The sequence below is a fragment of the Mesorhizobium sp. KR1-2 genome, assembly GCF_040045035.1.
In the GTDB taxonomy this organism is placed as follows: Bacteria; Pseudomonadota; Alphaproteobacteria; order Rhizobiales; family Rhizobiaceae; genus Pseudaminobacter.
This window is the reverse complement of the sequence record NZ_JBDZDS010000001.1, coordinates 109774-340459: the sequence shown is the minus strand read 5'-3', so window position 1 is coordinate 340459 and position 230686 is coordinate 109774. Positions and strand designations below refer to the sequence as shown.

The 230686-nt window shown below is 63.5% G+C and carries 204 protein-coding genes, 3 tRNA genes, 3 pseudogenes and 1 riboswitch (1 of these 211 cut by a window edge); of the genes and pseudogenes, 86 read left to right on the top strand and 124 right to left on the bottom strand.

Translation table 11 applies throughout. The features are described 5' to 3' along the window. From xseA to ABLE85_RS01600, 7 genes are all read left to right on the top strand, one after another. Positions 1-220, top strand: the 3' portion of a protein-coding gene (xseA, locus tag ABLE85_RS01630; protein ID WP_348790940.1) for an exodeoxyribonuclease VII large subunit. The gene continues 1346 nt to the left of window position 1, outside the view; only the last 220 of its 1566 coding nucleotides appear in the window; its start codon lies beyond the left edge, outside the window; the stop codon is at positions 218-220. 626 nt (positions 221-846) lie between these two features. After that, complete coding sequence (locus ABLE85_RS01625; RefSeq protein WP_348790939.1) at positions 847-1338, top strand: hypothetical protein; 492 nt, start codon at positions 847-849, stop codon at positions 1336-1338. Positions 1339-1341: 3 nt separating this feature from the next. Further along, positions 1342-2571: an HlyD family secretion protein gene (locus ABLE85_RS01620; RefSeq protein WP_348790938.1), complete on the top strand. Its 1230-nt coding sequence runs from the start codon at positions 1342-1344 to the stop codon at positions 2569-2571. A gap of 170 nt (positions 2572-2741) precedes the next feature. Further along, positions 2742-3215, top strand: a complete 474-nt coding sequence (locus tag ABLE85_RS01615; RefSeq protein WP_348791431.1) for a hypothetical protein — start codon at positions 2742-2744, stop codon at positions 3213-3215. Positions 3216-3252: 37 nt separating this feature from the next. After that, positions 3253-4068, top strand: coding sequence for a polyphosphate kinase 2 (gene ppk2, locus ABLE85_RS01610; protein ID WP_348790937.1), 816 nt, complete (start codon positions 3253-3255; stop codon positions 4066-4068). A 228-nt stretch (positions 4069-4296) separates the two neighbouring features. Continuing rightward, positions 4297-5853, top strand: coding sequence for a CHAD domain-containing protein (locus tag ABLE85_RS01605; protein WP_348790936.1), 1557 nt, complete (start codon positions 4297-4299; stop codon positions 5851-5853). Positions 5854-5937: 84 nt separating this feature from the next. Next, entirely contained in the window at positions 5938-7629 is a 1692-nt protein-coding gene (locus ABLE85_RS01600) for a SulP family inorganic anion transporter (protein WP_348790935.1), read from the top strand. A gap of 191 nt (positions 7630-7820) precedes the next feature. On the opposite strand, the gene ABLE85_RS01595 is transcribed toward ABLE85_RS01600, so the two are convergent. Continuing rightward, positions 7821-7897, bottom strand: a tRNA-His gene (locus tag ABLE85_RS01595). A 234-nt stretch (positions 7898-8131) separates the two neighbouring features. Further along, entirely contained in the window at positions 8132-8593 is a 462-nt protein-coding gene (locus tag ABLE85_RS01590; RefSeq protein WP_348790934.1) for a phasin, read from the bottom strand. Positions 8594-8844: 251 nt separating this feature from the next. Between ABLE85_RS01590 and ABLE85_RS01585 the strand changes: the two genes are divergently transcribed. From ABLE85_RS01585 to ABLE85_RS01575, 3 genes are all read left to right on the top strand, one after another. Continuing rightward, positions 8845-12324 (top strand): PAS domain S-box protein, encoded by a 3480-nt coding sequence (locus ABLE85_RS01585; RefSeq protein ID WP_348790933.1) that lies wholly within the window; start codon positions 8845-8847, stop codon positions 12322-12324. A gap of 362 nt (positions 12325-12686) precedes the next feature. Then, positions 12687-13736: a Fe(3+) ABC transporter substrate-binding protein gene (locus ABLE85_RS01580; protein ID WP_348790932.1), complete on the top strand. Its 1050-nt coding sequence runs from the start codon at positions 12687-12689 to the stop codon at positions 13734-13736. A 226-nt stretch (positions 13737-13962) separates the two neighbouring features. After that, on the top strand, positions 13963-15579 hold the full coding sequence (locus ABLE85_RS01575; RefSeq protein WP_348791430.1) for an iron ABC transporter permease: 1617 nt from the start codon (positions 13963-13965) through the stop codon (positions 15577-15579). 276 nt (positions 15580-15855) lie between these two features. Here ABLE85_RS01575 and ABLE85_RS01570 read toward each other — a convergent pair whose 3' ends face one another. Next, positions 15856-17814, bottom strand: coding sequence for an acetoacetate--CoA ligase (locus ABLE85_RS01570; protein WP_348790931.1), 1959 nt, complete (start codon positions 17812-17814; stop codon positions 15856-15858). A gap of 242 nt (positions 17815-18056) precedes the next feature. On the opposite strand from ABLE85_RS01570, the gene ABLE85_RS01565 reads away from it, so the two are divergent. Beyond that, a complete protein-coding gene (locus ABLE85_RS01565) occupies positions 18057-19904 on the top strand; it encodes an AsmA family protein (RefSeq protein ID WP_348790930.1) in 1848 nt (615 codons plus the stop codon). 164 nt (positions 19905-20068) lie between these two features. Here the strand turns inward: ABLE85_RS01565 and ABLE85_RS01560 are convergent, their stop codons facing one another. The 6 genes from ABLE85_RS01560 to ABLE85_RS01535 form a co-directional block, all read right to left on the bottom strand. After that, positions 20069-20887, bottom strand: a complete 819-nt coding sequence (locus ABLE85_RS01560) for an ABC transporter permease subunit (RefSeq protein WP_348790929.1) — start codon at positions 20885-20887, stop codon at positions 20069-20071. Between the two features lie 7 nt (positions 20888-20894). After that, a complete protein-coding gene (locus ABLE85_RS01555) occupies positions 20895-21863 on the bottom strand; it encodes an ABC transporter permease subunit (protein WP_348790928.1) in 969 nt (322 codons plus the stop codon). An 8-nt stretch (positions 21864-21871) separates the two neighbouring features. Next, on the bottom strand, positions 21872-23011 hold the full coding sequence (locus tag ABLE85_RS01550) for an ABC transporter ATP-binding protein (RefSeq protein WP_348790927.1): 1140 nt from the start codon (positions 23009-23011) through the stop codon (positions 21872-21874). 222 nt (positions 23012-23233) lie between these two features. Next, positions 23234-24331, bottom strand: coding sequence for a polyamine ABC transporter substrate-binding protein (locus ABLE85_RS01545; protein WP_348790926.1), 1098 nt, complete (start codon positions 24329-24331; stop codon positions 23234-23236). Positions 24332-24542: 211 nt separating this feature from the next. Continuing rightward, the gene (locus ABLE85_RS01540; RefSeq protein ID WP_348791429.1) at positions 24543-25889 is read right to left on the bottom strand and encodes a glutamine synthetase family protein; all 1347 of its coding nucleotides are present in this window, start codon (positions 25887-25889) and stop codon (positions 24543-24545) included. Positions 25890-26087: 198 nt separating this feature from the next. After that, positions 26088-27035: a DMT family transporter gene (locus tag ABLE85_RS01535; RefSeq protein ID WP_348790925.1), complete on the bottom strand. Its 948-nt coding sequence runs from the start codon at positions 27033-27035 to the stop codon at positions 26088-26090. 195 nt (positions 27036-27230) lie between these two features. Between ABLE85_RS01535 and ABLE85_RS01530 the strand changes: the two genes are divergently transcribed. Next, positions 27231-27428, top strand: a complete 198-nt coding sequence (locus ABLE85_RS01530) for a hypothetical protein (RefSeq protein ID WP_348790924.1) — start codon at positions 27231-27233, stop codon at positions 27426-27428. A gap of 294 nt (positions 27429-27722) precedes the next feature. On the opposite strand, the gene ABLE85_RS01525 is transcribed toward ABLE85_RS01530, so the two are convergent. Beyond that, positions 27723-29156: a short-chain fatty acyl-CoA regulator family protein gene (locus tag ABLE85_RS01525; protein WP_348790923.1), complete on the bottom strand. Its 1434-nt coding sequence runs from the start codon at positions 29154-29156 to the stop codon at positions 27723-27725. 245 nt (positions 29157-29401) lie between these two features. On the opposite strand from ABLE85_RS01525, the gene aceA reads away from it, so the two are divergent. The 6 genes from aceA to ABLE85_RS01495 all read left to right on the top strand — a co-directional run bounded on the left by aceA (position 29402) and on the right by ABLE85_RS01495 (position 35385). Continuing rightward, entirely contained in the window at positions 29402-30691 is a 1290-nt protein-coding gene (gene aceA, locus ABLE85_RS01520) for an isocitrate lyase (protein ID WP_348790922.1), read from the top strand. Positions 30692-30751: 60 nt separating this feature from the next. After that, on the top strand, positions 30752-30991 hold the full coding sequence (locus ABLE85_RS01515) for a hypothetical protein (protein ID WP_348790921.1): 240 nt from the start codon (positions 30752-30754) through the stop codon (positions 30989-30991). A gap of 247 nt (positions 30992-31238) precedes the next feature. Further along, positions 31239-31700 carry a response regulator gene (locus tag ABLE85_RS01510; protein ID WP_348790920.1) on the top strand — a complete coding sequence of 154 codons (462 nt, stop codon included), beginning with the start codon at positions 31239-31241 and terminating at the stop codon, positions 31698-31700. Positions 31701-31801: 101 nt separating this feature from the next. Further along, positions 31802-33235: a glutamine synthetase family protein gene (locus tag ABLE85_RS01505; protein WP_348790919.1), complete on the top strand. Its 1434-nt coding sequence runs from the start codon at positions 31802-31804 to the stop codon at positions 33233-33235. Between the two features lie 15 nt (positions 33236-33250). Next, on the top strand, positions 33251-34537 hold the full coding sequence (locus ABLE85_RS01500) for an FAD-binding oxidoreductase (RefSeq protein ID WP_348790918.1): 1287 nt from the start codon (positions 33251-33253) through the stop codon (positions 34535-34537). Between the two features lie 164 nt (positions 34538-34701). Next, the gene (locus ABLE85_RS01495; protein WP_348790917.1) at positions 34702-35385 is read left to right on the top strand and encodes an outer membrane protein; all 684 of its coding nucleotides are present in this window, start codon (positions 34702-34704) and stop codon (positions 35383-35385) included. A 100-nt stretch (positions 35386-35485) separates the two neighbouring features. Here ABLE85_RS01495 and ABLE85_RS01490 read toward each other — a convergent pair whose 3' ends face one another. From ABLE85_RS01490 to ABLE85_RS01480, 3 genes are all read right to left on the bottom strand, one after another. Beyond that, positions 35486-36301 carry a cell wall hydrolase gene (locus ABLE85_RS01490; protein ID WP_348791428.1) on the bottom strand — a complete coding sequence of 272 codons (816 nt, stop codon included), beginning with the start codon at positions 36299-36301 and terminating at the stop codon, positions 35486-35488. Between the two features lie 261 nt (positions 36302-36562). Then, positions 36563-37312, bottom strand: coding sequence for an SDR family oxidoreductase (locus ABLE85_RS01485; protein WP_348790916.1), 750 nt, complete (start codon positions 37310-37312; stop codon positions 36563-36565). 48 nt (positions 37313-37360) lie between these two features. After that, entirely contained in the window at positions 37361-38836 is a 1476-nt protein-coding gene (locus ABLE85_RS01480; protein WP_348790915.1) for an aldehyde dehydrogenase family protein, read from the bottom strand. Between the two features lie 192 nt (positions 38837-39028). Between ABLE85_RS01480 and zwf the strand changes: the two genes are divergently transcribed. From zwf to ABLE85_RS01460, 4 genes are all read left to right on the top strand, one after another. Beyond that, a complete protein-coding gene (zwf, locus tag ABLE85_RS01475; RefSeq protein WP_348790914.1) occupies positions 39029-40498 on the top strand; it encodes a glucose-6-phosphate dehydrogenase in 1470 nt (489 codons plus the stop codon). 5 nt (positions 40499-40503) lie between these two features. Further along, positions 40504-41205 carry a 6-phosphogluconolactonase gene (gene pgl, locus ABLE85_RS01470; protein WP_348790913.1) on the top strand — a complete coding sequence of 234 codons (702 nt, stop codon included), beginning with the start codon at positions 40504-40506 and terminating at the stop codon, positions 41203-41205. 68 nt (positions 41206-41273) lie between these two features. Continuing rightward, a complete protein-coding gene (edd, locus tag ABLE85_RS01465; protein ID WP_348790912.1) occupies positions 41274-43097 on the top strand; it encodes a phosphogluconate dehydratase in 1824 nt (607 codons plus the stop codon). A gap of 876 nt (positions 43098-43973) precedes the next feature. After that, complete coding sequence (locus tag ABLE85_RS01460) at positions 43974-45029, top strand: sensor domain-containing diguanylate cyclase (protein ID WP_348790911.1); 1056 nt, start codon at positions 43974-43976, stop codon at positions 45027-45029. Between the two features lie 36 nt (positions 45030-45065). On the opposite strand, the gene ABLE85_RS01455 is transcribed toward ABLE85_RS01460, so the two are convergent. From ABLE85_RS01455 to ABLE85_RS01435, 5 genes are all read right to left on the bottom strand, one after another. Beyond that, complete coding sequence (locus ABLE85_RS01455) at positions 45066-46073, bottom strand: GlxA family transcriptional regulator (RefSeq protein ID WP_348790910.1); 1008 nt, start codon at positions 46071-46073, stop codon at positions 45066-45068. Between the two features lie 18 nt (positions 46074-46091). Beyond that, on the bottom strand, positions 46092-46991 hold the full coding sequence (gene folD / locus ABLE85_RS01450) for a bifunctional methylenetetrahydrofolate dehydrogenase/methenyltetrahydrofolate cyclohydrolase FolD (RefSeq protein WP_348790909.1): 900 nt from the start codon (positions 46989-46991) through the stop codon (positions 46092-46094). Positions 46992-47103: 112 nt separating this feature from the next. Beyond that, positions 47104-49368 carry a GumC family protein gene (locus tag ABLE85_RS01445; protein WP_348790908.1) on the bottom strand — a complete coding sequence of 755 codons (2265 nt, stop codon included), beginning with the start codon at positions 49366-49368 and terminating at the stop codon, positions 47104-47106. A gap of 266 nt (positions 49369-49634) precedes the next feature. Continuing rightward, positions 49635-50075, bottom strand: a complete 441-nt coding sequence (locus tag ABLE85_RS01440) for a WecB/TagA/CpsF family glycosyltransferase (protein WP_348790907.1) — start codon at positions 50073-50075, stop codon at positions 49635-49637. 107 nt (positions 50076-50182) lie between these two features. Then, positions 50183-51358, bottom strand: coding sequence for a glycosyltransferase family 4 protein (locus tag ABLE85_RS01435; protein ID WP_348790906.1), 1176 nt, complete (start codon positions 51356-51358; stop codon positions 50183-50185). A gap of 347 nt (positions 51359-51705) precedes the next feature. On the opposite strand from ABLE85_RS01435, the gene ABLE85_RS01430 reads away from it, so the two are divergent. From ABLE85_RS01430 to proC, 5 genes and pseudogenes are all read left to right on the top strand, one after another. Then, a complete protein-coding gene (locus ABLE85_RS01430) occupies positions 51706-51933 on the top strand; it encodes a hypothetical protein (RefSeq protein ID WP_348790905.1) in 228 nt (75 codons plus the stop codon). A 192-nt stretch (positions 51934-52125) separates the two neighbouring features. Beyond that, a pseudogene (locus tag ABLE85_RS01425) lies at positions 52126-52536 on the top strand (glycosyltransferase); the annotation flags it as partial. Next, positions 52533-52809 (top strand): annotated as a pseudogene (locus ABLE85_RS01420) (O-antigen ligase family protein); the annotation flags it as partial. The pseudogenes ABLE85_RS01425 and ABLE85_RS01420, both read left to right, overlap by 4 nt. Positions 52810-52867: 58 nt before the next feature. Further along, entirely contained in the window at positions 52868-53986 is a 1119-nt protein-coding gene (locus ABLE85_RS01415) for a metallophosphoesterase (RefSeq protein WP_348790904.1), read from the top strand. A 102-nt stretch (positions 53987-54088) separates the two neighbouring features. Beyond that, a complete protein-coding gene (proC, locus tag ABLE85_RS01410) occupies positions 54089-54904 on the top strand; it encodes a pyrroline-5-carboxylate reductase (RefSeq protein WP_348790903.1) in 816 nt (271 codons plus the stop codon). Between the two features lie 10 nt (positions 54905-54914). On the opposite strand, the gene ABLE85_RS01405 is transcribed toward proC, so the two are convergent. The 7 genes from ABLE85_RS01405 to modA form a co-directional block, all read right to left on the bottom strand. Then, positions 54915-55307: a type II toxin-antitoxin system VapC family toxin gene (locus ABLE85_RS01405; protein ID WP_348790902.1), complete on the bottom strand. Its 393-nt coding sequence runs from the start codon at positions 55305-55307 to the stop codon at positions 54915-54917. Next, complete coding sequence (locus ABLE85_RS01400; protein WP_348790901.1) at positions 55307-55549, bottom strand: type II toxin-antitoxin system VapB family antitoxin; 243 nt, start codon at positions 55547-55549, stop codon at positions 55307-55309. Before ABLE85_RS01400 ends, ABLE85_RS01405 begins: the two co-directional genes overlap by 1 nt. Before the next feature lie 80 nt (positions 55550-55629). Then, positions 55630-56964, bottom strand: coding sequence for an NAD(P)H-dependent oxidoreductase (locus tag ABLE85_RS01395; RefSeq protein WP_348790900.1), 1335 nt, complete (start codon positions 56962-56964; stop codon positions 55630-55632). Between the two features lie 172 nt (positions 56965-57136). After that, complete coding sequence (locus ABLE85_RS01390; protein ID WP_348790899.1) at positions 57137-57478, bottom strand: winged helix-turn-helix domain-containing protein; 342 nt, start codon at positions 57476-57478, stop codon at positions 57137-57139. 22 nt (positions 57479-57500) lie between these two features. Beyond that, on the bottom strand, positions 57501-58610 hold the full coding sequence (gene modC / locus ABLE85_RS01385) for a molybdenum ABC transporter ATP-binding protein (RefSeq protein ID WP_348790898.1): 1110 nt from the start codon (positions 58608-58610) through the stop codon (positions 57501-57503). Further along, entirely contained in the window at positions 58607-59308 is a 702-nt protein-coding gene (gene modB, locus ABLE85_RS01380; protein ID WP_348790897.1) for a molybdate ABC transporter permease subunit, read from the bottom strand. The genes modC and modB overlap by 4 nt, the downstream gene beginning before the upstream one ends. Positions 59309-59411: 103 nt before the next feature. Continuing rightward, positions 59412-60218, bottom strand: a complete 807-nt coding sequence (gene modA / locus ABLE85_RS01375) for a molybdate ABC transporter substrate-binding protein (protein ID WP_348790896.1) — start codon at positions 60216-60218, stop codon at positions 59412-59414. 220 nt (positions 60219-60438) lie between these two features. Between modA and ABLE85_RS01370 the strand changes: the two genes are divergently transcribed. Beyond that, positions 60439-60822: a hypothetical protein gene (locus tag ABLE85_RS01370; RefSeq protein ID WP_348790895.1), complete on the top strand. Its 384-nt coding sequence runs from the start codon at positions 60439-60441 to the stop codon at positions 60820-60822. Between the two features lie 526 nt (positions 60823-61348). After that, positions 61349-62245: a UTP--glucose-1-phosphate uridylyltransferase GalU gene (gene galU, locus ABLE85_RS01365; protein ID WP_348790894.1), complete on the top strand. Its 897-nt coding sequence runs from the start codon at positions 61349-61351 to the stop codon at positions 62243-62245. A 323-nt stretch (positions 62246-62568) separates the two neighbouring features. Here galU and ABLE85_RS01360 read toward each other — a convergent pair whose 3' ends face one another. Beyond that, entirely contained in the window at positions 62569-62925 is a 357-nt protein-coding gene (locus ABLE85_RS01360; RefSeq protein WP_348790893.1) for a hypothetical protein, read from the bottom strand. 293 nt (positions 62926-63218) lie between these two features. Further along, on the bottom strand, positions 63219-63512 hold the full coding sequence (locus ABLE85_RS01355; RefSeq protein WP_348790892.1) for a hypothetical protein: 294 nt from the start codon (positions 63510-63512) through the stop codon (positions 63219-63221). Between the two features lie 286 nt (positions 63513-63798). On the opposite strand from ABLE85_RS01355, the gene ABLE85_RS01350 reads away from it, so the two are divergent. Beyond that, the gene (locus tag ABLE85_RS01350) at positions 63799-64719 is read left to right on the top strand and encodes a DMT family transporter (RefSeq protein ID WP_348790891.1); all 921 of its coding nucleotides are present in this window, start codon (positions 63799-63801) and stop codon (positions 64717-64719) included. A 315-nt stretch (positions 64720-65034) separates the two neighbouring features. On the opposite strand, the gene ABLE85_RS01345 is transcribed toward ABLE85_RS01350, so the two are convergent. From ABLE85_RS01345 to ABLE85_RS01330, 4 genes are all read right to left on the bottom strand, one after another. After that, the gene (locus ABLE85_RS01345) at positions 65035-65160 is read right to left on the bottom strand and encodes a hypothetical protein (protein WP_348790890.1); all 126 of its coding nucleotides are present in this window, start codon (positions 65158-65160) and stop codon (positions 65035-65037) included. Between the two features lie 194 nt (positions 65161-65354). Next, positions 65355-66887, bottom strand: a complete 1533-nt coding sequence (locus ABLE85_RS01340; RefSeq protein ID WP_348790889.1) for an efflux transporter outer membrane subunit — start codon at positions 66885-66887, stop codon at positions 65355-65357. Between the two features lie 11 nt (positions 66888-66898). Continuing rightward, positions 66899-68491, bottom strand: a complete 1593-nt coding sequence (locus tag ABLE85_RS01335; protein ID WP_348790888.1) for a DHA2 family efflux MFS transporter permease subunit — start codon at positions 68489-68491, stop codon at positions 66899-66901. Then, the gene (locus ABLE85_RS01330; RefSeq protein WP_348790887.1) at positions 68488-69666 is read right to left on the bottom strand and encodes an HlyD family secretion protein; all 1179 of its coding nucleotides are present in this window, start codon (positions 69664-69666) and stop codon (positions 68488-68490) included. The genes ABLE85_RS01335 and ABLE85_RS01330 overlap by 4 nt, the downstream gene beginning before the upstream one ends. Positions 69667-70075: 409 nt before the next feature. Between ABLE85_RS01330 and ABLE85_RS01325 the strand changes: the two genes are divergently transcribed. From ABLE85_RS01325 to ABLE85_RS01300, 6 genes are all read left to right on the top strand, one after another. Then, the gene (locus ABLE85_RS01325; RefSeq protein WP_348790886.1) at positions 70076-71011 is read left to right on the top strand and encodes a DUF5996 family protein; all 936 of its coding nucleotides are present in this window, start codon (positions 70076-70078) and stop codon (positions 71009-71011) included. A 253-nt stretch (positions 71012-71264) separates the two neighbouring features. Beyond that, on the top strand, positions 71265-71495 hold the full coding sequence (locus tag ABLE85_RS01320) for a cold-shock protein (protein WP_348790885.1): 231 nt from the start codon (positions 71265-71267) through the stop codon (positions 71493-71495). Positions 71496-71617: 122 nt separating this feature from the next. Then, positions 71618-71845: a hypothetical protein gene (locus tag ABLE85_RS01315; RefSeq protein ID WP_348790884.1), complete on the top strand. Its 228-nt coding sequence runs from the start codon at positions 71618-71620 to the stop codon at positions 71843-71845. Next, entirely contained in the window at positions 71845-72222 is a 378-nt protein-coding gene (locus ABLE85_RS01310) for a hypothetical protein (protein WP_348790883.1), read from the top strand. Before ABLE85_RS01315 ends, ABLE85_RS01310 begins: the two co-directional genes overlap by 1 nt. Positions 72223-72238: 16 nt before the next feature. After that, complete coding sequence (locus tag ABLE85_RS01305; protein WP_348790882.1) at positions 72239-72430, top strand: hypothetical protein; 192 nt, start codon at positions 72239-72241, stop codon at positions 72428-72430. 51 nt (positions 72431-72481) lie between these two features. Beyond that, positions 72482-72805 (top strand): YkgJ family cysteine cluster protein, encoded by a 324-nt coding sequence (locus ABLE85_RS01300; protein ID WP_348790881.1) that lies wholly within the window; start codon positions 72482-72484, stop codon positions 72803-72805. Between the two features lie 133 nt (positions 72806-72938). On the opposite strand, the gene ABLE85_RS01295 is transcribed toward ABLE85_RS01300, so the two are convergent. Together ABLE85_RS01295 and ABLE85_RS01290 are read right to left on the bottom strand one after the other, a co-directional pair. After that, positions 72939-74183 (bottom strand): cyanate transporter, encoded by a 1245-nt coding sequence (locus ABLE85_RS01295; protein WP_348790880.1) that lies wholly within the window; start codon positions 74181-74183, stop codon positions 72939-72941. Between the two features lie 12 nt (positions 74184-74195). Next, positions 74196-74672 (bottom strand): nucleoside deaminase, encoded by a 477-nt coding sequence (locus ABLE85_RS01290; RefSeq protein WP_348790879.1) that lies wholly within the window; start codon positions 74670-74672, stop codon positions 74196-74198. An 85-nt stretch (positions 74673-74757) separates the two neighbouring features. Here ABLE85_RS01290 and ABLE85_RS01285 point away from each other — a divergent pair, with 85 nt between their 5' ends. Further along, on the top strand, positions 74758-75615 hold the full coding sequence (locus ABLE85_RS01285) for a LysR family transcriptional regulator (protein ID WP_348790878.1): 858 nt from the start codon (positions 74758-74760) through the stop codon (positions 75613-75615). 84 nt (positions 75616-75699) lie between these two features. Here the strand turns inward: ABLE85_RS01285 and chrA are convergent, their stop codons facing one another. Further along, on the bottom strand, positions 75700-76869 hold the full coding sequence (gene chrA, locus ABLE85_RS01280; protein ID WP_348791427.1) for a chromate efflux transporter: 1170 nt from the start codon (positions 76867-76869) through the stop codon (positions 75700-75702). A 215-nt stretch (positions 76870-77084) separates the two neighbouring features. On the opposite strand from chrA, the gene prs reads away from it, so the two are divergent. Continuing rightward, positions 77085-78065: a ribose-phosphate diphosphokinase gene (prs, locus tag ABLE85_RS01275; RefSeq protein WP_348790877.1), complete on the top strand. Its 981-nt coding sequence runs from the start codon at positions 77085-77087 to the stop codon at positions 78063-78065. On the opposite strand, the gene ABLE85_RS01270 is transcribed toward prs, so the two are convergent. Both ABLE85_RS01270 and ABLE85_RS01265 read right to left on the bottom strand, forming a co-directional pair. Next, on the bottom strand, positions 78010-79044 hold the full coding sequence (locus tag ABLE85_RS01270) for a hypothetical protein (RefSeq protein WP_348790876.1): 1035 nt from the start codon (positions 79042-79044) through the stop codon (positions 78010-78012). The two genes, prs and ABLE85_RS01270, sit on opposite strands and share 56 nt — an antisense overlap. A gap of 53 nt (positions 79045-79097) precedes the next feature. Next, positions 79098-79535, bottom strand: coding sequence for a universal stress protein (locus tag ABLE85_RS01265; protein WP_348790875.1), 438 nt, complete (start codon positions 79533-79535; stop codon positions 79098-79100). A 190-nt stretch (positions 79536-79725) separates the two neighbouring features. Between ABLE85_RS01265 and ABLE85_RS01260 the strand changes: the two genes are divergently transcribed. After that, positions 79726-80151 (top strand): hypothetical protein, encoded by a 426-nt coding sequence (locus ABLE85_RS01260; RefSeq protein WP_348790874.1) that lies wholly within the window; start codon positions 79726-79728, stop codon positions 80149-80151. A gap of 21 nt (positions 80152-80172) precedes the next feature. Further along, on the top strand, positions 80173-80811 hold the full coding sequence (locus ABLE85_RS01255) for a phosphoribosyltransferase (protein ID WP_348790873.1): 639 nt from the start codon (positions 80173-80175) through the stop codon (positions 80809-80811). 7 nt (positions 80812-80818) lie between these two features. On the opposite strand, the gene ABLE85_RS01250 is transcribed toward ABLE85_RS01255, so the two are convergent. The 5 genes from ABLE85_RS01250 to ABLE85_RS01230 form a co-directional block, all read right to left on the bottom strand. Continuing rightward, positions 80819-81913: an ABC transporter ATP-binding protein gene (locus tag ABLE85_RS01250; RefSeq protein WP_348790872.1), complete on the bottom strand. Its 1095-nt coding sequence runs from the start codon at positions 81911-81913 to the stop codon at positions 80819-80821. Between the two features lie 19 nt (positions 81914-81932). Beyond that, on the bottom strand, positions 81933-82745 hold the full coding sequence (locus tag ABLE85_RS01245; protein ID WP_348790871.1) for an ABC transporter permease: 813 nt from the start codon (positions 82743-82745) through the stop codon (positions 81933-81935). Beyond that, positions 82742-83587, bottom strand: a complete 846-nt coding sequence (locus ABLE85_RS01240) for an ABC transporter permease (protein ID WP_348790870.1) — start codon at positions 83585-83587, stop codon at positions 82742-82744. Before ABLE85_RS01240 ends, ABLE85_RS01245 begins: the two co-directional genes overlap by 4 nt. A gap of 97 nt (positions 83588-83684) precedes the next feature. Next, positions 83685-84821: a spermidine/putrescine ABC transporter substrate-binding protein gene (locus tag ABLE85_RS01235; protein ID WP_348790869.1), complete on the bottom strand. Its 1137-nt coding sequence runs from the start codon at positions 84819-84821 to the stop codon at positions 83685-83687. A gap of 90 nt (positions 84822-84911) precedes the next feature. Further along, positions 84912-85826, bottom strand: coding sequence for a LysR substrate-binding domain-containing protein (locus ABLE85_RS01230; RefSeq protein WP_348790868.1), 915 nt, complete (start codon positions 85824-85826; stop codon positions 84912-84914). A gap of 105 nt (positions 85827-85931) precedes the next feature. Here ABLE85_RS01230 and ABLE85_RS01225 point away from each other — a divergent pair, with 105 nt between their 5' ends. Continuing rightward, the gene (locus ABLE85_RS01225) at positions 85932-86708 is read left to right on the top strand and encodes a creatininase (RefSeq protein ID WP_348790867.1); all 777 of its coding nucleotides are present in this window, start codon (positions 85932-85934) and stop codon (positions 86706-86708) included. Between the two features lie 314 nt (positions 86709-87022). Here the strand turns inward: ABLE85_RS01225 and ABLE85_RS01220 are convergent, their stop codons facing one another. From ABLE85_RS01220 to ABLE85_RS01195, 6 genes are all read right to left on the bottom strand, one after another. Beyond that, the gene (locus tag ABLE85_RS01220) at positions 87023-88237 is read right to left on the bottom strand and encodes a M24 family metallopeptidase (protein WP_348790866.1); all 1215 of its coding nucleotides are present in this window, start codon (positions 88235-88237) and stop codon (positions 87023-87025) included. 326 nt (positions 88238-88563) lie between these two features. Next, the gene (gene glyA / locus ABLE85_RS01215) at positions 88564-89832 is read right to left on the bottom strand and encodes a serine hydroxymethyltransferase (RefSeq protein ID WP_348790865.1); all 1269 of its coding nucleotides are present in this window, start codon (positions 89830-89832) and stop codon (positions 88564-88566) included. Between the two features lie 25 nt (positions 89833-89857). Beyond that, positions 89858-90418 (bottom strand): sarcosine oxidase subunit gamma family protein, encoded by a 561-nt coding sequence (locus tag ABLE85_RS01210; RefSeq protein WP_348790864.1) that lies wholly within the window; start codon positions 90416-90418, stop codon positions 89858-89860. A gap of 10 nt (positions 90419-90428) precedes the next feature. Beyond that, on the bottom strand, positions 90429-93428 hold the full coding sequence (locus tag ABLE85_RS01205; RefSeq protein WP_348790863.1) for a sarcosine oxidase subunit alpha: 3000 nt from the start codon (positions 93426-93428) through the stop codon (positions 90429-90431). Further along, positions 93425-93727 (bottom strand): sarcosine oxidase subunit delta, encoded by a 303-nt coding sequence (locus ABLE85_RS01200; RefSeq protein ID WP_348778233.1) that lies wholly within the window; start codon positions 93725-93727, stop codon positions 93425-93427. Before ABLE85_RS01200 ends, ABLE85_RS01205 begins: the two co-directional genes overlap by 4 nt. Positions 93728-93740: 13 nt before the next feature. Beyond that, positions 93741-94994, bottom strand: a complete 1254-nt coding sequence (locus ABLE85_RS01195) for a sarcosine oxidase subunit beta family protein (RefSeq protein WP_348790862.1) — start codon at positions 94992-94994, stop codon at positions 93741-93743. A 115-nt stretch (positions 94995-95109) separates the two neighbouring features. Between ABLE85_RS01195 and ABLE85_RS01190 the strand changes: the two genes are divergently transcribed. After that, on the top strand, positions 95110-96165 hold the full coding sequence (locus ABLE85_RS01190; protein WP_348790861.1) for a GlxA family transcriptional regulator: 1056 nt from the start codon (positions 95110-95112) through the stop codon (positions 96163-96165). 30 nt (positions 96166-96195) lie between these two features. On the opposite strand, the gene ABLE85_RS01185 is transcribed toward ABLE85_RS01190, so the two are convergent. Next, positions 96196-96807, bottom strand: a complete 612-nt coding sequence (locus ABLE85_RS01185) for an Hsp20/alpha crystallin family protein (RefSeq protein ID WP_348790860.1) — start codon at positions 96805-96807, stop codon at positions 96196-96198. A gap of 66 nt (positions 96808-96873) precedes the next feature. On the opposite strand from ABLE85_RS01185, the gene ABLE85_RS01180 reads away from it, so the two are divergent. Next, entirely contained in the window at positions 96874-98430 is a 1557-nt protein-coding gene (locus tag ABLE85_RS01180; RefSeq protein WP_348790859.1) for an AAA family ATPase, read from the top strand. Here the strand turns inward: ABLE85_RS01180 and ABLE85_RS01175 are convergent. The 5 genes from ABLE85_RS01175 to ABLE85_RS01155 all read right to left on the bottom strand — a co-directional run bounded on the left by ABLE85_RS01175 (position 98402) and on the right by ABLE85_RS01155 (position 106203). Continuing rightward, entirely contained in the window at positions 98402-99385 is a 984-nt protein-coding gene (locus ABLE85_RS01175; RefSeq protein WP_348790858.1) for a zinc-dependent alcohol dehydrogenase family protein, read from the bottom strand. The two genes, ABLE85_RS01180 and ABLE85_RS01175, sit on opposite strands and share 29 nt — an antisense overlap. After that, positions 99382-101331: an ATP-dependent zinc metalloprotease FtsH gene (gene ftsH / locus ABLE85_RS01170; protein WP_348791426.1), complete on the bottom strand. Its 1950-nt coding sequence runs from the start codon at positions 101329-101331 to the stop codon at positions 99382-99384. The genes ABLE85_RS01175 and ftsH overlap by 4 nt, the downstream gene beginning before the upstream one ends. Positions 101332-101379: 48 nt before the next feature. Further along, a complete protein-coding gene (locus ABLE85_RS01165; RefSeq protein WP_348790857.1) occupies positions 101380-101850 on the bottom strand; it encodes a host attachment protein in 471 nt (156 codons plus the stop codon). Between the two features lie 99 nt (positions 101851-101949). Next, positions 101950-105021, bottom strand: coding sequence for an efflux RND transporter permease subunit (locus ABLE85_RS01160; protein ID WP_348790856.1), 3072 nt, complete (start codon positions 105019-105021; stop codon positions 101950-101952). Positions 105022-105072: 51 nt separating this feature from the next. Then, positions 105073-106203 (bottom strand): efflux RND transporter periplasmic adaptor subunit, encoded by a 1131-nt coding sequence (locus ABLE85_RS01155; protein WP_348790855.1) that lies wholly within the window; start codon positions 106201-106203, stop codon positions 105073-105075. Between the two features lie 302 nt (positions 106204-106505). Here ABLE85_RS01155 and ABLE85_RS01150 point away from each other — a divergent pair, with 302 nt between their 5' ends. Both ABLE85_RS01150 and ABLE85_RS01145 read left to right on the top strand, forming a co-directional pair. Beyond that, a complete protein-coding gene (locus ABLE85_RS01150) occupies positions 106506-106859 on the top strand; it encodes a VanZ family protein (RefSeq protein ID WP_348790854.1) in 354 nt (117 codons plus the stop codon). 222 nt (positions 106860-107081) lie between these two features. Beyond that, positions 107082-107378: a DUF982 domain-containing protein gene (locus tag ABLE85_RS01145; protein WP_348790853.1), complete on the top strand. Its 297-nt coding sequence runs from the start codon at positions 107082-107084 to the stop codon at positions 107376-107378. A 57-nt stretch (positions 107379-107435) separates the two neighbouring features. On the opposite strand, the gene ABLE85_RS01140 is transcribed toward ABLE85_RS01145, so the two are convergent. The 6 genes from ABLE85_RS01140 to speB all read right to left on the bottom strand — a co-directional run bounded on the left by ABLE85_RS01140 (position 107436) and on the right by speB (position 113427). After that, entirely contained in the window at positions 107436-108209 is a 774-nt protein-coding gene (locus ABLE85_RS01140) for a carbon-nitrogen hydrolase family protein (protein ID WP_348790852.1), read from the bottom strand. Next, positions 108209-109009, bottom strand: coding sequence for an ABC transporter permease (locus tag ABLE85_RS01135; RefSeq protein WP_348791425.1), 801 nt, complete (start codon positions 109007-109009; stop codon positions 108209-108211). Before ABLE85_RS01135 ends, ABLE85_RS01140 begins: the two co-directional genes overlap by 1 nt. Further along, on the bottom strand, positions 109009-109863 hold the full coding sequence (locus ABLE85_RS01130; RefSeq protein ID WP_348790851.1) for an ABC transporter permease: 855 nt from the start codon (positions 109861-109863) through the stop codon (positions 109009-109011). Before ABLE85_RS01130 ends, ABLE85_RS01135 begins: the two co-directional genes overlap by 1 nt. After that, the gene (locus tag ABLE85_RS01125; RefSeq protein WP_348790850.1) at positions 109860-110897 is read right to left on the bottom strand and encodes an ABC transporter ATP-binding protein; all 1038 of its coding nucleotides are present in this window, start codon (positions 110895-110897) and stop codon (positions 109860-109862) included. Before ABLE85_RS01125 ends, ABLE85_RS01130 begins: the two co-directional genes overlap by 4 nt. A gap of 264 nt (positions 110898-111161) precedes the next feature. Further along, entirely contained in the window at positions 111162-112250 is a 1089-nt protein-coding gene (locus ABLE85_RS01120) for an ABC transporter substrate-binding protein (protein WP_348790849.1), read from the bottom strand. 124 nt (positions 112251-112374) lie between these two features. After that, on the bottom strand, positions 112375-113427 hold the full coding sequence (gene speB / locus ABLE85_RS01115; protein WP_348790848.1) for an agmatinase: 1053 nt from the start codon (positions 113425-113427) through the stop codon (positions 112375-112377). A gap of 199 nt (positions 113428-113626) precedes the next feature. Between speB and gcvA the strand changes: the two genes are divergently transcribed. The 7 genes and pseudogenes from gcvA to ABLE85_RS01080 all read left to right on the top strand — a co-directional run bounded on the left by gcvA (position 113627) and on the right by ABLE85_RS01080 (position 120826). Next, positions 113627-114595 (top strand): transcriptional regulator GcvA, encoded by a 969-nt coding sequence (gcvA, locus tag ABLE85_RS01110; protein WP_348790847.1) that lies wholly within the window; start codon positions 113627-113629, stop codon positions 114593-114595. Between the two features lie 125 nt (positions 114596-114720). After that, complete coding sequence (locus ABLE85_RS01105; protein WP_348790846.1) at positions 114721-116511, top strand: chloride channel protein; 1791 nt, start codon at positions 114721-114723, stop codon at positions 116509-116511. Positions 116512-116650: 139 nt separating this feature from the next. Next, complete coding sequence (locus ABLE85_RS01100) at positions 116651-117121, top strand: (2Fe-2S)-binding protein (RefSeq protein WP_348790845.1); 471 nt, start codon at positions 116651-116653, stop codon at positions 117119-117121. Further along, on the top strand, positions 117118-119304 hold the full coding sequence (locus tag ABLE85_RS01095) for a xanthine dehydrogenase family protein molybdopterin-binding subunit (RefSeq protein WP_348790844.1): 2187 nt from the start codon (positions 117118-117120) through the stop codon (positions 119302-119304). The genes ABLE85_RS01100 and ABLE85_RS01095 overlap by 4 nt, the downstream gene beginning before the upstream one ends. Beyond that, on the top strand, positions 119301-119864 hold the full coding sequence (locus ABLE85_RS01090; protein ID WP_348790843.1) for an efflux RND transporter periplasmic adaptor subunit: 564 nt from the start codon (positions 119301-119303) through the stop codon (positions 119862-119864). The genes ABLE85_RS01095 and ABLE85_RS01090 overlap by 4 nt, the downstream gene beginning before the upstream one ends. Next, a pseudogene (locus ABLE85_RS01085) lies at positions 119852-120094 on the top strand (efflux RND transporter permease subunit); the annotation flags it as partial. The gene ABLE85_RS01090 and the pseudogene ABLE85_RS01085, both read left to right, overlap by 13 nt. A gap of 78 nt (positions 120095-120172) precedes the next feature. Continuing rightward, complete coding sequence (locus ABLE85_RS01080; RefSeq protein ID WP_348790842.1) at positions 120173-120826, top strand: acylneuraminate cytidylyltransferase family protein; 654 nt, start codon at positions 120173-120175, stop codon at positions 120824-120826. Positions 120827-120892: 66 nt separating this feature from the next. On the opposite strand, the gene ABLE85_RS01075 is transcribed toward ABLE85_RS01080, so the two are convergent. Next, positions 120893-121198 (bottom strand): glycine zipper 2TM domain-containing protein, encoded by a 306-nt coding sequence (locus tag ABLE85_RS01075; protein ID WP_348790841.1) that lies wholly within the window; start codon positions 121196-121198, stop codon positions 120893-120895. 311 nt (positions 121199-121509) lie between these two features. Between ABLE85_RS01075 and ABLE85_RS01070 the strand changes: the two genes are divergently transcribed. After that, complete coding sequence (locus ABLE85_RS01070) at positions 121510-122166, top strand: DedA family protein (RefSeq protein WP_348790840.1); 657 nt, start codon at positions 121510-121512, stop codon at positions 122164-122166. Positions 122167-122195: 29 nt separating this feature from the next. Here the strand turns inward: ABLE85_RS01070 and mprF are convergent, their stop codons facing one another. From mprF to galE, 5 genes are all read right to left on the bottom strand, one after another. Continuing rightward, complete coding sequence (gene mprF, locus ABLE85_RS01065) at positions 122196-124838, bottom strand: bifunctional lysylphosphatidylglycerol flippase/synthetase MprF (RefSeq protein ID WP_348790839.1); 2643 nt, start codon at positions 124836-124838, stop codon at positions 122196-122198. A 194-nt stretch (positions 124839-125032) separates the two neighbouring features. Next, positions 125033-126556, bottom strand: a complete 1524-nt coding sequence (locus tag ABLE85_RS01060) for a DegQ family serine endoprotease (RefSeq protein WP_348790838.1) — start codon at positions 126554-126556, stop codon at positions 125033-125035. A 391-nt stretch (positions 126557-126947) separates the two neighbouring features. Continuing rightward, positions 126948-128324 carry an AcvB/VirJ family lysyl-phosphatidylglycerol hydrolase gene (locus ABLE85_RS01055; protein ID WP_348790837.1) on the bottom strand — a complete coding sequence of 459 codons (1377 nt, stop codon included), beginning with the start codon at positions 128322-128324 and terminating at the stop codon, positions 126948-126950. A gap of 198 nt (positions 128325-128522) precedes the next feature. Next, entirely contained in the window at positions 128523-129980 is a 1458-nt protein-coding gene (hydA, locus tag ABLE85_RS01050; protein ID WP_348790836.1) for a dihydropyrimidinase, read from the bottom strand. Positions 129981-130237: 257 nt separating this feature from the next. After that, the gene (gene galE, locus ABLE85_RS01045) at positions 130238-131236 is read right to left on the bottom strand and encodes a UDP-glucose 4-epimerase GalE (RefSeq protein WP_348790835.1); all 999 of its coding nucleotides are present in this window, start codon (positions 131234-131236) and stop codon (positions 130238-130240) included. A 234-nt stretch (positions 131237-131470) separates the two neighbouring features. On the opposite strand from galE, the gene hemA reads away from it, so the two are divergent. After that, entirely contained in the window at positions 131471-132748 is a 1278-nt protein-coding gene (gene hemA / locus ABLE85_RS01040; protein WP_348790834.1) for a 5-aminolevulinate synthase, read from the top strand. A gap of 30 nt (positions 132749-132778) precedes the next feature. Here the strand turns inward: hemA and ABLE85_RS01035 are convergent, their stop codons facing one another. Beyond that, positions 132779-133945, bottom strand: coding sequence for a pyridoxal phosphate-dependent aminotransferase (locus ABLE85_RS01035; protein ID WP_348790833.1), 1167 nt, complete (start codon positions 133943-133945; stop codon positions 132779-132781). A gap of 113 nt (positions 133946-134058) precedes the next feature. Next, on the bottom strand, positions 134059-134478 hold the full coding sequence (gene mscL / locus ABLE85_RS01030; protein WP_348791424.1) for a large conductance mechanosensitive channel protein MscL: 420 nt from the start codon (positions 134476-134478) through the stop codon (positions 134059-134061). A 259-nt stretch (positions 134479-134737) separates the two neighbouring features. Here mscL and ABLE85_RS01025 point away from each other — a divergent pair, with 259 nt between their 5' ends. Further along, positions 134738-138229, top strand: coding sequence for a PAS domain-containing hybrid sensor histidine kinase/response regulator (locus ABLE85_RS01025; protein ID WP_348790832.1), 3492 nt, complete (start codon positions 134738-134740; stop codon positions 138227-138229). An 8-nt stretch (positions 138230-138237) separates the two neighbouring features. Here the strand turns inward: ABLE85_RS01025 and ABLE85_RS01020 are convergent, their stop codons facing one another. Both ABLE85_RS01020 and ABLE85_RS01015 read right to left on the bottom strand, forming a co-directional pair. Further along, a complete protein-coding gene (locus ABLE85_RS01020) occupies positions 138238-138897 on the bottom strand; it encodes a response regulator transcription factor (protein WP_348790831.1) in 660 nt (219 codons plus the stop codon). Positions 138898-139058: 161 nt separating this feature from the next. Beyond that, positions 139059-139526 (bottom strand): hypothetical protein, encoded by a 468-nt coding sequence (locus tag ABLE85_RS01015; protein ID WP_348790830.1) that lies wholly within the window; start codon positions 139524-139526, stop codon positions 139059-139061. A 114-nt stretch (positions 139527-139640) separates the two neighbouring features. Here ABLE85_RS01015 and ABLE85_RS01010 point away from each other — a divergent pair, with 114 nt between their 5' ends. Together ABLE85_RS01010 and ABLE85_RS01005 are read left to right on the top strand one after the other, a co-directional pair. Beyond that, on the top strand, positions 139641-139988 hold the full coding sequence (locus ABLE85_RS01010) for a DUF952 domain-containing protein (protein WP_348790829.1): 348 nt from the start codon (positions 139641-139643) through the stop codon (positions 139986-139988). Continuing rightward, positions 139988-141076 (top strand): quinone-dependent dihydroorotate dehydrogenase, encoded by a 1089-nt coding sequence (locus tag ABLE85_RS01005; RefSeq protein WP_348790828.1) that lies wholly within the window; start codon positions 139988-139990, stop codon positions 141074-141076. The genes ABLE85_RS01010 and ABLE85_RS01005 overlap by 1 nt, the downstream gene beginning before the upstream one ends. Positions 141077-141081: 5 nt before the next feature. On the opposite strand, the gene ABLE85_RS01000 is transcribed toward ABLE85_RS01005, so the two are convergent. Then, positions 141082-142428 carry an MATE family efflux transporter gene (locus ABLE85_RS01000; RefSeq protein ID WP_348790827.1) on the bottom strand — a complete coding sequence of 449 codons (1347 nt, stop codon included), beginning with the start codon at positions 142426-142428 and terminating at the stop codon, positions 141082-141084. A gap of 102 nt (positions 142429-142530) precedes the next feature. Continuing rightward, entirely contained in the window at positions 142531-142794 is a 264-nt protein-coding gene (locus ABLE85_RS00995; RefSeq protein WP_348790826.1) for a DUF6460 domain-containing protein, read from the bottom strand. Between the two features lie 152 nt (positions 142795-142946). Between ABLE85_RS00995 and ABLE85_RS00990 the strand changes: the two genes are divergently transcribed. Next, a tRNA-Gly gene (locus ABLE85_RS00990) sits at positions 142947-143020 on the top strand. 126 nt (positions 143021-143146) lie between these two features. After that, the gene (locus ABLE85_RS00985; RefSeq protein WP_348790825.1) at positions 143147-144298 is read left to right on the top strand and encodes an aminotransferase class I/II-fold pyridoxal phosphate-dependent enzyme; all 1152 of its coding nucleotides are present in this window, start codon (positions 143147-143149) and stop codon (positions 144296-144298) included. Positions 144299-144306: 8 nt separating this feature from the next. Here ABLE85_RS00985 and neuC read toward each other — a convergent pair whose 3' ends face one another. Then, positions 144307-145476, bottom strand: a complete 1170-nt coding sequence (neuC, locus tag ABLE85_RS00980; RefSeq protein WP_348790824.1) for a UDP-N-acetylglucosamine 2-epimerase — start codon at positions 145474-145476, stop codon at positions 144307-144309. An 86-nt stretch (positions 145477-145562) separates the two neighbouring features. Between neuC and ABLE85_RS00975 the strand changes: the two genes are divergently transcribed. After that, on the top strand, positions 145563-146573 hold the full coding sequence (locus ABLE85_RS00975) for a DUF2793 domain-containing protein (RefSeq protein WP_348790823.1): 1011 nt from the start codon (positions 145563-145565) through the stop codon (positions 146571-146573). A 250-nt stretch (positions 146574-146823) separates the two neighbouring features. On the opposite strand, the gene ABLE85_RS00970 is transcribed toward ABLE85_RS00975, so the two are convergent. Beyond that, the gene (locus ABLE85_RS00970; RefSeq protein WP_348790822.1) at positions 146824-147888 is read right to left on the bottom strand and encodes a nucleotidyltransferase family protein; all 1065 of its coding nucleotides are present in this window, start codon (positions 147886-147888) and stop codon (positions 146824-146826) included. Positions 147889-148132: 244 nt separating this feature from the next. On the opposite strand from ABLE85_RS00970, the gene ABLE85_RS00965 reads away from it, so the two are divergent. Then, entirely contained in the window at positions 148133-149356 is a 1224-nt protein-coding gene (locus ABLE85_RS00965) for a polysaccharide biosynthesis protein (RefSeq protein ID WP_348790821.1), read from the top strand. Between the two features lie 213 nt (positions 149357-149569). On the opposite strand, the gene ABLE85_RS00960 is transcribed toward ABLE85_RS00965, so the two are convergent. Together ABLE85_RS00960 and neuB are read right to left on the bottom strand one after the other, a co-directional pair. Further along, positions 149570-150943 carry an N-acetyl sugar amidotransferase gene (locus tag ABLE85_RS00960; RefSeq protein ID WP_348790820.1) on the bottom strand — a complete coding sequence of 458 codons (1374 nt, stop codon included), beginning with the start codon at positions 150941-150943 and terminating at the stop codon, positions 149570-149572. A gap of 62 nt (positions 150944-151005) precedes the next feature. Continuing rightward, complete coding sequence (neuB, locus tag ABLE85_RS00955) at positions 151006-152034, bottom strand: N-acetylneuraminate synthase (protein WP_348790819.1); 1029 nt, start codon at positions 152032-152034, stop codon at positions 151006-151008. Between the two features lie 212 nt (positions 152035-152246). Here neuB and ABLE85_RS00950 point away from each other — a divergent pair, with 212 nt between their 5' ends. Then, positions 152247-153137, top strand: a complete 891-nt coding sequence (locus ABLE85_RS00950) for a glycosyltransferase family 2 protein (RefSeq protein WP_348790818.1) — start codon at positions 152247-152249, stop codon at positions 153135-153137. Here the strand turns inward: ABLE85_RS00950 and ABLE85_RS00945 are convergent. The 4 genes from ABLE85_RS00945 to ABLE85_RS00930 are packed head-to-tail and all read right to left on the bottom strand — an operon-like array spanning position 153097 to position 158479. Next, positions 153097-154824, bottom strand: a complete 1728-nt coding sequence (locus ABLE85_RS00945; protein ID WP_348790817.1) for a hypothetical protein — start codon at positions 154822-154824, stop codon at positions 153097-153099. The genes ABLE85_RS00950 and ABLE85_RS00945 overlap by 41 nt on opposite strands. A 27-nt stretch (positions 154825-154851) precedes the next feature. Beyond that, a complete protein-coding gene (locus ABLE85_RS00940) occupies positions 154852-155721 on the bottom strand; it encodes an ABC transporter permease (protein ID WP_348790816.1) in 870 nt (289 codons plus the stop codon). Next, a complete protein-coding gene (locus tag ABLE85_RS00935; protein WP_348790815.1) occupies positions 155721-157475 on the bottom strand; it encodes an ATP-binding cassette domain-containing protein in 1755 nt (584 codons plus the stop codon). Before ABLE85_RS00935 ends, ABLE85_RS00940 begins: the two co-directional genes overlap by 1 nt. Positions 157476-157519: 44 nt before the next feature. Then, positions 157520-158479, bottom strand: a complete 960-nt coding sequence (locus ABLE85_RS00930) for a 6-hydroxymethylpterin diphosphokinase MptE-like protein (protein WP_348790814.1) — start codon at positions 158477-158479, stop codon at positions 157520-157522. A gap of 243 nt (positions 158480-158722) precedes the next feature. Here ABLE85_RS00930 and ABLE85_RS00925 point away from each other — a divergent pair, with 243 nt between their 5' ends. From ABLE85_RS00925 to ABLE85_RS00915, 3 genes are read left to right on the top strand one after another with little or no spacing between them, the layout of a single operon-like run. Beyond that, the gene (locus tag ABLE85_RS00925; protein WP_348790813.1) at positions 158723-159628 is read left to right on the top strand and encodes a glycosyltransferase; all 906 of its coding nucleotides are present in this window, start codon (positions 158723-158725) and stop codon (positions 159626-159628) included. 36 nt (positions 159629-159664) lie between these two features. Further along, positions 159665-160798: a glycosyltransferase family 4 protein gene (locus ABLE85_RS00920; protein ID WP_348790812.1), complete on the top strand. Its 1134-nt coding sequence runs from the start codon at positions 159665-159667 to the stop codon at positions 160796-160798. Between the two features lie 24 nt (positions 160799-160822). Next, positions 160823-161458 carry a sugar transferase gene (locus tag ABLE85_RS00915; protein ID WP_348790811.1) on the top strand — a complete coding sequence of 212 codons (636 nt, stop codon included), beginning with the start codon at positions 160823-160825 and terminating at the stop codon, positions 161456-161458. On the opposite strand, the gene ABLE85_RS00910 is transcribed toward ABLE85_RS00915, so the two are convergent. Both ABLE85_RS00910 and ABLE85_RS00905 read right to left on the bottom strand, forming a co-directional pair. Beyond that, on the bottom strand, positions 161459-162412 hold the full coding sequence (locus tag ABLE85_RS00910) for an NAD-dependent epimerase/dehydratase family protein (RefSeq protein WP_348790810.1): 954 nt from the start codon (positions 162410-162412) through the stop codon (positions 161459-161461). Further along, the gene (locus ABLE85_RS00905) at positions 162397-162777 is read right to left on the bottom strand and encodes a hypothetical protein (RefSeq protein ID WP_348790809.1); all 381 of its coding nucleotides are present in this window, start codon (positions 162775-162777) and stop codon (positions 162397-162399) included. Before ABLE85_RS00905 ends, ABLE85_RS00910 begins: the two co-directional genes overlap by 16 nt. A 69-nt stretch (positions 162778-162846) precedes the next feature. Here ABLE85_RS00905 and ABLE85_RS00900 point away from each other — a divergent pair, with 69 nt between their 5' ends. Beyond that, positions 162847-164586, top strand: coding sequence for a nucleoside-diphosphate sugar epimerase/dehydratase (locus ABLE85_RS00900; protein ID WP_348790808.1), 1740 nt, complete (start codon positions 162847-162849; stop codon positions 164584-164586). Between the two features lie 76 nt (positions 164587-164662). Here ABLE85_RS00900 and ABLE85_RS00895 read toward each other — a convergent pair whose 3' ends face one another. Next, positions 164663-165754 carry a 2'-deoxycytidine 5'-triphosphate deaminase gene (locus ABLE85_RS00895; RefSeq protein WP_348790807.1) on the bottom strand — a complete coding sequence of 364 codons (1092 nt, stop codon included), beginning with the start codon at positions 165752-165754 and terminating at the stop codon, positions 164663-164665. Between the two features lie 76 nt (positions 165755-165830). Next, a riboswitch (SAM riboswitch) is annotated at positions 165831-165907 on the top strand. A 44-nt stretch (positions 165908-165951) separates the two neighbouring features. Between ABLE85_RS00895 and ABLE85_RS00890 the strand changes: the two genes are divergently transcribed. After that, a complete protein-coding gene (locus tag ABLE85_RS00890) occupies positions 165952-167142 on the top strand; it encodes an O-succinylhomoserine sulfhydrylase (protein ID WP_348790806.1) in 1191 nt (396 codons plus the stop codon). 767 nt (positions 167143-167909) lie between these two features. Here the strand turns inward: ABLE85_RS00890 and ABLE85_RS00885 are convergent. Beyond that, positions 167910-168461 (bottom strand): DUF922 domain-containing protein, encoded by a 552-nt coding sequence (locus tag ABLE85_RS00885; protein WP_348791423.1) that lies wholly within the window; start codon positions 168459-168461, stop codon positions 167910-167912. 178 nt (positions 168462-168639) lie between these two features. After that, positions 168640-169245 carry a CDP-alcohol phosphatidyltransferase family protein gene (locus ABLE85_RS00880; RefSeq protein WP_348790805.1) on the bottom strand — a complete coding sequence of 202 codons (606 nt, stop codon included), beginning with the start codon at positions 169243-169245 and terminating at the stop codon, positions 168640-168642. Positions 169246-169390: 145 nt separating this feature from the next. Here ABLE85_RS00880 and apaG point away from each other — a divergent pair, with 145 nt between their 5' ends. Further along, positions 169391-169783, top strand: coding sequence for a Co2+/Mg2+ efflux protein ApaG (apaG, locus tag ABLE85_RS00875; protein WP_348790804.1), 393 nt, complete (start codon positions 169391-169393; stop codon positions 169781-169783). 302 nt (positions 169784-170085) lie between these two features. Then, on the top strand, positions 170086-170373 hold the full coding sequence (locus ABLE85_RS00870; RefSeq protein WP_348791422.1) for a GIY-YIG nuclease family protein: 288 nt from the start codon (positions 170086-170088) through the stop codon (positions 170371-170373). 6 nt (positions 170374-170379) lie between these two features. Here ABLE85_RS00870 and ABLE85_RS00865 read toward each other — a convergent pair whose 3' ends face one another. The 3 genes from ABLE85_RS00865 to ABLE85_RS00855 form a co-directional block, all read right to left on the bottom strand. Continuing rightward, complete coding sequence (locus ABLE85_RS00865; protein ID WP_348790803.1) at positions 170380-171369, bottom strand: Hsp33 family molecular chaperone; 990 nt, start codon at positions 171367-171369, stop codon at positions 170380-170382. A gap of 154 nt (positions 171370-171523) precedes the next feature. Next, on the bottom strand, positions 171524-172441 hold the full coding sequence (gene argF / locus ABLE85_RS00860) for an ornithine carbamoyltransferase (RefSeq protein ID WP_348790802.1): 918 nt from the start codon (positions 172439-172441) through the stop codon (positions 171524-171526). 27 nt (positions 172442-172468) lie between these two features. Further along, entirely contained in the window at positions 172469-173656 is a 1188-nt protein-coding gene (locus ABLE85_RS00855; protein WP_348790801.1) for an aspartate aminotransferase family protein, read from the bottom strand. 361 nt (positions 173657-174017) lie between these two features. Here ABLE85_RS00855 and ABLE85_RS00850 point away from each other — a divergent pair, with 361 nt between their 5' ends. After that, positions 174018-174548: a GcrA family cell cycle regulator gene (locus tag ABLE85_RS00850; protein WP_348790800.1), complete on the top strand. Its 531-nt coding sequence runs from the start codon at positions 174018-174020 to the stop codon at positions 174546-174548. A 522-nt stretch (positions 174549-175070) separates the two neighbouring features. Here the strand turns inward: ABLE85_RS00850 and phoU are convergent. The 3 genes from phoU to ABLE85_RS00835 form a co-directional block, all read right to left on the bottom strand. Continuing rightward, positions 175071-175790, bottom strand: a complete 720-nt coding sequence (phoU, locus tag ABLE85_RS00845; protein ID WP_348790799.1) for a phosphate signaling complex protein PhoU — start codon at positions 175788-175790, stop codon at positions 175071-175073. 191 nt (positions 175791-175981) lie between these two features. Continuing rightward, positions 175982-176812 (bottom strand): class D beta-lactamase, encoded by an 831-nt coding sequence (gene blaOXA / locus ABLE85_RS00840; protein WP_348790798.1) that lies wholly within the window; start codon positions 176810-176812, stop codon positions 175982-175984. A 40-nt stretch (positions 176813-176852) separates the two neighbouring features. After that, positions 176853-178124 (bottom strand): ATP-binding protein, encoded by a 1272-nt coding sequence (locus ABLE85_RS00835; protein WP_348790797.1) that lies wholly within the window; start codon positions 178122-178124, stop codon positions 176853-176855. Between the two features lie 88 nt (positions 178125-178212). Here ABLE85_RS00835 and ppk2 (ABLE85_RS00830) point away from each other — a divergent pair, with 88 nt between their 5' ends. Further along, on the top strand, positions 178213-179133 hold the full coding sequence (gene ppk2 / locus ABLE85_RS00830; protein ID WP_348790796.1) for a polyphosphate kinase 2: 921 nt from the start codon (positions 178213-178215) through the stop codon (positions 179131-179133). Here ppk2 (ABLE85_RS00830) and ABLE85_RS00825 read toward each other — a convergent pair. Further along, positions 179093-181099 carry a glycosyltransferase family 2 protein gene (locus tag ABLE85_RS00825; RefSeq protein ID WP_348790795.1) on the bottom strand — a complete coding sequence of 669 codons (2007 nt, stop codon included), beginning with the start codon at positions 181097-181099 and terminating at the stop codon, positions 179093-179095. The genes ppk2 (ABLE85_RS00830) and ABLE85_RS00825 overlap by 41 nt on opposite strands. Positions 181100-181461: 362 nt before the next feature. On the opposite strand from ABLE85_RS00825, the gene ABLE85_RS00820 reads away from it, so the two are divergent. Beyond that, on the top strand, positions 181462-182304 hold the full coding sequence (locus ABLE85_RS00820) for a transporter substrate-binding domain-containing protein (RefSeq protein WP_348790794.1): 843 nt from the start codon (positions 181462-181464) through the stop codon (positions 182302-182304). Here ABLE85_RS00820 and ABLE85_RS00815 read toward each other — a convergent pair. After that, positions 182298-183149, bottom strand: coding sequence for a sterol desaturase family protein (locus tag ABLE85_RS00815; protein ID WP_348790793.1), 852 nt, complete (start codon positions 183147-183149; stop codon positions 182298-182300). The two genes, ABLE85_RS00820 and ABLE85_RS00815, sit on opposite strands and share 7 nt — an antisense overlap. 22 nt (positions 183150-183171) lie before the next feature. After that, entirely contained in the window at positions 183172-183585 is a 414-nt protein-coding gene (locus ABLE85_RS00810) for a tellurite resistance TerB family protein (protein WP_348790792.1), read from the bottom strand. A 238-nt stretch (positions 183586-183823) separates the two neighbouring features. Here ABLE85_RS00810 and ABLE85_RS00805 point away from each other — a divergent pair, with 238 nt between their 5' ends. Continuing rightward, positions 183824-185476, top strand: coding sequence for a lysine--tRNA ligase (locus ABLE85_RS00805; protein WP_348790791.1), 1653 nt, complete (start codon positions 183824-183826; stop codon positions 185474-185476). On the opposite strand, the gene ABLE85_RS00800 is transcribed toward ABLE85_RS00805, so the two are convergent. The 9 genes from ABLE85_RS00800 to ABLE85_RS00760 all read right to left on the bottom strand — a co-directional run bounded on the left by ABLE85_RS00800 (position 185439) and on the right by ABLE85_RS00760 (position 195569). Then, on the bottom strand, positions 185439-186245 hold the full coding sequence (locus ABLE85_RS00800) for a thermonuclease family protein (protein WP_348790790.1): 807 nt from the start codon (positions 186243-186245) through the stop codon (positions 185439-185441). The genes ABLE85_RS00805 and ABLE85_RS00800 overlap by 38 nt on opposite strands. A gap of 21 nt (positions 186246-186266) precedes the next feature. Beyond that, positions 186267-186914 (bottom strand): helix-turn-helix transcriptional regulator, encoded by a 648-nt coding sequence (locus tag ABLE85_RS00795; protein WP_348791421.1) that lies wholly within the window; start codon positions 186912-186914, stop codon positions 186267-186269. 195 nt (positions 186915-187109) lie between these two features. Continuing rightward, positions 187110-187409 carry a hypothetical protein gene (locus ABLE85_RS00790; RefSeq protein WP_348790789.1) on the bottom strand — a complete coding sequence of 100 codons (300 nt, stop codon included), beginning with the start codon at positions 187407-187409 and terminating at the stop codon, positions 187110-187112. A gap of 110 nt (positions 187410-187519) precedes the next feature. After that, entirely contained in the window at positions 187520-188065 is a 546-nt protein-coding gene (locus ABLE85_RS00785; protein ID WP_348790788.1) for a thioesterase family protein, read from the bottom strand. Between the two features lie 179 nt (positions 188066-188244). Continuing rightward, a complete protein-coding gene (locus ABLE85_RS00780) occupies positions 188245-190464 on the bottom strand; it encodes a 3-hydroxyacyl-CoA dehydrogenase NAD-binding domain-containing protein (protein ID WP_348790787.1) in 2220 nt (739 codons plus the stop codon). A 19-nt stretch (positions 190465-190483) separates the two neighbouring features. Continuing rightward, the gene (locus tag ABLE85_RS00775) at positions 190484-191692 is read right to left on the bottom strand and encodes an acetyl-CoA C-acetyltransferase (protein WP_348790786.1); all 1209 of its coding nucleotides are present in this window, start codon (positions 191690-191692) and stop codon (positions 190484-190486) included. Between the two features lie 156 nt (positions 191693-191848). Next, a complete protein-coding gene (locus tag ABLE85_RS00770) occupies positions 191849-193021 on the bottom strand; it encodes an acyl-CoA dehydrogenase family protein (RefSeq protein WP_348790785.1) in 1173 nt (390 codons plus the stop codon). Positions 193022-193071: 50 nt separating this feature from the next. Further along, positions 193072-194868, bottom strand: coding sequence for an acyl-CoA dehydrogenase C-terminal domain-containing protein (locus ABLE85_RS00765; protein ID WP_348790784.1), 1797 nt, complete (start codon positions 194866-194868; stop codon positions 193072-193074). 239 nt (positions 194869-195107) lie between these two features. Further along, positions 195108-195569, bottom strand: coding sequence for a MerR family DNA-binding transcriptional regulator (locus tag ABLE85_RS00760; RefSeq protein WP_348791420.1), 462 nt, complete (start codon positions 195567-195569; stop codon positions 195108-195110). 441 nt (positions 195570-196010) lie between these two features. Here ABLE85_RS00760 and ABLE85_RS00755 point away from each other — a divergent pair, with 441 nt between their 5' ends. From ABLE85_RS00755 to ABLE85_RS00735, 5 genes are all read left to right on the top strand, one after another. Continuing rightward, positions 196011-199673, top strand: a complete 3663-nt coding sequence (locus ABLE85_RS00755) for a peptidoglycan-binding protein (protein ID WP_348790783.1) — start codon at positions 196011-196013, stop codon at positions 199671-199673. Positions 199674-199855: 182 nt separating this feature from the next. Beyond that, a complete protein-coding gene (locus ABLE85_RS00750) occupies positions 199856-200650 on the top strand; it encodes an AraC family transcriptional regulator (protein WP_348790782.1) in 795 nt (264 codons plus the stop codon). A gap of 88 nt (positions 200651-200738) precedes the next feature. After that, positions 200739-201350 (top strand): LysE family translocator, encoded by a 612-nt coding sequence (locus ABLE85_RS00745; protein WP_348790781.1) that lies wholly within the window; start codon positions 200739-200741, stop codon positions 201348-201350. Positions 201351-201537: 187 nt separating this feature from the next. Then, positions 201538-202467 carry a sulfite exporter TauE/SafE family protein gene (locus tag ABLE85_RS00740; RefSeq protein WP_348790780.1) on the top strand — a complete coding sequence of 310 codons (930 nt, stop codon included), beginning with the start codon at positions 201538-201540 and terminating at the stop codon, positions 202465-202467. Next, positions 202464-203249: a TIGR02186 family protein gene (locus tag ABLE85_RS00735; RefSeq protein WP_348790779.1), complete on the top strand. Its 786-nt coding sequence runs from the start codon at positions 202464-202466 to the stop codon at positions 203247-203249. The genes ABLE85_RS00740 and ABLE85_RS00735 overlap by 4 nt, the downstream gene beginning before the upstream one ends. A gap of 38 nt (positions 203250-203287) precedes the next feature. Here the strand turns inward: ABLE85_RS00735 and pdeM are convergent, their stop codons facing one another. Continuing rightward, entirely contained in the window at positions 203288-204001 is a 714-nt protein-coding gene (gene pdeM / locus ABLE85_RS00730; protein WP_348790778.1) for a ligase-associated DNA damage response endonuclease PdeM, read from the bottom strand. Then, positions 203998-206517 carry a ligase-associated DNA damage response DEXH box helicase gene (locus ABLE85_RS00725; RefSeq protein WP_348790777.1) on the bottom strand — a complete coding sequence of 840 codons (2520 nt, stop codon included), beginning with the start codon at positions 206515-206517 and terminating at the stop codon, positions 203998-204000. Before ABLE85_RS00725 ends, pdeM begins: the two co-directional genes overlap by 4 nt. A 132-nt stretch (positions 206518-206649) precedes the next feature. Here ABLE85_RS00725 and ABLE85_RS00720 point away from each other — a divergent pair, with 132 nt between their 5' ends. Then, positions 206650-206841 carry a hypothetical protein gene (locus tag ABLE85_RS00720; RefSeq protein ID WP_348790776.1) on the top strand — a complete coding sequence of 64 codons (192 nt, stop codon included), beginning with the start codon at positions 206650-206652 and terminating at the stop codon, positions 206839-206841. 18 nt (positions 206842-206859) lie between these two features. Here ABLE85_RS00720 and ABLE85_RS00715 read toward each other — a convergent pair whose 3' ends face one another. Beyond that, positions 206860-207780: a methyltransferase domain-containing protein gene (locus ABLE85_RS00715; RefSeq protein ID WP_348790775.1), complete on the bottom strand. Its 921-nt coding sequence runs from the start codon at positions 207778-207780 to the stop codon at positions 206860-206862. A 103-nt stretch (positions 207781-207883) separates the two neighbouring features. Between ABLE85_RS00715 and ABLE85_RS00710 the strand changes: the two genes are divergently transcribed. Next, positions 207884-208894 (top strand): ligase-associated DNA damage response exonuclease, encoded by a 1011-nt coding sequence (locus ABLE85_RS00710; protein WP_348790774.1) that lies wholly within the window; start codon positions 207884-207886, stop codon positions 208892-208894. Further along, a complete protein-coding gene (locus ABLE85_RS00705; protein ID WP_348790773.1) occupies positions 208894-210495 on the top strand; it encodes a cisplatin damage response ATP-dependent DNA ligase in 1602 nt (533 codons plus the stop codon). The genes ABLE85_RS00710 and ABLE85_RS00705 overlap by 1 nt, the downstream gene beginning before the upstream one ends. A 31-nt stretch (positions 210496-210526) precedes the next feature. Here ABLE85_RS00705 and ABLE85_RS00700 read toward each other — a convergent pair whose 3' ends face one another. Then, positions 210527-211573, bottom strand: coding sequence for a hypothetical protein (locus ABLE85_RS00700; protein WP_348790772.1), 1047 nt, complete (start codon positions 211571-211573; stop codon positions 210527-210529). A 481-nt stretch (positions 211574-212054) separates the two neighbouring features. Between ABLE85_RS00700 and ABLE85_RS00695 the strand changes: the two genes are divergently transcribed. The 3 genes from ABLE85_RS00695 to ABLE85_RS00685 all read left to right on the top strand — a co-directional run bounded on the left by ABLE85_RS00695 (position 212055) and on the right by ABLE85_RS00685 (position 214480). Then, a tRNA-Thr gene (locus ABLE85_RS00695) sits at positions 212055-212130 on the top strand. 186 nt (positions 212131-212316) lie between these two features. Next, positions 212317-213525 (top strand): integrase arm-type DNA-binding domain-containing protein, encoded by a 1209-nt coding sequence (locus tag ABLE85_RS00690; RefSeq protein WP_348790771.1) that lies wholly within the window; start codon positions 212317-212319, stop codon positions 213523-213525. After that, entirely contained in the window at positions 213512-214480 is a 969-nt protein-coding gene (locus tag ABLE85_RS00685; RefSeq protein WP_348790770.1) for a DUF2971 domain-containing protein, read from the top strand. The genes ABLE85_RS00690 and ABLE85_RS00685 overlap by 14 nt, the downstream gene beginning before the upstream one ends. On the opposite strand, the gene ABLE85_RS00680 is transcribed toward ABLE85_RS00685, so the two are convergent. The 16 genes from ABLE85_RS00680 to ABLE85_RS00605 form a co-directional block, all read right to left on the bottom strand. Continuing rightward, on the bottom strand, positions 214477-215043 hold the full coding sequence (locus ABLE85_RS00680; RefSeq protein ID WP_348790769.1) for a hypothetical protein: 567 nt from the start codon (positions 215041-215043) through the stop codon (positions 214477-214479). The genes ABLE85_RS00685 and ABLE85_RS00680 overlap by 4 nt on opposite strands. A gap of 510 nt (positions 215044-215553) precedes the next feature. Then, on the bottom strand, positions 215554-215811 hold the full coding sequence (locus ABLE85_RS00675) for a hypothetical protein (RefSeq protein ID WP_348790768.1): 258 nt from the start codon (positions 215809-215811) through the stop codon (positions 215554-215556). Between the two features lie 300 nt (positions 215812-216111). Next, entirely contained in the window at positions 216112-216420 is a 309-nt protein-coding gene (locus tag ABLE85_RS00670) for a hypothetical protein (RefSeq protein WP_348790767.1), read from the bottom strand. Further along, a complete protein-coding gene (locus ABLE85_RS00665; protein ID WP_348790766.1) occupies positions 216410-216718 on the bottom strand; it encodes a hypothetical protein in 309 nt (102 codons plus the stop codon). The genes ABLE85_RS00670 and ABLE85_RS00665 overlap by 11 nt, the downstream gene beginning before the upstream one ends. Before the next feature lie 634 nt (positions 216719-217352). Continuing rightward, positions 217353-217577, bottom strand: coding sequence for a hypothetical protein (locus ABLE85_RS00660; RefSeq protein ID WP_348790765.1), 225 nt, complete (start codon positions 217575-217577; stop codon positions 217353-217355). A 7-nt stretch (positions 217578-217584) separates the two neighbouring features. Further along, entirely contained in the window at positions 217585-217887 is a 303-nt protein-coding gene (locus ABLE85_RS00655) for a hypothetical protein (protein WP_348791419.1), read from the bottom strand. Between the two features lie 483 nt (positions 217888-218370). Then, entirely contained in the window at positions 218371-220821 is a 2451-nt protein-coding gene (locus ABLE85_RS00650; protein ID WP_348790764.1) for a hypothetical protein, read from the bottom strand. An 82-nt stretch (positions 220822-220903) separates the two neighbouring features. Then, positions 220904-222163, bottom strand: coding sequence for a S49 family peptidase (locus tag ABLE85_RS00645; RefSeq protein ID WP_348790763.1), 1260 nt, complete (start codon positions 222161-222163; stop codon positions 220904-220906). Positions 222164-222169: 6 nt separating this feature from the next. After that, on the bottom strand, positions 222170-222838 hold the full coding sequence (locus ABLE85_RS00640; RefSeq protein ID WP_348790762.1) for a hypothetical protein: 669 nt from the start codon (positions 222836-222838) through the stop codon (positions 222170-222172). A gap of 8 nt (positions 222839-222846) precedes the next feature. Beyond that, complete coding sequence (locus ABLE85_RS00635) at positions 222847-223062, bottom strand: hypothetical protein (protein ID WP_348790761.1); 216 nt, start codon at positions 223060-223062, stop codon at positions 222847-222849. Positions 223063-223103: 41 nt separating this feature from the next. After that, positions 223104-223535, bottom strand: a complete 432-nt coding sequence (locus ABLE85_RS00630) for a hypothetical protein (RefSeq protein WP_348790760.1) — start codon at positions 223533-223535, stop codon at positions 223104-223106. Next, a complete protein-coding gene (locus tag ABLE85_RS00625) occupies positions 223532-224524 on the bottom strand; it encodes a hypothetical protein (RefSeq protein ID WP_348790759.1) in 993 nt (330 codons plus the stop codon). The genes ABLE85_RS00630 and ABLE85_RS00625 overlap by 4 nt, the downstream gene beginning before the upstream one ends. Before the next feature lie 315 nt (positions 224525-224839). Further along, positions 224840-225139, bottom strand: a complete 300-nt coding sequence (locus ABLE85_RS00620) for a helix-turn-helix domain-containing protein (protein ID WP_348790758.1) — start codon at positions 225137-225139, stop codon at positions 224840-224842. Between the two features lie 384 nt (positions 225140-225523). Next, positions 225524-225676 (bottom strand): hypothetical protein, encoded by a 153-nt coding sequence (locus ABLE85_RS00615; protein WP_348790757.1) that lies wholly within the window; start codon positions 225674-225676, stop codon positions 225524-225526. Positions 225677-225809: 133 nt separating this feature from the next. Then, positions 225810-226538 carry an SOS response-associated peptidase gene (locus ABLE85_RS00610; RefSeq protein ID WP_348790756.1) on the bottom strand — a complete coding sequence of 243 codons (729 nt, stop codon included), beginning with the start codon at positions 226536-226538 and terminating at the stop codon, positions 225810-225812. Between the two features lie 139 nt (positions 226539-226677). Further along, positions 226678-227913 carry an FAD-binding oxidoreductase gene (locus ABLE85_RS00605; RefSeq protein ID WP_348791418.1) on the bottom strand — a complete coding sequence of 412 codons (1236 nt, stop codon included), beginning with the start codon at positions 227911-227913 and terminating at the stop codon, positions 226678-226680. Positions 227914-228216: 303 nt separating this feature from the next. Between ABLE85_RS00605 and ABLE85_RS00600 the strand changes: the two genes are divergently transcribed. Together ABLE85_RS00600 and ABLE85_RS00595 are read left to right on the top strand one after the other, a co-directional pair. Beyond that, positions 228217-228723 carry a DUF4188 domain-containing protein gene (locus ABLE85_RS00600; RefSeq protein WP_348790755.1) on the top strand — a complete coding sequence of 169 codons (507 nt, stop codon included), beginning with the start codon at positions 228217-228219 and terminating at the stop codon, positions 228721-228723. Positions 228724-228758: 35 nt separating this feature from the next. Next, the gene (locus ABLE85_RS00595; RefSeq protein WP_348790754.1) at positions 228759-229196 is read left to right on the top strand and encodes a DUF2141 domain-containing protein; all 438 of its coding nucleotides are present in this window, start codon (positions 228759-228761) and stop codon (positions 229194-229196) included. A 48-nt stretch (positions 229197-229244) separates the two neighbouring features. On the opposite strand, the gene ABLE85_RS00590 is transcribed toward ABLE85_RS00595, so the two are convergent. Both ABLE85_RS00590 and ABLE85_RS00585 read right to left on the bottom strand, forming a co-directional pair. After that, a complete protein-coding gene (locus ABLE85_RS00590) occupies positions 229245-230222 on the bottom strand; it encodes an AraC family transcriptional regulator (protein ID WP_348790753.1) in 978 nt (325 codons plus the stop codon). Positions 230223-230405: 183 nt separating this feature from the next. Next, positions 230406-230672, bottom strand: coding sequence for a PepSY domain-containing protein (locus ABLE85_RS00585; protein WP_348790752.1), 267 nt, complete (start codon positions 230670-230672; stop codon positions 230406-230408). Positions 230673-230686 lie beyond the last annotated feature (14 nt).

Here is a 230686-nt window from a genome sequence, read left to right as displayed (position 1 = left end):
GCACCAGTCGATCCTCGAACGAGGCTTCGCCCTGGTCGAGGACGCCGAAGGAAAGCTGGTCAAGCGCGCCGCAGAAGTCGCGCCGCACGCCGCACTTTCGCTGCGTTTTGCCGATGGCACGGTAGGCGTGACCGCCGGCGAAGGCGCGCCGCCCCCCAAGCCGCAACCAAAATCGGCATCCAAGCCTAAGGATCCGGGAGCGCAGGGCTCGCTGTTCTGAGTTCGGTCAGAGCGGCCGGAACGTGTCGGAGGCAGCTGCCGCGTTCCAAAACGCTTCTTCGGAACATTGTTCTCGGTGGGAAGTTCTATGCACTCTCATCCCACCGAGGCGATAAAGATGAAAAGTCTTCTTCTTGTTTCCATTATCGCGGCCTCCGCAGTGTTTTCTATTGGCGCGAGCGCTCAGAGCGCAGCACTCTCGACACCCGTGGCGACAGGCGCTCCTCCTGCCCATCGGATGAATGGACCCCACTATATGGACCGAAAGTGCACCGTGAAGACCGTAAGACGACACCGTAACGGTCAGGTCGTAATGCAGAAGGTCCAAAGCTGCCACTAACCTGATGTACTGACAGCCGGACCCGCTGGAGCGGTAGGCCTCGGCGGGCCCGGATAGCCTGAGGACAGGCCGCAGCAAAATATAGTGATCCACGCAGGGTAATCCTGCCTGTATAATCCCCTATAATTTGATCGAGAAACGCCGTGCTACGAAGCGAAGGGTAAGCCCTTCGGGGCTTGGCGGTTTGGACGAGATCAACGCCGCAGACCGCCCTATCTGTCCGCTTGCATCCACGTCAGCGTTTTGACGGCCAAGTGCTTGCTCCTCTTGTAAGGGAAGCTCAAGAGATGGCGGAGTCATTGCATCCGGCGGCAGTCGGTCATCTGCCCATATTCATTACCGCGCCAGGAGAGACGGACGTTCTCCTCGTCGTGATGGCCGTCTTCCTTCTGTTGATCATCTACCTGGTCGGCATCTTGTACTTTCGGCTTCATGCGCTGCCGGAACACATGGCGCATGGGGCCAGCAAGGGTCAGTTGCAGCTGGTCGCCGTGCTCGCGCTGATCGCTCTGTTCACCCACAATCACCTGTTCTGGATCGCGGCACTGCTGCTGGCCTTGATCGAATTCCCGGACTTTTCCAGCCCGATGAACTCGATCGCCAACTCGCTCCGCAAGATTGCCGGGCAGGAAAGCAAGCCGCCCGAACCGGTGTCGCCAGAAGTCCCGGAAGTCCAGGCGACACCCACAAAACCTCATCCGGTCCAAGCCGAGCCTCAATTGACACCGGTCGAGCTGTCCCCCGCCCCCGGCGACAAGCGTTCCGAACGGAGGGGATGAGTCATGCTTGAATTCATGATCTGCTCCCTGGTCACGATTTTCCCGGACTATCTCTTCCGCCGCTATGGTCAGGGCAAGAGAATCGGCCACGAGATCAACCTCTATTCGATGTGGTTCGAGCTGCGTTGGGGCATAACCGCTTGCGTGATCCTTACGCTTTCGCTGATCACGATGATCTTCTACTTCCACCCCTCCACCAGCAACGTTACGGCAATCTTCCGCACCGTCACCATACTGCCGGAAACAAATGGCCGCGTGTTGGAGGTTTATGTCGGCACCAATGACAGGGTTGCGGCCGGCGCTCCACTATTCCGGCTGGACGACGAGAAGCAGAAGGCCGCCGTCGAAACCGCCCGCCGACGTGTGACTGAACTAGATGCCGAGACAGAGGTGACGGAAACCGAGCTGGTGGAAGCCGACGGCTTGATCGCACAGGCCGAAGGTGCCTACCAGCAGGCCGTGGATGAATATGAGACACAGGTCGAACTGAACAAGCGCAATCCGAACATCGTGGCAAGGCGCGAAATCGAGAAGCTTCAGGTGGACACGGAGGCCAAAAAGGGCGGGCTGACCGCCGCTGTGTCAAACAAGCAGACCTTGGAGACGAAGATCTCTTCGCTTCTGCCGGCGCAGAAGGCGAGCGCCGAGGCGGCACTTGCTCAGGCACAGGTGGAACTGGACAAGACCGTCGTGTACGCCGGCACAGCCGGCACAGTTCAGCAGTTTGCGCTGCGGCCCGGCGACATCGTCAATCCGTTGATCCGCTCTGCCGGCATTCTGATACCCGAAGATCGCCGCGTCGCACTGGTAGCAGGCTTCGGCCAAATCGAGTCCCAGGTCATCACGAAAGGGATGATCGCCGAAGCGACATGCATCGGCAAGCCCTTCACCATCATTCCTATGGTGGTCACCGAGGTCCAGAAAGCCATCGCCGCCGGCCAGATCCGTCCGACCGACCAGCTCATCGATGTCCAGCAGATGGCGCGCCCCGGAACCCTGACCACCTATCTGGAACCTCTCTACGAAGGCCAGCTCGACGGCATCCCTCCGGGCAGCAGTTGCATCGCCAACGCCTATACGAGCAATCACGATGAGTTGGAGCACGGGAACCTGGGCGCAGCGCACCGGTTCTTCCTGCATATGGTGGATGCGGTCGGATTGGTGCACGCCATGATCTTGCGCCTGCAAGCTATCTTGCTGCCATTCCAGACGCTGGTTTTCTCAGGGCATTGAAAGCCGATCATTGCAGCCGATGTGATCGATCTCGACGGAACTCGGAAAAGGTGAGAAGATTTATTCGGCCACTCCGTTGGGAGTTCTCCCGGATTACTTGCTGGTAATGCCGGAAATTGGGGGATCAATTGAGCGCAAATGCGCTGGGTCTGCCAAGAAAAGGTGCCAAAATGCCCAATACCGATCAGACAAAAGGCGAAGACGTCGAGCAGATGTTGCCGACCGCCAAGGATGTCATGCGCAAGCTCGCCGAGGTCGAGAGCGAGAAAGCCTCGGAGGCGATGCTGCGAGCCAAGCACATCGAAGACGAAAAGAAGCAACTGATAGCGAAGCTGCAGAAGCCCTCCGGCCTTTCACGGGAAGAAAGGATCAAGCTGGCCGCAAACGTTATCCAGCGCGCTGTGAACAACGGCCTTACCGAGGTCGAGGTCTATCGCTTTCCGAATGCGCTTTGCACCGACGGCGGGCGAGCCCTCAACCAGGCCGAGCCGGGTTGGGAGGACACGCTGACCGGCATCCCGCGGGAAATCTATGATCTGTGGCAGGAGCACCTGAAACCCCGCGGCTACAAGATCCGGTACCAGGTCGTCGACTATCCCGGAGGAGTTCCCGGCGACATCGGGGTCACGTTGAGCTGGCACTAGAATTCCTTCCGCCGTTGGCAAGCAAGAGGGTGCTCTGATGTTGGACAAGAATGCGAAGGACAGTCCCACCCCAGAAAAGATGAGTCGCAAGGCTTACATGAAGGAGCTGCGCAAGCTTCAGGTGCAACTGTGCGATCTCCAAGCTTGGGTGAAGTTCAAGGGCTTGCGGGTCATCATCCTGTTCGAAGGGCGCGATGCCGCCGGCAAGGGCGGCACCATCAAGGCGCTTACGGAAAAGGTCAGCCCGCGCGTCTTCAGGGTCATTGCGCTCCCTGCGCCTTCGGATCGCCAGAAGACCCAGATGTTCCTGCAGCGCTACATCGAGCATTTCCCAGCGGCCGGCGAGGTCGTCATATTCGATCGCAGCTGGTACAACCGCGCCGGCGTGGAATATGTGATGGGCTTCTGCTCCCAGGAAGAGCACGACCGGTTCCTTTTGCTGTGCCCGTCCATCGAGAAATACATAGTGGATGCCGGCATCATCCTCATCAAGTTTTGGCTCGAAGTGGGGATGGAGGAGCAGGAGCGGCGGTTCAAGGCGCGCATCGACGATCCCCTCCGGCAGTGGAAGCTGAGCCCGATGGATCTGGAATCCTATCGGCGCTGGTATGACTATTCGAGGGCGCGCGACAGCATGCTCGACGCAACGAATAGCGCGCACGCGCCATGGCATGTCGTGCGCACCGACAACAAGCGGCGCGGACGCCTCAATTGCATCTCGCAGACCCTGAAACTGATCCCCTACAAGAAGGCGCCTCATGAGCGCGTGGAGCTGCCTCGAAGATCGACAAAAGAATCCTATAATGATCAGGAGAGCCTGAACAAGGCGCTGTTTGTTCCGGAGAAATACTAGGTCGCAGACTCCTGGAGATGGTCGACATGACGCGTGAGACCGCATCAGGATGCGCAGGTCGAGGTTTCGCCCGCACCATGCGTTTCCCGCAACCTGAGGCAGGATAGCACGACGGTGAACGATCCAGACGCGAGCCAGTTGGTACGTAGAACGACGCAGGAACCGTCGGTCAGACCGAGTTCCCGGAACGATTATGATCGGATCGTCCACGGTGGTCGCGAGGATGCCATGGCCGCGGGCCGCGAAGTGGAAGTCAGGCTTACCGTGCCGAGCGGCGAGCTCCGGCGCCTCGGCAGGGCGGCCGCGCAAGCCGGGGCGAAGCGAACCGGCGCCCCCAAGACAATCCGGTCCGTCTATTTCGACACCCGCAAACACAGACTGCACGACAAGGGTTACCTGCTGCGAATCCGGCGCAACGGGCAAGACAGCGTTCAGACCGTCAGGACGATCAAGCCCACCAATGACGGGCTCGGGCGCAGCGAGTGGGACGCGGCCATGCACGGTGACCGACCGGTCGCGGCAGCGGCCGAGCATTCGCCGCTCTCCAAGCTCCTGCGCAAGCAGGATGACTGGGAGAAGCTCCGACCGGTCTTCACGGTGGAGGTCGATCGCGACACCTATCTGCTCGAGCGCGGCGACACGACAATCGAGATCACGCTGGACGAAGGCGTCGTGAGCGATGGGCACGCAGAGCAGAATATCGCCGAGGCGGAACTCGAGCTCAAGACGGGCGATCCGCAAGCATTGTTCGCCTTCGCCCGTGAGATCAGTGCGGGAGTCCCTTCGCTGGTTTCGCTCACCTCCAAGGGCGAGCGGGGATACCGCCTGCTGGCCGGCGACGCGTCACGCCCCACGACGAGCCTTGTCTTCGATCTCAGCCGGGACATGAGCACGGCGGAGGCAATCCGCGCCATTGGCCTCACCTGCCTTTCGGCGCTCTTCGACAATCTGGCGATACTGATCGCCGGCGCAGGCATGGAAGCGCTGCATCAGTCCCGAGTCTGCGTCCGCCGCCTTCGCGCGATCATGTCGTTGTTTGGTGGCGTCCTGGAGTGGGAGGACGAAACGGCCCTGAAGGCCGAACTGAAATGGCTAAGCGACCTTCTCGGCGAAGGCCGCGAGACCGATGTCTTCCTCAAGTCCGTTCTGGAACCCACGGCCGCAGCCAATCCGGACATTGCCGGCTTCACGCCGTTTCTTGCCGATTTCCACGAGCGCCACGACAAGGCCTATGCGGACATCATCGCCAATCTGCATTCAGACCGGGTTTCCCGCCTGAGCCTGGACCTCGTCTCCCATTTCGACGCCTTGCTCGCTCCGGCCAAGCCGCCCGGCAAGGCCGGACGCAAGCGAGGGATGACAATAAAGCGCTTCGCGGCGAAGGCCTTGCGGCGCCGGCTGAGATCGCTCCTGCAGGACAGCCGCAAGATGGAGCAGCTCAAGCCTCAAGAGCTGCACCGGATCAGGATAAGGGCCAAGAAGCTGCGCTACATGGCCGAGCCTTTCGCCGGCATCGTTTCCTGGAAGCGCTTCGACAACGTCGTCTCGTCGCTCCATGCGATCCAGGACGCGCTCGGCGATCTCAACGACTGCAAGGTCAATCGCGAGATCGCGCTGGCCTATGCGCAGAAGGTGCTGGCTGGCCCGGGTGATCATTCCTCGCTCGTCGCAGCCGGTCTCGTGACTGCGCGGTGCGCGGGCAACGAAACGACGGCTCTATCGAAAGCGAGGGTTGCACGAGACAGCATAGCGCGCGTTTCTGCCCTTCGGTTCAAGGAAAGTTAGGCGGCAAGCCAGCGAGCTTCAGCTCTCGGCATCCGCCGCTCCAGCATAGCCATCTGGGTTATCGTCCACGCGAGAAATCGGCAGATGTTCGCCCGGCTCCCAGTGCTGACCAGTCTCAGGGGCTACAAGTCCGAGTGGTTGCGCCGCGACGTCACGGCGGGCCTCGCGATTGCGGCGGTGGCGATCCCAAGCGCCATCGCCTATCCCGCGATTGCCGGGCTGCCGCCTGAGGTCGGGGTCTATTCGAGCATCCTGGCGTTCATCGGCTACGCACTGTTCGGCCCATCCAGACAACTCGTCGTCGGCCCCGATGCCGCGACCATGACAGTGCTTGCCGCCGTGCTCGCCAATACGACGGCCGGCACGACGGCCGATCGCGTCGTCATCGCGTCCGCGCTTGCCGTGGCGGTCGGGGTCTTCTGCATAGTCGGAGGAAGACTGCGGCTCGGAGCCCTCTCGGCCTTCCTGTCGAAACCGATCCTGGTCGGCTTCATCAGCGGCATCTCCATTTCCATCCTGGTAGGACAGATCGGACGCTTCACGGGCCTGCGCATCGAATCGGACGGCCTCATCCCGCCATTGGTGGAATTGGCTCACAAGGCCGGGGCGATCCACTGGCCCTCGGTAGCGCTCGGCGCCGCGATGCTCGTCATTCTGCTGTTGTCGAAGCGCTCTCCGATCCCTGGTCCACTGGTGGTGGTTGCTGTTTCCGTGGCGGCCTCGGCGCTGTTCGGCTTCGAGGAGATGGGCATCAAGGTGGTCGGCAACCTGCCCCAGACATTTCCGGCCTTGTCCCTGCCGCTGGAGCCGCCCCTGCCGGCCAGGGACCTTCTGATCGGCGCCGCGGCAGTGTGGCTGGTGAGTTTCGGCTCCGGCGTCGTCACCGCCCAGAGCTTTGCGACGCGCATGAAGTTCGAGGTCGACGCCAACAAGGAACTCGCCGGTTTTGGCGCAGCCAACATCGCATCAGGGCTGTTCAGCGGCTTCCCGGTGACCGTTGCGGATTCGCGCACCGCCATCAACCTGTCCGTCGGCGGCCGTACGCAACTGGCCGGCCTTGTCGCGGCCGCGGCCCTTACGATCTCGCTCTTCTATCTGAACGACGCGTTCAGGCTTCTGCCGGAACCCGCTCTCGGGGCCATACTTGTGGGAGCTGCGATCAGCCTCATCGACTTCGCCAGCCTGCGGGAAATCTGGCACATCAGCCGAATGGAGTTCGCCTTCGCCTTGATCGGCATGTGGGGCGCAATCAGCCTCGGCGTGCTGCTGGGTATCGTGATCGCGGTCGCAGCGACCCTTTGCTACGTGCTGATCAAGGAAATGCGCCCGCGCGACGCCATGTTGGGCCGCATCCGCGGCCGGCACGGTTTCTACAAGCTGCACAGGTCGAAGGCCGCACACCCGGTTCCCGGGCTTGCCGTCTGCCTGATCCAGGGCAGCCTCCTGTTCTTCAATGTCGACTATGTGAAGAAACGGCTGAAGACGATCCTGGAAGAACTGCCTGCGGACACGCACTGGTTCGTGCTCGACGCCAACGCCATTGCGCAGGTGGATTCGACAGCGGCTGCCATGCTGGAGGAGATACGGAACCTCTACGCCGAGCGAGGAATCGCTTTTGGCATCGCCGAACTGCACATCGAGCCGATGGAGGTTCTGGAACGGGCCGGCCTTCTCCAGAAGATCGGCAAGGCCATGATCTTTGAAGACCTCGAAGACGTCGCAACCGCGTTCAGCCACTCCCGCCCCGGGTCCCAGCCTCAGACCGACGAGCTGTGAAAGGTTTTCGAGATTCGATGGAATCGCGGAAAGTGATTCGGCGGATTCACATGACCCGGACCAGAAAGGCCCCCGCACCACTTTGATTCGCCCGACGGCTGTTGCGCCCGAGTCGGGACAAGGCTCGCCGGCACAGCGCGAACGACAAGCGGCCGCTTTGCGATAGGTAGCGAATGAATGTGCGGAAGAAATGGTACCGTTGGCTGGGATCGAACCAGCGACCTCCGGATCCACAATCCGGCGCTCTAACCATCTGAGCTACAACGGCACGCCATCTGGTGAGGCGTCCAATAAGGACAAACGACGGACATTTCAAGCCGCTTATCGGCGCTTCTCACGGTCATTTTTAGCCGGAAGCCCGAAAACTGGGAAAAACCTGACAAAAAAGAAAAGACCGGCGCAGGGGCCGGCCTTTTCCTAGGGGCGGGCCAGCGGGAGGAGCTGGCCACTATATCGAAGGCGGCGGGAGGAAGCCGCCTTCGGATGGTTTGGGTGCCGAAGTTCAGGCGACCTTGAGGTCCTTGAACGCCCGCTCGACCACGTCCTTGATCGGCTTGGCGACATCCTCGGCCGCCTTGGCGGACAGGGCCTGGAAGTCCTTGGCCTGCTGGGCGGCCGTCTCGGCGCCCTTGCGCAGGAACGAGGTGTTCAGCTCGAAAAGCTCGGACAGCGACTTGGCACCGACCACCGCTTCGAGATGCGCGAAGCCGGCCTCGGCATTGGCGCGGAAGGTGGCGATCGCCTTCAGCGAAAGGTCGCTGCCGGCGGCGCGGGCGGTCTCCAAAGTGGTCTCCAGCGCCTTCTGGGTATCCTCGGCGCCGCTCTTCAGCTTGGCAAAAGTTTCCTTCGACTGCTCGACGCCCTTTTCGGCGAAAGCACGAAACTGATCGGTGGCCTTCGACGCATCGAAGGTGGGGAATTCGACATTCTCAAATTCTTCAGGCTTGGCAGCAGTCTTGGACATGATTCCATCCTTTTCGGTGAACAGGCTTTGCGGAAAGCGTTCATTCATGCATGGATGGCTATATAGCGCTTCTCATGCTGCATTGCAACAAAATTGTGCGCTGCAACATAACCGCCGCAAGCGGCGTTAACCAAACCGAGAGTTTCCGCTCGCCATCTGCGCGGATTTCTGGACGTTGGAGCCTCCGACTTGTTATTAATAGACGGTTAACTGCAGAGGAATCCGCCTTCGCAGCAAGGCCCAGTGAGCACATGCCGTCAGCCTCGTATTCGTTCATCGATGTCGCGATCCTCGACGACGTAAGACAGCGTTTTGCATACGGCGACGCGCTGGCGATCCTGACGACGGCCTTGGACCAGGTGATCTGGGCCAACGGCCCCGGCGCAGCCGCCCTCGGCTATGCGGGCATCGAGGCGATCATCGGCGAGGAGCCGGGCCTGTCGCTTGCAGCAAGGCGGCAGATCATGGCGACGAGCGGATTTCCGCATATCGGCCGCGATCGCAGCCTGCTGGTTCGCATCGCTTCGGGAACCACCAGCCGCGCAGTCAATTGCCTGGCGAGCGCAATCACCCTGCCCGATGGCGAGGAAGCTCTCCTGCTTGCGTTTCCGGCCGACCAGGGCGGTGCGCGCAGCGAGCGCCAACTTGCCGAGCGGGCCATAGGCGGCCTGGATGGGCATGGCCAGTTCGCCGCTTTCATCGGAGAGGACGGCCATGTCGAGGCCGCTTCCAGTGGATTCGAGGCGCTCGGCATCGCGCCGCAGACGCTCTCCGAACTCGCCGCCGAAGTAGGCATGGCGCGCGACCGCCTGGTCAAGCGCATGATTCGGAGCGCGAAGGGGCTGCTGCCCGCAGGTATGGCCCGTCTGGCCGACGAGCCTGCCCGGCACCTGCTGATCGTCGTCGACGAAGAACATCTGGCCACGGAAGCGACCGACGAGGTCGAGGCCGAGCGCGAGGAGCCGGCCCCGATGGTCGAAGCGGAGGCCACCGAGGCCCCGCTCGCGGAAACCGAATCGGCCCCGGTCGCGACCGAAAGCGAAGCTGAGGCCGTGGACGTCGCGGCGGCGGACACCGCCGAATCCGTCTCGCCCCCGGCCGATATGCCTGCAGCCGAGAGCCCGGCCCCGGCCATCGAGGCGCCGGAAGCGCACACTTCCGCGGTCGCCCCCTCTGCCGACGATGAAGCGGCAGTCCTTGCATCCACCGGCGACGAAGAGCCCGCCCCGACCGCACCCGAAGCAGCCGCACCGGCCTCCACGCCCAGGACGGACCGCGGCGCCACCCCGACGCGATTCGTCTGGCGCACCGATGCCGAGGGCAGGTTCAGCGCCATTTCCAAGGAATTCGCCGACGCCGTCGGCGCCGCTGCCGCCGACGTGATCGGCAGGCGCTTCCGCGATGTTTCCAACGCCTTCGACCTCGATCCGTCCGGCGAGATTGCCGGGCTGCTCGAGCGTCGCGACACCTGGTCGGGCCGCTCCGTGCTGTGGCCGGTCGCGGGAACCGGCCTGAAGATCCCGGTCGATCTCGCCGCCCTGCCCGTCTACGACCGCGACCGCAATTTCGAAGGCTTTCGCGGCTTCGGCGTGGCCCGCAGCGGCGAAGCCGTGCCGGACCCGGAGGGCCTCGGCCTCGTGCTGGTGCCGGGCCCCGGCGGGGCTCCGGCGGAATCTGCGCACGAACAACCGGAAGCCGACCCGTTCCTGGGCGAGGTTCCCGCGCTCGCCATCGAGCCCAAGCCCGACCGCCGCTTCACCGACAAGGTGATCAGGCTCGCCGAGCATCGGCCGGGCGCCGCACCCGACAAGGGCCTTTCGCCAGTGGAGCGCAGCGCCTTCCGCGAGATCGGCGAGCGCCTGAAGAATGGCTCCGGGGAAAAGCCAACAGCCGCAAGCGAAGCTGAGGAACATGGCGGCGCAGCCGGGGCACCAGAAGCCGCTGACCATGCCGAGGCACCTGCCCCGCAGGCGGAACAGACCGCCGATGCCGGCGCGCCCGCCGGGGCGGAAACCGACGCAATCCCGCCAGCGTCCAGTGAACATGAGGCCGCCGAGGCCGCTGGCACCGATGTGCCCGCGGAGGTGCCCGAGGAACAGCAGACGGCGGAGCACGCCGGGACTGCACCGGACGTCGAGGCCGAGCCTGCCGCGACGGATAGCTCAGCCGAATCCGTCTCCGCGCGGCAGGCGCCGCCGCTCAAGCAAGAAGGCTTCCTGCCTTCCGCCTTTGCCACCGACGAGCGGAAAAGATTGCCGGCCGACACAGCCATCCTCGAGAAGCTGCCGGTCCCGGTGCTGATCCATTCCGGTGACGTGTTGCACTACGCCAACGAGGAGTTCCTTTCGCTCACCGGCTACCGCTCGGTGGAGCAGCTTGCCGCGGCCGGCGGGCTCGATGCGCTGTTTGCCGAGAGCTATGACGATGCGGCCGCCGAGGCACCGCATCACGATCTGCGGCTTCGCACCGGCGACGGGCTGGAATTCCCGATCGAAGCGTTGCTGCGGTCCGTGCCCTGGCAGGGCGGCAAGGCGCTGATGCTGGTGGTGCGGCGCACCGGCGAGGAAGAGCCGCAGCCCGCACCCGAGATGCAATCGCCGAGCGAAGCCGAGCTTCACGCGCGCATCGCCGAAATGCGCACCATCATCGACACGGCCACGGACGGCGTGGTGCTGATCGACAAGGACGGCAGCGTCCGCTCCATCAGCCGGCCGGCCGAGGCACTGTTCGGCCTCGACAGCGATGAAGCGGCTGGCAAGCCCTTCGCGTCGCTATTCGCCATGGAGAGCCAGCGCGCCGTGCGCGACTATCTCACCGGTCTTGCCGAGCACGGCGTCGCGAGCGTCCTCAACGACGGCCGCGAGGTGATCGGCCGCGAAGCCGAGGGAGGCTTCATCCCGATGTTCATGACCATCGGCCGCCTGCCAAACGACAGCGGCTATTGCGCGGTGGTGCGCGACATCACGCAGTGGAAGCGCGCGGAGGAAGAACTCACCCAGGCGCGCGCGATAGCCGAGCGGGCTTCCTCGCAGAAGACCGATTTCCTCGCCCGCGTCAGCCACGAGATCCGCACGCCGCTCAACGCCATCATCGGCTTCTCGGAACTGATGATCGACGAAAAATTCGGCCCGATCGCCAATGATCGCTATCGCGACTACCTGCGCGACATCAACCGCTCGGGCAACCACGTGCTCGACCTGGTCAACGACCTGCTCGACATCTCCAAGATCGAGGCTGGCCAGCAGGAAATGTCCAACGAGGCCGTCTCGCTCAACGACACGCTGGCCGAGACCGTGGCGATGATGCAGCCGCAGGCCAATCGCGAGCGCGTCATCATCCGCTCCAGCTTCGCTTCCAAGCTGCCGGACGTGGTGGCCGACCTGCGCAGCGTGCGCCAGATCGCTCTCAACATCCTGTCGAATGCCGTGCGCTACACCCAGGCCGGCGGCCAGGTCATCGTCTCGACAGCCTACGAGGCAAGCGGTGACATCGTCATGCGCGTGCGCGATACCGGCATCGGCATGACCCAGGCCGAGATCGAGCAGGCGCTAAAACCGTTCAAGCAGATCAACTCGCTGAAGCGCCCGCGCGGCGACGGCACCGGCCTCGGCCTGCCGCTGACGAAGGCGATGGTGGAGGCCAACCGCGCCCGCTTCACCATCAATTCCACGCCCGGCGAAGGCACCCTGGTGGAAGTCACCTTCCCCTCCACCCGGGTGCTGGCCGACTGAGCGCCAGAGAAGCGTCCGGACAGGTAGCCCGTAGCGTGTTGCGGCCGCAGCGGGCGTGGGCACCCGCGTTTGCGCAGCCGCTCCGAAGGTCTGAGCGCGGACCGCCCCGCCATTCGCCGACGTTGTCCACAGTCCGGACAGACAAAGTGTCGCGCCAGCCGTCGGCCCTGCTAAAGGGCCCCTCGGCAAGTCCTTGAAAACCTGTCTTGATTTATCCAGTTTAGAATTATTCTAAACTCTTGAATTCATTGGCGTTTGGTTGATCCACCTCTATAAATGGTACAGAAGTCCTGCGGCTCCGCAACGGTGCCACCACTGAAAACGTCCCTGGGGCCTTTAACCCCTCTGGTCAGGAGAGTGACATGACACCTGTAAACGCCCGGTCGAAAATCGCCGGATCCATCACCTTTGCCCTTGCCGCCTTGTCTGCCGGCACCGCATTGGCGGATGGCACCGTGAACATCTACACCTATCGCCAGCCGGAGCTGATCCAGCCCGTGCTCGACGCCTTCACGGCCGAAACCGGAATCAAGACCGAGGTCCTGTTCCTCGACAAGGGCCTGGAAGAGCGCATCCTCGCCGAAGGGCAGAACTCCCCGGCCGACGTCATCATGACCGTCGACGTCGCGCGTCTCACCGCGGCCAAGGACAAAGGCATCACCCAGCCGATCGACGATGCGACGATCAACGCCAACATCCGGCCCGAATACCGCGATCCCGAAGGCCATTGGTTCGGCCTCACCAAGCGCGCCCGCGTCATCTACGCCTCCAAGGACCGTGTGAAGGACACCGCCATCACCTATGCCGAGCTTGCGGATCCGAAGTGGAAGGGCAAGATCTGCATCCGCTCGGGCCAGCACGACTACAACCTCGCCTTGTTCGGCGCGGCGATCGCCCATTGGGGTCCCGAGAAGGCCGAGGAGTGGATGAAGGGCCTGAAGGCCAATCTGGCGCGCAAGCCCGAAGGCGGCGACCGCCCGCAGGCCAAGGCCATCGCGGCCGGCGAATGCGACATCGCCATCGGCAACACCTATTACGTCGGTCTCATGCGGACGAACGAGAAGGAGCCGGAGGAGAAGGAGTGGGGCAACGCGATCAACGTCATCTTCCCGACCTGGGAGAATGGCCTGACGCATGTGAACATCTCAGGCGCAGCACTCGCCAAATACGCGCCGCACCGCGACGATGCCGTCAAGCTCATCCAGTTCCTGTCCAGCCACGAGGCCCAGAAGGTCTACGCCGAGAAGAACTTCGAATATCCGGTCGAGCCGGGTCTCGAGCCCTCGCCGGTGGTCAAGGAGTTCGGCGAACTCAACGCCGACACGCTGCCGCTGATCGACATCGCAAAGAACCGCAAGGCCGCCTCCGAGATGGTCGACCGCGTCGGCCTCGACGACGGCCCGGCCAACTAATGCATTTTAGAGCATGATCTTTTCCGAAAACCGGTTCCCACTTATCGGGATCAGGCTCTGAATTAACCGTCGGGAAAGCCGGGCCGGACAAGTGTCCGGCTTTTCCGTTTTCGAACGAGAGCACGAATTGACCGCTGTCGAGCGCAACGACGAAGCAATTCTGGACGGGGCAAGACGCCCGGTGCGGCTGCGCGTCAAGCGCAACCGGCACTCCGGCATTCACCTCATGACGCTTGCGGTCTCAGCCTGCGTGCTGCTGCCGATCCTGTCGCTGGCCTATGTCGCGCTAAGCGGCACCGGCGAGGACTGGCCGCATCTGATGAGGAACGTGCTGCCCGGCTCCAGCCTGACCACGTTCTATCTGATGACGCTGGTGGCGACGGCAACCTCGCTCGTCGGCGTGGCCGGCGCCTGGCTGGTGGTGGCCTTCGACTTCCCCTTGCGCAAGGTGGTGTCCTGGGCGCTTGTGCTGCCGCTCGCCATCCCCACCTACCTCGCCGCCTACGCCTTCGGCGAATTCTTCCACTACACCGGCCCGGTGCAGGGCCTGGTCCGGTCGGTCTTCGGCTTCCAGACCATCCGCGACTACTGGTTCCCCGACATTCGCTCCACGCCGGGTGCGGCCTTCGTGCTCTCCTCGGTGCTCTACCCTTACGTCTATCTCACCACGCGCGTCATCTTCCTGATGCAGGGCCGCAATATCGCCGACGCCGCGCGCACGCTCGGCGCACGCCCGGCCAAGGTGTTCTGGCGGGTTCTGCTGCCGGTCGCCCGCCCGGCGATCGTCGCCGGCGTCGCGCTGGTGCTGATGGAGACGGTCAACGACATCGGCGCCGCCGAATATCTCGGCGTGCGCACGCTGACCTTCTCGGTCTATGCGACGTGGCTCAACCGCGGCAGCCTCGAAGGCGGTGCGCAGATCGCACTGGTGATGCTCATACTGGTGTTCATGCTGCTGGGCACAGAGCAGTGGGCACGGCGGCGCCAGCGCTTCCACACCGGCCGAGCGACCCATATGCGCGCCCGCCCTCCCCGTATCCGCCTGCGTGGCCTTCGCGCTCTTGGTGCCCTGCTCGCGACCGCCCTTCCGGTGCTGATCGGCTTCGGCATCCCGCTCTTCGTGTTCGGCCAGTATGCGGCACGGCGGGTGGAGCAGTTTTATACCCCGGCGCTTGGCCGCGCCTTCCTCAACAGCCTCGCCACCGCCACGGCCACGGCGACCATTACGGTGGTTCTGGCGCTCTTTCTCATCAACGCAGTCCGGCTCTGCCGTTCGCGCAGCATCGCCGCCACGGTGCGGCTGACCTCGATCGGCTATGCGCTGCCCGGCGGCATACTCGGTCTCGGCCTGCTGTTCGCGCTGGCCCGTTTCGACAATACCGTAGACGGCTTCGCCCGCGCCCAACTCGGCTTCAGCACCGGTCTTCTGCTGACCGGCTCTGCGGCTGCGGTCGTCATCGCCTGTTCCATGCGTTTCGTGGCGCTGGCGGAAAGCGCGATCCGCTCCGGCGTGGAGAAGCTGCCGCCCAATCTCGACGAGGCCGCGCGCAGCCTCGGCCAGACGCCGGCCCAGAGCGCGTCGCGCGTGCTTCTGCCGCTGCTCAAGCCCGCGATCTTCACCGCCGCCGTGCTGGTGTTCGTCGACACGATCAAGGAACTGTCGGCGACGATCCTGCTTCGCCCCTTCGGCTTCAACACGCTGGCCACTTTCGTCTACGAAAACGCCTCGCGTGGCGTGCCGGAGGAAGGCGCGGTGGCGGCCATCCTCATCATTCTTACCGCACTGGTGCCGGTGATGCTCCTGTCGGGTGCGCTGGCGCGTGACCGCGAAGCGACGATGTGAGCCGGACTACACGTCCTCAGCAATTCAAAAGAAAAGGCGCTCCGAAGGGAACGCCTGAAAAGGAATTGTTGCTGTCACAACGGGGGACTTGAGCCATGGCTTCCTCGATACGAGGACGGGATTTCTCCCTCAAGTTGCACCGACTATCGCGGCTGTCCCCTTAACAAATCCTTACCCGGATGGAACAAAATTTACGAAAGTGTACCACTCCTGAAATGTGGGTAAATTTCGCGGTCAGAACTTGTTAAGCATATCGGCCTCGGATCTCGCGTCCGTTCAGCTCTGCAGCGTCGGAATATCCCTGAACAGGTCGAGCGCCTCCGGGTTGGCCAGCGCCTCCTTGTTCTTGACCGCACGGCCGTGAACTATGTCGCGCACGGCCAGTTCGGTGATCTTGCCGGACTTGGTGCGCGGTATGTCGGTGACGGCGACTATCTTTGCCGGCACGTGGCGCGGGCTGGCCCCGGTGCGGATTTTCGTCCTGATGCGCTTTTCGAGATCTTCGTCGAGAGCGACGTTCGGTGCCAGCCGCACGAACAGCACCACGCGCACATCGTCCTGCCAATCCTGGCCGATGCACAGCGCCTCGGCGACCTCGGCCATCTGCTCGACCTGATTGTAGATTTCGGCCGTGCCGATGCGCACGCCGCCGGGGTTCAGCGTCGCGTCCGAGCGGCCATGGATGATGATGCCGCCATGCGCGGTCCACTCGGCGAAATCGCCGTGGCACCACACATTGTCGAAGCGCTCGAAATAGGCGCCGTGGTACTTCTTCCCGTCCGGATCGTTCCAGAAGCCGATCGGCATGGCCGTGAAAGGCCTCGTGCAGACCAGTTCGCCCTTCTCGCCGCGGATCGGCTTGCCGTCGTCGTCCCACACATCCACGGCCATACCGAGCCCTGCCGCCTGGATTTCTCCCATCCAAACCGGCTCGGTCGGCACGCCAAGCACGAAGCAGGAGACGATGTCGGTGCCGCCGGAGATCGAGGCGAGATGGATATCCTTCTTGATGCCGTCATAGACGAAGGCGAACCCCTCGGGCGACAGCGGCGACCCGGTCGAGGAAATAGTCCGCACGGTCGACAGATCATGCGTGTCGATCGGCCTCAAGTCCGCCTTGCGCACGGAATCGATGAATTTTGCCGAGGTGCCGAAATAGGTCATCTTCTCGGCATCGGCGAAGTCGAACAGCACGTTGCCGTTTGGATGGAAGGGCGAGCCGTCATAGAGCAGCAGCGTTGCCCCCGAAGCCAGGCCGGAGACCAGCCAGTTCCACATCATCCAGCCGCAGGTGGTGAAGTAGAAGAAGCGGTCGCCCTCCTCGAGGCCGGCATGCAGCCGCTGTTCCTTCACATGCTGCAGCAGCGTGCCGCCGGCCGAATGGACGATGCATTTCGGGATGCCGGTCGTGCCCGAGGAAAACAGGATGTAGAGCGGATGCGAGAACGGCAGCCGTTCGAAGGTCACTTCGGATGGAGCGAACGGCGACATCGCATCATCCAGCGCCTGCGCGCCGGCAACGCCTGCCGCCACCTCGCCGGCCTTGCCGAGATAATCGACGACCAGCACCTTGCGCACCGTAGGCAGCTTCTTCGCCAACTCGGCGATCTTGGCTGCGACGTCGATTTCCTTGCCGTTGTAGTAGTAGCCGTCGGGCGCGATGAACACGACCGGCTCGATCTGGCCGAAGCGGTCGAGCGCGCCCTGTTCGCCGAAATCGGGCGAGCAGGACGACCACACCGCGCCGATGGAGGCGGCGGCAAGCATGGCAGCCACCGTCTCGGGCATGTTCGGCATCATGGCGGCGACGCGGTCGCCGCTCTTCACGCCAAGAGCCAGGAAGAGTTGCTGCAGCTTCGACACCAGCGCATACAGTTCGTCCCAGGACAGGCGACGCGTCACCTTGTCCTCACCCTTGAAGACGATGGCGTCAGACGGGCCGGTTTTCTTCAGCAGGTTCTCCGCGAAGTTGAGGCGGGCATCGGGAAAGAACTGCGCGCCCGGCATCCTGTCGCCATCCGCAAGAACGCGGTCGCCTTTCTCGCCGACAACGCCGCAAAAGTCCCAGAACAGGTCCCAGAAGGCTTCGCGATCCTCGATCGACCAGGCATGCAGCTCGGCATAGCGTGAAAATTCACGCCCTGCTCTCCGGGATGCCTGCGCCATGAAGGCGGTCAGCGGGGCGGCTGCGATCCGCTCCTTAGACGGCGTCCACAGCGGCGCGGAATTCGACATTGCACTCTCCTCCAAAAGCCTTGCCGTTATGCATTTTGCGATGCTGCCGGGCAAGATAATGTATCGGGAGCGGCATGGCGGTGCGCAAATGTCGTTACAGGCAAATGTCGTTACAGACTGTGCGCAAATGTCATCGCATGGCCACAAAGGCTTGAAAAGCCGTGCATGTCCGCTACACCGGTTTGCGACGCAACCGGCTGAACGCAGGCGGTCGACAGTTCGATCAGCATGAACGAGGCACAATGCCGTCACCTTTGGTCAGGCGCAGCATATGGGTGGTCGGTGTGGCCGCGCTGGTGGTTGCGCTCGTCATCGCCCTCGTGCCCTTTCTTGCCTCCACCCGCATCGTGCGCGACCGCATCGCCTACGAGCTCAGTTCCTGGAGCGGCTATCGCGTCAACATCGACGCCGCTCCCGTCATCAAGGTCTGGCCGACCTTCAGCGCCGTCCTGACCAATGTAAGCATGACGCCCTGGGGGACCACCGACCATCCCCCTGTCATCGAGGCCGAACGCGTCGAGATCAAGCTCTCGGCGCTTGCGGCACTGCGCGGCAATATCGTCTTCTCCGGCGTCAGTCTCGTCCGGCCTACCTTGCGCGCCGAACGGACGGAGGATGGTCACTACAGGCCCGTACCCTCCGGCGGCGGTCGCGTCACCACGGCGATCGAGCAAACGCGCGCAGCGCTTTCGGTGGACCCCGACAAGCCTGATCTGTCCCCGGTCTCGACCAGGCCGCTCGGCAGCCTGGAGGTCAGGGACGGCCGGGTGACCCTCTTCTCGGACGGCAAGGACCAGGAAATCCTGACCGGCATTGCCGGCAAGGTGAACTGGCCGGCCCTCGACAAGGGATTGACGCTCAACGCCTCCATGATCTGGCACGGCGAAACCGTAAGCCTCGAGGCCTTCCTGGCCAAGCCACTGGTGCTTTTCGCCGGCGGCGCGGGGCCCGCCACCGCCACGCTCACCTCCGCGCCCGCCACGGCTTCCTTCAACGGCACGGTGAAGACCGACCGCAACGCCTATGTCGACGGCAAGGCAAAATTCGCCGCCCCGTCGCTGCGGCGCCTGCTGGAATGGTCGGGCGCCGACGTGTCGCCCGGCGGCGCCATCGGCGCCATCTCCGTTGCCGGCCGCGTCATCGGCGACACCCAGCGCGTGAAGCTCGAGAATGCCGAAATCGCGATGGACAAGAACCCAGGCGTCGGCGCGCTCGAACTGACCCTTAACGAGAACGCGCCGGTTGTCTCAGGCACGCTGGCCTTCGACACGCTCGACCTGCATTCCTTCCTAGCCGCGTTCACACCTGCCGCCTCCAGCGAGGCAGCCGCCGAGATCGACACGGCCTTTTCCAACCGCGTCGGCCTCGACCTGCGCCTCTCGGCGAAACGTGCCCTGGCAGGTACTGTCACGCTCGCCGATGTCGCCGCGACCGCCCAGATCAAGAACGGGCTGATCGCCTTCGACATTTCCGATGCCTCGGCCTTCGGCGGCAATCTCCAGGCCGGCGTGCGCTTCGACCGCAAGCCGGAAGGCACGCAGGCCGAGATGCGCTTTCTGGCCTCCGACGTCGAAGGCGGAGCCTTCGGCGCCGCCGCCGGCATCACCCGGCTGGTGCCGATCGGCCGCGGAAACATTTCGATCATCATCAAGGGCACGGGCCGTACCTGGAATTCCATCATCGAGAGCGGCGAAGGCTCGATCTCGGCAAGCTTCGGCCCCGGCGCGCTGTCCGAATTCGACCTGGCCAGTTTCCTCAAGCGATGCGCCGATGGCGGGTTCTTCGCACTCGACGACGTGTCGAAGGGCACCTTGCCGATCGAGGGGGCCGAGCTCAAGGCAAGCGTCTCGCGCGGCGTGATCAGGATCGAGAACGCCGAAGCCAGGGCGCCCCAGGGCAGGCTCTGGCTGACGGGGATCGTACCCTACGCCAGCCAGGGGCTGGCGCTTTCGGGCGGTATCGTGACACCGGACGAGGCTGCGGAACTGGACGACGCCCAGCCGCCCGCGACATTCTTTGTCGGCGGTTCCTGGAACGCCCCCTTCATCTCGCCGGTGAAGCCGAACCCGCCGGCCGTGCCCGACGAATAGCGCTGAATCCTTCGGAGCGGGCATCCGCGCCCGATTTCGCACTGCATGAGGGGATCGCGCCGGCACGCCTCATCCGGCGTCTCGCGCGGGAAACGTCAGGGTCTTCCGCTCTGCCAGCCCGCAGGGCGTTGAGCCGCCCTGCGGATCGACGAGCCCTCTAGGCTCTACGCTCTCTGAGCGGCCTGCTCGTCGCGCAACCGCTGCACCTCGCGCCGCTTGTTGACCACGGACGCCCCGATGACACCCACCGCCACGACGGCGATCAGGATGGTGCAGGCGGCGTTGATCTCCGGCGTCACGCCGAGCCGCACCTGGCTGTAGATCTTCATCGGCAGCGTGGTGGCGCCCGGCCCCGAGGTGAAGGAGGCGATGACCAGGTCGTCCAGCGACAGCGTGAAGGCGAGCATCCAGCCGGAGATGATTGCCGGCAGGATCACCGGCAGGGTGATCTGGAAGAAGGTTTTCACCGGCGGCGCGCCGAGGTCCATGGCGGCTTCCTCCAGCGACCGGTCGAAGGTCAGGAGCCGCGACTGCACCACCACCGCCACGAAGCACATGGTGAAGGTGACGTGCGCCAAGGTCACCGTAACGAAACCGCGGTCCAGCCCGACGGCAACGAACAGCAGGAGCAGCGACAGGCCGGTGATCACCTCCGGCATGACCAGCGGCGCAAACACCATGCCCGAGAACAGCACGCGTCCGCGAAAGCGGGTGTAGCGGGTGAGCGTCAGCGCGGCCAGCGTGCCCAGCACCGTCGAGACGGTAGCCGAAATCAGGCCCACCCGCGCGGTCACCCAGGCAGCATCCATCAGGCCCTTGTTCTGGAACAGGGACACGTACCATTTGGTCGAAAAGCCGCCCCAGACGGTGACGAGCTTCGACGCGTTGAAGGAAAAGACGATCAGCAGCACGATCGGCAGATAGAGAAAGGCAAAGCCCAGCACGATCGAGGTGATGTTGAAACGGCTCCAAGTCGAATTCATGATGCCCTCACCGATCCTGTTCCTGGGCGCGGGCCTGCACGTGCTGGAAGATCATGATCGGGATGACCAGCAGCAACAGCAGGATGATGGCCACAGCCGAGGCAACCGGCCAGTCGCGGTTGTTGAAGAACTCGTTCCAGAGCGTGCGGCCGATCATCAGTGTCTGCGATCCGCCTAGCAGGTCGGGGATGACGAACTCGCCGACCGCCGGGATGAACACCAGCAGGCAGCCAGCGACGACACCGGGAATGGAGAGCGGGAACGTGATCTTCCAGAAGGCGCTGAGCGGCGTGCAGCCGAGGTCCTGCGCCGCCTCGATCAGCGAATAGTCCATCTTTTCCAGCGCCGAATACAGCGGCAGGATCATGAACGGCAGGTACGAATAGACGATGCCGATGAAGATCGCCGTATGCGTGTTCAGGATGATCAGAGGCTCGTTGATCAGTCCAACGCCCTGCAGGAACTGGTTGAGTAGCCCCTCGGGCTTGAGGATGCCGATCCAGGCGTAGACGCGGATCAGGAACGAGGTCCAGAACGGCAGGATCACCAGCATCAGCAGCGTCGGCCTGAGAGTGGCAGGCGCGCGCGCCATGCCATAGGCGATCGGGTAGCCCACGATCAGCGTCAGCAAGGTCGACACCCCGGCGATGACGAGGCTGGAGACATAGGCGTTGAAATAGAGCGCGTCCTCGGTCAGCCAGGCATAGTTGTCGAAGCTCAGCTGTTTGATCTGGTTCACCAGCCCGACGATGCCGTCGCTCAGGTCGAGAACCGGCGTATAGGGCGGCATCGAGATCGCTGACTGCGACAGCGAGATCTTGAAGACGATGATGAACGGGACCAGGAAGAAGAAGAGGAGCCAGACGTAGGGAACGATGATGACCAGGCGGTTCTTCACGGCGCTGGCCGCACGGCCAAAAGCCGAGCCGCCGTCTACGGCAGAGGCCCTGGAAGCAGCGATGGCTGTATCGGACATGAGGGCCTCTATTTTGCCAGCACCACGCCCGCATCGGGGCGGAAGGAAATCCAGGCCCGGTCGTTCCAGCTCAGCGGGTCCTCGGACACACGCGCGGCGTTGAGGGAGCTGGCCTTCACCACCTGCCCGTCGTTCAGCTTGACGTGATAGACGGTCATGTCGCCGAGATAGGCGATATCGTAGATTTCGCCCTCGGCGGCGTTGGCGTCGGCATCCGCCGGCTTCTTGGACGTCACCTTGATCTTTTCCGGCCGGATCGCGAAGGAAACCGAGGCGCCAGCCGTGGCTGCGCCCGCGTTCTCGGTCTTGATCGTCAGGTTGCGGCCTTCGATGCGCGCCCCGCTGGCGTCGCGGTTGGCGACCGTCCCTTCGAACATGTTCACATTGCCGACGAAGCTGGCGACGAAGCGCGAGTTCGGCGCCTCGTAGACTTCCGCCGGCGTCGCCACCTGCATCACTTCACCCTTGTCGAGAATGGCGATGCGGTCGGCCATGGTCATGGCCTCCTCCTGGTCGTGGGTCACGACGACGAAGGTGAGGCCGAGATTCTGCTGCAGGTCCATCAGCTCGAACTGCGTCTCCTCGCGCAGCTTCTTGTCGAGCGCGCCGAGCGGTTCGTCGAGCAGCAGCACCTTTGGCCGCTTGGCAACCGAACGCGCCAGGGCGACACGCTGGCGCTGGCCGCCGGAAAGCTGGTGCGGTTTGCGCTTGGCGAACTGCTCGAGCTTGACCAGCCGCAGCATCTCCGCCACGCGCGTCTCGATCTCGGACTTGGGCATGCCCTCCTGCTTGAGGCCGAAGGCGATATTGGCCTCCACGCTCATATGCGGGAACAGCGCGTAGGACTGGAACATCATGTTGACCGGGCGCCGATATGGCGGGATGCCGCGCAAGTCCTGCCCGTCGAGCAGGATGCGGCCGGCGGTCGGTTCGTCGAAGCCCGCAAGCATGCGCAAAAGGGTCGACTTGCCGCAGCCCGAAGCGCCGAGCAGCGCGAAGAACTCGCGCTCGAACACCGTCAGCGACAGATTGTTGACGGCCGTGAAGTCGCCGAAACGCTTGGTGACGTTCTCGAACGCAATATAGGGCTTGGCCGCCGGATCACTCCATGGCGCGAAGCTCTTGCGGATGCTTCCGAGCGATTTCATTTCCTTCTCCACTCATTCAGTTCCCGTCGACGGTCGCCTGGTCCCTGCCAAGACGCATACCATCCTGTTGTGACAGGCAACGCGACCGTCCGGGCTATTTTCCCGATTGCGGATCGCTGCCTGGCGGAAACCAGTCTGTGGACTCACAGCCAATTGAGTTCACAAAGAGGCTTCCGAAAAGGGTCCCGCGAGCCTTTCTCGCGGGACCCTCATCGTCGATTCTTATTGTCCGGTCACGACCCTGGTCCACATGCGCGTGATGTTGCGCTGCGCCTTCGTGTCATAGGGCGAGACCGTGAACAGCTTCGCCATCATCTCGTCATCCGGATAGACCGCCGGATCATCGAGAATCTCCTTGTTCACGAAGGCCTGCGCGGCCTTGTTGCCGCTGGGGAAGTAGACGTAGTTAGTCGCCTTCGCGGCCACTTCCGGCTTCATGATGTAGTTGAGGAACTCATGCGCCTCCTCGACATGCGGTGCGTCGGCGGGGATCGCCATCTGGTCGAACCACATTTCGGCGCCTTCCTTGGGAATCGTGTAGTTGACCTCGACGCCCTGCTTGGCCTCCTCGGCGCGGTCACGCGCCTGGAACACGTCGCCCGACCAGCCAACGGCAAAGCAGATGTCGCCATTGGCCAGCGCATTGATGTATTCGGACGAGTGGAACTTACGGACATAAGGCCGGATCTTGAGCAATGCCTCCTCGACCTTGGCCAGATCCTCGGGCGAGCTCGATTCCGGATCGAGACCAAGATATTTCAGCGTCGACGGAACCATGTCACTCGGCGAATCGAGGACGTGAATGCCGCAATCGGCGAGCTTCGACAGCTTTTCCGGGTCGTAGAGGTAGTCCCAGCTGTCGAGTTCCTCGACGCCCAGCGCTTCCTTCACCTTCTTGACGTTGTAACCGAGGCCGACCGTGCCCCACATGTAGTTGATAGAATATTCGTTGCCGGGGTCGTATTTCGCAGTACGCTCGCTCACCACATCCCACATGTTCTTCAGGTTCGGCAGCTTCGACTTGTCGAGCTTCTGGAAAACACCGGCAGAAATCTGGCGGGTGAGAAAGTTCGCGCTCGGCACGACGACGTCATAACCGCTGCCGCCGGCCAGCAATTTTGTTTCCAGGATTTCGTTGGAATCGAAGACGTCGTAGACGACCTTGATGCCGGTTTCCTTGGTGAAGTCGTCGAGGATCGAACTGTCGATGTAGTCGGACCAGTTGAAGACGTTGACGACACGCTCCTGCGCAAAGGCATTCACGGTCATAAACGTCGCAAGAGCCGATGTGGCGGTGAGCCAAAGCGCTTTGCGAATCATTTCAGTTCCTCCGTCATTTCCATTTCCCGGCCCGCAACAAGCCCATCGCGACCGGGTTTGAGGTTCAGCCTATTGGCCTTCAGAAAGGGCGACAAGCATGAAATGTGCTCGCCGACCGGGGCGAAAGCCTGCCCCAACGTTACGGGGGCAAGCTTAATCCTGTTGTTGGATCACGGTCTTTTCGACGGCCGGGCGGTCCGCCCAACCGCGATCAGAGGTAGGTCGTGCGCTCCAGCTGCGTGATCTCGGCCCAGAAGGCGAGAATCTCGGCCCGCTTCAGGTCCTGATAGACCTTGGCCAACAGCGGTCCAAGCGCGCGCTCGATGAAGGTGCTCTTGGCCATGAGCTGCAAGGCTTCGTCCATGTCGTCGGGCAGGAAGAGCCCGCCCTCGTCATAGGCGTTGCCGACGACCGGCGGCGGCGGAACATCCTCGTTCTCGATGCCCTCGAGCATGCCCTGGAGCAGGGTCGCCATGACCAGGTAGGGATTGGCGTCTGCACCGGCGATGCGGTGTTCGAGACGCTTGTTCTCCTCGGAGGCCACGGGAATGCGCAGGGCGACGGAGCGGTTGTTCTCGCCCCAGACGGCACGCGTCGGCGCGTAGGAGCCGGGCGTGATACGACGGAAGCCGTTCCAGGTATTGATAAACAGCAGGAGCGATTCCGGCATGGTCTTCAACAGCCCGGCAACGGCCGACTCGAGCTTCTTGCGTCCGCCCTCGCCGCCGAAGATGTTGCGGCCCTCGGCATCCAGCATGGAAGCATGCACATGCATGCCGTTGCCGGCATATTCGAGGAACGGCTTGGCCATGAAGGTCGCCGTCAGGCCGTGCGCGCGGGCGCAGCCGATGACCAGACGCTGCAGCATGATGACGTCGTCGGCCGCCCGCAGCGGGTCGGCACGATGCTTGAGGTTGACCTCGAACTGGCCGGGCGCTGCTTCCTTGATGATCGTGTCGATCGGCAGGCCCTGCGCGTCGGCTGCATCGCGGATCATGTCGAACAGTTCCGCCTGCTCGGACAGATCGTCGAGCCCGTACATGCGCAGACGGTCTGGGCCGGCGGTGGCGCCCACCGGGGCCGGCATGCCGTCGTCCCATTCCACTTCCGGGTCGAGCAGGTAGAACTCGAGCTCGAAGGCGACGACCGGGAAGTAACCCCTGGCGTTGATCTCGGCGACCTTGCGCTTCAGCACCTGGCGCGGATCCGCCATGAACGGCTCGCCCTCGGGCGAGAAGGTTTGCAGCATCACCTGCGCAGTCTTGCGCTTGGCCCAGGGCACGATCGACAACGAGCCGCGCGTCGCACGGCAATAGCCGTCCTGGTCGCCAGTCTCGATGTGCAGGCCGGTTTCGGCGACCTCGCGGCCCCATACGTCTAGCCCGTGCAGCGACATGGGGAAGTTCACGCCCTCCTGGAACGCCTTTTTGAGCGCATCGGCGGGAGCCCATTTGCCGCGCATGACCCCATTGGGATCGACCAGCAGGAATTCCACCGCTTCGAGGTCGGGGTGCTTTTCTACGAAGGCGCGGTATTCGGCCTCGTGCTCAGGGGAGATGAAGCTGGATTTTTTCTCGACGGCCGAGGCCGGAGGCTCTTCGGGAGGACGCTTTCTTCCGGCCGGGAGGCCGTGGATGAAAGAAGTTCCGCTGATGGAATGATTGGTTCCGGTTTGAGCGCTTCCGGCTACTTCACGCAAGATATACCTGTTTAATTGTTGCAGACCACATAACCTGCCCTTGCCGCAACAGTTCTGTCAATGGGGAGACGGCATGCCGATGGTCGTTGATCTCGGCAAACGTGACTGGCGCCTGAATTCCAACCCGATGTGCACCAGCAATGCCGAGAACACCACAGTGCCGCCCACGATGGTGCGCACAGACGGCACCTCGCCATGGATGAGCCAGACCCAGATGGGTCCGAGAATCGGTTCAAAGGTCCCCAGAAGAGCCGCGACGGCGGCCGGAACCAGCCGGGCGCCGGTGGCGAAGAAAGCGAGCCCCAGGCCGAGATTGATCGCGCCGAAGGCGAAAAGGAAGGCCATGTCGCGCGCCGACACGGCAAACTCTCCGGCCTGGGCAGCCGCGAACAGCGCGGCAAAGACCGCGCCCAGGCAGGTCGCCGGCGTCATGCGCACATGGGCGAAGCGGCGGGTGATCACCGTGGCGATCGAGAACATCACCGCAATCAGCAGCGCCAGGCCGTCGCCGATCGGCGAAACCTCTCCATTGAAGGATTCCGACACCATGATGCCGACGCCGCAGATCACCGCTGCGATCGCAGCCCAAGTGGGAAGCGAGATACGCTCGCGAAACAACGCCCACGTCATCAGCGCCGCCAGCAGCGGCACGCCGGCCTGCATCAGGAGGATGTTGGCCACGGTGGTGTAGGCGAGCGCAACCACGAAGGCGGTCGAGGCGGTTGCGAAGCACACGGCCACGGCGAGGCCCGGCAAGCCCATGCCGCGGAACAGCCGCAGCGTACCCCGGCCGCCGTCGCGCCAGATCATGAAACCGATCAGGAAAACGACAGCCCAGACCGAACGCCAGAACACCACGCTCCAGCTGTCGCCGGCGGTGATGAACCGGGCGATGGCGCCGCCGAAGCTCCACATCAGCGCCGAAAGGAACACCAGCAGCACGCCGACGCGCTCGTCGCGCCCGGAATTCTGGTGGCCTGCGTGTGAAACGGCGGCTTCTGTCATGGCTGGACCATCGTCGTTTCCCCCCGGCTGCGCATGCCTGTGGGCGACAGGCGCAGTCCAAGCTGCGTAGACCAAACCTCCCCCCGGTTCGTGGTCCAGCGGCTACGAGCGGTTGTGGCACCTTCTGGACGCTCGCGAGGCGATTTCGTCATGCCAAGCAAAGATGCTATATGTTGGTCAGGCAGGAGTTGTCGGATGAACCAGACACTGAGAAACGCCATCCGCGCGGCGGAAGCGCTTTCAGAAGCCGATCAGGAAGAGCTTGGGCGAGCGTTGATGGACATGGCATTGCGCAAAAAGATCGACGCGCATCTTGCCGCGGCTGAGGCTCGCGGCGGTGCGAAACCGCATGAAGAGGTGGTGCCCGCTTTTCGGGCCAGATATGGGAAATAAGCTCGTCTGGCTGCACCAAGCATACGATGACTTATCAGCACTTCACGAATACATTTCACCTGACAACAGACGTGCGCGGACGCCAATGTAGAAGATATCTTTGCCGCTTGTGAACGCCTGAGAGAATTTCCTCTGTCAGCGCGCGTTTACAACTCAGTCTATCGCGCCCTTGTCGTGCGCAGCCATCTCGTCTTTTATCGCTTTGATGAGAATGAAGGCCAGATATTCATTGTCGCGGTTATTCATGGCCACAGGGACATCGCTGCCCTTTTTCCGGACCAATAATACCGACGCTCACTGAAAATCGAACGCACTCAGCCCCGTGACCATCTCGTCCAGCCCCAGCGGGCGCGTCACCGGCGGCTCAGCGCGCGACAGGCAGCCGGTGCGCTCGCACAACCGGCAAGCCGGCCCCACAGGTGTAGCCCCCTGCCCCATCCTGCCCGGCGCGCCCGGCAGTGCGGCGCCATAAACGATCTCGTCCTTGAAGCCGATGTCGCAACCCAGCAGCAGCGCGGTGCGACGCGGTCTCTCGTTGAAGGCGCCTTGCGGGCCTTCCAACGTGCGCGCCACGCACAAAAACTCGGCCCCGTCCGGCATCTCCACCGCCTCGACCAATATCTGGCCGGGCTGGGCGAAAGCCGCATGCACCGGCAGCTTCGGACACCCTCCGCCGAAGCGGCTCTGCGGAAACCCTTGAGCGCCGGCCTTGCGGAAGCGGTTTCCCGCATTGTCCACCTCCAGCATGAAGAAGGGCACGCCGGCCGCACCCGGCCGCTGCAGCATGGTCAGCCGGTTGGCCGCCTGCTCGAAGGAGACGCCGAAGCGCGATTTCAGCACGTCCACGTCGTAGCGCGCCCGAAGCGCCGCCGACTGGAAGGCCTGGTACGGCATCATTAGCGCATGCGCCGCATAGCGGCCGAGCTCGAAGCGCGCCAGCCGCCGCGCCTCGTCGGACGACAGCTTCAGCGCCTGGATTTCGGCCGCGACCGCCACCGACATGCGCATCAGGCACGCCTCCATCGCCACCTCCCGAAGCTGATCGAAGGGCGATAGCCGCTCGGAAATGAACAGCCGCTGCGAATGCCGGTCGTAGCGGCGGCGCCAGTTGGGCATGGTGGCCACCGGCAGCACCTTCACCACGATGCCGTGCTCGCGCTTCAGCCACGCCTTCAGCGCCGCGAAGAGGTCGTCACCGGCGTCGAGCACGGCGGTAAAAGCCTCCGCCTCCTCCTCCAATGCGGCGAAATGGTTCGGCCGACGCTCGAACACTTCGCGCACCTCGTCGATCGGTAGCCTGGCTCCGGACAGGGCGGTCGTGCGGCCCTCGCGCGCCAACAGTTCCGAGAGGTCCGACAGACGCTCGGCCTGTTCGCGATACGCGCGGAAAAGCTTTATCACCGCCGCCGCCGCATTCGGCGCGCCCTCGGAAAGCTCGACCAGCTCCTGGTCGCCCGGCAGTTCGCCCGCCAGAAGCGGGTCGGAAAAAACTTCCCGCAGCGCCGCGATCGACCCGCGCGCCTCGCCCTGCAGTTCCTCCGGATCGACCTTGTAGACCGAGGCGAGCTTCAGGATGAGCTGCACGGTCAGCGGCCGCTGGTTGCGTTCGATGAGGTTGAGATAGGAGGGCGAGATGCCGAGCCCCTCGGCCATCGCCGTCTGGGTCAGGCCCTTGGCGTTGCGGATGCGGCGGATGCGCGGCCCGGCGAAGATTTTTTGCTCGGCCATAGTGATCTTTACATTCATTTACAGGCGAGGCGCGAACTTCATCGTCCAATCGCCTTTTACATAATTTACAATTTTACAGCCCGACACGGTCAAACACAATACAGGTTTTCCCTATTTCTGGCGCCGATTTCTGCTTTCCCCTCGCCTTCTTTGCAGCGCAATGTAAATTTCGTCATACATCGCTGGTGCAACACTCAAGCAAAGCGCCATCGAGAAGAGCCCTCTTCGATGACCTGGAGCACGCTATGACTGATTTTTACAACCTCGTCCCGTCCGCCCCCGAAGGCCGTTTCGACGGCGTCGAGCGCCCCTATGACGCCGAGACGGTAAAGCGGCTGCGCGGCTCGGTGCAGATCAAGTACAGCCTCGCTGAAATGGGCGCCAACCGGCTGTGGAAGCTCATCCACGAGGAGGACTTCGTCAACGCGCTCGGCGCCCTTTCCGGCAACCAGGCCATGCAGATGGTGCGCGCCGGACTGAAGGCGATCTACCTCTCCGGCTGGCAGGTGGCCGCCGACGCCAATACCGCATCCGCCATGTATCCCGACCAGTCGCTCTATCCGGCCAATGCCGCGCCCGAGCTTGCCAAGCGCATCAACCGCACGCTGCAGCGCGCCGACCAGATCGAGGTCTCCGAGGGCAAGGGCCTGTCGGTCGAGACCTGGTTCGCGCCGATCGTGGCCGATGCGGAAGCCGGCTTCGGCGGCCCGCTCAACGCCTTCGAGATCATGAAGGCCTTCATCGAGGCGGGTGCCGCCGGCGTCCACTTCGAGGACCAGCTTGCGTCCGAAAAGAAGTGTGGCCATCTCGGCGGCAAGGTGCTGATCCCCACCGCCGCCCACATCCGCAATCTCAACGCTGCGCGCCTCGCCGCCGACGTCATGGGCGTGCCGACGCTGATCGTCGCCCGCACCGACGCCGAAGCCGCCAAGCTCCTGACCTCCGACATCGACGAGCGCGACCGGCCCTTCGTCGACTACGACGCCGGCCGCACGACCGAGGGCTTCTACCAAGTAAAGAACGGCATCGAGCCTTGCATCGCCCGCGCCATCGCCTATGCGCCGCATGCCGACCTGATCTGGATGGAGACGTCCAAGCCGGACCTCGGCCAGGCCAGGAAGTTCGCCGAAGCCGTGCACAAGGCGCATCCGGGCAAGATGCTGGCCTACAACTGCTCGCCGTCGTTCAACTGGAAGAAGAACCTCGACGACGCCACGATCGCCAAGTTCCAGCGCGAACTGGGCGCCATGGGCTACAAGTTCCAGTTCATCACGCTGGCCGGTTTCCATCAGCTCAACTTCGGCATGTTCGAGCTGGCGCGTGGCTACAAGGATCGGCAGATGGCCGCCTATTCGGAGCTGCAGGAGGCCGAATTCGCAGCCGAGGCCAACGGCTACACTGCCACCAAGCACCAGCGCGAGGTCGGCACCGGCTACTTCGACGCCGTCTCGCTCGCCATCACCGGCGGCAAGTCTTCGACCACGGCGATGAAAGAATCCACCGAACACGACCAGTTCCGCCCGGCGGCGGAATAGTCGAAGTCCAGCAGTGTCCCGCCCGGCCATGCCGGCGCGGGACCAGAGAGGAACACCACAATGGCTTCCAGAACACGCGTCAAAGAACGAGCCGAGGAGCAGTCTTCAGCCATGAGCCCCGAACAACAGGCCGCGATCCGCATCGTCGCCAATGACCTGCACCGCCTCAACCAGTCGGTTATGAAAGCGGTGGAGGCGGGCGTGTCGGTCGAGCTCGTGCGCTCAGCTCGGCATCACGATGCCAATGGCAACTGGGGCGATCTGCTCATCCCGGTGATCGTCACTCAATCTTCGCGTTAGCATTCGGCAGCAACCTGCCGCCTCGACCCTGCGAGCAAGACAACATCACCCGCACGTCTTTCGTGCGGGTGATGTTCGTTTCCGTTCACGGGACGGATACGACTTTCGTATTATAAGACTTCATCAGTATTATTCGATTTTCACTCGCTTCGACATTGCGGGCAATTGCGCTTGACGTGTATGAACGCATCGGCCTATTTGCACCGCATACTCAACTTAAAATTGAAAATTCGGGGGAGCGGGTTCATTGTCACTCATAAGATCAGCTCGCGACTCCGAGCTTAGCTCTATCGTCGCGCCGCTTATCGGGCCACTGACCCCAAGCATCGACCCCGGCAAGGCGCTGGTTGTCGGCAGATCGCCCATAAACCGCGTGGTGGTCTCGCGCATCATTGAGAATTCGGGCCTGCGGCCGCTCTCGGAAGAGCCCGAAGCAGCCCTGAAAACGTTGCAAACCCTCGTTCCCGCCACCATCGTCCTCGACGGCGGCGCCGACAACCGGGATTGCGATATGCTGATGCAGCCCCTTCAGGCGCTTCGCCGGCAGTTCGGCAAGAACGTTCCGGGCGTGATCCTGCTGACGCCCCGCATCATGAGCGCGGACGATCTTGCCCCGCTCGTCGCGGTCGACATCGCGGTCGCCAAGCCAATAACGCCCGAGTTGCTGCAGCCGATGCTTGAGCGTCTGCTGGAGCGCGTGCGCGGATAAGGCCGCAGGCAGACGACTCCGCGTCAAAAGACCTCAAACCCCTTTTCTTCCGTCATGACGAGTGGCTATACTCAGGCATCCGAAACAAATCTTGGTGATTGATGCCTGCCCCTAAAAAGGAAGTTCGCCCCTCGAAGGTCGGGGGACGTACTCGTGTGCCCGCATTTGTGAAAAACCTGCGTGGCGTGAAGAATTGGAAGGAAGTCGGCGAATGGCTTGAGTGGCGCGGTATCGAAGATATCGAATGCATCACCCCCGACCAGGCGGGTGTCGCGCGCGGCAAGATGATGCCGTCCAGCAAATTCACCTCCAACACATCGCTGGCTTTGCCTTCCGCGCCGTTCATGATGACGATCTCCGGCGACTATCCCGAAGACGGCAACGGCTTTGCTTACCCCGAAGACGATGGCGACCTGAAGCTGGTGCCCGATCTCTCCACCCTCAGTGCGGTTCCCTGGGAAGAAGATCCGACAGCGCAGGTCATCTGCGACCTCGTCCATCAGGACGGGCGCTCGGTCGAATTCACGCCGCGCAACGTATTGAAGCGCGTTGTGGCCGCCTATGAGGCGAAGGGCCTGCGGCCGGTCGTCGCACCGGAAATCGAATTCTATCTTGTCCGCAAGAACCCCGATCCCGACTATCCGCTGACCCCGCCCGTCGGTCGCTCCGGCCGGCCGATCGGCGGCGGCGCCGGTTATTCCATCGCCGGCGTCAACGAGTTCGACGAACTGATCGACGACATCTATCATTTTTCCGAAAGCCAGGGCCTGGAGATCGACACGCTGATCCACGAGGAAGGCGCGGGCCAGCTTGAGATCAATCTGCGTCACGGCGATCCGATCGAGCTTGCCGACCAGGTCTTCATGTTCAAGCGCACCATCCGCGAGGCGGCGCTCAAGCACGACACCTATGCCACCTTCATGGCCAAGCCGATCCAGGGCCAGCCGGGCTCGGCCATGCACATCCACCAGTCCGTCATCGATCGGAAGACGGGCCAGAACGTGTTCTCGGCCCCTGACGGTTCTGAAACGGAAGCCTTCTTCAACTTCCTCGGTGGCATGCAGCGCCATGTGCCGAACGCGCTGGTGATGTTTGCGCCTTATGTGAACTCCTATCGCCGACTGACCCAGGCCGCCTCCGCGCCGGTCAACAACAAGTGGGGCTACGACAACCGCACCGTCGCCTTCCGCGTGCCCCGCTCCGACCCCGCCGCGCGACGCGTGGAAAACCGCATCCCCTCCTCCGACGCCAACCCCTATCTGGCGCTGGCTGCCTCGCTGGCCTGCGGGCTGATCGGCATGAACAAGGGCTTGAAGCCGGACGCGGCGATCCTGACCACGGCCAATGAGGCCGAGATCGACCTGCCGCGCGGCCTGCTCGAGGCCGTCGACCTGTTCGAGCACGACGAGGACCTACGGGCGATGCTGGGCGAGCCCTTCGTGACCACTTACGCGGCCATCAAGCGCGCCGAGTTCGAGACTTTCATGGAAGTGATCAGCCCTTGGGAGCGGGAATACCTGCTTCTCAACGTTTGACGACGGTCGGTCCCCATGAGCTACAGCAGTCCCATTTCGCCCGGCCATTCCTGGTATGAGGCGACGGCCGGGGAACGCCCGGCCTATCCTGCCCTCGACGGCGATCGCGCGGTCGACGTCGTCATCATTGGCGGCGGCTTCACCGGCCTGTCGGCGGCAGCGCATCTGGCCAAGGCCGGCGTCAATGTCGTCCTGATCGAGGCGCATCGTTTCGGCGACGGCGCCTCGGGCCGCAATGGCGGCCAGCTCGGCACGGGTCAGCGCGCCTGGGCCGAGGAACTGGAAGCCGAATTCGGCCTCACTCGGGCAAAGGCGCTCTTCGATCTCGCAGAGGAGGCGAAGTCCCATCTTCTCGACTTCGCCCGCACGCATGAAATCGAGATCGACTTCATGCCGGGCCAGATGTCGGTGGCGCACAAGCCGCGCTTCGTCGATGCCTACAAGGCCCATGCCGAGATCATGGCCACGCGCTTCGGCTACAACCACATTAGCTTCATGGATGCGAAGGAGACGGCCGAGCGCCTCGGCTCGACCGCCTATTTCGGCGGCACGCGCGACACCGGCACTGGCCATATCCACCCGCTGAAGCTCGTCATCGGCACCGCCCGCGTCGCGGCGGCCGCCGGCGCACAGCTGTTCGAGAAGACGCCCGCCACCGGCATCACCTCGTCCGACGGCAAGGTGCGGGTGACCACGCCCTTCGGCACCATCACCGCCGACAAGGGGCTGATCGCGGTCAACGCCTATGGCGGCAGGCTGGAACCGATGAGCTCGGCCCATGTCATGCCCATCGGCTCCTTCATCGGCGCCACGGTGCCTCTGGGCGCCGACAGCCCGGTGATTCCCGGCGGCGAGTCGGTCGACGATTCACGCTTCGTCGTGCGCTATTTCCGCAAGTCGACGGACGGACGGCTGCTGTTCGGCGGGCGCGAGGTCTATGCGGTGGACGATCCCAAGGACATCCACATCCACATCCGCAAGCAGATCGCCGAACTCTATCCTGGCCTCAAGGACGTCGAGATCACGCATGGCTGGGGCGGCTATGTCGGCATCACCGTGCCGAGAAAACCCTATGTGCGCGAAGTAATGCCGAACGTGATCTTCGCCGGCGGCTATTCCGGGCACGGCGTGATGCTGTCCAATTTCGTCGGCAAGCTCTATGCGGAGACAGTGGCCGGCAATCGCGACCGGCTGAAGCTCTTCGAGGAACTGAAGATCCCGCCCTTCCCCGGCGGCCGGCGTTTCCGCACACCGCTGCTCTTCCTGGCACTCAACTGGTTCGCCCTGCGCGACCGGATCTAATCTCTCTTGTACTTACAAATAAAAGACTTGCGCAAAGTAACTGCGCAAGTCTTTGTGGACTGTTGCATGATTGCGACAGCATTGGAGGCCGACTTGACATATGGTAACTGCAGCACGGGGTGATTGTGACGTCTTAATCGAACTTCTTTCGAGTGGAGGCAATCTTGACCAAAAGCAGTGTTCTACGCGCTGGCCTTGTCGCAGTGCTTCTTTCCACGACAAGCGCGGCCTTTGCGGCTGATATAGTGGAGCCGGTCGTCTATACGCCGATCTTCACCTGGACGGGCTTCTATGTCGGTATCGTCGGCGGCTACAACTGGGGCAGAGTGCACGCAGACTTTGAGCATTCCGACTTCGATGGCCACCACCACGCCAATGGTGGCCTGATCGGCGGTACGGCCGGCTATAATTATCAATTCGACAACAACGTGGTGCTGGGCCTTGAGACCGATCTCGCCTGGTCGGGCAACAGGGGTGATACCGATGGTTGCCGGGACGGGAACTTCGATTGCGACTCCAAGAACGGTTGGCTCGGCACAACGCGAGCGCGTCTCGGCTACGCCTATGACCGCTTCCTGCCTTACGTGACCGCTGGTGCGGCCTACGGCCACGTGAGATTCTCGACCTTTGATCATAATGATGAAAGTAGAGTCAGCGATAGCGACACGAGGTTCGGCTGGGCCGCCGGTACTGGTCTGGAATATGCCTTTACCGACCAGCTCACGGGCAAGGTCGAGTATATGTATACCGACCTGGGCAGGCACGATTTTCGTGGACATGAAGACGACAATGCCCGCGTCAGATGGACGGCCAACAGCATCCGATTCGGCCTCAACTACAAATTCTGACGAACCGTCTCAACGCAACAAAAAGAACCCGACGCAAGCGTCGGGTTCTTTTTTTGTGTTAGAGGCACAGACTCGAAGCCCGAAGGCACAGCCCTCACCTTTATTCGACCCGTGGCATGGGCCTGTTCTGTGTAGCGATCAGCGCTCCGATCGCGCTAGCCGCCTTCGGGTCGGCCTCATAGGCAAACGCGCTCTGCTCGACGGTCGCAGTGGTTGCGGCTACCCGCTGGACAACAGCTCCTCCGATCATCTGTGGCGTAGCAGCAGCCACGCTCTGGCCCGTCCCCGTGCGACCTGCCTGCTTCATGGCCACCGCAGTGCCCGGCTCCACTCCCTCCTGGTTCTGCACGGCAGCCTCGGCCACCTGCGCCTCAACGCCGGGGCGAAGCACGCGGTGCCGGTCGCGCTTCTCATAGAACGCATTGCCGCCGGCCTGCAGCACATAGTGCATGTTCTTGTAGGGGAAGCGCAGACCGGCAGTGTGGAAGAACATGGCGTTCTTCACCGCCGGATGGCGCTCGCCCTTTAGCACGGAATCGGCCGCCGCGACCACGTCGGGAAGCGCGTCTGTTTCCATCTTCCGCGTCAGCACGCCGGGCGCGAACTGCCCCTTCTGGCCGACGACTTGGCAAACGGTATCGCCATATTCGCCGGATCTCAGCCGGTTCATCACCACCGTGCCGACGGCGACAAGTCCCTCGCGGCTCGATCGGTTGGACTCGAAGAACATTGCGCGGGCAAGACACTCCTTGTCTTTCGCCGAGTAGGCATAGGACGTTTTCACGGATGATATCTTGCTGATGGACGAAGTCTTGATGTCGTCCGTCACGCCGCCAGTTCCTTGCGTGGTACATCCGGCAAGAAAGCAGGCGGAGATGACGGTGCCGAGCGCCAGACACGCCCTCACCCTCTCCAGATATTTCAAGCGGGCCCCTTACTCCTAGAACGCCCCGGCCCGCGCTCTAGAAGTAGTAATTTCCCGGCTGAAAAGTGGCTAAAACCGCAACATTTTGCGGCACGGCGCTAACATTGTGACACATGCCGCAAGAAAGCGAGAGCCCAGATGGGTGTCTGGATCAAAGCATCCACGACCCTGATTCCAAGCATGGGCGACACCGTAACATGCTGAATCCACAAATGATCTTCCAAAGCCTCACCCGGCCCCGGAAGGCACTTCTCAGATGCAGCGGCCGCCGTCCACCTCCAGCGCCACGCCGGTAATAAAGGCAGCCTCGTCGGAAGCGAGCCACAACGCGGCGTTGGCGATGTCGAGCGGCGTCGAGAGCCGTCCGAGCGGGATCGAGGCCCGGAATTTGGCACGCATTTGCGGGGTGTCCTCGCCCATGAACTGGGCCAGCATGCCGGTTTCACCCGCCACCGGGCACAGGCAATTGACGCGGATGTTCTTCGGCGCCAGCTCCACCGCCATGGACTTGGTGGCCGTGATCGCCCAGCCTTTCGAGGCGTTGTACCAGGTTAGCCCCGGGCGCGGGCGCAGGCCGGCGGTCGAGGCGGTGGTGATGATCGAGCCGCCGCCCTGAGCCTCCATGATCGGCACCACGGACCGGGCGGCATGGTAGATCGCCTTCATGTTGACCGCCGTGATCAGGTCGAACACCTCCTCGTCCACCGCCAGCATATCGCCGTTGCGGTGGGTATAGCCGGCGTTGTTGACCATGACGTCGATGCGGCCGAAACCGCTCATCGTCACCTCGATCAGTTCGTCGAACTCGGAACGCTGCGACACGTCGGTCTGCACCGCAATCGCCGCCTTGCCGATTTCACCGGCCACGCGTTCGGCTCCCTTGGCGTTCAGGTCTGCCACCACGACCTTCGCGCCCTCTTCGGCGAAGCGTTTCGCCATACCCTCTCCGAAGCCGGAGGCCGCTCCCGTAATGACCGCTACCTTATCCTTCAGACGTGCCATTCCTGCTCCTCATGCTTGTGGCGGCAGCTTCTGTGACCGCGCCAGGCGTCATCCGTGATTGAAGACGATCGTCTTGGTCGCCGACATGTCGTAGAGCGCTTCAAAACCCTTTTCGCGGCCGTGACCGGACTTCTTGAAGCCGCCGAAAGGCAGTTCGATGCCGCCGCCCGCGCCATAGCCGTTAACGAAGACCTGGCCCGCGCGCACGCGCTTGGCAACGCGGTGCTGGCGGGCGCCGTCCTTCGTCCAGACGCCTGCCACCAGACCGAACTCGGTGCCGTTGGCGAGCCTGATGGCCTCCTCCTCGCCCTCGAACGGGAACAGGGTCAGCACCGGGCCGAAGATTTCCTCGCGGGCGATCGCGGCCATCGGGTCGACCGAACCGAACAGCACCGGCTCCTGATAGTATCCGCCGGCCGGCGCATCGGGCTGGATCGAGCCGCACGCCAGCACCGGAATGCCAGCCTCTTCCGCGGCAGCGACCATTCCGGCGATCTTTTCCTTCTGCCTCGGATTGATCAGCGCGCCGAGGTCGAGATCCGCATCATGGGGGCCGGCGACCAGTTTCGAGAAGCGTTCGGCCAGCGCTGCCGCGACCCGCTCATAGATCGGCCTTTCGACCAGCACGCGGCTGCCGGCCGAGCAGGTCTGGCCGCCATTCTGGATGATTGCATTGACCAGCACCGGCAGCGCCGCCTCCACATCGGCATCGGCGAAGACGATCTGCGGCGACTTGCCCCCCAACTCCATAGTGACGCCGCGATTGTTGATCGCCGCGGCCTGCTGGATGGCCGTGCCGGTGAGCGTCGAGCCGGTGAAGGTGACGTAGTCGACCAGCGGATGGGCTGAAAGCGCCGCGCCGGCCTCTCGGCCATAGCCGGTGACCACATTGAACACCCCGGCCGGAAACCCCGCCTCCAGCGCCAGTTCGGCAATGCGGATCGTGGTCAGCGAGGCGTCCTCGGCTGGCTTGACCACCAGCGTGTTGCCCATCGCGAGCGCGGCGCCCACCACGCGCGCCAGGATCTGCAGCGGATAGTTCCACGGAATGATGCCGGCCACCACGCCATGCGGCTCGCGCAGAGTCAGCGCCGTGTAGCCGTCGAGAAAGGGGATGGTGTCGCCGTGGATCTTGTCGCCGGCGCCGCCGTAAAATTCGTAGTAGCGCATCGCGCCGGCAACGTCGGCCTTGCCCTGGCGGATCGGCTTGCCGGTGTCGCGCGATTCAAGTGCTGCCAGCTCGTCGCCATTCTTCTCCACCAGCTGGAATAGCCGGGTCAGGCAGCGCCCGCGCTCGACGGCGGGCATGCGGCTCCATGGACCTTCCTCGAAAGCCCGGCGTGCGGCCTGCACGGCCAAGTCGATATCGGCCTTGCCGGCGGCAGGAATAGACGCGAATACCTTGCCGTCCGACGGGCAAAACACATCTATCCGTTCACCGGACAACGCGTCGACCTGTCTGCCGTCGATGAGTTGCATGAAGGCGCGGCCCTCCGCCACGGTTGTGGAAAGATGCGTACCCATGGCCACCTCCTCTGGATCCTGGACCCGCTGTATCATGTTGCGCCGGTCGACCCGCCAGGCACTATTGCCTGTGCACAGAAACACGGGTTGGACCAGTGTCAAGGTCGAAGCTGTGACAGTCTGGCTCTGGTAATTTTAAATCGATTAGATTAATAGAGGCAGAACCACCTGCGTCGCGACCCGGAATAGAGAATGACCAGTCAGATCATCCCCGTCGAACCTTTCGACCTCATCGTTTTCGGAGGCACGGGCGACCTTGCCGAGCGCAAGCTCCTGCCGGCCCTCTACCAGCGCCAGCGCGCCCGCCAGCTCTCGGATCCGACGCGCATCATCGGTGCCTCGCGCGCCCAGCTGTCCAATGACGACTACCGCGCCTTCGCCCGCAAGGCGATTATGGAGCATGTGAAGCCCGACGAGATCGACGATGAACAGCTTGAGGCCTTTCTCAAGCGCCTCAGCTATGTCGTGGTCAATGCGGTGTCTGGAGATGGCTTCGACACTCTGAAGAAGGCCGTCGACGACAGCAAGAGCATACGCGCCTTCTATCTGGCGGTTGCGCCGGCCCTGTTTGGCGACATCGCCAAGCATCTGCAGGAAGTGGGGCTGGTGACGCCGAAGTCGCGCATCGTCATGGAAAAGCCGATCGGCCGCGACCTCGCCTCGGCGCGCGCGCTCAACGACCAGCTCGCCAAGGTCTTTTCCGAGCAGCAGATCTTCCGCATCGACCACTATCTCGGCAAGGAGACTGTGCAGAACCTGATGGCGCTGCGCTTCGCCAATGCACTCTACGAGCCGCTGTGGAACTCGGCCCATATCGACCATGTCCAGATCACCGTCGCCGAGACGGTGGGCCTGGAAGACCGCGTCACCTATTACGACAAGGCCGGCGCGCTGCGGGACATGGTGCAGAACCACATGCTGCAGCTGCTCTGCCTCGTCGCCATGGAAGCGCCAGCCTCGATGGAGGCCGACGCCCTCCGCGACGAGAAGCTGAAGGTTCTGCATGCGCTCAAGCACATCAACGGCAACGAAACGCCGAAGCTCACCGTCCGCGGGCAATACCGCGCCGGCGCATCGGCGAACGGACCCGTCACCGGCTATATCGACGAACTCGGCAAGGGCGAAAGCAACACCGAGACCTTCGTCGCGCTCAAGGCCGAGATCGCCAACTGGCGCTGGGCGGGTGTTCCCTTCTATCTGCGTACCGGCAAGCGGCTGGCATCGCGCGTGTCGGAGATCGTCATCGAGTTCAAGCCGATCCCCCACTCGATCTTCGAGGACAGCGCCGGCAACATCACCGCCAACCAGCTGGTGATCCGCCTGCAGCCGGACGAAGGCGTCAAGCAGTGGATCATGATCAAGGACCCCGGCCCTGGCGGCATGCGCCTGCGAAACGTTCCGCTCGACATGAGCTTTGCCGAGAGTTTTCAGGAGCGCAATCCGGACGCCTATGAGCGGCTGATCATGGACGTGATCCGCGGCAACCAGACCCTGTTCATGCGCCGCGACGAAGTCGAGGCGGCGTGGAAGTGGATCGACCCCATCCTCACCTCCTGGGAGGACATCCGCCAGGAAACGCAAGGCTATACCGCCGGCACCTGGGGACCCTCGGCCTCGATCGCGTTGATCGAGCGCGACGGCCGCACCTGGCACGAGAGCTGAGCGACATGGACAAGGCCGCCCGCAGCTGGCACGAATTCACCTCGTCCGAGGCACTGGCGTCGGCTTTTGCCGGCACGGTGGCCCGGGTGCTGGCCGACGCCATCGCCGCGCGGGACAAGGCTACGCTCGCCGTTTCGGGCGGCACCACGCCCGGCCTGTTCTTCCGCACGCTGTCGCGCGAAAAGATCGACTGGGCCAAGGTGATCGTGACGCTGGTGGACGAGCGCTTCGTGCCGCCGGATTCGCCGCGTTCCAATGCCGGGCTGGTGGCCGCCAACCTGCTACGGAACGAAGCGGCCGCGGCCGAATTCATCGGCCTCTACTCAGCGGCCGACGACATCGCCACAGCGGCCGAGCGCGCCGACGAAGCGATCGGACGCAACGCCTTGACGCTGGATGCCGTCATCCTCGGCATGGGCACGGACGGCCACACCGCCTCCTTCTTTCCTGACGCCGACGATCTGCCCGCACTTCTCGACCCGCATACGCAGGCCAATGTGCTGCCCGTCCATGCGCCGAGCGGCATCGAGCCGCGCCTGACCTTGACGCTGCCGCGCATCACTTCGGCCGGCTTCATCGCCCTCCACATCGAAGGCGCCGAAAAGCGCCGCGTGCTGGAGGCTGCCCTCGACGGCTCGCCGCATCTGCCGGTGCGCGCGGTCTTCGACCATGCAAGGGTGCCCGTGCAGATCTTCTGGGCGCCGTAATCCATCCGGCTTCCGCAAAGCGCATCCTCCCAGCGCTTACGGGGCCGCCCCACAAAGGACCGACCGTCATGACCGCCAGAAGCGACATCGAAGCCATTACCGAGCGGATTCGCGAGCGCTCGCGGGCCTCGCGCGAACTCTACCTCGAGCGCATCGCGCAGGCCGCCAGCCGCAGCGCCAACCGGGCGGTTCTGTCCTGCGGAAACCTCGCCCACGGCTTTGCCGCCTGCGCGCCTGGCGAGAAGGCAGCCCTCAGCGGCGAGACGGTGCCGAACCTCGGCATCATCACCTCCTACAACGACATGCTGTCGGCGCATCAGCCCTTCGAGACCTATCCGCAGCTCATCAAGCAGGCGGCGCGCGAGGTGGGCGGCATCGCCCAGGTGGCGGGTGGCGTGCCGGCCATGTGCGACGGCGTCACCCAGGGCCAGCCGGGCATGGAGCTGTCGCTGTTCTCGCGCGACATCATTGCCATGGCGGCGGCCGTGGGGCTCAGCCACAACATGTTCGACGCCGCCGTCTTCCTCGGCGTGTGTGACAAGATCGTGCCGGGGCTGGTGATCGCCGCGCTCTCCTTCGGCCACCTGCCGGCCGTGTTCATTCCGGCCGGGCCGATGACGTCGGGCCTGCCCAATGACGAGAAAGCAAAAATCCGGCAGCTCTATGCCGAGGGCAAGGTCAGTCGCGCCGAATTGCTGGAGGCCGAGTCAAAGTCCTACCACGGCCCCGGCACCTGCACCTTCTACGGCACGGCCAATTCCAATCAGATGCTGATGGAGATCATGGGCCTGCATACGCCCGGCGCCTCCTTCGTCAATCCCGGCACGCCGCTACGCGACGCGCTGACGAAGGAAGCGGCGAAGCGCGCGCTGGCCATCACCGCGCTCGGCAATGCCTACACGCCGGCGGGCCGCATGATCGACGAGCGCTCCATCGTCAACGGCGTGGTCGGGCTGCATGCGACGGGCGGCTCGACCAACCACACCATCCACCTGATCGCCATGGCCGCCGCGGCCGGCATCCGCCTGACCTGGCAGGACATTTCCGACCTGTCCGACGCAACGCCGCTTCTGGCGCGGGTCTATCCGAACGGCCTTGCCGACGTGAACCACTTCCACGCCGCCGGTGGCATGGGCTTCCTCATCCGCGAACTGCTGGATGCCGGCCTGCTGCACGAGGACGTGCAGACCGTGTGGGGCGAAGGCCTGCGCCCCTATGCGGTGGAGGCAAAGCTCGGTGCCGACGGCACGGTGCAGCGCGAGGCCGCGCCGAAGCAGAGCGGCGACGAGAAGGTGCTTGCGCCATTCGCCAAGGCGTTCCAGCATTCCGGCGGCCTGAAGGTGCTTTCCGGCAATGTCGGCCACGCCGTCATCAAGACCTCGGCCGTGAAGCCCGAGCGTCGCTTCATCGAGGCGCCGGCGGTGGTGCTGGACAGCCAGCAGGCGCTGAACGACGCCTTCAAGGCCGGCCAGCTCGACCGCGACTTCGTCGCCGTCATCCGCTTCCAGGGCCCGCGCGCCAACGGCATGCCGGAACTGCACAAGCTCACCACCATCCTCGGCATATTGCAGGATCGCGGCCACAAGGTCGCGCTGGTCACCGACGGCCGCATGTCGGGCGCATCCGGCAAGGTGCCGGCGGCGATCCACGTGACGCCCGAGGCGTTGGAGGGCGGCGCCATCGGCAAGATCCTCGACGGCGACATCGTCCGCCTCGACGCGGAAAACGGCACGCTGGAGGTCTTCGTCCCCGAAGCCGAGCTGAAGGCGCGCAAGGTGCCGCTGATCGACCTCACCGAAAACGAGTACGGCTTTGGCCGCGAATTGTTTGCCGGCTTCCGCCAGATGGCCGGCCGCGCGGATGAAGGCGCCCGGTCGTTCGGATTGGGATAAGCTTCCGGTCCATCACCTGCGTGCGGTCGATCGCCCTACCCCGTCATCCCTGGGGCCGGAGCACGGCGACGTGCGGAGGTTCCGGGGATACCGCCGCGCTGGCGATTGACGCCGGCCGTCCCACCCCGTCATCCTCGGGCCGGAGCACGAGCGATAGCGAAGTGCGGAGGTTCCGGGGACCCATGCCGGTCGGCCAAAACTGCCGCAGCGGTGCAGGTCGATCCGCGCAAATCGCTGGCCGGGATGACGCTTGGAAAAGCCGCGGATCAAAGCCGGGCCGTCTTACCCGGGATAGTTTGCTGACACGAAACCTGCCCTGGACAGCCGGTTGAGAGTCCGAGGCTTGGGTCCCCGGAACCTCCGCACTTCGCTGCGCTCGTGCTCCGGCCCGAGGACGACGGGATGAAAGGCTGCGGCATCCCTTCAAAGCCGTCTCCAGCAACCTTGAATAAGCTGGGATCAAGGTACCCGGTAATCCCTCGGCGCTGGCGATTGGCGCCAGCGTCACTGGGTGATGAGCCCCCAAGCCCGGGCCTTGGCGGCGGCTGGCCACGCGAATGTGGAGGCGACTGAGCGGGGGCAAGAGCATCGAACGGGCGGTCGAAGGGCCGCAGATAAAACTTAGATGAGCGTGTCCGACGACCGCCCGTCTTCCCAGTTCTTTGAAATGGCCAGACGGTGAAAACCGGGCGTGGCGACGATGAAGCGCGAAAGCGCCTCCCTCAGGCACTATTGGCATTGCGCACGCCAGCGGCTAACTCATCCAGACCAATGCACTGCATTGATTCCGATGGTCCGCTCGGGGTGGGGGTGGCTGGACCTTGCATTTTCGTCTCCAGGAGTCCGGGGACACGACGCGAGGAAGGAGGCCACCCGATGACGACAGCCAGCCATTACAACGACGTACCCGCGAACGAGATCGAGCGCTTGGCGGCGGTCAGGTCCTTGATGCCCTCCCAGGTTCAATCAACCCCCGAGCTGGACGCGCTGACCACCCTGGCCAGGATGGTCTTCCAGACTCCCATGGCGGCCGTAACCATCGTCGACGAGGATTGGCAGCACATCGCGGCGAGCGCCGGGCTTGAGGTGGTGGCGTGCTCGCGCGAGCAATCGATGTGCACCCACGTCGTGCGGACAGGACACTGCTTCGTGGTACCCGATCTCACGGAAGACGAAGCATTTCGGACCCTGCCCTACGTGGAAGGCGACCCGCAGTTCCGCTTTTATGCCGGAACGCCGATAGAGCTCGAACCGGGACTGACCGTCGGCGCACTTTGCGTGCTGGATACCGCACCCAGGCGGCTCAGCGCGCAGGAGATGGAGACGCTTCGCAATTTCGGCACTGTCGCGGGAGGGCTTCTGCGCCTCGAGCGCTCCAACATCCTGCTCGGTCTTGAGGAAACCGCCCTGAAGACCGCGGCGATGACGGACCCGCTGACCGGGTTCTACAATCGCAAGGCGATCACATCCATCGTGGACGGAGCGATCACAGCAGCGATCGCGGAAAACAGGGAGATCGGCGTCCTCTACATGGACCTCGACGGCTTCAAGAAGATCAATGACCAGCACGGTCATCCCGTGGGAGATGCTGTGCTCGTCGAAGCAGCCCGGCGCATCCGGTCGGTGATCCGTGCGGACGACACGCCGATCCGCCTCGGCGGGGACGAGTTCGCGCTCTTTCTACATGCGCCCTCGAGCGTGCGCGTCCTGGAATCGGTGGCCGAGCGGCTCATCCAGGTTTTCAGGGAGCCGTTCCAGATCGAGGGCAAGATAATCCAGGCACGTGCGAGCATCGGGGTTGCAGTCGCCCCTCGCGATGCGGCGTCGCGCGAGGAATTGACGCGAAACGTGGACGCAGCACTCTACACGGCGAAGGCCCGCGGCCGGGACCGTTACGTGTTTTTCGACAGGACGATGTCGAACGCGGTCTGAGATGCGGTCGTCAAGCGCGCTCGCTTTGCCGGATACCTAATAGGTCGTGCGCCGCTCTTCCGAGGGCGGCCGGCCGAATTGCAGGCGGTAGCTCTGGGCGAAATAGGAATGCGAGGTGAAGCCGGTCGCGATCGCCACGTCGAGGATGGGCATATTGGTCTGGCGCAGCAGCTCGCGCGCCCGCTCGAGCCTGAGCCGCATGTAGTAGCGCCCCGGCGTGACGTTGAGATGGCGCAGAAACAGCCGCTCGACCTGACGAACGGAGAGCCCGGCCGTCTTGGCAAGCTGCAGCGCCGAGAACGGCTCGTCCAGATTGTCGGCCATGAGCTCCACGATCTTGCGCAGCTTCTCCGACTTGCCGGTCAGGTCGCGCTCCGGCCCGACGCGCTGGCGGTCAGTGGCCGAGCGGATGCGTTCATGCTGGAACTGGTTGGCGACGCCGTTCGCGAGATTGGGGCCCAGGTCTCCGCGCACGATCTCCAGCATTAGGTCGATGGACGTCGTGCCGCCGGCACAGGTGTAGCGCTTGCGATCGATCTCGAAGACGTTGCCGGTGCACTGGATGTCGGGAAAGCGCTCGCTGAAGCCGGCGCGGTTTTCCCAGTGGATGGTGCAGCGACAGCCGTCGAGCTGGCCGGCCTCGGCCAGCAGGTAGGAGCCGGCCGAGAGCGCGCCGAGGGCGCCGCCGCGCCGGCCCCAGCTGCGCAGGGCGGCCAGCACCTTGCTCTTCCCCGGAAATTCGGTGGTGAGCCCCACGCAGACGAACAGGATATCCACCTGCGGGAGGTCGGCCACGCTGTAGCCGACCTTCAGCGACAGGCCGTTGGAGGCGGTGACCGCCTCGCCGTCGGCCGAGACAGTCGTCCAGCCATAAAAGTTATGGCCGAGAAGCCGGTTGGCCGAGCGTACCGTGTCGATGGCCGCAGCCAGCGAGAACATCGGGAACTTGTCGACCAACAGGAATGCGAATTGCCGGCCCCCTTGCACGCCGTCGGGCAAGAGCTGCATCTCCACCGGGACGGGTTGCTGCGGCAAGGCCGGCATTCCGGGCTCTGGCTGAGGTCAGAAGGCCGGCGGCTCGACGCCAGCGGCGCGGCTTGCCGAAACCAGCGTGTTGGCCATCAGCATGGCGATGGTCATCGGACCGACGCCGCCCGGCACCGGGGTGATGGCGCCAGCGGCCTTGTGCGCGCTGTCGAAATCGACGTCGCCGACCAGCCGCGACTTGCCCTCGCCCTTTTCAGGCGCCGGAATGCGGTTGATGCCCACATCGATGACAGTGGCTCCGGGCTTGACCCAGTCGCCCTTGATCATTTCCGGACGGCCGACGGCCGCGACCAGGATGTCGGCGGTGCGGGCCAGCGTGGGCAGGTCCTTGGTGCGGCTGTGCGCGACCGTGACGGTGCAGTTGGCGGCCAGGAGCAGGTTGGCCATGGGCTTGCCGACGATATTGGAGCGGCCGACGACGACGGCATTGAGGCCCGACAGGTCCTTGCCGCGCACGCGCTCGATGAGCAGCATCGAGCCAGCCGGCGTGCAGGGCACGAATGCGCTATCGACCTCGCCGGTGCCGAGCTTGCCGACATTGATGAAGCTGAAGCCGTCGACATCCTTCTGCGGCGCGATGGTCTGGATGACTTTTCCGGAATCGATGTGGTCGGGCAGCGGCAGCTGCACGAGGATGCCGTGGACGGTCGCGTCAGCGTTGAGCTGGCCGATGAGCTTGAGCAGATCGGCTTCGCTCGTGTCGGCCGGCAGCGTGTGCTGGATCGAGAGGAAGCCGCACTCCTTCGCCTTCTTGCCCTTGGAGGACACGTAGACCTGGCTTGCCGGATCCTCGCCGACGATCACAACGGCCAATCCGGGCTGGACGCCATGTTTCTCCGACAGCTCGGCCGTGAAACGCTTCACCGTCTCCACGACATCTTCGGCTACGATCTTTCCGTCGATAATTTCAGTCATGTGTCTTCCCTGGCGTCAGCACTAAGTGCAAGGCATAGTCACGAAAAAACCGCGACGCAATCCCGTCAATGCGCCGTCGCATGCCGCGAAGCCGCAATCGGGACAATAAGTCTCAGAAATATCGGCGTCGGATACGGGCTTCTGCAAGACCCTCCACCCGATGGCCGAAGTCGCGCAGGCTGGCGCGGATGTCGTCGATGGACGTTTCAGGAGCCTCCGGACGCTCGCCATCGGCTGCAGCTCGCTCGGCCGGGACCTGGCCGGGGATCGGTTCGGCCGGCCAGTATGGCGGATAGGAATGCGCCTTCGAGACGGATGGCTCGTTCGGCAGCGCCTGCTCCGCATCTTCCGGCGCAAACGCCTCCGACCGATGTCCCCTCTCCTGCGGTACGGTCTGGAACCGCGGCTGGCCACGGTCTTGCAGCGCCTCCAGTCGGCGTGCACGGTCACCGCCGGGGGCGGTAGGGCTGTCTTCCGGCCCGTTTCCGGACGGAGGCGTGGCCAACGGAACATCACGCCGCGCCGTCACGCATCGGCGGCGGCGCTGCCGGGCGGTGTCGCGCAGACTCTCACAGGCACCGCGCAGGCCGCCGATCCCGATCCCGGCGAAAAGGCCCAGCATGGTGCCTGCCATCGCAATCGTCGAGCGCGACGGGCCGGTCGCGGTCGGCGGGGGATAAGCCACCGAGATGACGCTCATATTGGCCGTGTTGATATCCCGCTGCTCGCCGGTTTCTCGCGCGCGCAGCAGGAAAGCCTCGTAGACGGCGCGCTTGGCCGTCGCCACGCGCTCCAGCTCGCCCAACTCCACCATGTCGCGACTGACATCGCCCTGGCGGACCTTGAGCTGGGCGAGACGCGAGGAAAGCTCCTCCTCCAGCTGAGCCGAGCGCTTCAGCTCCGTCTGCACGGACGAGGCGATGCGGCGCAGCTTGGCGGCGATCTGGTCGCGTGCACCGGCGAGCTGGGCCTGGACGGCCTGGAGCTGAGGGTGGCGGGGCCCGAGCTTGACGGCGAGCTTGTCGAGTTCCCCTTTCAGAATCGCATATTGCGTGCGCAGCTCCGTCATCGTCGGTGAGGTCAGCGCCTCAGGCAACGCACCGCCGACAACCGCATCGACATCGGCCGACTTGGCCGACGCTGCCTTGCCGTTGAGCTCCAGCGTGCGAGCTCGGGCGACCGACAGTTGATCGTTGAGCTTCATCAGCTCGTCGTCGGTGATCAGGCGGCCTTGCGGATCGATGATGTCGTGCTCGGCCTTGAAGGTTTCGACCTTGCGCTCAGCCGTCTCGACGCTGCTGCGCAGCTCCGCGAGGCGAGCGGTGAGCTCTTCCGTCGCACGGCTGGCGGTGTCGGACTGGAGCTCGCTATAGGTCTTGAGGAACACGTCCGCCATGGTGTTGGCAATGAGAGCCGACTTCTCGCCGTCCCGTGTCTTCACGGCGATCACGACCACGAAGGTCTTGCCGCCGCGCTCGACCGAAAGGCTGGCGGCGAGACGGTTGACGGCAAGTGCGCGGCGCCGGGCCGGATCGTCGGCGCCGTCGCCGCTGGAGAACAACGAACGCACCCCCAGCCCGCCGCCCTGACTGTTGAACTCGGGATCGTCGTCGAGATGCAGTTGGTCCACCACCTTGTTGAGCACCGTGCCCGAGGTGATGACACGGACCTGGTTTTCCACGATGGCGAGCGTGGCTTCGTTGGAAAAGCCGGTCTGGGTGAGGTCGCGGACAACCAACTTGAGGTCGTGCGGGTCGATCAGGAGTTCTGTCGCCGCCTCGTATTTCTTGGGTGTCGAAAGAGCCACCGCGATACCGAGCAGCGCGCCCACAACGGTGCAGAGCACGATCAGCATCTTGGAACGCGTGATACCGCCGATGACCTTCATCGGGTCGTTGAGCGGCTGCCACTGCCTGTCGTCGATCTCGCCGAAATCGCAAAGCTCGTCGACGGCCTTATCGGAAAGCGGCGTGGCCTGGGCGGCGGAAAGCCTCTGTTCGGCCTCCTCGGCAACATTGCCGCGTTCGCTGGCGGACGCTCCGGCCTCTCGCTTCAAATTGGAAAGCCAGGCGGAGATTTTTGCGCGGAAGTTCGGGCGGGGGTTATCTGCTATCTGCGAAGAGGCCTGCTGAGGAGCCACCGAAGATGCGGCTATTTCGGCCGCAGCAGCCAAGGAGGCCTCCGCCTCGCGCCGAAGCCGCTCCTCCCGTCGGGAGCGCGCAGCGCGATGGCGCTCCAGCGCATCGTCCCGCATGTCGTCGGCCGGTACCAGTCCCAGCAACGAGCCGGCACGCGGCACGGCATCATGCTCGCGACCGTCGCGCGCATACGCAGGAAGCGAATGCTTCCGGTCGTCGCGATTTTCAGTCTCAAACATGCTGGCGGCGCGCTTCTCGAACGGAACATTGCGGGCGGTCCCGCCATCGTTAAGCCAAGCTAAATGCTCATGGGAAACAAACTGTTAACAGGGCATGAGACGAACAACCGCTTTTCCCAGCAGCAATTCTTTGAAGCGTCTAAAGAATCTCGTCGGAGCCGCACATTAAGCTTTCGCGCCAGGGTCGAACCGACACTATGAGCCAGGCCAGCGACATGCTCTCGAAAGCGCGGCTCTATCATCAACCGGAACACCCCTTCCAGCCGCTACCGGCGCATCCAGAGCGGCGCGCGGCATGGCCATGGCGACCAGCAAGATGTCAGGGCGCAGCTGCCGAATCCACTCAAGGATTTCCGACTCGGCCGCACCGTGGAGAAGCCGTCATGGATGACCGCGAAGCGGTGCTGCCCCGCGAGCGCCGACAGCGTTTTGGCCGCTGTCTCGGCATTCTCGCGCGTAGTGCCGACGAGGCCAACGGTATGCTGCTCGGCCGATGCCTGCAGGAAGCCTGGAATGAGGTCGGTGCCGTTGAGGTTTGCGGGAAACGGCGCGCCGTAGAGCAGCTTCGAGGCAATGTCGACGCCGATGCCGTCGGGCAGAATTAGGAAATCATAGAGCGCGGCCGCGAACTCGGCGTCGCGGCAGTCGGTGTTTGCATTGTGAGCATTGAGGAAGCTGACCTTAGTGAAGCGCCGCTCCGCCAGCATTTGCTTCAGTCAACCGACGGCCTCGTCGCGGTTGAGGCTGGCCACCGGGATGCCGAGGATGCTTTTCGGGGAGCCGATCCAGAAAGCTGACGCCATGGCACGCATGTTCATGCCGTCGCTCCCCGTCTCGCATGGCCCAACGCCCGCAGGCCCTGTCCGATGCGCTCGTCGAGGGCGGCGAGCTGGTGCCAATAGAAATCCGCGCCGTCAATGTCGTGGCATGCGCCGGAGGCGGCCAACTGCAGCGCCGCCGCGAAGGCCACCGGATCGTCGGCCACGACACAGTTCTCCGGTCGGTGGTCGATGCCGCGCACTGCGCTGGTGGTGGCGACCGATGGCAAGCCGAGCTCGAAGGTCTCGATGGTCTTCAGTTGCACGCCGGTGCCGGCGCGGCTGACCAGCGGAATGACGGAAGCGCCGCGCACGAAGCTTTCGGCATCCGGCACGTGGCCGACGAATTTGACGCCCGGATGGCTCGAGCTCATCCCGGCCGGCACATGCCCGGCAATCCTGATGGAAAAGTCGTGCGGAAGATGCGTCACCACTTCACTGAGGAACCACTCCAGCCCGATACGGTTGGGCTGCCAGGTCCAGGTACCGATCAACGCGGCGTCGTATTCGACCGCGCGATCTTCTGGTGGCGGGGGCGCGCTGGCGCGGGTGACCAGCGGCAGTGCAGCCGACCTGGTATCCGAGCCGACGCTGAGTGCTGCCCGATCCTCTTCGGCGAGCGTGAAGACGAAGCGCGCCCTGCTGCAGAGCCGTGCCTCGAGCCCTTTCAGCAGCCGCGACTCGCGACGGTAGAGGATGCGCTGGAAGGCACCGGCCGCCGCGAGGGCGTATTCCCGGGCCGAGCGGTGCTCGACATTATGCGCGACGAAAAGCGTCGGGCGGTCATCGAACACACCTTCATACGCCCCAGCGAACTGTACGGAGTTCAGCACGTAGGCGTCGAAGGGACCGGCCGCGTCGATCGCCTCGCGGACGCTCTCAGGCGATGCAATGCGCAGCTTGACCGACGAGAAGGCCAGCCCGGAGCGTATCGCACCGGCGAGCCACCCGAGTTTGCGGTGCAGGGGTGCCCCGTCGGTGCGAACATCGACTTCGCCGAGCACGATGGTGTTTTCGGGGTCAGCGGCCGGCCGGTCGGGCCAAGTGTAGCCCAGGACGGTGACGCGCACGTCCGCACGCCGCAAGGCGTGGATGACCGCGGCATTCGCGATCTCGTAGCCAGACCCCAGCGTGCCGTCCGGCACGATCGACGTTGCAAACAAGAGATGCATCACAGCCCTTCGAGACTCTTTGCTTACCAGCACGCAATGAACTGTTGATTAAACGAGGGACAAATCCCTCGTCGTGCGGCTGGTGCGTTGCGATCAAGAACGATCGCTGAAGCGGAACGGCACCGATGCGCAAGCGCTTCCGGTGGAGACTTCCGCAAGCGCCGCTGCCGATGCGGCACAGCGACGGAACCTTTCACGGTTCCTCCTGTTTACGGGCCGTCCTCTGCATGCAGATAAACCATTAAGTGGATCCCACCATGCTCTTGCGGATGATTTCGATCATAGCACTGGCCTCGTCCCTAGTCGGTGAGGCAAGGGCGGTCGCACAGCCGACCACGGAGCCAGACATGGACTACAGCGGCGAGTCGGATGGAGAGAATTTCCTTGCCGACCCCGAAGTTGTCGGTCCGCTCTATTCCGACAAGGATCTCATGAGGATGCGCTCGGTCGAAGACATGAAGGCGGCTTGGCGCGACATGTCCGAAGACAATCGGCAGAAAATCCGCGACGCCTGCGAGGACCCGCAAAATCAACGGGAGCAGGATCTTTGCGCGGCCGTGAGCGGGCTCGAGTAGACCACTAGAGGACAGCCTGATTGGCCGGCGACGTGCCGGATGCGAGCAATCGCCGACGTTTTCAAAGCAATTGACCTCCAATCTAAGCGACTCTTAAACAAGCAGAACCTCCAGCTGGCGGCTTAACCAATCCTTATCGTTATCGGCATGGATGCTATGGATGACTCGTTCAAATCGGACGACCCGCGCACGATCCTTCCGCCATACGATGCTTCCTTATCGATCGTGGGCCGCTCTCCGGGCCTGAAGGGTCGACACCGTAGAGGTCGTCGTCAGCGTGCCCACGTTCCGGCGACCGCAGCAACTGCTTGCAACACTGAAGTCGCTCGCGACCCAGCAGACCGGACGGCGCTTCGCCGTTATCGTCATCGAAAACGAGGCCGAGGCGCGCGACGGCGCTGCCGCCTCGCTGCCGCTGTTTGAGACCGGCCGCCTCGCCGGCATGGTCATCATCGCGCACGAACCGGCAATTGCAGCGCCTATAATGCCGGTTGGGAGATGGCGATCCGGCACTTTCCGAACTTCTGCCACCTGCTCTTCATCGACGACGACGAGATCGCTGATGCCGAGTGGCTGGAACACCTGTGCCGCGCGGCCGAAACTTAGCGGTGATCATGGGGCTATCGGCGTCATGTACGGCTGCCTACGCCTTCTTCGTGGCGCCCAGTTCGCGACTACATGCGCATTCCTCTCCTCAAGGAGAATGTCTATCTCGGCGACTTCTTCATGATGATCCTGCTGTTCACGGCGCTGAACGCCTTCCTGGAGAGCTTCTTCTTCCGGCGCGCGGACCCCGTGTGGCTGTTCTTTGTCTTCAGCATAATCGGGCTGCGGCTGGTCGCGCGCTTTCCGGTGACGACCAGGACGAGACGCTGATCTTGCCAAGCGGGCCCCGAGCACCGATCCTGATTAGACCGAAGCCTGAGGACCCGACATGAGCGCCAGCAAGCCGCCGTTCCCCACGAGGCGAGACCTGATCGGCGGCGCACTGGGGATGGCAGCCCTGCCGCTGCTGGGGCGGCCGCTCCACGCCCGGGCCCCGCGTCCGCCGATCGACGCGACATTCATCTTCACCAACGACGTGCATGCCTGCCGCATGGCGAACGGCCTCAGCCCCAACTGCCAGCAGGAGGGAAAGACCGACGCGAACCTCTTGCGTCACATCGCGGCGATCAACCGGATTCCGGGCCGGATATGGCCGCTTGCGATCGACGGCAAGGCCAGCGGGCTCGCCGACGCCGGCCGGAAGATCGACACGCCGCTCGGCATAGTCGTGGGCGGCGACATGACCGACGACGGCGGCGGCCAGGTTACGGCGCCGAGCGAGGGCACGCAGTTGCTACAATTCAGCCACCGCTACCAGCAGGGCACCGGGCCGGATCGTGTGCACTTTCCCGTCTATACCGGGCTTGGGAACCACGACCTCGACCAGGACGGGCCGCCACCGCATGTCGACTGGTATCGGCGCGAGATGCGCGACTATATCGAGCTCAACCACCGGCCGAGCGTGGTTTTCAAGCCGCCGGTACCGGCAACCAACTACGATATCCAATCCGACAACTACTCCTGGGATTGGGGCGGCCTGCATCTGGTGCAGACCCACCGCTTCGCCGGCGATACTGCCAAGGGCGCTGTCAGCAGCCTGCCCTGGCTGAAGGACGATCTCGCCACCTATGCCGGTGACGGGCGGCCGGTGATCATCTTCCAGCACTATGGCTGGGACCCCTTCTCGCTCGAACGCTGGGACCCTGCGGCACGGCACTTCGACGATGAGGGTACCGGCGCGCCGCACTGGTGGAGCGACGAGGATAGACAGGCCCTGCTTTCGGTGTTGTCGGGGTACAATGTCATCGGCGTGTTCCATGGCCACCAGCATGAGACGGCCATGGTCTACCGGCGCGATGGGCTCGACATCTTCAAGGCCAAGGCCGCCTTCCTCGGCGGCTTTGCCGTGGTGCGTGTGACCGATCGCTTCATGGACGTGGTGATGGCCGAGGCCGTAGGCAGCAATGGCGAGGTGGCCTTCACCAACGCTTTCAGCAAGCGGCTGTGAGGCCACTGCCCCTGCATCGCGACGGGGCTCGAACCCCGCCCGCTTCCGCCAACGCAAAACTCCGTCTATGGGATAGAGACTTTTCAGGAGGAACGAAACGAAATGACCGTGAAAGTGGTGCTCGCCGGTTGCGGCAATATGGGATACGCGATGCTCGCCGGCTGGCTGAAATCAGGACAGCTAAAGGGCTCCGAGACTTTCGTGGTCGAGCCCAATGAGGAGCTGCGCGCACGCGCCGCGAAGCTGGGCGCCGGCACCGGCGCAGCCGCCGCGGACATTCCCTCCGACGCAGAGCCCAGGCTGGTGGTGCTGGCGGTGAAGCCGCAGGTCATCCGCGAAGTGACGGCCGGCTACAAGCACCTCGGCAACGGCGCGACCAGCTTCGTGAGCGTGGCGGCCGGAACGCCCATCGCCACCTTCGAGCAAATTCTTGGCGACCAGACGCCGGTCATCCGGGTGATGCCGAACACGCCGGCGGCAATCGGCAAGGGCATGATGGTGGTCTGCGCCAATGGTCGCGTGACTGCCGAGACCAAGCAGTTCGTGGACGACCTGCTGGCGGCGAGCGGCGCGGTGGCGACCATCGACGACGAAAAGCTGATGGACGCGGCGACGGCGGTCTCCGGCTCCGGCCCGGCCTACATTTTCCACTTCATCGAATGCCTGACGGCAGCGGCCGAGCACGCCGGCCTGCCGACTGACACCGCCAAGCTGCTGGCCATGCAGACCGTGTTCGGTGCTGCCAGCCTTGCCGCAGAGAGCGGCGAGGAACCCGGTGTTCTGCGCCAGCAGGTGACCAGCCCCAACGGCACCACGGCGGCCGCGCTCAGCGTGCTGATGGGCGACGACCGGCTGAAGACGTTGCTGACGGAGGCCGTGGAAGCCGCGCGGTTGCGCTCGATCGAACTGGGGAAGTGACGGGACAGCGCTAAGCCAAATCGGTGTGGGAGAAATCGTTGCCTTTGTAGAGCAGAGGCAGCCCCCTGCCCTTGGCACAGGCGTAGGACAAACAATCGGCGAGGTTGAGTTGCGCGGCATGGCCGCGTCCCTTGCCGTAGTTTGAGAAAGCCTCGATCGCGAGCCGAGCTTCGTCATTGCCTATCGGCACGATCTCGATCTCCGCTTCCCTCAAGAAAGCTTCGATCGTCGCGCCCACGGTCGAAGGCTCGATTGCGAGCAAGGTCGACAGCCGCATCGTCGCCTCGAGTACGACCAGCGCAGATGTCACCTTTCCTGATGTCTGCTCAAGTCGATCGCTCCATTGCGTCGCGTCATCCTCTCCCGCAAGGATCGCGACGATCACGGAGGTGTCGACGAACATCAGGAGTGGCCCCACATCTCATCGACCTCTTCTTTGCTCAAGCTGCGACGACCCACGCCAGCCTTGGCCTTGAGGCCGTCGGCAAGGACAGCAAGACGCTCCGCTAAGGACATCCGCTGATTCTCGCGTTTCAACTCGGCTTCAAGTGCCACGATGACGGCCTCCGTCATGGAGACGTTGCGCTTTTCAGCCAGCTTACGCGCCAACTCACGGGCTCGTGGATCTCTGATCTGTAGATTCATGTCCTGCCTCCAGGCGCCATCAATACAATATAGCGCCTCTGTCATGACAAAACTACAGGGAGGACCGCCGTGCCGGCAGACTATGCTCCCGCCGCCAGTTCCTCCACGCCATAAAGCATCTCGTCCTGCCTGCGGCGCAGCTCGAAGAGACGCGTGGTGGAGTCGGGCGCGGCGTTGTCGGCGGTAAGCAGTTCGCCCTTCTTTACCGGCTTCAACACCTTGCCGCCTTCAAGCAGTCCGACGGGAACGGCGCGGCTGGCGCGTGCATCCTCCACCGTCATTGTCCAGGACCGGTAGCAGGTCTCGCCGATGGCATCAAAAGTCTCGCCGGCGGCGAGATCGCGCTTGGCGACCGCGCAGACTTCCGCCACTGGGCGCGGCAGCGGCACCATGTCGGGCCGGCCATAGAGCATGATGCGGGCGGCCGTCAGCGGCACTTCCAGCGAGGTCAGGTGGTAGGGCCGGAAGAAGCTGTAGTAGGGGCCGACGCCGACATGGAGGTCATCCATGCGCTCGATGATGCGCGGATGGGTGGCCTCGACCACGACGAAGACGCCCGGCGCGACACCCTTGCCGATCGTGTAGTCGACGACGCCCTTCCGGCTCAGCACGCCGCCGGCCTCCTGCGGGATCAGCACCTTGGCCAGATTGTCACGGTCCACCTTGGGGCCGTGCATGCCCGGCTTGTCGGGCACCAGGCCCGTTGCGTTGGCGATAGCCGCCATCTCGACCATGGTCTTGGAGCCGTCGATGAACTCCACCAGCATGCGGGGGTTCATGTTGCGGCGCTCCGCCTCCTCGCGGTAGTCGTCGGGCACGGCGTCGTGGTTGAGCGGGTTGTTCTTGCCCTTGCCCGCCGAGACGATGGTGTAGCCGAGCGCGGTGGCGAATTCGATGAGCTCCATGCAGCTCGACGGCTCGTCGCCCGCGCCGACCGAATAAATAACGCCGAGCTTGTCCGCCTGCTTCTTCAGATAAGCGCCGATGGTCACGTCGGCCTCGACATTCATCATGACGAGGTGCTTGCCGTGCTCCATGGCCATGAGGTCGAAATCGGCGGCGACGCCGGGCTTGCCGGTGGCGTCGATGACCACGTCGATCAGCGGATTGGTGACCAGCATCTCGTTGGAAGTGATGGCGATCTTGCCGGCCTCGATTGCCGCGGTGACCTTGGAGGCGGTATCAGCCTCGCGCGCCTTGACGTCGTCGCCATAGGCGATCTCGATGGCCGCATGCGCCGTATGCGGGCGGCGGGTGGAAATCGCACAGACCTCCACGCCCTTCATCAGCATGGTCTGGGTGACTAGATCGGTGCCCATCTCGCCCGACCCGATGACACCGATGCGCACTGGACGCCCCTCCTCGGCACGTTTGGCGAGATCACGGGCGAGCCCGGTGAGGGCGACATTGGTCATGGCAGGTCCGATGCTTGTCTTGGGAAAAGCGTTCTAAAACGCGCCCGTCTTGCCAAGGAAACGGCGGCGCGTCCAGTCACACAATAGCACAATCGGCGGCAAGGTGGTCGCAGGCTTTGCAGCCGTAGCGATCCGATGCAGTTCGATGCCAGTCCCTGGCCTGCGCTCTCCCTCAGTGCGCTTCGATTTCCGCCTGCAGCGCGGCCATTTGCGGTGCGGCCGCGGCGACCGCCGCGCGCTCGATGGCGCGGAAGCGCGTGACCACGGAGAGGCCAACCGGCGTCAGCTGCGCGCCGCCGCCGTGCTTGCCTCCGGTCTGGGCCGAGACCAGCGGCTTGCCGAACAGCTTGTTCATCTCCTCCACAAGGTCCCAGGCGCGCTTGTAGGACATGTGCATGGCGCGCGCGGCAGCCGAGATGGAGCCGAAAGCGGCAATCTGTTCGAGCAGTTCGATCTTGCCGGGACCGATCCGGCCTTGGGGATCCAGATTTATCCGCAGGGTAAGTGACGGCATGGCATCGCATCCTTTTTGAAGGCTAGATATCATGCAAGGCTCCGGTACGGGACAAGTTTTCCTGATCGAAGGCCACGGTTTTGATCACGGCGAAGACAGGGCAGCCGACAGCCAGGCCCAGCGCGCGCAGGGACTGGCGGGTGATGCGGGAAAGCACCATCTCGCCATGGCAGTCGATGCGGATTTCGGCGGTGGCTGCGTCGACTGTCTCGATGCCGGCGACCTTCCCCGCCAGCATGTTGAGCGCGCTGAGGCCGCGCGGCGGCTCGGTGGCGATCATCACGTCGCGGGCGCGGATGCGCACGCGAACCGGGTTGCCGATGCCCGCCGCAATCCTTGGCACGCGAATGGCGCCGGCAGCGGAAAGCAGCACCGTCATGTCGAACTCTGCGTCATGCGCAGCTACCCTCATGTCAAGGACCGCACCGCCCTCGGGCTGCTCCTCCTTGGGCAACAGGTCCATCCGCTGCATGATGGCGCCGGTCGGCCCAAAGGCGGCGATCTTGCCATGCGATAACACGACCACGTCGCTCGCCAGCCGCGCCACCTCGGCAATGGAGTGGCTGACATAGACGATCGGAATCTTCGTTTCGTCGCGCAGCCGCTCGAGATAGGGCATGATTTCGGCCTTGCGCGCCTCATCGAGCGAGGCCAGCGGTTCGTCCATGAGCAGCAGGCGCGGGCTGGTCAGCAGCGCCCGGCCGATTGCGACGCGCTGTTTTTCGCCGCCGGAAAGGCCGCTCGGCCGGCGCTGCAGCAGGTGCTCGATACCAAGCAGGTCGACGACCCGGTCGAGATTCTCGTAACGCTCGGCGGAAGGCGTGAACCAGCGGCCGTAAAGCAGGTTGGCGCGCACGCTCATATGCGGGAACAACCGAGGCTCCTGGAACACATAGCCGATGCGGCGCTTGTGGGCAGGCACGAAAAGCTTTTGTGCCGTATCGACGAAGACGCGGCCTTCGGCGGCGATGCGCCCGCGATCCGGGCGCCTCAGCCCGCCGATGAGGTTGACCAGAGAAGTTTTTCCGGAGCCCGACGGCCCGAACAGCGCCGTCAGCCGCCCCGCGCTCTCGAAGCGCGCTTCCAGCGTGAATGCACCGAGCCGGTGGGTAATGTCGACGGCGACCGTCATTCGATGTCGAGCCTCCTGCCCAGCCGACGCGACATCGCTTCGGAAGCAATCAGGGCCGCCATCGAAATGACGATGGACACCAGCGTCAGGCGCAGCGCCCCGAGATCGCCTCCCGGCACCTGCGTGAAGGTGTAGATGGCGGTTGGCAGCGTCTGCGTCTCGCCCGGAATATTGGAGACGAAGGTGATCGTGGCGCCGAACTCGCCCATCGCCTTGGCAAAGGAGAGGATCATGCCGGCTATGACGCCCGGCAGGATGAGAGGCAGGGTAACCGTGAAGAACACCCAGACCGGGCTCGCGCCCAGTGTGCCGGCGGCGGCCTCCAGCTTCCGGTCGACCGCCTCGATGGACAGCCAGATGGCGCGAACCATGAGCGGAAAGCCCATGACGCCGCAAGCAAGCGCGGCGCCCGTCCAGCGAAATGAAAAGACGATGCCGAAATTATCGGCCAGGAAAGCGCCGATGGGGCCGCGCCGGCCAAAGGTGATCAGCAGCAGATAGCCGGTGACTACCGGGGGCAGGATCAGCGGCAGATGCACGATCCCGTTGAGCAGTGATTTGCCCCAGAATTTTCCCCGCGCCAGCACAAGGGCGACGCAGATGCCGATCGGCAGGCTGACCAGCATCGCCCAGGTCGAAACCTTGAGCGACAGGTGGACTGCCGTCCACTCTTCCGGGCTGAGCTGAAACCAGCTCATGCCCGCACTCCCTTGCCTTTTTCCACCCCGAAAGCCATGCCGCGCTTATAGCCCAAAAGCCTGGTCCGGGGTTGCGGAAAACAGCATCGTCCTGCCCCGATACTCAGTTCGCGGCAGCCGGCACCAGAACGGTGAAGCCCTGCTCTTCGAACAGCGACCGGGCCTTGTCCGACTTCAGATAGTCCAGGAATTTCGCCGCATCCTCATTGGCCGACGTGGCAGTCAGCGCGGCCGGGTAGATGATCGGCGCATGCGTGTCTTCCGGGAAGGTAGCGATGATCTTGACCTCGGGCTCGGCCACAGCGTCGGTCTGGTAGACGATGCCGAGCGGTGCCTCACCGGTTGCGACGAGCTTCAGCGCGGCGCGGACATTCTCGGCCTGGGCGACCTTGTCTTCCACCGACGACCAGACGTCGAGCTTCTCAAGCGCCGCCTTGCCGTATTTGCCGGCCGGCACGGCCTTCACATCGGCCATGGCGAGCTTGCCGCCACCCAGAAGGTCGGCCAGCGGAAAACTGGGCGCTATGGTGGTATCGGCGGTCGCATCCTTGGCCGCGATCAGCACGAGGCGGTTGCCGAGCAGGTTGACCTCGGTGTCGGCCTTGGTGAGGTTCTTCTCGGACAGATACTTCATCCAGTCGAGATCTGCCGAGATGAATATATCGGCCGGCGCGCCGCCCTCGATCTGCTTGGCGAGCGCGGAACTGGCCGCATAGGAGATGGTGGCCGGCTGGTGGCCCTCTTGCTGCCAGGAGGCGTCAATCGCGTCGAGCGCGTTCTTCAGGCTGGCGGCTGCGAAAACCACGACATTATCGGCGGCCTGGGATGCCGGCATCGCCGTGAGCAGCATCGCCACCACACCGCCGATGGCGGCAGCGAACCTTATTCCGAAACCTCTACGCGTCTGCATGGCTGAACTCCCATCATTTCTGGAATCGTGATCGGAGGGAAGCTATGCGACTTCGATCGATATATCCAGTTGAATATAACCAGCTTCCACTTTTTACCCCGACCTCATGCTCTCGGGACAACTTGACCAGCGACCCGTCGCCCATTCGAGGTAGCCGACGACGAGCGCGAAGTTTGCTGATAAAGTGCCTGTCCGGGATGCAACGCGAAGAGGTCAAGCGATGGCATTGTTCCGCTTTCGAACCCGAAGCCCAGAACGTGACCTTCAGACGGATGCGGGTCGCCTGCGTCGTCTCGGTGCGGTCCTAGATGAACTCCGCTCCGAGATGGAAGGCGAGCAGAGCGGCCTTCGTAACCGCCATGATCGCGTTACCGCAGACGCCGCCTTTTCCCAGCAGGCATTCGAAAACGAACGCCCCGACATCGGCATGTCGTCGAGAATCGATGAATTGACCGAGGCAATGCTGGGTTGTGCGAACCGACTGGCCGCGTTGGAGGAGCAGTTGGCCTTCATCGCCGAAATGCGAGACAGGGTCGATATGTTCGCGCAGACCGCAAAGCGGGCGGACGGATCTCTCCAGGCAGGCCACACACGACCGGATTAACGTGCGCTTACAAAATGTTATCTGCATCCCCTGTGGAATGCGAGCGTTGGCCATATTTCTGATCTTGCCCCTGCCCTAAGCGGCATGCGTGCAGCGACGCATTACGTCGCCTGCGGTTGCAACGAGGGGTTCAGCAACGATGCGAACGCGAGCCATCGATAAGGGCAGCGATGGGGATAGATCGGAGCACGGCCTCGGACGGCCGGAGCGGAGAATTGTTTCCGGACGGCAGCGCCTGTGCACATTCTTTGCAGGATCGACGCAACCGTTTCGCCCGCGCGGCGTTATGGGTTCGGCACCGCTAGCGGCCTACGCGGTGCGGGGAGTCTTGCATGCAAAAAATTCAAAGTTGCGGGAAGCCGGCAATGCCGCCTGACATGATTTGCATCATGACCGCAGCAGATGTGTCTCGCCGTTACTCCGCCGCCGCGCCTTGGGCACGCCTCCGAGCTGCGGCGGCAACGCGAAATAGTCAGAAAAAATCGGACGAGCAAGCTCGAGAGCCAATCAGTACAGGGATGGTAAGATGAAGAGAGTGAGAAAAGCGGTGATCCCGGTCGCAGGTCTCGGAACCCGATTCCTGCCGGCCACGAAAGCGATGCCGAAGGAAATGCTGACCGTGGTCGATCGGCCAGTGGTGCAGTATGCCGTGGACGAAGCGCTCGAAGCCGGCATCGAGCACATCATTTTCGTCACTGGCCGCAACAAGCATGTGATCGAGGACTATTTCGACATCCAGCCCGAACTTGTGGACACGCTGGCGCGCTCCGGCAAGGAGGAACAGCTTGCATCGCTGGAGCGGATGCAACTGCCGGCCGGCTCCATCAGCTTCACCCGCCAGCAGGCTCCGCATGGGCTGGGCCACGCAGTCTGGTGCGCGCGCGACATCGTCGGCGACGAGCCCTTCGCTCTGCTCCTGCCCGACATGCTGTCGTTTGGCGAAAAGGGCTGCCTGGCCGGCATCATGGAACTCTACGAACAAACGGGCGGCAATGTCATTGCCGTCGAGCAGTGCGACCCGACGGAAACGAACAAGTATGGCATCGTCGGCAAGGGCCGTGCGGTGCAAGGTGGCTTCGAAGTGACGGCCATGGTGGAGAAGCCGGCCCCGGCAGCCGCACCGTCCAACTATTACATCAACGGACGCTACATCCTGCAGCCGGAGGTGTTCGGGATTTTGGGCACCCAGGAGCGCGGCGCAGGCGGCGAAATCCAGCTGACCGACGCAATGAGGCGGCTCTCCGAGAGCCAATCTTTCCATGCCCACCACTTCAAGGGCCGCATGTTCGACTGCGGCTCGAAGGAAGGCTTCATCCAGGCCAATGTCGCCTTTGCCCTGGCCCGCAGCGACATCCGCGACCTGGTGTTCGAGCCGATCGCGGAGATGATCGGCTCTCAGGCGCGCCGCAACGAGGCGGCCTGAGCACTGCTCGCAAGGCGGCCGGCGGGCATTCCCGCCGGCGCAATGCGGGTGGGTAGGCAGCCGACGAAAAGCGCCAGCGCGTGTCCCGCCGCAAAAACGCGCCAAATTCTCCGTCCGAACGAACGACTACCCGCCGAGAGGCTCGAGCGTCACGCCTCGAGTCCTTAGCGTTCCGATGTGAGCCATCCGGCAGCTTCATCACGAAGGCAGGACAGAGCGTCCAGGCCTGCATAGCCTTCGCCAGATGGCCTCACACCAGTTCGATAGGACTTGCGGGCTAACCCCGAACTACTCATTGGGGCCGCCCCGGCACTCAATAAAGGTCACAGGTGGCTGTTGCGATAGCCATTGCCTTGGAACGACCCGTTGCTGAACATGTTGCCGTAATGCGACCCCCTGCTCCAGCTTCCGGAGCCATTTCCGTTTCCAGAGCTGATGTTGTTGTTTCCTTGGTTATTTCCACTGCCGGAGCCGTTGCCGTCTCCGTTGCCATTGCCATTGTCGGAACTTGTATTGTTATTTCCGTTATTGTTTCCGTTGTCGGAACCTGTGTTGTTGTTGCCGTTGTTGTTGCCGTTGAAAGACCCCACATTGCCATTTCCGTTCCCGTTTCCGTTGCCAGCGGCCGCAAGGGCGGTCATGGCGAGAATTGCCGTAGCGGCGAGGAAGAGCATTTTCATGTGAGTCTCCTTTTTCAGGCTCAGCCATACGAGACCGATCTCATGGCTGAGCGGCATGCCCAGCCGAAGCGGGTCAAACCCTTGGGCCGAGCGGTTTGCCCAACCATCGGAAGATCTCGAAGGCTGGGCCTTTTGAGGAGAACCCCAGAGGAGAGGAAGAGATTCTCCTTACAGCCTCCCGATTATTCCACTTCATGCAGCCGGCAAAAAGTCAGGGAAAACACCAAGGCTGCTTGACCTGGTGGTTTGCCGCGCACGAGCACGGCACCGTAGCTGCATTACGTCAGTGAGATCTAAATGCCATCGCCTTCGCTGCTGCCGGCATCCGAGCAGTCGCTGTTGTTGTTGCCGTTGCCATTGCCTTGAAACGATCCGCCATTATTGCCGTAGCCATTGCCATTGCCGGAGCAATCGTTGTTGTTGCCATTGTTGTTGCCGTTGAAGGAGCCGGCATTGCCATTTCCGTTGCCGTTGCCGTTGAAGGACCCCGCATTGCCGTTCCCGTTTCCATTCCCGTTCCCATTTCCGGCAACTCCGAAGGTCGTGACCGCGAGCAGTACGGCGCCGGCGAGGAAAAGCTTCTTCATGTCGTTCTCCTTCAGCGATGGAACCTGGGGCTGAGCGGTTCGCGGAAATCAGCGGACGTAGGCTTGCCGATAATGCTAACCGCCCTCCTTGAACGAACATAAGTCAGGGAAAACCCGGCACGCGAGCGAGCCCGCAGGCGCAATCATCGAGGCGATCTGGCACTGGCACGAAACCGGCGCGACGTGCGACGCAGCAGCGCAGCGATGCCGTTCGGTTAGTCCTCACTGGATATTCGGCGGTGATTTGGGTAGGCGCTACGAGGCCTCTGCCCGAAGGACTTGATGCATGACATTCCGACAAGCTCTCAGTCTCCCAAGGGCAAATCTTATGCTTGCGGGCGTCGTGCTGATGCTTCTGGGCAACTTCATGTTCGCCCTCAATGACGCCATGGGAAAGTGGCTGGTCGCCAGCTACTCCGTCGGTCAGGTGCTTTTCATCCGGTCCGTCGGCGCGTTCATCATCCTCACTCCGATGATCGCCAAACAGGGCACGGCGCCCCTGACGCGACTCGAGCGCCCCGGCCTGCAGGTTCTGCGCGTGCTGCTCGCGACCGCCGATACGGCGTTCTTTTACACGGCGGTGATGTACCTGCCACTTGCCGACGTGATGACCTTCTACATGGCCGGCCCCATCTACATTGCGGCACTGTCCCACATCTTCCTCGGCGAGAAGGTAGGCTGGCGCCGCTGGCTGGCGATCGCCGTCGGTTTCTGCGGCGTGGTCATAGCCCTCAGGCCCTCGTTGTCCTCGCTGTCGCTGGCTTCGCTGTTCGCTCTTGCGGGCAGTGCATCCTTCGCGATCTCGATGATACTCACCCGCCGTCTCAGGGGCACCAGCGACACGACGCTGGTTACCTGGCAGACGGTCGGCGCACTGGTGATCGGTTTCGTGCTTGCCGTGTCGGATTGGCGTACGGCCAGTCCGCTGGACTGGTCGGCCATGCTGCTGCTGGGCGTCGTTTCCGGTTCCGCCCATCTGATGATCACACGCGCGCTGAAGCTGGCCCCCGCCTCGACACTGGCGCCGCTTCAATACACGCTTCTGCTATGGGCCGTGGTGTTCGGCGTCGCTTTTTTCGGCGATTTACCGGACAATCAAATGCTGGTCGGCTCGGCGATCATCGTGTTCGCAGGTCTCTTCATTTTCCACCGTCAGAAGGTGGTGGACCACGGCGAACCCGACAACGTCCCGCGCAATGTGCACTGACGCGGCAGCATGAGCAAACCGAATACCTCCTGCCTCCCGAACTCCGTTCCTGGGCTTCGCGATTCGCCTGGGGGTCGCTGACCGGCCGCCATCGGCAGCAGCGTCATCCCGTGCAGAGGTGTTTCGTTCTGACGTTGCCCCTGAGCTTATCCAGTTTTGAGTTCGGTTCCGGCGTTGGTAGAGTGCTCCCCTTTTGGGACCAGCGGGAGCTGGAATTTTCCAGGTTCAAGGCTCATGCCGACGGGGACGTCGGCGAGCCATTCAGGAGCGAAATCGGCGAAGTAGTTGATGTTGTGGTAAAACGCCGCGTCGAGCTCAGGCCAGGTTTCGACGCAAGCCGTCCTGTCGGCGCTTCATCTCGGCTTTGCCGAAGGTGGGGACGATCTTCTTCCCATTGTGCATTTCCTGGAGCCGGGCCAGATCGTCCGACGGTGCATTCATTCTCTGTGTGTCCTGAGCGAGATGCTCCCATTGCGGGAGGTCGCTCAGCTTTTAGGAACCGCCCGATGCGGTGAAATAGAAAAATGACGTGCCTTGATAGATATTTCATTTGCGTGACGGCGGGCTGAGAAGGCGCCGTTGCCCGATGCCGTGATCGGGCAGTCGTCGAAGTCGGGATAGTCTGGGCAGTGGCGCTACGGCGCAACCGTCTCCGGCTTGGCAGGTGCAGCTACAACGGCGCTTGCTTCCGCGGCCAGGACCACAACAGCCTGGGGCGGAGAATCCGGGAAAGTGAGTTCCCAGCCGCCGCCGAGCGCCTTGAACAGCTGCACCAGATAAAGCGAGACATTGGTGTTGCTCGTCGCCTGCTGCTGCGAGGCTTCCAAGAGCGTCCTTTCCGCATCGAGCACGGTGAGGAAGTCGGACACGCCTTCGACATAGCGGTCGCGCGCGAGGCCTAGTGCTGCCCGCGCGTGCTCCACCTGTGCCGAGAGGCGGCCGCGGCGTTCCCGTTCCAGTCGATAGGAGACCATGGCGTTGACCACCTCGTGCCACGCCTGCAGTACCGTCTTGCGATAGGCGATGGCCGCTTCCACCTGTTGCGCCTTGCGCAGTTCCAGCGTGCTCTTCAGCCGGCCGCCGGCGAAGATCGGAACCGATATTGTCGGCCCCACCGTGTATTGCAGCGAGCCGGGGCTGAACAGGTTGTAGAGATGGAGTGAATCGTAGCCGATCGTGCCGTTGAGCTGTATCGACGGGTAGAAGGCGCCGACGGCGACGCCGATGTCGGCGGTCGCGGCATGCAGCTGCGCCTCGGCCGCGCGAATGTCCGGCCGCCGCCGGGCGAGTTCGGAGGGCACGCCCACCGGCACGCGCGCCGGCGCCGGCGGCACCGCCTTGGGGCGGCCAAGCTCGGCCTTCAGCGCTCCGGGCTCCCGGCCAAGCAGCAGGCTGAGCGCGTTGATATTTTGCACTTCCTGCTGCTGCAGTGCCGGAATCTGCGCGCGAACGCTTTCGACCTGCGCGGCTGCACTTTCGACGTCGAGCCCGTTCTGGATGCCCTTCTTGTGGCGCTCGTTGACCAGGTCGAGGATATCCTTGGCAATCTTCAGATTGTCGTTGGCGATCCTGATCTGGGTCTGCACGCCACGCAGCTGGATATAGTCGCGCGCAAGTTCGGCAAGGTTCGAGACGAGCGCGGCGCGTTGCCGCTCGGCGGCCTGGTCGACCTGGGCGCTGGCGGACTCCACCTGCCGGCGGACGCTGCCCCATAGATCGAGCTGCCAGGAGGCATCAAGGGTGACGGTGTATTCGTTGATCGGGAAGATCGTGAAGGGAGGGCTTCCCTGCGCGACGAGCAGCTTTTCCAGAAGGCTGGCGATGCCGTTATTGCTGTAAAGCTCGCGCACATATTTGGCGTTCGCGTTCACCGAGGGCCACTGGGCGGCGGCCGCGATGCCGCGCTGGAAGCGGCTTTCGGCAAGCCTGACGGTCGCGGTCTGCACGTCGAGATTGGAGTCGGCGATCTGGCTTGCGAGGTTGGTCAGGATTGGATCGCGAAATGTCGCCCACCACAACGGATCCGTCGGCAAGGGCAACTGCTTGTCGCGGACGTCGTCCGTATACGAGGTTTCGGGCAATTGCGGGTTCGGCGCCACGAAATCCGGGCCGACCATGCATCCGGCAAGCAGTGACATTGCAGCCAGTGCCGTGGTCGTCCGCCACATTCCGCCCCCCGTCAATGCATTCCGCCAGGAGCTCCTTCTCCGGCTTTGCCCGGCGACAGAAGAAAGCAGAATGGAATCGTGATGAATGCAACTATCGCGCAGTAGAAGAACACGTTGGAATAGGCCAGTACAACTGCCTGTATACGGAACTGTTGATAAACGTGCCCGACCGCCATGTCGTGAGCCACAGTGCCCACCTTGCCCATGGCTCGAAGCGCCTGTTCGTATGTCTCGATCAGATCCTGGAATGGCTGGTGGCTCGTGGTCGCCCATTGCGACAGGTACGTCTGGTTTATCTGCGTTCGTTGCGTGACCTCGGCTGTCGCAAGCGAAATGCCTATGGAACCGAACACGTTGCGGAACATGGAGAAGAGTGCCGCGCCGTCGCCTCGTAGCTCCCGCGGCAGCGTCTGGTAGGTGATCGTGCTGATCGGCACGAACAGGAAGGCGAGCGCGGCCGATTGGAACACCCGCATGATCACCAGCGTGCGGAAATCGATGTTGGGCGCGAGGCCGCTCGTATAGTAGAGCGCAACCCCCATGACCGTGAAGCCGATGGCGATGACGTAGCGCGTCTGGATCATGTTCATCAGCCGGCCGATCACCGGGATCAGCAGGATGACGGCCACGCCTCCGGGTGAAAGCACGAGGCCGGCCCATGTGGCCGTGTAGTTGAGGGTCTGCTGGGCAAGCTGGGGTATCAGCACCGCGCTCGCGTAAAGCAGCGCACCCGTTGCCCCGATCATCACACAGCCGGCGGCGAAGTTGCGATCCTTGAATACCGAGAGCCGGACGATGGGGTGGGGAGCGATCAGCAGCCAGCCGATGGCGCTCAAGATGCCCATGAAGGCGAGCAGGGCCATCAGCTTGATGAAGTTCGAGTCGAACCAGCCTTCGTCCTCGCCACGGTCCATCATGATCTGCAGGCAACCGAGACCGATAACGATGAGGATCAGGCCGATATAGTCGACGCGGCGCGGCTTCACATCCGCCACCCAGGGCGGGTCCTCGACCAGAATCGACACGAAGAACACGGCCACGATGCCGACCGGCACGTTGAGGAAGAATACCCAGCGCCACGACACCACGTCGGTGATGTAGCCACCGAGCGTGGGGCCCAGCACCGGGGCAACGACGATGGCGATCGCCGCCACGCCGAAGGCGGCTCCCCGCTTCTCCGGCGGAAACGAGTCGAGGATGATCGCCTGCTGGGTGGGCTGCAGGCCGCCGCCGAAGAAACCCTGGGCGAGGCGGAAGATGATGAGCTGCGGCAGGCTGCCGGCAATGCCGCACAGGAACGATGTGACCGTGAACATCGATATGCAGATCAGGAAGTAGCGCTTGCGGCCGAACAAGTCGCTGAGCCAGCCCGAAATCGTCAGCACGATGCCGTTGGCGACGAGATAGGAGGTCAGCGCCCAGGTTGCTTCGTCGCTGCTCGACGACAGACTGCCGGCGATGTGCGGCAGGGCGACATTGACGATCGTCGTGTCGAGCACTTCCATGAAGGCGGCGATGGTGACGACGATGGCGACCAGCCACGGATTGGAGCGAGGCTTCCAGGCCGCGCCGGCTGCGGGCAAGGTGGCCTCGGCGCTGCTCATCTCACCGTAACCGTCGGAATAACCGAGATGCCGAGCGGCAGCGGCACCTTGGGATCGAGACCGCTGTCGATGACGATCTTGACCGGCACGCGCTGCACCACTTTGACGAAATTGCCGGTGGCGTTCTCCGGCGGGAAGGCCGTGAACTTAGAGCCGGAGCCGAGCTGGATGCTGTCGACATGGCCGCGCAGGTCGAGCAAGGGATAGGCGTCCACGCTGATCTGCACCTTTTGCCCCGGGCGCATGTCGGCCAGTTGGGATTCCTTGAAGTTGGCCGTGATCCAGACATCGGGGGTGACGATGGACATGATCTGCTGGCCGGCGGCGACGAAGTTGCCCTTTTCCACATTGCGCTTGGTCACCCAGCCACTTTGCGGCGCATTGACGACCGTCCAGGACAGGTTGAGGTTGGCCTGATCGAGGCGCGCCTGCGCCTGCTCGACCTGCCCCTGAAGCTGCCCGACCTGCGCATCCGTCTCACCGATGCGCTGTGTAACGGGAGAGTTTTGGATTACCTGAGCGTTGGAGAGGGCGACCTGCGCTTGCGCCTGCTTCAACGCCGCCTTGGCCGCATCCACCTCCTGCTGGGAGGTGGCCTGTTTGGACAGGCTGGCCTGGCGGTTGAAGTCGGCCTGCGCCTTGGCGAGTGCTGCGTCGGCGCTTGCCAGCTGCGCCTTGGCCTGGTCGAGCAGAGCAGGAAAATTCTTGCGGGCGATCTCGGCCCCGAGTTGCTGGCCTTGATGTTGTGCTTTCGCGGTTACCAGCGCGCCTTCGGCCAGCTCGCGGTCATTCTCATATTGGCGCGGATCGATGTGAATGAGCGGGTCGCCCGCATTCACGAACTGATTGTCGGTGACGTCCAGCGACACGACCACGCCCGAGACCTGCGGCGCGATGGAAACGACGCGGCCGTCCGTATAGGCGTCGTCGGTGCTCTCGACGTTCCAGGTCGACAGGTAATAGTAGTAGCCGCCCGCAGCCAACAGCGCCAGAACGATCAGACCTATGGTGAAGACCCAGGGGCGCCGCCGCTTGCGCCTTGCCACACCCTCCGCATCGTCCCCAGTCGCGGCACCATCATCCTGCGGCGGCGTCTTGTCGGGCTCCGGTTGCTGGTTGCTCTGTTCGGCACGCGGCTTTTCGGCGACATCAAGATCGATCGTGCTGTCGGACATGAAAATCCGCTCCGTGGCCGATGCCTGGCGCCAAGCCGCCGCTCCACAGTTCGCGTGCGACGGAGAATCCGGCCGCCCGTCAAGCTTCGTTTGAAGGGCAGCGTCGCAATTCTATCGCCTCCACAAGAGGCAGATATTGTAAGGAGGGCAAAAGTCTAGGCGGCGGCAGTCAACGCGCCGCTCGCGAACCGCGAGCGTGGTCGCCTCCCGGTCGCGAACGCGCAATGCCAAAGACTATGCGTTAGAAGTGAATGCCCAAGCTTGCGAAGATCCCGTGCTGGGTCGCGTCCATGACGAAGCCCCTTGCGTCGGCGGGACTACCCCGCAAACATGGCATCCGCATCTCGCCTCCTTGAGGGCGGCGCTCACCGCACTATCGTAATCGCTGACTTGCAGGGTGGATAAACGCATGCACCAAGAGTGGCCCGCGATACCCTACCTTCCCTGGCGCGACACCTGTAGCGCGCTCCACCTCTATACCCAGATCGTCGGCAAGTATCGGCTGGCCCGCACGCCATGGGTGAACCATTCCTGGCACGCCACCTTCTATCTGAACGCCCGCGGCTTGACGACCGGACTGGTGCCGGATCGGCCCGGTGGCGTAGAATTGCGCTTCGATTTCCTCGCTCACCAGCTTGTCGGGGAGACCACCGACGGACGGAAAGCAGCCTTCCCCCTGCAGCCGATGTCCGTCGCCGACTTCCATTCGCGTCTGCTGGAACTCATCCGGTTTCTCGGTGGAACAGCTGAGCTGGATGGTCGCCCGAACGAAATCCCTGATGCGATTCCGTTCGAGGCCGATTTGAAGGTCCGGCCCTACGATGGCGATGCCGTGGTCCGCTTCTTCAGAGCCTGCGTCCTGGTGTCGGAGGTGCTCTATGAATTCCGCACTTCCTTCCTGGGCAAGGTCAGCCCGGTTCATCTTTTCTGGGGGAGCTTCGACCTTGCCGTGACGCGCTTCTCCGGCCGCCGCGCGCCCCTGCATCCCGGAGGTATTCCGGGCTTGCCTGACAAGGTCACCCAGGAGGCCTACAGCCACGAAGTCTCCTCGGCCGGCTTCTGGCCGGGCGGCGGTCCGATCGATTTCCCGGCCTTTTACTCCTACGCATATCCGGCTCCGGCCGGTTACGAGGACGCAGAAGTGGCGCCCGAGACTGCCTACTTCGACAAGACGCTGGGCGAATTCCTGCTGCCTTACGATGCCGTACGGCTCGCAAACGACCCGAGAGCGACATTGATGGCCTTCCTGGAAAGCACCTATCGCGCCGCCGCCCGTCTGGGGAAGTGGGACAGAGACAACCTCGAGTGTGCCTTGGGCGAGCCGGGGCGGCCTCGACGCATCTAGATCCTAAGCCGACCAATTCCTTCAGCCAGAGGAAGCAGATAGCGATTGCCGGGTCCTGCCCCTCTAGACAACCAATCGGCGATTAAAACAGGAACCCAAAACCAAAAGTTGACATGCATTCGACGATGACGTATAGAGGTCCAATCGATGTTTGCTTGTCTGATTTGTTCTGCGCGCTCTTGGCGCCTCCTCGACGAACCTCCCTTCAAAAATCGACCCGACTGCCACCGCGCAAACGCGCGGGGGACTTCATATGCTAAAGAAAGGGTTCGTCATGAACACCGGCACAGTTAAATGGTTCAACGCCACCAAGGGCTTCGGCTTCATCCAGCCTGACAATGGCGGCCAGGACGTTTTCGTCCACATCTCCGCCGTCGAGCGCGCCGGCCTGCGCACTATCGCCGAAGGCCAGAAGCTCAGCTACGAGATGGTCCGCGACAACAAGTCGGGCAAGATGTCGGCCGACAAGCTTCAGGCCGAATAATTATCGTCCATTCGGCCGGTGACCACGGATGTACTGGCACCAGTGGCTGAACGGATGACAAGGAAGGGTCAGGCGAATGCCTGGCCTTTTTTGTTTGGATGGCTTGCTGAAAAAGGAGATAGATGATGTCTCGAGATCCTCAGAGCGCACGCGAACGGGCCGAACTCAATTTCGGCAAGACGCAGACTCAGTCCCTCGCCCGCAATCGCATCGTTGAAGAGAGTGAGGCGATTGCCAGAGAACGCGACGCGAAGACTGCGCGATTGAAGGAAATGCGCCTCCAGAAGGAAGCAGAAGAGATGCTTGCTGGAACAGCGCCCCGCACTTCCAAACGGACGGCCAAGAACTGATGGCAAGACGAGCAGTTCTAGTGAAAACTCCCGGGGACGCCACCATAGCCGATGTGGTGGAGAACCTCGATCATCCGATCGAGTACGTCAGGCGCATCCTTGAAAAACTGGAGCGCTGTCGCCGCGCCCATGGCGATGCGCAGGTGCGCATTGGCGTACTCGGACGGGCCGAATGTCCGAACTACCTGATCGAATACATTACCGAAGACCTCAAGTCAGGCCAGAAATCCATCCATCCGGATGCTGCCTATAGTGGCAGCACGCATCGCGAGCTCGCCCCCAAACATATCGAGGAGGCCAGGAACTGGTCCTCCGAAGAGATGAACATCACTGCCGTTTCGGCCTTGATCGGTCGGCTTCGCAGCCGGGCCAGCTGACGCGGAGGAAGCCTCGATGGCCATCAAATTTGCCGCGAAAGATCAAGAGAAGGGCGCAGCGATCGTCAAGGCCAAGGCGCCTGACAAGCGCAGCAATGATCGCGAGGCCACCGCTCCGAACGACTTGGGCGAGACGCCGGCGACCGTCGGAACCGACCTTTTCAACTCCGCCCCCGAGGCGCCGACGCGGAAGCGGAAGTCGAGATAGCGTTCTCTTGAAAACCCCGCCTCCAAGAAGCCTATCGGCTTTGAAACTCGCATGACCGTACCAATTCCCGGTGCAGACTTCGACTGCAAGTCCTGCGGCGCCTGTTGCTCCTACTCCTCGGAGTGGCCGCGGTTTTCCACCGAGGACGAAGCTCAGCTTGACCGCATCCCCGCCCATTATGTCGCCGGCGACGAAAGCGGCATGCTTTGCAATGGCGCGCGCTGCGCGGCGCTCGTCGGCGTGGTGGGCAAATCGACCTCATGCGCGATTTATGAAGTCCGCCCCGACGTTTGTCGTGCCTGCATGCCCGGCGACAATGACTGCCTGATGGCGCGGGAGAAGTTCTCCCGACCTCATGTAAAGCTCGCCTCGTGAGAGATGACAGGGCAACATAGTGCCGGCGTCAGGCGGGCGGCCGGCTTGAACCCGGCGCTCGGTCGACTGCCTCTGTCGGCCAAAACTTCCTGACGAGAATTTCAAGCCGCGGCCATGCCGAAGGTCCAGGCCCTTAACAGTTGCTCGCTGCTTCGCGCGTATTGTTCCCGCCCAAAGGTCCGGACATCTCCATCGCCTGCACGTAGCGCGCCGGATCAAGCCGCACATAGAGCGCAATCGTGATGGCGACACAGGCCAGATGCATCGTCCAGCCCGTGGCGAAACTGCCGCTCCAATCATGCAGCATGGCCGTGGCCAAGGGTGCCAACGCAGCGATCAGGAATCCGCCTCCCTGCATCAGCGCCGCCAGCGCTCCTGCCTGTTCCGGGCGCGGCAGATGATCGAGCGCTGTGACGAGCGACAGAGCGAAGCATCCGCCCAGGCCGGCGCCGCAGATCACAGTCCACAGGATCGGCGCCACCGACGGATAAAATGCCAGGCCGGAAAATCCGATCCCCTGCAAGACCAGCGTGGCCCATAGCCACGGACGACGATCCCGGCTGCGCGCCGCAAGCATCGGTATCGTCAGGGCAGACACGGCTTGAGCAATGGCCATTGCCGCCACCAGGCTTCCGCTTTCGGCTACGCCCCAACCTTGGGCCTGATAAAACGGTGCCAGCCAAGCCACCATCGATGAATAGCCCCCATTGACGAGGCCAAAGCCAACCATCAGCAGCCAGGTGCGCGGACGACGCAGCAAGGTGACCGTCAGCGACCGATCGGGCGCCGATGCTTTCGTGTCGGCCAAGGTGCGATGGGCAGCAAGAAGGGCAATGGCAGCCGGTAGCGCTAGCCAGGCCAGCGCGGTCCGCCACTCGCCGGACGGCCCGGACAGGAGCGGGGTCAACTGCGCTCCGAGCGCGCCTCCGCCCATGATCATGGCCGAATAGAGCCCCGTCACCGACGACATTTTGGTCGGGAAACGTGCCTTGATGATGCCAGGGAAGACCGCCTGGACAAAAGCAACGCCGACGCCGCAAAGGGCCGCCGTCAGGATCAGCGAAAGCCCCCCTTGGACGACCAGCCTCAGCAACGAACCCAGCATGAGGACCGCCAGGGCGGCGAGCATGCCCCGGCGCGTGCCGACGATCGCGTGGATGCCGGGGGACAGAAACGCGCCAACGCCCATGAGCAGCATGGGCAGCAGCGTCAGCAGCGCGATGCCGCCATAGCCCAGTCCGGTATCGGCCCTGATAGTCGCCAGCATCGGCCCTGGGCCGGTCAGAAAGGGCCGAAGATTGAGACCGACGAGCACCACCAGAGCCAGCAGAGCCCATTGGCTGGCCTGGCTAGGCAGTTCCCTTTGCGCTGATTTCATTGTCGGCAGGCCCTAGCCCTTGGAATCGGCTTGGTCCTGCCATACCCGGTAAAGATGATCCTCATCTCGGGTTTCCGGCGGGCAGTATGACATGTTCAGGCCGCTTTGCTGGTCGAGCGGCTTGGCCAGTTCGACGGCGACGGCGGCCGTCGACAAGCCAAATGGCTCAGCATCCTGATTGGAATAGGCGAATGTAACGTCGCCTATTCCGGACATGCGGATAGCGGCAAGGCACATCGGGCAAGGCTGGCCGCTGGCATATATCTCGCACCCATCGAGACGAGGCGACTTCAGTGCAGCGCCGGCCGCCCGCAACGCCAGCATCTCGGCATGAGCAGTGGGATCGCTGTCTGCCAGCATACGATTGACGCCGCGCGCGATCACCTGGCCGTCCTTGACCACGACGGCGCCGAAAGGCCGCCCGCCCTTCCGCACATTGTCGAATGCAAGTGCGATTGCCTCGGCCAGAAATCGGTTGGCGTTCGTCATGGTCATGTTTCCCGTTGCGGAATCCTAGTTAGGCGCGCCGCGCACCATTTGGAAATTAAATGTCTTGATGTTAACTAGTGACATTATGAATACCACTTTCAATCTCGACCTCCTTCGAGCCCTGGTGGCGGTGATTGATACGCGGAGTTTTACAGCTGCGTCCCGCCTGTTGAATTCCACCCAGTCCACGGTGAGCCAGAAGGTGCTGCGCCTCGAGGAAGCCACCGGGCAGCGCCTGCTGGACCGCAGCCGGCGCGAGGTGCAGCCGACCGAGGCGGGCGAACGACTTCTCGGCTATGCGCGGCGCATGCTGGCGCTCAACGACGAGGCGGCCGCCGCCCTGTCGGGAACCGCCGCGAGCCGCACGCTAAGGCTCGGCCTGCCCGAGGACTTTGCCTCCGCCCTGCTCACCCCAGTGCTGGCCGAGTTCCTGCGCGAGCGCACCAATATCAAGCTCGAGGTCACCAGCGGCCTCAGCAATGACCTGCTGCGCTCCTATGAGCTTGGGGAGCTAGACCTGGTCATGGTCAAGCAGAAGCGCGGGGCCTCGGGCGGTGCGATGCGCTGGCCCGAGCCGCTTTGCTGGCTGGAGAGCGCGGCCCATCCCATGTCCGAGGCCGATCCACTGCCCCTGGTCGCATTCCCGCCTCAGGGCCTCTATCGCGCGGATATGACCAACGCGCTCGATGCGTTGGGGCGGCGCTGGCATATCGTCTACACCAGTTCGAGCCTTGCCAGCATCCAGAGCGCAATCGCCGATGGCCTGGGCATCAGCCTGCTGCCCCTGCGCGTGGCGCTGCCAAGTCATTGCATCCTGACACCGGCAAGCGGCCTGCCGGTGATCGAAACGATGGAAATCGCGATCCACCATCGCGGCGACGCGCCAGCCCTGATCCGCCAGCTGGCCGCAGCCTTGGCGCAAATTGTGGAACCGCAGGGGTAGAGCATTTCCCGCCCGCCGGCTTTCAGCGCAAAATATCCGAAAGGCTTGTTCTCGCCGAAGGTCAGGTCGAGGCCGCAAAGCGGGTCAGACAAGGTGAAGCGCCGTCCCCGCAGCAGCGAGAACGATAACCACGACCCATGGCGGCGCTTTCCAGACGGCCAGCAGCAGGAAACCTGCGAGCGCCAGCGCGAAATCGCGCGGGTTCAGCACCGCGCTCGTCCAGACCGGGTTGTAGAGCGCTGCGCCCAGAATGCCGACGACTGCCGCATTCGTTCCGCGCATGGCCGCCTGGGCAGCAGGCCGCAGGCGCAGCCTGTCCCAGAAGGGGAGCATGCCGTAGACGAGGAGGAGACCCGGAAGGAAAATACCGACAAGGGCGATGGTCGCCCCCGCGAGCCCATTGGGCGCCGGGCCCATCAGGGTGCCGAGATAGGCCGAGAAGGTAAATAGCGGACCGGGGATGGCCTGCGCCGCACCGTAACCGGTCAGGAAAGCCTCGTTGGAGACCCATCCGGGGGCCACGACCTCGGCTTGCAGCAGCGGCAACACGACATGGCCGCCGCCAAAGACCAGCGCACCCGAGCGATAGAAGGCGTCGAACAGGGCAAAGCCGTGCGCGCCTGCCCTCGCTGCCACAGGCAGCAGCAAGAGAAGGGCCGCGAACAAGGCTAGCGACGCGGCCCCCTGCCGGCGCGACACCGGAAAGCTCAGATGGCCAGCGAGTTCGGCATTGTCGTTGCGGCACAGCCACAAGCCGGCAAGCGCGCCCAGCGCAATCGCACCGATCTGCCCGAAGGAGCCGCCGACGAAGATGACGACGAAAACCGCGGCCAGTGCGATCCCTGCACGCACTGGATCGGGCGTGAGGGTCCTTGCCATGCCCCACACAGCCTGGGCGACGACCGCCACGGCCACCAGCTTCAAGCCATGCAGGAAGCCTTCCGCCACCGGCCCGGTGAAGCTGGCAGCGCCGAGCGCGAAGGCGAAGAGGATGATCGCGGACGGCATGGTGAAGCCGAGCCAAGCTGCAAACCCGCCGAGCAACCCATTGCCGCGCAGCACGCCGAGCGCGAACCCGACCTGGCTGGACGCCGGGCCCGGAAGGAACTGACAGAGCGCGACGAGATCGGCAAAGCCGGCCTCGTCGATCCAGCGGCGGCGCATGACCAGCTCATCGCGGAAATAGCCCAAATGGGCGATGGGCCCGCCGAACGAGGTCACGCCGAGCTTCAGAAATACGCGAAGGACTTCCATCGGCGAACCGGGATGTGGCTCCTCCACCGATACGGCTTCCTTGCGGTTGATCATGCGCGTCTCGGTGCTTCTCTCCTCAGACCGGAGCATGGGATACGCGCCGCCGGCGCTTTTGCAAGGTCCCCGCTGCACGCCGCGTCGTCGTCAGGCCGACCCTCATGGAGATCCTTGACGCGCGTCAATCCGGATTTCCGGCGATGTGGTACTGAAGACATATGAGACTCTTTGCCTTGAAAGGCTCGGAAGATCTCGGCGCTGCCGTCGCGCATGCGCTCTGGACCGAACTCGACCCACATGAGGAACGCGATTTCGAAGACGGCGAGCATAAGGCGCGCCCGCTGGTGAGCGTTCGGGGGGAGGACGTCTATGTCCTGCACAGCCTGGCCGGAAGTGCAGCCGCGTCGGCAAACGACAGGCTCTGCAAGCTTCTTTTCTTCATCGCCGCATGCCGTGAGAACGGCGCCGAACGGGTCACTGCGCTCGTTCCCTATCTGGCCTATTCGCGCAAGGACAGGCAGACGAAAGCCCGCGACCCGGTCACCACCCGCTACGTCGCCCAGCTGTTCGAAGCCGTCGGGACAGATCGGGTTCTCGTCGTCGACGTGCACAATTTCGCGGCCTTCCAGAATGCATTCCGGTGTGGAACCATCCATCTCGATGCACGGAGGCTGTTCTGCCCCATCATCCGGTCGTTGGCGGACGACATGCTCATCACCATCTTCTCTCCCGACGGTGGCGGTGTAAAACGCGCCCAGCTCCTGAAGGAGACCTTCGAAGCCGATACCGGCCTGGAGGCAGGCTTCGGCTTCATGGAAAAGCGCCGCAGCCGCGGGATCGTTACCGGCAACCTGTTCGCAGGCGATGTGAAGGGAAGCGCAGTCTTCATCGTCGACGACATGATCAACACCGGCGGAACCACGCTTCGCGCTGCCGTTGCGTGTCGCGAGCGCGGCGCCGAAGCGGTCTACGCCTTGGCCACGCACGGGTTGTTCGGCGAAGGTGTCGAAGAATTGTTCGAAAGCCCCCTCATCGATCGCATCGTGGTTACCGACAGCGTGGCCGCCGCCGCGGAAGCTGCCGTCCGTTACCCTCAGGCCAGGCTGGACATCGTGCCGGTCGGTCCTCTGATAGGGGAAGCGGTCAGGCGTCTCCACACACACGGGTCGATCGACGACCTGCTGGGAATGGAAGACTGACGCATACGTTTTCAGCGGCGGCGAGATAACGAAGCGCAAGGGGGCGCCACGTTTCCGGATGCCGTAATGGCGTCTCGAGCAGGTGGACGACACACAAGCGGGCGCGCAGCAGCCCCCGGAACCCTCCGTAGAGCGCCAGCAGCGCGGCACTCGGCGCCCAACCGAGCTCTCTTTCCAACATCGAACAGAGAAATGGCCGGATCCACGCCGCACCGAGGATTTCGCATTCGAGCCCGAGATAGTTCACCTCGTCATAGGGATCGATGATGCGCATGGCCCGGTTGAATTCCAGGCAGTCGATGATCTGCGGCGGATTGATGAGGCAAATATGCTCCGGGCGAAGGTCGCCATGTCCTTCGACAATTTTGCCCTGCAGTATGCGTTCCTCAATGACGGGCCTGAAGCGCACCAGCGCGTGCTCCACCTTGTCGAGCGTGCGCTCCGCCGTCGGTAACAACCCGAATTCCGGCCTCGCCAGGATGGCGCGGTTGATTGCGTGCTCCTTGACCAGATGGCTCAGGTAGGCATCGCCCGCCACACGCTCCCGCGAGCGCCGGGAGTAGAAGTCGACCAGTAGTGCGCCCACACGCTCGATTTCCTCACGCGTCACCCGTCCCTGACGGATACGTGTGTCCAGCATGTCCGCGGCAGGAAGCCGGCGCATCTCGACCAGCCAGTCGACCACGCGCCCCTCACCCGAGAACGTCAGTCGCCCCGCTTCATCGAGGCGCAGCGCGATGACGGCCATGTAGGTGGGCTCCGCCAAGCGGCAGTTGAGCCTCAGTTCTTCCCTGCAATAGAAATATCGTCGCTTCAGGCTGCTGAAATCGAGGAACGGGTACTTGACCGGCTTCTTGAGCTTGTAGGCGCGGTCGTCGGTCAGGAAGACCCAGGACATGTGGGTCTCTCGCGCTTCGACATGCCGGGTCGCGCCGGCATAGGATGCAGGATCGCTGAGGAAATCCACCTTCTCGGCCAAATGCGTCATCTGGAGCCTGCCGCCAAGCGACCGTCCGGCGTTGCTCTAGCACATCACCTGTAGACCAGCACTGGAATGGTCGAATGGGTCAGCACCTTCACGGTCTCGCTTCCCAGCACGATCGCGGAGACGCCCTTTCGCCCGTGGGATGCCATGGCGATCAGGTCGCAGCCTTTCGCCTTCGCGGTTTCGATGATGGCCTTGTATGGCTGGTCTTGCCTGACCATAACTGCCTCACACGGCACGCCGAACGTCTTCGCCTTCAGTTCGGCTTCTGCGAGATACTGCGACGCCTGCTCCTTCGACTGACGCTCGTATTCGTCCTTTGTGTCGGAGAGCTGGGCCGTCTCGGTCGAGAAGACATGGAACGGCTCCACCACATTGAGAACCGTAACCTTGGCGCCAGCATCGCGAGCGAAAGCCAAGCTTTTTTCAACGGCGACCGAAGAGAGCGGGGACCCGTCGGTCGGTATGAGAATGTGGTTATACATCGCCTCCACCCTCCTTGATATCCATCTAGCCGATATGGGGCGGAGCCGCGTTGACCAAAATCAAAAGCCAGACTTTCCGGCCATGCCAACTCCGACATTTCATGTGCGGGCCTCTGCAGCGAGCCTTGTCTGCGCACTGGCTTCGGTTTTGGAGTATAGTAGCGGGCACTCCCGTTTGATGGAGGCTGACATGTCGCGCCTGACAATTTTTCTCAGCCGTTTGCTCGGACTGTTCTTCCTTCTCGTCGCCATCACGATGTTTCTGCAGCAGCAGAATACCGTCGAGACGGTCGCCATGTTTTTCCGCGACCCGCCGCTGATTATGGTCCTCGGTATGATCACGCTCGCCATCGGCCTCGCCATCGTGCTTGCCCACAATGTCTGGTCCGGTGGCGCCCTGCCGGTCGTGGTCACCCTACTGGGATGGCTGTTCCTGATCCGCGGTATCGTATTATTGACACTGCCCCCCACGGAGGTGTCGGCGCTGTTCGAAATGCTTCGGTTCAGCAGGTTCGCGCCCTTTTTCGAACTGATAATGCTGATCATCGGCGCCTACCTGACCTTTGCCGGGTTCAGGGCCTCGCCGCCGCCCACCGGCACAAACGTATCAGCATGAACCCAGCTGGCGGACGCCATCATGTTCAGGGATAGACAGCAGGCCGGAGCAGAACTCGGAGCCGAGCTAGCCAAGCTGGGCGACCTGCATGATCCTGTCGTGCTTGCGCTGCCGCGCGGCGGGGTGGCTGTGGCTGCGGAGATCGCCCGGGTTCTGCATGCACCGCTTGACCTTCTCATCGTGCGCAAGATCGGCGCCCCCGGCAATCCCGAGCTCGCGATGGCAGCCGTCGTCGACGGCGACCCGCCGGACGTCGTGGTCAACCGCGAGATTGCCGAATTCTTTAGGCTCACCGATGAGCAACTGGCCGAACTGGTCCAAGTCGAGCGGCCTGAACTCGAACGCCGGCGCGCAATCTATCTGGCCGGGCGAAAGCCGATCGATCTGACCGACAGGTCAGCAATCGTCGTTGACGACGGCGTCGCGACGGGCACGACGATGGCGGCTGCGCTCAAGGCGCTCCGGAGACGGGGCGCCAGAGAAGTCGTTTTGGCGATTCCTGTTGCACCGGCGGAAGTGGTAGCGCAGTTGCGGCAGGAGGCAGACCGAACGGTGTGCCTTAGCCAGCCGGAACATTTCCGGGCCCTTGGCTATCACTATCTCCGCTTTCCCCAGCTCTCGGACAAACAGGTCATCGACGCGCTGGAGAAGGCCGGTTGATCCGAGCTCAAGCCCCAGGCAGGATGTGACCCGCGTCCGCCCGCCAGGTGACCCAGACCTTCGCGCCCGGCGACAGGTTCAGCTGCTCCAGTTCGTCGTGGCTTTTCTGCGCCTTGATCTCGGTTCCGTCGGCGGCCTCGAGATGAACCACCGCGGTCGCACCCACGAACTCCTCGCCAACGACCACGGCCTGCAGGCCGTTTAGTCCCGCGGACGGCGGCTGGTTGGCGAGATGCACGCGGTCGTCCGAGACGACGAAAGTGGCCTTGTCGCCCTTGGCCAACGGCTTGGCCGGATTGCGCACCACATGGAACTCGCCCGCTGCGCTCGCGATCCTGACCGTATCGCCCGTCACCGCCGAAACCTGCCCCGCGAAGATGTTGGAAGAGCCGAGGAACTCGGCCACGAAGCGGGTTCTTGGCGCCCGGTAGATCTCCTGCGGGTTGCCTATCTGCTCCACCCTGCCCCGGCTCATGATGACCACGCGATCGGCCATGGAAAAGGCCTCCGACTGGCTGTGGGTGACGTAGACGAAGGTGATGCCGAGCTCCTTCTGGAGGTTGGACAGCACCGTCTGCATGCGCACCTTGAGATGCGCATCGAGCGCCGAAAGCGGTTCGTCGAGCAGCAGGATCTCCGGCTCCGTCACCAGCGAGCGGGCGAGCGCTACGCGCTGACGCTGGCCGCCCGACAGGTGGGCGACGTTGCGGTCGGCGAATTCGGTGATCTGCATGCGCTCGAGCCAGGTGCCCACGCGCCGGCGCCGATCGGCCTTGTCCACGCCGCGCATGCGCAGGCTGAACTCGACATTCTCGCGCACGGTCAGGAACGGAAACAGCGCGAGGCTCTGCCACACCATCGGCGTGTCGCGCTGCCAAGTCGGCAGGTCGTTGATGCGCTTGCCGGCGAGGCGGATCTCGCCCTGGCTGGGAGCTTCGAGGCCGGCCAGCATGCGCAGCGTCGTGGTCTTGCCGCAGCCGCTCGAACCCATGATGGCCAGGAACTCGCCCTTGCGGATGTCGAGGTCCATGCGCTCCACGGCAACGAAGCCGCCGAACTGCTTGACGACGCCGTCGAAGACGACGAGGGCTTGATCTGTCATTGCACTATCTCTCCAGCGCCTAGCCGCCTGCCTTGGGGGTGGCGCTACGTTTCATGAGAAGAATCTGGGCCAGAACCACCAGTGTCATCGAGGCGATGAAGACGAAGGTGCCGATGACGTTGATGCGCGGGCTGACCTGCCCCTGCAGGAAGCCGAGAACCTTGACCGGCAGTGTTTCATGCAGGCCGGACACGAACCACGCCACCGCGAATTCGTCGAAGGACACGGCCATGGTGATGAACAGCGCGGCAAAAATCGCCGGCTTGCAGAAGGGTATGATGACATACCTCATCGCCTTCCATTCCGATGCGCCGAGATTCCAGGCCGCGGCCTCCAGCGACGGGTCCATCTGCGACAGCCGCAGGCGACAGATCGCCATTGCGAAGGGCGCGCACATCACCACATGGGCGATCATCACCGAATGGATCTGGCCGGAAAGGCTGACATTCGACAGGAAGGCCAGCATGGCCAGGCCCAGGATGACCACCGGGATGGTCGGCGGCAGCATCGCCAGCGCAAGATAGAACGGCTTGCCGAAGAACTTGTAGCGGAAGTCCGTGTAGGCAGCGCCGAAGCCGATCGCCGTCGCCAAGACGGACACCACAACGCCGGCGATGAGCGTGTTGCGAAGCCCCTCCCAGACCAGTGGGTCGGCGGCGACGGTCTCGTACCAGATCGTCGAGAAGCCCCCGAGCGGCAGCGACGGGAAACGGTCCACGTTGAAGGAGAACACGAAGCTTGCCGCGATCGGCGCGAAGATGAAGGCGAAGGCCAGCAGAATGTAGAGCTTCAGCGTCCAGTCGATCCAGGGATTCCGGTTGAAGTCGCTCATCGTCCGCGCTCCCGATATGCGTAGCTGACCGCCGCGAAGGCCACTGCCAGAAGAGTGGCAACCATGGTGAGGGCGATGACCGCCGCACGCGGCCACTGCTGGCCCGACTTGGTGGTGTCGGTGATCAGGATCGACAGCGTCGGAGGGTCGCCACCGCCGAGATAGAGCGGGCTCACGAAATCGCCGAAGGTCAGGATGAAACAGAACAGGGCCGCGATGACGAGGCCAACCCTGGCGCAGGGCAGCACGACCTCGAACACGGTGCGCAGCCGTCCGCAGCGCAAATTGTGCGCGGCCTCGATCAGTGTCTTGTCGATGAAGATCAGGCTGAACAACTGCAGCAGAACGACGAGCGGGAAGCTCAGGGTGAGATAGCCCACCATCATGCCGAACACCGAGTTGAGCATGCCGAACGGCCCCAGCCCGAACTTGGCAAGAAGGGCATTGATGATGCCGTTGTCGGACAGGAACACCTGCCAAGAATAGACGCGCACCAGATAGCTGGTGAAGAAGGGGATGACCATCAGGAACACCGCCCAGCGCCGCGCCGTCTCACCCAGCTTGAAGGCGATGCCGTAGGCACAGGGAAAGGCCAGTGCGCTGGTGATGACCGACGCCGACAGCGCCAGAACCAGCGTCCGGAAATAGGCCTCCCAGAAAACGCCGCGGCTGAGCATCCGCACCCAGTTTACGGTGTCGAAATCCGGCACCATGCGGAAATTCTTGACGGTCCAGAAGCTGAGAGCGACCAGGAAAACCAGCGGCGCGAGGAAGAACGCAAGCTGCCACACCAGCATGGGCAGCGAGAAGGTCAGTCCATAAAGGGTAATCGATTTCCGCATTTGCAGCAGCCCAGGCCCCAAGGGCGTCACATGCCGCAGTCGCAAGCGGCTTCCCGAGATGGAAAGGGCGGGCAAGCGCCCGCCCCCGAGGGTCGCATTACGACCCCTTGTATTCCGACCAGAAATCGTTCCAGTCTTCAAGGCTCTGCTGCACCGGCAGCTGCCGGTACTTGATACGGCCAGCGCGGATCAGGTCCATCGCGTTGCTCTCGTTGAGCAACATGCCCTGCCGCTTGGCTTCTTCCGGCGTTTCCTTCGCCAGCAACTCCCAGCCCTTCTTGTTCGGGATGAGGCAGGGATAGGCCGCCATGTTGGCCGACTTCACCTGCCCCTTGGCCGAGGTGATGTACTGGATCCACTTCTTGGCGAGATCGGCCTTCTGCGAGCCCTTGCCGATGCAGAAGGATTCGGTGAACTGCAGGCCGCCCTCTTCGGGAATTACGCTGCGCACCTTGGCGCCACCGCGTTCCAGCGCGCCGGTAATCCAGTCGCCGATGCCGGCCATTGCCAGCATCTGCCCGTTCTGCAGCGACGAGAAGGTGCCGCCATAGTCGAAGAAGCCTCCGACCTGCGGGCGCAGCGTCTTCATCTTCTCCTGCAACTTGCCCCAAGCGGCCTCGTCGATGTCATAGGGCGAGGCATTGCCGTTGAGCAGGCTGATCTGTCCCAGATTTGGCAGATGCCAGTCGAAATGCCCCACCTTCCCCTTCAGCTTGTCGGCCCAATAGACATTGTAGGTGGACGCCTCCTTCTCTGTGAGAGCGTCGGTATTGTAGGCAACCCCGAGGAACCCGAAACGAGTGATCACCGAATACAGGTCGTCTCCCTCCCAGTGGCCGGGGAAGTGCTGGAACTCGGGAAAGAAGTCGTCGAATGCATAGTCGGCAGGATCGAGCTTCTCGATATAGCCGGCGGCATTGAGCTGCTGCACATATTCAGCATCCGAAAGGATGACATCGAAGGTTCCCGCCGGCGACTGGGAGATAAGACCCAGCATGTTGTCGCCGCCGGTGTAGTATTTCGGCTTGAACTTGACGTTGTTCTCGGCCTCGAATTCGGCCACCACATCAGGTTCGGCGTGGCCGTACCAGGCGAGCATGTTGAGCTCGACCGGATCAGCGAAAGCAAGCCGACTAAGGAATGGCATCGCAAGTGCGCCACCTCCCAGAACGCTTGCACCCTTCAGAATATCGCGGCGCGACCGCGACGTCGTCAGCGTCTTATCGAGCGTCATCTTATTCCCCTGTGCTCGTTGTTTTCCCAACGGTATGGGGGGCCAATGTATTTGGAAAATTAATTCTCATAATAAACGGATTTGTACCACTTATTGGTGTTGCAGTTCGACCTTGCCGCGCCCCGGATCGCTGGAAATGCCCGCCTCATCGAGCCGCGCGACTATGTGGTTTACCAGCCGGATCCCGGCGTCGGAAAGGCGCGGGTGCTTGTAGAACAGGCCCACGCGGATCTCGGCCAGAGGCGGAAAACCTTCTGCCGGATCCAGCACCCGCATGCCGGGCAGCATGGTGTAGCGGGTCAGGGCGCTGACGCCGAGGCCGTTCATGACCGCGTTCTGTAAGCCCGAAATGCCCGGCCCCGTATAGGCTACCCGCCAGCGGATGCGGGCCGTGTCGAGCGCCTGGATCATGCGCGCGCGATAGGCGCAGCCTTCCGGGTGCGCGGCGAGCGGGACGCCGATGGCCGGATCGAAGACAGCGGTTTCCGCGGCGGCCCAAACCGGCCGCTCTATCCAGGAGCGCGACAGATATTGCGCGCGCTCGTGGTCGGTCATGGCGACCGCCAGATCAAGCTCGTCGGCGCGCAGACGGTCGAGAATCTCCCCGCTCCAGCCGCAATAGAGCTCGAGCGAGATGCCGGGATGCTCGCGGGTATATTCTGTAATCACGCCCTGCAGGAAGGCGACGGCGTAGTCGTTGGGGAGGCCGACGCGCAGCACACCGGCGATCTTCGACCGATTGAAATAGGAAGCGGCCTCGTCGTTGAGCCGAAGGATTTCGCGCGCATAGCTGAGCAGCATCTCGCCCTCGCTGGTCAGCAGCAGCGAGCGCCCGACCTGCTTGATGATCGGTGCCCCCACAAGCTCTTCAAGCCGCTTCATCTGGAGCGATATGGCCGGTTGGGTACGCCCCAGAGCGTCGCCCGCCTTGGTAAAGGCACCGAGATCGACCACCGAAACGAAGGTCCGCAAAAGATCGGTCTGGTAGTTGACAACGCTCCGCATGGATTTGAATTCCTCATGAGCGAATGACAATTATAAATTTCTCATATCATTAAAGCCGCCTCTAATCATTCTTCCAACATCGAAAATGGGAGATGATGAAAAAAAATGGGCGATACAGTTTTTGCTGCCGAATTGACCTGGCCGGACTATCACAGCCGCGTCCGGGACGGTTCGGTTCCGATCCTGCTGCCGATCGGATCGATGGAGCAGCACGGCCACCACATGCCGATGCATGTCGACGTCCTGCTGCCGGTAGAGTTCGCGCGCCGTGTTGCCGGTGAGATCGGCGCCCTCGTCGCACCGCCTTTCACCTATGGCTACAAGTCGCACCAGAAGTCCGGCGGCGGCAACCACCTGCCCGGCACCACCAGCCTGGATGGCGCGACGCTGGTGGCGGCACTGCGCGACGTGATCAAGGAATTCGCCCGCCACGGCGTGCGCCGTATCTGCCTGGTCAACGGCCATTTCGAGAACTCCTGGTTCATCATCGAAGGCATCGATCTGGCGCTGCGCGAACTGCGCTGGGGCGGCATCGAAGACATGAAGATCGTGGTGCTGTCTTACTGGGATTTCGTGGACAAGGAGACGATCGCTCGCCTCTACCCCAATGGCTTCACCGGCTGGGATCTCGAGCACGGCGGCGTGCTGGAAACCTCGCTGATGCTGGCGCTCTATCCGCATCTCGTAAGCCTCGACCGCGCCGTTCACCATGAGCCGGCCTCCTTCCCGCCCTATGACGTCTATCCGCCCAAGCCCGAATGGACGCCATCCAGCGGCACGCTCTCCTCGCCCAAGGAAGCCTCCAAGGAGAAGGGCGAGATCCTGCTAGAGGTTTGCGTCAACGGCATCGTCAACGCGCTGAAGACCGAATTCCCGCGCTGAGCGACTTCGCCGGCGCACAAAAAAAGCCGCGGTGAAAAACCGCGGCTTTTTCCTTGTCCGGTCAAAAGGGGCGTAGTGGCAGTGAAAGCCCGCGTCGATGCTCGGCTTCCTGGCCTTCCGGCGCAGGCGCGGCGGACCAATGGGGAGCCCGCTTCCGCATCGCGGAAATGATGCGAGCGACAAGGCGCACAAGCTCTGCCGCGCCGAACACCGCGGACGGCTTTGGATAACGGATCGACGGATCCTTTCCGTCGATCCACCAGCGCGGCCAGTCGTGGGGAACATGTAAAGCCACGGCCAGCCTCGCCATGCCGTCAGTTGCGGATGATGTTGTGTTCGGGACCGAACGGGAAGCCGGTGATGTTCTCGGCACCGTCCTCGCCGACGATCAGGATGTCGTGCTCGCGGTAGCCGCCGGCGCCCGGCATGCCTTCCGGCAACATGACCATCGGCTCCATCGACACGACCATGCCCGGCTCGAGGACCGTCTCGATGTCCTCGCGCAGTTCCACGCCCGCCTCGCGGCCGTAGTAGTGGCAGAGCACGCCGAAGGAGTGGCCGTAACCGAACGAGCGATACTTCAGGAGGTCCCACTCGCGGTACATCTCGTTGAGCTCGATGGCGATGTCCTTGCAGCGCGCGCCCGGCTTGATCAGCTCGAGCCCGCGGCGATGTACGGCCACGTTCTTCTCCCAGATGTCCAGGCTGGCGTCATCGACGTGGTCGCAGAACAGCGTCCGCTCCAGCGCGGTGTAGTAGCCGAAGATCATCGGGAAGGTGTTGAGCGAGAGGATGTCCCCGGACTGCACGATGCGGTTGGTGACCGGGTTGTGCGCGCCGTCGGTGTTGATGCCCGACTGGAACCAGGTCCAGGTGTCCATCAGTTCCACGAAGGGGAACGACTTGGCGATCTCGCGGATCATGGCGTTGGTGGTGGCGATCGCCACCTCGTGCTCGGGCACGCCGGCCTTGATGGCAGCCGCGCAGGCCGCGCCGCCGACGTCGCAAACGCGTGCGCCTTCACGGATCAGCTTCTGCTCCTCGAGCGACTTGATGGTGCGCATCCACATCGAGGGCTGGCTGACATCGACGAACTCGACGCCCGGCAGGGCTTCCTCGAGCTGGCGGCGGAAGTCGAGCGAGACGTGGTCGAACTCGATGCCGATGCGCTTGGCGCCCGTCGTCAGCTGCCGCACGGCGCGATAGAAGTTGTCGCGGCGCCAGTCGGTGTAGGTAATGTTGTCGCCGAAGCTGCGGCGCCACGGCTGGCCGCCGTCGATGCCGGCCGAGACCGTGGTGGCGTTGTTATGGTCGATGACCATGCCGTACTTGCGCCCGAAATAGCAGTACAGCCAGCCGGAATAGTAGTTGATGCAGTGGTACGAAGTGAACAGCGCCGCATCGACATTGTTCTTGGCCATCCAGCCGCGAACGTCGTTCTGCCGGCGGGCCATCTCGGCATCCGAGAACGGCGAATAGTCCTTCTCGCCGTTGTGCCACTTCATTACATGCAACATATCATCAGTCATCGGGCTACTCCTCTCCGAATGCGTAAGCTGATGCGGTCAAACTAGATTTGGCCGACGCATTTCAGAAATTTATTCACCTGATACCGGCATTTGACTTTCTTATTTGCCGTGCCATCCGAGGTCGCTAGCGACGCTACAAACAGCCGTCGTCCGCCCCCGGCATTTCGTGAAAAGGTGGTTCGGCGCAAAATGGGAAAGTGGATGCCGGCGCTTTAACCTGCCGCCTTCAGCGACTGGATCCACGAGCGGATCGCCACAGAGCGCGCCTAGACAGGCGCATGAATCTAACGCGAGGGCCGGTGATCCCGGCCCTCGCGGGGACAAGACTATTCGTAGATCGGAAAGCGCTTGCAGAGATCGCGCACTTCCGCGAGCACCGCCTGCTCCACGGCCGCATCGCCTTCCGGCCCGGCAAGGGCGAGCGCGTCGATGACTTTCAGGATCAGCTCGCCGATGCGACGGAACTCGGCCTCGCCGAAGCCGCGCGTGGTGCCCGCCGAGGTGCCCAGCCGCACGCCCGACGTGACCGCCGGCTTCTCGGGATCGAAGGGAATGGAGTTCTTGTTGCAGGTCAGGCCGGCCCGCTCCAGCGCGTGCTCGGCATCCCGGCCCTTCACGCCCTTCGGCCGCAGGTCCACCAGCACCATGTGGCTGTCCGTGCCGCCGGAAACGATGTCGAGCCCGCCCTTCACCAGCGTCTCGCACAGAACCTTGGCGTTGCCGACAACGGACGCCGCATAGTCGCGGAACTCCGGGCGCAGCGCCTCGCCGAAGGCCACGGCCTTGGCCGCGATCACATGCATCAGCGGGCCGCCCTGGTTGCCCGGGAACACCGCCGAGTTCAGCTTCTTGGCCAGCGCTTCGTCATTGGTCAGGATCATGCCGCCGCGCGGACCGCGCAGGGTCTTGTGCGTGGTGGTGGTGACGACATGGGCATGCGGCAGCGGGTCGGGATAGAGCCCGGCCGCGACCAGGCCCGCATAGTGGGCCATGTCGACCATCAAATACGCGCCCACCTCGTCGGCGATACGGCGGAAGGCGGCGAAGTCGATCGCGCGCGGATAGGCCGAAGCGCCGGCGACGATCAGCTTGGGCCGGGTCTCGAGAGCCTTGGCGCGCAGTTCGTCATAGTCGATCTGCTGGTCGGACTGGCGCACCTCGTAGCTGACGATGTCGAACCACTTGCCCGACATGGTGACGGGCGCGCCGTGCGTCAGGTGGCCTCCATGCGCCAGCGACATGCCCATGACGCGGTCGCCGGGATTGAGCAGCGCCAGGAACACCGCCTGGTTGGCCTGCGCGCCCGAGTGCGGCTGGACGTTGACGAAACCCGCGCCGAACAGCTGCTTGGCCCGCTCGATCGCCAGCGTCTCGATCTGGTCGACGAATTCGCAGCCGCCATAGTAGCGGCGGCCGGGATAGCCTTCGGCGTATTTGTTGGTCAGCACCGAGCCCTGCGCCACCAGAACATCGTTCGAAACGATGTTTTCGGAAGCGATCAGCTCGATCTGGTTCTGCTGCCGGTCCAGCTCGCGGGCGATTACCGAGGCGACCTCGGTGTCTCCGAGCGAAGCGCTCATCTTGAAGTTAAGCATGGTCGGTTCTCCTCCGATCCGATTCCTAAAGGTCGAGTTCGACTTCGTGGCTGGCGGCTTCCAGCAGGCCCCAAACATGCGAGGCAAAGGAGCGCCACACCTCTATCCGGAAGCTTTCCGCGCTTCTCCTGATCAGGACGACCTGCGCCTTGTCGAGGATCGTACGCGTGCCGGTTCCATCAGCCATCTCGGTGAGGTCCAGCGCGCAAGCCGAACTCAGCGCCATGATCGCCGCCGCCCCTTCGACCTCGATGCCGGTCTCGCGGTGGCCGATATCGACCAGGCTGTGGGGCGCTGCATCATACAGCGCCGCGAAGCGGGCGACGATGCCCTCGCCTTCCTCGGACGGCGCCAGCAGCAGCCACTCGTCCGGGGAGAGGCAAAGCGCCAGCTTGGTGCGCGCCACTGCCATGTCTCCAATCTTCGACGGCAGGTCGCAGCCGAAGGCCTTCGCAGCCGCGCCGGCCTGGCCCGGCGAGATGCGCAGGCTGAAGCGTGCGCAGTCCTCGGCCCGGCGGACGCTGAGGCGCGTCTCCCCCCCGACCGTGATCGGCGTTCCAGAAAATCCGTGATGTTCCATCAGCATGATCGCGATCCTATGCGTTGAGGCGCTTGCCTTCGGGGTCGAAGAAGACCGTGCCCACGACCTCGGCGGTGTGCGAGGTGCCCGGCATCGGCACATGGATGACCTTGCCCGTCCTGGCGCGGCCGCCCTCGACGAGCGCGAGCGCCACGGAACGGCCGAGGGCCTCGCTCCAGTAAGACGAGGTGACGTGACCGATCATCTTCATCGGCAACGGCTGGTTCGGGTCGTCGACGATCTGCGCCCCCTCCTCCAGCACGAGCTTGGGGTCGCTGGTCAGCAGCCCCACGAGCTGCTTGCGGTCGGCCTTCAGCATGTCCGAGCGCGACAGTGAGCGCTTGCCGACGAAGTCGGGCTTGGCCTTGCCGATGGCCCAGCCGATGCCGGCGTCCTCCGGCGTGACCGTGCCGTCGGTGTCCTGACCGACGATGATGTAGCCCTTCTCGGCGCGCAGCACGTGCATCGTCTCGGTGCCGTAAGGCGTGATGCCATACTTCTGGCCGGCCTCGTAGAGCGCCTTCCAGACTGCGAGGCCGTGGCGGGCGGGCACGTTGACTTCATAGCCGAGCTCGCCGGTGAAGCTGACGCGGAAGAGCCGCGTGGGCACGCCGCAGATCTTGCCTTCGGCCACCGACATGTGCGGGAAGGCTTCGTCCGACAGGTCGATGCCTTCGACCAGCGGCTCGATCAGCTTGCGGGCATTTGGCCCATTGAGCGCGATCACCGCCCACTGCTCGGTGGTGGAGGTGAGCCACACCTTGAGTTCCGGCCACTCTGTCTGGAGATAGTCCTCCATCATGTTGAGGACGCGGGCCGCGCCGCCGGTGGTGGTGGTGACGTGGAAGCGATCCGTGGTCAGCCGGCCGATCACGCCGTCGTCGCGGATGAAGCCGTCCTCGCCCAGCAGCAGGCCGTAGCGGCAGCGTCCGGGAGCCAGCTTGGTCCAGGCGTTGGTGTACATGCGGTTCATGAACTCCGCCGCATCCGGCCCGACGATCTCGATCTTGCCGAGCGTGGAGGCGTCGAACATGCCGAGCGACTGGCGAACGGCCCTGCATTCGCGCGCCACCGCCTGGTGCATGGACTCCCCGCTCCGCGGGAAGTACCAGGCGCGCCGCCACAGCGACACCGGCTCGAACACGGCGCCATTGGCCTCAGCCCAGCTGTCGATCGGCGTCTTGCGCGTGACCTCGAACAGCTCGCCGCGATTGTAGCCGGCAAACGCGCCGAAGGTGGTCGGCGTGTAAGGCGGCCGGAAGGTGGTGAGGCCCACCGAAGGCGGCGCCTTGCCCACGGCATTGGAGGCGATGGCCAAGCCGTTCATGTTGGACGTCTTGCCCTGGTCGGTCGCCATGCCGTTGGTGGTGTAGCGCTTGATGTGCTCGATTGACAGGAAGCCTTCGCGAACGGCAAGGCGAATGTCCTTGGCGGTCACGTCGTTCTGGAAGTCGACGAAGGCCTTTGCGCGGCCGGCATCGCGGTCGCTGGGCAGTTCGCGGTTGCTGACGCCCGTGCAAGGGAAGTCGCCATCGACCGTGTAGCTGGACTCGCGTGCGGCAAAGCCCGCATCGCGCGCTGCTGCGGCACCCGCCTCCGCTCCTTCCCGCAGGGCTTCGGCCAATCCGAAGTGGCCATTGCCTGCGCCCGCGCAGCGGCTTTCCTCGGTCCGCTCGCCGGGGAGGAACATCTGCTGTTCCTCGTTCCAATCGAGCTTGCCCTTGGTGTGCGAGAACAGGTGCACGGTGGGCGTCCAGCCGCCGCTCATCAGCACCGCCTCGCAGTTGATGGTGCGGGCCGGTCCGACCTGGCCGCCCCGGCTCACCGGATTGACGCGCACCGAGGAGACGCGGTGACGGCCTGCAGTACCCGAAACGGTCCAGCCGGCAAGCACCTCGATGTTGAGCGCGCGAGCACGCCTGACGAGCTCGTCGGACACCGTGTGGCGGATGTCCACGATAGCGGGCACACGAACGCCTGCCTGGGCGAGATCGAACGCGGCAAACCATGCGGAGTCATGCGAGGTGACCACCACCGCGCTGTTTCCGACCTTCACGCCATAGCGGTTGAGATAGGTCCGGGCGGCGCCGGCCAGCATCACGCCCGGACGGTCGTTGCCGTCGAAGACGAGCGGCTTTTCGATGGAGCCCTGCGCAAGCACGACCTGCTTGGCGCGCAGCCGCCACATGCGCTCGCGCGGCGCGTTCGCCGGTGGGTTGGCGAGATGGTCGGTGAGGCGCTGGCACAGACCGAGGAAGTTCTGGTGGTAGTAGCCGATGGCCGTCGTGCGCGGCAGCAGCGTGACGTTGGCCATCCCTTCCAGTTCGGCTCGCGTGCGAGCCACCCAGTCCGATGCGGAGAGGCCGTCGATGGTGGCCTCGCCTTCCGAAAGCAGCGAGCCGCCAAGTTCGGCCTGTTCGTCGGCGAGGATGACCTTGGCGCCGCTCCTGCCGGCTTCCAGCGCGGCGGCGAGGCCGGCGGGGCCGGAGCCTACCACCAGCACGTCGCAGTGCGCGTGGCGGCTGGCATAGGTGTCCGGATCTGGCACCGACGGCGACTTGCCGAGACCGGCCGCGCCGCGGATGAAGGGCTCGTAGACCTTGTTCCAGAAGGACTTCGGCCACATGAAGGTCTTGTAGTAGAAGCCGGCCGAGAACAGCATGTACATGGCGTCGTTGATCGCGCCCACGTCGCGCTTCAGCGAAGGCCAGTGGTTCTGGCTTGTGGTGTTGAGCCCCTCGAAGACCTCCAGCACCGTGGCGCGCGTGTTCGGCTCGAAGCGGCCGTTGCCGCGGTCGGTGCCGACAAGCGCGTTCGGCTCTTCGGACCCGGCCGAGAGGATACCGCGCGGGCGGTGGTACTTGAACGAGCGCCCCACCAGGTGGACGCCGTTGGCGAGCAGCGCGGAGGCGAGCGTGTCGCCCTCATAGCCGGTGTAGGTCGTGCCGTTGAAGCTGAAGCGCACGGGCTTGCGCTGGTCGACCCTGCCCTTCCCCTTGATGCGATAGGCATTCATTTGCGCATTCCCTCGAGCTCGGCTTCGGTCGGGCGCGGCAGGCCCGCCTTGTATGTGGTCACGAACTTGTCGCTCACGGTGTCGCGGACGGCGTTGAAGAAGCGGCCGCAACCGTGCACATGGCGCCAGCGCTCGAAATGCGTGCCGCGCGGATTGGTACGGATGAACAAATGGTCCTTCCACTGTTCGTCGGTCAAAGTGGACGGGTCGGCGGGTCTTGCGATATGGGCCTCGCCGCCATAGGCGAACTCGACCTCGGGCCGCTCGGCCTCGCAGTAGGGGCAACGGATCAGAAGCATTGCGGAACCTCCCTCAGTGCGCCACGGCCGCGGCCGCGGCCTCGTCGATCAGCCGGCCGGTCGTGAAGCGCTCGAGCGTGAACGGCGCATTGATCCAGTGCGGCTCGTCGCGCGCGATGGTGTGGGCGAAGACGTGGGCCGAGCCCGGCGTCGCCTTGAAGCCGCCGGTTCCCCAGCCGCAGTTGACGTAGAGGCCCGGCACCGGCGTCTTGCCGAGGATCGGCGAGCGGTCGGGCGTGACGTCGACGATGCCGCCCCATTTGCGCAGCATGCGCATGCGGGTAAAGATCGGGAACACCTCGCAGATCGCCGAGACCGTGTGCTCGATCAGCGGCAGCCCGCCGCGCTGGCTGTAGGACACATACTGGTCGGTGCCCGAGCCGATCACCAGTTCGCCCTTGTCCGACTGGCTGATATAGGCGTGCACCGTGTTGGACATGACCACGCAGGGGAACACCGGCTTCACCGGCTCCGACACCAGCGCCTGCAGCGGGAAGCTCTCCAGCGGCAACCGAACGCCGGCCGTGTCCATCACCACCGAGGTGTTGCCGGCGGCCGACACGGCCACCTTCTTGGCACGGATGAAGCCCTTTGCCGTCTCCACGCCGGTGACCTTGCCCGAGGCATCGCGGCGGATCGCGGTCACCGGGCAGTTCTGGATGATGTCGACGCCGCGCGCTGCCGCGCCGCGGGCATAGCCCCAGGCAACCGCATCGTGGCGGGCAACGCCGCCGCGCCGCTGCAGTGCCGCGCCCATGACCGGATAGCGCGCATTGGGAGAGAGATTGAGCGGCGGGCAGTATTCCTTCGCCTGCTCCGGCGTCAGCCACTCGTTGTCGATACCGTTCAGGCGGTTGGAATGGATGTGGCGCTTGAAGCTCTGTATGTCGTGCACGTTATGCGCCAGCATCATCACGCCGCGCTGCGAGAACATGACGTTGTAGTTCAGTTCCTGGCTGAGCCCTTCCCAGAGCTTCATCGCATGCTCGTAGAGCATCGCGCTTTCGTCATAGAGATAGTTCGAACGAACGATGGTGGTGTTGCGGCCTGTGTTGCCGCCGCCGAGCCAGCCCTTTTCGATCACCGCGACATTGGTGATGCCGTGCTCTTTGGCCAGATAGTAGGCCGCGCCGAGGCCATGGCCGCCGGCGCCGACGATGATGACGTCGTACTCCGACTTGGGCTCGGCATTCGGCCACTGCGGCTGCCAATTCTTGTGGCCGGTCAAGGCGTTACGCAAAAGCGACGCCCAGGAAAACTGGGTCACTGGAAGCTCCTCCCGATGGAAAGTGCCCCAAGTATCGACGCGACCGTTGATCTTGCACAGGATGTATGCGTCAATTGAAAGAGAGATTTGCGACAGCCGTTCAAGGCAGGGAAACATGGTCGACAGGCTGCAGAAACCACTCGACGCAAAGGAGCCGAAGGCACGGCTGTCAGTGGGTTTCATCCTGGCGCGCCGGTTCACGCTGTGCGCCTTCGCCAACTTCGTCGACGTGCTGCGGCTCGCCGCCGACGAGGGCGATCGCAGCCGGCCCATCCTGTGCAAGTGGACGGTGCTGTCGGATGACGGCCACCCGGTCCAATCGAGCTGCGGCGTTTCGGTGCAACCGCAGGAGCGATTCGGCGACCCGAGGAAGTTCGACTACATCGTCGTGGTCGGCGGGCTGATGGACGAGATCCCCAGCGCCAACGCGCAGCACAACAACTTCCTGCGCAAGGCCGGGGCTGCGAACGTGCCGCTGGTGGGCGTGTGCACCGGGGCGTTCATCCTGCACCAGGCCGGGCTGATGAACGGCTATCGCTGTTGCGTCAGCTGGTTCCATCACGCCGACTTCCTCGAACAGTTCGACGGGCTGCGTCCTGTGTCGGACCAGATCTTCGTCGTCGACCGCGACCGGCTGACGTGCTCGGGTGGCGCCAGCTCGGCGCATCTGGCCGCCTTCCTGGTGGAGCGGCATGTGGGCAAGGCGCAGGCGACCAAGAGCCTGCACATCATGATGTTCGACGAGGCTGAAATCGCGGAAACCCCGCAGCCGGGCATTCCGCTCGACCTCCACACCAACGACCCGATGGTGAAGAAGGCGCTGCTCTTGATGCAGCAGAACATGGACACGCCCTACACGGTGGCCGAGCTTGCGCAGCGCATGGCCGTCAACAAGCGCCAGCTCGAGCGCCGGTTCCAGGCGGCGCTGCAGACCTCGCCGATGGCGGCCTGCACCATGATCCGGCTGGAGCATGCCCGTTTCCTCGTGCAGCAGTCGGAGCGTTCCATCGCCGCGATCGCGACCGAGTCGGGCTTCTGCGACGCCTCGCATCTCAGCCGGGCGTTTCGCAAGCGCTTCGGCGAGACGCCACTTGCGCTCAGGCTGAAAGGCAATGTTTTGAAGACGGCAATCCCCAGCGAGCCGGCCTTTCTCGAACCGGCCAGCTCCTGAAGCACGGTGTGCGCGGGCAATCGCCGTCTATCAGCTTATGATCGGGATCTTCCGGGTTTGCTGGACGACTTCGGAGGGCTTGTGGATCGTCACTGTCAGGACGCCCCTGGCGAACCTCGCGTCGACCTTGTCCGGATCGATGGTGAACGGCAAGGTGACCGACCGGGAGAACTCTCCGTATCTGCGCTCCTTGCGGAAGTTGTCGCCGCCCTTCGTCTCGAACTTGGACTTCTTTTCGCCCGAGATCGTAACGGCCTGGCCGGAAACCGAGACGGTAATGTCCTTCTCGTCGACGCCCGGCAGCTCGATGCCGAGTATCACCTCTTTTTCCGTATCATGGATATCCATGTCGGGCACCAGCCCGGAGCCAGCAAAGGGCGCTGAGCCGCGAACGCTTCGCGAGAAATCCTCGAACAGTCTGTCGATTTCCTGCCGAAGATTGCCCAGGCTTGACGATTTGCCGACGTGATCCCAAAGCGATGGCAGAGGCGCACGCATCTTACGGTTACCTCCTTGTGCGATTGCAGGCGATGGAAACGCACTCCGTTTCACCGCAAAATACCCAAAACAGGCTGGCTGTTCCTTGATCCGCGTCAACGCTGCCAGCCGTCGGCGGATGCGCAGTGTCTTGACCGGGATCAATGTTCTGCGACGCCGCGAGCGGCAGACTGACCGCCCAAATTGCAGGTGGACGGGGCGCTTGCCGCAATGATCGTCGACGACCAGAGCCAGGTTATCGCCTTTCTGAAAGAGCCGCGCTCCTATGGCATCGACAGTCCGGTCGAGGTGATGGAGACGCACATCTCGCTGATCTTCCTTGCCGGTGACCGGGCGTTCAAGATGAAGCGGGCGGTGAAGCTGCCCTATGTCGACTTCTCCACGCCGGAGCTACGCCTGGCCGCCTGCGAAAAGGAGGTCGCGCTCAATTCGGCGACAGCGCCCGGGCTCTATCTCGGAGTCCGCCGCATTGGCCGCAACCAGGCCGGCGAACTGGCCTTCACGGGCGACGGCGAGACGTTGGACGCGGTGGTCGAGATGGTGCGGTTCGACCAGGAATGCCTGTTCGACCGGATGGCGATGGCAGGCGCGCTTACGCCGCAGCTGATGACCGAGGTCGCGCGCACGGTCGCCCGGTTCCATGAGCAGGCACCAATTGCCCATGTCGGCGGCCCGGCGAACATGCAGGCCGTGCTGGACATCAACGAAGCGGGATTTGCCACGAGCCACGTGTTTCGACCCGAGGAAGTGAGCGCCTTCGTCGCCAGTTTCCAGAACGCGCTGGCACGCTGTTCTCCCCTGCTCGACGACCGCGTCGCCAAAGGCAGGATCCGCCGCTGCCATGGCGACCTGCATCTGCGCAACATCTGCCTGTTCGGCGGGGAGCCGCGGCTGTTCGACTGCATTGAGTTCAACGACCAGATCGCCACGGTCGACGTTCTCTACGACCTCGCCTTCCTGCTGATGGACCTCTGGCATCGCGGCCTGCCCCATTTCGCCAACCTGGTCATGAACCGCTATCTCGACGAGACGGACAACGACGACGGCTTTCCGCTGCTGCCGTTCTTCATGGCGGTTCGCGCCGCCGTCCGCGCTCACGTCACCGCCACCCAGGTCGAGGAAAGCGACGCAGCGTCCGAAGAACTCGTCGCGAGGGCACGCTCCTATTTCGAGCTCGCGCTCTCGCTTCTGGTCGACAGCCCGCCCCACCTCGTCGCGATCGGTGGCCTGAGCGGCTCGGGCAAGTCGACCGTGGCGGAGGTGCTCGCACCTTGGGTCGGGCCGCCGCCGGGCGCACGCATTCTTGAGAGCGACCGCATCCGCAAGGCCATGTTCGGGGTCTCGCCCGAAACCCGGTTGGACGTCGCGGCCTACCAGCCGGATGTTTCGGCAAAGGTCTATTGGACGCTTTGCGACCGGGCCCGTGCCATTCTCGCCGCCGGAGGCTCTGTGGTCGCCGATGCGGTCTTCGACCGGCCGGACAACCGCCTGCTGATCGAAACGGCGGCCAGGCAAGGGGCAGCGACCTTCACAGGCGTCTGGCTGGAAGCAGATACTGGCACCTTGCTGCAACGCGTGCGCGAACGGGTGCGAGGGCCGTCCGACGCGACGGTCGAGGTTTTGCAAGGACAGCTGGGACGAAGCGTGGGTGAACTCGGGTGGCAGCGTGTGGCGGCCGTGGGGCCGCCCAGCTCGACGGCCGACAAAATTTTGTCCTTGGGCAGTGCCCACAAAACGCTCAAGGAACCAGCACCGCCGCTCCGCTGAAACGCCCGGCGCGAAGATCGGCAAGTGCGGTGTTGGCCTGCTCGAGCGGGTAGGTCACCGTATGGGTGCGCACCCCTGCCTCGCGTGCGACGGGAAAGAAAGTGGCTGCGTCATTGCGTGTGAGATTGGCCACGGAGACCAGCTCCCGCTCCTCCCACAGCAGCGCGTAGGGCATGGAGGGTATGTCGCTCATGTGGATGCCGCCGCAAACCACGCGGCCGCCCTTGCGGACCGCCCGCAGCGCGGCGGGCACCAGACTGCCGACAGGCGCGAAGATGATCGCGGCATCCAGCGGCTTTGGTGGCTGCGCGTCGGAAGCGCCCGCCCAGACCGCGCCCAGTTCAAGCGCGAAACGCTGCGCCTCGAGATCGTTCGGCCGCGTGAAGGCATACACCTCCCGCCCCTGCCAGACGCAGATCTGGGCGATGATGTGGGCGGCGGCACCGAAGCCGTAGAGGCCGATCCGTCTGCCCTCGCCCGCCTTCCTGAGCGAACGCCAGCCGATCAGGCCTGCGCAGAGCAGCGGCGCGAGCGACACAGGGTCGGCTTCCATGTCGAGATCGAAGGCATAGGCGGCATCGGCCACCACATGGGTGGCAAAGCCGCCATCGCGCGTATAGCCGGTGAACAGCGGGCTGTCGCACAGGTTCTCCATGTCAGCTCGGCAGTAAGGGCACACGCCGCAGCTGTACCCAAGCCAAGGCACGCCGACGCGCCGGCCGAGCCGCGCCTCGTCCACACCTTCACCGACCGCATCGACCAGGCCGACGATCTCATGGCCGGGAACGAGCGGAAGCCGAGGATGGGGAAGCTCGCCGTCGACAACGTGGAGGTCCGTGCGACAGACGGCGCAGGCTTCGACCTCGAGCCTGACTTCGCCTTTGCCCGGGCGCGGATCGGGCCGTTCCTTCAGCACCAGCGGCTTTCCGACCGCCTCCAGCACCATCGCTTTCACGGTCGCCACCGCCCTGAGGAATCGCGATGGCCGCTGCTATTCGATGCCCCGAAGTCCTCCCAGTGGTCGCAATGCAGACGCAACCGCGTTTGATCGCCGGGCCCCGGCGGGGGCGTTTTCGTCTCGGCGTCCGGGGGCCGTTCATCCGGGCGTTGCAGCGGCGGGAAGTCGGCGGGGGTTATGGTTTCGCGGTCGAGCAACAGCCGCGCGCCGGCCTTCAGATCGGTCAGTCGGGACCGCAAGAGGTCCTTTGCCGCCTCATACGCGTCGTCGATCATTTTGCGGACGGCGAGATCGACCTCGCGGGCGGTGGCCTCGGAGTAGTCCTTGGGATGCATGGCAGGTGGTTGCTGGTCACCCAGCCACTGCGATCTCTGCTCCTCCAGCACAGCCTGTCCGACCGTATCGCTCATGCCGAAGCGCGTGACGCTCTGCCGGGCGATGTCGGTGGCCTTGGCGAGATCGTCGGCCGCACCCGTCGAGATTTCCCCATAGATGATATCTTCCGCCGCACGTCCGGCCAGCAAGGTAACCATCCTGTCCTTCAGTTCGGCCGCCGTGATCAGAAAGCGGTCCTCTGTCGGGCGCTGAAGCGTGTATCCGAGCGAGCCGATGGAGCGCGGAATGATCGACACCTTCCGGACCGGGTCCGCCCCCTTGAGCACGGTCGCAGCAAGCGCGTGACCCATCTCATGATAGGCGACCCGCTCTCGATCGTCGGGCCTCAGCAGACGGCTCTTCTTCTCCGAGCCGGCGACGATGCGCTCGACGGCGTTGGTGAAATCGACCATCTCGACCTCGCTTGCGCCCCTTCTTGTCGCGAAAATCGCGGCCTCGTTGACGAGATTGGCAAGATCGGCGCCGGTGAAGCCGGGCGTGATGCCTGCAATCTCTTCGAGGCTGACCTCCGGCGCGACAGTTATCGACTTCATATGCACCTTCAGGATCGCCACGCGGCCTTCACGATCGGGCCGATCGATCACGACCTGTCGGTCGAAGCGACCGGCACGCAGCAGCGCCGCGTCGAGAATTTCGGGCCGGTTGGTCGCCGCAAGCAGAACGATGCCGACGCGAGGGTCGAAGCCGTCGAGCTCGGAGAGCAGCTGGTTCAGCGTCTGCTCCTTCTCGTCGCCGCCGCCATATCCCGCGAACGGGCTGCGCGCCCGGCCAAGCGCGTCGAGCTCGTCGATGAAGATGATGCAAGGGGCCGCCTGCCGCGCCTGCTCGAACAGGTCGCGCACGCGGGCAGCGCCCACGCCGACGAACATCTCGACGAACTCGGACCCTGAAATGGAGAAGAACGGCACGCCGGCCTCGCCGGCCACGGCACGCGCCATCAGCGTCTTGCCGGTGCCGGGCGGGCCGACCAACAGCGTGCCCTTGGGAATGCGCGCACCCAGTCGCCCGTACCTGTCCTTGTCCTTCAGGAAGGAAACGACCTCCTGCAGCTCGGCCTTCGCTTCGTCGGCACCGGCGACGTCATCGAAAGTCACTCCGGTCTGGCGCTCGAGATAGACCTTGGCCTTGGACTTGCCGATATTGATCAACCCGCCCATGCCCTGCCTGCCCGCGACGCCGCGAAACAGGTAGAACCAGAGCCCACCGAAGATCAGCAGCGGAACAACCCAGGACAGGAGTACCGTCAGCCAGTTGCTGTCGCTGGCCCCGGATACCTTGACGCCGGCCTTGTCGAAGACCGCCGCTGCGGTCGGGTCGACGCGATTTGTCACGAACATCGTCTTGCCGTTCTGGGGCTCCTTGAATTGCCCCTCGATCATCGTCTCCGTCAGGGTGACAGATGCCACCTTGCCCTGCGCCACGAGTTGCATGAGGTCGGTGTAGGAAACCTGCTCCACCGACCGATATGTCAGCCACAATTGGAGGAGGCTGATGGCCAGAAAGGCGGCGATGAAATAGCCGACGTTGAAGGTTTTCTTCTTGTCCATCTGTTCCACGAGCAATTCCTGGGGGCGCGTCCCGAGCGGCTGCCGGCCTCAGCCGGTCTTGAGTTGACTGAAGTTCATTTGGCTCACGGCTTCGCGCAGCTCCAGTATCCCCAGTCTGGTGAGATCCTTTGAGATCTCGGTTATGGTGATGTTGCGAAGCCCTTCCGGCAGTGCCTGGCGAAGGTCTCCAAGCATGCGGGGAGCGGCGATGATGGCGAGGCGGTCGAAGTCGCCCGCCAGAAGATGCTCTTGGAGCACCGAGACAAGCATCGCCGCAAACGCCTGCTGCTCTTCGTGCACCGGGTCGGAGTGATATTCCATCGACGAACTGCGGGTGCCTCCCGCCGAGGCGAAGCCTCGGCCTGGCTTGTCGGCCATGATCTCCCGCAACTGCTTCTTGGGCGAAGTGAAGACCAGTTCCTCCAGCGGTTCGGCTGGCCGTTCCTGCGTGACCGCATTGCGCAGGATACGCGCGCGTGAACCGTCTGCCACGAGAACCCAAATCCTGAGCGGCTTCATTTCGACCTCCTGGTCCTGGATCAAGTCTCTCTGTTCTTGCCGGCTTTCGCCTTGATTGCGATCAAGCAGGGCGCCTCTCGGTCGAGCGCCGAGGGTCGGTCATGCCTGTTCGGCGCCCTTGCCAACCTCCGCAAGCCTGGAGTGGTCGGCCGCGATCATCATGTAGACGGCGGGCACGACGAACAACGTGAACAGCGTGCCGATCGTCAAGCCGCTGGCGATGACCAGCCCCATGTTGAAGCGCGAGACCGCACCCGCGCCGGTGGCGATGATCAGCGGGATGACGCCCAGCACCATCGCCGCCGTCGTCATCAGGATCGGCCGCAGGCGAATGCCGCATGCCGCCTCGATCGCCTCGCGCTTGGATTTGCCTTTTTGCTGAAGGTCGTTCGCGAATTCGACGATCAGGATACCGTGCTTGCTGATCAGCCCCATCAACGTCACCAGTCCCACCTGCGTGTAGATGTTCAGGCTCGCCCCACCGATGCCGATGCTGATGAAGATGAGTGCGCCGGCGATCGACATCGGGACCGAGACCAGGATGATGGCCGGATCGCGGAAGCTCTCGAACAGGGCGGCCAAAGCCAGGTAGATGATGATCAGGGCGAAGGCGAAGGTGACGACAAAGCCCGACGACTCCTGGATGTACTGTCGGGACAGGCCGCCATAGTCGACGGAGTAGCCCTGCGGCAGGGTACGCGCGGCCAGATCCTGCAGAAACTTCAGCGCATCGGCCTGGGCCACGCCGGGCGCGGCCACGCCCTGGATCGTCGCGCTGTTCAGCTGCTGGAAATGATTGATCGATTCCGGAACGGCCTTCGTCTCGATCCTGGCGACCGTCGACAGCGGTATCGGAACTCCGTTTACCGAGCCGATGTAGTAGTTCATCAACTGCTGGACGTTCAGGCGGCTGCGCTGCTGGACCTGCGGAATGACCTTGTAGGAGCGATTGTCGAGGCTGAAATAGTTTACGTAGCCTCCGCCCAACATGCCACCGAGCGCTGCGCCCACATCGCTCATCTTGAAGCCCAGCTGCGCTGTCTTGTTGCGGTCGATCTGCACGATCGCCTGCGGGTTGTCGATCTTGAGATCGCTGTCGAGAAAGATGAACATCCCGCTCTTCAGCGCTTCCTGCAGAAAATTCTGCGCCTTCTCGTTGAGCGCTTCGAAGGGTTCCGTCGTCTGCAGCACGAATTGCACCGGCAGGCCCTGACTGCCGGGCAGCGGCGGCAGTTGGAACGCGGCCACGCGCACGCCGGCCACTCCGTCGAGCTGCTTCTGGATGATGGGCTGCAACTCATTGGTGGTCCGCGTGCGCTGATCCCACGGGGTGAAGACCATGCCCGCGATAGACTGGCCCGGCGCGTCTATCTGGAACACGTGAGCGGTCTCCGGGTACTTGGCGTATATCTCGTAGATCTGCCTCGAATAGAGCAGCTTCTGTTCCAGGGTGGCGTTGGCAGCCGGCGTCGAGGAGGCGATGATGACCCCCTCATCCTCCTGCGGCGCCAGCTCGCTCTTGGCACCGCCATAGAGGAAATAGATGCTGCCGAGCACGATAAAGGCAAAGGTGGCCGTGACGGGGATGTAGTTGAGGCTGCCATGCAGCAGCCGTTCGTAGCCATTGCGGACGCGATCGAACGAACGGTCGATGAAGTCCGCCAAGCGGTCTTGCCAGCCGGGTCCATCCCTGTCGCGTGCCCTGAGGATGCGCGAGCACATCATCGGCGACAGCGTCAGTGCGATGATGGCCGAAACCGTTACGGCTCCCACCAGCGTGAAGGCGAACTCGGTGAAAAGAGCCCCGGTCAATCCGCCCTGGAACCCGATTGGGACATAGACGGCGACGAGCACCACGGTCATGGCGATGATCGGGCCGCCCAGTTCCCGCGCCGCCATGATCGCCGCCGGGATAGGCTGCACACCCTCGTCCAGATGCCGGTTGACGTTCTCGACCACGATGATCGCGTCGTCGACGACGAGGCCGATGGCCAGCACCAGGGCCAGCAGCGTCAGCAGGTTTATGGAGAACCCGAGCGCCAGCATCATCGTGAACGCGCCGATGAGCGACAGGGGGATGGCCACGACCGGGATCAGCACCGAGCGGAACGAGCCAAGAAACGCGAAGATGACCAACGTGACGATCAACAGCGCTTCGCCCAGGGTCCATATGACCTCGTGGATCGAGCTGTTCACGAAGTCGGTCGAGTCGTAGACGATCGTCCCGCGGAGGCCCTGCGGCAGTTGCTCCACGATGCCGGGAAACTGCTTGCGTACGCCGGCGATGACATCGAGCAGATTGGCACCCGGCGCGACCTGGATGCCGATGTAGACGGCCTGCTTGCCATCGAAGGCGACCTGCGACTCGTAGTCGTCAGCGCCAAGCGTGACGTTGGCCACATCCTTCAGCCGTACGATGGCGCCACCGGACTGCTTGATCACGAGATTGGCGAACTGCTCCACGCTGTGCAGGTTTGTCGAAGCGGTCAGGTTGACCTGTACCATCTGGCCCTTGGTGGTGCCCAGCCCCGCAATGTAGTCGTTCTGCAGCAGGGCAGTTGCGATGTCGTTTGCCGTAAGGCCGAAGGCGGCCAGTTTCACCGGCTCTAGCCAAGCCCGCAGCGCGAAGTTCTGCCCGCCCAGGATTTCGGCGGTCTGCACGCCAGGCACCGCCTGGAGTTTGGGCTGCACCACCCGGACCAGATAGTCCGTGATCTTGTTGCGCGGCAGCACGTCGCTGTCGAAGCCCATATACATGGCGTCGATGGTCTGCCCGACCTTGACCGTCAGAACCGGCTGCTGCGTGCCTGGGGGCAGCTGGTTCGTGACCGAGGCGACCTTGGTATTGATCTCCGTCAGCGCCTTGTCGGCATCGTAGTTGAGACGGAGATAGATGGTGATGATGTTGACGCCGGTCTGACTGGAGGAACTCATGTAGTCGATGCCATTGGCTTGGGCGATGGCGTTCTCCAGGGGCGTGGCGATGAACCCGGCGATGACGTCCGGGTCGGCGCCGTAATAAGTGGTCGTGACCGTGACGACGGTATTTTCGGTGCGGGGATATTGCAGGATCGGCAAGGAGCCGACCGCGCGGAGGCCAAGCACCAGGATCGTCAGGCTGACGACGATCGCCAGGACCGGACGGCGGATGAAGATGTCGGTGAAATTCATCACGACCCACCGCATACTTTCCTAAAGTCAACTACCCCGGGACCGCGTCGATCATTTGTCCGTCGGCCTCGGATTGGGATCATTGGTCGGCTGCACGGTATTGTCGATCTTGACCGGCACCCCATTGCGCAGCTTGATCTGGCCCGCAGTGACAACGACATCGCCATCCTTGACGCCGTCGAGCACCGCGACCTGGTCGCCGCGGGTCGAGCCAGTAGTCACGAAAGTCTGTCTTGCGACCAGCCGAGGCTCGCCGTTCTGGTCCTTGCCCTCATCATCTACGAGATAGACGATGTCGCCGTAGGAATTATAGGCGATCGCGGTTTGAGGAAGGGTCACGAATCTCTGCGGCGCAGCGACATCGATGTCGACGGTTGCAAACATGCCGGGCAGCAACAGCTTGTCCTTGTTCTGTATCGTGGCGCGGACCTGGACGTTGCGAGTAGCGGTGTCCACCAGGGAGTTGATCGCCGAGATCTCTCCATCGAACTTGCGGTTGGGAAAGGTATCGACCTTCGCCGAAACGGCCTGGCCAACCTTGATCTGAGCCAGCGACTGCTGGGGCATGTAAAAGTCGATGTAGATCGGATCGAGCTGCTGGAGCGTGACGATTGAGGTGCCCGCGGGAAGATATTGGCCAAGGTCCACCTGGCGAATGCCGAGCCGGCCGGCGAAAGGCGCCTTGATAGACTTGTATTCGACCAGAGCCTGTTGCTGGGTTGCCAACGCCTCCGCGTTCAGGAGGTTTGCACGGTCGGTGTCGACCTGTTGCTGGCTCACGTAGTTGGTTTTGACGAGCTTGCTGTCGCGGTCGAATACGATCTTGGCCAAAGCTGCGGTTGCCTTCAGTGCTTCGAGGTGCGCGATGTCGTCAGCCGACTCGAGTTCGACCAAAGGGTCTCCCTTCTTGACGTCGGCGCCCGATTCGAAATGCAGGGCGGAGACGATGCCCGCGACCTGCCCGCTGAGATTGGCCCCGTTGACTGCCCGCACGCTGCCGACCGCCTCCAACTGCGGCTGCCATTTCTCGGTGGTAGCGGTCATCGTCGACACGGTTTGCGGCGGATTGGCCAGCGAGGCCATCACGCTCCGGATCATGGAAGACTTGAATGCCTCGAAGCCGAAAACACCGCCCAGAACCAGTGCGGTGAGGACGAGCATAAGCACCATGCGCTTGAGCATCGTGCACCCTTCCAAAAAAGCGAGCGCTGCGCTTCTCCCTGCAATCGGTGCCCAAAAGTGTGATCACAATAGGCGTTCACCGATCGGGACCGGGTGCGCTGCGCTCTACCTTGGTACGTTCTCCAAAATACCTAGGTATGCGCCGCCCGGCCCGCCAGCCCTGTTTGTCGTTCTTCCGGGAACTCGGCAGCACTTGCACCTGGCATCTGGCGGCCTTTTCGTAGAAAAGTTATGTGCAGCTCTTCCGAACGCTTTGCTACCCTTCATGGATTGCAAGCTGCCTTCTGGCTATGGGATGAACGATGGTTAGCCGCTTTGCACGTCCGATCGCATGGCTGTTGCTGATAGCGATTTTTTTCGTAACGATTTCCCCGATCGAATGGCGGCCGACCACGGGCGAGCCGGCGGGCCTCGAACGCCTCTTCGCCTTCGCCGTTCTTGGCCTTGCCTTCGCCATCGGATATCCGAGGCATTGGATTCTGGTCGCCTGTTTCGTCATGGGAGCCGCGTTCGTCTCCGAGCTGTCGCAGTTGCTGTCATCGACGCGTCACGCCCGCTTCGAGGACGCAGTGGTGAAGGCGTCAGGCGGCATTGGCGGCGCCCTCGTCGGAATGGCGATCAACCGGCTCTCGCGGCGTTGGAGCGCCGGCGGCTAAGAAACGCTGCTTGCGCAACCTTTCTCCACGCGTAGCGTTAACGCTATCGGGTTTGTGGGTTCAGAGCCGGCGGGCAGGGTGCGACGTGTCCGTTAAGACGTAATCCTGTCTCAGTGGCGCCTAGACGCCAGGGTCACGCGACGTTCGTTAGCGGACGCGATCCCAACAGGCCAACGGAATGCAGCGGGCAACATATGTTGCTCCAGAATTCGGAGGCAGGTCATGCACAACTTGCAATTCCTTTCTCCGGTGCGCGTCTCGATCGAACACCAGATCAAGGAGGTCGACAACGTCGACGAGGCACTGGAATTTCTTCACCGCTGGCCGCCCGAGCGCCGCGGGCCTGTTTACAATTGCGCCGTGAACGGCTGCCATGCCGCAATCGAAGCCCGGCTTTCGGCGGAAGATGCGCACAAGGCCTTCGAGAGCTTTGCCCGTATCACGGGGATTCTGGCCGAAGATGCCCCTCCTCCCGCTGCGGTTGGGGGACAGCAGCAGGCAAAGCCACTCACCAAGTAAGGTCAATGACCGGGCGCGAGCTTCACTGAAGCCCGCAATACCCCCCGGCCGTACCTGTCAGCTCCTGAGATCGGCGAGATAGGAATTTGCGGCCGCGGATTCGACGTAATCGCCGGTGTCGATTTTTGCGATCAACAATTTCTCACCAGTCGCTCCGCCTTCGGCCAGCAGCGAACCGTCGGGCGCGGCGATGACCGAAAGCCCCGCATAGGAGAACAGCGCATCGGCGCCGCAATGGTTCACATAGGCGACGAAGACCTGATTCTCGAAGGCGCGGACCGGGATCATCTTGCGCGCGATGAGCTCGTCATGGTCGCTCTTCGGCAGCGCCGTCGGCACGGCGATGACCTCTGCGCCCGCCAGCGCCAGGCGGCGGACGTTTTCGGGGAACTCAACGTCATAGCAGATCAGCAGGCCGACCGTGGTGCCGCGGTGGTTGATGACCTGCGCCTTAGGCTCTTCAGGCACGAACAGGCCCCGCTCGTAAGGGCCGTAGAGATGCGACTTGCGGTAGACGGTGCGCGCGCCAAGCCCGTCGACATAGAGCGCGCTGTTGTAGATCGCCTCGCCGTGGCGCTCGGCAAAGCCGGCGACGATGCCGATGCCGGTCTCGTCCGAAATCGCGGCCAGCCGGTCGGCCTGCTCGCCATCTTCCGGTTCGGCCAGCTTGCGGATCGCTTCGCCCGCACCATAGCCGGTGAGCGAGAGTTCCGGCGTGATCAAGAGCGTCGCGCCGGCTGCGGCCGCTTCGAGCGCGGCCTGTCTGATCCGTGCGAGATTGGCGGTCACATCGCCGGCGACCGACTGCATCTGGAGTGCTGCGAGTTTCATCACCTGACCTCCGAACCCATGGCGCCGAGCAGTTTTCTGATATCGCCGAACTTCGCGATCAGCCCGAAGACCAGAGCCGCAAGCGCCACGAAGAACACCGAGACCGCCGCCATGGTCGGCGTGTAGCCATAGCGCAAGGCGTTGAAGATCTTGATCGGCAGCGTCTCCATGGTGAAGCCGATGGTCATGTAGGCGATGATGTACTCGTTCAGCGACAGCACGAAGGCGAACGCATAGCCCGATACGAGATAGGGCAGGATCAGCGGCAGCACCACGGTGCGCGCCACCGTGCGGTCGTCGGCGCCCATGGTGGACGCCGCCTCGACCAGCGAGTTGTCGATCGAGGCAAAGCCGAGCGACAGGGTCACCAGCGGCAGGGTGACGAAGAAGATCGCGTGGCTGATCGCCGCCGTCCAGGGCGCTCCGTAGAAGCCGGTGGTGGCCCAGAAGGTCAGGAAGCCGAGCGCGGTGATGACCGGTGGCAAGATGAAGGGCGCCACGCCGAGCAGCTGGAAGATGCGCGCCCAGGGCGCCTTGCGCCGCCACAGGAACCAGGACAGCGGAAGCGCCACGGAAACCGCGATTGCCGCGGAGGACAGCGCCAAGAGCAGCGAGGCGATCAGCGCGCTGCGCCATTCGGGATCGGTGAAAATCTGCGAATACCAGGCGAACGAAAAGCCCTTCGGCGGGAAGGTCAGGTCCTGCTTCTGATTGACCGAGACCCCGAGCACGACCACCAGCGGAGCCGCCAGAAACAGCGCCACGGCAACGAAATAAAGCTTGCGAAGCCAGTTCTGCATCATGCCGCGCTCTCCTTCCGGCCGACGAGCAGGGTGAGCCCCACCAACGCCAGCGAGATCAGCACCAAAAACACTGCCATAGCCGCCGCAAACGGCATGTTGGACTGGTAGATGGCCTGGTCGGTGATCAGCACCGACAGCGTCCAGTGCTGCGGCCGGCCAAGAATCTGCGGCAGCAGGTAGGAGCCGAGCGCGAAGACGAAGACCATGATCAGCGTCGCCACCAGCGTGTTGCGCAGTGCCGGTGTCACCACGTTGAAGAAGGCACGAACCGGCGAGGCACCAAGCGTGCGCGCGGCCTCGAGCAGGGTCGGGTCAAGACGCACCAGGGCAGGATAGAGCACAAGGATCGTGTAGGGCATGGCCTGGTAGACCATGCCCGTCAGAACGGCACCAAAGCCGGGCAGCAGCGCCTGCGGCTGGGACATCAGGCCGACGGCGACGAGAAGGTTGGTGATGCCGGCGGTGCGCGAAAACAGCGTCGACCAGCTGAAGCCGATGATGACTTCCGACAGCGACAGCACCGAAAGCAGGCAGACCAGCCACACTGTTTGCACCTTACGTGTGCATTTGGTGAGCAAGTAGGTGAAAGGGAAAGCGATCCCCACGCAGCAGATGGCGACGAGAACGGCCAGCATCAGCGAAAAGCCGAGCACAGAGCCGAAGAACGTCGACAGGAAGCGCGCGTAATTGTCGAACACGAAATCCGGCGTGTAGAAGCCGGACGGATTGCGCTTGAAGAAGCTGACCGCGATCATGGTGGAAAACGGCACCACGAAGAACACGACCAGCATCACCGCCGGGTATATCAACGGCGCGTAGTCGGCGACCGTCTTGGGCGCTTCGCGTCTCATTTGTCGAGCACCACGCAGCTTTCGGCCGGCAGCACGACGCCGACCGGCGAGCCGGCCAGGACGTTCGGCCGCTCGCGCGGCGTTGCGACGGCGATGATGGTCTTGCCGCCGGCTTCCACGAAGGTTTCGATGGTGCCGCCAAGGTCGCGCACGAAGGTGACGGTGCCGGAGATCGCGCCGTCGCCGGGGGCGGTCAGGCGCACATCTTCGGGACGGACCGAAATCTGGGCCTTCTTCACGCCCGCGGACAGGGCAAGACCTGGAACGGCCGTGCCGAGCACCACCGCACGACCGGCGCCGTCCGCTTCGACGGGCAGGAGATTGGTCATGCCGATGAAGTCGGCGACAAAGGCGTCGGCCGGCTTGCGGTAGATTTCCACCGGCGCCGCCGCCTGCCTGATCCTTCCCTCGCCCATCACCACGACGAGGTCGGCCATGGTCATGGCCTCGCGCTGGTCGTGGGTGACGACAATGGTGGTAATGCCGAGCTTCTGCTGCAGCTGGCGCAGCTCGACCTGCATGGCCTCCCGCAGCTTGGCGTCCAGCGCCGAAAGCGGCTCGTCGAGCAGGAACAGGCGCGGCGAGAGCGCAAGCGCCCGGGCAATCGCCACGCGCTGGCGCTGGCCGCCGGACAGTTTCGCCACCGGGCGATCGGCAAAACCGGGCAAATGGATGAGCTTCAGGAGTTCGTCGACGCGCTTGGCCTGCTCGTCCTTGGAACGGCCGCGGATGCGCAGCGGATAGGCGATGTTCTCGCCTACCGAAAGATGCGGGAACAGCGCCAGCGACTGGAACACCATGCCAAGGTTGCGCTTGTGCGTCGGCACCTTGGTGATGTCGTCGTCGTCGATGGCGATCGAGCCGCTGCTCGGCTCCTCGAGGCCCGCGATCATGCGCAGCAGCGTGGTCTTGCCGCAACCGGACGGCCCCAGAAGGCACACGAAGCTGCCATGGGGCACGTGGAGCGCAACGCGATCCACCGCCTTGAAGTTACCGAATTCCTTGGTGACGTCATTCAAAGACAGGCCGGACATGTGTCTCCCACTTCTGTTTCGGCTTGCTTCATACCTGCCGCCACTCTTCCACGCCCCGAAGGGATAGAAAAGTCATTCTCGGCGATCAGTGCTTGAAGGCTTGGGCCAATTTTGCGGCGCCGGCTGAGCGGCTTATTGTTGATTAGGCCCGGAGCCCCGGGCAGATTCTCCAGCCGTTTAGAGGCTAGCCGCGATTTGGCTGGTCAACGGCCCTCCCCGCCAGCGAGGAAGGGAGGGCCAGGATGAGATGCGTATGGACGTGTCTCAACCGACGATCAGCTCGGTCCACTTCTGGTTGATCCAGTCGGCCTTGGTCGTATAGAGGTCGTAGCGCGGGATGATCGGATCGATCTCCGACGACACGGCTCCGAACTCTTCCGGCGTCAGATCCAGAACGTCCTTCTTCAGCGTCGGCGCGGTGCCGACCTTGCGCGACATCAGGCCCTGGATCGAGGGCTGGCTCATGAAGTCGATGAAGGCGTGGGCCTCGTCTGTCTTCTTGGAAGCGCGCGAGATGACCCAGTTGCCCGAATCCTGGATGCCGCCTTCCTTCGGGAAGGTCGAGCGCACGGGCTGGCCGTCGGCGGCGGCAAGGCCGGTGACGTCATGGTAGTACTGGCCCATCGGGATTTCGCCCGACTTCAGCGCCTGCTCGAACTGCGCCTCGTCGCGATACCACAGGCGCACATTCGGCTTGACCTCGGCGAGTTTGTCGAAGGCCTTCAGCAGGCCTTCCTCGGTGTCGAGCGCGTTGGTGCCGCCCATGAAGGTCTTGGCCGTCACCTCCAGCAGGAAGGAGTTGGAAGCCAGCGCCAGAAGACCCAGCTTGTCCTGGTTGGCCGGATCCCACAGAGCGCCCCAGGAGGTCGGGGCTTCCTTGTAGACGTCGGTGTTGGTGACCAAGGTGATGAACCACGCCACCGCGCCGATGCCGGCGACGCGGCCGTCCGGATACTTGTTGACGAAGCGGTCGAGCAGGTCGCCTCCATGCTTGATCTTGGAGATGTCGATCGGCGTCCACAGCTCGGTCGCCTGGCCCTTGAGCGTAGCGACCTGCGACATCATCGAGACGTCGGCCGGAGCCTGACCCGCCTTGGCGGCCTGTTCGAGCTGCACCAGCCAGGCTTCGCCGGTCGGTTCGGCGATGGACTCGACCTCGATGCCAGTGGCCTTGGTGAATTCCGGGAAGATGTGGTTGTCGAATGACTTCTTGAAATAGCCGCCATAGACGCCGACCTTCAGCGACTTCTCCTGCGCGCGCAGAACGGCGGGCATGGCAAGCAGACCTGCGGCGGCAACGCCAGCCTTGAGCATTGTGCGACGGCTGACGCCGCCCTTCAGAATTTCGCTCATCTTGTTCTCCTCTTTCTCGCCGGTTTCGCCGGCATGTTCATTTTGACTTATTTATGTCCTGTTCCGTGGGCTAGCGCCACACGGGACGCCCTGCCCCGACGCAATCGGGACAAGGCTAGCAGTCTCAGCGCTTCACCGCCGGGCTGAACACCATCAGGCTCAGTATCTCGAACAGCATCTGCGCGCCTGCGTGAGCGGTATTGGTGGTGCCGTCATACTGCGGCGCCACCTCGACCACGTCGCCGCCGACGAGGTTGAGGCCCTTGAGGCCGCGCAGCAGCTCCAGCGCCTCGCGCGTGGTGAAGCCGCCGACTTCCGGCGTGCCGGTGCCGGGCGCGAAGGCCGGGTCGAGGCTGTCGATGTCGAAGGACACATAGGTCGGGCCATCGCCCACGATCTGCCGCGCCTTCTCGATGATTGCCGGTATGCCCATCTCCGAGATTTCCTCGGCGTGGATGACGGTCATGCCGGATTCATAGGAGAACTCCCACAGATATTCGGACGAGCCGCGAATGCCGATCTGGATGGTGCGGGACGGATCGAGCACGCCGTCGAGCACGGCGTTGCGCATCGGGCCGCCGTGGTGGAACTTGGTCTGGTCGAACAGGCCGCCGGTGTCGCAATGGGCGTCGATGTGGATCAGGCCGACCGGGCGGTCCTTGCCGATCGCCTTGAGGATCGGGTGGGTAATCGAGTGGTCGCCGCCGACCGACAGCGGAATGACGCCGGCGCCGACGATCTTGGCGATCGTGGCCTCGATGTCGTCATGGCTCTGTTCCAGCCGGTAGCGGGTGGCGAAGGGCACGTCGCCGACGTCGGCCACCCGCAGGTCGAAAGTGGGCGCGCAATCCAGGACGTGGTTGTAAGGCCCGATGCGCTCGATGGAGCGCAGCGCGCGCGGACCGAAGCGCGAGCCCGGACGGTTGGTCACGCCGAGATCCATCGGCATGCCGATCAGCGCGACCTGCAGGTCTTCAAAATCCGGATTGGCGAAATCGACCGGCAGGTGCGGCGCGCTCAAGAGCGTCGGCATGCCGGCATAGGGCGCGCGGCGCGTGCCGCCCTTGGTGAAGATCTTGTCGGCTACTTTCCGGAAGCGCGGATCGAAAATGTCGCCGCCATGGCTCTCGCCATATTTGCTGCGCAGCGCGTCGAGCTTGCCACGGTCAAAACCCATACTGAAACCTCCTTTGCACGCCTGCAGCGACGCACGGAAGCCGGTTCGACCATTTGTCGTCTTGAGCCTCCCTGAAAGCCGCTGGCACGCCTTTTCACTCCGCGCGGATTGTTGGGTGGGCGCGTTGAAAAATCAATTGATATTGTTATAGGCTCGATTGTGAGGTTTTCTCACATTTGAAGGCATCGCAGTTTCCACCATGATCAAGCGCCTGCCGCCACTGAACCCGCTGCGCGCCTTCGAGGCGACAGCCCGGCTGGGCTCGCTGAGCAAGGCTGCAAGCGAGCTCAGCGTGACCCATGGCGCCATCAGCCACCAGATTCGTGCGCTGGAACAATCGCTCAAGGTCAAGCTGTTCGAGCGCATCGGCCCACGGCTGAAACTGACACCGCAAGGCGCCGAGCTTTTGCCGGCGGTTTCCACCGCCTTTGACGGCATCGCCGCGGCCACCGCCCGCATGACCCGGCCTACCAGCACGGGGCGGCTTTCGATAAGCTGCGTGCCCGCGCTTCTCTCGCTTTGGCTGATCCCTCGGCTCTCGCGCTTCACGGCGCGCTTTCCTGACATCAGCCTGCGGCTTGCCGCGTCGAACGACCCGCAGGACATTCGTTCGCCGGACATAGATCTCTGTGTGCTCTACGGCGAGGGCGGCTGGACCGATTGCTGGCTGAGAAAGTGGTCCGACCTCGAGCTGTTCCCGGTGGTCAGCCCGACCTTGATCAACAACCGGCCGATCCGCGCCATTCGCGACCTTGCCGACCACGTCATGCTGCATGGCGATGACGGACGCGAATGGCATACCTGGCTGGCAGCGGCCGATGCGCTCGACCTTCAGCGCGGGCAACAGCATCTGTTCAGCGACGCGCGACTGTCGACCGAAGCGGCGGTGCACGGTCATGGGGTGGCACTTGGAGACTCGGTGACGGCCAGCGGCCTGCTCGCGAAGGGCCAGCTCGTCACGCCTTTCAACCTGTCGGTGCCTGCCGTCCACGCGTTCTACGTGGCCTGTCGGCACGAGGTACGCTCCACGCCCATCGCGCAGGTCTTCATCGACTGGCTCTATGCCGAGCGCGACGAGGCGGCAGGGCGAGCGGAAGCGGCGGTCGCTGGCCAGATCAGCATCCGTAAGAAGCGCGTTCAGAAGGCCGGCTCTGTGGCGAGGCAATAGGTCGGAGGAGGCCAGCATCGGCGAATGTTCGGCAGTTTGAACATGCCACGGCTCCCGACCACAAGCCAATTTCACCGCTGATAAATTTGGCCTATGACGGGTAGCGTGTCAGATCGGACCACGAAGTGCGCCTCGATAAGCCGATAACCTCCCTATCCGAGCGGCTCCGCGCCCAGCTCTGGGCCACAGCGCGCTTCCTTACCGCCCGCGGCGTAACTCTCGTTGGGCTGGCTTGTGTTGTCGGCGTAATCGCGGGCGCGCTGACGACCGCGATGGGCGCGATCGTGCAAGGCATGCACTGGCTGCTCTTCGGCCTGCCGCCGGGCGCGCGCCTGTCGGCGATGTTTTCCCTGTCAAATCCATGGCAGGCGCTGGTGCCTGTTTTCGGCGGCGCCATCGTCGGTCTGACGGTCGTCGTTCTGAGACGTCGGCGTTTTCGGACCCCTATCGACCCGATCGAGGCAAACGCCCTGCATGGCGGACGCCTGTCGATGACCGACACCTTTATCGTCGCGTGGCAGACGATCATCTCGAGCGGCTTCGGCGCATCGGTCGGACTCGAGGCGGCCTACACCCAGACTGGTTCCGGCGTCGCGTCGTGGATTGCAAGGCAGTTCGGTCTGCGGCGTGGTGACGTGCGTATACTTGTGGGCTGCGGCGCAGCGGGCGCGATCGCGGCCGCCTTCGGCGCTCCGCTCACCGGCGCCTTCTACGGCTTCGAGTTGATCATCGGCGTGTACTCCATCGCCAATTTGGCCCCCGTGATGGCCGCAGCACTCTGCGCTTCGCTGACAGCCAGCTACTTCGGCGACATCCAGTTTCCGGTCGATTTGGGAAATCTACCGCCAATGACGGTCGCGCAATACGTACCTTTCATCATCCTGGGCCTGCTCGCAGGGGCCGCCTCCATCGGCATCATGCGGCTAGTGACGCTGGTGGAGTTGTTGTTCGGCAAGCTCGCGGTCGGCCCAGCCTTGCGGCCGGTGATCGGCGGTTGCGTCGTCGGGCTGCTCGGCCTGGTCACACCGCAGGTGCTTTCCAGTGGGCATGGCGGCCTGCATCGGGAATTGGCGATGAACTACGGGCTTTACGTCATCACGCAGTTGTTCGTGCTCAAGCTTCTGGCCTCCGCCGTCTCGCTCGGCTCTGGCTTTCGCGGTGGCCTGTTCTTCGCCTCGCTGTTTCTGGGGGCCCTGCTCGGCAAGATGTTTGCCGCCGGGATGACCGTGCTCTCTCCCGAGGTCGGCATCGACCCCACGGTCGCGGCGGTGGTGGGGATGACGTCGCTGGCCGTCGGCGTCGTCGGCGGACCGCTGACGATGACCTTCCTGGCGCTCGAATCCAGCGGCAACCTGGCGCTCACCGGAGTCGCGCTGGCGGCGGCCATCGTGTCGGCATTGCTCGTGCGCGAAGCCTTTGGCTTCTCCTTCTCGACCTGGCGGTTCCACCTGCGAGGGGAGACGATCCGCAGCGCCCAGGACATCGGCTGGATGCGCAATCTCACCGTCGGCAGCATGATGCGCGAGGACGTTCGCACGGTGCCCGGCGACATCACGCTAGGGGAGTTCCGCAAGTCGGTGCCGCTGGGTTCGACCCAGCGTGTCATAATCGTCGGCCCAGGCCGGAAGTATCTCGGCATGCTGGTGGTCGCCGAGGTCCATGGCCTTCATCCCGATCAGGCAGGTGACAAGCAGCCTGTGGCGGCCCTGGCCAAGTCCCGAGAGACGGTGCTGGTGCCGACCATGAACGTAAAGGCTGCAGCCGAGGCCTTTACCATGGCCAGCAGCGAGGAACTGGCGGTGGTGCAGGATTTCGTCGGGCGGAAGGTCGTCGGCCTGCTTACGGAAGGGCATATGCTGCGCCGCTATGCGGAGGAGCTGGATAAGGCCCGCCGCGACATCTACGGCGAAAGATAGCTCTACGCCCAGCGTCATCTGCCCTACACATTGCCGTTACCGGACTGGCGCCGTCGGCGTTTACGCGATTAACTGGCACTCGTGCGAGCGCGTCGGCGCCTGCATAACGAGGCGCCGCGCTCCGCTGGGAGATCCGCCCATGGTTGCATTCACCATCAACGGAAGCCGGCAGAAATTTGATATCGAGCCGGAAACCCCGCTCCTGTGGGTGATCCGCGACGAGCTTGGCCTCACCGGTACGAAATACGGATGCGGCATCGCCCAGTGTGGCGCCTGCACCGTGCATGTCGACGGCAAGGCGGTGCGCTCCTGCTCGATGCAGGTTGGCGACGCTGACGGCGCGACGATCGTCACCATCGAAGGACTATCGCCCGACAACAGCCACCCCGTGCAGCAGGCTTGGCTGGCCGAAGACGTGCCGCAATGCGGCTATTGCCAGTCGGGTCAGATCATGGCCGCCGTGGCCTTCCTCAATGAGCACCCCGAACCGACCGACGCCGACATCGACGACGGGCTGACCAATATCTGCCGCTGCGGCACCTACATGCGCATCCGGGCGGCGATCCACCGCGCCGCAGCGATCCTGAAGGACAATGGGGACGCGCCATGAGCCCCTTCGACACGGATTTTGCCAACATCAGCCGCCGGCGTTTCCTGGTGGTGTCGCTCAGCGCTGCCGGGGGCCTGGCCATCGGGCTCGCACTGCCCGACCTCGCCGACGCCGCCACCATGTCACCCGAGCCCTGGACCCAGGCGAACGGCAACGAGATAAACGCGTGGATACTCATCGAGCCGGACGACACGGTCGTCATCCGCGTTGCCCAGTCGGAGATGGGCGAAGGCGTCTTCACCGCGCTGCCGATGATCGTCGCCGAAGAACTCGGCTGCGACTGGAACAAGGTTCGGGCCGAATATGCCTCTGCCAACCGCAATCTGCGTGAGAACAACGTCTACGTCCGCATGCTGACCGGCGAGTCGAGCGCGGTCCGCCACTCGCGCGAATTCCTGCAGCAGGCCGGTGCAAGCGCCCGTGTGCGACTGATCCAGGCGGCGGCAACACGCTGGGGCGTCGCGGCAGACGATTGCGCGGCCGGGGACAGCCGTGTCACCCACGCCGCCAGCGGACGCAGTCTGAGCTATGGCGAACTGGCGGCCGAAGCTGCCAAGGTGAAGCTGGCGCTAGAGCCCGCGATCAAGACGCCGGACCAATACACGCTGATCGGCCAACCGCTGGGCCGCCTGGATACGCCCTCCAAATTGAATGGCACTGCCCGGTTCGGCATCGACATCCGCTTGCCGGACATGCTCTACACCGCCGTCGTCACCTGTCCGGTGTTTGGCGGCACGGTGAAGTCCTATGACGCCAAGGCCGTCGAGGGACGGCGCGGCGTCAAGGCGGTGGTGCCGGTTCCCGGCGGCGTCGCAGTCGTTGCGGACCGCTTCTGGCGCGCCAAGGAGGCCGTCGCTGCACTTCCCGTGACCTGGGACGAAGGCACCGCCGCCGGCACCGACAGCACGCAATTCGCCGAGGCCTATCGCGCCGCCCTGAACGGCAAGGCCGCGACCGCGCGCAAGGAAGGCGACGTGGTGAAGGCATTGGCCGAAGGCAAGAAGGTGGAGGCTCTCTACGAGGTGCCTCACCTGGCCCATGCCCCCATGGAGCCGCTCAACTGCACGGCGCATGTGCAGGGCGACAAGGTCGACGTCTGGCTCGGCACGCAGTATCCGGAAATGGCGCTGCAGCTGGCAGCCAAGGCTGCCAGCGTACGGCCGGAAAACGTCCAGGTGCACAATTGCTTCCTCGGCGGCGGCTTTGGCCGGCGCGCGGTCAATGACGAGCTGGTGCAGGCCGTCACCGTGGCCAAGGCCGTCGGCAAGCCCGTCAAGCTCGTCTGGACTCGCGAGGAGGACATGCGCCACGACCGCTATCGTCCGCAGGCGGCAATCCATTTCGAGGCAGCACTCGGGGCGGACGGCGAGCCGACCGGCTTGCGCGTGCGCACGGCGGTGGGGTCGATCCTCCGCTCGCTGGGCTGGGGCAACACCGACGACGGGCTCGAGCCCGCGGCCGTCGAAGGCCTCGCAAACCAGCCTTACCGCGTGGGGGCGCTCGACGTCAGCTGCGTGCTGAAGAACACCCATGTGCCGGTCATGTTCTGGCGCTCGGTCGGCAGTTCGCAGAACGCCTTTGCGATGGAAAGCTTCATCGACGAACTGGCCTACGCCGCCGGTGAGGACCCCTATCGCTTCCGGCGCAAGCTGCTGGCCGGCAAGGGGGATTTTCTGGACGTACTCGACAAGATTGCCGAGAAGAGCGACTGGGACAAGCCAATGCCTCCGGGCAAGGGACGCGGCATTGCCATCCACGAATCCTTCGGCACCATCGTCGGCGAGGTAGCGGAAGTGGCGGTCAGCCCCAAGGGCGAGCTCCGTGTCGAGCGCGTGATTGCAGCAGTAGACTGCGGCCATGTCGTCAACCCGCGCACGGTGGAGATGCAGATCGAGAGTGGCATCGTTTACGGCCTGTCAGCTGCCCTGTTCGGTGAGATAACCATCGAGAAAGGCGCTGTGGTCCAAGGCAATTTCGACGACTATCCGGTGGTGCGGCTGGCCGATATGCCGCGGATAGAAACCCATCTCGCGCTGAGCGGCGGTTCGAAATGGGGCGGCATCGGCGAACCCGGCACGCCGCCGATCGCACCGGCGGTCTGCAACGCCATCTTCGCAGCGACGGGCAAGCGCATCCGCCGCCTGCCGATCAAGGACGTAGACCTCTCCGGCCAGCGCAGTTGAGCACGTGCGACCTGGCGTGTCACGTCGGACCGGCTCTCGACGGCGTCACCGGCATCAAGCAGGTCGATTTCGGCAATCTGGTGCGGGCGAATACCGAGACGCTGGTGATCGTGACCCAAATCAAGCCGCTCTACGTCGTCTTTCCGATTCCCGAGACCGACATTCCGCGCGTTCGCGAGGCCATGAGCAAGGGCAAGCTCCGCGTCCAGGCCTATGATCCGGCCGATCAGAAGCAGATCGCTGAAGGGCATCTCAACCTCGTCGACAACCAGGTCGACCAGACCACCGGCACCGTCCGGCTCAAGGCGGAGTTTCCGAACACCGACGAAGCGCTGTGGCCCGGTCAGTTCGTCAACGCGCATCTGGTCGTGGAGACGGTCAAGAACGGCATCACGGTGCCAAGCGCGGCCGTGCAGACGGGACCGAACGGCAGCTTCGTTTATGTGGTGAAGCCCGACAACACGGTCGAAGCGCGGCCGATCGTCGTCACGCAGACCGAGAACAACATGTCTCTCATCGCTTCGGGCTTGAAACTGGGCGAAAGCGTCGTCCGATCATGATGACCACCATGGCGGCCATATTCGTCACCCTCCCGATCGCCGTGGGCATCGGGGCCGGCTCCGACCTGCGCCAGCCCCTCGGTGTGGCAGTGGTTGGCGGTCTTATCGTCTCGCAGGCGCTCACCCTGTTCACCACCCCGGTGACTTACCTCTACATGGAGATGTTTGGCGAGTGGGCGTCGGCCCGCCTCTCCCGCAGACGGAAAGGCCCGGTCGAAGGCGCAAGATGAGTTGATACAACGAGCCGTTGAAGACCATGCCCAAAGGGCTCCATAATGCGGAGCAGTGGGGAAATGGAGGGGCTTGACATGGCGACGCTCGCCGTCATTCCAGCGCGGGGTGGTTCCAAGGGCATACCGCGCAAGAACATAGTCGATTTTGCCGGAAAGCCGTTGATCGCCTGGACGATCGAGGCTGCAAGGCGGGCAGGGGTCGAGCGCGTGCTGGTCTCAACCGACGATCCTGAAATTGCCGAGGTGGCCCGTCGCTTCGACGCGGAGGTGCCATTCCTGAGGCCAGCGCACCTTTCGGGTGACGATGCTGCTGCCCTTCCCGTGGTCCTGCACGCGCTCGAACAGGTCGAGGCGGACACGGTGGTCCTATTGCAGCCGACTTCCCCGCTTCGCACGGCGGCGGACATTTCGGGCTCGCTGAAGCTTCATCATGTAACCGGGCGGCCGGTGGTCAGCGTCGCACGGGCGAAACCGTGGCTGTTCACCATGAGCGAAGATGGCGGCCTCACCCCGTCCCTGCCCCTCCAGGACCGGCGCCAGAATGCGCAGTTCTTTGCCCCCAATGGGGCAATCTACGTTGCCGAAGCCATGAAGCTGCGCAACGGCGAAAGCTGGTGGAGCAATGCCGTCGGCTTCGAAATGCCGGCCGAACGGTCCATAGACATCGATGAGCCGGCAGACCTGGTCATTGCCAGGGCGCTGCTGGAAAACGGCAGGAACCGCCTCTAGCGGGGATACAAAAACGCCTGCCGCCCTGGGAGAGGCGACAGGCGGAAGCGGACCCTGGCAACGCGGTTACTGGCAGCGAGCCTCGTAGGTGCGCGGATTGCCGTAGCGGTCGTAAAGCGGGCGGCCACGGTTGTCATACTGCTGGTAGCGGCACATGCCGGGTGCCGTCGCAGCGCCAATCAATGCGCCAGCCGCACCACCGATCAGGGCGCCGGCAACGGTGCTCCCGGTGTTCCTTCCGATGGCCTGGCCCGCGAGGGCACCTACACCAGCGCCGATCGCGCCGCCGCCGAGAGCACGTTCCTGGGGCGTATTGCAGCCCGCAAGCGTCAGCGCCGCGAGCGCCACAGCCATAGACAAGCGTTTGTTCATCAAAGACCTCTCCGGTTTAGCAATTCGGCGGTGTTACCACATCAAAAAGCTACCGTCACGGTACTGCTCCAGCCAGCACCAAAAATCCTTTCAGGCGCCCAAGATAGCCGGACTGGAGCCTGAGATGTTACTGCCCAGCAGAAGTCTAGGTCTCGTGATGATCGTTTTTTCAGTCTTCATGCGCTGCGGCGTTGCCATTGCATGTGCAAACTCCATATCGGAATTTTCTTGGGCTTTGTGAGCAGGGTCGACTAGGCATCTTGCACGTCGGCACGACGCCGCGCTATCGCGTTGGAACTTCACACAACCTCATGCGTAGCTGCCAAATGCCAGAACTCCTGTCGTCGGCTTTCCTCCACAACCTCATACACACCTACGGGCTGTGGGTCCTTTTCCTGGTGGTGATGGCTGAAAGCATGGGCGTGCCCATGCCGGGCGAGACCGTTCTGGTGTCCGCGGCGCTCTATGCCGGGGCGACCCATGGCCTGAACCTGGTACACGTCATCGCCGTAGCCGCGGCCGGCGCCATCATCGGCGACAACATCGGATATCTCATTGGCCACACGATCGGGCTTAAGCTTCTCACCAAATATGGCCGCTATATCCGGCTCGACGAGGGACGTCTCAAGGTCGGCCAATATCTGTTCCTGAAGCACGGCGGCAAGATCGTGTTCTTCGGCCGCTTCGTTGCCTTCCTGCGCGCCTTCGCGGCGGTGCTGGCCGGCGCCAACCGGATGAACTGGCCGCACTTCCTGCTGATGAACGCGGCCGGCGGCATCTGCTGGGCGACCCTGTTCGGGTGCGGAGCCTATTTCTTCGGCGAACGCATCAAGGCGGTCGCCGGTCCCCTGAGCCTAGCCTTCCTGCTCATCGCGCTTGTCGCGGTCGCCGCGGGTTTTGTCTTCTTTCGGCACCACGAGAAGGAACTGGAGCTGCGCGCCAGGGCTGCGTTGCCGGATCGCCCCTAGCCGGCTCAAGCCGACGCCGGGAGATCCGGCTAGGCCATCTGGGCTGCCCTCACGCGCTTGCGCTTCGGGCGCCGGGAACTGGAGCCGATCAAGCGGCCGATGCCACCAGAAATCAGGGCATTTACGTCGAGCAGCACCTGGGGAATATTCAAGCCACCCGGGCAGGCGAGATATTGGGGGGTCCACACAGGAGAAAACTTCTCCTTGAAGGCGCGAAGGCCCTCGAAATGGTAGAAATCGTCGCCGTGCCGGAAGACGAAAGTCGCCATGCGGTTCCAGCGCGAGGCCAGCGCATGGTCCGCAAGGCCCGACAGCGGCGCCGCGCCGAGATTGAACCAGCGATAGCCCTCCTCCTTGGCGTAGAGAAGCAGCCGCACGAACAGCGCGTCCATCAGAACCTTGGACACTTCCGGCAGATAGCGCATCAGGTCGATGGACATCTCGTTCATGTCGCCGCTGCGCCAGATGTTTGCGAAGGCGACGATGCGGTTGCCGTTGTTGACATCGCGCATGACCGCGCAATCGAAATGAGCGAGATAGGCCGGATCGAAGCGGCCCAGCGAGAACCCCTTCTCGCTGCCGCCTTTCTCCTGCAGCCAGGCGTCGGATACGCTCCGCAATTCGTTCATGGCGCCGGGCACGTCCTCGCGCGGGATGACGTCGAAGACCAGCCCTTCCTTGGTTGCACGCCGGTCGACATAGCGGTGCTCCTGGTTCTTCGGCCCCTCCAGCGAGAAGGTCGACAGGTCGACGCGCGCTACCTCGCCAAGCTTGAGCAGTGCGTAGCCCATGTCGACATAGAGCGGCAGGTTGTCGGGCCGTACCGCATAGAAGACGGCACGGGCCGCCTCGCGATCGGCCATGTCCCGGAACTGCCAGACCAGGTCCTCGACCTGCTCGGGATCGCCCACCGGATCGCCCATGGAAACCAGCGAACGCCCCGCCCGCCCATACATCAGGAAGGCCGAGCCGTCGGGCGACCACAAGAACTCCTTGTCGCCAAGGAAGGCGACGTTGTTCTGCGTGTCGGGCGTGTTGGCAATGACGGCGGCTATCGCCTCGGGCTCCGTTTCGGCGCGGCGTTTCGACTTCGCGGGCGGCCGATGGATCGCCACCGCCACGCCGAGCGCGACGCTGGCAACGACGAGGCCGACGGTTGCCCGCAGGAAGCGCGGCGCCTCGCCGTTCCAGGCGAATTGCCAGAACAGCTCGTTGGAATACTCCACATGGCTATAGGAGAAAAAGCCGAGCCAGGTGGTCGCGACCAGCGTCAGCGCCACCAGTCCCAGCCATTCCCAGGACAGCCGGGTGATGCGCTGCGGCGTGCGTCGATAGAAGGCCTCGCGCGACAGCAGCAGGAACATTGCGGCAAGGGCGAGCGTAAGCGCCTCCTCCCAGTCCAGTCCCTTCACCAGCGACAGCAGCGCCCCGGCAAAAAGCATGGCAACCGCAACCACCCACGCCGAAAACAGCCGACGCTGAAGACCATGGGCAACGACCAGCAGCGCCAGCCCCACCAGGCTGCCGAGAAAGTGCGAGGACTCCACCATCGAAAGCGGCAGCCAGTCTTCCAGGGTCTCGAGACGGTCCGGCACTCCCGGCGTGGCGCCCGACAGCAGCAGCACGAAGCCTGAGATGAACACCACGGTGGCAGCCACCATCGGCACCAGCGCCTTGATCGCCCTGGTCGGACCGACGAAGCGGGCGGCGATCTTGCCGCGAACGATGCCGGCCTCGGCGGCGGCCAGGACCACCAACGCGATGAGAAACGGCAGGAAGTAGTAGATGAGCCGATAGGCCAGCAGCGACGCCAGTATGTCGGCGCGCCCCTGCAGGCCCAGGCCCGCGATCAGCGTAGCCTCGAAGACGCCGATGCCGCCGGGCACATGGCTGATAGAACCAAGGATGACCGCGCTCATATAGATGGTGAGAAACAGTGCGGCCCCAGGCTGCACGTCGGGCGGCAACAGCACATAAAGCACCGCCGCGGAAGCCAGCAGGTCGAGCACCCCGACCAGCAGTTGCAGCAGCAGCATCCTGCGCGGCGGCAACGGTACACGCCACGCAAACAGCCGCAATTCGCGACCTTGCGGGCCAGCGAACACGAATAGTCCGATCAGCACCGCGAGCACCGCCAGCCCGACGGCACGATCCGCTGCGTCGTGCAGCAGGCTGAGGAGCGGAACGCCGTCGGGATCGAGAAGCAGGGCCAAGCCGACAAGCGCCGTGAACGCCAGCCACAACCCCATCCAGCTCAGCAGCACCACCTGGCCGATTTCGCCTGCGTCGAGGCCGCTGCGCGAATAGGTGCGGAAACGCACCGCGCCCCCGGTGAAGAGATGAAAGCCGAGGAAATTCGAGAATGCGTAGCCGCTCATGCCTGAGAGCGCGGCGTTGCGCCAAGGAACCTTGCCCGGCGCGACGATATGGCAGGCGACGATGTCATATGTCGCAAGCGCGCTGTAGCTGGCGCAGGTGGCGAGAAGCGCGAGCAGGATGGCCGACCACTGCATCGCGCCAATTGCCGCCTTGATGTCTTCCAGGCGCAGACCGGCCGTCATCTGGTGGAACAGCCATAACGCCACGACCGTCACGACCACCGCCGCAACGGGGCCCACATAGCCGCTCACGCGCCGGAAAAGGCCTGCTTTCTCGACAGAGCGTCCACTCATCAACGAACAACCGCCTCCACGCGAAGACTTCCACAACGTCTATGCTCGGCGTCGGATCCGCAGAAATCCCGATTTCGCCTTAGACGAGGGTGTTAGTCAATTTCCTCACGGCTTTTTGGGGGCATTCGGCGAAAGGATGGGCAAAAAATGCCGCCCGAAGGAACTTTCCGGGCGGCAACAGGATCACAACGCGGTCAAGCGTGGTTGAATGGCACGGCGATGAAGGTCTGCTGGTCACCGCGCTGAACAAGCAGCAGAACCGATTTCTTGCCCGACTTGCTGGCTTCGGCCACCGCGCGGCTTGCTTCCTTGGCATTCTTCACGGGGACCTGATTGACCGAGACGATCACATCGCCCTCGCGCAGGCCCTGCTGGCCGCCAGGCTTGTCAGGATTGACGCTGGCGACCACGGCGCCCTTCTCGCCAGGAGACAGGTTCAACTCTTGCCGCACCTCGGAAGTTACATCGCCCAACGACAGCCCAAGGCTCGGCACGTTGTAGCTACCTTCAGGCGACTGGCTGGGCGCTGTGTCGGCCAAGACCGGCTTCTGCTCGTTATCGCTGCTGCCCACAGTGATCGCGAGATTCTCACTCTTGCCGTTGCGCAAGACGGTGACGTCCTCCTTGGTGCCAGGCGTAACGTCGGCAACGGCACGGGACAGTGCCCGCGGGTCCTTGATGTCGTGACCGCCGAAGCTGGTAATGACGTCGCCAGTCTTCAAGCCTGCCGCTGCAGCCGGAGAGCCGTCGCTGACATGTGCGACGAGTGCACCCGACGCGTCGGCAAGGCCGATCGCATTGGCGACGTCCGGGGTCACCGGCTGGATCTGGACGCCGATGAAGCCGTGCTCGATCGAGCCACTCTGGATCAGCTTGGCCACGACGGGCTCGGCCTCACTGGAGGGGATCGCGAAGCCCACGCCGACATTACCGCCATTGGGCGAGTAGATGGCCGAGGTGATGCCTATCACCGTGCCGTCCAGGCCAACGAGCGGGCCGCCCGAATTGCCGTGGTTGATTGCGGCGTCGACCTGGATGAAGTCGTCATACGGCCCACTGTGCAAGTCGCGCCCGCGTGCCGAAACGATGCCGGCTGTGACCGTGGTGCCAATGCCGAACGGGTTACCGATCGCCAGCACTTGATCGCCAGTCATGGTCTTATCGGAATCCCCCCACTTCAACGTCGGTAACGGCTTGTCCGTCTTGACCTTGATCACCGCAAGGTCGGTCTTTGAATCGCGTCCCACGAGGGTCGCCGGCATCTCGGTGCCGTCGTCGAGGACAACCTTGATCTCGGAAGCTCCTTCGACGACGTGGTTATTGGTGACGATTGTGCCGTTGGGGTCGATGATGAAGCCCGACCCGAGCGCTTCGGCCTGTTCACTCTGGGGTCGGCGCTGCGGCATCTGCGGAGTGCCCTGATCGCCGAAGAACTGGCGGAAATACTCATCAAAGGGCGACCCCCGTTCGAAGGGCGTAGGGCTACTGTTGTCGGAAGCGACACTCATCTTGGTCGAGATCGTGACCACCGCCGGCTTGTCGGCCGAGACAATGGGCGCGAACGAACCGCCGGGGGCTACGATGCCCGCAACAGGCGTGATGGGAAGAGTTGCATGCGCCTCGGCCCGGAGGACAGGCGACAACAACAGCGGGCTAGCGATCAGTGCGGCGCCAAGCAAAGCGGCAACACGATGTCTGCGAAGGATTGTGGAGGACATTTTGCGTGGTCCCTACGAGAGTTGGACTGAGCGCCGTGGCGTATTCCAAGCCGGAACCGTCTATTCGACGTATCGAAGACCCGGGATGGGGGGTCTCGCTGCTCCGCCACGGACCGTTCGATAAGTGACTAGTTAGGGCGCGAGCTTGCCGTAATTTAGAGCTTTTCGGCACATTACGAAGATTTAATTCCCATTCGTCCTGCGCTCATCGAAAGTAGAGCGGAAGATCCTACGGCACCTGCGCCTCCGCGTCCGGATAACCGAAAGCCGGTCGTCGTGATGCTTGGCTGTCATGCCTGGCATTGCTACGAAGGAGACCTCCGGGCGATCGGGCCAGGTCGCGAATCTCTTGCCGATCGGTGCTGTACTTTGCTGCCGACTTCCCGGGCTACTATCCTTTTGGATTCGTTCCCGTTTCCTGGCCGAGGCGGCGCGTCAGCCCGTCGATGATCTTTTCAGCCAGGCCGGCATAGTCGCCATCGAAATGGTGCCCGCCAGACGTTTTGATGGTCTCGATCAGGCCGCCGGAAAGCCCGGGGCAGGCGGTGTCGTCCTCATCCTCGCCGTAGATGCACTGGACGAGGCTGGGGTTGATCCTGGCAAGCTCCGGCAGTGTGGGCACGGCATCCGAACTCGACGAACCGAGCCAGCCCGCTACGGAAATCTCGAAGGAGGCGTTTGGCGAGAAGCCCAGCAGCGAAATCTGCTTGACCTGCTGTGCATCGGCCTCGTCGAGAGCGTTGAAAGTGGCCGGCAGGATGTCGGCGCCGAAGGAATAGCCGATCAGGACGACATGCTTGACCTTCCATCGCGCGCGGTAGGTAGCGATCAATTGCTGGAGATCCTTGGCCACATCCTGCGCCGAGCGGGCCGACCAGAAATAGCGAAGCGAGTCCACACCGATGGTCGGCACGCCCTTGGACTGCAGGATGCCGGCAAGAGTCTTGTCGAGGTCGCGCCAACCGCCGTCACCGGAATAAACAATCGCCATCGTATCGTGGGTCGGCGTCGCCGGCAGCGTAACGATTGGCATGTCGCTGATCGCGTCCGCCTCGGCGGGCGCCCCGACCAATGCCGTCACCGAGGCTTCCAAGGCCGCCTGTGCAGAGACGGATGCATCCTTGACGTCAATGCCGAAGCCCTGGTTGCGCAGATCCTCGATGTGGCTGCGCCCTTCGGGCTGGGCCTCCGGCGTGAAGGTAACGTCGATGGGATTGGGCAGATCGCCCTTGGCAAGGTCGTAAACGGTGCCATGTGGCGTCGACTTGCGCGGCGCGCCGCTGCAAAGCGTCTTGGCCAACGGCACGCTGGCGGTCGGGTCTACGGCCAGCGTGTGCCCGATCGTTGCGGCGGGCGTCTGCGCGGCGATCGCCATGACCAGTCCGCCTCCCTGTCCCCTGCCGGCGAGGATCGGCGGATTGTAGTTGACGACATTCGCGGCGCGTTGGGCCTGTTGGCTGATGTTTTCGATGTCCGAGACGAGATAGGCGCAATCTTCCGGCACCTTGTCGATCGCCTGCAGATATCGCGGCAGGTCGACACCGACGACGATCGCGCCACTGTCGGCCAAGTGCTGCGCGAAGTCGTCGTCGGCGGCAGACCAGCCAGACGCGTCGGAAAACAGGAAGACCATGCCGCTCGGTATCTGTTCCGGCGTGAAGATGCGCGGCGCGGAAATGAGACCGCTGTCGACCTGCACCCCGGGGGCCGACCCTTCGACGCCCAGGAGGCCAAGTGCTACCAGAAGAAACGCCAGAAAACGCTTCACATCCAAAACTCCAAGACGGGCAGTGTCCGGACGGTGCGGGAACCGGCCCATAGTCGAGGCAGCCCGCCGAAATAAGTCAAGCCCGCATCGCGCGGCAGCTAGATCGCGCAAAATGGCCGGCAATATGGCGCTTTGCATTGCCAAAGAAAAACCCGGCGACGCGAGTCGCCGGGTTTGCCTGACCGATCTTGTGTGTCCTCAGACGCCGATCGGCATATGCTCGGCCGAACGGGTGACTGCGCGCGGAGCAGTGATCTCCTTCCACCGCGACAGCGCCTGGTTGACTGCCGGGAACGGCCGGCGCTTGACGAACTTGCCGCGACCGGGCTGCGGCTGGTCGTTCTGGCCGTGAGACCAGACGACGTCGCCACGCGACAGCGTGTATCGCGGCAGGCCGTTGACCTTGAAGCCTTCGAAGACGTTGTAGTCGATGATCGACTTCTGGTTGGCGGCGGAGATCGTCTTGGATAGTTTTGGGTCCCAAACCACCAGGTCGGCGTCGGAGCCGGGCAGGATCGCGCCCTTCTGCGGGTAGATGTTGAGGATCTGGGCGATGTTGGTGGAGGTGACGGCCACGAACTCGTTCATGGTCAGCCGGCCTGTCTCGACACCGCGCGTCCACAGCACAGGCATGCGGTCCTCGAGCCCGCCGGTGCCGTTCGGGATCTTGCGGAAATCGTCGAGGCCGAGCGTCTTCTGCTCGCTGGTGAAGGCGGCGTGGTCGGTGGCCACCACCTGCAGCGAGCCGGCGGCAAGGCCCGCCCACAGGCTGTCCTGATGAAGCTTGTTGCGGAACGGCGGGGACATGACGCGGCGGGCGGCGTGCATCCAGTCAGGGTTCTGGTATTCGCTCTCGTCAAGCGTCAGGTGCTGGATCAGCGGCTCGCCATAGACGCGCATGCCCTTCTGCCGTGCGCGCCGGATTGCCTCGTGGCTCTGCTCGCAGGAGACGTGCACGATATAGACCGGCACCCCGGCTGCGTCGGCGATCATGATGGCGCGGTTGGTCGCCTCGCCCTCGACCTCGGGCGGACGCGAATAGGCGTGCGCCTCGGGTCCGGGGACGCCGGAGTCGATATATTTCTGCTGCAGCGCCGCAACGATGTCGCCGTTCTCAGCGTGCACCAGCGGCAGTGCGCCCAGGGCCGCACAGCGCTGGAATGAGGCGAACATCTCGTCGTCGTTCACCATCAGCGCGCCCTTGTAGGCCATGAAGTGCTTGAAGGTGTTGATGCCCCGGTCCACCACCTTGGCCATGTCGGAGAAGATCTGCTCCGACCAGCTGGTGACGCACATGTGGTAGGAATAGTCGGACGACGCCTGACGCGATGCCCTATTCTCCCACTCCTCCAGCGCCGCGAGCATGCCGCCCTCGCCGGGGATGACGAAGTCGACCACCGTCGTGGTGCCGCCAGAGAGCGCGGCGAAGGTGCCGCTTTCCCAGGTTTCGGCGGCCGTGGTGCCCATGAAGGGCATTTCGAGATGGGTATGCGGATCGATGCCGCCCGGCATGATGTAGGCGCCCTCGGCGTCGATCACCGTATCGCCGGAAAGCCCCTTGCCGATCGCCGAGATGCGTTCGCCCTCGATCAGGATATCGGCCTCGTAGGTCCTGTCGGCGGCAACGATGGTGCCGCCCTTGATCACTTTCGACATTACGGTCTCCTTCCTCTTTCTGTCCTGCCGGCAGTCGCTGCGTGTTCCCCGCGCAGGCTGCTCGTTCTTGTCCAAGGTGGCGTGTTTCGGTGCAGCTGTAATCACCCGCCGACACGCATTTTATTGGGCCACCTTAGCGACTTTCGGGCCGCCGGAAAGTGTCTTTTGTTCTCACGGCCAAGAGACCGCAGGCGCGGATGGCGTATGCAGGGAATCCCCGCAAAGGTTCGGTGAGGCTTTCGAGAAAGCGCAGGTGCCTAGACGCCGTTGACGGAGTTCTTGCCCGCCAAAATCCGCTCCCAGGTCAGTGCCTCGGCCACGATGCCGTCGAGATCGTCGTGGCGCGGCTGCCAGCCGAACTCACGGCGCGCAAGGTCGGAATTGGCGACGACGGCGGCGGCATCGCCGGGCCGGCGCTCCCCGATCGTGACCTCGAAGTCGGCGCCATGGACGCGCCGGACGGCCTCGATCACCTCAAGCACGGAATAGCCATGGCCGTAGCCGCAATTGGCCACCAGGTTGCCCTCGCCGGCGCGCAGGCGCTGCAGGGCCAGGTAATGGGCATGCGCGAGGTCGCTCACATGGATGTAGTCGCGCACGCAGGTGCCGTCCGGCGTCTGATAGTCGCTGCCGAACACCTGCATGGAGGCACGCTTGCCTTGCGCCGTCTGGCACGCAACCTTGATCAGGTGGGTGGCACCGGGCGTGGACTGCCCCGTGCGTCCCTTGGGATCGGCACCGGCGACGTTGAAATAGCGCAGCGCCGTGTAACGCAGGCTATGGGCAGCGGCGGCGTCGCGCAGCATCCATTCGCTCATCAGCTTGGACAGGCCGTAAGGCGACTCGGGCGCCAGGCGCGCGTCCTCCCGCACCGGCTCCAGCCCGGCCGCGCCGTAGACGGCGGCGGTGGAGGAAAAGATGAAATGCGGCACACCCGCACGTACAGCGGTCTCGACAAGCGTGCGCGTCTTGGAGGTGTTGTTTTCGTAATAGGCCAGCGGGTCCGCGACCGATTCGGGCACGACGATCGAGCCGGCAAAATGGATGATGGCATTGACCGCGTGCTCGCGAATGACCGAGCCGATCAGTTCGGCATCGCCGACGTCACCGACAACGAGCTTTGCTTCGGGGGCCACCGCCCATTCAAATCCGGTCGACAGACGGTCGACCACGACGACCTTCTCGCCGACATCGAGCAGCTCCCAGACCATGTGGCTGCCGATATATCCAGCGCCGCCTGTCACGAGAACGGTCATTGCCCCACCCCTATCCTATGTCCCGATTCAGTATTGGAATTTTGGCCCGAAAGCCACCGCATAGTGCAAAAGACGAATGGTCCAAGCGCTCCCCCTCCCCTTGATCTGAATCAAGGAAGCGAGGATCCGCGCCCCTATGTTCCGACCCGGGCGCCGTGGCATTTTGACCGCATTCATGGAATGGACTGAAAAGCACGCCGTCTTTATGATCCTGCCGAAATCCGGGAAGCCATGATGAACTATCAGCGATTTTTCGAAGAAGCGATCGACCAGCTTCATGCCGAACGACGCTACCGCGTCTTTGCCGATCTTGAACGTATCGTAGGCAGGTTCCCGCGCGCAATACACCGGTCGAATGGCCAGGCCCACGAAATCACCGTCTGGTGCTCCAACGACTATCTCGGCATGGGTCAGCACCCGAGTGTGATTGAGGCCTTCCAGCAGACGGCCGGCCAGATGGGCTCGGGCGCCGGCGGCACGCGCAACATCTCCGGCACCAACCATCCGCTGGTCGAGCTCGAGCTTGAGCTCGCCGACCTGCATGGCAAGGAATCGGCGCTGGTGTTCACGTCCGGCTTTGTTTCGAACGAGGCCTCGATCTCGACCATCGCTCGCCTCCTGCCGAACTGCCTGATCCTCTCGGACGAACTGAACCACGCCTCGATGATCGAGGGCGTGCGCCGCTCGGGCGCCGAGAAGAAGATCTTCCGCCACAACGACGTCGCGCATCTGGAGAGCCTGCTGCAGGCGGCCGGACGCGAGCGCGCCAAGCTGATCGTGTTCGAGTCCGTCTATTCGATGGACGGTGACATCGCGCCGATCGCCGAGATCGCCGACCTCGCCGAGAAGTACAACGCCATGACCTATATCGACGAGGTCCATGCGGTGGGCATGTACGGCGCGCGCGGCGGCGGCATCACCGAGCGTGAGGGGCTGGCGCACCGCATCGACATTATCGAGGGCACGCTGGCCAAGGCCTTCGGCACGCTGGGCGGCTACATCACCGGCACCAGCGCCGTGGTTGACGCCGTGCGCTCCTACGCGCCGGGCTTCATCTTCACCACCGCGCTGCCGCCGGCGATCGCCGCGGCGTCGGCGACCTCGATCCGTCACCTCAAGACGTCCCAGGAGGAGCGTGACGCACAGCAACGTCAGGCAACCCAGACCAAGCGCGTGCTTGGCGAGGCCGGCCTGCCAGTGATGCCGTCCGAAACCCACATCGTACCGATTCTGGTGGGTGATCCGGAGCTCTGCAAGATGGCGTCCGACCGGCTTCTCGGCGTGCATGGCATCTATATCCAGCCGATCAACTACCCGACCGTGCCGCGTGGCACCGAGCGGCTGCGCATCACGCCGACGCCGTTCCACACCGACGAGCTTATCGAGACGCTGCGGGACGCGCTGACCGAGACCTGGGATGCGCTCGGCATTCCCTACCGCACGTCGGACCAGCCATCGGTGGCCAAGTCCGAGCGGATCATCCCTCTGCTGGTGCCCAAGTCAGGCGGCTGAGCCGCCGCCCCGCTTTCCTGAAATCCGCGTTCAGCGCTTGCGGATCCACTCCGCAAGCCGCGTTGCCGCCTCCTCGAGCTGGTCGAGGCGGCGGTGGAAGCAGAGCCTGAAGAAGGCATCTCCCCCCTCCCCGAACGCCGTGCCGGGCGCAAGCCCGACATTGGCTTGGTCAATGATATCGAAGGCGGCGCTGCGCGATTCCTCGATGCCGTCGATGGAAAAGAACAGATAGAACGCGCCCTGCGGGGCGATGACGCGCGCGCGCCCGGTTTCCGCGAGGATACCGCAGACGATGTCGCGCGCCTGCCGCGCCCGCTCGATCTGCGAGGCCAGGAACCCATCGCCGTGCTCGAGCGCGGAGACGCCGCCGCGCTGCATGAACTGGGCCACCCCCGAGGTTGAATACTGGATGAGGTTCTCGAAGGTCTGCTGCAGCGACGGATGCATGCGCAACCAGCCCATCCGCCAGCCGGTCATCGCCCAGTTCTTGGAAAATGTGTTGACGAAGATGATGCGGTCCTCGTCCTCCATGAAATCCATGAAGGAAGGCGCGCGCACGTCGCCATAGTAGAACAGGGCATAGATCTCGTCGGCGATGATCCAGAGCCCGTGCCGGCGTGCAAGGTCAAGCACGGCCTTCAGCTCGTCCATGCTCGCCGTCCATCCGGTTGGATTGGACGGGCTGTTGAGGAAGATCGCCTTTGTACGCGGAGTGACGGCCGCCTCGAGCTTGCCCACGTCGCAGGACCATCCATTGTCGGAAAGGTCGAGCCGTACCGCGACCGGTCGGGCGCCGGCGACGCCTGCGGCGCCCGGAAAATTCGGCCAGGCAGGGCTGAGATAGATGACCTCGTCGCCAGCTCCGGCGGTAGCCTGGAGCGCGAGCTGTATGGCCTGCATGCCGCCGCCGGTGACGAGAAACTCTTCGGCCGCGAATTCACGCCCGAAATGCCGCTGGTGGTAGCGAGCCAGTGCCTCGCGCAATTCCGGAATGCCACGTTGCCAGGTGTAGAAGGTTTCGCCGTCGCGCAGGCCCCGCGTCGCGGCATCGGAGATGAAGGCCGGCGTGGGAAGATCGCCCTCGCCCGTCCAGAGCGGGATCAGGCCCTCGCGCCCGCGGCCATAGCCGGCAACGGCGGAGATTCCGCTTTCCGGGGCAAGTTGGGCTTCGCGTCGCAGATTTTCAAGCAGGGTCATGTCGCATCCTGACGTTGAATGGAACTTCTTAACCGAGTGATTAGCTGGCCATCAAACAGAAAACCCCGGCCAGAATGACCGGGGTTTTCGAAATTTCATTGCGCCAGCAAGTGCTATTTCTTCGCCAGCAGGTCGCGGATCTCCGTCAACAGCTCGATCTCGGGCGTGGGCAGGGTCGACTGGGCCGCCTTCTCCGCAACGAGCCTGCGGCGGAGTGTGTTCACGCCCTTGACCATCAGGAAGATGATGAACGCAAGGATCAGGAAGTTGATAAAGACGGTGATGAAGTTGCCGTAGGCGAACACGGCGCCCTGCTTCTTGGCCTCGACCAACGTGTCCGCGGTGACCTTGGAGGACAGCGACAGGAAGTAGTTGGAAAAATCGAAGCCGCCGAAGATGGTGCCGACCACCGGCATCACGATATCGCCGACGAGCGAATTGACGATCAGGGTGAAGGCGCCTCCTATGATGATACCGACCGCCAGGTCGATCACATTGCCCTTCGAAATGAATTCCTGAAATTCCTTGAGCACCGAACCCTCCTTGTAATGCAGCCGCGCAACCGTCATGTCCGCCTCTCGGGCGTCGGCCGATGCGCCATCTTAACAAAAACCCTGAATTGAAAAACGACTAAATCACTCGCCACTATTGGCGAAACTGGCCCACTGGCCCAAACGAGCGGCCCCAACTCGACCAAAGGCTTAGCGGCCACGGCATCGACAAGCACCACCGGCTGTGCTTGCCTTCAGGTTGAAATCCTATTCGGACGCTTGGGGGGAGGTTGGTTCAAGCGTGCAGGGCTGGGTCGTCGTCATCATTGCCGTCGCCTATGTGACGCTGCTTTTCGCGATCGCCAGCTTTGGCGACCGGTGGGCGGCGATCCGTGGCACCAGCCGGCCGCGTCCCGGCATCTATGCGCTGAGCCTGGCGATCTATTGCACGTCCTGGACCTTTTTCGGCTCCGTGGGCCTGGCCTCCGAGCGGGGGATGGAATTCCTTGCCATCTATATTGGGCCGGTCCTCGTCTTTGCCTTCGGCTTCCCGCTGCTCAGGCGCATCGTGAGGCTTGCAAAGGCCGAGAAGATCACCTCGATCGCCGATTTCCTGGGCGCGCGCTATGGCAAGAGCTTCGCAGTCGCCTGCATCGCCACGCTGATCGCCACAGTCGGCGCGGTGCCATACATCGCCCTGCAGCTCAAGGCGATCTCCGGCTCGGTCAGCCTGATGGTCGAGAACTACAATGGCGCGCCGCCCTCCTTCGACCCGTTCGTCAGCGACATCTCGCTGATCGTGGCGATGCTGCTGGCATTGTTCGCCATCCTGTTCGGAACGCGCCATGCCGACGCGACAGAACATCAGGACGGGCTGGTGTTGGCCGTGGCGGTGGAGTCCGTGGTCAAGCTCGCCGCTTTCCTCGCGGTCGGTCTCATCGTCACCTTCTTCCTGTTCGGCAATCCGGCGCAGATGGTCGAGACACTGGCGGCCAATGCCGAGGTGCGGCGGGCCTTGAGCTACACCACTTCGCTGGGCACCTGGGTGGTCACGACCGTGATCAGCGGCTTCGCCATCGTCATGCTGCCGCGCCAGTTCTACGTGATGATCGTGGAGAACCGCAGCGAGAACGAACTGCGCACCGCCACCAGGGTGTTTCCGCTTTATCTGATCGCCATCAATCTCTTCGTGTTGCCGATTGCCTTCGCCGGGCTGGCCCTGGTTGGTCCGCGCACCAGCAGCGACCTCTACGTGCTGTCGGTGCCGCTGCTCGGCAACAGGGACATGCTTGCCATGATTGCCTTCATCGGCGGGCTTTCGGCCGCGACTGCGATGGTGATCGTCGAGAGCGTGGCGCTTGCGATCATGATCTCCAACGACCTGCTCATTCCGCTGTTCGTGCGGCGGTTGCTCAAGTCGCAGCCAAGCGAGAACGAGGACTGGTCGAGCCTCATCCTCAACATCAGGCGCGCCTCGATCTTCATCATCCTGTTCGCCGCCTTCCTCTACTACCGCGAGAGCACCAACAACGCCCGCCTGGCCTCGATCGGGCTGATGTCCTTCGCCGCGATCGCGCAATTTGCTCCGGCTTTCGTCGGCGGGCTCATCTGGCGGCGCGCCAACGGCCGCGGCGCGGCATTGGGCATGACGGCCGGCATCATCGTCTGGGCCTACACGCTTCTGCTTCCCTCACTGGCCGCGCCCAACACGCCGGTCATAGTCGACGGACTGTTCGGCATGGAGGCGCTGCGGCCGCAAGCGCTGTTCGGCACCCTGGCAGAGCCGCTGAACCACGGGGTGATGTGGAGCCTCGCCATCAACACGATCTGCTTCGTGCTCGGCTCGTTGTCGCGCGCCTCGGTACCGCTTGAGCGCATCCAGGCGGCGATATTCGTGCCGCGCGACACCAACCCGATGCCCAGCCTGCGGCGCTTCCGCACTGCCGTTACCGTCAACGATCTCAAGGACACGATCTCGCGCTATCTGGGCGTCGAGCGCACCGAACGCTCCTTCCAGACCTTCGAGCAGAATGACGGCGTAGAGCTCAACGGCAATGAACAGGCCAGCATGGAGGTGGTGCGCTTCTCCGAGCAACTGCTGGGCAGTGCTGTCGGCTCGTCCTCGGCGCGGCTCATCCTGTCGCTGCTGTTCAAGCGCCACGACAGCGCCTCGCGCGACACCTTCCGCCTGCTGGACGACGCGACCGAGGCGCTCCAGCACAATCGCGACCTGCTCCAGATCGCGCTCGACCAGATGGAACAGGGCATCACGGTCTTCGACAAGGATTACCGCCTCACCTGCTGGAACCACCAGTACCGCACCCTGTTCGACCTGCCCGACCACATGGGGCAGGTCGGCGTCTCGCTCGACCAGCTCCTGCGCTTTCTGGTCACGCGGGGCGATATCGCACATGAGGCGCGGCTGATCATTCTCGATCGCCTGAGCAGTTTCGAAAGCCCCTGGCAGATGGAGCTCAGGACCAGCGGGCGCATCATCGAGCTGCGATCCAACCCGATGCCCGACGGTGGCATCGTGGCCACCTATGCCGACATCTCCGCCCGCGTGGCGGCCGACCTCGCGCTCAAGCGCGCCAATGAATCGCTGGAGCAGCGCGTGCGCGACCGCACGGCCGAACTCATGCACGTCAATGAGGAACTGGCGCAGGCGCAGATGCTCGCCGAGGAGGCCAATCTGGGCAAGACGCGCTTCCTGGCCGGGGCCGGCCATGACATCCTCCAGCCGCTCAACGCCGCCCGTCTCTACTGCTCGTCGCTGATCGAGATGGCGGGCAGCGGGCCGGCCGGCAACGCGGCCATCAACATCGAATCCGCGCTCGAGTCGGTGGAAACCATTCTCGGCGCGGTCCTCGACATCTCACGACTCGACGCAGGCGCGATGAAGCCCGTGGAAAGCGTGTTCCGCCTCGACGGATTGCTGCGCCAGATCGGCACGGACTTCCAGCCGCTGGCGGCGGAGAAGAAGCTGGAACTCATCATCGTGCCATCTTCTCTAGCGGTGGAAACCGACCGGAACCTGCTGCGACGTCTGGTGCAGAACCTTGTGTCCAACGGCATCAAATACACGCGCAGCGGCAGGATATTGGTGGGCGTGCGGCGGCGCGGCGAACTCGCCGAAATTCAGGTGATCGACACCGGTATCGGCATTCCCGGCGATAAGCTCAACACCGTGTTCCGCGAGTTCACCCGCCTCGATGAGGGCGCACGTGAGGCGCAGGGGCTGGGACTGGGCCTGTCGATCGTCGACCGCATCGCGCGGGTGCTGCGCCTGGAGCTTCGCATCGATTCCGATTCCGGCCAGGGCACGCGCTTCTCCGTTCTGCTGCCCGTGACGGCGGCGCGGGAGCCGGACCTCGTTGCCGAGGCCGGGCCGCAGCCTGCCGCCGGTGCCGCGCTCAACGGCTTGACGGTGTTCTGCATCGACAATGACGCGCGCATTCTGGCCGGCATGCGCCTGCTGCTGGAAGGCTGGGGATGCGAAGTCAATGGCCATGTGGGCTCGCAGGGCTTCGAAGCGACACGGCCGGAGAAGGCGCCGGACCTGATCCTGGCCGACTATCACCTCGACGGCGAGAACGGCCTCGAGGCGATCACGAAGCTGCGCGCGCTTTACGGGTGCAAGACGCCGGCCGTGCTGGTGACGGCCGACCGATCGAACGAAGTTCGGGCCAGCGCCGACCTGCTGGAGGTGCCGGTGATCAACAAGCCGGTGAAGCCGGCCGTGCTGCGCTCAATGATGATGCGGCAGCGGCGCATGGCGCCAGCCGCGGAGTAAGCGGTCGGCTATTGCGCTGTCGAGAGTGGCTCGCTGCCGATCTTTGAAAGCAGGATCACCGCCTGGGTGCGGCTGTCGACGCCGAGCTTCTGCAGCACGGCCGAGACATGTGCCTTGATGGTCGCCTCCGACACCGACAGCTCGAAGGCGATCTGCTTGTTCAGGAGCCCCTCGGCCATCATGCCGAGCACCCGCGCCTGCTGCGGCGTCAGCGACTGCAGGCGTTTGATGAGGTCGGAAATTTCGGGGTCGCGCTCGACGCCGAGGTCGACCCCGTCCGGCGTGGTGATGCCGCCCGAAAGCACGGTGCGCACCGCATTGCGGATTTCGTCCATGCTGGCGGACTTGGAGATGAAGCCCGAGGCCCCCAGCTCCAGCGCGCGGCGGATCGTCTCCGGATCGTCATGGGCAGAGACCACCACCATCGGCACCTCCGAATGGACGCCACGCAGGGAGACCAGGCCGGACAGCCCACTGGCGCCGGGCATCGACAGGTCGAGGAGCAGAAGATCGATGTCTTCATTGGCCGCGACGCGTGTCTTGGTGGATTCGAAATCGCCGGCTTCAAGAATGGTGGTCACGTTGGCGATGCCCGAGAGCGCCTGCTTGAGCGCTCCGCGAAAAAGCGGGTGATCGTCCGCGATCACGAACTTGTAGCCTGACGGCAAGATAACCTCCCCCAAAACCCGCGTTGTCATTGTTGTTCGATGCGGATCCAGCCTCGCGATTATGCGGCGATGGGCGGGGTTTTCAAGCGATAAGCGTCGATAGAGGTCCTCCCGGCAGGCCCGGACTGGAAAGCAGCCACAAAATCCACGGCTCCGCCGCCTCAGGCCTTGTTCGGCATGAGCGGTGTTTCTTGTCCTGGCGACTGCTGCTGCGGCGTTCCTTCGGGCTTGTTCTCGTCTTTCTCCAGGTCCTTGACGATACCCATGAAGCGGCGAAAAAAGCGCTCCATGTAGTTCATGCCCTTCTCGAACTCCTCCTCGGAGGGAAGCGCAGGCACTTGTACCGCGGGCAGGTTCCTTTCAAGCGCAGTGACACGCTTCTCCAGCGCCTTCACAGCGTTTTCGAGATGCTCGATCTGCGCCTGATAGGCATCACGCTCGTCGGCCGCCAGCTTGCAGACCAACTGCCCGCCCTGCTCCTCGCAGATCGACATCCCGCCGGTCTGGGTGTCCATCCGAATGTAGCCGTGGTCAGATTTTTCGAGCTGATAACGCTCGTCGGCAGCGTAAGCACCGTTAGCGGCCTGCGAAACGAGAACTGCCGCAAGGGCGATGGCAGTAGGACGCATGGTTTCCTCCATTGGCAAGCGGCTGAACAGGCTCCGTGTCGTTTGCGCCGGAAATCGGATGCGGGCGGTCGCATCCTCCTTTCCCCACCGCTGCTTTCGGACTATAGGGCGCGCATGCGACAGATCATCTACAAAATTTGCCCCGAACTACTTTGGCGCGAGGCCGAGGCGGCCGGTGTCTTCACCGGTGCACCGGTGGACCTCGCAGACGGCTTCATCCACTTCTCCACTGCCGAGCAGGTGCGGGAAACGGCAGCCAAGCATTTTGCCGGGCAGCACGGCCTGTTGCTGATTGCCATCGACGAGGCGAAGCTTGGTCCCGCGCTGAAATATGAGGTTTCGCGAGGCGGGGCGCTGTTTCCGCACCTCTTCGCCCCGCTGGACCTTGGGGCCGTGGCCTGGGTCAAGCCGCTGCCGCTAGGTGCCGGCGGCGCCCATGAGTTTCCGGCTCTGGAGGCGTGATGAGCCTTTTCGACGCGCTCGGCCGCAACCTGCTTTTCACCTTCGATCCGGAAACGGCGCATGGGCTTTCGATCAGGGCGCTGCGATGCGGCGTTCCGCTCCCGGGCAAGGCGGTGAGCAGCCCGCGACTGCGCGTCTCGCTGTGCGGGCTCGATTTTCCCAATCCGCTCGGCATGGCGGCGGGCTACGACAAGAACGGCGAAGTGCCCGACGCCCTGTTGCGGCTGGGCTTCGGCTTTGCCGAGATCGGCACGATGACGCCGCTTGCCCAGCCCGGCAACCCCAAGCCGCGCATCTTCCGGCTGACTGACGACGAGGCCGTGATCAACCGCCTCGGCTTCAACAACGAAGGCCACGAGCGTTGCGAACAGCGTCTTGCCGCCCGCGCCGGACGCCCCGGCATCGTCGGCGTGAACATCGGCGCCAACAAGGACAGCGCCGATCGCATCGGCGACTACGAGCTCGGCGTGACGCGCTTCGCCCGCTATGCCAGCTATCTCACCGTCAACATTTCCTCGCCCAACACGCCGGGCCTGCGCAACATGCAGGCGCGCGAAAGCCTGGCCGAACTCTTGTCGCGCGTGGTGGCCGCACGCGAAAGCGAGGCGAAGCGACTTGGGCGCAAGACGCCGCTCTTCCTCAAGATCGCGCCCGACCTGCACGAGGCCGATCTGGAGGACATCGCCGCCGAGGTGACGGAGAAGGGTGTCGAAGGCGTCATCGTCTCCAACACGACGATCTCACGCCCTCGCCTCGCCAGTGCGCAACAGAACGAGACCGGCGGTCTCTCCGGCAAGCCGCTGTTCGCGCGCTCCACCATCGTGCTGGCCAAGATGCGCCGGCTGCTCGGCCCGGATGGGGCTATCATAGGCGTAGGCGGCGTGAACTCGAGCGACACCGCGTTGGAGAAGATCCGCGCCGGCGCCGATCTGGTGCAACTTTACACCAGCATGATCTATGCCGGGCCGGCGCTGCCGGCGCGCGTCGTTGAAGGCATGGCCCGCTTCGCGGAGGCGGAAGGTATTTCCAGCTTGCGCGAGATAAGGGACACGCGCCTCGCCCACTGGGCCGATCGCACGCTCGACTGACTCGCTCAGCCGGCGAAGGTCGAGCGCACGTTCCTTGGCACGATCGACAGCAGGCTCAGGCCGCGCGCGATGAGAAACACGTGCAGTGCCGCCCACAGGCCGTGATTGCCGAAATAGTGGCCGAACAGCACGAGCGACGCGACGAAGGCCACGAATGACAGGAGCATCATGTTGCGCATGTCGCGCGACCAGGTCGCACCGATGAAGACCCCGTCCATCTGGAAGGCCATGACGCCGCTTAGAGCTGTGAAGGCGGCCCACGGCAGGTAGGCGGCGGCCTCGGCCTGCACTGCTTCGGCGGTGGTGACCAGCCCGATCAGACCTTCGCCGAACAGTAGCACCACCACGCTTGCCACGCCGGCCAGTGCAAATCCCCACAGCGAGGTCAGCCTGATAGCCCGGTTGAACGCCGGCAGATAGCGGGCGCCGACGGCCCTGCCCGCCAATTGCTCGGCAGCGGTGGCGAAACCGTCGAGGAAATAGCTCGACACCATGAAGAAATGCATCAGCACAGCGTTGGCAGCGAGGGTCAGCGTGCCGATCTGCGCGGCCTGGCGCGTGAGCAGCGTGAACGCACCCATCAGCACGAAGGAGCGGATCATGATGTCGCCGTTGAGCGCCAGCATCCGGCGCATTGCGCCCGCGTCGAAAATCTCGCGCCAGACAATTTTGGGCATTGCTGCGAAGCGTCGGGCGATGATCGCCAGGGCGAGCAGCATGGTGGCAACCTCGCCGCAGACCGTGCCCCATGCAACGCCCTCGACGCCCCAGCCTAGATGCAGGCCGAGCAGAACCGACAGCGCGATATTCACGCCATTGAGCACCAGTTGCAGGAACAGCCCCATCTTGGCCTCGCCGCGGCCGAGGAAATAGCCAAGAATGGCGTAGTTCAGAAGCGATGCGGGCGCCGAAAGCAGCCGGATGCGAATGTAGGTATCCATCGCCGCCGTGACGCTCGGCTCTGCCCCCATGAACCACTCGCCGAGCGCGGCAACCAGCGGCGCCAGCAGGATGAGCGCGAGGCCGCAGCCGAGTGCAATGGCGCAGGCGCGCAGCAACACAGCGCGCTCCTCCAGCGCCTCCCCTCGCCCAAAGGCCTGAGCGACGAGGCCCGTTGTGCCGGAACGCAGGAAGTTGAAGCTCGTGAAGACCACGTCGAAGATGATCGCCCCGGCCGCCAGCCCGCCGAGCAAGGCGGCATCCCCGAATTGCCCGACCACTGCCGTGTCGACCAGACCGAGCATCGGCGTGGTGATGTAGGCGAGCGTCATCGGGATGGCGATGGCGAGCACCAGCCGGTTGCTGACGTCGAATGCTCGGGAGCCGAGCGCCGTCGATGCGATCTGATCCACGTCGGGTCTTTCCGTATGGCGTGACAAGTCGGTTTGCAGCACCCGCCTGCCCCGCGCAAGGGCAGGATGTCAGGAGAGTATCAGCCGAAGCTTCAGCGGCAGTCAGCGCCGATAGCTGAACAGCCGCAGGATGACGAAGGCCGGCACCACCACCGCGGCGCCCAACAGGAAATAGCCCACGAAGCGGTCTATCGCCTTGAAGCCCATGTTCCAGAGCTGCAGCACGAAATCGCGTATCTGGTAGAGGACGTCATAGGGCGACCAGCCGAAATAGCTCATCACTATGCCCACCAGGAACGACACCACGAGCAGCTTGAGGAATATCCGAAGCGGGGTGTCACCGAGAAAGCGCGTAAATTCGGACACGGGTCGTCCTCCTGCGATTCGCATTACGATTGCCTTCGTGCGCACATAGGCGACATCGGGCGGCACGTTCAAGCGTCGCTACCCACAGAAAGCGCGCGCGCCAAGATTTGCGATTGCCGATCGACGCGTGTCCGTGATAATCGGAGCGGTACGCGGGTATGATGTAATGGTAGCTTGTCAGCTTCCCAAGCTGAACGCGCGGGTTCGATTCCCGCTACCCGCTCCAGAATTCCGCAAATCACCCCGATGCGCCCGGAATTGGGGCCGTTTTTTTTGCCGAGAAAGCTGCGTTCCTGTCGCCTGTCCCCGTGCCCGCGCCGTAGAACAGTGGATGGTTTCGGAAGGTTGCCACATGATACCACTTTGCGTCCCCAATATTTCCGGAAACGAGGCCAAGTATCTGGCCGAATGCGTGGAGACGTCGTTCGTCTCCAGCATCGGTCCTTTCGTGACGCGCTTCGAGGACATGGTGGCAGCGGCCGCCGGCACACGAGGCGCTGTGGCAACATCGGCCGGAACGACCGCCCTTCATGCGGCGCTGATTGCGGTCGGCGTGCGTCCCGGCGACTTGGTGATCTGTCCCTCCCTCACGTTCATAGCCTCCGCCAACGCCATCTCCCACTGCGGCGCGACGCCATGGCTTTTCGACGTCGACGCGGAAAGCTGGACGCTCGATCCGAAACTGCTTGCACGGGAACTTGCTGAAAGCACATCGCTGCGGGGTGGCGAACGCATCCACACCCACACCGGCAGGCGCGTTTCGTCGGTGGTGCCGGTGTTCACGCTCGGCATTCCCGCCGACATGGACGCCTTGACCGCCGTGGCGCGCGAGGCAGGCCTGGCAGTCGTGGTCGACGGCGCGGCAGCCCTCGGCGCGACCTACAAGGGCAAGCGCTCGGGCGACCTTGGTGCAGATCTCACCATGTATTCCTTCAACGGCAACAAGACCGCCACGGCCGGTGGCGGCGGCGCGGTGGCCGGAAACGATGCCGGTCTTCTGGCACATTTCAGGCATCTAACCACGACCGCCCGCACCAGCCCCGACTACGACCACGACATCGTCGGCTTCAACTACCGCATGACCAACCTCCAGGCCGCAGTGGGCTGCGCGCAGATGGAGCGGCTGGACGACTTCGTAACCGCCAAGCGCCGGATCGCCGCGCGCTACAATGAGGCGCTTGGCCGGATCGACGGCTTCGGCGCCTTTCCCGAGCCGGCCCATACAGAGTCGGCCGCCTGGTTTTCCGGCTTCGCGTTCCAGACTCGAGACGGGGATCGCAGAAGCGCCGCATTGCGTGGCCATTTGCGCGCTCAGGGGATCGACGCCCGGCCGTTCTGGAAGCCGATGCATCGCCAGGCTCCGTATCGCGATGCGCCGAGAACGGAGATGGCGGTAACCGACGCGCTGTGGTCCTGCATCGTCACCCTGCCCTGCTCCACGCACCTCACCGAGGCCGATCAGACGAAGGTCATCGGCACGGTTCTCGCCTGGGCGCGAGACTGAAGCAGGGATCAGTTCGCCGCGCTCCCGGGGCCGTCGTAGAAGCGCTTGGCCAGCAGGTGCGGGCCGAGTTCGACGGATTTCAGCACCTCGACGATCCGCTCCGCGGCATGACCGTCGCCATAGGGATTGACCAGCCCGACGAGTGAGGAGCGGAAAGCCGGGTCGAGCGCCTTGCGGATGCCGCCAAGGATTTCATCGGCGGTGGTGGGGACGTCGATGACATTGGCCGCGCGCGTGCGGCCCTGCTGGCGTTCGCCGATATTGACCGTGGGCACCTTGAGCGCAGGTGTCTCGATGAGGCCGCTTGAGGAATTGCCGATCACCGCGGCCGCCTCGCGCAGCATGGCAAGGTAATTCAAGGCGCCGAAATTCTCGACCAGACGGCAGTCGGCGCGTTCGTCAAGGAAGCGCAGATACTCGGCTCGGATAATGTCACTGCCCGCATCGGCGTTGGGTGCAGTGAGCACGACAGGAATGTCCACCTGCCGCAGGGCATTGAGCAGCGCCGAAACGTGCCCCAGCGCCTGCTCCGGCTGCCGGGTAACCGGATGGAAGGTCACCAAAAGCGGCGGCCGCTCGAGAGAGATACCGAAGCGTTGCGCGAGCGTGGCCGGGTCTGGCAGTTGCGCTTCGCGGATGGTATCGAGCGATGGCGCGCCGCTGACCGTGACCCGCCACGGCTCCTCGCCCATTCGAACGATGCGGTCGGCATAGTCCATCGTGGCCGCAAAATGCAGATGCGCCATCTTGGTGATCGCATGCCGGAAAACCTCGTCGATCGCGCCAAAAGAGAGCTCTCCCCCGTGGATATGCGCGATCGGAATGTTGAATGGAACCGCGGCAGAAGCGACCGCAAACATCTCAAAGCGGTCGCCAAGCACGAGCAGCAGGTCCGGCCGCTTTTCGGCAAACACACGCGCGCTGCCGGCCATCGCCACGCCCATCGCCTCGGCCGTCGGGCGCGGGCCACCAAGGGTTTCGGGTAAAGGAACTCTGCCAGATATTGGACGGGAATCATTGACGATTTCGTCGATGGTGCCGCCGGATGCCTGGCTCAGATGCGCTCCGGTCACCAGCAACTCGTAGCAGAGCCCGCTCTCGGTCGCGATACGGTTCATCACCGGACGGCAAACCCCGTAGTCCGAGCGGCCAACCGTCGCGATAAGGATCTTCCGCATGAAAATTTCCTCCAACAACCCGCCATTTTTATCCCCGTCTTTCGCGACGGTGCAACAATCGCGACTGATCAACATCGGAGCCTTCGATGACACCGCCCGACCCGAACTCGACCGTCCGCCTGAAGCTTCCCTTCATCATGCCCTCGCAGGCGCAGAAGCACGTGACCCACAACGAGGCTCTGGAACGCCTCGACACGTTGTGCCACCCGGTGGCCAAAGATCATAGCCGTTCCGAGCCCCCCGCCGCACCCGAACCCGGTGATTGCCACATCGTCGCCAGCGGTGCGACCGGCGCGTGGTTCGGGCAAGACGGCGCCCTGGCCACATGGCAGAGCACCGAATGGGAGTTTCTGCCCCCCTTTGCCGGCATGGTAGCCTATGTGGAGGACGAGCAGGCCTTCGTCTTTCACGATGGGCGAGACTGGGAGCAGCTACCGTCGCGCGCGCCCGAAACCGTCGAAAGGCTGGGCATCAATGCGCCGGTCGATACCCTCGTCCGGTTTTCGGTCGCATCGGATTCGGTGATCTTTTCGCATGATGCGGTCGCCCCCGGCAGCGGCGACATGCGCGCCATCGTCAACAAGGCTCACCCGGACGCCACGGCCTCCGTCGTATTCCAGGAAAATTGGAGCGGCCGCGCCGAGATCGGGCTGACCGGCAACAACGGACTGGAGGTCAAGGTCAGCAACGACGGCGACGCCTGGAAAACCGCGGCGGCATTCGACCCTGCCAGCGGAGCCGTACGGGCGACGACGGCGCTGATCGTTGGCGAGGACGTGACCACACCAAGCATGGTAACCTTGGCCGCCCCGGCTCCGACTTTCACGCTGCGCGATACCACGGGTGTGGGCAACGCACATCTGGGCTTCGTGAACTGGGTGGACGGGAACGGCGAAGAAAAGGTCTGGTGCGGCCTTGGCTCTGCCACTAACTCGACCTTCACCTTCCTCTCGCACTACTCCGGGGGATGGCTTTTTATGCGTATGGCGGCAACTATCCGATCATCTTTCGCCAGGGCAGCAGTATCCGCATCAATGTCCACACCAACGGCTATGTGGGCATCCTGGAGACTGCCCCCACCGCGCCCCTGCATGTGAACGGGGCGGCACGGTCGGCAACTACACGGTCGCCAATGCGCCTTCCGCGGCTAGCTGCGGAGCCGGCTCGATCGTCTACGTATCGAACGAAAAAGGCGGTTCCACGCTGGCCTTCTCGGACGGGAGCCAGTGGCGCCGCGTTTCCGATCGCGCCATCATCTCCGTCTAACACCTTGGTGGGCGAACGGCATCAAGCCCAAAGGTTTGCATGCAGACCTTTGGGACTTGCCTCGCCCAGCGTTGGCAAACATCAGCGGTTCGACCGCGCTCCGAAAAAGGTTTCATACTCCCGCGACGCGCGGTCTAGATCGTCGTGCTTGCCGATGTCCAACCAGTATTCATGGATCGGAAACGCCATCTTCTGGCTCGGCTCGAGTTGATCGAACAAGGACGGCATGTCGAAGAACTCGTCCTCGGGAACGCTGTCGAGAACCTGCGGGCTGACCACGTAAAGACCGGCATTGACGAAGAAATCATAGACTGGCTTCTCGACGAAGCCGTGTATCTGGTGATCCTTGATGTCAACGACGCCGTAGGGAATCTGGTACTGGAAGTGGTTTACGCCCATGGTCGCAAGGGCGCCGTTGTCGTAGTGGAACGCCAGAAGCTGGCTGAAATTGAGCGCCGTCAGGATATCGCCGTTCATGACGATCACCGGCTTGGAGGGAGCGGGTGAAACCAGCGACAGCGCCCCGGCAGTGCCCATGCGCTTGGCCTCTCTCACATATTCGATTTCGACGCCAAAGGCCTTGCCGTCGCCGAAATGGCCTTCGATCACCTCGGCCAGGTGATTGACGCACAATGTGATGCAGCGGAATCCCTGGTTGGCGAATTGCTCGATGATAAGCTCGAGAATAGGTCGTCCGCCAATCAGCACCATCGGCTTCGGAATGGACTCCGTTATGGGCCGCAGACGGGTTCCAAGACCGCCGGCCATGATCACCACCGGATGCTTGCCGGGGTCCGGGCTAAAGATTTCGCCGGCGAGCACCAGATCGACGACCACACCGCGAGAGTCGAGGATCGGCATTTGGCCCACATACTCTCGCCTCATAAGTGTCGCGATCTCCGCCACCCGCGTCCCCTTGGTAACGAAGCGCGGATGACTGTTCATTATCTCGCGGGCGAGTGACTCCAGCGTGCAACCACGCAGTATTGCGCGCCTGATATCGCCGTCGGTGATTGTTCCGATGAGACCGCCCGCCTCGTCTGTCACCAGCGCGATTTCTCCACCGCTAGCGTCGATGCACGCTATCGCGTCGGAAATCGTTTGGTCAGGCCTGAGACAGATCTCTTCAAGCGTTTCGCAAAACATAAAGCCAATTCTTTGCTTCAGCTAGGCACTGAAAATTCAAAATATGCTTATGTCTCGTTCAGGGTACGGCACAACGTGCTCGACAATTGCTGATTTTGCAACTATTTAGTTTATCGAATATTACTAGCAATTTCCACGTTATCACATCAATGAGGAATGGCAGTAGCGCCGGACCGGCAAAACGCCGGACAACCGATCGAAGCCTGCTAAACTCTCGTTTGTTTTCCTGCTTTCGGTACCGCTCATGACCGCTCAATCGAAACATCACATCGCCACCGGCCGCGAGGGCTGCCTGTTCGACCGGGACATACAGCATGTGCAAGGGGCGCTTGCCGATGCCTTTCGCGGCAAGAGAATACTAATCGTCGGCGGCGCGGGCTCTATAGGCTCCAGCACGATCAAGCGTATCGCCGAGCATGAGCCATATGCCCTGCACGTGGTCGATCACAACGAGAATGCGCTCGCCGAACTTGTGCGCCAGCTTCGCTCGCAGCCGCAGGCCCGGTCGGCGCGCGACTTCCAAGCACTTCCCCTGGACTATGGCTCGGGCGCCATGCGGCATCTGGTGGGCAGCCAGACACCCTACGACGTCGTCCTGAATTTCGCCGCGCTCAAGCATGTGCGCTCTGAGAAAGACCCGTTCTCGACCTTGCAGATGTTCGACACGAACCTCGTCAAGCAGGTCCGCTTCATGGGGTGGCTGGCCGACAGCGGCTTCCAAGGCCGCTTCTTCACCGTTTCCACGGACAAGGCTGCCAATCCGTCCTCCATGATGGGGGCTACCAAGCGGGTGATGGAGCACGCCCTATTCAACTCCAGCGTCGCAGCGCGCCTGAAGGGCATCAAGACCTCGGCGCGGTTCGCCAATGTGGCGTTCTCCAATGGGTCGCTGCTCCAAGGTTTCCAGAACAGGCTGGCGCGCGACGAGCCGCTCGCGGCTCCGCGCGACACGCGCCGCTATTTCGTTTCGCTGGTCGAGTCAGGCGCGCTCTGCGCCATAGCCGCAACGGTCGGCCCCGACCGGGCGATCGTCATCCCGAAGCTCGACCCGGCAAAACATCTCGTCCAGCTCCAGCACATCGCCGAAAGATTTCTACGTTACCACGGCTTTGAGCCGGCACACTACAGCGACGAGCGAGCGGCCTGTGCGAATGTGACGGCCGAGCGCCAGTGCAACCGCTGGCCCTTGCTGCTCACGCCGCTCGACACCTCTGGCGAAAAGCCGTTCGAGGAATTTATGACCGCCCATGAACAGGACTTCGAGATCGGCCTGCCCAACCTGAAGGCGGTGGAATACGCGCCAGCCCCGCGCCACCTCATCGACCAGGCGCTTGCGGAAGCCGAGCAAGCGGTCGCAGGTGACCGTCCACCGAGCAAGGAACGGCTGAAGGAAATCATCGCGCTGGTCGAGCCGGTGTTCCTGAGCACCCATCGTGACTCGGCAGCAAATCTCGATCAGCGGCTCTGAAGGCGGTCTGCGCCTAGCCTCGGCGAGCCATAGACGGGCAGTATCCGGAGGGCAATCGCAAATCAGGGTCGAGCCGGCACCCACCAGCGGAGTGCCTGCGCCCATGAGTTGCAGCACATCCAACAACACGGCGGCATGTCCGCCAGATCCGAAGCAGCCTATGCGGGCCGCCGCCACCGAGTGGTCGTCGGGATAACGGTTCAGGGCAGCCAATCACGGATTGACATATTCATCGCTTCGCGTGGCCTCGGACGGGTGATGCCCATGTTTTTCCTGAAAGACGGCATGGCGCAGGCGCCATTCGCCATTGTCGTGGGCCCACAGATGCGGGGACCTGAAACGGTTCGCCAGCGCGTCGAAATAGGCGCGGTCGATAGTCGGCGCCTCGAATTGCCTTGCGGCTTCCGGAAATATGTCCGCCGGCAGGCTGAGATAGGCGAACAGTTCCTCCGCGAAGCGCTCCGGAAACTCACCGTCATAGCGCTTCACCAGCGCCACGCCTTCCTCGCGCCCGATATCGCCGGAGCGGATCTCCTGGGCCGCGTCGTAGCTGGCGCGGCCGATGCCGAACTTGATGTGGGTCGTGTAGTAGTGCAGATCGTCGATGCGGTCGTCGATCGAATTGTATGTCGAATAGGTCCCAGCCGTCCGCTCGGGCGACGCCTCGAAGCCACCATGCTCCACCGCAAAGCGGTACACCGCTTGCGGGTGCCATTTGAGATAGTAGCCGAGATAGTGGACCTCGATGCCATTTTCCTCCAGCACGCGCGGGTCCGAAGGCATGTAGGCGGCAAGGTCGGCGCGCCGCACGCCGAAATGCTCGACCAGATCATGGACCGAGACGCCGCCCAGATAGACTTCCTCATCGCCGGCCTGCGCGAAGTAATCATAGTCGCGCCTGGCGCCCTCATTGTCGGCAATAGGGTTGCCGTATTCGGCCTCGTTCTCTCCGTAGAAGATCAGCGGAATGCCCATCCTGACCGCGAATGCCGGTGCAAAGCCTTTCTGACCGATTATGAAGGGCTGAAACGGGTGGAAGAGGTTTTCGACGGCCAGCCGCGTCAACAGCCGTTTCACGCGGCCATTCGGGGTCAGCAGATAGTTGTCCATGCCCGAATGGATCCACCGGTCGAAGTTGCGCCGGCCCCAGTCGGTGTAGATGTGCGGCGCCCAAGTGCAGGTAAGCGGGTTCATGCCGAACTCGTATTTCAGCATCCACGACTGATAGAAGCTGTCCTTCCCACCGGAACCGGGCACAAGACAGTCGTACGAACCGTTCCGCGAGCGGAACCTGTTGCACAGCGCCTCCAGTTCACGCCGGCGCCGCTCCCAATCGACCACCGCATGCTTGCGCTGGGCATTGCGGCAGGCATCGCACACGCCATGCTCATTGAAGGCGATGACGGTCTTCCTACTCTCCGTCGTGTGTTTGTACTCAATTGCAGAGTTCGGCCGCTGGTTGGAGATGACGCAGTTGCGGCAGAAGACGACGGTGCCAGGTAGGCCGTATTTGGTCTGCAACGGCCAGGCGTCGGGCGCATAGCGCGACAAGTCGTTCCTGTCGTTACGCGGATCAGGATATTTCATCGCGCCAACCTTTCAACTCGGTTCCTAGGTTGTCCATCAAATCGCCTCCCCGACTGCTGGCGTCATTCGATAGCCGATTGCTCGATCGGGTCGCCGGCCGCCAGCGGCCTGTTCAGCCTGCGGCCGGGAACGCTGGAGAGAAGCTCTGGCGCAAGCCCGGTCGCCGGGCGCAGCAACACGATGTCCGCCTCCGTGAGACGCGTTCCAGCGGGCAGGTCCCGTGCCGCCTTCAACCCTCGGCGCACCAGCGCGCGGGCCTCCTGTTCGGCCGCGCGCGGCTTCTTCACGCCATCGCCGAGAAGCAGCTCGACATCCCCTATCGCCCGCACCATTGCCTCGAATTCGTGCGGTTCGATCGAGGCCGCGTGGTCGGGGCCTCTCATCGTCCGGTCCAGCGTCAGGTGCTTTTCGATCACGGTTGCTCCCATCGCCACGGCGACAGGCGGCACGAAGATGCCCGGCGTGTGGTCGGAATAGCCGACCGGTATGTCGAATTCGCGCGCCATGGTCTGCATGGCACGCAGGTTGGCGTCGGCGAATTCGGCGGGATAGGCGCTGGTGCAGTGCAGGACCGTCAGAGGCGGCGCATCAGCGTCCGCCTGCACCGCTCTCGGCATGGCGTCGCGCAGCACCTCGACCGCGCGGCGCACTTCGGCCAGATCCGCCATACCCGTCGACAGGAGGATCGGCAGGCCGCGGCGTGCGCAGTCCCGGAGGTACGGAATATTCGTCACCTCGCCCGACGGCACCTTCATGCGCCCTATGCCGATGTCGCACAGCATATCGAGCGAACGGCTGTCGAAGGCGGTTGACATGAACTCAAGGCCAAGTTCGGCGCAGTGCTTGGCCAGCGCGCGATGCTCCGCCTCGCTCAGTTCCAATTGCCGCAACATGGAGTGTTGGTCTTCTGCGCCGGAGGTCTTCTGGTAAGTCACGGTAGCCGTGTTTCGGGTGGCCAAAGCGTCGGCATTAAAAGTCTGGAACTTGGCCGCGTGCGCGCCCGCTTTTGCCGCCGCTTCCACCAGACGGAGAGCTAGATCGAGATTTCCACCGTGGTTGACGCCTATCTCGGCAACAACGAATGTCCTCACCGTCGATGGCTCCTTTCGGATCACGTCGAATACCTTGAGTTATCCTGCCAATGTACTCAGTTTGACGACGCGCGCGTATTTATCGAAATTTAATCTTGATTCTTAACTTCTTTCAAGATGCTAAGGTATTTCTGATAACGACAGTCGATGACAGCTAAACCGCCGAAAATTGTTTTCATTCGGCACAGGAGCAAACAAAAGGGCAGGATGCGATGAGCGCTGGCGAAGCGGCGTTGTTGTCGGTGGTAATTCCAATCTTCCAGCGGCAACGCCTTGCCGAGAGAGCCATTCGGTCGGTTCTTGAACAGAATGTCAGCTCTCTCGAGATCATCGTCGTCGACGACTGCTCGCTCGAGCCGTTCGCACTTTCGCCAGAGATTGCAGCCCCATCCGTCCAGCTCATCCGGCACGAAATCAATCGGGGCGCGGCGGCCGCGCGCAATACCGGCATGGCGTACGCCTCTGGCACCTGGCTTACTTTCCTTGACTCCGATGACGCCATGCTGCCCGACACGCTGCTCAAGCGCCTGCGCTTTGCGCAAGAACACGAAAGGCACCACCCCGACCGCCTGACAATCTACGGATCGGCGTTCATGGACCTCCACGAGAGCGGCAAGCCGGTTCGCATGCGCGCACCGCGCGCGGCGCAAAGGGCGAGCGATTTTGCCAGCGGCTGCTGGTTTTGCCCCGGTTCCTGCGTGCTGGTGAAGCGCCAACGGTTTCTCGACCGGGTCGGCTTGCAGACGGAATCTCTCGGCCGCCTGGAGGACCTGGACTGGTTTCTCAGGGCGGGGCTTGCCGGAGCGGAACTTATAGTCGACCCCACTGTCGCGGCGGCGATTTCCTGCGGTACACCGCCGTCGATGGCAGTGGTCGCCGAGGCCGCCTCGCAGATCATCCGCCTGTGGGAAGACACGGCTCTCCCGGCAGCGGTAGGACGACGCCTGAAAGCCTATCTGGAGCTGGAGCTTGCCGCGGCGCTCTTCCGGAACGGCAATCTCGCCGCCGCCGTGAGCCGGCTGGCGTACTCCTTGCTGCTAAGGCCGCGCCTCTCGCTGCATCTCAGCCCTGGCTGGGAGAGTTCTGCCGCACCGCGCGACTGACTTCGCGGCGAGCCGTTGTCGGCAACTCCGTTGTGGCTGAAGCAGCGTACTCAATGATCTTCCGGCCCGAGATTTTCGGCGGCCCCATCAGCGCCTTCAACTCGGCCAGTATCCGCTGGCGGCTCTTGCCGTCGCGAATGGTCCAATAGTCTCGTGCGGCGCCCATGCGCGCCGCCGTTTCCTCGTAGACAGTCGTCTTGCCGATCAGCGCCAATATGTGCTCCTTCAATTGGCTAATGCTCGACGCTTCCAGCATCCCGGCCTGGTTGAACTCGCGATACTGATAGCGATAGATGTCGAAATTGATGCTGGGGATGCCGAGTTGGAGGCCCCACAACAAGGTTGACGAGACGGTCGCGCAGTAGATGTCGGCACAGTCGATGACATCCAGCAGATTGACGTCAGTGACGTGCAGCCCGGATTTGCTGATCAGCTCACCGACTTCCGTATGCACGAGCGTGGGATGCAGGCTGATCGCGACATTGGCGATCCCCGCATGCATAAGCGTGCCGAGCAGTTCCACCAATGCAATGCTGAATGCGTCGTACGAGGCAAATCCCATGGCCTTTCGTGGCCACTGGTTGGGTGGCCACGAGAAGATCAGCAGCTTCTTGTCGGCGCGTGTCGTGTCAGCTTCCGACAAGGGCGAATGATCGCGATCGGTCGAGAGCCGCCAGTAGTTTTCCGTGAGAATGATATCCCGGACCAGATTCGCCCGCCTCATGCTCCGGCTTTCGGCTTTCTCGATCAGCTCATCGTTCCAGATCGCGCCCGTCAACCGCAACTGATTGGCCGGAATTCCCGCCGACATGCAGTAGTCGACGCTCTGCTGGCTTGGCGCCAGAATGATGCCGGCACCTGAATTGGGCGTCCAGGGCTGCGGCGGTGTGAGCCCATTCCGGTTTGAAATGAGGATATCCAGAACCGGAAGGCGCGTATAATAGCGGCCGCGGTAGCGATGGACCCACCGGAGCCCCACAAGACGAGCGACGCGTTTGAGTTGCTTCGGCCGCAAGACGTTCAGTTGCAGCCCCGCGAACGACTCGGCGATCTCCTTGGTGGTCGGCGTCATCGAGAAAGGGACGATCGCGGTGCTGATGCCGCGTTTTCCCGCCACTCTCGCGGCAATGGTGGTGATGGACAGCGGGTAGTCCTGGCCGCTGACGACAAGGACCGGGTTGAACCTTCGGAAGACATTCCTCATGTTCTGAATGCGCCTTCTGACACCACCTCTCAGAACGCGAGAGATGATCATGTCGGATTTCGCCCTCATCCCCACTGCTTTGAACAAATAGTATATTATACTGGTGATTTTTGCCTCAATTAAATAGATGTAATTGTCGAATGCGGAATACTCCGACGCTTCATATTTTAAATTATCAATGAGTTCTTTTGTAAATTTCAGTTCGCTTTGATACTCCGTGACAAGATGTGAGGGAATGTAATCATCCAACCCCGAGTCATTCCTGCTCATGTCGAAGAAGGTCCGTTCGCTTCCTTCCCACACCCAGGAATATCCGCGATGTTCGACTGTCTGACTGTGGCGGTCGAGCGCACCGTAATCGGCCCTGAACACAAAAACCGGATGGATGCCCCATGCCGCATGCATGTCATCCGCAAGGCTTATCAGGCTCAGGAACTCGCCATACTCCGAAACTGCGAACAGGACTGTCTGCTTGGCTGGCATGCACTGCACCTCCGAGGTTGACGAGGATCAGATGTATCGGGCCATGGAATAGGAGAAGCGCCTCATCTGCATGAGGCCTAGCCACAGCATCAGAACGGAAACGACCAAGATTGCCAGCAGGCCGAGAACTGCACTCTGGCTGATCGCTCCTTTGAGAAGCAGGGAATGGTAAGCGGGTATGAGGTGCGCGAACGGATTGAGACTGTAGACGACAGCCGCCCAATCCGGAATTCGATGGATGCTATAGAGCCCGGGCGAGAGATACCACCACAGCCAGACCACATGGCCGACGAACTTGCCGATGTCCTTCACGAGAACGCCGAGCATCGATAGCCAGACGTACAAGGCCATCGAGAAGCTAAGCTGCACAGCCGCGACAAGAACCACCAGCGGCCAGGTCCAAATCGGTGTGTACCCGGCCAACACAAGGAAGCACAGAAGAACCGCGACGCGCACCAGCAGGAGCAGGATCTCATTGGCCACGACCTCCAGCAAGGCTATCGAAAGCCCGAAGCCTTGCTCGACATAGTGATGCCCCTTCACCGCCAGGAAATAGGGTGCGGCCGAAACGAGCGTCGCGTGGCTGCGCCAAAACGTGACCGCCGTAAAGAAGAACGAAAAGCTGGCATCGGCGCCTCCGACGCCGAACACGACCTTCAGCAGGAAATAGTATGTGCCGGCCTGCAAAGCCGGTTCAAGGAGCAGCCATAGATTTCCGAAATAAAGCCCGAAGGACGTTTGTCGCAGTTCCAGCCGGATCAGATTGATCGTCCGGTGAATGCTTCGAGCCACTTCTCGCGAAAGGCCGGCTGCGCCAAGCGGCCTGCTGAAGACACCGCGCGGGGTGACCGTCACGCCATACCGGCTGTCGGCTTCAGTGCGCGCAGGCCCGACCATTACAGAAGCTCCCTGTAGAGTTCGGCAGCTATGCGCGGCTCGCCGAAGTAAATGGGAACACCCTTGTCGAGCAGCAGGCATTTCGTGCAGCGCGTGAGGACGAAGTCGAAAGTGTGCTGGACAACGAGAACGAGCTTCGCGCGCGACAGGAAGCGATGGAGACGATCCATCGCCCGCTCCTGGAAGCCTAGGTCCCCGGCGCTGAGAAGCTCGTCCAGCAGGAGGATGGCGTGAGGCATCGCCGTCGCCATGGAGAAGATCAGACGGGCGCGCATGCCGTCGGAATAATATTTGAAGGGACGGTCAATATGCTTCTCAAGCTCGGCGAAACCAATGACTTCGTCCATGATCGCTTCGATCTCGGGCACCGTCATACCCATGTACAGGCCGGTCTTGTGAATGTTCTGTCGGCCAGTCAGATCCGGCTGCATGCCCGCACCCGGACGCAGCAGGACCGGACGACTCTCGACGTCGATGCGCCCGGCACTGATCGGAATTGCACCGACCAGCGACTTCAGCAGCGTCGTTTTTCCCGCTCCGTTACGGCCGAGAATGCCGACGATGTCGCCTGCAAAGGCGTCGAGCGACAGATCGTCGAGCAGCCGCAGTTCTTCCGGCCTCCGCCCACGGCGCAGCAGGCCGGAGATCGTCTTGCCGCCTGGATTGGACGACAGCGTGACACTCACATTGCGGACCCTCAGGATCGGCATCGGGCGGCTGTCGATGAAGTCCCGCCGTTCAGCTTCGTTGGCGAGGCGCGCAACCAGCAAGTCATCCAAGACGCCAGAGAACACTGGCTTCCCGCGCGCTTGCCCGATCATCGCGCAGATATCCTCGTCATGGAACGCCAGTGTGCAGCCCTCGAGACAGTGGAGCGCCTCATGCAGACGGCTGCGCGAGCCTGATTGCCTCGCGGCCTCCACCAGTCCTGTCGCTAGCAAGGCGCAATCTTGCGCCGGCGTGTCGAGAGGCGTATCGCCGGCGGGCTCAACCGCCAGCAGCGGCAGCAGAACTTCCGTCGCCCCGCCCGGAATGCCTATGACGTCCAGTATGAAGCCGGTCGCGACGGGATGCGGCGCCGAGCGGCAGTAGACCGGGACGCCGTTGAGAAAGACACGCACGGATCCGCCAACGACAGCAACGGAGAAGAACATCGACCGGCTGGCCGGCATCGGTAGCTCGACCTCCTTGCGAAGAACGATCCCGGAACGGCGAAACCGCAGTACCACCTCCTCATCGTCGTTGTGGTGCAGAAAGCGAAACGCAGCGACCGGCTCGTCGGACGCGGCAAAATCCAGCTTCAGCAGCATATGGACCCAATACGGCTCGCCATTCGCAGATTTCAGCCAAAGCCGCGTCCGCTCGCCGGGGCCCACCGACAGCCTGATTCCTCTTTCGTCATGAACAAAGGGCTTGTCGCCAGGAGGCAACTCCAGCGTCACCTCATTGGGCCGCAGCAAGGATGAATCCGCGCCATCGTCGAAGCCCGGCGACAGGATTTGCGCGCCTCGCGCCTCGACGGCCCCGCGAAGTTTCATTGCGGCACTGACGAGGCTGTCCTCATCGGCTGCGGCGACCGTCGACATGATCGCCTTGAGCACTGAAAGGCACTTCTCTCCAAGGCCGGTTGCTGCCGTCGCATGCCAGACCTGCCCTTTGGCGGCGTTTGCGGCAAGAATGCCAAGCTGTTCGAAGGCGATCGGCTTCGCCGTTCGCGGATCGTAAAACTCCGTCGATCGAGCAACCCGGTTCATGCTCCCCCCCTCTCACCGACCGGCAGACGACCGGACGGCTTGACCTATGCTTGTGCTCCATTCAATTGGCCGACGACCGAGCATAACGGCTTTTTTGGAAAGACATCCAGTGCACTGCGCGTGCCCGCATTGATGATCCGGCTGCCGCGGGCTTGGGCGAGCCGACCAAGCTGACTGAAGGCCCGATATTCGACCAGCGCCCATTCCATCAGTTCCACCTGATCGCGCCCGAACAGGTCGGCGGCCGAAGCGAGTTCCATGGATTCGTCGTCGTAGCTGTGTCTCAACGGAGCTGCGGGCCGAAGAAAGTAATCCATGTCGCAGCCCAGGAGGTAAATCTCTGAGAATCCCATGTATAGCGCCGCCACTATCGCAAAATGGACGACCGAAACGTAGCCGGGCTGAACATGGTGCAAGTCGACCGGGACGAAGCGTCCACTCCGGTCAAAATAGGTCGAGATCGAATACTGCTTCACCGCATAGTGTTCGACCTGCAGGCCGAGCATGGCCATACGCTCGGCGATCTCGGTCGACAGCAGAAGCGTGGCGCCAGTGGATTTCTGGAACGCTAGCCACTCGGCATGGAGGCCGTCGAACTGCGACCTCAGGTAGTGCGCATCCACAATGGCGTGGTAGCGTGGCTTCAGTCCCTTACTGATGGCGAAACGGTGGCCCTGATTGACGGTGAAGCAAATCTCGCCGCATAGGGGCGAAATGTCCTCGTCCCGGAGAGAAGGGCCGTTCCCCAATATGAAGCACCGCCGCGCCTCGTGCCGGCCGTTCAGCTGCCGATTGCGTTCTAGTCGACGGCGATCCCCCAGCCGGGTCAGCAGACGGGGCGGCACGGAACAAAATAGGGCACAGCCGGCCCGGTCCATGATCTCGCTGGCCGCCAGAAGCAGACGTGAAACCAGGCGTACAAGCCCTCCCGCGCCGCCGGTTTCCGCCGCGACGCGTCCCAATCTTGCCGACAATACTTCGCGCGCTACTCCAGGCTTCGCCATCCCGATTCGGACCCGACCGTTCGACATAAAGTGCAAAAAAGATCTGAAACAGGCAGTTTGTGAGATTGACTTCCACCAAGGGTTGCCAACTCACCAGGTTCATGTACGCTCACGCGAGCGTGATTGCAATCACAAGTATTCTCGCAGTACGACCAAGCTTAGCGCATCGAGTTGCGTTGTTTTCTTTGCCCCGAAATTCTGCGGAGCCCGTCTCCGTCCACGCAGTTCCCGGCAGCGGACACGATGACAGATATTCAACCGGCATCCCCAGTCGTCAGCGTCGTCACCCGGACGCTCGGCCATCTGCCATTCCTCAACCGCGTCAGAACCTGCCTCGAAGCCTCCACGAGCTCCCCCGCGATCGACTGGATCATCGTCGACGATGAGGTCGGCGGAAGCCCGGCCCTCGATGAATTTGTGTCCGGTGCCGCCAGCACCGGCCGGATAAAGGCAAGGCTTGTCAAATCCCTCAGGCGGCACCGCGCCAAGGCCGCCAATGCAGGACTGACGGCGGCACATGGAGATTTCATCCACTTCCTCGACGACGACGACCAGATTTGCTCCGACTTCTATCGCCACACCATCGCCGCTCTGACACAGAATGAGCGCGTCGGAGCAGCCGCGGTCAAATGCGAGGCGGTGATGGAGCGCCCCTCCCTGGACGGCGGGTCATTCATCGAGATTTCCCGCACGCCTCACTACCCTGAGGTCACCCACATCACCCTGGCCTCGCTGGCCGCGACTCAGACGATACCCCTGATCTCCGTCCTGTTTCGGTCAGACGCCGTCCGCAAGGCGGGTCTCTTCGATGTTACGTTCGAAACCTGCGAAGACTACGAGTTCTTGCTGCGCTTCCTGGCGGTCGAAGACATAATGCTGCTGAAAGAAACTCTCGCGAGCTTTCATCGGCGCGAAACGCCCTCAGACCGGGATGGCAACTCGGCGGTCACCTGTGACTTCGCGACCGAGATCAGTCATTTTCGAAATGTGATGCTTCGCAGGGACCTGAACGAGGGCAAGCTTGGCCTCGGCTGGCTGCTCGCCATGGCCGAACTCTCCGGCGGCTCCCTGAAGACCGAGAAGATACTGTCGCAATTCTACAAATACAGCTTCGTCAATTTCATGTTTTCGGCACTAAGGCGGCGATGACCGGCCTATAGATGCAAGCAAATTTCGGGAGCTGCCTTGAAAGGAAGAGCCCTCTTTGTCTGCAATGATGCGACGTACTTTACCGCGCACCGGTCGCATATCGCGCACCGTTTATTGCGGGAGGGCTGGGACGTTCACGTTGCGGCGGGGGGCGACTTTTCGCAACTCAGCAGCGCGTTCGAACGCCATTACCTTGAAGTCGAACGCCGCTACTTCTCGTTTCGCAATGACCTGCTGCTCTTTCTGGGCATTCGGTCGCTGCTGGCCGAGACGGAACCCCAAATCGTTCACCTGATTACGATGAAACCGATAGCCGCCGGGGCGGCGGCACTTTTGACGTCGTCCGGGCGCTGGGCGAAATTGCCAAGAATCCTGGTGACTTTCCCTGGGCTCGGTCGACTGTTCGACAATAGGATCTGGGCATATTCCATCCCGCGCATGATTATCTGCCGAACCTTGCAGGTGCTTTTTCGCAACCGAAATTGCCACGCCACCTTCGAAAACAGCGACGACCGCGACCTCTTTGTGCGCCTGAAGATACTGGAGCATCGACAGTCGACCGTGCTCTCCGGAGCAGGCGTGGAACTGGCGGATTTCAGGGCGGCAAGACCACAGGAAAGAGCCTTTCGCGTGCTTTGGGCATCGCGGCTGGTGCGAGGAAAAGGTCTGGTGGAATTCGTCCAAGCCGCCCGGATGGCACGAGCGTCAGGAGACGAAATCGAATTCCTCATGGCCGGCTATGCCGATCCCGGCCACACGGATAACATTCCTGCTTCGGAAATCGATGATCTGATCCGGGACGGCGCCGTCCGTTATCTCGGGCACGTCAAGGACATGCCCGAACTGCTGGCTTCGGTGGACGCCCTTTGCCTTCCATCAAGCTACATGGAGGGGTTGCCAAGGATTCTCATCGAGGCCGCTGCCGCGTCGCTTCCACTCATTGCAAGCGACGTGCCGGGATGCAGGGAAATCGTCCAAGATGGACTTAACGGCATAATCCTGCCGGATAACTCCGCCGAATCAATCTACCGTGCGGTGAAGCGGCTGGCCCAGGACCGGGCATTGGCCACACAAATGGGAAGCGCCGCGCTGCGGAAGGTGTACGCGGATGGCTTCGACATCGGCTCCATCCAGGACCAGATGCTTGAAATTTATCTGGGCGACCGGTAACGCAGTCGAGACCGGGGCGGCGGGTTGCCGCATCCAAAGCCACCGGCCGAGGTAACCGCACTTGAATCGACGCGGCAACAGCTTTCTGGGATTTCGACCATGCTGAAACGAGGGCTCGACTTCACTGGCGCCCTCGTCGGGATCCTTGTCTTTGCCCCGCTAATTGCGATCGGCGTGCTTGCAGTCCGCCTGACTTCGCCCGGGCCGGGCATTTTCTCGCAGCGCCGCGTCGGACGGCACGGTGTCCCGTTCAACTGCCACAAGCTCAGAACGATGCGCACGGAGACGCCGGAAGTACCTTCTCATGAGGCCGCCGTATCCTTCGTCACCCCGCTGGGGCGCTTCCTGCGTCGAACCAAGCTCGACGAACTGCCGCAGCTTTACAACGTGCTTCGCGGCGAAATGAGCTTCGTCGGCCCGCGCCCCTGCCTTCCCACGCAAGTCGAACTCATCCACGAGCGCGAAAAACGCTCCCTCTTCGAGCTCCGACCCGGCATTACTGGCCTGGCGCAGATACGCGGCATCGACATGTCGAACCCGCGACGCCTGGCGGAAGTCGACGCCGAGTACGCCAATTCGGCCTCCCTCCAGGGGGATCTTCACATTCTCCTGGCCACGGTTTTCAAGGGTGCGGGCCGTGGCGATAGGCTCCGCCACTAGCTAGGAGCGGCGGCTCGCCAGATACCGTGCGGCCGATGCGATCATTGCGTCTTTCGTCGCACGCGGAGGCGACCATCCGAAGGCGGCGCGGAACCGGCTGGAATCGACCTCCAGATCTTCAAGCAGGCTTCGCACGATGCGGCCTTGCCCGGCCATCCGTAGCAACAGGCGCAGAAAGCCTTCCGGTACGGATAAGCGCCGAGGCGGAACCCTCATGCCTTCCTGAAGCCAGGCGGCGATTTCGGCCAGACTAACCGCTTCCGCATCTGCGACCGAATAGGTGCCGGACATGCTGGGGTCTGGCGTACCTGAAACAACCGTTTCCAAGGCGTCAACGAGATTGTCGACGGCGACAAAGCTTCTCCGGTTGTGAACGGCGCCGAAAGGCAATGGAAGCCCCGACGCGGCCAGTCGCTGCAGATGCCGCCAGTTGCCCTTGGCATCCCATCCGTAGATCAAGGGCGGGCGGATCGAAATGCCGAGCCGTCCGAGGCGGGAGAACTCGGCCACGTGTGCTTCCGCGGCCAACTTCGAAAGCCCGTAGGGCGTCGTGGCAGCGTCCGTTGGGGTGTCGCCGGATACGACGCCTTTGGCTGAATTGTCGGCCACCGCATGCACGCTGGACACCAGCACGAAACATTGCACCCCTGCCTCGAACGCCTGCTCGGCGAGCCGGGCGGTGCCGCGATTGTTGACCCTGTCGAAATCCTCGTTCGCGACACCCGGCGCAGGGACTTGCGCTGCCAGATGGACTACAGCGCCGCAGCCTCTCAGGGCGCCGCGCCAATCCGTTTCCGGTCCTATATCGCCGACGAGCACCGTTGCCATATTTGAGGCGCCGTTGGCGACCGGAGATCGGCCCGCCAGAGTGAGATCGCGACCTTCCCGGAGCAGCCTTGCCACCAGGTGACGTCCCACGAAGCCGCTCACGCCTGTAATCAGAATTTTCCGCAAGGTGATTCTATCCAGACACAGGGAAAACTGCCTTGGAATGCAAGCGGCACCGCGAGATTCAGTGCTGATTTGCCCAACTTTTTATATCCGAAATCAGTTTCGATTGTCTTGTGAAGCTTCTTGGCAACACTCATCGATGTTGTGTGAATATAGGCCAATATTGGCTTGATCTCATAGATATTGATTTCATAGTTTCCCAATGGGCGCTTAACGCCCGGGGGACCAATTACCGAATGAAGCTGCTCCTTAAAACGGACAGAATCAATGTTCTGCGCCTGGGCAGCATCGTGCTCGACCTCGCCATTGCCGCCGGCGCATTTTTCGCCGCGTATCTCTGCGCATATGGCCACGCCCGATTGCAGCATGTCCCAGGCCTCTTCGAAAAGACGGCATCGTTCACAGCAATTTGCGCGCTAAGCTTCATCTTTTTCCGCGTGCAGAAAGGCACATGGCGGTACGTCTCGATCTCGGAGCTCACTGCGCTCATCAAGGCGACGGTGATAGCGGTCGGCCTCTACACAGTCGCTGCGTTCCTGCTTTCGCGTGGCGAGAATGTTCCGCGCAGTGTGCCGGTCCTGTCCGCGCTGTTCCTCATCGCCGGTCTCTCTTCGACGCGCCTGACATACCGCCTGGTGATGGACGGCACCTGGAGAGGAAACAGCCTGAGATCGCCCCTGTCGCTAAGAGGCCGCAAAGTACTGCTTCTGGGCCTCTCCAACAGCGCCGAGAGCTTCATCCGCAGCACCAGGAGAAACAAGGCCAGCAACATCTCGGTTGTCGGCATTTTCGACGATGACAGGCTCAACCACTCGCGGATGGTCCACGGCGTCAAGGTGGTCGGACCGCTTGCAGGTGTGAAGGCCTATATCGAGGAACTCAAGCGACGCGGCATCAACGTTTCCGAGCTGATCGTAACCGAATACCAACCGAGCCGGCAGAGGCTGAACGAAATCCTCGAGACGGCGGCCACGGTAGGGCTCAAGGTGACCAGGATCCCGGATATTACGGCGACCTCCTCGATCACCAGCAGCTTGCTGGTCGAGCCGAAGCCGATCGAGATCGGCGACCTGCTTGGCCGGCCCGAAGTGCTGCCCGACATGGAGGGTATCGCTCATCTGATCAAGGGGCGGGTTGTTCTTGTTACCGGGGCGGGCGGCTCGATCGGGTCGGAGTTGTGTCGGCAGATCGCCACTTCCAACCCCGGGCTGCTGATCGTCACCGACAGTTCGGAGCTTCATCTCTACACGATCGACAAGCAGCTTCGCGAGGCGCATCCGGACCTGCCGATCGTCACGCGGTTCGCGAACGTACGTGACGCCATCCGGGTCAACGACGTGTTCCGTATCTACCGGCCGGATGTCGTATTCCATGCCGCCGCGCTCAAGCATGTGCCGCTGGTCGAAGAAAACCCCATCGAAGGCATCAAGACGAACGTGCTCGGCACCCGCAACGTCGCGGATGCCGCCTTGGCCAACGAAGCCGAGGCCTTCATCATGATCTCCACCGACAAGGCGGTGAACCCGACCAATGTGATGGGGGCTACCAAGCGCGCCGCCGAGGCCTATTGCCAGTCCCTGGACGTGAGTTCGACAACCACACGCTTCAAGACGGTGCGTTTCGGCAACGTGCTGGGATCGAACGGTTCGGTGGTACCGCTGTTCCAGGAGCAGATCGCGGCCGGCGGTCCGGTAACGGTCACTCATCCGAATATCGTGCGCTTCTTCATGACCATTCCGGAAGCCGTGAAGCTGGTTCTCAACGCATCGGCACATGCGCTCGAGAGCCAGAACGAGCGCGGCAAGATCATGGTGCTGGACATGGGCAAGCCCGTGCGCATCGTCGACCTTGCCGAGCGGATGATCCAGCTTGCGGGCTTCAAGCCGCATGTCGACATCGAGATTTCTTATGTCGGCTTGCGCCCAGGAGAGAAGCTGTTCGAGGAGCTCTTCGATCCGTCGGAGGTGCTGGATGCGAATACCGACGAAGCCTATGTCGTCGCTTCACCCCGCGTCATCGACAAGGCGTTGCTGCACCACACGCTGACAGGCCTGGAGGCCGTCGTGGCGCGGGAAGATGCGACGCGAGCCATAGAGCTGCTGTCGCATATCGTGCCCGAATACAGGCGCAAGAGCGACACGGCGGAATCGCTCGAGAGCTTCGAAGCGCTGCACTGACCACCTGCCGTTCAGCGTGAGCTCCCATTCAGCGTAAACTTGAAAGGTCTGGCGCTTTCGCGCCAGTGGCCGCGGCTCAGCCCGCCCGAAAATGCTTGGAAAGCTTGAGGCCCTGCGCCTGATAGTTCGAGCCGAGATCGGTGCCATAGAGCGCATTCGGCCGCGACAGCATGTGCTCGTAAACCAGACGACCGACGATCTGGCCGTGTTCGAGGATGAACGGCACCTCGTGGCTGCGCACTTCCAGCACCGCGCGGCTGCCGGTGCCGCCGGCCGCGGAATGGCCGAAGCCGGGATCAAAGAAGCCGGCATAGTGGACGCGGAATTCGCCGACCAGCGGATCGAAAGGCGTCATCTCGGCTGCATGGCCGGGCGGCACATGCACCGCCTCGCGGCTGACGAGGATGTAGAACTCGTCCGGGTCGAGCACCAATTCGCCCGCGCCGCGTCGGTAGAGCGGCTCCCAGAAGTCATGCAGGTCCTGCGCCGCGCGCTTGTCGACGTCGATCAGACCGGTGTGATGCTTGGCGCGGTAGCCGATCAGTCCGTCCTTGTCGCCCTGAAGGTCGATGGACAGCGCGATGCCGCCGCCGGAGATGTTTGGCGTTTCAGAGGCGACCAGCGTCTCCGTCCGGTGCAACTCGTGAAGCTCGGCTTCGGTGAGCAGCGCATTGCCGGTGCGGAAGCGGATCTGCGACAGGCGCGAGCCGGTGCGCGCGATGATGGGGAAGGTGCGCGGGCTGACTTCCAGATAGAGCGGCCCGGCATAGCCGGCTGCGATCTTGTCGAACTCCTGGCCATGATCGGTCATGACGCGGGTGAAGATGTCGAGCCGGCCGGTCGAGCTCTTCGGGTTGGCCGAGGCCGAGATAGTCTGAGGCAGGGCCAGGCTTTCCAGCAGCGGCACGATGTAGACGCAGCCGGTTTCCAGCACCGCGCCCTGCGTGAGGTCGACCTCGTGGAGCCTCAGGCGCTCGAGCTTCTCGGCGACCTTGTGGCCGGGGCCAGGCAGGAAGCTGGCGCGCACGCGGTAGGCCTTTTCGCCGAGGCGCAGGTCGAGGCTCGCCGGTTGGATCTGATCGGCATCGAGCGACCGCGGCGCCGCCAGCGCCCCCGATTGGAAGAGTGCCGCGATCTCCTGATCCGGAAGAATGCCTGTTTGCGCCAATGCCTGCTCCACAAAATGGTCGAAGGAGGTTTAATGATGTGTGCCATTGACGCAAGCCGGCACGAGGTCTAAACGGGCCTTATCCCGTGGTGATTTGCCGGTCGGCTTGCAGCCACGTTAAACAAGTCGCTAAAGGGCCGCTCGTGCACCGGCATGCGACTTTTCGCGGCCGGTTTTTTTGTGTCTGGATCAAGGCTATGACAAACAACAAGCGCGACTGGAAGCCTGCAACGCAACTCGTCCACTCCGGGGTGCTCCGCTCCGAATTCGGCGAGACCGCGGAGGCGATGTTCCTCACGCAGGGCTACGTTTACGAGACCGCGGAGTCCGCCGAGGCCCGCTTCAAGGGCGAGACGCCCGGCTTCATCTACTCGCGCTACGCCAACCCGACCGTCGACATGTTCGAGAAGCGCATGTGCGCGCTGGAAGGCGCGGAGGACGCCCGCGCGCTGGCGTCGGGCATGGCGGCTGTGACGGCCGCGATCCTGTGCAGCCTCAAGGCCGGCGACCACATCGTGGCGGCGCGCGCGCTGTTCGGCTCCTGTCGCTGGGTGGTGGAGACGCTGGCGCCCCGCTACGGCATCGAAGCGACGCTGGTGGACGGCCGCGACATCGCCAACTGGGAAAAGGCGGTGCAGCCCAACACCAAGGTGTTCTTCCTGGAAAGCCCGACCAACCCGACGCTGGAGGTGGTCGACATCGCCGCCGTGGCGGCACTTGCCAATTCCATCGGCGCGCGCCTCATCGTCGACAACGTCTTCGCCACCCCGTTGATGCAGAAGCCGCTGGAGCTTGGCGCGCATATCGTGGTCTATTCGGCCACCAAGCATATCGACGGCCAGGGTCGCTGCCTGGGCGGCGTGATCCTTTCCGACAAGCAGTGGATCGACGAGAACCTGCACGACTATTTCCGCCACACCGGTCCGAGCCTGTCGCCGTTCAACGCCTGGACGCTGCTGAAGGGGCTGGAGACACTCCCCCTGCGCGTGCGCCAGCAGACGGAGAGCGCGGCCAGGGTGGCCGACTTCCTCGCCGGCCGGCCGGAGGTGGCACGTGTCGTCTATCCGGGCCGGGCCGACCACCCGCAGGCAGACATCGTGAAGAAGCAGATGTCGGGCGGCTCGACCCTGATCTGCTTCGACCTCAAGGGCGGCAAGAAATCGGCCTTCGCCTTCGAGAACGCGCTCGACGTGGTGCTGATCTCCAACAATCTCGGCGACTCCAAGAGCCTGATCACGCATCCGGCCACCACCACCCACAAGAACCTGACCGACGAGGCGCGCGCCGAACTCGGCATCGGGGACGGCACGCTGCGCCTGTCGCTGGGGCTGGAGGATGCCGACGACCTCCTGAAGGACATCGACCGCGCGCTGAAGGCGGCGGCGTAGGGGGCCGGGCGCAGCGCCTCCCTCCCCCTTGAGGGGAGGTGCCGAGCGAAGCGAGGCGGGAGGGGTCGTTGCGGCCGCGCGCGACCCTTTGGGTCTTCGCCTTCGTGAAAGACAGGGGTCTCAATGCCGCGCACTGCCGCAGTGGCCCCTCCCGCATCCGTCGCTCCGCTCGGATGCGACCTCCCCTCAAGGGGGAGGTGGACGCCGGCGCACTTCATCATCGCCACGCCCGGTTTCGCGTCTGGCCATTTCAAAGACAGGCTCTTTCCGCACTGTTGCGGCAGTTTTGGCCGACCGGCATGGGTCCCCGGGACCTCCGCACTTCGCTATCGCTCGTGCTCCGGCCCGAGGATGACGAGGTGGGGCGGCCGGCGCCAATCGCCAGCGTCGAGGGCCTACGAGGCACCTTGATCCCAACTTGTTCAAGGTTTCTGGAGACGGCTTCGAAGGGATGCCGCAGCCTTTCATCCCGTCGTCCTCGGGCCGAAGCACGAGCACAGCGACGTGCGGAGGTTCCGGGGACCCATGCCTCGGAGCCTCAACCGGCAGTCCGGGGCAGGTTTCGTGTCAGCAAACTGTCCCGGGGAAGTCAGCCCAGCTTTGATCTCCGGCTTTTTTTCAAGCGTCATCCCGGCGGAGGGAGCGCATCGATCTGCTCGGCTGCACCGCCCCAGCCAACTTTGGCCGACCGGCGTGGGTCCCCGGAACCTCCGCACTTCGCTACCGCTCGTGCTCCGGCCCGAGGATGACGAGGTGGGGCGGCCGCCCTATCCGCCGTTCAGCAGCGCGAGGATGAGCTGGTGGACGTTGCCGCCGTCGCTGAGCTCGACCCGATCGAAGTCGCGGCTGCGCGCCCGCTGCGCCAACGAGATTTCCGCAAGACGCTTGGTCAGCTCGGCCCGGATCTTGCTGCAATCGGGATCGTCGGGGACGGAGAAGCCGACGCTCAGCATCTCGATCCCCCGGACCATGTCCTTGATGATGTCGCCATGCACCCGCTCATGCGCCTGGACGCCTGAGTAAAACGCCTCCCAGTTCGTCCGGATGGCGGGCGGCAGCTTTTGGCTTGGCCGGGGGAGCATGTAGGTGATGGTGAGGTTGGGCCGCGCCGAAACCAGCGTGCAGGCGCCGTCCGGCTGCGGCTCGTATTTCCGCGACCAGGTGAGCGTGAAATTGGTGTGCGCGATGGTGCGGACGCCGAGGCTTCCCACCTTCGGTCCCCGCTCGCCGATCGAGGCGTATAGCTCGGGGCCGGTCTTGCCCGAGATGGCGTAGGCCTCGATCTTCTCGACCGCCTGCCACTCGGCATGCGCAGCCATTGGCAGCGACGCGACGCAGGCCGCCAGAAAACAAGATTGGACAGCCGTCTTCACGCGAATCCCCCAATGCAGCAGTGCGCGGAAGCTAAGCGCGGCATGCGCAGCTTTCAATTGGCTCCAGTCGCATCGTCAGGAACGGGATGACAATCCGGGGCTGGCCCAGCCTGCCCACAGTCCCTCATCGAAACGTCCGCGCCGCCAGCACGATGCGCGACAGCGCGGTGTAGAAGGTGAGCGCGGCGAACACATAGGCGATCGGCGCGAACCAGGCCGGAAACAGGCAGAAGGCGACGAAGACGATCAGCGTTTCGGTCGCCTCCGCCAGGCCGGTGGTGAAGAACAGCGATTTTTCACCCCGCGCCTTGCCTTGCATCCACCGCTTCTCGGCCATGATCGCATAGGCGAGAAAGCTCGATCCGTTGACGTAGAAGGAGAGCAGCAGCACGGCGCCGGCGATCGCGTTGGCGGCCGGATCGGCCAGCACGAAGGCGAGCGGGATGGCGCCGTAGAAGGCGAAGTCGAGCACGATGTCGAGATAGCCGCCGAAATCGGTCGCGCCGCCGGTTCTGGCTATCGCGCCGTCGAGCCCGTCGCCCAGCCGGCTGGCGAGCAGCAGCGCAAGCCCTGTCAGGAACCACCCGGCGACGATCGCGCCGGCCGCGGCTATCCCGATGGCAAAGGCGGCAAGCGTAACCGCGTTGGCCGGAACGCCGGCGCGCGCAAGCCAGCGCCCGATCACGTCCAGCAGGGGGTCGATGCCCCTGCGCGCCCAGCCGTCCAGCATCCGCCTACCCTTGCCTGCGTCGTTCCGCCCAATAGACGCGAAACGTCGTCATGCGGAAATCACAATCGCGATGATGATGACGCAAAGACTGTTGACCTGCTGTTAAGGGCGGCAGATTCTTGGGGCTTTGAGGAGTATCGATGCCATGTACCGCGCCATAACGCGCAATATCGAAGTGAGCGTCGAGCCGTTCTACCTCGAGGAGCGCTCCGACCCGGCGGAAAACCGCTATGTCTGGGGCTATCGCGTGACCATTGCCAACCAGTCGGACGAGTTCGTGCAGTTGCTGTCGCGCTACTGGCACATCACCGATGCGCTGGGGCGCGTCGAGGAGGTGCGCGGCTCCGGCGTCGTCGGCGAACAGCCGGAGCTCAACCCCGGCGACAGCTACCAATACATGTCGGGCTGCCCGCTCACCACGCCGTCGGGCATCATGGTCGGGCGCTATACGATGCGCAACGAGCGCGACGAACTGTTCGACGTCGACATCCCCGCCTTCTCGCTCGACCTGCCGGGAACGGCCCGCACGGTGAACTGAGCCGCTCCTTCGGGGTCGGTGGCAACGGCGTGTTGCCGCCGGGGTTCCGATGCGGAGGACAGCCTTCCTGAGGGCAATGGCGCGCTGCCGAAAAGTTCCGGCATGGATCCTCGGGTCAAGCCCGAGGATGACGAACCGAAAAACGTCACTGTCAACCATCGCCGGTAGACGCCTTGCAAGAACGCCTCCTGCATTCGTCATCCTCGGGCTTGACCCGAGGATCCATGCCGGAACGCGTCAACCGGGCCATGCATGGCAGAACGCAGGATTGCGTCTTCGGTCCGATCCGCTACCGTCCAGCCATGACGGGCTACGTGTATATGACGGCCAGCCAGAAGCGGGGCACGATCTATATCGGCGTGACCAACGATCTCGGCCGTCGCATTCCCGAACACAAAGCGGGCAAAGGATCACGCTTCACGGCGCGGTACGGCGTGCACCGGCTGGTCTGGTACGAGGAACACTTCGACATTCGCGACGCGATCCAGCGCGAGAAGTCACTCAAGCGCTGGCCGCGTCAATGGAAGATCGAATTGATAGAGGCTTCCAATCCGAACTGGAACGAGCTCTTGCGAGGTTCCGGCTGGTGAAACCGGTCAGACCGCTTCAGTGAACTCGGTCGGCTCGAACTCGTATTTCTTCGAGCAGAACTCGCAGTTCACCCGGATGAGGCCGTCTTCCACGCTGTCGGTGATCTCCTCGGCCGAGAAGCCGCCGAGGATGCCGCGGATCTTCTCGCGCGAGCAAGAGCATTCGTCGAGCACGGGCACGCTGTTGAAGACGCGCACGCCGTGCTCGTTGAACAGGCGGTAGAGCAGCCTTTCGGAGCCGACGGTCGGGTCGAGCAGTTCGGTCGGTTCGATGGTGGCCGCCAGCGCTAGCAACTCCTGCCAGGCATTGTCGGCAAGCTCGCGCGGAGACAGGTCGTGGTCGCCGTCGCCGCCGTGGATGTCGGGCGCGCGCATGCGCTCGGGTGCCTTGGGCAGGAACTGCGCCAATAGACCGCCGGCGCGCCAGTACTCGCGGCCGCCTGCCCCCGGCATCACCTGCTTGCCCACGGCGAGCTTGACGTCGGTAGGGATCTGCTCGGACTGGCGGAAATAGGTCTTGGCCGCCTCCTCCAGGGTGATGCCGTCGAGTTGGACGACGCCCTGGTAGCGCTGTGTATGCTGGCCTTGGTCTACCGTCAGCGCGAGCACGCCGGTGCCCAGCAGCGTTTCGGCCGCGCTCTCGCCGGCCGCGAGCAGGGTTTCGAGCCGCTCGGCATCGAAGCGCGCATAGGCGCGCACGGAGCGCGGGGTAGCGAAATCGGCCACCAGCATGTCGACCGGCCCGTTGGTGCGGGTCTGCAGGATGAACTTGCCCTCGAACTTGAGCGAGGTGCCCAAGAGCACGGTCACCACCACCGCCTCGGCCAGAAGGCGCGCGACGGGCTCGGGGTAATCGTGGCGGGCGAGAATCTGGTCGAGCAGCGGGCCGAGCTGCACCATGCGGCCGCGCACATCGAGCGGACCGACCTCGAAGGGCACGACATGGTCGTCTCCGGCCGCGCCGAATTCGCCGAGCTTGCGTTCTGTATCAGCCAATGGACCCAATCCCTTGTGGCGGACCCCCGGCGCAAAAAAGCGCCGCTACCGCCTATTCAGACATCAAAGCGAGTGTGATCCGGGGCAGATAGGCATGCAAGCAAGCCGGATCAAGCTTTCGCTTTGCGAGCCACCCCTCGCGAGACGGGACGGATCAGGCCCCGAGGCACCAGGCCAGCACCGCCTTCTGGGCGTGCAGGCGGTTCTCGGCCTCGTCGAAGACAACCGAATGCGGCCCGTCGATGACCTCGTCGGTGACCTCCTCGCCGCGGTGGGCGGGCAGGCAGTGCATGAAGAGCGCGTCGGACTTGGCGCGCTTCATGAGCGCATCGTTGACCTGATAGGGCATGAAGACGTTGTGGCCGCGGGCGCGATGCTCCTGGCCCATCGAGACCCAGCAGTCGGTGACGATGCAGTCCACGCCCTCGACCGCCTCCTCGGCGCTGCGCGTGAACTTGAGCGCGCCGCCATTTTCGCGCGACCAGTCGACGAACTTCTGCTCTGGCTCGCTGCCTTCCGGCACGGCGACGTTGACATTGAAGCTGAAGCGCGCCGAGGCCTCGAGCAGCGAGTGCAGGACGTTGTTGCCGTCGCCCACCCAGGCGAAGGTCTTGCCGGCGACGGGACCCCGATGCTCCTCGAAGGTCATCACGTCGGCCATGATCTGGCACGGATGGGTATCGTCGGTGAGGCCGTTGATGACCGGAACGCTGGCGTTCTCGGTGAGTTCGACCAGCCGCTCGTGCGAGGTGGTGCGGATCATGATGGCGTCGACATAGCGCGACAGCACCTTGGCGGTGTCCGCGATGGTCTCCGAACGGCCGAGCTGCATCTCGGTGCCGGTGAGCATGATGGTCTCGCCGCCGAGCTGGCGCATGCCGACATCGAACGACACGCGGGTGCGCGTCGACGGCTTGTCGAAGATCATCGCCAGCACCTTGCCGTCCAGCGGTCGCGAACGCTCGCCGCCTTTCAGGCGCCCCTTGCGCGCGACGGCATCGTCGAGGATGCCGCGCAGCGTATCTGCGGGGACGGAGGAAAGGTCGGTGAAGTGGCGGATACCACTGGTCATGTCGAACCCTCTAGAGACTGTTTTGTCTTATGCTGCGGCGGCCTCGGACAGGCCCTTTGCAGCCGCGTGGATGCGGGCCAGCGCCTCGCGGATCTCCTCGTCGGAGACGGTGAGCGGGGGCAGCAGGCGCACGACATTGTCGCCCGCCGGGACGGCAAGCAGCGCCTGGTCGCGCAGCGCGGCGTTGACCTTGGTGTTGGGCTGCTTGCACTTGAGGCCGAGCATCAGCCCGGAACCGCGTACGCCCTCGATGACGTCCGGGAACTCGTCGGAGATGGCGGCCAGGCCCTGCTTCATCACCAGCGCCTTGCGCTTGATGTCGTCGAGGAAGCCGTCTTCCAGCACCACGTCGAGAACGGCATTGCCCACCGCCATGGCCAGCGGATTGCCGCCGAAGGTGGTGCCGTGCACGCCGGCGGTCATGCCGGCGGCCGCCGCCCCGGTGGCCAGGCAGGCGCCCACGGGGAAGCCGCCGCCGATGCCCTTGGCAATCGCCATGATGTCGGGCGCAACGCCCGACCATTCATAGGCGAACAGCTTGCCGGTGCGACCGATGCCGCTCTGCACCTCGTCGAAGATCAAAAGCAGGTCGTGCTGGTCGCACAGCTCGCGCAAGCGCTTGAGGAACGCCGTCGGCACCTCGCGGATGCCGCCCTCGCCCTGCACCGGTTCGATCAGGATCGCGGCCGTCTCGGGCGTGATCGCCTTCTCCAACGCTTCCATGTCGCCGAAGGGAACCTGGTCGAAGCCTTCGACCTTGGGCCCGAAACCTTCCAGATATTTCTGCTGGCCGCCGGCGGCGATGGTCGCCAGGGTGCGGCCGTGGAAAGCGCCCTCGAAGGTGATGGTGCGGAACTTTTCCGGATGGCCGTTGACATACTGGTAGCGGCGCGCGGTCTTGATCGCGCATTCCAGCGCTTCCGCGCCCGAATTGGTGAAGAACACCTTGTCGGCAAAGGTGGCCGCCGCCAGCCGCTCGCCCAGCCGGGTCTGGCCGGGGATCTCGTAGAGGTTGGAGGTGTGCCACAGCTTGCCGGCCTGCTCGGTCAGCGCTGCCACCAGCTTCGGATGGCCGTGGCCCAATGAATTGACGGCGATGCCGCCGGCGAAGTCGAGATATCGCTTGCCGTCCTGAGTGATCAGCCAGGAACCTTCTCCCCGCTCGAAAGCCAGGGGCGCGCGCGCGAAAGTCTCGTAAAGCGCCGAACCGCTCATCTTATTTGCGTCTCCGGGTGCCGAAAAACCAAAAAGCCGCCCAAATGGCGGCCTTTACGGGGATATTTCGTTTTCGGCCATGAAGTCAACGAAAACGTCGTGCCTAAGCGGCGCCGGCCACCAATTTGTCGCGGCTGGGTCAACGCCGCGTGCGGGCAAGTTGGGGAAAACCCAAAAAACGGATTCGTGTGGCAGGTCAGACTCTTGTCACCGAGTCTGCCGATAAGCTAATTTGCGATCCAGAAATAACTAGATTTCGTGCGGCAAACTCATTCACCCGTGTATATGTGGTGTCGGCCCGGCTTTAGCCGGGACGGGAATGGATTCCGGGAGCCGCACTTTGCAGTAGGAGCACGTTCTCATGTGGACTGACGAGCGCGTCGAAACACTCCGGAAATTATGGGCCGAAGGCCTCAGCGCCAGCCAGATCGCTGCCCAGCTCGGCGGCGTCAGCCGCAACGCGGTCATCGGCAAGGTGCACAGGCTGAAACTTTCCAGCCGCGGCCGCACCACTGCCGCTCCGGCACGCCAGAAGAAGCCGATCCAGACCACCACTGCGGTGAAGACGACCGCCGCCGCGCGCCCGACCGCCGCCGCGCCGGCTCCCCGCACGGTGATGGCCTCGATCGGCGCGACCGCGCTGCAGACGCAGTTCGACGCCGAGCCGGTGGCCCGCCAGTATCTGCGCCCGAGCGAGAACGTGGTGGTGCCGATCTCGCGCCACCTGCAGCTGATCCAGCTCACCGAGCGCACCTGCAAGTGGCCCAACGGCGACCCGCTGACGGAAGAGTTCCACTTCTGCGGCAACGAGGCCGGAGAAACCGGCCCGTACTGCAAGTACCACTCCAAGATCGCGTTCCAGCCGGCCTCCGAGCGCCGCAGGGTGCGCTGAGCGCGCCAGACTTCAGCAGAACACTCCCACTTGCGACGCCGGGTTTTGACCCGGCGTTTTTTTGTTTGGGGCAGAGCCGCGCTCTAGCTCGCAACTACCGGTTCGGGCATTGGGGCACAATGCCGTCGTGAGGACAGAAGCTTGTTAATCGGAGGGTGACGACTTTGGGTGCGGCGCCCTACCCGCCGTCGTCCTCGGGCCGGAGCACGAGCGAAGCGAAGTGCGGAGGTTCCGGGGATCCAGGCCTCGGACTCGCAACCGGCAGTCCGGCGCATGTTGGAGACCTGGAGCAGGGAAGAGAGCATTCTGCACCGCCTCGGCCGCGGCATCGTCGAGGCATGGATTCCCGACACTCTCCGCTCGCTGCGCTCACTCACGAGGTCGGGAATGACGGGTTGGTTAGTTGCCATCGGGATGACAGAAGCTCGTTGATCCCCTTGGTTGGGTTGACGGCTGTGCGTGTGGCGCCCTTCCCACCGTCGTCGGGAATTACGGACTGCCCAGCTACCACTGCCGCGAAACCTACTTGGGCTCCACCGGCAGCGTCACGCGGTGGCTCTTATCTTCCTTGGGGCGGTCGGCCGGCATCTGGTCGCCGGTGACGACGTAGTAGATGGTTTCGGCGATGTTGGTGGCGTGGTCGCCGATGCGCTCGATGTTCTTGGCGCAGAACAGAAGATGCGTGCAGGGCGTGATGTTGCGCGGATCTTCCATCATGTAGGTGAGCAGCTCGCGGAACAGCGAGGTGTACATGGCGTCGATCTGGTTGTCGCGGTCGCGGACGAACTCGATGCGCTCGACCGAACGCGAGGCGTAGACGTCGAGCACCTCCTTGAGCTGGGTGAGCGCAAGCTCGGCCAGCGCCTGCAGGCCCCGGAACAGGCTGACGGGCTGGCGCCCGTCGGCAACCGCCACGACGCGCTTGGCGACGTTCTTGCCCAGGTCCCCCACCCGCTCCAGATCGGCCGCGATGCGGATCGCGCCGATGATCTCGCGCAGGTCCGCCGCAACCGGCTGCCGCTTGGCGATCGTCAGGATCGACTTGTCGTCGATCTCGCGCTGCGCCTCGTCGAGGATCGCGTCGTCGGCGATCACCTTGCGGGCCAGCGCCACATCGGAATTGACCAGCGCGGCCACCGCCTGCTCGACAAGCCGCTCGGCATGACCGCCCATCGCCGCAATCCTGCGCGTCAGGTATTTCAGTTCGTCGTCATAGGCCCGGACGATGTGATGCGACTGCATGGGCGATGCTCTTTCCTCGGTGACCATCGGGGAACGCTGATCCTGAATCCATGTTCATACGCCACCTGCATGACGGAAAAAAGAATGCTTAGCCGGGATGCACATGGAAAGCCCGCCGCGCCTGCCGCCGAGGCGCAAAGCGATGGTGGCTGCGTTGCAAGGCGGCCGAGGCCGCCTCGCCCGGCGGGGCCTCAGGGCCGCTTCATCAACTGCGGCAGCTCCTCGAGGAACTGCGCCCGGACCTTGAGGCCCTTGGGAGAGTCCGGCTTGTCGGTGCCGACCTGCATGCGGGCGAACACGACCTGGCGGCCGTCAGCCTCCGCCCAGCCGACGAACCAGCCCAGCGGACGGTTTCTGTCGGCCTTGCCGTCCTTGCCGGGCAGCCAGCCGCTTCCCGTCTTGCCGTGCACGACCCAGCCGTTCTGCGCCTCGAAGCGAGGGATGACGGCGACGGTCATCGCATAGGCCTTGTCCGAGACGGGAAGCTCGCGGGCGAGCACACGCCGCACGAACTCGGCCTGTTCGTCTGGCGAGATCTTCAGGGACGAGAGCAGCCAGGCATCGGTGAGGCTGTTGTGCTTCCCCTTGTCGCCCGAAACATCCATGTTTCCGTATTGCAGCTTCGAGACATAGCCTGCGAAGCTTTTCTCGCCCAGGCGGCGCGTGATCTCGCGTGAGAACCAGAGGGTGGAGTCCTTCTCCCAGACGGTCGGGTCGACGGTCTTCTGGTCGCGCTTGACCGCGTTGAATTCGGGTTTGTAGTCCCAGGCCGGCGTGCGCTCGTCCTGAAGGATGCCGGCATCGTAGCCGATGAGCGCCAGCGGAAGCTTGAAGGTCGAGAACGGATTGAAGCGCTCGCCGCAGGTGCCCTCGCGATGCAGGGTCTTGCCGGATGCCGCATCCAGCAGGACGGTGCACTCGGGGGCGTTGCCCTTCTGTGCCGCGGAAGCCGGTAGCGAAGCGCCGAGGCAGCCCGCAACAGCGAGCAGCCCAAGCAGAAGTCTTGGTCTGGGCAGGATCATGGAGTTTTCCTCGTTCGCGCCCCCCGGCGTCGAAGCGCTATCACGCGGCCGGGAAATGAACGGTAAATGCGGCGCCCTCGCCGGGCCTGGAGCGGATGGTCAGCCGGGCCTCGTGGCGGGTGAGGATGTGCTTGACGATAGCGAGCCCCAGCCCGGTGCCCTTCTGCGCGCGGCTGGCCTCGCCGTCGATGCGGTAGAACCGTTCGGTGACGCGGGGGATGTGCTCCTCGGCGATGCCGGGACCGAAATCGCGGATGGTGACGGTGGTTTCCTTCTCCGGGCCGTCGCCGGGGCCGATCATGGACACGACCACGCGGCCGCCCGACTGACCGTATTTGCAGGCGTTTTCCAGGAGGTTCTCGAAAACCTGGAACAGCTCGTCGCGGTCGCCCATCACCTCCAGGCGAGCGTCCGTGAAGTCGCGCTCGACCACCAGCCCGGAGTCGTTCGCCAGGGGGCTGAGCGAGTCGATGACGCTTTCGATGACGCCGCGCAGGTCGACCTTCTCGCCCGGCTTCAGATAGGGCTTCATCTCCAGCCGGGACAGCGACAGGAGGTCGTCGATGAGGCGGGCCATGCGCGCCGTCTGCTTCTGCATGATCTGCAGGAACTGGTCGCGGGCTGCGGCGTCGTCGCGGGCGGGGCCCCTGAGCGTCTCGACGAAGCCGGAAATGGAGGCCAGCGGCGTGCGCAGCTCGTGACTGGCATTGGCGATGAAGTCGGCGCGCATGCGGTCGATGCGGCGCGCCTCGCTCTGGTCCTTGAAGACCAGGACATAGAGCCCCGTGCCCCGGCCAACCGCCGAGGCGGTGACGCGGAAAACGCGCTCGATAGGCAGGCGCTCGCTGTACTCGACCACGCGGGAAGTGGCATGACCGAACAACACGGCCTGGATCATGTCCTGCATCTCCGGGGCGCGGAACTTCAGGAGCAGCAGGATGCCGGGATGCAGCGTGCCGAAAGCAGCGGTTGCCGCGGCATTGGCATGAACGACGGCGCCGGCGCCGTCGAAGACGATCAACGGATCTGTGACCGCTGCCGCGAGGTTTTCGCCCGACAGGCCGATAGACTTGGCGCCGCTGGCGACCTCCGCGGCTTCGACGCGGCGCTGGTCGGCAGTGCGGCTGGGCGCAAGCGCGGCGACGACGAACAGCGCGGCGATGGCAGCCAGGAGCACGCCCGCCCCGGCCCACATGTGGGCGAGCAGCACGGCCACGATACCGGCGGCGAGCATCCAGCGGTTCTGGCGGAACCGGTGGGCGAACAGCCGGGCGGCGCGCCGGCTCCATTTTTCACTGCTTGCATCACTCATGCGACGACTCGAAACACGAACTCCTTTGGTTCTGGACCAGCCGCATAGCACCCAATAGCATGAGTTAGATGACGGGAAAGGTACCGCGATGAAAAATGCCGAAGTCCATGCCGAGTACACACAGAACGTAGCCGGCCTCGAGCCGGTGAAGATCAAGCTCGGCGGCGAGGAGCGGCACTTCGACATCAACAACCCGGTGCTGCCCGACTGGATCGACAAGAAGGCGATGCGCTCGGGCGGCTATCCCTATAACGACAAGATGCCGCTCAGGGAATATGAGGAGACGGCGGAGCGCCTGCAGATCGAGCTCGTCAAGCTACTGGCCTGGATGCAGGCGACCGGCGAACGCGTGGTGGTCCTGTTCGAGGGACGCGACGCCGCGGGTAAGGGTGGCACCATCGGCGTGCTGCGCGCCTACATGAACCCGCGCACTGCCCGCAACGTGGCCCTGACCAAGCCGACCGAGACCGAACGCGGGCAGTGGTATTACCAGCGCTACGTGGCACATTTTCCGACCGCGGGCGAATTCGTGACCTTCGACCGCTCCTGGTACAACCGCGCTGGAGTCGAGCCGGTGATGGGCTTCTGCACGCCCGAGCAGCACAAGCATTTTCTGGAGGAGACGCCGCGCTTCGAAAAGCAGATCGTGCGTGAGGGCATCCGCTTCTTCAAGTTCTGGCTGAACATCGGTCAGGAGATGCAGCTCAAGCGCTTTCACGACCGGATTCACAGCCCCCTCACCAACTGGAAATTCTCGCCGATGGACGTGGCCGGCATGACCAAATGGGACGCCTACACGCAAATGCGCGACCAGATGGTGGAGACGACCCACACCGACCATGCGCCCTGGATCATCGTGCACGCCAACGACAAGCGTCGGGCGCGGCTGGCGGTGATGCGCCGGATTCTCTCCAGCCTGCCCTATCCCGGCCGCGAGCTCGACGCGATCGACAAGGAAGACGACAAGATCATCGGCGAAGGGCCCAAATTCCTGAAGAAGTCGTCGTAGGACCTTTCATGGTCGGCTTGAAACGTCTCGGGACGTGCGCCGGAGCCGGCGCCGCCCTGCGGTGAGCTGTCTTTTCCCAATGGTGCGGCCGCAGCCACAGCTGCCACAGCGAGCGCCAGGCGGCGAGCGATATCATCATCCAGTAGACCGGCATGAAGAGCACCACCTTACAGACGCCCGTCCGCTCCGACACCTTGAGGGTGCGGCAGCCCAGGACCAGGAACGACAGGTAGCTGCCGGCAATGTTGACCATGTCGAGCGGCAGGAAAATGGACTCCATGAGCCCCAGCGGAGCGCTCGTCGCCATATCGATAAGCACGCTGGCCACCATCGCGATCAGGAACGGGTGCGCCGTGGCCGAAACGATCATGCCCGCGAAAAGGATCTGGGCGATCACGAAGGAACCGAAGCCCAGATCGCGCGCCAGTCGAGGCGGGTTTCGCATATGCACCAGCCAGGTCTGGAACCAGCCCTTGAACCATCTGGTCCGCTGCGGCAACCAGGTGCGGAAATCCTCCGGCGCGTCCTCCAGCGTCGGCAAGGAGATCGTCTCGGCCCGATAGCCGAAGCGGGTAAGACGCACGCCGAGGTCGGCATCTTCGGTGACGTTATGCGGGTCCCAGCCGCCCAGCCTCTCCAGCGCCTCGCGGCGGAAATGGTTGGACGTGCCGCCAAGCGGCAGGAGCAGTTTGTAGCGCGCCAGCCATGGCAGCAACCCGCGAAACAGCGCCGCATACTCGAAGAAGAACATGCGCGACAGCAAGGAACGATCGCGGTTGGAGATTTCCAACGGCGCCTGGAGGCAGGCCAGGTCCTCGCCGCCCACGCGGAAACGCTGCCAGGCCTGCAGCAATTGCGAAGGATGGGGATGGTCTTCCGCATCGAACAGCACGACAAACTCGCCGCTGGTGATAGGAAGCGCATAGGCGAGCGCCTTGGGCTTGGTGCGGGGACCTGCCGGCGGCGTTTCCACGATCTCCACGAAAGGCGGCAACTTGCAGGCCCGGATTGCCGCCAGGGTGGGGAGATCGTCGGCCTCACAGACGAGCTTGATCTCGAGCTTGCTCTTCGGCCACACGATGCGGCCCAGCGCTTGGAACAGGCCGGGAACCATCTCCGCTTCGTCATAGAGGGCGACGAGGATCGAATAGACCGGCATGTCGTGGGCGACGGGCGGAATCACGACACTCGGGCGCGGAGGCATGGCCGATTGCAGCGCCGCGAAACGCAGGCAGACGCAAGCGAGGAAGAACAGCGAGAGAGCGCAGTGCAGGATGCCATACACCGTTTCGGGGATGAGCGTGACGGCGATCAAAAGCGCCACCAGCGCCGCGCCCCAGGCCGTGCCCTGCCAGGCGTTGGCAACGATGCGCGCAGAGTATTCGGGATATTGCTCGAACAGGCCGCGTGAAGCGATGTGGACGAGCGACAGGCTGGCCCGCGCCAGAACCGCCCGGCGCAGGGCGCGCGGCGTCGTCATCTTGAGCCGCCGGCGCGCGCCCGGATATCGGGCCAGCAGTTCCAGCATCTGGGCGACGCCGGTACGTTCCGGCGCGATGAGATAGGAAATGCCGCTGGCCTCCTCGACCTTGACCGGCTGGTAGCCGCCACGCTTGCGCAAAAGGGCAAGACAGTGGGCTTGGCGCATGATCAGCTTGTCCGGGTCGATCTCGTCGACGAAGGGCAGGCCCAGCTCCTGCGCCAGCGCGCGGAAGAAGTCCTCCTCTTCCACCTCGCCGGACGCCAGGAGCTCGGATTGGAAATCCGTGCCATTCACCTGCGCCTGATTGGCGAACCTCAAGGCTGCGTCTGGCGACAGGCCGAGGCGGGCCAGGATCGGCTGCCACTCGGCAAGATCGGGGAAGGACGAGGTCTGCCGCGCTGCGTGCATGGCGCCGGAATGGTCGGCGCCGCGCCCCTGCCCGATCGGCGAATGTCGGTTCTCTTCGGCGTCAGAGAGGTCCATGACGCCGAGCCCACCGCCACAGACTCGAAGCTCCAATTGCAACGGGTGGCTTGCCCGGCGGCGGGCCGGAATCCCATCCGGCAAAATAAGGCTGACGTTCAGGACTGGACGGCACGTTTCTGCGATCGCCCACGGCAACACCCAAAGTTGCAGCTCATTCCCCGCGAGGGAGACTATGCAACCTACAGATGGATAGCCACTCACTCAGGGTTGCATTATTTTGCTGATCCGGAGGGAGCCTTTGGTCGAATGGCGGACCGTCATTTTGCCCGGCAAGACTCGGAATCGTCGTCCGGTGACGCTATAAAGCGCTGGGGTCAACTGAGCGCCCCGAACCGTTTCGCCCAGCCGAGGGCCCTTTGGTGAAGCTTCGCTCGCTGTCCGTCGTCGTCCTCTGCGCGCTGGCCGCCCTTGCCGGGCCGGCGCGCGCGGAGCAACCGCAGGTGCCGGTGTTCTGGGACGCCAAGGAACGGCTACCGAAGCCGGACCTGCACACGCTCACGCGGCTGCGCTTCCTGACCACGACGGATTTCCCGCCGCTTAATTTTCTCGACGCGAGCGGCCGGCTGTCGGGCCTGCATATCGACCTGGCGCGCGCCATCTGCGCCGAGCTCGACATTGCCGACAAGTGCCAGATCCAGGCGCTGCCCTGGGGCGAGCTGGACGGCGCGCTGCAGAAGGGCGAAGGCGAGGCGATCATCGCAGGCATTGCGGTGACGGAGGAGGCGCGTGCGAAATATGCGTTCTCCCGCCCCTATCTGCAGTTTCCGGCGCGCTTCATCATGCCCAAGGCCAGCGTGCTCGCCGAGCCGCTCTACAGCAAGCTCAAGGACAAGCAGATCGGCGTGATGGCCGGGACGGCGCATGAGCGGATGCTGCGCGACTATTTTCCCGACGTGGAGGTGAAGACCTACACGAAGCAGGAGGCGATGTTCGACGACCTGAAGGCGGGCAAGATAACGGGCGCCTTCGGCGACGGCATGCGCCTGGGCTTCTGGCTGGCGGGATCCGAGGCGGCGGACTGCTGCCGCTTCGCCGGCGGCCCCTATCTGGCGCCGGAATATCTCGGCAGCGGCCTTGCCATCGCGGTGAAGGCGGACAACCCTGCGCTGGCGAATGCACTCAACTACGCGTTGCATGCGATCTCGGTCAAAGGAACCTTCGCCGAGCTCTACCTGCGGTATTTTCCGGTGAGCTTCTACTGAGGCCGGCGGACTTCCCTGGCCGTCCAGCGCCGGCGAACCGGCCGGAACGGCAGTAGCAGCGACCAGCCGAGCCGGGCCGGCTCCTCGCCGCGCCACTCTTCGAGCCCGACGACCATGCCTTCGTGCCCGAGCTTCGGCGCAGAAACATAGGTGCCGAACAGGCGGTCCCAGAACGGAAAGTTGAAGCCATAGTTGGAATCCGTCTCCGGCCGGTCGGCCGAGTGATGGACGCGGTGCATGTCGGGCGTGACGATCAGCCGCCGCAGCCAGCGGTCGACGCGCGGGGCGATGCGGACGTTGGAATGGTTGAACATCGAGGTGCCGTTGAGCACGATCTCGAACACCAGCACCGCCGGCACGGGCGGGCCCAGCGCCACCACCACCGCCGCCTTCCAGACCATCGACAACAGGATTTCCAGCGGATGGAAGCGCAGGCCGGTTGTGACGTCGATGCCGGTGTCGGCGTGGTGCATGCGGTGGATGCGCCACAGGACCGGGATCTTGTGGCTGGCGACGTGTTCCAGCCAGACGGCGAAGTCGAGCACGACGAAGGCGATGACGCCGCCAAGCCAAGGCTCCACGCCGGCAAGACGCAGCAGGCCCCAGCCATGCGCCTGCGCCCAGGCTGCCGCGCCCACGGCCGCGGCCGGAAAGACCACCCGCAGCAAAAGCGAGGAGATGACCACCATCGACAGGTTGGTGAACCAGCGACGCGACTTCAGCGCGCCCGCCAATTCCGCGCGTTCGAGGCGGGGCGACCAGAGCTCGAAGAACGCCATGCCAAGGAAGATCGCCAGAAAGGCTATCGCGCGGGCGGCAAGCTCGGAGGGGATGAGATCGTTCATGGCGCCACCCTGATGACCTCCCTCAGGTGAGCATGCGCTGGCGCGCCTTGGCCGCCCGCTCGACCGCCGTGACGGTCGGAGCATCGATGGCAAGGTGACGGCGCAGCAGTTGCAGCACGCGCACCTCCTCCAGCCGCATCTCGAGATCGACCGTCGCGACCTCGAGCGCAGCGGCATAGGCGGTGTCGTGCAGGCGCTGGGGGATGGCCTCGGCCGCCGAGGCAAGCACCCCGTCCAGCCCGGCCGGTTCCTGCAGCAGCTTCTGGCAATCCTGTGCCACGCGGATCAGCTTGTTCTCGTCGAAGTCGGCGAAGACAGGCCAGTTGCGCACGACATCGCCGATGCGGGCAAGCTCCAGGTCGGTCATGTCGCGGTCCGCGGCCGAGGTGATGACCATCAGGTAGATCAGGGCTTCCTGGGCGGTGGGCTTCGACATTTCAGTTGCGATCCTTGGTGTTTGCGATGCACCGAAGGTAGGAATCCCGGGGTTGCGCCGCAAGGAAAAATACCGGTTATCGTTGACGCCTTTCGCCTGCCCGCTTAGAGACCGTGGGCAAACTTCGCTCCACGGACGCCTGACATACCCATCCGCCCCGGCGAGCGAGTTGACCAAGCCTCCACACACATGCTGCGCCGGCGAGCAAGCGCCGGCACACCGATGCAGGAACAGCGATATGACGGGATCAGCCACCATCGATCTCAACCCCGAAATCCTCGCGGCCGCCGCCGAAAGCAAAGCCTGGCCGTTCGAGGAAGCGCGCAAAATCATCGCGCGCTATAAAGGTCGCGAGTTCCCCAAAACGGTGCTGTTCGAGACCGGCTACGGCCCGTCCGGCCTGCCGCATATCGGCACCTTCGGCGAAGTGGCGCGCACGACCATGGTGCGCCACGCCTTTCACGTGCTGACCGAGAACAAGGTCGCCACCAAGCTGCTGTGCTTCTCCGACGACATGGACGGCATGCGCAAGATCCCCGACAGCGTGCCGGATCGCGCAGCGCTCGAGCCCTACCTGCACGTGCCGCTGTCGTCGGTGCCGAACCCGTTCGGCGGCGACTATGCGAGCTTCGCGGACCACAACAACGCGATGCTGTGCCGCTTCCTCGACACTTTCGGCTTCGACTACGAATTCGCCAGCGCCACCCAGTACTACAAGTCGGGCCGCTTCGACGACATGCTGCTGCGCGCGGCCGAATGCTACGACAAGATCATGGCGGTGATGCTGCCGACGCTGGGCGAGGAGCGCCAGGCGACCTATAGCCCCTTCCTGCCGATTTCGCCCAAGAGCGGCCGGGTGCTCTACGTGCCGATGAAGCATGTCGATGCCAAGGCCGGCACCATCACCTTCGAGGACGAGGACGGCACCGAGACCACGCTGTCGGTGAAGGGCGGCAATGTGAAGCTGCAGTGGAAGCCGGACTTCGGCATGCGCTGGGCCGCACTCGGCGTCGATTTCGAGATGTTCGGCAAGGACCACCAGACCAACGCGGCGGTCTACGACCGCATCTGCAACATCCTCGGCGGCCACGCGCCGGAGCATTTCGTCTACGAACTGTTCCTCGACGAGAACGGCCAGAAGATCTCGAAGTCGAAGGGCAACGGCCTGACCATCGACGAGTGGCTGACCTATGCGACGACCGAGAGCCTCGGGCTCTACATGTTCCAGCGGCCGCGGCAGGCCAAGAAGCTCTATTTCGACGTCATCCCCAAGGCTGTGGACGAATACTACGCCTTCCTGTCGGCCTATCCGAAGCAGGACTGGAAGAACCGGCTGGGCAACCCGGTCTGGCACATGCATAGCGGCAACCCGCCGGCGATCGACCTGCCGGTGCCGTTCTCGATGCTGCTCAACCTCGTCAGCGCCTCCAACGCGCAGACCAAGGACGTGCTGTGGGGCTTCATCTCGCGCCATGTGGCGGGCGTGACGCCGGCCTCGCATCCCGAGCTCGACAAGCTGGCAGACTACGCGATCCGCTACTTCGACGATTTCGTGAAGCCGACCAAGGTCTACCGCGCGCCCGACGAGGTCGAGCGCGATGCGCTGGCGCAGCTTTCGGAAGCGCTGGCGGCACTCCCGGCCGGTGCCGATGGCGAGGCGATCCAGAACGCCGCGCTCAACGTCGCGCGCCACATCGAGCGCTATCAGGACCATACGAAGCAGAGCCCGGAGGGCGGCCCCGGCGTGTCCGTCGCCTTCTTCCAGATGATCTACCAGGTGCTGATCGGCCAGGAACGCGGACCGCGCTTCGGCTCGTTCGCGGCTCTCTATGGCATCGCCGAGACGCGCGAGCTCATCGGGAAGGCGTTGCAAGGCCAGCTGGCGGCATAATCGCCTCGGTACCTTGCTTGGCAAGGCTGCCAGATTCAGGCGCGGCTCGCCGCGCCACCGGCCGGGCGCCCGACGGTGGTGCACCGAAGATGCCGCGCTTTTCGGCACGGGCCTTCTCGCCGGCCTTGGCATAGGGGCCGGCGGGCTGGGCGCGGGCCCAGCCATTCTCTACCAACCAGGCGCCTGCATCGACCTTGCCGGCTCGGCACGAGGTCAAGACCGCGCGGCCGCTCGGCTTGGACGGCACCTTGCAGGTGACGGCGCGGTCGCGCAGCCAGGCGCGGAACTCCGTCCGCGCCCGTACGCCGCAAGGCCATGACCTGCCGTTGAAATTGCATTTCTCGCCCGGCTTGACCGGATCGATGCCGGCGATGACCAGCTTGTACCCCATGGCCTGAATGATTCCGGTATCGGTCGCCACGGGCTGGTAGAGGCGCTTGTCCTTGCTATCCAGCTTGACCGTGCCCACAGCGGTTCCGGCATCCTGCGGCTGCCACGGCGGCACGGGATTGGCTGCTGCGGGAGGCGGGTCTGGAAGATCGCTTACCCTGGCAGGCGGCGGCGCGACTTCATCGATGACCGGCGCCCCTATCGCCCCTTTCGCCTCCGGCGGCTTCTCTTTCTCGTCGAAGGAGCCGAAGGTCGCTGCATCCTCCTCTGGCGTGGCAAGCGTGGACTGATTGGAGCTTACCGCCCTTCCCCCGGCCATGATGGCGAGGCCGAGCGCCGCGACGGATACGACGCACGCAAGAACGACACCCGGACGCATGGCGTCCTCCTTTTCTTGGCTCTATTGGCTCGCCCAGACGATGCGCGCCAGCCAGTCGACCTCGTCTATGGAAAGACTGCGGTCGGGATGCTCGGGGTTGATCGAAACGAGTTCGATGCCGTCGGCGTTGCGGCGCGCCAGCACCTTGGCCATGACCTCGCCCGAGTGCGTCTTGACCACCACGCGGTCGCCCCTCCGGATTGTGGCGCCCGGCTCGACGATGAGGACGTCGCCGTTGCGGTAGAGCGGCAGCATGGAATCGCCCTGCACCTGCAAGGCATAGGCGTTCTCCGTGGTGCGGGTGGGCAGCTCGATCAGGTCCCAGCCCTGGCCGGCGGGGAAGCCAGCATCATCGAAGAAGCCGCCGGCACCGGCCTGGGCGAAGCCGAGCAGCGGCACGCGAGAGGATTGCGCCGCCGGCCTGTCTTCCTTCGGGCGACGGCCTTCGACCAGGCCGAGGAATTCGTCGAGCGAGGAATTGGTCGCCTCGATGACCTTGGCCAGCGATTCCGTGGAGGGCCAGCGCGGCCTGCCGTCGGCGGAAGCGCGCTTGGACTTGTTGAAGGCGGTGGAGTCGAGCCCCGCGCGCTTGGCCAGCCCCGACGCCGAAAGCGAATGGCGTTCGGCCAATGCGTCAATTGCGGCCCAGACCCGGTCGTGCGAGAGCATCGTCATGGCCTTCGAACAGGAAAATATACCTTGCGCGGTGATTTAGAGCGCAGCCTGCCGTTTGTCCAGAAAGGCGGGCGATTTGGCGGGGGCGAGGTCAGTCGCGGAAAAAAGCAGCGATGTCGTTGTCGCGAGACGGTGGCGTGCTCGGCCAAATGAAGGCCGAGCAAGACTGTCGCCAGGCGATGGACCGCCTCAGGCCGCCTGCATGATCGCCTTGAGGCCAATCTGCATGTCGTCGACATTCATGACCGGCGTCAGGTCGATGCTTGCGCCGAAGCCGGAAAAGAACGGCTCGGCGATGCTCGGCATGGTCGTCACATCCGTCATGTCGAAGATTACGAAGGCGGTGCGCTGGCCGTTATCGAGGGTGAAATAGGCGGCCTCCGGCTTCAGCTGGGAGAGTGCCTTTTCCATGATCTTGGGAAGGGTGCCGTTCTTGATGGCCCCGTTCCCTTCAGTGACCGGGATGGAGACTTTCAGCATCATACGCATGGGCAATCCTTTCAGGCCTGACACACGCAAATGGACGAATGCCGCAAACCTACCACCGCCGCACAGGCCGCGGAAGCAGGCTTTCAGGCGGCGCGCGAGGGGTATTTCCGCTATCCGCCCTTCTTAGCCAGTGCGCGCAGGCCGGCGTGCGACGCCATGAAGATGCGCTCGGCCTCGGTGGGCGGACGTGGCGTGGCGTCGCGGCCAAGCGCGGCGACCACCTCGTCGAACTGGAGGACGCGACGCGCGCGACGATCGTAGACGCCGGCCGTGGTCAGCACGAGCGCGGCCGTCTCACCGCTGTCGAGGACGAATTCGTGGCGGCCGATGACCTGCGTGCCTTCCCAGGTCTCGACGGTGGAGACGACGTCGAATTTGCGCCACAGCCTGATCTCCCGCACGAACACGGTCTGCAGGCCGCCCAGCATGGGAGCCCAGCCTTTTTCGCGCGCCAGCGAGACAAGACCGGCGCGGAAAAAGATGTCGATGCGGCCGATATCGGCCAGCATCATGTAGCGCGCATTGTTCAGGTGCATATTGAGGTCGATGTCGGTCGGCAGGCAGCGGAAGCTCAGCCGGCTCTCATCACCCATGCGATAGTCGCCGCGGCTGCGCGCGGTGAGCGCCGTTCTGGCAAGACGTGCCCAGACGTACATTTCAATCTACCTGCCTGCATGTGTCCCCTCACCCCACAAGGGAAGAGGAAGGGTGCCAGCCGTATGGACGGCGCTACCTCTCCCCCGTCGAGCGGGGGAAAGGTGGTTTGCGAAGCAAACCGGAGTGGAGGTCGAATTCTATATTCGTTCGCCCTGCAAGCCGCAGGGCGGGCGCCGCCTCAGGCCGCCTTCTTGGCCTCTTCCTTCGGATAGGGGTTGAAGCGCTGGTAGAAGGTCTCGCCCTTCTCGGCCATATCCAGGAGAAGCTTGGGCGCCTTGAACTCGGCGCCGTATTTCTTCTGCAGCGCCTTGGCGAGCTTGACGAAATTCTTCGCGCCAATGCCGTCGATGTAGGACAGCGTGCCGCCCGTGTAGGGCGCAAAGCCGAAGGCCAGGATGGAGCCGACATCAGCCTCGCGTGGATCGGTGACGATACCCTCCTCCATCACGCGCGCAGCCTCGAGCGCGATGACGGCGAGTAAGCGTTGTTTCAGCTCCTCGAAATCGATCTTGTCGGGGTTCTGCTGCTTGTAGAGGTCCTTCAGGCCCGGCCAGAGGTGCTTCTTGGCCGGCTTTTCCGGATAGTCGTAAAAGCCCTTGCCGTTCTTGCGGCCGAAGCGACCATGCTTGTCGACCATCGTGTCGATGAGCTTCATCTGCTCGGGGTCGACCGCCTTCTCGCCGAGATCGCGAATGGTCTGCTTCATGATCTTCTGGGCGAGGTCGATGGCCGTCTCGTCGGCGAGCGACAGCGGGCCGACCGGCATGCCGGCGGCGCGGGCTGCATTCTCGACCATCGGTGCCGGCACACCCTCGATCAGCATCTTGAAGGCTTCCGACATGTAGCGCAGCACGCAGCGGTTGACGTAGAAGCCGCGCGTGTCGTTGACCACGATCGGCGTCTTCTTGATGGCGCGGACATAGTCGATCGCCACGGCAAGCGCCTTGTCGCCCGTCTTCTTGCCGAGGATGATTTCCACCAGCATCATCTTGTCGACCGGCGAGAAGAAGTGGATGCCGACGAAATTCTTCGGCCGAACCGAGTTCTTCGCCAGCGAGGTGATGGGGATGGTCGAGGTGTTGGAGGCGAAGACCGCCAAAGACTTCAACACGGCCTCGGCCTTCTCGGTGGCCGCCTTCTTGACCTCGGAATCCTCGAATACGGCCTCGACGACGAGGTCGCAGCCTTCGAGCGCGGCGTAGTCGTCGCTCGGCGTGATGAGCGACAGCAGCTTTTCCTTCTCCTCCGGCTTGGCGCGGCCCTTCTTGACCTGCTCGGAAATCAGCGCATCGGAATGCGCCTTGCCTTTTTCGGCGGACGGCATGTCGCGGTCGATCAGCACGACCGGGATGCCGGCCTTGGCGGTGACATAGGCAATGCCCGCGCCCATGAAGCCGGCGCCGATGACGCCGATCTTCTTGAACTTGGTCGGCGCCACGCCTTCGGGGCGGCGCGCGCCCTTGTTGAGTTCCTGCAGCGACACGAACAGCGAGCGGATCATCGCCGCGGCTTCCTTCGACTGCATGATCTCAGTGAAGTAGCGCTGCTCAATCCTGAGCCCCGTGTCGAAGGGCACCAGCAGGCCTTCATAGACGCATTTCAGGATCCCGGCTACGGCGGGGTAGTTGCCAAAAGTCTCGCGGCGCAGGATGGCGATTGCCGGCGGCCACAGATTGGCGCCAGCGGCCGAATAGACCGGCCCGCCCGGCAGCTTGAATCCTTTTTCGTCCCACGGCTGCACCGGCTTCAGGCCGGCGGCGATCATCGCCTTGGCCGACTCGACGAGCTTTGCGGGCTCGGCCACGGCGTGAATTAGGCCCACGGCCTTGGCGCGCTGCGCCGACAGGTTCTGGCCGGAGGTGAGCATCTGCAGGGCGTCCTGCGTGTTGGCAAGGCGCGGCACGCGCTGAGTGCCGCCGGCGCCCGGGAAGATGCCTACCTTCACTTCCGGCAGGGCCATCTTGACGTTATCGCTGTCCGCGGCAACGCGGCCGTGGCAGGCCAGCGACATTTCGAAGGCGCCGCCCATGCAGGTGCCGTTGATGGCCGAGACCCACGGCTTGCCGGAGGTTTCGAGCTTGCGGAACAGCTGGCTCATGCGGCCTGCATTGTCGAACAAGAGCTTGATAGCCTTGTCGGGATCCCTGGCCTTCTCCTTGTGGAACAGGCCAAGCATCTTCTGCAGCATGGTGAGGTCGGCGCCGCCCGAGAAGGAATCCTTGCCGGAGGTGATGACCGCGCCCTTGATTGCCGCGTCGCCAGCGACCTGATCGATGATTGCGCTGAGCTCGTCCATCACCTCTTCGGTGAACACGTTCATCGAGCGATCGGGCATGTCCCAGGTGACGAGAGCGATGCCGTCGGCGTCGGTTTCGAGAGTAAAGTTCTTGTAGGCCATTTTTGTCTCCCCTCCCCTGTCAGACGCGTTCGATGATGGTGGCGGTGCCCATGCCGGCGCCGATGCAGAGCGTGACCAGCGCGGTGTTGAGGTTGCGCCGCTCCAGTTCGTCGAGCACGGTGCCGAAGATCATCGCGCCGGTGGCGCCGAGCGGGTGGCCCATGGCGATGGCGCCGCCATTGACGTTGATCCTGTCATGCGGAATGTCGAAGGCCTGCATGTAGCGCAGCACGACCGAGGCGAAGGCCTCGTTGAGCTCGAACAGGTCGATGTCCGACAGCTTCATCTTGGCGCGCTTGAGCAGCTTTTCGGTGACGTCGACCGGGCCGGTCAGCATTAGTACCGGCTCGGAGCCGATATTGGCAAAGGCGCGGATGCGGGCGCGCGGCTTCAGGCCCATTGCCTTGCCGGCCTTCTTGGAACCCAGCAGCACGGCGGCCGCGCCATCGACGATGCCGGAGGAATTGCCGGCGTGGTGCACGTGGTTGACCGCCTCGATCTCCGGATGCTTCTGCACCGCAACCGCGTCGAAGCCGCCCATCTCGCCCGGCATGACGAAGGACGGATTGAGAGAGGCCAGCCCCTGCATGTCCGTGGTCGGGCGCATATGCTCGTCATGGTCGAGGATGGTGAGGCCGTTCTGATCCTTGACCGGGATCACCGAGTTCTTGAAGTAGCCCTTCTCCCAGGAATAGGCGGCGCGCTTCTGGCTCTCCACTGCATAGGCATCCACGTCGTCGCGCGAAAAGCCATATTTGGTGGCGATGAGATCGGCCGAAATGCCCTGCGGCACGAACCAGGCCGGCAGGCCGACCGAAGGGTCCATGAACCAGGCACCGCCCGACATGCCCATGCCGACGCGCGACATGGATTCCACGCCGCCGGCAATCACGATCTCGTCGGCGCCCTGGGCGATCTTGGCCGTGCCGAAATTGATGGCGTCGAGGCCCGAGGCGCAGAAGCGCGAGATCTGCATGCCGGGAGCCTTGTTGTCATAGCCGGCCTCGAAGGCGGCAGCGCGCGGGATGACCGAGCCCGCCTCGCCGACCGGATCGACGCAGCCGAAGATGATGTCGTCGACCTGCGCAGTGTCGAGCCCGTTGCGATCGCGGATGGCCTCCAGCGTGCGCGCCGCCAGCCGCACGGCCGGCACCTCATGCAGCGAGCCGTCCTTCTTGCCGCGCCCGCGCGGGGTGCGCACGGCATCATAGACAAAAGCGTCAGCCATTTTTTCTCTCCTCTAAGGCGAAGCCAGGCGGACCCGCCATAGCTTCGCTTGCATCGTTCGCCCCCCACTCCGTCTCGGCTTCGCCTCGAATCCTCTCCCCCGAGCAGGGGGAGAGGTGGCCCGCAGGGCCGGAGTGGGGGTGGTTCAACTTCCTCGTCACAAACTCCGCGCGATCAGCAGCTTCATGATCTCGTTGGTGCCGCCATAGATGCGCTGCACGCGGGCGTCGCGATACATGCGCGCAATGGGGTACTCATTCATGTAGCCATAGCCGCCGTGCAATTGCAGGCACTCGTCCACGACCTTGCCCTGCAGCTCGCTCAGCCAGTACTTGGCCATGGACGCCGTTACCGGGTCGAGCCCGCCATTTAGATGACGCTGGACGCAGTCGTTGTAGAAAACGCGGCCGATGGTTGCCTCGGTCTTCAACTCCGCCAGCTTGAACTGGGTGTTCTGGAAATCGAGGATCGGCTTGCCGAAGGCCTTGCGCTCCTTGACGTAGTCGATGGTCACGGCAAGCGCGCGCTCGGCCATGGCGATTGCGGTAGCGCCGATCTGCAGGCGCTCCTGCGGCAGCTGCTGCATGAGCTGGACGAAACCCTGCCCTTCCTCAGACCCGAGCAGATTGGCAGTCGGCACGCGCACGTCATTGAAGAAAAGCTCGGATGTATCGTTGGATTTCAGGCCGATCTTGTCGAGGTTGCGGCCGCGCTCGAAACCCTCGACCTCGTCGGTCTCGACCACGATCAGTGAGGTGCCTTTGGCGCCCTTGGACGGATCGGTCTTGGTGACGAGGACGACGAGATTGGCAAGCTGGCCGTTGGTGATGAAGGTTTTGGAGCCGTTGATGCGGTACTGGTTCCCGTCCCTGACGGCGGAAGTCTTTACGCCCTGAAGATCCGAGCCGGCACCAGGCTCGGTCATGGCGATGGCGCCGATCAACTCGCCGGACGCCATCCTCGGCAGCCACTTCTTCTTCTGCTCCTCCGAACCATAGTGGAGGATGTAGGGTGCGACGATGGAATTGTGCAGCGCGATGCCGAAGCCGTCGACGCCGACATGGCTGACGGCTTCCATGATGGCGCTTTCATGCGCAAACGTGCCGCTCGAGCCGCCATATTCCTCCGGGATGGAGGCGCAGAGCAGCCCCGCCTCGCCGGCCTTCCTCCAGCTTTCGCGGTCGAAGATCTCGGCCTTCTCGAATTCCTCGTAGCGTGGCGCGATCTCGGCCTCGAGGAATTTTGTGGCCATGTCGTAGAGCATGGCGACGTCTTCGGTGACCCAGGCGGGTTTTGGAAGACCAAGCACTTCGGCGGGACTTGTGACCATCGTTGTTCCTCCCCCCATGCATCATGGGCCGGCAAGGCCGGCCCTGCAAATCAGAACGCCTCGGCTGGCAGCGCCATCATCGTGTCCGCACCGCTCGACAACCGGGCGAGATGCGCCGCCGTCTCGGGCATGGCCCGCTCCATGAAGTAGCGGCCGGTGACCAGCTTGTGCTCGTAGAAGGCGGCGTTATCGCCGGCGCCGTTGGCAAGCTTGCCGTGGGCGGTCTTGACCATGCGGACCCACATGTAGCCGAGCGCGACGAGGCCGAAGAGATGCAGGTAGTCGGTGGACGCGGCACCCGCATTGTCGGGCTTGGCCATGCCGTTCTGCATCAGCCACATGGTTGCGGCCTGCAGGTCGTTGAGGCCCTTCTTCAGCGCCTTGGTGTAGAGCGCCATCTTCTCGTCGGCGCGGTTTTCCTCGCAGAAATCGCCGACTTCCTTGAAGAAGGCCTGCAGCGCCCGGCCGCCATTCAGCGCCAGCTTGCGGCCGACAAGATCGAGCGCCTGGATGCCGTTGGCGCCCTCGTAGATCATGGCGATACGGGCATCGCGCACGAACTGGCTCATGCCGTGTTCTTCGATATAGCCGTGGCCGCCGAACACCTGCTGCGCCATCACAGCATGCTCAAATCCCTTGTCGGTGAGCACGCCCTTCACGACCGGCGTCATCAGGCCCATGTGGTCTTCCGCTTCCTGGCGCTCCGCCTCGCCTTCGCCGCGATGGGAGATGTCGGCCTTGAGCGCGGTCCACAGCACCAGCGCGCGGCCGGCCTCGTTGAAGGCTTTCATCGTCATCAGGTTGCGGCGGATGTCGGGGTGGACGATGATCGGGTCGGCCTTCTTGTCCGGCGCCTTGGGGCCAGACAGCGAGCGGCCCTGCAGGCGCTCCTTGGCATATTCGACCGCGCCCTGATAGGCCGCTTCCGACACGGCCAAGCCCTGCAGGCCGACGCCGAGGCGCGCCTCGTTCATCATGGTGAACATGGCCTTCAGGCCACCATTCTCGACGCCGAGCAGATAGCCGGTGGCCTCGTCATAGTTCATGACGCAGGTGGAATTGCCGTGGATGCCCATCTTCTCCTCGATGGAGCCGCAGGACACGGCGTTGCGCTCGGTCGGCTCGCCATCGCCGTCGAGCAGGAATTTTGGAACGATGAAGAGCGAGATACCCTTCACGCCTTCCGGAGCGCCCTCGATGCGGGCCAGCACCAGATGGACGATGTTGTCGGCCATGTCGTGCTCGCCGGCGGAGATGAAGATCTTCTGGCCGGAAATCTTGTAGCTGCCGTCGCCGTTCGGCGCGGCCTTGGTGCGAAGCAGGCCGAGGTCGGTGCCGCAATGCGGCTCGGTGAGGTTCATGGTCCCGGTCCAGCCGCCCTCGACCAACTTCGGCAGCCAGGTGCCCTTCTGCTCGTCGGTGCCATGGGCGAGGACTGCGGCGATGGCGCCCTGGGTCAAGCCCGGATACATCATCAGCGCCATGTTGGCCGAGACCATGTATTCGGCCACTGCCGAGTGCACCGAGTAAGGCAGGCCCTGGCCGCCATATTCGGCCGGGACCGCAAGCCCGAGCCAGCCGCCCTCGCGATATTGGTCGAAGGCTTCCCTGAAACCGTTGGGCGTAGTGACCGAGCCATCGGCGTGGCGCACGCAGCCTTCCATGTCGCCGACGCGATTGGTGGGTTGGAGCACGTTTTCGGCCAGCTTGGCGCCCTCGGCGAGGATGGCTTCCAGCACATCAGGCGTGGCGTCGGAAAATCCGGGCAGATTGCTGTAGCGCTCGTAGCCGAGCACCTCGTTCAGCACGAAAAGCGTATCCGCGACCGGCGCCCTGTATGACGGCATCACTCAACCTCCACCACAAACATGCGGCTTCGGCACGCCATCTGTGAAGCGTCGAACCCGCTTTCCTGAACGGCATAGCAATAATTGACGTTTGCGTAAACGTCAACTTATCCGAACGGCGGAGATTTTTGCGTGCGACGATGTGGTCTTCGTGCGTCGCGGTCGCACAACAAAAAGGCCGCGCGGTGCCCGTCGGGGCATCGCGCGGCCTGATGACAGGGCCGTACTACGGTGCCGGCTTAGCCGTTGGCCGCGACCGGCATCGGGCGTTGCTCGTCGAGCTTGGTGCGCACGACCTTCATGACGTCGTTCAGTTCGCCGATGGCCTCATCGATGGCCTGGCGCTGCTTGTTGAGGCGCGCGAGCTGCTTCTCCGACTTGTCGAGCGTCAGGCGCAGCTGCTTGACGTTCGAGCCGGCTGGCTCGTAGAGGTCCAGCATCTGCTTGACGTCGCGCAGCGAGAACCCGATCTTGCGGCCCAGCAGGATCAGCTTGAGGCGCGTCTCTTCGCGGTGGGTATAGAGGCGCGTGTTGCCGTCGCGCTGCGGGCTGAGCAGCCCCTTGTCTTCATAGAAACGCAGCGTGCGCAGGGTCACACCGTATTTCTTGGCCATTTCGCCGATGCGGGCGAGCTCGTCCCCCATCTCATCGGTAATACCTGCGGTAGTGGCCTCCGTATTGTCGGCCTTGATAAGTTTCATCGTCATCTGCTTTCCCCGTTGGGAGTGCGGCATGATACTGGCCACACCAAATGGAAGCTGCGGGGGTGAGGCTGTCTGCCTGTGCTTCCAGTCCTGGTTACAACAACAAATCTCGTCAGCGGCGCATTCGCACCACTTACGTTTACGTAAATGCTATACCTACACGACCTCGGTCTTGCAAGCGTTGCGTGGTTGAAACTGTTTTACGGCTTTTTAACGGAATCCCGGCCCCTGCAAGAGTTCGGTTAACGAGTTGTTTACCACGTTGGGCGAAAGGTGCGCCTGTCGGGTCTACCGTGGAGTTTCGTATCGATTTGTTCACGGCCTTCAGGGAGGCGGGGGCAAGCCTAGGAAGAAGTTTCCAGCGTAGAGGCGCTCGCATCCGTCCCGGCAGCGAATTTCCCACTGGCCAGCGCCAGCAACCGCCGAACGGACGTTTCGATGAACAGCAAGCGCTCCTATCTCGATTCCCTAAACGCCGGCAGGCCGCGTAGGTCCTACACCACGCTGGAGGAACTGAACCGCTCGCTCGACGATCTGCAGCAAAGGCTGGCGCGCCCGGCGACGCCGGAGTTGCGCGAGCAGCCCTACCAGACAATCGCCCGCGATCTCGACCGCGTCCGCACCCAGGAAGACGGCGTGGCCGCCTTCGGCAAGATCGCAGCCGAACTGAACGCGCTGCGCGAGGACCTGCGCCAGCAGGTCGCCACCAACATGCGCCGCGAGTTCGAAACCATGCGCCGCGACATCGAGCGCGTCGGCCAGTCCGACGCCACGCGCGACGAGCACGAACTCGCCCTCGAATTCGAGCGTCTGTCGGGCGCCATCCATGCGCTGTCCGAGCGCGCCGACGACAAGAGCCTCAACCTGCTGCGGCTGGAACTGGAGCAGGTCAAAGGCGCACTCGATACGCTCGCCCGCGAGGAGACCGTGCGCTCGATCGACCGGCGCTGGGACGACTTCGACCGCCGCTGGACGGACTTCGAAGGCCGCGTGGCTTCGGCACAGACGCAGGACGACCCGGCCATCTCCGCGCTCACCACGCGGCTCGAGCAGATCAGCAGCGCCGTCGACAACCTGCCGGAATCGCTGTCGCTGCGCTCGCTGGAGGAAAAGGTGCGCATGCTGGCCGGTGCGGTCGACCACTTCGCCCGCCAGAAAGAGGTTGGCGGGACGGAGACCTTCGGCCAGATCGAAGAGCGCCTCGACGAGATTTCACGGGCGATCGTGGCCTCGACGGCCGCCGCCAAGCTGCCCAATTTCGACCCCGAGCCGTTCGAGCGGATCGAGGCCCGGATTTCCTCGCTCGCCCGCCAGATCGAGGACGTGGCGAACGACCAGCCGGGCCGCGAGGTGATCGAGCGGCTGAACCTGCTTTCCCAGCGCGTCGACGAGATCACCACCCAGGTGCACCTGCCGGAAGCCGCTGTCGAACGGCTCGGCCAGCAGATCGCCACCATTGCCGACAAGATCGACCACGCACCGGTCAGCCATGACGCCGACTACATCTTCCAGGGCATCGAACAGCGCTTCGACCTGTTCTCCAGCATGATCGAGCGCCGCCAGGGCGACGTGCTGGAACAGGGCAACATGCTGTTCCGCGACCTGGAGCGCCGCCTCGACGAGGTCGCCGCTCGGCTCGACCAGCGCAGCGTTGCACAGGACTTCAACGGCGCCGGCATCATGGATGCCATCGATGCCCGCTTCTCGGCGCTTGCGGAGCGGTTCGGCGCCGACGAGGACGTGGTTCGCGGCCTTGAGACGCGTCTCGACGACATCTCGCGCCGCCTCGACAGTTCGGCGCAGCAGTTTGCCGGCATCGATCCGGAGCTCATCCGCAATCTGGAGGCGCAGGTCGCCGGACTTTCCGAGCACCTCGCCCGCCCGGCCAGCCCGCTGCCGGAATTCGAGGACATCGCGCCGCGCCTGGACGAAATCGAACGCTCAATCGCCAGCAATCACGAGAGCCTGCTGGAAGCCGCGCGCCAGGCCGCCGAAAGCGCCGTGCACTCGATGACCGGATCGTCCAGCCAGACCGAGGCCGTCGCCGGCCTCGCTGACGATCTCCGGGCGCTGGAGGCGCTGACGCGTCGTTCCGACGAGCGCAACACCAAGACCTTCGAGGCGATCCACGACACGCTGCTCAAGATCGTCGACCGGCTGGGTTCGCTGGAACATGGCGAGCACTTCGACGCACCTGCGGCGGAGCCAGCGCCCGAGGCCGCGCCGCTGCCCAAGATCGCGCTCCAGGACACGCCCTCGCTCGATCTCGACGCCTCCCTGTCACTGATCGACTCGCTCGAGGACGACGCCGGGCCCGCGAAGTCCGAACGCGACGGCGGCGTGCGCACGCCCGCAGAGGCCGCTGCCGCCGCGGCCGTGGCCGCGCTCGGCTCCGACACCATCGCGGAAAGCGAAACCGCCGACGCGCCGCGCTCGATGTTCGGCGGCCTGAGCCGCATGTTCGGCGGTCGCAAGCGCCAGTCCGCGGAGAGCCCGGCAAAGCCGGCCGTCGCCGTTGCCGACGTGGCACCCAGCGTCGACCTCGATGAACCGCTGGATCCGAAGTTCGCCAACCGTCCGCTGGAGCCGGGGTCCGGCGCGCCCGACCTCAACGCGATCATGCGCCGCGTGCGCGACGAGCGCGGCCAGCAGGTCAAGCCGGCCGAGTCCGATGCCGCTAAGGCCGATTTCATCGCGGCCGCCCGCCGCGCCGCACAGGCCGCGGCCGCCGAGGCCGAGGCGCTGAAGCGCAGCACCGACCTCAAGGGCCCGGTGCGGGCGGTGCGCTTCGGCGAACTGCTGAAAGCAAAGCGCAAGCCGGTGCTGATGGCAGCCGCCGCGATCATGACGGCGCTGGCCGGCCTGCATCTCGGCAAGGCGCTGATGGCCGACGCTGCCGTCGTGGCCCAGAGCGCTCCCACCCCTGGCGACGGGCAGCCGGAGCAGGCCGCCGACATGGAAGTCGAGGAGACCGCACCCGCCATGGATAGCGTGGCCGACCTTGCACCGGAGCCCGCGGCCACCGACACCGACGAGGCGCAGGCAGCCAAGCTTGCCACTCGCGCTTCCGCCCCTGCACCGGAGGTCGTAGTTCCAGCCGCTCCCGCAATGACGGCCGAGCCAGCCCCGGCGTCGACGGCCGCAGAACCCCAGGCGGCCGCCCAGCCTGAAACGGACGTGGTGCCCATGGCCTACGCACCGACGACAACATCCGCCGCCGCCGTGGCCGCGCAGGCCGCAGTGTCCGGCATCAGCGTGCCGGTGGAAGCCGGCCCCGTGGCCCTGCGCGAGGCTGCCGAGGCCGGCGACGCCAAGGCGCTGTTCGAGGTCGGCTCGCGCTATGCTGAAGGGCACGGCGTCGTCACCGACATGGCGACAGCGGCGAAATGGTATGAGAAGTCGGCTGAACTCGGCTTTGCCCCCGCACAGTACCGCATCGGCAATATCTACGAGAAGGGCCTCGGCGTCGAACGCGACATTGCCAAGGCCAAGATGTGGTACCAGCTCTCGGCGTCGCAGGGCAACGCCAGCGCCATGCACAATCTGGCCGTTCTGTTCGCCATGGGCGCGGACGGGCAGCCGGACAACGACTCGGCCGTTCGCTGGTTCAGCCAGGCCGCCGAGCTGGGCGTGAAGGACAGCCAGTTCAACCTCGGCATCCTCGCCGCCAAGGGCGTGGGCATGGCCCAGAGCCTGGAGGAATCGTACAAGTGGTTCGCCCTCGTCGCCCAGACCGGCGACAAGGACGCCGCCTCCAAGCGCGACGAAATCGCCAAGGCGCTGCGCCCCGAGCAGCTCGAGCGCGCCCGCGCGGCGGCCGACCTCTGGAAGCCCAAGCCGCTCGACACGGCGGCCAACGCCTTCGAGGCGCCCGAAGCCTGGCAGGTGGACCAGATCCAGACCGCCAACCTGGATATGACGCAGGCGATCCGCAACATCCAGACCATGCTCAACAGGAACGGCTACGATGCCGGCGGCGCGGACGGGATGATGGGTCAGAAGACCAAGAACGCCATCGCCGCCTTCCAGAAGGACAATGGCATGCAGCCGACCGGCCAAGTCGACGAGAAGATGGTGCGGGCGCTGCTGGCGCAGAGATAACGCCTGGCGCATCCGACAGACAAAAGGGTCCCACGGCCGAAAACGGTTGCGGGACCCTTCTGATTTTGGTTCTCCCGCTTTCGCCCCCCGGTCGGCATGAACTTCCATTGGGCTACCGGTGGAAATGACGGCCCGGCGATGCGAGAATGCCATGGGCCAAGGCATGACCGGACAGGCGCGCGATGCAGGGTGGGTTCAAGGTCTTTCGCTGTCACAGCGCCGGCGTGCAGGCCGTGGCGGCTTCCTCGCGGCATGTCTTCCCACGCCATTGGCACGAGCAGTTCGGTGTCGGCGTCATCCGGCGGGGCGCGCAAAGGTCGCTCAGCGGGCGCGGCACGGTGGAGGCCACCGCCGGCGACATCATCACCGTCAACCCCGGAGAAGTGCATGACGGCGCACCGATCGGCGATGCCGGCCGCTCGTGGCACATGCTCTATTTCGATCCCGCGATGGTCCTGGCAGTCGCTGCGGAGATGGACCTGCCAAGGGAAGCAGAGTTCCACCGGCCGGCCATGACGGACCCGATGGCCGCCAGCCTGTTCGATCGGCTCTATCTGGCCATGACCGCCCCACGGCACTGCGAAATGGAGCGGGAGGAAATGCTGCTGGGCCTGATGGCGCGCCTCGTCGGCAAGCGGGCCGATCCATCCCGGGCGTACGTTCCCGCCGCCATTCGCCTCGCGCGCGAGCTGATCGACGATGCGCCGGCCGCGACGCTGACCCTTGCCGATCTCGCCCAAGCGAGCGGGCTGGGGCGCTTCCAGCTTCTGCGCGGCTTCGCGAAGGCCACGGGCTTCACGCCGCACGCCTATATCGTGCAGCGCCGCATCGACCTTGCCCGCTGGCTGATCGCCGGCGGCGCAAGCCTAGCCGATGCAGCCGTGGAAAGCGGCTTTGCCGATCAGGCCCACATGACCCGCACCTTCACCCGCAGATACGGCGTCTCCCCCGGCGCCTATGCGGCCGCAGCGACCTGATCAGGCCTGCTGCAATCGCGTTCAAGACATGCCCATGCTGCCCGGCGTCCAATGCCGGATCGTCAGTTGCCTCCCGGAGGAGAATTCCATGGGCATCGAATTCCTCATCACTTCGCTCATCATCGTCGCGTCGCCAGGCACCGGTGTGCTCTACACCCTGGCGACCGGCCTCTCGCATGGAGGGCGCGCAAGCGTGGCGGCGGCGTTCGGCTGCACAGTCGGCATCGTGCCGCACATGGCAGCCGCCATCTTCGGGTTGGCCGCGCTGCTGCACACGAGCGCGCTCGCCTTCGAAATCTTCAAATATGCCGGCGTGGCCTATCTGCTCTACATGGCCTGGAACGCGCTCCGCGAAAAAGGGGCGTTGCACGTCACCGAAGACGTGCGACCCGGCTCCGCGCTGCGGGTGTCGGTCACCGCCGTGCTCATCAACATCCTGAACCCGAAACTGTCGATCTTCTTCCTGGCCTTCCTGCCACAGTTCATCAGCCTGGACGATCCGCATCCCGTCCGGCGAATGCTCCTGCTCAGCGCCGTCTTTATGGCCATGACCTTCGTCGTGTTCGTCGGCTACGGGCTGTTTGCGGCATCCGTCCGCGACCGGATCGTTTCGCGCCCGCAGGTGATGAACTGGATGCGCCGCAGCTTCGCCGCCGCCTTCGTGCTGTTAGGTGTACGGCTGGCGTTGGCCGATCGCTGAGCGCTTTTTTCGATGAATGCCCTGAAAGCGACCCGGACCGGCGGGCGTTGTTAACCTGTTGACATGCTTTTTATTTTAGACTGGGCAGGAAGTTCGATTTTGCCGCAATGTCGGCACAACAGCATGCAATCACCCAAGGCTTGGGGGCGGTCCTTCGCCGGCGGGCACATAGCGTAGAGTTTGACGGGTGGGAATCTATCTCCCGATCGCGGAATTATCAGCCAACATCCTCGTGCTGCTCGCCATGGGTGCCGCGGTCGGATTCCTTTCGGGCATGTTCGGCGTCGGCGGCGGCTTCCTCATCACGCCCCTCCTGATCTTCTACAACATCCCCCCGGCCATCGCCGTGGCCACCGGCGCCAACCAGGTCATCGCCTCGTCCTTCTCGGGCGCGCTGGCGCATTTCAAGCGCGGCACGCTGGACTTCAAGCTCGGCACCATGCTGCTGATTGGCGGCGTGGTCGGCTCGACGCTCGGCATCTATGTGTTCTCGGTGCTGCGTTCGATCGGCCAGCTCGACCTGTTCATCTCGCTGCTCTACGTGGTGCTGCTCGGCTCGGTCGGCGGCATGATGATGGTCGAAAGCCTGAACGCGCTGCGCCAGTCGAAGGGCGGCGCCGCGCCCGCGCTGAAGAAATCCGGCCAGCACAACTGGATCCATCGCCTGCCGCTGAAGATGCGCTTCCGCGCTTCAAAGCTGTTCGTCAGCATCATCCCGGTGCTGGGGCTGGGCGCCGGCATCGGCTTCCTGTCGTCGATCATGGGCGTGGGCGGCGGCTTCATCATGGTGCCGGCGCTGATCTACCTGCTCAAGGTGCCGACCAACGTCGTCATCGGCACGTCGCTGTTCCAGATCATCTTCGTGTCGGCCTACACGACCATCGTGCACGCCACCACCAACCAGACGGTCGACATCGTGCTGGCCTTCGTGCTGATGGTGGGCGGCGTGGCGGGCGCGCAGTATGGCGCCAAGGCCGGGCAGAGGCTGCGCGGTGAGCAGTTGCGCGCGCTGCTGGCGCTCCTGGTTCTGGCGGTGGCACTCAGGCTTGCCTTCGACCTGTTCGTGCGGCCGGCCAACTTGTTCTCGCTGAGTGGGCTCGACGGAGGCCACCTATGAGGCTGGCGGCGGCGCTGGCCGCCCTCGCCTTTGTCTGGGCGTCGATCACCCCGGCGCTCGCCCAGGAACTGCCGCAGGAAACGATCCAGATCGGCCTGTCGACCGACCGCATCGCCATCACCGCCGACTTCGCCGGCGCCGACCTGACCATTTTCGGGGCAATCGAAAATTCCGACGGGCTGCTCGCCCGCCAGGGTCGCTACGATGTCATCGTGGTGCTGGAAGGCCCGTCGCGCCCGGTGGTGGTGCGGCGCAAGGCCCGCGTGCTCGGCATGTGGATCAACGTCGATTCCGAGACCTTCGACAACGTGCCGTCGTCCTACTCGGTCGCCACCACGCGCCCGTGGCAGGACATGGCCGACCCCGAAAAATACAGGCAGCTCTCGCTCGGCGCCAACAACCTGCATATCGCGCCGGTCGACGCCAAGGGGGCTCCGGCCACGATCGAGGAATTCACCGCCGCGCTGCGCGACCTGAAGACGAAGACCGGCCTCTACAGCGAGCGCATCGGCGGCGTGCAGTTCCTGTCGGCCAACCTGTTTCGCGCCCGGCTGTCGCTGGCGCCCAACGTGCCGGTGGGCACGCACCGGGCGCGTGCCTTCCTGTTCCGCAACGGCGTCTTCATCAAGGAGACCTCGGCGCAGCTGGCGATCTACAAGTCCGGCTTCGAGCAGACCATCTACCGCTTCGCCAGTAACCACAGCCTGTGGTTCGGCATCTTCGCCGTGGTGCTGGCCATGATCACCGGCTGGCTCGGGCGCATCATCTTCAGGAAGGACTGAGGGACCGCGGTACGACTGCCGTCCGCCCGCACTTCGGATCAGCCCGGATGCAGCATCGCGCCGGCAATGGAAAAGATGCGGTGGGAGCCGAGCATATAGGCGCGGAATTTCTCCCAATCGAACAGGCCGTGATAGGCTCGGTCGAGCACGTTGAGCGAGCCGGTATAGGCGCCGAAGGCGGGCATGACGATGCGGCTGCCGTCGCTGGCGAAGCAGCGCCGGCGCACCGAGCGGCCGCGCTGGACGATGCGCGCGCAAGGATGCAGGTGGCCGGCGATCTCGCCCTCGACCAGCGTGGCCGACGGCTCGTGCCGGAAGCTCAGGCCCCCGACATGGATCTCCGCCACCGTGTCACCCGACAGGCCGGCCGGCGCCTGCGGATCGTGGTTGCCGGCAACCCAGAACCAGTCGCGGCCGACCATCAGCGCTTCCAGCGCGTGGCGAAATATCTCGGGCAGCCGCGCAGCACCTTCGCCGTCATGGAAACTGTCGCCGAGACTGATCACGCGCCGGGGCCGGTAGTGTTCGATGACGGCGGCGAGATGCTGGAGCGTTGTGGCCGTGTCGTAGGGCGGCAGCAGCGCGCCGCGCCGAGCATAGGACGAACCCTTTTCCAGATGCAGGTCCGAGACGACAAGCAGTTCGAGCTCGGGTGCGAACAGCACGCCGCGCCGGTCGCAGACCACGCGCTCGCCGGCGATGATGATCGCCTCGTCGCGCGGTTGGCGTGCCCTGTGCGCCAGACTGCTCATTGCGGCCCCATGGCCTCCTCGATGATGCCCTCGGCTTCCAGCAGAAGCGTGTCGTCGGCGTCGCCGCGCACCGATTCCTTGCCGATTTCCAGCATGATCGGCACCGCCAGCGGAGAAATGTACTCCAACGGTTTATGCACGATTCGACCGCGTATGCGCGAGAGCATCTCGCCAAGCCTCCTGACATCCAGCAGCCCCATGGCGGCATCCGCGCGCGTAGCCTGCAGCAAGATGTGGTCGGGCTCGTGGCTGCGAAGCACGTCATAAATGAGGTCGGCCGAGACATTCACTTGCCGGCCGCTCTTTTCCTGGCCGGGATGACGCTTCTCGATCAGCCCCGAAATCAGCGCGCAGTTGCGGAAGGTGCGCTTCAGCATCCAGCTGTCGGCCAGCCAGGCATCGAGATCGTCGCCCAGCATGTCCTCGTCGAACAACTGGCCGAGCGGCAGCTCGCCGTGCCTGAACATGCCGCCCATGTCGCCGAGCGACCAGATCGCCAGCGCGTAGTCGGTGGCGACGAAGCCGAGCGGCCGCGCGCCGGCGCGCTCCAGCCGCCGTGTGAGCAGCATACCGAGCGTCTGGTGCGCGGGGCGGCCCTCGAACGGGTAGGCGACCATGTAATGGCGGCCACCGCGCGGAAAGGTCTCGATCAGCAGGTCGGAGCGTTTGGGGAGGATGGATTTTTCCGATTGCAGCCGCAGCCAGTCGGAGACCTGATCGGGCAACTGCTTCCAGCGATCGGGATCGGCCAGCATGGCGCGCACGACCTCTGCCAGATAGGTGGAAAGCGGGAACTTGCCGCCGCCATAGTACGGCACCTTGGCGTCCTTGCCCGGGGCATTGGAGACGAAGCATTCGTTTTCGCGGATGCCTTCGAAGCGCAGCACCTTGCCGGAAAACAGGAAGGTGTCACCCGGCACCAGCGTTTCCAGAAACGCCTCCTCGATCTTGCCGAGCGCCGGCCCGCCGCGCGCGGCCAAGCCCCTGCCCTCGCGCACATAGCGCACGGTGAGCGCCGGCACCTCGATGATGGTGCCGACATTGAGCCTGTATTGCTGGGCGACGCGCGGATGGCTGATGCGCCAGGCGCCGTCCTTGGTCAGCTTGATGCGGGCATAGCGCTCATAGCTTTTTAGCGCGTAGCCGCCGGTGGCGACGAAATCGACCACCCGGTCGAAGGTGTGTCGATCGAGTGCCGCATAAGGTGCTGCCGTGCGCACCTCCTCGAAAAGATCGTCGGCGCGGAAGGGCGCGCCGCAGGCAACGCCCAGCACATGCTGGCACAGCACGTCGAGCGCGCCTTCGACCAGCGGCGGCGTGTCCTGCGCGCCGAGATAGTTGGCCTCCAGCGCCGCCCGGCATTCCAGCACCTCGAAGCGGTTGGCAGGAATGAGGAGCGCCTGGCTGGGCTCGTCCATGCGGTGGTTGGAGCGGCCGATGCGCTGGGCGAGCCGGCTTGCGCCCTTCGGCGCGCCGACATGGACGACGAGATCGACATCGCCCCAGTCAATGCCGAGATCGAGCGTGGAAGTGGCGACGATGGCGCGCAAGCTGTTGGTCTCCATCGCCTTTTCCACGCGGCGGCGCTGGCTGACATCGAGCGAGCCGTGATGGAGCGCGATCGGCAGCGTGTCCTCGTTGGCGCGCCACAGCTCCTGGAACAGGAATTCAGCCTGACTGCGCGTATTGACGAAAAGCAGCGTGGTCTTGTGGCGCCGGACGGCGTCGTAGATTTCGGGGATGGCGTAGCGCGCCGAATGGCCGGCCCAGGGCACGCGCTCTTCCGAGTCCAGAATGCTGATTTCCGGCTTGGCACCGCCGGAGACTTCGATCAGGTCGGCCATGTCGCCGGGCGGATTTTGCCCGACCAGCCAGCGGCGCAATTCGTCGGGATCCGAGACCGTGGCGGAAAGACCGATCGCCTGAAGATCGGGCACGAAGCGACGCAGCCGCGCCAACCCAAGCGACAGCAGATGGCCGCGCTTGGAGGTGACCAGCGAATGCAGCTCGTCGAGCACGATGTAGCGCAAATCCTCGAAGAAGCGCGGCGCATCCGGCGACGCGATCAGCAGCGCAAGCTGCTCCGGCGTCGTCATCAATATGTCGGGCGGCACCAGCTTCTGGCGCTGGCGCTTATGGGCCGGCGTGTCCCCGGTGCGCGTCTCCAGGGTGATCGGCAGGCCGATCTCGGCCACCGGCATGCCGAGGTTGCGCTGGATGTCGACAGCGAGCGCCTTGAGCGGCGAAATGTAGAGCGTGTGGATGCCGCGCCGCGCCTGGCCGGGGCGGCGCTTCGGCCGGTTGGCCAGATCGACCAGCGTGGGCAGGAAGCCGGCAAGCGTCTTGCCGGCACCCGTCGGCGCGATCAGCAGCACCGACTTTCCAGCTTGCGCTCGAGCCAGCAGATCGAGCTGATGCGCGCGCGGCGACCAGCCGCGGCTCGCGAACCATTTCAGGAACGGTTCGGGCAGGATGGCGGATGGTTCGCTCGGCTCTGGTCGGCTCTGGTCGTTCACGCGTCAGAACTAGCGCGGCGCGAACCGGCCGCCAAGCGATTTCGCGAACAAAACGGGATCATCAGCCGAGACGGACAGACAGATGGCGCGGCATTGGCTAATTCTATTCATGACACACAGCGAGGTTGCCAGTTGAAGACCACCGACGAGATATCTGAACAGGAGCGGATTGCGGCGCTCGAAGCGCGCGTTGCCACATTGGAGAAGCTGGTCGAGGAGCTTCAGCAGACCATCGCGCAGATGCAGGCCGGCACCACGACGAAGCCGGCTGAAAAGCCGTTGCGCTCGCGCGGAATGATGGACCGTCCGCGGACAGGCCGATAAGCGTATCTGGGATAAAACTCAGCGCGCTGAAGGATCGTTGCGCGCGATAACGATCAGGCCTTCGATGGGGAGGCCGCGATCCTGCCTGATCATGTGGGGTTCGAGTGAAAGTAGGGTGAGGGCATTCTTGTTCAGGACGCTACGCACATAGGTTTCGGAGTGTGCGTAGCGCCGCGAGGGCTGGAGGATGAGATCCCCCTTCCCCCGCCAATGTTCCACCGAGAAGGCGAACACCCCTCCTTCCCGCAGCATCGAGCTGCCCGTGGCGATGACTTTTTCAAGCTCGCCGACATACATGAAGACATCCGCCGCGGCGACCAGATCGACCGGCTCGCCCTCATAGGCGAGCGCCTGCAGGTCGGCCTTGACCAGCCTGTCGTAGACGGCCTTGTCGCGGGCGACGCGCAGCATGCCGGCGGAGATGTCATAGCCTTCGAGATGGTCGCAGACGGGGCGCAGCCTCTCGCCCATCAGGCCGGTGCCGCAACCGAGATCGACGGCGCCTGCGAAGCGCCCGGGATGCGCGGCGCGCAAAGCCGCGTCGAGCAGGGCCGGCACACTGTAGGCGAGCCGGTTGACGAGCGAGTCGTCGAATTTGGGCGCGTACTGGTCAAACAGCACCTCGACAAAGGCGCTGGACGGCGCGCCGCCCGGGCCTGCCTCGCCGATCAGCTCCAGCTTCAGCCCGGCGCCGAACGGGTCCCGCGGTTCGAGCTCCAGCGCGCGGCGCCAGGCCTTTGCGGCCGCGGCCGTGTCGCCCACGGCCTCATGCATCTCGCCAAGCCGGAACCAGCCCAGCGCCCAATCTGGCGCGAACTCCAGCGCGCCGAGCATCAGCTCGGCGGCGGCGGCGGGCTCGCCCGAACCGAACAGCATTTCTGCGTAGTCGGCGCGGCGATCCGCCAGAATGTCACCTGACGAGGTTTGCAGCGGCTTCAAGCAGCGTAGACCTTTTAAGATGGGGTTCCGGGCGCGGACACGCCCGAAGCGGCGCGCTTATTATCAGGCTTTTCGGAGCCGCACAAATACCTATTTTGAGAGCATGCGCGCCAGTGATCTCCTTTGTTCCCGCCCGGGAGGGCTCTATTGCCCGCCCGGCGATTTCTTCATCGATCCGGTGCGGCCGGTGGCGCGCGCTCTGATCACGCACGGCCACTCCGACCATGCCCGCCCCGGCCATGGCGCGGTGCTGGCGACCAAGGAAACGCTGGACATCATGGAGCTGCGCTGCGGGCCGGGCTTTGCCGGATCGAAGCAGGCGGCAAGGCTGGGCGAGACGATTTCCCTGAACGATGTGAAAGTGACGTTCCAGCCTGCCGGCCATGTGCTGGGCTCGGCCCAGATCTGCGTGGAACATCGCGGCATGCGCATCGTCGCTTCCGGCGACTACAAGCGCCAACCGGACGCGACCTGCGCACCCTTCATTCCGATCCGCTGCGACGTGTTCATCACCGAGGCGACCTTCGGGCTGCCGGTGTTCCGCCACCCGCACGACAGGGACGAGATCGCACGGCTGGTGAAATCGGTCGAGCAGTTTCCCGAGCGCACGCACATGGTCGGCGCCTATGCGCTGGGCAAGGCTCAGCGCGTGATCAAGCTGCTGCGCCAGACCGGCTACGACCGCACCATCTACATTCACGGCGCGCTGGCCAAGCTGTGCGACTACTACGAAAGCCGAGGCGTCGAGCTGGGCGACCTGCAGCCCGCGACGGTCGAAGGCGGCGGCAGGCAAGATTTCGCCGGCGAGATCGTGGTGGGCCCGCCGGCCGCTTTCTCCGACCGCTGGTCACGGCGCTTTCCCGACCCCGTTTCCTGCTTCGCATCCGGCTGGATGCGCATTCGCCAGCGCGCCAAGCAACGCGGCGTGGAGCTGCCGCTGATCATCTCCGACCATTCCGACTGGAACGAGCTGACCGAGACGATCACCGAAACCGGCGCGGGCGAGGTGTGGGTGACGCATGGCCGCGAGGAAGCGCTCGTGCGCTGGTGCGAGCTGGACAATATCGAGGCGAAGCCGCTGCATCTCGTCGGCTACGAGGACGAGGGGGATTGATGCATCGCTTCGCCGAACTGCTCGACCGCCTGGTGCTGACGCCGTCGCGCAACGGCAAGCTCACCCTCCTCACCGAGTATTTCCGCAGCGTCGAAGACCCCGACCGGGGGCTGGCGCTGGCAGCCATCACCGGCGACCTGTCGATCGCGGCGGTGAAGCCGGCCATGCTGCGCGCGCTGGTGACCGAGCGCATGGACCCGGTGCTGTTCGGCTATTCCTACGACTATGTCGGCGACCTTGCCGAGACCGTGTCGCTGGTGTGGCCCGAACCGCCGGGGCACCATGCCGCCAACGCCCGCCCCGCGCTGGCCGACGTGGTGGGCGCGCTGCAGGCCGCGAGCCGCTCCGACGGGCCGCGCGTGCTGGCCCGCCTGCTCGACCGCGCCGACATTTCGGCCCGCTACGCCATCATCAAGCTGGTGACGGGTGGCCTGCGCATCGGCGTTTCGGCGCGGCTGGCCAAGCAGGCGCTGGCCGATCTGGGCCAAGTCGACGTGACCGAGATCGAGGAACTGTGGCACGGGCTGACCCCGCCCTATGCCGAACTGTTCGCCTGGCTTGAGGGCAAGGGCCCGAAGCCGGAGACCGCGGCCAAGGCGTTGTTCCGCCCTGTCATGCTCGCCAATCCGGTCGGCGACGGCGACCTCGAAAGGCTCGATCCAGCCGACTATGCCGCCGAATGGAAATGGGACGGCATCCGCGTGCAGGCGGTTTCGGAAGGCCGTGTGCGCCGGCTCTATTCGCGCACCGGCGACGATATTTCCCCCGCCTTCCCCGATCTCGTCGAAGCGATACGCTTCGAGGGCGTTCTGGACGGCGAGCTCCTGGTGGGGGACCCCCAGCGCGAGACCGGCACCTTCTCCGACCTGCAGCAGCGGCTAAACCGCAAGACCGTGTCGGCAAAAATGCTCGAGCGCTATCCGGTGTTCGTCCGCTGCTACGACCTGTTACAGGAAGGCGCGGAAGACGTGCGCGCCCTGCCCTTCCTGGCGCGGCGAGCGCGGCTGGAAAACTTTGTCCGCCGCCTAGATCCCGCCCGCTTCGACCTCTCGCCGCTGGCACTGTTTTCCGGCTGGGACGCGTTGGAGGAGATGCGCAGCAACCCGCCGCATCCGGTCATCGAGGGCGTGATGCTGAAGCGACGCGACTCCGCCTATCTCGCCGGCCGACCCAAGGGCCCATGGTTCAAGTGGAAGCGCGATCCCTTCACCGTCGATGCTGTGCTGATGTATGCGCAGCGCGGCCACGGCAAGCGCTCGAGCTTCTATTCCGATTACACCTTCGGCGTATGGGCCGGTCCGGAGGGCGCGGAGGAGCTGGTGCCGGTGGGCAAGGCCTATTTCGGCTTCACCGACGAGGAGTTGCGCCAGATCGACAAGTTCGTGCGCGACAACACCATCGAGCGTTTTGGTCCGGTGCGCTCGGTGCGCGCCGACCGCCAGCACGGGCTGGTGCTGGAGGTCGCCTTCGAGGGGCTGAACCGCTCGACGCGGCACAAGTCGGGGGTCGCCATGCGTTTCCCGCGCATCTCGCGCCTGCGCTGGGACAAGCCGGCCGGCGAGGCCGACCGCATCGAGACGCTGCAGGCGCTGCTGGACTGAAGACCGGTTGGCCTCTTTGCGGGTTGACCGCCTACTGCGACACCGAGACCCTGATTTCGTAGACATCCACCGACTTGCCTTCGCCGGCAACGTCGGAATTTATGGCGATGGTGCCGCCCGAGCCGGGGCTGACGGAGCGGAGGTCGAGCTCGAACAGATAGTCGCCGCGATCCTGATTGACCGCATAGCGCTTGCGGCCGCAATCGCCCAGCTCGCCGAAATTGCAATCGACCGACATCTGCGTTGCCTGGCCGTCGGCGGCGCGGGCGATGATGTCGAAGGTGGCCTGCTTGCCGGCAAGTTTTTCCAGCACGCCCTGGCCGACGTCGAACAGGATGGCCGCATCCGTCGCGCCCGAGCGGACGCGCAGGAAATTGCCCGAGCCGTCCTGCATCACCTCGGCGCTGGTGTTGCCCGGCGCCGTCACGCCGGTGGCGTCGGCAGGCGAGAAGACGTCGATCCAGGCGCGGTTGGGATCCGCCTGGCCCGGCTTGACCGGCGCGCCGCTGTTTTCGACCGCCGTGTTGTCGGTCTTGTTCGACTGCAACAGATTGCGCGCGCCTTCGCGCATGGACTTCGAATTGAGGAGGCCCGACTGCATCACCCACCAGCCGCCGGCGGCGACAGCAGCGACCAGCACGATGGTGGTAAGAGTGCTGGCGAGGGGAAAGCCTGAACGCCGAGCGCGGCGCTCCTCGCGCTCGACCGCAGCCGCCGCCTTCCTTGCTGCCTTGCCGGAGGCCGGGCCGTTGCGCCTTTCGCCGGCGATGTCGGGTGCCGCGGATGCTGTGCCGCCATTGCCGGGCCGCACGTCGTCCAGGCTGGGCTCGGCGCGGCCGGCATGTGCCGCAGGCGCAACCGCCGGCACGGCGGGCATGAATTCCGATTCGATCTCGGCGATCTTGGCCTGCAGCGCCTTGCGGCGGTTGATGGCCGCCTCAACCGTCAGGCTCGGGCTGGCCTTCAGCGCGCGATCGAGCGCGGCAAACGCCGACCGATAGACTTTCTCGCGGAAAGCCCGGTCGTCGGCATTTCCTTTTTCGAAGGCGTTACGGATCGCCTTTTCGATTGGGTCCAAACCGGTTTCCCCATTCTGTGTATCATTCTAGAACGATCGTTAGACGCAGCCGGCCTTTCAGGCAACCGCCCGGCTTGGCCAATATGGGCCTCCGGCCGGCCCGAAACAGCGTTATGCGCGGGAAAAATCCGCATATCGATGCGCGCGTGGCCGGCGTGCAGGCGGGGCGGCGAACGCAGGGCAGCACTTGGCCGCGCCTCGCCTACCCACCCTGCCGTCCGCGCTGCCGGCTATCGCAATCACGAATCAGGCGACGTCCAACGACATTAGTGACAGACGCGAAGCCCGCGCGAGAAGCGCATCGCCCTGCCCGAAACGGTTCACCCGGATGCCGCGGCGCCGCCCCGGCATATCTCTGCCCGTTGCGGCCGCCATGGGCATTTTGGGAAAACGAACATTCGCAACGAAGGCCGCTTGAATTTGCCGCGCAATGCAGCTATCACCCGCTCACCGTTTCGCGCCTCGCCGCGAAAAGCCGGTTGCCGCTTTAGCTCAGTTGGTAGAGCACATCATTCGTAATGATGGGGTCGCGTGTTCGAGTCACGCAAGCGGCACCACTTCTCCATTTCCAGCCGTCGCTATCCGTCCATACCAATCGCCGGAATGGCCTGATTTCAAAGGGTTTCTGTTGCTAACGGTGCGCAGCCGTTTGCCGACGTTTCTGTGAAGCCAAGATTTTTCTTGGTATCTTTTTTGGCATCGGCCAACATGCCAGGATCGAGATACCAAGAATGGGCATGGGGATGGCGCTGACTGATACTTTCGTTCGAAATGTAAAGCCGAGCGAAAAGGTCCAAAAGATTAGTGATGGCGGCGGGATGCATCTCCGCGTCGAGCCACGAGGATCGAAGCTGTGGCGGATGCAATACAGCTTCGCTGGAAAGCAAAAAACCCTTGCGCTAGGTGTCTATCCGGCCATCTCCCTTGCCGAAGCCAGGAAGAAGCGTGATCAGGCGAAAGGGCTGCTGGCAGCCGGCCTCGACCCCTCGGCCGAGGCAAAGCTGGAAAAAATCAGACGGGCGGAAGGCGCGGCGAACACATTCGCCGCCATCGCCGACGAACTCATTACCAAGGATGAAAAGGAGGGGCGTGCGGACGCGACCCTCGTTAAGAAGCGCTGGATCGTTGATATGGTGCGCTCCGACATCGGCTCGCGCCCCATCGCACAGATTACGCCAGCGGAAATCCTCCAATGCCTGCGCAAGGTCGAGCGCGCCGGCAATTACGAGACGGCGCGCAGGATGCGCGCCACAATCGGCCAAGTCTTCCGCTATGCCATTGCCACGGCCAGAGCCGAGAGCGATCCCACACTTGCCTTGCGTGGCGCCCTTACGGCACCGACCGTGACGCATAGGGCCGCGATCCTCGATAAGAAAGCGTTCGGCGGGTTGTTGAGGGCGATTTGGACCTACGATGGCCAGCCGGAAACTAAGGCGGCCTTGCAGCTTCTCACCTACCTTTATCCTCGGCCGGGCGAACTGCGCCAGGCAGAATGGAAGGAATTCGACCTTGATGCCGGCACATGGATTATTCCAGCAAGCCGAACAAAGATGCGCCGCGAGCATCGAAAATTCCTCCCGGAGCAGGTCGTCACGATACTCCGCTATCTCCATGGGATGACCGGCGATGGCGCCCTACTCTTTCCATCTGTGCGATCGCGGAAAAAGCCGATCTCCGACAACACCACCAACGCAGCGCTTCGGCGTATGGGCTTCAGGCAGGAAGAGGTGAGCAGCCACGGTTTCCGCGCGTCTGCATCAACGATGCTCAATGAGAGCGGAAAATGGTCGTCGGACGCAATCGAGCGAGAGCTTGCCCACGCCGACCAGAGCGAAGTCCGCCGCGCCTATCATCGCGGCGATCATTGGGATGAGCGAGTTAGGATGCAAAAGTGGTGGGCCGATGCTGTCGATCGGATGCGCAATGAAGGGGTAGGTCATGGCGGCGCTTAAGCACGATATTAATTCGGTATTCATGCCAAGAGCGATGGAGCATCTTGCGCGGCTGAAGCAACCAGGAACTGCAGGCTTTGTGCATTATACTTCTGCCGCGACAATGATCTCTATCTTGCGCGATCGAAAGATATGGATGCGCAATGCACGGTGCATGAACGACGTATCGGAAATGCAGCATGGATGCGACCGACTGATCAATGCATTGGACAGTGACCGCCGGCGCGAGAAGCTGATCGATGCGATGAACCTATGCAGCCCTGGCGCGGCCGAGAAAGCTTTCGCCATTTTCGATCAACACCGTCCAAATATTCTCGACCGGACATTCATAACCTGCTTGTCGGAACACGATCAGCGCGAGGACAAACTTGGTCGGCTGTCAATGTGGCGGGCCTACGGTCGGGACACAGTTGGCGTGGCCCTCGTCATAAATAAGGACGTGCTATTTCTTGAAGGCAACGCTCTCAACGCATTCTCGAGCCCCGTGGCATACCTGACTGACGAAGAGTTGCTTCAGGATATTGATAGGATCATCACGAATGTGGGGGCAAACGAGTATTGGCTGAAAAATGTCGATCCTAGTCAATTACAGCAAGTGTTGTTTGCCACACTGCTATTCGGCGTCACAAGTTTAAAGCACCCCGGATTTTGGGAGGAACGGGAGTGGCGCGTCATCCATTCTCCCGACATTTTCCCATCTTCTGTGTTGAAGCCTGCGATCGAGATCGTCGGCGGCGTCCCGCAGCAAATCTTCAAAATACCGCTGGAGGATTTCGCAGTTCACCGCAATGTCGGCTTCTCGCCAGATAAAATAATTTCCCGCCTTATCATCGGCCCATCGAACTATCCTGGGCAAGTGAAGGAAGCAATGATCGACGCGCTCAGCGCGGCTGGGGTGAGGAATGCAGCCGATCGTGTCGTGATGTCGGATATCCCTCTCCGAATGCACGCCTAATGCGCCGCCTCAAGCGCCATTACAGTAAGGTTCCTGAAGCTATCGAGGGCTTTCGGGCTGCTGGAATAGGTTTTGATCTCGATTGCCTTCAACGCGGCCACGTCGCCGGCCTCGATTAGCTTGACGATCTCAGCCAGCTTGCCTCGGAAACGCCGATGCGTCTCGGCTGAGAAATCGGGCGCAGGCGGCAGTACGCCCATTGCGGCATTCTCGGCGATCTCGGCACGGCGGCTCTTTGGCCGGGCGCGTGCGGGCTTGCTGGCGGGCGCCGTGGGGTCTTGCGGCCCTGGCCCTGCATCAGCGGTCTGTAGCCCGCCTATGGCCCGCTGCATGGCCTTCGGCACCGGGATGGAGTTGCCCTCGGGCGTGATCGCATAGATGAGGCAGTCACGGCCCTTGTTCTCGGCGCGGACTTGCCCAGCGATCACGATGGCCTCGGCCAGCGTCGGCGCCTCCTGCTTGAACACGTCGGCCGGCCCTCGGCGCATGTGCACCACGAAATGCGTCGCCTGGGCGATCGCGTCGAGATCGGCTTGATCTGCGGGATGGATTTTCTTCGCCATGGGACTGTCCTCCGTTGATGGTGGACAGTCCAGTTATCGGGAGCGGCGGAAAGAGCAACTTCTGTCACCCTTCGCTAGTGGCAAAGCCGAAGCGGCATGCCGCCGCGATCAAGCGCCATACCTTGTTGCTATTGATTTGCTGCGGGCGACCCGACCGGCTGCGATGGTGCCACCAGTTGTACGACCGGTGCTGGAGGAGCTACGACCGCTTGTATTCGAGGAAGCACAGTAAGAAATCCACCGGCCACCGCCAAGGCTGTCACGACGCACGCCACGATGAAGCCTTTACTTGGTAGATGATCCACCTTCGTTTCAAGTCTCGCGAGACGATCCCTAACGTCGCGGACATCGGTGCGTAGTTCACCAATGTCACGCTTCAGATACTCGCCGTCACTTTGGATTTTGGCGATTTCGATGTGGAGGATATCGTTTGACCGTTCGCGAGGCGGTGGGCCTGCGCTTGGTTCCGGGGGCGATGATGAGGAACTATGGTCGGGGCGTGAGATCATGTCAGACCAGGGGGTTCACCTTCAGCCATTCCCAAAGATTTTTGTCGTGCCAGCCCCAATAATTGGTGACCGGCATTACCATATATTGTCCATTGGCCCCATCTGGCCCGACTTTTTGCGCGACCTGCTCGGTCGTCAGTCCTTCAACCGCCACAAGAATTTGCCCAGCGGCTACCTCAAACCGGCGTTCAAACGCCGCCTCGACGGCGGGTTTCATTCGATCATTCGCGGGAGGGAACAGAACGGCGTAGACACTCATTGATATTCCTCGCGGCGGCGACGCGCTCCGGAACGGTAACAAAAAATCTTATATATTCGTTGCATGCGGCCCGCTTCGAATTCGATATAGGTGTAGCCACCCCATGGCAACCCGCCACGTCGCACGGTCTGGCCCCTAAGAGATAAGGCCGGCGTGCTGGCCGGCCTCGGTGCTTCGTCCGCCAGTACATGGTCAGCGCGAAGCATATCCAATATGGACGGCCCTGCGATTATTGCAAGGGGGGCTGAAACGGCGAAAAGGCGCGCACCAATGCGCGCCCCTTATTGCTTCTAGCCAGGGCTATCCGCCGGTGATGGCCAGAAGCCTTTCTGCCGCCGCCCGGCGCCGCTCAGCGGCAATCCTGATCGCCTCGTCGGCATGATGCGCAATGTCCTGCAAGCGGAAACCAGCGTGCCGCAGCAGACGGGTGACAGGGTCAACGTCGAGGTCGCATCGGCGGATGACGATGGCGTCTGCCATTCTTTGCTCGATCGGCGCGACGACTTCGACCTTGCCCTTCGGCCGGCCGCGCGGGCGTCCCGTGCCGTTGTGTGATGTCGATCCTGCCGGTCGGCCGCGCGGCGCCTTGGTGGTGGTGTCACGCTGCATCGCGAAGGTCCTTTGCAGCAATGACGGCGGCATCAGCCAGGCGTTCGATCGACGGCTCGCCGAAATTCGCGGCCTTAAGGGCAGCGCGGACGCCGGCTGGATCGGCGTCATCGGCTCCCCGCTTACGCAGTTCATCCGCCATCTGCTTTGTCAGAATATCGTCCAGCCACTCCATCCCTGACATGCGCCGAGCCGGCTCAGCGGCAGGGGTTGATTTCGTGGAGACGGCTACGGCCGCCGCAATGCAAGGGAGTAGTTTGAGGGTCAAACGGCGCGTGATATGGATGGCGTCAGCCATTCCGGATCTCCTGAGGATCGGGTTTCGGTTAGGGTCGATGGCGAAGTTGCAGCTTTCCATCGGCCCGAATTTCATATATAGGTAATTCAAATTTTCGTCAATTACCTATATGCGAAATTGTTCATGGCCAAAGCCGGACGCCCTACTGAGTTCCCGATCAAAAAGCTCGTTGCGCTCAACGAGAAAATTCTAGACGGCGTTGAAGCATACCGTCGAGATCAGAGCCCATCACCCAATCAATCAGAGGCAATTCGAGCGATCTTGACTGCTTGGCTTGTCAGTGCGGGCTACCTCAAGGGCTCGGAATGACCATGCTGCCGTCTCGTGCACGCATGAACTCCGTTCCCCATTCCCGTAAACAATGGCGCGCCATGATCTGCGCTGACGCGCGGATACATGCCAACGCCGCGAGAATTGCGGCCGTAATTTCGAACGAGGCAACACCGGCGGGGCGGTGGTGCGGGACAGCGGCAGCTCTGGCGAAGGCGTCTGCTTGCTCGCCTGCCGTGGTCGCCATGGCATTAGACCGCCTGGCCGCTCATGAATACCTAAGGTGGGTTCAGCGTAAGCCCGCAACACCGCTCATTTTGGAAATGGTGCCACCAGCAAAACAATCTTGAGAGGTGAGATCTGCTCACTTCCTCAGGAGCTCGGGCGAGCCATCGCCAAGCCATTGCTTGCCGTCCTTCTCGCCCGCCCACGGATTGCCGAATTCCTTGGGCGCCGGCGGTTCCTCACCCGCCTTGATAACCGCCTTCACGGCTCGGCGCTCGCGCCGATGCTCGGCCTGCTTGAAGGGCTTGTCGCTCTCTGCCGTAGTCATGCCGACGATTGGGGTCTTGCGGCGCGATCGAGCCATTGGTCACCTACCCATCTTCCTTAGGCCTATTCTGTCGGCCGAATTGGGCCGCCGCCATTTGCTTTCGAAGTGCCATGAACTCCTTGACGGTCGTGGGGGCTGACGGCAGTTCGGTGAACGCGATATCTAGCTCGACACGATCCCAAATGGTGCGGTTGTTGACGCGCTTGGGCTTCGGCATCCGGCCATCCTCAACCATCTCGTCGAAGAGGGTGGTGCCAACGCCGACATACAGCGCGGCGAGCGACCGAGAAAGGCCGCGCGGGATGAATGGAAGCGGCCCTCCGGTCTCGTCTTTCAATCTCCCCATGATGCGTCCTTTCACAGGCATGATCTCAGTGAAGGTATCGATGACATTTCGCCGACGCAACCTGACGAATGTCCGCCTCATGTCCGCGTTCCGGCATCCCGGCTGACTTCCGGATGCCAGCCATATGGGTCCCTTTCCGGGAGGCGCGGCCTGGGCGGGTCCGCGCGACCGCCGGGTTTGCACGTTTTTGGTTTTCCGATTTTCCCGGTTTGGTTGGGTAATTCGTCGGCAAAAATCCCGGAAAAGCGCGGCTTTTGCGGCGATTTCGCGGCTCCAGAACACCAACTCCAACTGCAAAATTGAAAATCGGAAAAATGCGCAAATCCGGCGGTCGCGCGGACCCGCCCAGGGCGCGCTCCCCCCGAAAGGGACCCGCGATGGGGGGGCTGGGGGCCGCACGTGGCGGCCCTGCCCCGTTGGCCATGGCGGCAGGAAGAGGCTGGCGCCGACACGCATGCAACATGGCAGGGGCGACCCGGCTTGTCAGTTTGCCCCATCCGAAAAAGTTGCGTTCGACAACGCACGAAGCTTTGCTGAAATTGCCGACACCGTCGCATCCGCGATCGATTGCGGATCGTTCGACGTAGCATGGACGGTCACCTGAATAACGGGGGCCGGCGACGGGTTGGTGACCTCGACCTTCTGCACACCGGAAGGCTGCGTTGTCACCGGCGCCGCGACGGTGACTTCGGCAGGGGCGACAGGTGGGCTGCGCAGGAACTCGTCCATCGAGATTTCGCGCTCGATCTCGCCACGATCGCGGCGGCCGCGTCGCAGCGGGCCGCCACGCGACGGCCTATAGTTTAGCCTGTCGAGGCGTTCCTCGCGCGTTTCTGTCGGGTCGAACCCCATCCACCAAGCCGGTTCGCCCTTCTGCGTTTGACGACCGCGCCGGGCGACATCCGGGCCATATTTGGCGATAGCCGCTGCTAAGCCGGCAACCCCAACGGCGCCCAGTATGGCGGTGGTGCCAAGCCCCAGCCCACCTCGGGCTGCAGCCCGTGCGCCGCCGGCAGCTTCGCCAGCCGAGCCGCCACCACCGCCGAAGAACGCGCGGAATGACTTCCATGTCAGCCAGGCGCCGGCGCCGAACAGCGCCGCTGGAGCGGCGTTTGCGGCAGTCTTCGCCATATCCGGGTGATCCTTCTGCCACTGCTCCAGAGAACCGGACAGGTCAGAAATTCCACTCGCCACGCTGTGCAATATTCCACCCGCATCCTTCATTGCCGGGGTAGTCAAAACGGATCCGAAATTCGCGACCGAGTTCATGAACTCCTGCATGGCAGAGACAGGGTTCTGACCGATGGTGTTGGCAGCATCGAGGCCCATCGTGTTCTTCATCATCTCGACGTTCTTGTCGGTGATGATCTGGTTGGCGATCGCGTGCGCGAGGTTGTCGATTACGGTCTGACGGAAACCGGATTTCTGGAGGGCATCGGAGATGAGGCCGTGCATGGCCTTTTCTTCGAGAACCGCGTCGCTCGCTTCGGGGTCGGTCTGGCGCAGGAGCTCCATGCGCTTCTTTACTTTTTTCTCGTTGAGCGCGCCCGTCTTTTCGATGGCGGGGAATAGAACCTGTTGCGCCCACTTGGTTTGATCCGTCGAGAGAAGGTCCTTATCCTTCACGCCGCCGGCGATGAAGAACTTGCCGCCGCCGCCCTTCCTGATCTGGTCGGGGCGGATGATGCCATTTTTGGCGAGCCACTGCGCGCCTTGTTTCGTCATCTTGCCGCCGAGCAGCGTGCTCATGGTCTGCGCGAATTCGTTGCCGAGGCGCGAGGCGTTGCCTTGGAACATGCGAGCCATGTTGGTGAGCAGCGTATCGCCGCCGGCCATTGAGAAGTTGGTCGCTTTCGCATTTGCCACGAAATCGCGAACCTTCGACGGGTCGATGGCCGTGCCGCCGACCTGCTTCGCCCGGACGTAGGCATCGAGCAAGTTCTCGACGGCCCTCGGATCATTGGCCTGGCCGCTGCCCTCCAATGCGAGCATGAGGCTGCGCACATCTTCGGCGCCGAACTCCTGACCGGACGACGCAAGGGCTGCGCGCGCCTTGGCGACGGCCATGCTGTTCCGCCGCATCTTCTCGTAATCGATCGGTTCGCCGGGATGTTCGGATGCGGCAAGCGAGCGCTGTTCGGCATAATCGTCCAGGGACTGCGCCTGCGTGGTGTAAGGGTAAGCGCGCGACACTTCGGAGGCGATCTCCTCCGCCTTGGCGACCTCTTCCTCACTGTTAGAGACGTTGCGAATTTTGTTCACCGCCTCCGCACGATGCGCGCTCTCGGTAACGAGATTGCGCGCACCACGCGTCATCTCAACACCAACGACAGCACCTGCCACCTCCAGACCAATTTGCCGGCCGTTCCTCGGCTCGCCAGTCCTTCTGCGAAGCGGGACGATGCCACTGCCAGTCCTGCGCGCCTCGCGATCCATCGTGCGCATCTGCCTGATTGTCTGCGCGATCTGGCTGCGAATTTCCTGCTGGCTGCGGGTGATGTCGGCGCGGCTGCTGATGCCGTAAGCACGCAATGCCTGCTCGGCAGCGCGGATAGCCGTGCGCTGACCTGTGAAAGCCTTCTCGCTCTGGCGCAAAACGGTGGTGGCCGCCTTGAGTTCGGCCTCCATCTTCTTCGTTGGCGCGGCGGCTTTCGTTATCGCCTCTTGAAGCCTTTGCACATTGGTGCGGGTAGTGCGGAGCTTGAGGCCTGCATCGACCAGACCACGCCGAAGCCCGCGAAACTCGCCGAGTGCCTCAGCCTTGCCGCGCAAATGATCAAGCTGCCCGGCAAGGTTCTTCGCCCCAGCGACGCCGTTCTTGCCGAGCCCGGCGATCGAACCTTCAAGGTTCTTCAACGCGCGGCCAGCGGCCTTTGATGGCCCGCTGACCGCGTCGAGCAATTGCAGGCGAAGGGTTGATGTCAATGACGACACAGGCCGTCTCCTTGCGGCACACGGTTCCGTTGCTGCTCATCGGCAGCGCGGCTGACCTGGCTGGTCAAAGGCCGCGAACTGGTCATTTTTCCGCAAAGGCCTTGCGCGCCAATTCGGTCAGGCGGCCGCCGCCGCTGCCGACCTTTTCTGTTTCAGTGGAGGTCTTCGCATCAGCGGCGCCGTTCAGCTTTTTCGCCATCGCAGTGAGGCGTCCAGATTTGCTTTCGGTGGTTTGGGTATCGTTGTTCGTCATGGCGGGCATCCTGTCGTTGGAGGGTGACGTCAATTTTGGGTCGAAGGCAGCAAATACCTCACGAACGATGTCGTCGGCGGATTTGGCCAAAGGCTCGCGCTCAGCGCGAGCTAGCGCGAAGTCGCGAAGGCCGCGAAGGCCGGCAAGACGTGGATGGTCAGAAACTGCACGAAGCCGGTCGCCGTGCGCTTGCGCAGACGAAACCTCTCTACGCGGACGACTGATCGGCCCTGGCAGGCCGCGGCCGAGATCGGCCAGAACATCTTCGAAGCTGCCGAGACGATCAGCAAGACCAGCTTTCACGGCATCCTCGCCGATACGGATGCCAGCTTGCAGATCGCGAATTGCCTTGGCGGAGAGCTTCGGCCGATGATTGGACACCAGACGGACGAAGCCGTCCATGACGCGATCCACTTCCGCCTGAAGAACCGAACGATCCTCATTCGACAGTGCTTGGTAGGGATTTCCGATCGCTTTCTCGTCGCCGGCCTTAATCACTGTCGTCGTGATCCCGGCGCGTTCCAGCGCAACGGATTTATCGGCGTGCACAAGCAAAACGCCTATCGAGCCGGCAACGCCGCTTTCCGTGATGACAATCTCGCTCGCACCGCTGGAAAGGCCATAGGCCGCGCTGGCCGCCATGGCGTTGACAACAGCAACTACCTTCTTGTCGGCATTTACCTGCCGGATCAGCCGCGCGGTTTCGTTCATCCCGAGCGCCTGACCGCCAGGCGACTGGATGTCGAGAATGATTGAACGCACATCGGGATCAGCAGCCGCATTGCGCATTTGCTGGGCGATGCCCTCATAACTCGTCAGCCCAGACGAGGCACCAAGCCAGGCGCCCCTATTCACAAGCTCGCCGAGGATCGAGACGACACCGACGTTGCCCTCCTTGCGGTAACCTTTCCAGCGACGGGTCGATGGGTCTCCCTGTTCCTGCCCCTGGAAGCGGTTCGCGTCGGGTCCGGCACCGAGCATCCGAGACCGGATGTAGGCGCCGATGACGTCGGCTTCCGGCTGACGAAGAAGGAGCGGCGCCCCAAAAAACTGGGCGGCGACACGAGCGAAAAGCAAATCGTCCGTCATGGCGGATCAGGCCATTTCGAGGATCGGGCCGCCATCAAAATCGGTGGCCTCGTGGCTTCCGCCACCCGCAATGCGACGTACGCGCTCCTCAGCCCTTTCGAGCTCGGCGCGATCTACCTCGGACAGTACTGTGTCATCGTCTTCCGAGAGGAGTGCTTCCGGCGAAGCATCCGCTCGACGCGGCGCTACCAGCCCGGCCGCTTCGGCCGCCCTGATGAGGCGCTCTTCTGCGCGTTCTAGATCGGAAATCTCTGCATCGATCTCCGCCAGGCGCTTGGTGCGAACATCTTCGGTGATGCACTCCGTGCCGCGCAATGCGTCCGCACAGTCGCACTTGACCTGTTCGGCAACCGTTTTCGCCAGATAGTAGCGAACCTTGTCCTCAAAATTCCCAATGAGATCAGGCTTGCGCCTTTCAAACCTATCATCCGGGAAAAGAAAATACTCCGATATGCTTCCACGACGATTTGAGAAGGCAAGCTCTCCTGCCAACCAATCAGCAATTCGATTTTCGGCCGTTTCTAGATCAACCGGGAGGTGAGCAATACGGCTGCGTTCCTTTTTCGCGGCGTAAATCTTCTCGCGGATAGCTGCGAGGCCCTGCCTGAATTCTGCCGTCGCCTTGGCGGCGGCGGCAGCGAGGTTGGCGAAATTATCGTTCTTCGTCTTGCCCATAGTGGTGGTTACCTTCCGGAAATGGTGATTTTCGCCCCGTCGCTTGTGGCCTGTAGAAATCGGCGCACATTGGCGAGGTTTGCGGCTGCGACCGCATGAAGTTCCTTCGCTTGCTCCAGTTCGGCGCGTGCCTTTGCGAAGGCGCGCTCGGCGGTGTCCATGCGCGCCTTGGCGACGGCTGCGTTGCGTTCGATGCGAAGGATTTGGGTCGGGTCGATCTTCATGTCGATGACGATCGACCCGGCATCTGGAAGTTCAAAGGGTCCTATTGAACTTCCATGCCAAGTATTTGAATGAGCTGCTTTACTCCGGGCACCCGCGCCCCTGATTGCAAGATCTGCCAGAACGTGGCGGCGGGTTCATATTGCGGCGGACCGGCCCATAGGCGCTCGCGGGGCCACCGACCCGCCTCATAGCGGCGTGCTCCCGTGTCTATCTCCCGGGCCACCTGCAGCAATGGGAGATCGCGCCAGTCACGGATGCTCCGATGCAGATCACGCAGCCTGGCATTGCGACCCGCAAGCAACTCTCGCTGTCGTTCAGAGATGCCACCCCGACGGATGGGCTTCGGCGGCTCCGCAGCGCTGGCAGGCCCGCCTAGAAGCGCCAAGGCAGCATTCCAAGCCTCATCACCAGCCAGTTCCTTCACAGGACCGATGATGGCAACAACATCGTAGGCGGACAGCGACATGATCAAGCGGCCTTGCTGCTCCGCGACAAAACCCTGATCGCCGCGTCATACAGAAGCGCCTTCCTGCTGACGGACGCGGCGGCGGCCCTTGAGGCCGCCTGCCGCCTGTCTGCCTCAGCCTCATCAAGTAGGCGTTCGAACTGCGTGTCGGTGATATTGAAGTCTATAACCAGACCGGACGGTGCCGGCTGGCTGGCCTTACGGCCGCCGCCGTCCTTGTCCGCAAAACTTGCCGCACCCTGGCGCTTCATAAGAGGATATACCTCATCTATTGACGCGCCATCCTGCGGCAACTTTTCAGCGATCCCCTTCTTCGCCAGGAATTTTGCCAACGCTTCCGGTCCCTTCGATTTGTGATAACGAAGCGTGCGATCGGAGATGCGGTGCCGGCGGCAGAATTCTTTTTCGCTGTTGTCCACAATCGCCGCGAGCGGTTGGCAGCCCTCGTCCCGACGCTTTCGAGCCTTTGCCTCCCTATCGCGGTCGGCCTTCTCTCGCTTCCTCCGGCTCTCGAAAGTCTCATCGTCGGCCGGATAAATCGCCTCAATTTTGAGAACTGAGTGTTCGGCTGATGACAGGCCGAGCAGCTTGCCGAGTGTTGACGCCTTGATGCGACGCGGCCGCGCGATAACGCGCTCCGCGAGGTTCATCACCTCATCTGGATCGGCGGAAGGGCACCACTTCTTCGCCCATTTCGTAAAGTGGCCGGGCGTGGCTTTCCGCCGCTTGAGTTGCAATCCGAGCGCGATCGCATTGAACGCCGCCGAGAGATATAGATGAACATCGCCATCGCAATCACAAGGGCCACCGTATCGGTGACGAATAAGGCGCTGGATGCCAGCAAGCCGGACGCCGTTCACATCGAACGGGGCATGCGGATCGTAGCGATCGGCTTTATTCGTCGTCCAATAAATGACGCCATGCTGGTCCATCATGACCAGATGCCCATCGACGACATCAACGCGGCCGCCAGGCATTAACCTCGTATGCTGCATGGTGCTCCTCCACTCAAAGGAGGCGGTGCCGAGCGCATAGCTTCTATTTGTGCGAGACGGCCCTCAAGCCAACCGATGACGCGCGTCACGTCGAGCTGCGCGGCTTCTTCCGAGGCGCCTGCATTTCGGTGCATCCGATAGACTGCCCATGCGAGGTTCTGCGCGGTGGCACCCTTGGTTCCCGCAGCGATCCGCAGGCATTCACGATCAAGCCACGCTCGGCGGATGTGGATCATCGACATCACTGAGACGTTGGTCATGGCAGCGCCCCGGCGACGAGGGCGACGATCGCGGCCGGGATGGCGACCTGCGCGATCATGCGGCGTCATCCGTCAAACACGCGGCAAACCGCCGGACCTCGCTGGCATGGATTACCGTCCGCGTCAGGATTTTGGATCGACGGACTTCCCCTGACTTGAGCAGGTCGAAGACTGCCGACCGGCTGATGCCAAACATGCGAGCAAACTCGTCAATCGAATAGGCGAGCCGAGGAAGGTCAGCGACCTCGGTAGTCGTTTCAGTGTTAAGAATAGGATCGCGCACGGCGACACCTCCGCGAAATGATTGCGTGAAGGGGTGCTTCGATGAAGACCAGGTCAAATGATTAGGCGACATCAAGTCGCCACAGCAATCTATGCGCTCCCTAAGATTTGTTCAAGTACTTGAAATCAAAAAGAAAAGTAGCCTGCTTTTGCTTGAATGAGGGAATAAAACCAGAAAATTAGGCAGAAGTTTGCGATGCTTTTGTTCAGATCGCCATCAAATCTATCCTTGGCAGATTTCTTGGTATATCCTGCCGTGGTATTTGTTAAATCTTATTAATATCAATTGGTTAGATGTCTAATTAAATGCCCGCAAGCGGCACCAGTTCCAACACCTTGATTTCATTGTTGAAATTGACGCTTCTCCGAGACCTTTAGAAATCTATGTCTCCCGATTGATGAAGCCAACTTCATCTAAGTTCAAATCACTGGAATCAATCTCTGGCTATATCCGCACCTAGCCGGAGATGGGCGGTTGCAACACCGGAAAGCGGAAATCAGCTCGGCCGAATACTGCTTGCGGGTCGCGCGAGGCACGCCGCGTGACCTGTTGGGCAGAAGCGGCGAGATGATCGACCAAGTCGGTGAGTTTGTAGCGGCGGCGCATCATTCAAGGCCCCTCATTCCGAAGCCTTGAATCACCAACCACATCAAACACCAAGCGCCTGATGAGTTTACGGTCCAGGATGGGATGAAGGAGACCGTGTCCCGCCGGCTGCTTTCACGGTCTGTCCTGCCGACGATTACTCGAACAGGTCCTCCGGCCGGACCTCGTCGAGGACGTCGGGGCTGTCGTTCTTCGAGTTCCCGACTTTCCGGTCGACCCTCCACATCTTCATGAGATGCGCAGGATACGGTTTCAGCAGATCGGCGGGATCGGCCTCGTCTCCAAGCCAGCGCACATAATCCTCGCGCCGGAGGATGACAGGCATGCGGTTGTGAATCCTGGCCATCATCTCGTTCGGCTCGCAGGTGAGGATGCAGAAGCTCGTCACCTCCTCCCCCGTCGCCGGATCGCGCCAGTCCTGCCTGATTGCGGCGAGACAGAACGGAGAGTCGTCGGCCATTGCGATCGCATATGGCTGCTTGTTCTTTCCAGTGCCGAAGATGTCCTGCCATTCGAAATAGCCGGTGATCGGCATCAGGGCGCGACGAGAACGATAGGCATGCTTGAAGATGCCGTTGCTCGCCACCGTCTCGCCCCTGGCGTTGATATGCCTGAAGCCCTCATTGCGCGCCTTGGCGAAGTGAGGAATGAAGCCCCATCTCGCCATCTTGAAGGCCGGGCCGAAGACAGGCTCTGCCGCGTCGCGCACGACATCCCGGATGATGATCGGATAGTCCAGCCCGGGCGCGCCGTTGTAGCGCGGAAACTGGTTGGCGGCCCGATCGACCTCCGCATTGTGCTGCGCGAAGGCGAAGGCACTCAGCATCTGGTCCAGGTTGGTCTTGATGTTCACGCGGCCGCACATGGGCTTGCTCCCGGCTGTTGCCTTTGCCCCAGCATACGCAGTCCTGACCATCTGGGGAGCCCGGGCGCACCAAAATCCCCCGGCCCTCTACGCTCGCGGCAGCCAGGGTGTTCCGTCGTAGGCACGGGCGGGATCGTGGTCAAAAACGCTCCGCACTGAATGGCGCGAGGTCGACGGCCGGGGTTTCTCCGGTCATCTGCTCCGCCAGCAGACGGCCGCTCACCGGGCCGAGCGTGAAGCCGTGATGCGCGTGGCCGAAATTGAACCAGAGGCCCGGGCGCTTTTCGGCGCGCCCGATCACCGGCTTCATGTCCGGCAGGCATGGCCGTGCGCCCATCCAGGCCTCCGGCTCGACGCGGCTGCCGAGCGAAACCAGCGTCCGGGCGATCGCCTCCGCCTTGTCCAGTTGAAGAGGCGTCGGCGCGGCATCGCGCGGCGCCAGTTCGACGCCGGTCGTCAGGCGAATGCCGTCGAGCATAGGAGACAGGACAAAACCTTCGTCGCTGACGAGCGGCCGACTTAACGAAACCCCGCCGGCCGGGGAAAAGTGCATATGGTAGCCGCGCTTGACCGCAAGCGGAATGCGATAGCCGAGCGGCCCGGCCACGTCCGTCGACCAGGCCCCGAGCGCGACGACCATGTCCCTTGCCCGCAGTTCGCCTGCCTCCGACGGGAGGCTCCAGTGGCCGTTACCCTGGCTTAGCTGCCGCGCATCCGCGCGGACGAACTTTCCGCCGCGCCGCAGGAACAGTTCGGCATAGGCCTTGGTCACCGCACCCGGGCTGGAGACCGTGACAGGATCGCGCCAGTGGATCGCACCGGCGATGGACGGGCTTACCGCCGGCTCCATCTCGCGAAGCTGCCATCCGTCCAGCACGTCGTAGCTTAGACCGTATTCCCGCAGATGTTCGGCCGCCTTTCTCGAAGAAGCCAGATCGCTCGGAGTGCGGCATATATCGAGCCAGCCCGTTCCACGGGCAAGATGAGTGGCGCCCGCTTCCTGCAAAAGGGGCCGATGTTCGCTGACGCAGCGCTCGATCAGCGGCAGCATGGCCCGCGCAGCTTCGGCCAGGCGCCGGGGCGAGGAATGACGCCAATACTGGAACAGCCATGGAGCGATGCCGGGCAGATGCTTCCAATCATAGCGGACGTCCGAAGACCGGTTCAGGGCAAAGCGCAGGAGGGTTCTGATATTGCGCGGAAACGCATAGGGCACCACGCTGGAGCGCTCGATAAGTCCTGCATTGCCATAGCTCGTTTCCTCGCCGGGCCCGCGGCGGTCGACAAGTACCACGGAGCGCCCACGGGCCTGCAGATGAAGGGCGGTGGACACGCCGACGATACCCGCGCCGAGAACGGCGACGTCGTTGTTGATGGTCAAAATCGTTTCCTATGATCGGCAGAACGCAATCCGCCGAATGTGGCAAGAGACGGAGTTTCTGTCGATACGGCTCTTTGGCTCGATGTGGAAGGCTTGTTTTCCCTGCGGGCAAGCGCGGCCTCGACCAGCCGCTTCGGTATCGGCTTTCTGCTAGCGACAAGACCGCGAAAGCTATAACAACATCGACGTGAGACGATCGGCTGCAACGGCAGAGACGATCCGCACGGCGGCCCGAGCTATCGTCTCCGCGAGTTGGTCCACGACATGGGCCTGATCTGTCAGTTTTTGAGAATGCCCGTGGAAAAACAGCTTTTGCGCGAGACGGTCGACCTTTCCGGCTACCCTGATCTCGTGGTCCTCTATCTCGGCATGCGCGTGAACGTTTTCCAGGGCCTCGCGACCCTGCTCGGCTTCGGCACGAAAATCTCGGAGGCGGTAAAGGGCGCGCCGGACGGGCTGCTGGCGCACGAGCCAATCGTCTATTCCCTGTTTCCGCCGCATGTCGGCATGCGCCAGTATTGGCGGGACTTCGAGAGCCTCGAGCGCTGGTCGCGCAGCGAACCCCACCGGCTCTGGTGGCAGAGTTTCCTGCGCGATCCGAAGGGCACCGGCTTCTGGCACGAGGCCTATTTCCGCCGCGGCGGCATGGAGGCAGTCTACGTGAACATGCCCGACCAGTCGGGTTTCCGCTCCTTTGCGCCGGTATGCGTAGCCAAGGGGCCGATGTTCTCGTCGCGCAAGCGCGCAGGGCTGGGGGGCGACGCGCCGCCCGCGCCGGTCCAGGAGCAGGAAATCTACAAGTGACAGCCTCCCAGGCAGACCAGAGAAGGAGCAGAGCAGTGTTTGGCAAGAAAGGCGCATGGTTGGCGCTCATGGCGGGCGGGCTTGTTCTTGTTCCCGTCGGTGCGCAGGCGGAATCGCTCAACGTGACGGTGACGCGCGTGCGCAGCAGCGAGGGCGTCGTGCGCTGCGGACTGTTCGCTTCTGCGGACGGATTCCGCACGCCCGGGCGCGAGGCGCACGCTGCGGACGCTGCGATCAAGGACGGTCAAGCGGTGTGCCGCTTCACCAATGTTGCGCCGGGCGCGTATGCCCTTGCGGTCTTCCATGCAGAGAAGAACGAGGCGGCGATCCAGTACGGCGTCTTCGGCAAGCCCAAGCAGGGGGTCGGCTTTTCGAACAACCCGTCGATCACATTCGGAGCGCCAAGCTTCGACAAGGCGCGGTTTGCTGTGAACAAGCCGCGCGTCGACCTGAGCATCGCCCTGCAATACTGAGGATGCCGCAGGCGCATCCGCCTGCCTCCAAGGCAAGAAAGCCGATCTCTAGCTTTCGCGGTCCTCGCGCAAACGTGCCGGGGTCGTGCCCGTTTCCCGCGCAAAGGCGCGGGTGAGGCCGGACAAGCTCTCGTAGCCGCACAGCATGGCAATGCGCGCGAGCGGAATGGGCGGGGTTGCTTTCAGCAGCGAGGAAGCGCGAGCAACGCGAACGGTCCGGATGACATCGCCGACGCTCTGTCCCCGCTGGGCGAACAAGCGGTAGAGATGCGCCCGCGAGCATCCAAGGCTGTAGGCGATGGTAGCCGCGACGAGTGAGGGGTCAGCGTAGTGTAGGTGTATGAACTGCAGCGCGCGGGCATGGAATTCTTCGGCATGGTCCCGGTGCTTCGGTGCAATCCTCGTCGCCTGCTCCGAGGCAAGAATGCCGAGAGCGAGATCGACCGCAATCTGCATGGCAACCTTCGTGGCGGCCTGGTCGAGATGCGCTGCATCGCGCGCCATCATGCGCAGATGGTCATTGAGGGAGCGGGAGAGGCCGACCTGCGGCAGGCAAAACGCGCCTTCCTGCAGGAACTCGACGTCTCCTTCGAGATCTTCGATCACGGTGGCACGCGGCAAGGAGATATAGATGTGGGCGTGGTCGCGCGCATGCGTGCGCAGCGGCTGGCTTGCGTCGTAGATCCCGATCCCGCTTTGCGCCGTCAGTTCCACCGCAGCGCCGTGCCCGCGGCGCACGCGCGTTTCGCCTGCCACGGTGGCGCCGATCATGATGAAGTCGCTGTCCCCACGGGTCTGGCCGACGACCGTGCCGGCGTTGGCGCTGTATCCGAAGATGGCGCCCTGGGCATCTGCACAAAGCAGCGCCTGCCCTGAAAAACCGTCCGCTCCGGGGGTTCCTGTGAGATCGAGGTCGATCCGCGGAAAGAGGCTGCGCCAGTAGTCGAAGCGGTCGCTCTGCTGCAGGTCGTCGGTCGAGATGCGGCGGAAGCCGCTCCCGGATTGTCGATCGCGTCGATCGGACATGCCGCGCTTGCTCCTCACTTTCGAGAAATGTCCGAGCAGAAAGCCCGGCCGATCATACGCAACTTCGGCCGCCGCGCCACGCCGAAATACCTCACTTGCTCAGCTTGTCACCGACAAAGGCTCCTGCGCGGACGCCCCACCTGGCGATTCGCATTCCACGACGACCGGGAGCCAGTCGTGGCTCTACTTCGGCTGGCCGGTCTTGGGGTCGATCTTGATTTCCACCTTGGCCTTGTCGTTCGTGCGGTAGGTGATGTCGTAGTAACCGTCCTCGTTCCAGTCGATCTCGCTGACATACTGGAACTGGTCCCGCTTCTCGATCTTGGCGATGATCTCGGAAAGCTTGAGCGACCCCTGCGGCGGGACGGGCTGGGCCTGGTTCTGGGCGTGGGCATGTCCGCACGCCAGCATCGCCACCACGATCGAACCGAGAATTTGACGGCGGGCCATGGCTTTCCTCTCCT

Excerpts from the sequence above, each read along its gene's own strand:
- ABLE85_RS01625 (WP_348790939.1), top strand. The coding sequence starts at position 847 with ATGGCGGAGTCATTGCATCCGGCGGCAGTCGGTCATCTGCCCATATTC.
- ABLE85_RS01620 (WP_348790938.1), top strand. The coding sequence starts at position 1,342 with ATGCTTGAATTCATGATCTGCTCCCTGGTCACGATTTTCCCGGACTAT.
- ABLE85_RS01615 (WP_348791431.1), top strand. The coding sequence starts at position 2,742 with ATGCCCAATACCGATCAGACAAAAGGCGAAGACGTCGAGCAGATGTTG.
- ppk2 (WP_348790937.1), top strand. The coding sequence starts at position 3,253 with ATGTTGGACAAGAATGCGAAGGACAGTCCCACCCCAGAAAAGATGAGT.
- ABLE85_RS01605 (WP_348790936.1), top strand. The coding sequence starts at position 4,297 with ATGGCCGCGGGCCGCGAAGTGGAAGTCAGGCTTACCGTGCCGAGCGGC.
- ABLE85_RS01600 (WP_348790935.1), top strand. The coding sequence starts at position 5,938 with ATGTTCGCCCGGCTCCCAGTGCTGACCAGTCTCAGGGGCTACAAGTCC.
- ABLE85_RS01590 (WP_348790934.1), bottom strand. The coding sequence starts at position 8,593 with ATGTCCAAGACTGCTGCCAAGCCTGAAGAATTTGAGAATGTCGAATTC.
- ABLE85_RS01585 (WP_348790933.1), top strand. The coding sequence starts at position 8,845 with ATGCCGTCAGCCTCGTATTCGTTCATCGATGTCGCGATCCTCGACGAC.
- ABLE85_RS01580 (WP_348790932.1), top strand. The coding sequence starts at position 12,687 with ATGACACCTGTAAACGCCCGGTCGAAAATCGCCGGATCCATCACCTTT.
- ABLE85_RS01575 (WP_348791430.1), top strand. The coding sequence starts at position 13,963 with ATGACGCTTGCGGTCTCAGCCTGCGTGCTGCTGCCGATCCTGTCGCTG.
- ABLE85_RS01570 (WP_348790931.1), bottom strand. The coding sequence starts at position 17,814 with ATGTCGAATTCCGCGCCGCTGTGGACGCCGTCTAAGGAGCGGATCGCA.
- ABLE85_RS01565 (WP_348790930.1), top strand. The coding sequence starts at position 18,057 with ATGCCGTCACCTTTGGTCAGGCGCAGCATATGGGTGGTCGGTGTGGCC.
- ABLE85_RS01560 (WP_348790929.1), bottom strand. The coding sequence starts at position 20,887 with ATGAATTCGACTTGGAGCCGTTTCAACATCACCTCGATCGTGCTGGGC.
- ABLE85_RS01555 (WP_348790928.1), bottom strand. The coding sequence starts at position 21,863 with ATGTCCGATACAGCCATCGCTGCTTCCAGGGCCTCTGCCGTAGACGGC.
- ABLE85_RS01550 (WP_348790927.1), bottom strand. The coding sequence starts at position 23,011 with ATGAAATCGCTCGGAAGCATCCGCAAGAGCTTCGCGCCATGGAGTGAT.
- ABLE85_RS01545 (WP_348790926.1), bottom strand. The coding sequence starts at position 24,331 with ATGATTCGCAAAGCGCTTTGGCTCACCGCCACATCGGCTCTTGCGACG.
- ABLE85_RS01535 (WP_348790925.1), bottom strand. The coding sequence starts at position 27,035 with ATGACAGAAGCCGCCGTTTCACACGCAGGCCACCAGAATTCCGGGCGC.
- ABLE85_RS01530 (WP_348790924.1), top strand. The coding sequence starts at position 27,231 with ATGAACCAGACACTGAGAAACGCCATCCGCGCGGCGGAAGCGCTTTCA.
- ABLE85_RS01525 (WP_348790923.1), bottom strand. The coding sequence starts at position 29,156 with ATGGCCGAGCAAAAAATCTTCGCCGGGCCGCGCATCCGCCGCATCCGC.
- aceA (WP_348790922.1), top strand. The coding sequence starts at position 29,402 with ATGACTGATTTTTACAACCTCGTCCCGTCCGCCCCCGAAGGCCGTTTC.
- ABLE85_RS01515 (WP_348790921.1), top strand. The coding sequence starts at position 30,752 with ATGGCTTCCAGAACACGCGTCAAAGAACGAGCCGAGGAGCAGTCTTCA.
- ABLE85_RS01505 (WP_348790919.1), top strand. The coding sequence starts at position 31,802 with ATGCCTGCCCCTAAAAAGGAAGTTCGCCCCTCGAAGGTCGGGGGACGT.
- ABLE85_RS01500 (WP_348790918.1), top strand. The coding sequence starts at position 33,251 with ATGAGCTACAGCAGTCCCATTTCGCCCGGCCATTCCTGGTATGAGGCG.
- ABLE85_RS01485 (WP_348790916.1), bottom strand. The coding sequence starts at position 37,312 with ATGGCACGTCTGAAGGATAAGGTAGCGGTCATTACGGGAGCGGCCTCC.
- ABLE85_RS01480 (WP_348790915.1), bottom strand. The coding sequence starts at position 38,836 with ATGGGTACGCATCTTTCCACAACCGTGGCGGAGGGCCGCGCCTTCATG.
- zwf (WP_348790914.1), top strand. The coding sequence starts at position 39,029 with ATGACCAGTCAGATCATCCCCGTCGAACCTTTCGACCTCATCGTTTTC.
- pgl (WP_348790913.1), top strand. The coding sequence starts at position 40,504 with ATGGACAAGGCCGCCCGCAGCTGGCACGAATTCACCTCGTCCGAGGCA.
- edd (WP_348790912.1), top strand. The coding sequence starts at position 41,274 with ATGACCGCCAGAAGCGACATCGAAGCCATTACCGAGCGGATTCGCGAG.
- ABLE85_RS01460 (WP_348790911.1), top strand. The coding sequence starts at position 43,974 with ATGACGACAGCCAGCCATTACAACGACGTACCCGCGAACGAGATCGAG.
- ABLE85_RS01455 (WP_348790910.1), bottom strand. The coding sequence starts at position 46,073 with ATGCCGGCCTTGCCGCAGCAACCCGTCCCGGTGGAGATGCAGCTCTTG.
- folD (WP_348790909.1), bottom strand. The coding sequence starts at position 46,991 with ATGACTGAAATTATCGACGGAAAGATCGTAGCCGAAGATGTCGTGGAG.
- ABLE85_RS01445 (WP_348790908.1), bottom strand. The coding sequence starts at position 49,368 with ATGTTTGAGACTGAAAATCGCGACGACCGGAAGCATTCGCTTCCTGCG.
- ABLE85_RS01440 (WP_348790907.1), bottom strand. The coding sequence starts at position 50,075 with ATGCTGGCGGAGCGGCGCTTCACTAAGGTCAGCTTCCTCAATGCTCAC.
- ABLE85_RS01435 (WP_348790906.1), bottom strand. The coding sequence starts at position 51,358 with ATGCATCTCTTGTTTGCAACGTCGATCGTGCCGGACGGCACGCTGGGG.
- ABLE85_RS01430 (WP_348790905.1), top strand. The coding sequence starts at position 51,706 with ATGGACTACAGCGGCGAGTCGGATGGAGAGAATTTCCTTGCCGACCCC.
- ABLE85_RS01415 (WP_348790904.1), top strand. The coding sequence starts at position 52,868 with ATGAGCGCCAGCAAGCCGCCGTTCCCCACGAGGCGAGACCTGATCGGC.
- proC (WP_348790903.1), top strand. The coding sequence starts at position 54,089 with ATGACCGTGAAAGTGGTGCTCGCCGGTTGCGGCAATATGGGATACGCG.
- ABLE85_RS01405 (WP_348790902.1), bottom strand. The coding sequence starts at position 55,307 with ATGTTCGTCGACACCTCCGTGATCGTCGCGATCCTTGCGGGAGAGGAT.
- ABLE85_RS01400 (WP_348790901.1), bottom strand. The coding sequence starts at position 55,549 with ATGAATCTACAGATCAGAGATCCACGAGCCCGTGAGTTGGCGCGTAAG.
- ABLE85_RS01395 (WP_348790900.1), bottom strand. The coding sequence starts at position 56,964 with ATGACCAATGTCGCCCTCACCGGGCTCGCCCGTGATCTCGCCAAACGT.
- ABLE85_RS01390 (WP_348790899.1), bottom strand. The coding sequence starts at position 57,478 with ATGCCGTCACTTACCCTGCGGATAAATCTGGATCCCCAAGGCCGGATC.
- modC (WP_348790898.1), bottom strand. The coding sequence starts at position 58,610 with ATGACGGTCGCCGTCGACATTACCCACCGGCTCGGTGCATTCACGCTG.
- modB (WP_348790897.1), bottom strand. The coding sequence starts at position 59,308 with ATGAGCTGGTTTCAGCTCAGCCCGGAAGAGTGGACGGCAGTCCACCTG.
- modA (WP_348790896.1), bottom strand. The coding sequence starts at position 60,218 with ATGCAGACGCGTAGAGGTTTCGGAATAAGGTTCGCTGCCGCCATCGGC.
- ABLE85_RS01370 (WP_348790895.1), top strand. The coding sequence starts at position 60,439 with ATGGCATTGTTCCGCTTTCGAACCCGAAGCCCAGAACGTGACCTTCAG.
- galU (WP_348790894.1), top strand. The coding sequence starts at position 61,349 with ATGAAGAGAGTGAGAAAAGCGGTGATCCCGGTCGCAGGTCTCGGAACC.
- ABLE85_RS01360 (WP_348790893.1), bottom strand. The coding sequence starts at position 62,925 with ATGAAAATGCTCTTCCTCGCCGCTACGGCAATTCTCGCCATGACCGCC.
- ABLE85_RS01355 (WP_348790892.1), bottom strand. The coding sequence starts at position 63,512 with ATGAAGAAGCTTTTCCTCGCCGGCGCCGTACTGCTCGCGGTCACGACC.
- ABLE85_RS01350 (WP_348790891.1), top strand. The coding sequence starts at position 63,799 with ATGACATTCCGACAAGCTCTCAGTCTCCCAAGGGCAAATCTTATGCTT.
- ABLE85_RS01345 (WP_348790890.1), bottom strand. The coding sequence starts at position 65,160 with ATGAATGCACCGTCGGACGATCTGGCCCGGCTCCAGGAAATGCACAAT.
- ABLE85_RS01340 (WP_348790889.1), bottom strand. The coding sequence starts at position 66,887 with ATGTGGCGGACGACCACGGCACTGGCTGCAATGTCACTGCTTGCCGGA.
- ABLE85_RS01335 (WP_348790888.1), bottom strand. The coding sequence starts at position 68,491 with ATGAGCAGCGCCGAGGCCACCTTGCCCGCAGCCGGCGCGGCCTGGAAG.
- ABLE85_RS01330 (WP_348790887.1), bottom strand. The coding sequence starts at position 69,666 with ATGTCCGACAGCACGATCGATCTTGATGTCGCCGAAAAGCCGCGTGCC.
- ABLE85_RS01325 (WP_348790886.1), top strand. The coding sequence starts at position 70,076 with ATGCACCAAGAGTGGCCCGCGATACCCTACCTTCCCTGGCGCGACACC.
- ABLE85_RS01320 (WP_348790885.1), top strand. The coding sequence starts at position 71,265 with ATGCTAAAGAAAGGGTTCGTCATGAACACCGGCACAGTTAAATGGTTC.
- ABLE85_RS01315 (WP_348790884.1), top strand. The coding sequence starts at position 71,618 with ATGATGTCTCGAGATCCTCAGAGCGCACGCGAACGGGCCGAACTCAAT.
- ABLE85_RS01310 (WP_348790883.1), top strand. The coding sequence starts at position 71,845 with ATGGCAAGACGAGCAGTTCTAGTGAAAACTCCCGGGGACGCCACCATA.
- ABLE85_RS01305 (WP_348790882.1), top strand. The coding sequence starts at position 72,239 with ATGGCCATCAAATTTGCCGCGAAAGATCAAGAGAAGGGCGCAGCGATC.
- ABLE85_RS01300 (WP_348790881.1), top strand. The coding sequence starts at position 72,482 with ATGACCGTACCAATTCCCGGTGCAGACTTCGACTGCAAGTCCTGCGGC.
- ABLE85_RS01295 (WP_348790880.1), bottom strand. The coding sequence starts at position 74,183 with ATGAAATCAGCGCAAAGGGAACTGCCTAGCCAGGCCAGCCAATGGGCT.
- ABLE85_RS01290 (WP_348790879.1), bottom strand. The coding sequence starts at position 74,672 with ATGACGAACGCCAACCGATTTCTGGCCGAGGCAATCGCACTTGCATTC.
- ABLE85_RS01285 (WP_348790878.1), top strand. The coding sequence starts at position 74,758 with ATGAATACCACTTTCAATCTCGACCTCCTTCGAGCCCTGGTGGCGGTG.
- chrA (WP_348791427.1), bottom strand. The coding sequence starts at position 76,869 with ATGGAAGTCCTTCGCGTATTTCTGAAGCTCGGCGTGACCTCGTTCGGC.
- prs (WP_348790877.1), top strand. The coding sequence starts at position 77,085 with ATGAGACTCTTTGCCTTGAAAGGCTCGGAAGATCTCGGCGCTGCCGTC.
- ABLE85_RS01265 (WP_348790875.1), bottom strand. The coding sequence starts at position 79,535 with ATGTATAACCACATTCTCATACCGACCGACGGGTCCCCGCTCTCTTCG.
- ABLE85_RS01260 (WP_348790874.1), top strand. The coding sequence starts at position 79,726 with ATGTCGCGCCTGACAATTTTTCTCAGCCGTTTGCTCGGACTGTTCTTC.
- ABLE85_RS01255 (WP_348790873.1), top strand. The coding sequence starts at position 80,173 with ATGTTCAGGGATAGACAGCAGGCCGGAGCAGAACTCGGAGCCGAGCTA.
- ABLE85_RS01250 (WP_348790872.1), bottom strand. The coding sequence starts at position 81,913 with ATGACAGATCAAGCCCTCGTCGTCTTCGACGGCGTCGTCAAGCAGTTC.
- ABLE85_RS01245 (WP_348790871.1), bottom strand. The coding sequence starts at position 82,745 with ATGAGCGACTTCAACCGGAATCCCTGGATCGACTGGACGCTGAAGCTC.
- ABLE85_RS01240 (WP_348790870.1), bottom strand. The coding sequence starts at position 83,587 with ATGCGGAAATCGATTACCCTTTATGGACTGACCTTCTCGCTGCCCATG.
- ABLE85_RS01235 (WP_348790869.1), bottom strand. The coding sequence starts at position 84,821 with ATGACGCTCGATAAGACGCTGACGACGTCGCGGTCGCGCCGCGATATT.
- ABLE85_RS01230 (WP_348790868.1), bottom strand. The coding sequence starts at position 85,826 with ATGCGGAGCGTTGTCAACTACCAGACCGATCTTTTGCGGACCTTCGTT.
- ABLE85_RS01225 (WP_348790867.1), top strand. The coding sequence starts at position 85,932 with ATGGGCGATACAGTTTTTGCTGCCGAATTGACCTGGCCGGACTATCAC.
- ABLE85_RS01220 (WP_348790866.1), bottom strand. The coding sequence starts at position 88,237 with ATGACTGATGATATGTTGCATGTAATGAAGTGGCACAACGGCGAGAAG.
- glyA (WP_348790865.1), bottom strand. The coding sequence starts at position 89,832 with ATGCTTAACTTCAAGATGAGCGCTTCGCTCGGAGACACCGAGGTCGCC.
- ABLE85_RS01210 (WP_348790864.1), bottom strand. The coding sequence starts at position 90,418 with ATGCTGATGGAACATCACGGATTTTCTGGAACGCCGATCACGGTCGGG.
- ABLE85_RS01205 (WP_348790863.1), bottom strand. The coding sequence starts at position 93,428 with ATGAATGCCTATCGCATCAAGGGGAAGGGCAGGGTCGACCAGCGCAAG.
- ABLE85_RS01200 (WP_348778233.1), bottom strand. The coding sequence starts at position 93,727 with ATGCTTCTGATCCGTTGCCCCTACTGCGAGGCCGAGCGGCCCGAGGTC.
- ABLE85_RS01190 (WP_348790861.1), top strand. The coding sequence starts at position 95,110 with ATGGTCGACAGGCTGCAGAAACCACTCGACGCAAAGGAGCCGAAGGCA.
- ABLE85_RS01180 (WP_348790859.1), top strand. The coding sequence starts at position 96,874 with ATGATCGTCGACGACCAGAGCCAGGTTATCGCCTTTCTGAAAGAGCCG.
- ftsH (WP_348791426.1), bottom strand. The coding sequence starts at position 101,331 with ATGGACAAGAAGAAAACCTTCAACGTCGGCTATTTCATCGCCGCCTTT.
- ABLE85_RS01165 (WP_348790857.1), bottom strand. The coding sequence starts at position 101,850 with ATGAAGCCGCTCAGGATTTGGGTTCTCGTGGCAGACGGTTCACGCGCG.
- ABLE85_RS01160 (WP_348790856.1), bottom strand. The coding sequence starts at position 105,021 with ATGAATTTCACCGACATCTTCATCCGCCGTCCGGTCCTGGCGATCGTC.
- ABLE85_RS01155 (WP_348790855.1), bottom strand. The coding sequence starts at position 106,203 with ATGCTCAAGCGCATGGTGCTTATGCTCGTCCTCACCGCACTGGTTCTG.
- ABLE85_RS01150 (WP_348790854.1), top strand. The coding sequence starts at position 106,506 with ATGGTTAGCCGCTTTGCACGTCCGATCGCATGGCTGTTGCTGATAGCG.
- ABLE85_RS01145 (WP_348790853.1), top strand. The coding sequence starts at position 107,082 with ATGCACAACTTGCAATTCCTTTCTCCGGTGCGCGTCTCGATCGAACAC.
- ABLE85_RS01140 (WP_348790852.1), bottom strand. The coding sequence starts at position 108,209 with ATGAAACTCGCAGCACTCCAGATGCAGTCGGTCGCCGGCGATGTGACC.
- ABLE85_RS01135 (WP_348791425.1), bottom strand. The coding sequence starts at position 109,009 with ATGCAGAACTGGCTTCGCAAGCTTTATTTCGTTGCCGTGGCGCTGTTT.
- ABLE85_RS01130 (WP_348790851.1), bottom strand. The coding sequence starts at position 109,863 with ATGAGACGCGAAGCGCCCAAGACGGTCGCCGACTACGCGCCGTTGATA.
- ABLE85_RS01125 (WP_348790850.1), bottom strand. The coding sequence starts at position 110,897 with ATGTCCGGCCTGTCTTTGAATGACGTCACCAAGGAATTCGGTAACTTC.
- ABLE85_RS01120 (WP_348790849.1), bottom strand. The coding sequence starts at position 112,250 with ATGAGCGAAATTCTGAAGGGCGGCGTCAGCCGTCGCACAATGCTCAAG.
- speB (WP_348790848.1), bottom strand. The coding sequence starts at position 113,427 with ATGGGTTTTGACCGTGGCAAGCTCGACGCGCTGCGCAGCAAATATGGC.
- gcvA (WP_348790847.1), top strand. The coding sequence starts at position 113,627 with ATGATCAAGCGCCTGCCGCCACTGAACCCGCTGCGCGCCTTCGAGGCG.
- ABLE85_RS01100 (WP_348790845.1), top strand. The coding sequence starts at position 116,651 with ATGGTTGCATTCACCATCAACGGAAGCCGGCAGAAATTTGATATCGAG.
- ABLE85_RS01095 (WP_348790844.1), top strand. The coding sequence starts at position 117,118 with ATGAGCCCCTTCGACACGGATTTTGCCAACATCAGCCGCCGGCGTTTC.
- ABLE85_RS01080 (WP_348790842.1), top strand. The coding sequence starts at position 120,173 with ATGGCGACGCTCGCCGTCATTCCAGCGCGGGGTGGTTCCAAGGGCATA.
- ABLE85_RS01075 (WP_348790841.1), bottom strand. The coding sequence starts at position 121,198 with ATGAACAAACGCTTGTCTATGGCTGTGGCGCTCGCGGCGCTGACGCTT.
- ABLE85_RS01070 (WP_348790840.1), top strand. The coding sequence starts at position 121,510 with ATGCGTAGCTGCCAAATGCCAGAACTCCTGTCGTCGGCTTTCCTCCAC.
- mprF (WP_348790839.1), bottom strand. The coding sequence starts at position 124,838 with ATGAGTGGACGCTCTGTCGAGAAAGCAGGCCTTTTCCGGCGCGTGAGC.
- ABLE85_RS01060 (WP_348790838.1), bottom strand. The coding sequence starts at position 126,556 with ATGTCCTCCACAATCCTTCGCAGACATCGTGTTGCCGCTTTGCTTGGC.
- hydA (WP_348790836.1), bottom strand. The coding sequence starts at position 129,980 with ATGTCGAAAGTGATCAAGGGCGGCACCATCGTTGCCGCCGACAGGACC.
- galE (WP_348790835.1), bottom strand. The coding sequence starts at position 131,236 with ATGACCGTTCTCGTGACAGGCGGCGCTGGATATATCGGCAGCCACATG.
- hemA (WP_348790834.1), top strand. The coding sequence starts at position 131,471 with ATGAACTATCAGCGATTTTTCGAAGAAGCGATCGACCAGCTTCATGCC.
- ABLE85_RS01035 (WP_348790833.1), bottom strand. The coding sequence starts at position 133,945 with ATGACCCTGCTTGAAAATCTGCGACGCGAAGCCCAACTTGCCCCGGAA.
- ABLE85_RS01015 (WP_348790830.1), bottom strand. The coding sequence starts at position 139,526 with ATGCGTCCTACTGCCATCGCCCTTGCGGCAGTTCTCGTTTCGCAGGCC.
- ABLE85_RS01010 (WP_348790829.1), top strand. The coding sequence starts at position 139,641 with ATGCGACAGATCATCTACAAAATTTGCCCCGAACTACTTTGGCGCGAG.
- ABLE85_RS01005 (WP_348790828.1), top strand. The coding sequence starts at position 139,988 with ATGAGCCTTTTCGACGCGCTCGGCCGCAACCTGCTTTTCACCTTCGAT.
- ABLE85_RS00985 (WP_348790825.1), top strand. The coding sequence starts at position 143,147 with ATGATACCACTTTGCGTCCCCAATATTTCCGGAAACGAGGCCAAGTAT.
- neuC (WP_348790824.1), bottom strand. The coding sequence starts at position 145,476 with ATGCGGAAGATCCTTATCGCGACGGTTGGCCGCTCGGACTACGGGGTT.
- ABLE85_RS00975 (WP_348790823.1), top strand. The coding sequence starts at position 145,563 with ATGACACCGCCCGACCCGAACTCGACCGTCCGCCTGAAGCTTCCCTTC.
- ABLE85_RS00970 (WP_348790822.1), bottom strand. The coding sequence starts at position 147,888 with ATGTTTTGCGAAACGCTTGAAGAGATCTGTCTCAGGCCTGACCAAACG.
- ABLE85_RS00965 (WP_348790821.1), top strand. The coding sequence starts at position 148,133 with ATGACCGCTCAATCGAAACATCACATCGCCACCGGCCGCGAGGGCTGC.
- ABLE85_RS00960 (WP_348790820.1), bottom strand. The coding sequence starts at position 150,943 with ATGAAATATCCTGATCCGCGTAACGACAGGAACGACTTGTCGCGCTAT.
- ABLE85_RS00950 (WP_348790818.1), top strand. The coding sequence starts at position 152,247 with ATGAGCGCTGGCGAAGCGGCGTTGTTGTCGGTGGTAATTCCAATCTTC.
- ABLE85_RS00945 (WP_348790817.1), bottom strand. The coding sequence starts at position 154,824 with ATGCCAGCCAAGCAGACAGTCCTGTTCGCAGTTTCGGAGTATGGCGAG.
- ABLE85_RS00940 (WP_348790816.1), bottom strand. The coding sequence starts at position 155,721 with ATGGTCGGGCCTGCGCGCACTGAAGCCGACAGCCGGTATGGCGTGACG.
- ABLE85_RS00935 (WP_348790815.1), bottom strand. The coding sequence starts at position 157,475 with ATGAACCGGGTTGCTCGATCGACGGAGTTTTACGATCCGCGAACGGCG.
- ABLE85_RS00930 (WP_348790814.1), bottom strand. The coding sequence starts at position 158,479 with ATGGCGAAGCCTGGAGTAGCGCGCGAAGTATTGTCGGCAAGATTGGGA.
- ABLE85_RS00925 (WP_348790813.1), top strand. The coding sequence starts at position 158,723 with ATGACAGATATTCAACCGGCATCCCCAGTCGTCAGCGTCGTCACCCGG.
- ABLE85_RS00905 (WP_348790809.1), bottom strand. The coding sequence starts at position 162,777 with ATGCTGCAATCGGGCGTGGCCATATGCGCAGAGATACGCGGCGAAAAA.
- ABLE85_RS00890 (WP_348790806.1), top strand. The coding sequence starts at position 165,952 with ATGACAAACAACAAGCGCGACTGGAAGCCTGCAACGCAACTCGTCCAC.
- ABLE85_RS00885 (WP_348791423.1), bottom strand. The coding sequence starts at position 168,461 with ATGGCTGCGCATGCCGAGTGGCAGGCGGTCGAGAAGATCGAGGCCTAC.
- ABLE85_RS00880 (WP_348790805.1), bottom strand. The coding sequence starts at position 169,245 with ATGCTGGACGGCTGGGCGCGCAGGGGCATCGACCCCCTGCTGGACGTG.
- apaG (WP_348790804.1), top strand. The coding sequence starts at position 169,391 with ATGTACCGCGCCATAACGCGCAATATCGAAGTGAGCGTCGAGCCGTTC.
- ABLE85_RS00870 (WP_348791422.1), top strand. The coding sequence starts at position 170,086 with ATGACGGGCTACGTGTATATGACGGCCAGCCAGAAGCGGGGCACGATC.
- argF (WP_348790802.1), bottom strand. The coding sequence starts at position 172,441 with ATGACCAGTGGTATCCGCCACTTCACCGACCTTTCCTCCGTCCCCGCA.
- ABLE85_RS00855 (WP_348790801.1), bottom strand. The coding sequence starts at position 173,656 with ATGAGCGGTTCGGCGCTTTACGAGACTTTCGCGCGCGCGCCCCTGGCT.
- ABLE85_RS00850 (WP_348790800.1), top strand. The coding sequence starts at position 174,018 with ATGTGGACTGACGAGCGCGTCGAAACACTCCGGAAATTATGGGCCGAA.
- phoU (WP_348790799.1), bottom strand. The coding sequence starts at position 175,790 with ATGCAGTCGCATCACATCGTCCGGGCCTATGACGACGAACTGAAATAC.
- blaOXA (WP_348790798.1), bottom strand. The coding sequence starts at position 176,812 with ATGATCCTGCCCAGACCAAGACTTCTGCTTGGGCTGCTCGCTGTTGCG.
- ABLE85_RS00835 (WP_348790797.1), bottom strand. The coding sequence starts at position 178,124 with ATGAGTGATGCAAGCAGTGAAAAATGGAGCCGGCGCGCCGCCCGGCTG.
- ppk2 (WP_348790796.1), top strand. The coding sequence starts at position 178,213 with ATGAAAAATGCCGAAGTCCATGCCGAGTACACACAGAACGTAGCCGGC.
- ABLE85_RS00825 (WP_348790795.1), bottom strand. The coding sequence starts at position 181,099 with ATGGACCTCTCTGACGCCGAAGAGAACCGACATTCGCCGATCGGGCAG.
- ABLE85_RS00815 (WP_348790793.1), bottom strand. The coding sequence starts at position 183,149 with ATGAACGATCTCATCCCCTCCGAGCTTGCCGCCCGCGCGATAGCCTTT.
- ABLE85_RS00810 (WP_348790792.1), bottom strand. The coding sequence starts at position 183,585 with ATGTCGAAGCCCACCGCCCAGGAAGCCCTGATCTACCTGATGGTCATC.
- ABLE85_RS00805 (WP_348790791.1), top strand. The coding sequence starts at position 183,824 with ATGACGGGATCAGCCACCATCGATCTCAACCCCGAAATCCTCGCGGCC.
- ABLE85_RS00800 (WP_348790790.1), bottom strand. The coding sequence starts at position 186,245 with ATGCGTCCGGGTGTCGTTCTTGCGTGCGTCGTATCCGTCGCGGCGCTC.
- ABLE85_RS00795 (WP_348791421.1), bottom strand. The coding sequence starts at position 186,914 with ATGCTCTCGCACGACCGGGTCTGGGCCGCAATTGACGCATTGGCCGAA.
- ABLE85_RS00790 (WP_348790789.1), bottom strand. The coding sequence starts at position 187,409 with ATGCGTATGATGCTGAAAGTCTCCATCCCGGTCACTGAAGGGAACGGG.
- ABLE85_RS00785 (WP_348790788.1), bottom strand. The coding sequence starts at position 188,065 with ATGTACGTCTGGGCACGTCTTGCCAGAACGGCGCTCACCGCGCGCAGC.
- ABLE85_RS00780 (WP_348790787.1), bottom strand. The coding sequence starts at position 190,464 with ATGGCCTACAAGAACTTTACTCTCGAAACCGACGCCGACGGCATCGCT.
- ABLE85_RS00775 (WP_348790786.1), bottom strand. The coding sequence starts at position 191,692 with ATGGCTGACGCTTTTGTCTATGATGCCGTGCGCACCCCGCGCGGGCGC.
- ABLE85_RS00770 (WP_348790785.1), bottom strand. The coding sequence starts at position 193,021 with ATGGTCACAAGTCCCGCCGAAGTGCTTGGTCTTCCAAAACCCGCCTGG.
- ABLE85_RS00765 (WP_348790784.1), bottom strand. The coding sequence starts at position 194,868 with ATGCCGTCATACAGGGCGCCGGTCGCGGATACGCTTTTCGTGCTGAAC.
- ABLE85_RS00760 (WP_348791420.1), bottom strand. The coding sequence starts at position 195,569 with ATGAAACTTATCAAGGCCGACAATACGGAGGCCACTACCGCAGGTATT.
- ABLE85_RS00755 (WP_348790783.1), top strand. The coding sequence starts at position 196,011 with ATGAACAGCAAGCGCTCCTATCTCGATTCCCTAAACGCCGGCAGGCCG.
- ABLE85_RS00750 (WP_348790782.1), top strand. The coding sequence starts at position 199,856 with ATGCAGGGTGGGTTCAAGGTCTTTCGCTGTCACAGCGCCGGCGTGCAG.
- ABLE85_RS00745 (WP_348790781.1), top strand. The coding sequence starts at position 200,739 with ATGGGCATCGAATTCCTCATCACTTCGCTCATCATCGTCGCGTCGCCA.
- ABLE85_RS00735 (WP_348790779.1), top strand. The coding sequence starts at position 202,464 with ATGAGGCTGGCGGCGGCGCTGGCCGCCCTCGCCTTTGTCTGGGCGTCG.
- pdeM (WP_348790778.1), bottom strand. The coding sequence starts at position 204,001 with ATGAGCAGTCTGGCGCACAGGGCACGCCAACCGCGCGACGAGGCGATC.
- ABLE85_RS00710 (WP_348790774.1), top strand. The coding sequence starts at position 207,884 with ATGCGCGCCAGTGATCTCCTTTGTTCCCGCCCGGGAGGGCTCTATTGC.
- ABLE85_RS00705 (WP_348790773.1), top strand. The coding sequence starts at position 208,894 with ATGCATCGCTTCGCCGAACTGCTCGACCGCCTGGTGCTGACGCCGTCG.
- ABLE85_RS00690 (WP_348790771.1), top strand. The coding sequence starts at position 212,317 with ATGGCGCTGACTGATACTTTCGTTCGAAATGTAAAGCCGAGCGAAAAG.
- ABLE85_RS00685 (WP_348790770.1), top strand. The coding sequence starts at position 213,512 with ATGGCGGCGCTTAAGCACGATATTAATTCGGTATTCATGCCAAGAGCG.
- ABLE85_RS00680 (WP_348790769.1), bottom strand. The coding sequence starts at position 215,043 with ATGGCGAAGAAAATCCATCCCGCAGATCAAGCCGATCTCGACGCGATC.
- ABLE85_RS00675 (WP_348790768.1), bottom strand. The coding sequence starts at position 215,811 with ATGAGTGTCTACGCCGTTCTGTTCCCTCCCGCGAATGATCGAATGAAA.
- ABLE85_RS00670 (WP_348790767.1), bottom strand. The coding sequence starts at position 216,420 with ATGCAGCGTGACACCACCACCAAGGCGCCGCGCGGCCGACCGGCAGGA.
- ABLE85_RS00665 (WP_348790766.1), bottom strand. The coding sequence starts at position 216,718 with ATGGCTGACGCCATCCATATCACGCGCCGTTTGACCCTCAAACTACTC.
- ABLE85_RS00660 (WP_348790765.1), bottom strand. The coding sequence starts at position 217,577 with ATGGCTCGATCGCGCCGCAAGACCCCAATCGTCGGCATGACTACGGCA.
- ABLE85_RS00655 (WP_348791419.1), bottom strand. The coding sequence starts at position 217,887 with ATGGGGAGATTGAAAGACGAGACCGGAGGGCCGCTTCCATTCATCCCG.
- ABLE85_RS00645 (WP_348790763.1), bottom strand. The coding sequence starts at position 222,163 with ATGACGGACGATTTGCTTTTCGCTCGTGTCGCCGCCCAGTTTTTTGGG.
- ABLE85_RS00640 (WP_348790762.1), bottom strand. The coding sequence starts at position 222,838 with ATGGGCAAGACGAAGAACGATAATTTCGCCAACCTCGCTGCCGCCGCC.
- ABLE85_RS00635 (WP_348790761.1), bottom strand. The coding sequence starts at position 223,062 with ATGAAGATCGACCCGACCCAAATCCTTCGCATCGAACGCAACGCAGCC.
- ABLE85_RS00625 (WP_348790759.1), bottom strand. The coding sequence starts at position 224,524 with ATGCAGCATACGAGGTTAATGCCTGGCGGCCGCGTTGATGTCGTCGAT.
- ABLE85_RS00620 (WP_348790758.1), bottom strand. The coding sequence starts at position 225,139 with ATGTCGCCTAATCATTTGACCTGGTCTTCATCGAAGCACCCCTTCACG.
- ABLE85_RS00615 (WP_348790757.1), bottom strand. The coding sequence starts at position 225,676 with ATGATGCGCCGCCGCTACAAACTCACCGACTTGGTCGATCATCTCGCC.
- ABLE85_RS00610 (WP_348790756.1), bottom strand. The coding sequence starts at position 226,538 with ATGTGCGGCCGCGTGAACATCAAGACCAACCTGGACCAGATGCTGAGT.
- ABLE85_RS00590 (WP_348790753.1), bottom strand. The coding sequence starts at position 230,222 with ATGTCCGATCGACGCGATCGACAATCCGGGAGCGGCTTCCGCCGCATC.
- ABLE85_RS00585 (WP_348790752.1), bottom strand. The coding sequence starts at position 230,672 with ATGGCCCGCCGTCAAATTCTCGGTTCGATCGTGGTGGCGATGCTGGCG.